Source organism: Arenibacter echinorum (assembly GCF_003259375.1).
Classification (GTDB): Bacteria; Bacteroidota; Bacteroidia; order Flavobacteriales; family Flavobacteriaceae; genus Arenibacter; species Arenibacter echinorum.
Genome location: NZ_QLLN01000002.1, coordinates 576,715 through 807,400, shown reverse-complemented (window position 1 = coordinate 807,400; position 230,686 = coordinate 576,715). Strand labels below are relative to the sequence as shown.

At 38.9% G+C, this 230,686-nt stretch carries 199 protein-coding genes and 1 pseudogene (2 of these 200 running past the window's edge); 92 read left to right on the top strand and 108 right to left on the bottom strand.

Going from position 1 to position 230,686, the window contains the following annotated elements; all coding sequences use genetic code 11:
* The 4 genes from aspS to LV92_RS07180 form a co-directional block, all read left to right on the top strand.
* Nucleotides 1-1,686 carry the 3' portion of an aspartate--tRNA ligase gene (gene aspS, locus LV92_RS07195; protein WP_111622942.1) on the top strand. Its footprint begins 63 nt before the window's first position, so 1,686 of the gene's 1,749 nt are visible here — the last part of the coding sequence; the start codon falls outside the window, past its left edge; its stop codon occupies nucleotides 1,684-1,686.
* A gap of 54 nt (nucleotides 1,687-1,740) precedes the next feature.
* Entirely contained in the window at nucleotides 1,741-3,534 is a 1,794-nt protein-coding gene (locus tag LV92_RS07190; RefSeq protein ID WP_111622941.1) for a chloride channel protein, read from the top strand.
* Between the two features lie 14 nt (nucleotides 3,535-3,548).
* Nucleotides 3,549-3,800 carry a hypothetical protein gene (locus LV92_RS07185; RefSeq protein ID WP_111622940.1) on the top strand — a complete coding sequence of 84 codons (252 nt, stop codon included), beginning with the start codon at nucleotides 3,549-3,551 and terminating at the stop codon, nucleotides 3,798-3,800.
* Nucleotides 3,801-3,891: 91 nt separating this feature from the next.
* The gene (locus LV92_RS07180; protein WP_111622939.1) at nucleotides 3,892-4,086 is read left to right on the top strand and encodes a cold-shock protein; all 195 of its coding nucleotides are present in this window, start codon (nucleotides 3,892-3,894) and stop codon (nucleotides 4,084-4,086) included.
* An 81-nt stretch (nucleotides 4,087-4,167) separates the two neighbouring features.
* Here the strand turns inward: LV92_RS07180 and LV92_RS07175 are convergent, their stop codons facing one another.
* Both LV92_RS07175 and LV92_RS07170 read right to left on the bottom strand, forming a co-directional pair.
* Nucleotides 4,168-4,587: a hypothetical protein gene (locus LV92_RS07175; protein ID WP_111622938.1), complete on the bottom strand. Its 420-nt coding sequence runs from the start codon at nucleotides 4,585-4,587 to the stop codon at nucleotides 4,168-4,170.
* 82 nt (nucleotides 4,588-4,669) lie between these two features.
* Nucleotides 4,670-5,119, bottom strand: a complete 450-nt coding sequence (locus LV92_RS07170; protein ID WP_111622937.1) for a nucleoside deaminase — start codon at nucleotides 5,117-5,119, stop codon at nucleotides 4,670-4,672.
* Between the two features lie 150 nt (nucleotides 5,120-5,269).
* Here LV92_RS07170 and LV92_RS07165 point away from each other — a divergent pair, with 150 nt between their 5' ends.
* Both LV92_RS07165 and LV92_RS07160 read left to right on the top strand, forming a co-directional pair.
* Nucleotides 5,270-7,048 carry a 1-deoxy-D-xylulose-5-phosphate synthase gene (locus LV92_RS07165; RefSeq protein WP_111622936.1) on the top strand — a complete coding sequence of 593 codons (1,779 nt, stop codon included), beginning with the start codon at nucleotides 5,270-5,272 and terminating at the stop codon, nucleotides 7,046-7,048.
* Between the two features lies 1 nt (nucleotide 7,049).
* Entirely contained in the window at nucleotides 7,050-8,162 is a 1,113-nt protein-coding gene (locus tag LV92_RS07160) for a DUF3078 domain-containing protein (RefSeq protein WP_111622935.1), read from the top strand.
* On the opposite strand, the gene dgt is transcribed toward LV92_RS07160, so the two are convergent.
* Nucleotides 8,159-9,502: a dGTP triphosphohydrolase gene (gene dgt, locus LV92_RS07155; protein ID WP_111622934.1), complete on the bottom strand. Its 1,344-nt coding sequence runs from the start codon at nucleotides 9,500-9,502 to the stop codon at nucleotides 8,159-8,161. The two genes, LV92_RS07160 and dgt, sit on opposite strands and share 4 nt — an antisense overlap.
* Nucleotides 9,503-9,834: 332 nt before the next feature.
* Here dgt and LV92_RS07150 point away from each other — a divergent pair, with 332 nt between their 5' ends.
* From LV92_RS07150 to LV92_RS07140, 3 genes are all read left to right on the top strand, one after another.
* On the top strand, nucleotides 9,835-11,040 hold the full coding sequence (locus tag LV92_RS07150) for a porin (RefSeq protein ID WP_111622933.1): 1,206 nt from the start codon (nucleotides 9,835-9,837) through the stop codon (nucleotides 11,038-11,040).
* A gap of 72 nt (nucleotides 11,041-11,112) precedes the next feature.
* The gene (locus LV92_RS07145) at nucleotides 11,113-13,383 is read left to right on the top strand and encodes an inorganic phosphate transporter (protein WP_111622932.1); all 2,271 of its coding nucleotides are present in this window, start codon (nucleotides 11,113-11,115) and stop codon (nucleotides 13,381-13,383) included.
* A gap of 25 nt (nucleotides 13,384-13,408) precedes the next feature.
* Nucleotides 13,409-14,122: a DUF6503 family protein gene (locus tag LV92_RS07140; RefSeq protein ID WP_111622931.1), complete on the top strand. Its 714-nt coding sequence runs from the start codon at nucleotides 13,409-13,411 to the stop codon at nucleotides 14,120-14,122.
* A gap of 1 nt (nucleotide 14,123) precedes the next feature.
* Here LV92_RS07140 and nadD read toward each other — a convergent pair whose 3' ends face one another.
* From nadD to LV92_RS07105, 7 genes are all read right to left on the bottom strand, one after another.
* Nucleotides 14,124-14,711, bottom strand: coding sequence for a nicotinate (nicotinamide) nucleotide adenylyltransferase (gene nadD, locus LV92_RS07135; RefSeq protein ID WP_111622930.1), 588 nt, complete (start codon nucleotides 14,709-14,711; stop codon nucleotides 14,124-14,126).
* 83 nt (nucleotides 14,712-14,794) lie between these two features.
* Nucleotides 14,795-15,385 carry a guanylate kinase gene (gene gmk, locus LV92_RS07130; RefSeq protein WP_111622929.1) on the bottom strand — a complete coding sequence of 197 codons (591 nt, stop codon included), beginning with the start codon at nucleotides 15,383-15,385 and terminating at the stop codon, nucleotides 14,795-14,797.
* Entirely contained in the window at nucleotides 15,385-16,242 is an 858-nt protein-coding gene (locus LV92_RS07125; RefSeq protein ID WP_111622928.1) for a YicC/YloC family endoribonuclease, read from the bottom strand. The genes gmk and LV92_RS07125 overlap by 1 nt, the downstream gene beginning before the upstream one ends.
* A 114-nt stretch (nucleotides 16,243-16,356) precedes the next feature.
* Nucleotides 16,357-16,734 carry an SdpI family protein gene (locus tag LV92_RS07120; protein ID WP_111622927.1) on the bottom strand — a complete coding sequence of 126 codons (378 nt, stop codon included), beginning with the start codon at nucleotides 16,732-16,734 and terminating at the stop codon, nucleotides 16,357-16,359.
* A complete protein-coding gene (locus LV92_RS07115; protein WP_245946287.1) occupies nucleotides 16,735-17,571 on the bottom strand; it encodes a 3-keto-disaccharide hydrolase in 837 nt (278 codons plus the stop codon).
* Between the two features lie 13 nt (nucleotides 17,572-17,584).
* On the bottom strand, nucleotides 17,585-18,367 hold the full coding sequence (locus tag LV92_RS07110) for a 3-keto-disaccharide hydrolase (protein WP_111622925.1): 783 nt from the start codon (nucleotides 18,365-18,367) through the stop codon (nucleotides 17,585-17,587).
* Nucleotides 18,368-18,384: 17 nt separating this feature from the next.
* Nucleotides 18,385-19,437: a sugar phosphate isomerase/epimerase family protein gene (locus LV92_RS07105; protein ID WP_111622924.1), complete on the bottom strand. Its 1,053-nt coding sequence runs from the start codon at nucleotides 19,435-19,437 to the stop codon at nucleotides 18,385-18,387.
* A gap of 144 nt (nucleotides 19,438-19,581) precedes the next feature.
* Here LV92_RS07105 and LV92_RS07100 point away from each other — a divergent pair, with 144 nt between their 5' ends.
* Both LV92_RS07100 and LV92_RS07095 read left to right on the top strand, forming a co-directional pair.
* Entirely contained in the window at nucleotides 19,582-21,285 is a 1,704-nt protein-coding gene (locus LV92_RS07100) for a GMC oxidoreductase (RefSeq protein WP_111622923.1), read from the top strand.
* Nucleotides 21,286-21,346: 61 nt separating this feature from the next.
* Nucleotides 21,347-21,808, top strand: coding sequence for an ASCH domain-containing protein (locus tag LV92_RS07095; RefSeq protein ID WP_111622922.1), 462 nt, complete (start codon nucleotides 21,347-21,349; stop codon nucleotides 21,806-21,808).
* Between the two features lie 72 nt (nucleotides 21,809-21,880).
* On the opposite strand, the gene LV92_RS07090 is transcribed toward LV92_RS07095, so the two are convergent.
* Genes LV92_RS07090 through LV92_RS07075 form a run of 4 tightly spaced genes read right to left on the bottom strand, consistent with a single transcriptional unit; the run spans nucleotide 21,881 to nucleotide 25,726 of the window.
* A complete protein-coding gene (locus tag LV92_RS07090; RefSeq protein ID WP_111622921.1) occupies nucleotides 21,881-23,017 on the bottom strand; it encodes a Gfo/Idh/MocA family protein in 1,137 nt (378 codons plus the stop codon).
* An 18-nt stretch (nucleotides 23,018-23,035) separates the two neighbouring features.
* Complete coding sequence (locus tag LV92_RS07085) at nucleotides 23,036-24,265, bottom strand: nucleoside permease (protein ID WP_111622920.1); 1,230 nt, start codon at nucleotides 24,263-24,265, stop codon at nucleotides 23,036-23,038.
* Nucleotides 24,266-24,281: 16 nt separating this feature from the next.
* Nucleotides 24,282-24,725: a DinB family protein gene (locus LV92_RS07080; RefSeq protein WP_111622919.1), complete on the bottom strand. Its 444-nt coding sequence runs from the start codon at nucleotides 24,723-24,725 to the stop codon at nucleotides 24,282-24,284.
* An 11-nt stretch (nucleotides 24,726-24,736) separates the two neighbouring features.
* A complete protein-coding gene (locus tag LV92_RS07075) occupies nucleotides 24,737-25,726 on the bottom strand; it encodes a sugar phosphate isomerase/epimerase family protein (RefSeq protein ID WP_111622918.1) in 990 nt (329 codons plus the stop codon).
* Between the two features lie 136 nt (nucleotides 25,727-25,862).
* Here LV92_RS07075 and LV92_RS07070 point away from each other — a divergent pair, with 136 nt between their 5' ends.
* The 3 genes from LV92_RS07070 (at nucleotide 25,863) to LV92_RS07060 (ending at nucleotide 29,248) form a co-directional block, all read left to right on the top strand.
* Nucleotides 25,863-27,575: a GMC oxidoreductase gene (locus LV92_RS07070; RefSeq protein ID WP_111622917.1), complete on the top strand. Its 1,713-nt coding sequence runs from the start codon at nucleotides 25,863-25,865 to the stop codon at nucleotides 27,573-27,575.
* Nucleotides 27,575-28,222: a gluconate 2-dehydrogenase subunit 3 family protein gene (locus LV92_RS07065; RefSeq protein ID WP_111622916.1), complete on the top strand. Its 648-nt coding sequence runs from the start codon at nucleotides 27,575-27,577 to the stop codon at nucleotides 28,220-28,222. Before LV92_RS07070 ends, LV92_RS07065 begins: the two co-directional genes overlap by 1 nt.
* A 111-nt stretch (nucleotides 28,223-28,333) precedes the next feature.
* Nucleotides 28,334-29,248 (top strand): hydroxypyruvate isomerase family protein, encoded by a 915-nt coding sequence (locus tag LV92_RS07060; RefSeq protein WP_111622915.1) that lies wholly within the window; start codon nucleotides 28,334-28,336, stop codon nucleotides 29,246-29,248.
* A gap of 483 nt (nucleotides 29,249-29,731) precedes the next feature.
* Here the strand turns inward: LV92_RS07060 and LV92_RS07055 are convergent, their stop codons facing one another.
* The 4 genes from LV92_RS07055 to LV92_RS21740 all read right to left on the bottom strand — a co-directional run bounded on the left by LV92_RS07055 (nucleotide 29,732) and on the right by LV92_RS21740 (nucleotide 38,690).
* Nucleotides 29,732-32,203, bottom strand: a complete 2,472-nt coding sequence (locus tag LV92_RS07055) for a ribonucleoside-diphosphate reductase subunit alpha (RefSeq protein ID WP_111622914.1) — start codon at nucleotides 32,201-32,203, stop codon at nucleotides 29,732-29,734.
* Nucleotides 32,204-32,335: 132 nt separating this feature from the next.
* Nucleotides 32,336-33,325: a ribonucleotide-diphosphate reductase subunit beta gene (locus tag LV92_RS07050; RefSeq protein ID WP_111622995.1), complete on the bottom strand. Its 990-nt coding sequence runs from the start codon at nucleotides 33,323-33,325 to the stop codon at nucleotides 32,336-32,338.
* Nucleotides 33,326-34,021: 696 nt separating this feature from the next.
* Nucleotides 34,022-38,056, bottom strand: a complete 4,035-nt coding sequence (locus tag LV92_RS07045; protein WP_111622913.1) for a two-component regulator propeller domain-containing protein — start codon at nucleotides 38,054-38,056, stop codon at nucleotides 34,022-34,024.
* A 460-nt stretch (nucleotides 38,057-38,516) separates the two neighbouring features.
* Nucleotides 38,517-38,690, bottom strand: coding sequence for a hypothetical protein (locus tag LV92_RS21740; protein WP_170126296.1), 174 nt, complete (start codon nucleotides 38,688-38,690; stop codon nucleotides 38,517-38,519).
* A 318-nt stretch (nucleotides 38,691-39,008) separates the two neighbouring features.
* Between LV92_RS21740 and LV92_RS07040 the strand changes: the two genes are divergently transcribed.
* Nucleotides 39,009-39,743 (top strand): LytR/AlgR family response regulator transcription factor, encoded by a 735-nt coding sequence (locus LV92_RS07040; protein WP_031446283.1) that lies wholly within the window; start codon nucleotides 39,009-39,011, stop codon nucleotides 39,741-39,743.
* Nucleotides 39,744-39,752: 9 nt separating this feature from the next.
* A complete protein-coding gene (locus tag LV92_RS07035) occupies nucleotides 39,753-41,732 on the top strand; it encodes a tetratricopeptide repeat protein (RefSeq protein ID WP_111622912.1) in 1,980 nt (659 codons plus the stop codon).
* Here the strand turns inward: LV92_RS07035 and LV92_RS07030 are convergent.
* On the bottom strand, nucleotides 41,722-42,294 hold the full coding sequence (locus tag LV92_RS07030) for a DUF3109 family protein (RefSeq protein WP_111622911.1): 573 nt from the start codon (nucleotides 42,292-42,294) through the stop codon (nucleotides 41,722-41,724). The two genes, LV92_RS07035 and LV92_RS07030, sit on opposite strands and share 11 nt — an antisense overlap.
* Before the next feature lie 151 nt (nucleotides 42,295-42,445).
* Between LV92_RS07030 and LV92_RS07025 the strand changes: the two genes are divergently transcribed.
* Together LV92_RS07025 and LV92_RS07020 are read left to right on the top strand one after the other, a co-directional pair.
* The gene (locus tag LV92_RS07025) at nucleotides 42,446-43,024 is read left to right on the top strand and encodes a MarC family protein (protein WP_111622910.1); all 579 of its coding nucleotides are present in this window, start codon (nucleotides 42,446-42,448) and stop codon (nucleotides 43,022-43,024) included.
* Between the two features lie 20 nt (nucleotides 43,025-43,044).
* Complete coding sequence (locus LV92_RS07020; protein ID WP_111622909.1) at nucleotides 43,045-43,248, top strand: hypothetical protein; 204 nt, start codon at nucleotides 43,045-43,047, stop codon at nucleotides 43,246-43,248.
* Here the strand turns inward: LV92_RS07020 and LV92_RS07015 are convergent.
* The 4 genes from LV92_RS07015 to LV92_RS07000 all read right to left on the bottom strand — a co-directional run bounded on the left by LV92_RS07015 (nucleotide 43,245) and on the right by LV92_RS07000 (nucleotide 46,890).
* Nucleotides 43,245-44,870 carry a S41 family peptidase gene (locus LV92_RS07015; protein ID WP_111622908.1) on the bottom strand — a complete coding sequence of 542 codons (1,626 nt, stop codon included), beginning with the start codon at nucleotides 44,868-44,870 and terminating at the stop codon, nucleotides 43,245-43,247. The genes LV92_RS07020 and LV92_RS07015 overlap by 4 nt on opposite strands.
* A 15-nt stretch (nucleotides 44,871-44,885) precedes the next feature.
* Nucleotides 44,886-45,320 (bottom strand): deoxycytidylate deaminase, encoded by a 435-nt coding sequence (locus LV92_RS07010; RefSeq protein ID WP_031446277.1) that lies wholly within the window; start codon nucleotides 45,318-45,320, stop codon nucleotides 44,886-44,888.
* A gap of 210 nt (nucleotides 45,321-45,530) precedes the next feature.
* Nucleotides 45,531-46,115: a HupE/UreJ family protein gene (locus LV92_RS07005; protein WP_111622907.1), complete on the bottom strand. Its 585-nt coding sequence runs from the start codon at nucleotides 46,113-46,115 to the stop codon at nucleotides 45,531-45,533.
* Between the two features lie 37 nt (nucleotides 46,116-46,152).
* A complete protein-coding gene (locus LV92_RS07000; RefSeq protein ID WP_111622906.1) occupies nucleotides 46,153-46,890 on the bottom strand; it encodes a tellurite resistance TerB family protein in 738 nt (245 codons plus the stop codon).
* A gap of 137 nt (nucleotides 46,891-47,027) precedes the next feature.
* On the opposite strand from LV92_RS07000, the gene LV92_RS06995 reads away from it, so the two are divergent.
* The 3 genes from LV92_RS06995 (at nucleotide 47,028) to LV92_RS06985 (ending at nucleotide 48,910) form a co-directional block, all read left to right on the top strand.
* Nucleotides 47,028-47,438: a BrxA/BrxB family bacilliredoxin gene (locus LV92_RS06995; RefSeq protein WP_031446274.1), complete on the top strand. Its 411-nt coding sequence runs from the start codon at nucleotides 47,028-47,030 to the stop codon at nucleotides 47,436-47,438.
* Between the two features lie 81 nt (nucleotides 47,439-47,519).
* Nucleotides 47,520-48,257: a lysophospholipid acyltransferase family protein gene (locus LV92_RS06990; RefSeq protein ID WP_111622905.1), complete on the top strand. Its 738-nt coding sequence runs from the start codon at nucleotides 47,520-47,522 to the stop codon at nucleotides 48,255-48,257.
* A complete protein-coding gene (locus LV92_RS06985; protein WP_111622904.1) occupies nucleotides 48,254-48,910 on the top strand; it encodes an HD domain-containing protein in 657 nt (218 codons plus the stop codon). Before LV92_RS06990 ends, LV92_RS06985 begins: the two co-directional genes overlap by 4 nt.
* 111 nt (nucleotides 48,911-49,021) lie before the next feature.
* Here the strand turns inward: LV92_RS06985 and LV92_RS06980 are convergent, their stop codons facing one another.
* The 5 genes from LV92_RS06980 to LV92_RS06960 all read right to left on the bottom strand — a co-directional run bounded on the left by LV92_RS06980 (nucleotide 49,022) and on the right by LV92_RS06960 (nucleotide 54,748).
* Entirely contained in the window at nucleotides 49,022-50,095 is a 1,074-nt protein-coding gene (locus LV92_RS06980; protein WP_111622903.1) for a PA0069 family radical SAM protein, read from the bottom strand.
* 113 nt (nucleotides 50,096-50,208) lie between these two features.
* A complete protein-coding gene (locus LV92_RS06975; RefSeq protein ID WP_245946286.1) occupies nucleotides 50,209-51,780 on the bottom strand; it encodes a hypothetical protein in 1,572 nt (523 codons plus the stop codon).
* Between the two features lie 23 nt (nucleotides 51,781-51,803).
* Entirely contained in the window at nucleotides 51,804-52,586 is a 783-nt protein-coding gene (locus LV92_RS06970) for an enoyl-CoA hydratase/isomerase family protein (protein ID WP_111622902.1), read from the bottom strand.
* A 69-nt stretch (nucleotides 52,587-52,655) separates the two neighbouring features.
* Nucleotides 52,656-54,080, bottom strand: coding sequence for a sensor histidine kinase (locus LV92_RS06965; protein WP_111622901.1), 1,425 nt, complete (start codon nucleotides 54,078-54,080; stop codon nucleotides 52,656-52,658).
* Between the two features lie 116 nt (nucleotides 54,081-54,196).
* Nucleotides 54,197-54,748 carry a CopD family protein gene (locus LV92_RS06960; protein ID WP_111622900.1) on the bottom strand — a complete coding sequence of 184 codons (552 nt, stop codon included), beginning with the start codon at nucleotides 54,746-54,748 and terminating at the stop codon, nucleotides 54,197-54,199.
* A 265-nt stretch (nucleotides 54,749-55,013) separates the two neighbouring features.
* Between LV92_RS06960 and LV92_RS06955 the strand changes: the two genes are divergently transcribed.
* The gene (locus LV92_RS06955; protein ID WP_111622899.1) at nucleotides 55,014-55,793 is read left to right on the top strand and encodes a tryptophan-rich sensory protein; all 780 of its coding nucleotides are present in this window, start codon (nucleotides 55,014-55,016) and stop codon (nucleotides 55,791-55,793) included.
* Between the two features lie 89 nt (nucleotides 55,794-55,882).
* Here LV92_RS06955 and LV92_RS06950 read toward each other — a convergent pair whose 3' ends face one another.
* Nucleotides 55,883-57,268 (bottom strand): MATE family efflux transporter, encoded by a 1,386-nt coding sequence (locus tag LV92_RS06950; RefSeq protein WP_111622898.1) that lies wholly within the window; start codon nucleotides 57,266-57,268, stop codon nucleotides 55,883-55,885.
* Nucleotides 57,268-58,299 (bottom strand): ferrochelatase, encoded by a 1,032-nt coding sequence (hemH, locus tag LV92_RS06945; protein WP_111622897.1) that lies wholly within the window; start codon nucleotides 58,297-58,299, stop codon nucleotides 57,268-57,270. The genes LV92_RS06950 and hemH overlap by 1 nt, the downstream gene beginning before the upstream one ends.
* 319 nt (nucleotides 58,300-58,618) lie before the next feature.
* Between hemH and LV92_RS06940 the strand changes: the two genes are divergently transcribed.
* The 3 genes from LV92_RS06940 (at nucleotide 58,619) to LV92_RS06930 (ending at nucleotide 64,487) form a co-directional block, all read left to right on the top strand.
* Nucleotides 58,619-59,692 (top strand): mechanosensitive ion channel family protein, encoded by a 1,074-nt coding sequence (locus LV92_RS06940; RefSeq protein WP_111622896.1) that lies wholly within the window; start codon nucleotides 58,619-58,621, stop codon nucleotides 59,690-59,692.
* A gap of 123 nt (nucleotides 59,693-59,815) precedes the next feature.
* Nucleotides 59,816-63,349 (top strand): TraB/GumN family protein, encoded by a 3,534-nt coding sequence (locus LV92_RS06935; protein WP_111622895.1) that lies wholly within the window; start codon nucleotides 59,816-59,818, stop codon nucleotides 63,347-63,349.
* 295 nt (nucleotides 63,350-63,644) lie between these two features.
* On the top strand, nucleotides 63,645-64,487 hold the full coding sequence (locus LV92_RS06930; RefSeq protein WP_111622894.1) for an N-acetylmuramoyl-L-alanine amidase-like domain-containing protein: 843 nt from the start codon (nucleotides 63,645-63,647) through the stop codon (nucleotides 64,485-64,487).
* A gap of 172 nt (nucleotides 64,488-64,659) precedes the next feature.
* Here LV92_RS06930 and LV92_RS06925 read toward each other — a convergent pair whose 3' ends face one another.
* The 7 genes and pseudogenes from LV92_RS06925 to LV92_RS06895 form a co-directional block, all read right to left on the bottom strand.
* Nucleotides 64,660-66,447 carry an SGNH/GDSL hydrolase family protein gene (locus tag LV92_RS06925; RefSeq protein ID WP_111622893.1) on the bottom strand — a complete coding sequence of 596 codons (1,788 nt, stop codon included), beginning with the start codon at nucleotides 66,445-66,447 and terminating at the stop codon, nucleotides 64,660-64,662.
* Between the two features lie 6 nt (nucleotides 66,448-66,453).
* Nucleotides 66,454-66,945 carry a GyrI-like domain-containing protein gene (locus tag LV92_RS06920; protein WP_111622892.1) on the bottom strand — a complete coding sequence of 164 codons (492 nt, stop codon included), beginning with the start codon at nucleotides 66,943-66,945 and terminating at the stop codon, nucleotides 66,454-66,456.
* A 50-nt stretch (nucleotides 66,946-66,995) separates the two neighbouring features.
* Nucleotides 66,996-67,304 (bottom strand): annotated as a pseudogene (locus LV92_RS06915) (chloride channel protein); the annotation flags it as partial.
* A 442-nt stretch (nucleotides 67,305-67,746) separates the two neighbouring features.
* On the bottom strand, nucleotides 67,747-68,211 hold the full coding sequence (locus LV92_RS06910; RefSeq protein ID WP_111622891.1) for an FKBP-type peptidyl-prolyl cis-trans isomerase: 465 nt from the start codon (nucleotides 68,209-68,211) through the stop codon (nucleotides 67,747-67,749).
* A gap of 160 nt (nucleotides 68,212-68,371) precedes the next feature.
* Nucleotides 68,372-69,838, bottom strand: a complete 1,467-nt coding sequence (locus tag LV92_RS06905) for a Gfo/Idh/MocA family protein (protein WP_111622890.1) — start codon at nucleotides 69,836-69,838, stop codon at nucleotides 68,372-68,374.
* Nucleotides 69,839-70,494: 656 nt separating this feature from the next.
* Nucleotides 70,495-70,941 carry a GNAT family N-acetyltransferase gene (locus tag LV92_RS06900; RefSeq protein WP_111622889.1) on the bottom strand — a complete coding sequence of 149 codons (447 nt, stop codon included), beginning with the start codon at nucleotides 70,939-70,941 and terminating at the stop codon, nucleotides 70,495-70,497.
* 79 nt (nucleotides 70,942-71,020) lie between these two features.
* Nucleotides 71,021-71,803 (bottom strand): glycoside hydrolase family 16 protein, encoded by a 783-nt coding sequence (locus LV92_RS06895; protein WP_111622888.1) that lies wholly within the window; start codon nucleotides 71,801-71,803, stop codon nucleotides 71,021-71,023.
* A gap of 423 nt (nucleotides 71,804-72,226) precedes the next feature.
* On the opposite strand from LV92_RS06895, the gene LV92_RS06890 reads away from it, so the two are divergent.
* Nucleotides 72,227-73,192: a glycoside hydrolase family protein gene (locus LV92_RS06890; protein ID WP_111622993.1), complete on the top strand. Its 966-nt coding sequence runs from the start codon at nucleotides 72,227-72,229 to the stop codon at nucleotides 73,190-73,192.
* A 542-nt stretch (nucleotides 73,193-73,734) separates the two neighbouring features.
* Here the strand turns inward: LV92_RS06890 and LV92_RS06885 are convergent.
* Nucleotides 73,735-74,544, bottom strand: a complete 810-nt coding sequence (locus tag LV92_RS06885) for a ThuA domain-containing protein (RefSeq protein ID WP_111622887.1) — start codon at nucleotides 74,542-74,544, stop codon at nucleotides 73,735-73,737.
* 218 nt (nucleotides 74,545-74,762) lie between these two features.
* A complete protein-coding gene (locus LV92_RS06880) occupies nucleotides 74,763-75,653 on the bottom strand; it encodes a helix-turn-helix domain-containing protein (protein WP_111622886.1) in 891 nt (296 codons plus the stop codon).
* Between the two features lie 204 nt (nucleotides 75,654-75,857).
* On the opposite strand from LV92_RS06880, the gene hemA reads away from it, so the two are divergent.
* From hemA to LV92_RS06815, 14 genes are all read left to right on the top strand, one after another.
* Nucleotides 75,858-77,114, top strand: coding sequence for a glutamyl-tRNA reductase (gene hemA, locus LV92_RS06875; RefSeq protein ID WP_111622885.1), 1,257 nt, complete (start codon nucleotides 75,858-75,860; stop codon nucleotides 77,112-77,114).
* The gene (hemC, locus tag LV92_RS06870; protein ID WP_111622884.1) at nucleotides 77,111-78,022 is read left to right on the top strand and encodes a hydroxymethylbilane synthase; all 912 of its coding nucleotides are present in this window, start codon (nucleotides 77,111-77,113) and stop codon (nucleotides 78,020-78,022) included. Before hemA ends, hemC begins: the two co-directional genes overlap by 4 nt.
* Before the next feature lie 31 nt (nucleotides 78,023-78,053).
* Nucleotides 78,054-78,731: a uroporphyrinogen-III synthase gene (locus LV92_RS06865; protein WP_245946285.1), complete on the top strand. Its 678-nt coding sequence runs from the start codon at nucleotides 78,054-78,056 to the stop codon at nucleotides 78,729-78,731.
* Nucleotides 78,732-78,816: 85 nt separating this feature from the next.
* On the top strand, nucleotides 78,817-79,848 hold the full coding sequence (hemE, locus tag LV92_RS06860) for a uroporphyrinogen decarboxylase (RefSeq protein ID WP_111622992.1): 1,032 nt from the start codon (nucleotides 78,817-78,819) through the stop codon (nucleotides 79,846-79,848).
* Nucleotides 79,849-80,032: 184 nt separating this feature from the next.
* A complete protein-coding gene (locus LV92_RS06855; RefSeq protein WP_111622882.1) occupies nucleotides 80,033-80,782 on the top strand; it encodes an EI24 domain-containing protein in 750 nt (249 codons plus the stop codon).
* 246 nt (nucleotides 80,783-81,028) lie between these two features.
* Nucleotides 81,029-81,931 (top strand): oxygen-dependent coproporphyrinogen oxidase, encoded by a 903-nt coding sequence (gene hemF / locus LV92_RS06850; RefSeq protein ID WP_111622991.1) that lies wholly within the window; start codon nucleotides 81,029-81,031, stop codon nucleotides 81,929-81,931.
* A 19-nt stretch (nucleotides 81,932-81,950) separates the two neighbouring features.
* Nucleotides 81,951-82,118, top strand: coding sequence for a hypothetical protein (locus LV92_RS21735; protein WP_170126295.1), 168 nt, complete (start codon nucleotides 81,951-81,953; stop codon nucleotides 82,116-82,118).
* Between the two features lie 52 nt (nucleotides 82,119-82,170).
* Complete coding sequence (locus LV92_RS06845) at nucleotides 82,171-82,557, top strand: YchJ family protein (RefSeq protein WP_111622881.1); 387 nt, start codon at nucleotides 82,171-82,173, stop codon at nucleotides 82,555-82,557.
* A 75-nt stretch (nucleotides 82,558-82,632) separates the two neighbouring features.
* Nucleotides 82,633-83,607 (top strand): porphobilinogen synthase, encoded by a 975-nt coding sequence (gene hemB, locus LV92_RS06840; protein ID WP_111622880.1) that lies wholly within the window; start codon nucleotides 82,633-82,635, stop codon nucleotides 83,605-83,607.
* Nucleotides 83,608-83,676: 69 nt separating this feature from the next.
* A complete protein-coding gene (locus LV92_RS06835) occupies nucleotides 83,677-84,189 on the top strand; it encodes a DinB family protein (protein WP_111622879.1) in 513 nt (170 codons plus the stop codon).
* 10 nt (nucleotides 84,190-84,199) lie between these two features.
* Nucleotides 84,200-85,519 carry a serine hydrolase domain-containing protein gene (locus LV92_RS06830; protein ID WP_111622878.1) on the top strand — a complete coding sequence of 440 codons (1,320 nt, stop codon included), beginning with the start codon at nucleotides 84,200-84,202 and terminating at the stop codon, nucleotides 85,517-85,519.
* Nucleotides 85,520-85,567: 48 nt separating this feature from the next.
* Nucleotides 85,568-86,689 (top strand): CNNM domain-containing protein, encoded by a 1,122-nt coding sequence (locus tag LV92_RS06825; protein WP_111622877.1) that lies wholly within the window; start codon nucleotides 85,568-85,570, stop codon nucleotides 86,687-86,689.
* On the top strand, nucleotides 86,689-87,162 hold the full coding sequence (locus tag LV92_RS06820) for a methylated-DNA--[protein]-cysteine S-methyltransferase (RefSeq protein WP_111622876.1): 474 nt from the start codon (nucleotides 86,689-86,691) through the stop codon (nucleotides 87,160-87,162). The genes LV92_RS06825 and LV92_RS06820 overlap by 1 nt, the downstream gene beginning before the upstream one ends.
* Before the next feature lie 307 nt (nucleotides 87,163-87,469).
* Nucleotides 87,470-88,183: a 3'-5' exonuclease gene (locus LV92_RS06815; RefSeq protein ID WP_111622875.1), complete on the top strand. Its 714-nt coding sequence runs from the start codon at nucleotides 87,470-87,472 to the stop codon at nucleotides 88,181-88,183.
* Nucleotides 88,184-88,208: 25 nt separating this feature from the next.
* On the opposite strand, the gene LV92_RS06810 is transcribed toward LV92_RS06815, so the two are convergent.
* Nucleotides 88,209-90,413, bottom strand: a complete 2,205-nt coding sequence (locus tag LV92_RS06810) for a S8 family serine peptidase (RefSeq protein WP_111622874.1) — start codon at nucleotides 90,411-90,413, stop codon at nucleotides 88,209-88,211.
* A gap of 151 nt (nucleotides 90,414-90,564) precedes the next feature.
* Nucleotides 90,565-91,539, bottom strand: coding sequence for an endonuclease/exonuclease/phosphatase family protein (locus tag LV92_RS06805; protein ID WP_111622873.1), 975 nt, complete (start codon nucleotides 91,537-91,539; stop codon nucleotides 90,565-90,567).
* Between the two features lie 77 nt (nucleotides 91,540-91,616).
* Between LV92_RS06805 and hflX the strand changes: the two genes are divergently transcribed.
* The 6 genes from hflX (at nucleotide 91,617) to LV92_RS06775 (ending at nucleotide 98,134) form a co-directional block, all read left to right on the top strand.
* Entirely contained in the window at nucleotides 91,617-92,828 is a 1,212-nt protein-coding gene (gene hflX / locus LV92_RS06800; RefSeq protein WP_031446235.1) for a GTPase HflX, read from the top strand.
* 244 nt (nucleotides 92,829-93,072) lie between these two features.
* On the top strand, nucleotides 93,073-93,777 hold the full coding sequence (locus tag LV92_RS06795; RefSeq protein WP_111622872.1) for an esterase family protein: 705 nt from the start codon (nucleotides 93,073-93,075) through the stop codon (nucleotides 93,775-93,777).
* Nucleotides 93,778-93,797: 20 nt separating this feature from the next.
* Entirely contained in the window at nucleotides 93,798-94,961 is a 1,164-nt protein-coding gene (locus LV92_RS06790; protein WP_245946283.1) for an ATP-grasp domain-containing protein, read from the top strand.
* A gap of 36 nt (nucleotides 94,962-94,997) precedes the next feature.
* A complete protein-coding gene (locus tag LV92_RS06785) occupies nucleotides 94,998-96,092 on the top strand; it encodes a carboxylate-amine ligase (RefSeq protein WP_111622871.1) in 1,095 nt (364 codons plus the stop codon).
* A gap of 12 nt (nucleotides 96,093-96,104) precedes the next feature.
* Entirely contained in the window at nucleotides 96,105-96,929 is an 825-nt protein-coding gene (locus LV92_RS06780; protein WP_111622990.1) for a type 1 glutamine amidotransferase, read from the top strand.
* Between the two features lie 11 nt (nucleotides 96,930-96,940).
* Nucleotides 96,941-98,134, top strand: coding sequence for a hypothetical protein (locus LV92_RS06775; protein ID WP_111622870.1), 1,194 nt, complete (start codon nucleotides 96,941-96,943; stop codon nucleotides 98,132-98,134).
* Nucleotides 98,135-98,180: 46 nt separating this feature from the next.
* Here LV92_RS06775 and LV92_RS06770 read toward each other — a convergent pair whose 3' ends face one another.
* From LV92_RS06770 to LV92_RS06695, 16 genes are all read right to left on the bottom strand, one after another.
* Nucleotides 98,181-99,380 (bottom strand): ATP-grasp domain-containing protein, encoded by a 1,200-nt coding sequence (locus tag LV92_RS06770; protein ID WP_111622869.1) that lies wholly within the window; start codon nucleotides 99,378-99,380, stop codon nucleotides 98,181-98,183.
* A gap of 175 nt (nucleotides 99,381-99,555) precedes the next feature.
* Nucleotides 99,556-101,052 (bottom strand): leucyl aminopeptidase family protein, encoded by a 1,497-nt coding sequence (locus tag LV92_RS06765; protein ID WP_111622868.1) that lies wholly within the window; start codon nucleotides 101,050-101,052, stop codon nucleotides 99,556-99,558.
* 15 nt (nucleotides 101,053-101,067) lie between these two features.
* On the bottom strand, nucleotides 101,068-101,892 hold the full coding sequence (locus LV92_RS06760) for an alpha/beta hydrolase (protein ID WP_146613518.1): 825 nt from the start codon (nucleotides 101,890-101,892) through the stop codon (nucleotides 101,068-101,070).
* Between the two features lie 517 nt (nucleotides 101,893-102,409).
* The gene (locus LV92_RS06755) at nucleotides 102,410-102,859 is read right to left on the bottom strand and encodes a hypothetical protein (protein WP_111622866.1); all 450 of its coding nucleotides are present in this window, start codon (nucleotides 102,857-102,859) and stop codon (nucleotides 102,410-102,412) included.
* A gap of 63 nt (nucleotides 102,860-102,922) precedes the next feature.
* Nucleotides 102,923-103,909, bottom strand: coding sequence for a carboxypeptidase-like regulatory domain-containing protein (locus tag LV92_RS06750; RefSeq protein WP_111622865.1), 987 nt, complete (start codon nucleotides 103,907-103,909; stop codon nucleotides 102,923-102,925).
* Between the two features lie 267 nt (nucleotides 103,910-104,176).
* Entirely contained in the window at nucleotides 104,177-108,154 is a 3,978-nt protein-coding gene (locus LV92_RS06745; protein WP_111622864.1) for an ATP-binding protein, read from the bottom strand.
* Between the two features lie 363 nt (nucleotides 108,155-108,517).
* Nucleotides 108,518-109,450, bottom strand: coding sequence for a DUF3078 domain-containing protein (locus LV92_RS06740; protein ID WP_111622863.1), 933 nt, complete (start codon nucleotides 109,448-109,450; stop codon nucleotides 108,518-108,520).
* A 72-nt stretch (nucleotides 109,451-109,522) separates the two neighbouring features.
* Nucleotides 109,523-110,026: a DUF2480 family protein gene (locus tag LV92_RS06735; protein WP_111622862.1), complete on the bottom strand. Its 504-nt coding sequence runs from the start codon at nucleotides 110,024-110,026 to the stop codon at nucleotides 109,523-109,525.
* A gap of 98 nt (nucleotides 110,027-110,124) precedes the next feature.
* Nucleotides 110,125-110,457: an SUF system Fe-S cluster assembly protein gene (locus LV92_RS06730; RefSeq protein ID WP_093977837.1), complete on the bottom strand. Its 333-nt coding sequence runs from the start codon at nucleotides 110,455-110,457 to the stop codon at nucleotides 110,125-110,127.
* A 60-nt stretch (nucleotides 110,458-110,517) separates the two neighbouring features.
* Nucleotides 110,518-110,940, bottom strand: a complete 423-nt coding sequence (locus LV92_RS06725; protein ID WP_111622989.1) for a SufE family protein — start codon at nucleotides 110,938-110,940, stop codon at nucleotides 110,518-110,520.
* 106 nt (nucleotides 110,941-111,046) lie between these two features.
* Nucleotides 111,047-112,273: an aminotransferase class V-fold PLP-dependent enzyme gene (locus LV92_RS06720; RefSeq protein WP_111622861.1), complete on the bottom strand. Its 1,227-nt coding sequence runs from the start codon at nucleotides 112,271-112,273 to the stop codon at nucleotides 111,047-111,049.
* Between the two features lie 40 nt (nucleotides 112,274-112,313).
* Nucleotides 112,314-113,630, bottom strand: coding sequence for a Fe-S cluster assembly protein SufD (gene sufD, locus LV92_RS06715; protein ID WP_111622860.1), 1,317 nt, complete (start codon nucleotides 113,628-113,630; stop codon nucleotides 112,314-112,316).
* Between the two features lie 72 nt (nucleotides 113,631-113,702).
* Entirely contained in the window at nucleotides 113,703-114,455 is a 753-nt protein-coding gene (gene sufC, locus LV92_RS06710) for a Fe-S cluster assembly ATPase SufC (protein WP_111622859.1), read from the bottom strand.
* A gap of 133 nt (nucleotides 114,456-114,588) precedes the next feature.
* A complete protein-coding gene (gene sufB / locus LV92_RS06705) occupies nucleotides 114,589-116,034 on the bottom strand; it encodes a Fe-S cluster assembly protein SufB (protein WP_111622858.1) in 1,446 nt (481 codons plus the stop codon).
* A gap of 99 nt (nucleotides 116,035-116,133) precedes the next feature.
* Entirely contained in the window at nucleotides 116,134-116,463 is a 330-nt protein-coding gene (locus tag LV92_RS06700; RefSeq protein ID WP_111622857.1) for a HesB/IscA family protein, read from the bottom strand.
* 396 nt (nucleotides 116,464-116,859) lie between these two features.
* Nucleotides 116,860-119,793: a PA14 domain-containing protein gene (locus LV92_RS06695; RefSeq protein ID WP_111622856.1), complete on the bottom strand. Its 2,934-nt coding sequence runs from the start codon at nucleotides 119,791-119,793 to the stop codon at nucleotides 116,860-116,862.
* Nucleotides 119,794-120,115: 322 nt separating this feature from the next.
* Between LV92_RS06695 and LV92_RS06690 the strand changes: the two genes are divergently transcribed.
* Both LV92_RS06690 and thiL read left to right on the top strand, forming a co-directional pair.
* The gene (locus tag LV92_RS06690; protein WP_111622855.1) at nucleotides 120,116-121,570 is read left to right on the top strand and encodes a Gfo/Idh/MocA family protein; all 1,455 of its coding nucleotides are present in this window, start codon (nucleotides 120,116-120,118) and stop codon (nucleotides 121,568-121,570) included.
* Nucleotides 121,571-121,741: 171 nt separating this feature from the next.
* Nucleotides 121,742-122,785 carry a thiamine-phosphate kinase gene (gene thiL / locus LV92_RS06685; protein ID WP_111622854.1) on the top strand — a complete coding sequence of 348 codons (1,044 nt, stop codon included), beginning with the start codon at nucleotides 121,742-121,744 and terminating at the stop codon, nucleotides 122,783-122,785.
* A gap of 179 nt (nucleotides 122,786-122,964) precedes the next feature.
* On the opposite strand, the gene LV92_RS06680 is transcribed toward thiL, so the two are convergent.
* Complete coding sequence (locus LV92_RS06680) at nucleotides 122,965-123,216, bottom strand: hypothetical protein (protein WP_031446213.1); 252 nt, start codon at nucleotides 123,214-123,216, stop codon at nucleotides 122,965-122,967.
* Between the two features lie 264 nt (nucleotides 123,217-123,480).
* Between LV92_RS06680 and brnQ the strand changes: the two genes are divergently transcribed.
* Nucleotides 123,481-124,758, top strand: a complete 1,278-nt coding sequence (brnQ, locus tag LV92_RS06675; RefSeq protein WP_111622853.1) for a branched-chain amino acid transport system II carrier protein — start codon at nucleotides 123,481-123,483, stop codon at nucleotides 124,756-124,758.
* A gap of 81 nt (nucleotides 124,759-124,839) precedes the next feature.
* Here brnQ and LV92_RS06670 read toward each other — a convergent pair whose 3' ends face one another.
* Nucleotides 124,840-126,138 (bottom strand): aminopeptidase P family protein, encoded by a 1,299-nt coding sequence (locus tag LV92_RS06670; protein WP_111622852.1) that lies wholly within the window; start codon nucleotides 126,136-126,138, stop codon nucleotides 124,840-124,842.
* A 186-nt stretch (nucleotides 126,139-126,324) separates the two neighbouring features.
* On the opposite strand from LV92_RS06670, the gene LV92_RS06665 reads away from it, so the two are divergent.
* Nucleotides 126,325-128,046 carry a M28 family peptidase gene (locus LV92_RS06665; protein WP_111622851.1) on the top strand — a complete coding sequence of 574 codons (1,722 nt, stop codon included), beginning with the start codon at nucleotides 126,325-126,327 and terminating at the stop codon, nucleotides 128,044-128,046.
* 70 nt (nucleotides 128,047-128,116) lie between these two features.
* On the opposite strand, the gene LV92_RS06660 is transcribed toward LV92_RS06665, so the two are convergent.
* Nucleotides 128,117-128,482 carry a hypothetical protein gene (locus LV92_RS06660; RefSeq protein ID WP_111622850.1) on the bottom strand — a complete coding sequence of 122 codons (366 nt, stop codon included), beginning with the start codon at nucleotides 128,480-128,482 and terminating at the stop codon, nucleotides 128,117-128,119.
* A 387-nt stretch (nucleotides 128,483-128,869) separates the two neighbouring features.
* Between LV92_RS06660 and LV92_RS06655 the strand changes: the two genes are divergently transcribed.
* The 6 genes from LV92_RS06655 to LV92_RS06630 all read left to right on the top strand — a co-directional run bounded on the left by LV92_RS06655 (nucleotide 128,870) and on the right by LV92_RS06630 (nucleotide 134,597).
* The gene (locus LV92_RS06655) at nucleotides 128,870-129,547 is read left to right on the top strand and encodes a succinate dehydrogenase cytochrome b subunit (RefSeq protein ID WP_111622849.1); all 678 of its coding nucleotides are present in this window, start codon (nucleotides 128,870-128,872) and stop codon (nucleotides 129,545-129,547) included.
* 12 nt (nucleotides 129,548-129,559) lie between these two features.
* Nucleotides 129,560-131,575, top strand: a complete 2,016-nt coding sequence (locus LV92_RS06650) for a fumarate reductase/succinate dehydrogenase flavoprotein subunit (protein ID WP_111622848.1) — start codon at nucleotides 129,560-129,562, stop codon at nucleotides 131,573-131,575.
* 38 nt (nucleotides 131,576-131,613) lie between these two features.
* Complete coding sequence (locus LV92_RS06645) at nucleotides 131,614-131,976, top strand: four helix bundle protein (protein WP_111622847.1); 363 nt, start codon at nucleotides 131,614-131,616, stop codon at nucleotides 131,974-131,976.
* Between the two features lie 109 nt (nucleotides 131,977-132,085).
* The gene (locus tag LV92_RS06640; protein WP_111622846.1) at nucleotides 132,086-132,832 is read left to right on the top strand and encodes a succinate dehydrogenase/fumarate reductase iron-sulfur subunit; all 747 of its coding nucleotides are present in this window, start codon (nucleotides 132,086-132,088) and stop codon (nucleotides 132,830-132,832) included.
* 103 nt (nucleotides 132,833-132,935) lie between these two features.
* Nucleotides 132,936-133,409, top strand: a complete 474-nt coding sequence (locus LV92_RS06635) for a very short patch repair endonuclease (RefSeq protein WP_111622845.1) — start codon at nucleotides 132,936-132,938, stop codon at nucleotides 133,407-133,409.
* A 30-nt stretch (nucleotides 133,410-133,439) separates the two neighbouring features.
* Entirely contained in the window at nucleotides 133,440-134,597 is a 1,158-nt protein-coding gene (locus LV92_RS06630) for a methionine aminotransferase (protein WP_111622844.1), read from the top strand.
* Nucleotides 134,598-134,624: 27 nt separating this feature from the next.
* Here the strand turns inward: LV92_RS06630 and LV92_RS06625 are convergent, their stop codons facing one another.
* From LV92_RS06625 to trhO, 8 genes are all read right to left on the bottom strand, one after another.
* Nucleotides 134,625-135,140 (bottom strand): GNAT family N-acetyltransferase, encoded by a 516-nt coding sequence (locus LV92_RS06625; RefSeq protein ID WP_111622843.1) that lies wholly within the window; start codon nucleotides 135,138-135,140, stop codon nucleotides 134,625-134,627.
* Nucleotides 135,141-135,596: 456 nt separating this feature from the next.
* A complete protein-coding gene (locus tag LV92_RS06620) occupies nucleotides 135,597-136,250 on the bottom strand; it encodes a 3-oxoacid CoA-transferase subunit B (RefSeq protein ID WP_111622842.1) in 654 nt (217 codons plus the stop codon).
* Nucleotides 136,240-136,629, bottom strand: coding sequence for a four helix bundle protein (locus LV92_RS06615; protein ID WP_111622841.1), 390 nt, complete (start codon nucleotides 136,627-136,629; stop codon nucleotides 136,240-136,242). The genes LV92_RS06620 and LV92_RS06615 overlap by 11 nt, the downstream gene beginning before the upstream one ends.
* Before the next feature lie 33 nt (nucleotides 136,630-136,662).
* A complete protein-coding gene (locus LV92_RS06610; protein WP_111622840.1) occupies nucleotides 136,663-137,364 on the bottom strand; it encodes a CoA transferase subunit A in 702 nt (233 codons plus the stop codon).
* A 120-nt stretch (nucleotides 137,365-137,484) separates the two neighbouring features.
* Entirely contained in the window at nucleotides 137,485-139,827 is a 2,343-nt protein-coding gene (locus tag LV92_RS06605) for a penicillin-binding protein 1A (RefSeq protein WP_111622839.1), read from the bottom strand.
* 4 nt (nucleotides 139,828-139,831) lie between these two features.
* Nucleotides 139,832-140,317: a gliding motility lipoprotein GldH gene (locus tag LV92_RS06600; RefSeq protein WP_111622838.1), complete on the bottom strand. Its 486-nt coding sequence runs from the start codon at nucleotides 140,315-140,317 to the stop codon at nucleotides 139,832-139,834.
* Nucleotides 140,310-141,479: a PSP1 domain-containing protein gene (locus LV92_RS06595; RefSeq protein WP_111622837.1), complete on the bottom strand. Its 1,170-nt coding sequence runs from the start codon at nucleotides 141,477-141,479 to the stop codon at nucleotides 140,310-140,312. The genes LV92_RS06600 and LV92_RS06595 overlap by 8 nt, the downstream gene beginning before the upstream one ends.
* Before the next feature lie 334 nt (nucleotides 141,480-141,813).
* Nucleotides 141,814-142,845, bottom strand: coding sequence for an oxygen-dependent tRNA uridine(34) hydroxylase TrhO (gene trhO / locus LV92_RS06590; RefSeq protein ID WP_111622836.1), 1,032 nt, complete (start codon nucleotides 142,843-142,845; stop codon nucleotides 141,814-141,816).
* Nucleotides 142,846-143,415: 570 nt separating this feature from the next.
* On the opposite strand from trhO, the gene recA reads away from it, so the two are divergent.
* The 4 genes from recA (at nucleotide 143,416) to LV92_RS06570 (ending at nucleotide 147,187) form a co-directional block, all read left to right on the top strand.
* Nucleotides 143,416-144,423 carry a recombinase RecA gene (gene recA, locus LV92_RS06585; RefSeq protein ID WP_111622988.1) on the top strand — a complete coding sequence of 336 codons (1,008 nt, stop codon included), beginning with the start codon at nucleotides 143,416-143,418 and terminating at the stop codon, nucleotides 144,421-144,423.
* A 189-nt stretch (nucleotides 144,424-144,612) separates the two neighbouring features.
* The gene (locus tag LV92_RS06580) at nucleotides 144,613-145,089 is read left to right on the top strand and encodes a hypothetical protein (RefSeq protein WP_111622835.1); all 477 of its coding nucleotides are present in this window, start codon (nucleotides 144,613-144,615) and stop codon (nucleotides 145,087-145,089) included.
* A 20-nt stretch (nucleotides 145,090-145,109) separates the two neighbouring features.
* Entirely contained in the window at nucleotides 145,110-145,652 is a 543-nt protein-coding gene (locus LV92_RS06575) for an RNA polymerase sigma factor (protein ID WP_111622834.1), read from the top strand.
* A gap of 38 nt (nucleotides 145,653-145,690) precedes the next feature.
* Entirely contained in the window at nucleotides 145,691-147,187 is a 1,497-nt protein-coding gene (locus tag LV92_RS06570) for an outer membrane beta-barrel protein (protein WP_111622833.1), read from the top strand.
* A 35-nt stretch (nucleotides 147,188-147,222) separates the two neighbouring features.
* On the opposite strand, the gene LV92_RS06565 is transcribed toward LV92_RS06570, so the two are convergent.
* Nucleotides 147,223-147,963, bottom strand: coding sequence for a lysophospholipid acyltransferase family protein (locus LV92_RS06565; RefSeq protein ID WP_111622832.1), 741 nt, complete (start codon nucleotides 147,961-147,963; stop codon nucleotides 147,223-147,225).
* Nucleotides 147,964-148,034: 71 nt separating this feature from the next.
* Between LV92_RS06565 and trpS the strand changes: the two genes are divergently transcribed.
* Nucleotides 148,035-149,003 (top strand): tryptophan--tRNA ligase, encoded by a 969-nt coding sequence (trpS, locus tag LV92_RS06560; protein WP_111622831.1) that lies wholly within the window; start codon nucleotides 148,035-148,037, stop codon nucleotides 149,001-149,003.
* A 65-nt stretch (nucleotides 149,004-149,068) separates the two neighbouring features.
* Complete coding sequence (locus LV92_RS06555; protein ID WP_111622830.1) at nucleotides 149,069-152,818, top strand: carboxypeptidase-like regulatory domain-containing protein; 3,750 nt, start codon at nucleotides 149,069-149,071, stop codon at nucleotides 152,816-152,818.
* Nucleotides 152,819-153,003: 185 nt separating this feature from the next.
* On the opposite strand, the gene dprA is transcribed toward LV92_RS06555, so the two are convergent.
* Nucleotides 153,004-154,107: a DNA-processing protein DprA gene (dprA, locus tag LV92_RS06550; protein ID WP_111622829.1), complete on the bottom strand. Its 1,104-nt coding sequence runs from the start codon at nucleotides 154,105-154,107 to the stop codon at nucleotides 153,004-153,006.
* Nucleotides 154,108-154,211: 104 nt separating this feature from the next.
* Between dprA and LV92_RS06545 the strand changes: the two genes are divergently transcribed.
* Together LV92_RS06545 and LV92_RS06540 are read left to right on the top strand one after the other, a co-directional pair.
* On the top strand, nucleotides 154,212-155,159 hold the full coding sequence (locus LV92_RS06545; protein WP_111622828.1) for an HU domain-containing protein: 948 nt from the start codon (nucleotides 154,212-154,214) through the stop codon (nucleotides 155,157-155,159).
* Between the two features lie 57 nt (nucleotides 155,160-155,216).
* On the top strand, nucleotides 155,217-155,729 hold the full coding sequence (locus tag LV92_RS06540) for an acyl-CoA thioesterase (RefSeq protein ID WP_111622827.1): 513 nt from the start codon (nucleotides 155,217-155,219) through the stop codon (nucleotides 155,727-155,729).
* Here LV92_RS06540 and LV92_RS06535 read toward each other — a convergent pair.
* The 18 genes from LV92_RS06535 to LV92_RS06450 form a co-directional block, all read right to left on the bottom strand.
* Nucleotides 155,726-156,562: an aldo/keto reductase gene (locus LV92_RS06535; protein WP_317046758.1), complete on the bottom strand. Its 837-nt coding sequence runs from the start codon at nucleotides 156,560-156,562 to the stop codon at nucleotides 155,726-155,728. The two genes, LV92_RS06540 and LV92_RS06535, sit on opposite strands and share 4 nt — an antisense overlap.
* A gap of 12 nt (nucleotides 156,563-156,574) precedes the next feature.
* Complete coding sequence (locus tag LV92_RS06530; protein ID WP_111622826.1) at nucleotides 156,575-157,819, bottom strand: murein hydrolase activator EnvC family protein; 1,245 nt, start codon at nucleotides 157,817-157,819, stop codon at nucleotides 156,575-156,577.
* 1 nt (nucleotide 157,820) lies between these two features.
* Nucleotides 157,821-158,606: a DUF4292 domain-containing protein gene (locus LV92_RS06525; protein WP_111622825.1), complete on the bottom strand. Its 786-nt coding sequence runs from the start codon at nucleotides 158,604-158,606 to the stop codon at nucleotides 157,821-157,823.
* 4 nt (nucleotides 158,607-158,610) lie between these two features.
* Entirely contained in the window at nucleotides 158,611-159,543 is a 933-nt protein-coding gene (locus tag LV92_RS06520) for a tetratricopeptide repeat protein (RefSeq protein ID WP_111622824.1), read from the bottom strand.
* Between the two features lie 178 nt (nucleotides 159,544-159,721).
* A complete protein-coding gene (dut, locus tag LV92_RS06515) occupies nucleotides 159,722-160,156 on the bottom strand; it encodes a dUTP diphosphatase (protein WP_111622823.1) in 435 nt (144 codons plus the stop codon).
* Nucleotides 160,153-161,616: a lipopolysaccharide biosynthesis protein gene (locus LV92_RS06510; protein ID WP_111622822.1), complete on the bottom strand. Its 1,464-nt coding sequence runs from the start codon at nucleotides 161,614-161,616 to the stop codon at nucleotides 160,153-160,155. Before LV92_RS06510 ends, dut begins: the two co-directional genes overlap by 4 nt.
* Before the next feature lie 170 nt (nucleotides 161,617-161,786).
* Nucleotides 161,787-162,647 (bottom strand): ATP synthase F1 subunit gamma, encoded by an 861-nt coding sequence (gene atpG, locus LV92_RS06505; RefSeq protein ID WP_111622821.1) that lies wholly within the window; start codon nucleotides 162,645-162,647, stop codon nucleotides 161,787-161,789.
* 103 nt (nucleotides 162,648-162,750) lie between these two features.
* A complete protein-coding gene (atpA, locus tag LV92_RS06500; protein ID WP_111622820.1) occupies nucleotides 162,751-164,325 on the bottom strand; it encodes a F0F1 ATP synthase subunit alpha in 1,575 nt (524 codons plus the stop codon).
* A 57-nt stretch (nucleotides 164,326-164,382) separates the two neighbouring features.
* Entirely contained in the window at nucleotides 164,383-164,922 is a 540-nt protein-coding gene (gene atpH / locus LV92_RS06495; RefSeq protein WP_111622819.1) for an ATP synthase F1 subunit delta, read from the bottom strand.
* A gap of 10 nt (nucleotides 164,923-164,932) precedes the next feature.
* A complete protein-coding gene (locus LV92_RS06490) occupies nucleotides 164,933-165,433 on the bottom strand; it encodes a F0F1 ATP synthase subunit B (RefSeq protein WP_111622818.1) in 501 nt (166 codons plus the stop codon).
* An 89-nt stretch (nucleotides 165,434-165,522) separates the two neighbouring features.
* Nucleotides 165,523-165,714 carry an ATP synthase F0 subunit C gene (gene atpE, locus LV92_RS06485; RefSeq protein ID WP_031446173.1) on the bottom strand — a complete coding sequence of 64 codons (192 nt, stop codon included), beginning with the start codon at nucleotides 165,712-165,714 and terminating at the stop codon, nucleotides 165,523-165,525.
* A gap of 33 nt (nucleotides 165,715-165,747) precedes the next feature.
* A complete protein-coding gene (gene atpB / locus LV92_RS06480; RefSeq protein ID WP_111622817.1) occupies nucleotides 165,748-166,824 on the bottom strand; it encodes a F0F1 ATP synthase subunit A in 1,077 nt (358 codons plus the stop codon).
* Nucleotides 166,825-166,948: 124 nt separating this feature from the next.
* Entirely contained in the window at nucleotides 166,949-167,335 is a 387-nt protein-coding gene (locus LV92_RS06475; RefSeq protein WP_111622816.1) for a DUF6168 family protein, read from the bottom strand.
* Nucleotides 167,335-167,565, bottom strand: a complete 231-nt coding sequence (locus LV92_RS06470) for an AtpZ/AtpI family protein (RefSeq protein WP_111622815.1) — start codon at nucleotides 167,563-167,565, stop codon at nucleotides 167,335-167,337. Before LV92_RS06470 ends, LV92_RS06475 begins: the two co-directional genes overlap by 1 nt.
* Nucleotides 167,543-167,974, bottom strand: a complete 432-nt coding sequence (locus LV92_RS06465) for a bactofilin family protein (RefSeq protein WP_111622814.1) — start codon at nucleotides 167,972-167,974, stop codon at nucleotides 167,543-167,545. The genes LV92_RS06470 and LV92_RS06465 overlap by 23 nt, the downstream gene beginning before the upstream one ends.
* 19 nt (nucleotides 167,975-167,993) lie before the next feature.
* Nucleotides 167,994-170,537 carry a type IX secretion system periplasmic lipoprotein PorW/SprE gene (gene porW, locus LV92_RS06460; protein WP_111622813.1) on the bottom strand — a complete coding sequence of 848 codons (2,544 nt, stop codon included), beginning with the start codon at nucleotides 170,535-170,537 and terminating at the stop codon, nucleotides 167,994-167,996.
* A 247-nt stretch (nucleotides 170,538-170,784) separates the two neighbouring features.
* On the bottom strand, nucleotides 170,785-171,480 hold the full coding sequence (locus LV92_RS06455; RefSeq protein WP_111622812.1) for an ABC transporter ATP-binding protein: 696 nt from the start codon (nucleotides 171,478-171,480) through the stop codon (nucleotides 170,785-170,787).
* A 12-nt stretch (nucleotides 171,481-171,492) separates the two neighbouring features.
* Nucleotides 171,493-172,965 carry a DUF5687 family protein gene (locus LV92_RS06450; protein ID WP_111622811.1) on the bottom strand — a complete coding sequence of 491 codons (1,473 nt, stop codon included), beginning with the start codon at nucleotides 172,963-172,965 and terminating at the stop codon, nucleotides 171,493-171,495.
* A 128-nt stretch (nucleotides 172,966-173,093) separates the two neighbouring features.
* Between LV92_RS06450 and LV92_RS06445 the strand changes: the two genes are divergently transcribed.
* Nucleotides 173,094-174,143 carry a ferredoxin--NADP reductase gene (locus tag LV92_RS06445; RefSeq protein WP_111622986.1) on the top strand — a complete coding sequence of 350 codons (1,050 nt, stop codon included), beginning with the start codon at nucleotides 173,094-173,096 and terminating at the stop codon, nucleotides 174,141-174,143.
* Between the two features lie 53 nt (nucleotides 174,144-174,196).
* On the opposite strand, the gene LV92_RS06440 is transcribed toward LV92_RS06445, so the two are convergent.
* The 3 genes from LV92_RS06440 to LV92_RS06430 form a co-directional block, all read right to left on the bottom strand.
* Nucleotides 174,197-174,976 (bottom strand): patatin-like phospholipase family protein, encoded by a 780-nt coding sequence (locus LV92_RS06440; protein ID WP_111622810.1) that lies wholly within the window; start codon nucleotides 174,974-174,976, stop codon nucleotides 174,197-174,199.
* A 407-nt stretch (nucleotides 174,977-175,383) separates the two neighbouring features.
* Nucleotides 175,384-175,782 carry a DoxX family protein gene (locus tag LV92_RS06435; protein WP_111622809.1) on the bottom strand — a complete coding sequence of 133 codons (399 nt, stop codon included), beginning with the start codon at nucleotides 175,780-175,782 and terminating at the stop codon, nucleotides 175,384-175,386.
* Nucleotides 175,783-175,811: 29 nt separating this feature from the next.
* Nucleotides 175,812-176,963: a DNA polymerase III subunit gene (locus tag LV92_RS06430; protein WP_111622808.1), complete on the bottom strand. Its 1,152-nt coding sequence runs from the start codon at nucleotides 176,961-176,963 to the stop codon at nucleotides 175,812-175,814.
* Nucleotides 176,964-177,194: 231 nt separating this feature from the next.
* Here LV92_RS06430 and LV92_RS06425 point away from each other — a divergent pair, with 231 nt between their 5' ends.
* The 3 genes from LV92_RS06425 (at nucleotide 177,195) to LV92_RS06415 (ending at nucleotide 181,143) form a co-directional block, all read left to right on the top strand.
* Entirely contained in the window at nucleotides 177,195-178,385 is a 1,191-nt protein-coding gene (locus LV92_RS06425) for a phosphoglycerate kinase (protein ID WP_111622807.1), read from the top strand.
* A 115-nt stretch (nucleotides 178,386-178,500) separates the two neighbouring features.
* On the top strand, nucleotides 178,501-180,138 hold the full coding sequence (locus tag LV92_RS06420; protein ID WP_245946281.1) for a lytic transglycosylase domain-containing protein: 1,638 nt from the start codon (nucleotides 178,501-178,503) through the stop codon (nucleotides 180,136-180,138).
* Nucleotides 180,139-180,150: 12 nt separating this feature from the next.
* Nucleotides 180,151-181,143: a DUF4837 family protein gene (locus LV92_RS06415; protein WP_111622806.1), complete on the top strand. Its 993-nt coding sequence runs from the start codon at nucleotides 180,151-180,153 to the stop codon at nucleotides 181,141-181,143.
* A gap of 231 nt (nucleotides 181,144-181,374) precedes the next feature.
* Here LV92_RS06415 and LV92_RS22115 read toward each other — a convergent pair whose 3' ends face one another.
* From LV92_RS22115 to LV92_RS06405, 3 genes are all read right to left on the bottom strand, one after another.
* Nucleotides 181,375-181,545: a DUF6747 family protein gene (locus LV92_RS22115; protein WP_316933036.1), complete on the bottom strand. Its 171-nt coding sequence runs from the start codon at nucleotides 181,543-181,545 to the stop codon at nucleotides 181,375-181,377.
* Between the two features lie 563 nt (nucleotides 181,546-182,108).
* Nucleotides 182,109-184,766 carry an OmpA family protein gene (locus LV92_RS06410; RefSeq protein WP_170126294.1) on the bottom strand — a complete coding sequence of 886 codons (2,658 nt, stop codon included), beginning with the start codon at nucleotides 184,764-184,766 and terminating at the stop codon, nucleotides 182,109-182,111.
* A 584-nt stretch (nucleotides 184,767-185,350) separates the two neighbouring features.
* Nucleotides 185,351-185,536: a Sec-independent protein translocase subunit TatA/TatB gene (locus LV92_RS06405; RefSeq protein ID WP_103439154.1), complete on the bottom strand. Its 186-nt coding sequence runs from the start codon at nucleotides 185,534-185,536 to the stop codon at nucleotides 185,351-185,353.
* 197 nt (nucleotides 185,537-185,733) lie between these two features.
* Between LV92_RS06405 and LV92_RS06395 the strand changes: the two genes are divergently transcribed.
* The 14 genes from LV92_RS06395 to LV92_RS06330 all read left to right on the top strand — a co-directional run bounded on the left by LV92_RS06395 (nucleotide 185,734) and on the right by LV92_RS06330 (nucleotide 200,628).
* A complete protein-coding gene (locus tag LV92_RS06395) occupies nucleotides 185,734-186,603 on the top strand; it encodes a M23 family metallopeptidase (protein ID WP_111622803.1) in 870 nt (289 codons plus the stop codon).
* 6 nt (nucleotides 186,604-186,609) lie between these two features.
* Nucleotides 186,610-188,118 carry a GH3 auxin-responsive promoter family protein gene (locus LV92_RS06390; protein ID WP_111622802.1) on the top strand — a complete coding sequence of 503 codons (1,509 nt, stop codon included), beginning with the start codon at nucleotides 186,610-186,612 and terminating at the stop codon, nucleotides 188,116-188,118.
* A 148-nt stretch (nucleotides 188,119-188,266) separates the two neighbouring features.
* A complete protein-coding gene (locus tag LV92_RS06385; RefSeq protein WP_111622801.1) occupies nucleotides 188,267-189,952 on the top strand; it encodes a DUF6909 family protein in 1,686 nt (561 codons plus the stop codon).
* 3 nt (nucleotides 189,953-189,955) lie between these two features.
* Nucleotides 189,956-191,014, top strand: coding sequence for a hypothetical protein (locus LV92_RS06380; protein ID WP_111622800.1), 1,059 nt, complete (start codon nucleotides 189,956-189,958; stop codon nucleotides 191,012-191,014).
* A 3-nt stretch (nucleotides 191,015-191,017) separates the two neighbouring features.
* Nucleotides 191,018-192,061, top strand: coding sequence for a dTDP-glucose 4,6-dehydratase (gene rfbB / locus LV92_RS06375; RefSeq protein WP_111622799.1), 1,044 nt, complete (start codon nucleotides 191,018-191,020; stop codon nucleotides 192,059-192,061).
* A gap of 37 nt (nucleotides 192,062-192,098) precedes the next feature.
* Complete coding sequence (gene rfbA / locus LV92_RS06370; RefSeq protein WP_111622798.1) at nucleotides 192,099-192,965, top strand: glucose-1-phosphate thymidylyltransferase RfbA; 867 nt, start codon at nucleotides 192,099-192,101, stop codon at nucleotides 192,963-192,965.
* Nucleotides 192,965-193,510, top strand: coding sequence for a dTDP-4-dehydrorhamnose 3,5-epimerase (rfbC, locus tag LV92_RS06365; RefSeq protein ID WP_111622797.1), 546 nt, complete (start codon nucleotides 192,965-192,967; stop codon nucleotides 193,508-193,510). The genes rfbA and rfbC overlap by 1 nt, the downstream gene beginning before the upstream one ends.
* Nucleotides 193,510-194,382: a dTDP-4-dehydrorhamnose reductase gene (gene rfbD, locus LV92_RS06360; protein WP_111622796.1), complete on the top strand. Its 873-nt coding sequence runs from the start codon at nucleotides 193,510-193,512 to the stop codon at nucleotides 194,380-194,382. Before rfbC ends, rfbD begins: the two co-directional genes overlap by 1 nt.
* A gap of 8 nt (nucleotides 194,383-194,390) precedes the next feature.
* Nucleotides 194,391-195,125, top strand: coding sequence for a phosphocholine cytidylyltransferase family protein (locus LV92_RS06355; protein WP_111622795.1), 735 nt, complete (start codon nucleotides 194,391-194,393; stop codon nucleotides 195,123-195,125).
* Nucleotides 195,126-195,132: 7 nt separating this feature from the next.
* Entirely contained in the window at nucleotides 195,133-195,930 is a 798-nt protein-coding gene (locus LV92_RS06350; RefSeq protein WP_111622794.1) for an HAD-IIA family hydrolase, read from the top strand.
* A gap of 21 nt (nucleotides 195,931-195,951) precedes the next feature.
* Nucleotides 195,952-197,013 (top strand): iron-containing alcohol dehydrogenase family protein, encoded by a 1,062-nt coding sequence (locus LV92_RS06345; protein WP_111622793.1) that lies wholly within the window; start codon nucleotides 195,952-195,954, stop codon nucleotides 197,011-197,013.
* Nucleotides 197,014-197,016: 3 nt separating this feature from the next.
* Nucleotides 197,017-198,276, top strand: a complete 1,260-nt coding sequence (locus LV92_RS06340) for an oligosaccharide flippase family protein (RefSeq protein WP_111622792.1) — start codon at nucleotides 197,017-197,019, stop codon at nucleotides 198,274-198,276.
* Nucleotides 198,273-199,436 (top strand): CDP-glycerol glycerophosphotransferase family protein, encoded by a 1,164-nt coding sequence (locus LV92_RS06335; protein WP_111622791.1) that lies wholly within the window; start codon nucleotides 198,273-198,275, stop codon nucleotides 199,434-199,436. Before LV92_RS06340 ends, LV92_RS06335 begins: the two co-directional genes overlap by 4 nt.
* 1 nt (nucleotide 199,437) lies before the next feature.
* A complete protein-coding gene (locus LV92_RS06330) occupies nucleotides 199,438-200,628 on the top strand; it encodes a hypothetical protein (protein WP_111622790.1) in 1,191 nt (396 codons plus the stop codon).
* 316 nt (nucleotides 200,629-200,944) lie between these two features.
* Here LV92_RS06330 and LV92_RS06325 read toward each other — a convergent pair whose 3' ends face one another.
* From LV92_RS06325 to LV92_RS06315, 3 genes are all read right to left on the bottom strand, one after another.
* A complete protein-coding gene (locus LV92_RS06325; protein WP_111622789.1) occupies nucleotides 200,945-201,838 on the bottom strand; it encodes a glycerophosphodiester phosphodiesterase in 894 nt (297 codons plus the stop codon).
* 630 nt (nucleotides 201,839-202,468) lie between these two features.
* Nucleotides 202,469-204,226, bottom strand: a complete 1,758-nt coding sequence (locus tag LV92_RS06320) for an alginate O-acetyltransferase AlgX-related protein (RefSeq protein WP_111622788.1) — start codon at nucleotides 204,224-204,226, stop codon at nucleotides 202,469-202,471.
* A gap of 9 nt (nucleotides 204,227-204,235) precedes the next feature.
* A complete protein-coding gene (locus LV92_RS06315) occupies nucleotides 204,236-205,684 on the bottom strand; it encodes an MBOAT family O-acyltransferase (RefSeq protein ID WP_111622787.1) in 1,449 nt (482 codons plus the stop codon).
* A 230-nt stretch (nucleotides 205,685-205,914) separates the two neighbouring features.
* Here LV92_RS06315 and LV92_RS06310 point away from each other — a divergent pair, with 230 nt between their 5' ends.
* From LV92_RS06310 to purD, 5 genes are all read left to right on the top strand, one after another.
* Nucleotides 205,915-207,195 carry an O-antigen ligase family protein gene (locus tag LV92_RS06310; protein WP_111622786.1) on the top strand — a complete coding sequence of 427 codons (1,281 nt, stop codon included), beginning with the start codon at nucleotides 205,915-205,917 and terminating at the stop codon, nucleotides 207,193-207,195.
* Entirely contained in the window at nucleotides 207,158-208,279 is a 1,122-nt protein-coding gene (locus LV92_RS06305) for a DUF1972 domain-containing protein (RefSeq protein ID WP_111622785.1), read from the top strand. The genes LV92_RS06310 and LV92_RS06305 overlap by 38 nt, the downstream gene beginning before the upstream one ends.
* Nucleotides 208,280-208,460: 181 nt before the next feature.
* Nucleotides 208,461-209,813 (top strand): exopolysaccharide biosynthesis polyprenyl glycosylphosphotransferase, encoded by a 1,353-nt coding sequence (locus tag LV92_RS06300; protein ID WP_111622784.1) that lies wholly within the window; start codon nucleotides 208,461-208,463, stop codon nucleotides 209,811-209,813.
* Nucleotides 209,814-209,872: 59 nt separating this feature from the next.
* The gene (locus tag LV92_RS06295; RefSeq protein WP_111622783.1) at nucleotides 209,873-210,850 is read left to right on the top strand and encodes a UDP-glucuronic acid decarboxylase family protein; all 978 of its coding nucleotides are present in this window, start codon (nucleotides 209,873-209,875) and stop codon (nucleotides 210,848-210,850) included.
* A 47-nt stretch (nucleotides 210,851-210,897) separates the two neighbouring features.
* Complete coding sequence (gene purD, locus LV92_RS06290; protein ID WP_111622782.1) at nucleotides 210,898-212,169, top strand: phosphoribosylamine--glycine ligase; 1,272 nt, start codon at nucleotides 210,898-210,900, stop codon at nucleotides 212,167-212,169.
* Between the two features lie 158 nt (nucleotides 212,170-212,327).
* On the opposite strand, the gene LV92_RS06285 is transcribed toward purD, so the two are convergent.
* Entirely contained in the window at nucleotides 212,328-212,549 is a 222-nt protein-coding gene (locus tag LV92_RS06285) for a DUF6341 family protein (protein ID WP_111622781.1), read from the bottom strand.
* A 228-nt stretch (nucleotides 212,550-212,777) separates the two neighbouring features.
* On the opposite strand from LV92_RS06285, the gene LV92_RS06280 reads away from it, so the two are divergent.
* The 3 genes from LV92_RS06280 to LV92_RS06270 all read left to right on the top strand — a co-directional run bounded on the left by LV92_RS06280 (nucleotide 212,778) and on the right by LV92_RS06270 (nucleotide 215,487).
* The gene (locus LV92_RS06280) at nucleotides 212,778-213,527 is read left to right on the top strand and encodes a hypothetical protein (protein ID WP_245946279.1); all 750 of its coding nucleotides are present in this window, start codon (nucleotides 212,778-212,780) and stop codon (nucleotides 213,525-213,527) included.
* 172 nt (nucleotides 213,528-213,699) lie between these two features.
* Nucleotides 213,700-214,302 (top strand): DUF4254 domain-containing protein, encoded by a 603-nt coding sequence (locus LV92_RS06275; protein WP_111622779.1) that lies wholly within the window; start codon nucleotides 213,700-213,702, stop codon nucleotides 214,300-214,302.
* Nucleotides 214,303-214,464: 162 nt separating this feature from the next.
* Nucleotides 214,465-215,487, top strand: coding sequence for a glycosyltransferase family 9 protein (locus tag LV92_RS06270; RefSeq protein ID WP_111622984.1), 1,023 nt, complete (start codon nucleotides 214,465-214,467; stop codon nucleotides 215,485-215,487).
* Between the two features lie 242 nt (nucleotides 215,488-215,729).
* Here the strand turns inward: LV92_RS06270 and LV92_RS06265 are convergent, their stop codons facing one another.
* The 9 genes from LV92_RS06265 to LV92_RS06225 form a co-directional block, all read right to left on the bottom strand.
* Complete coding sequence (locus LV92_RS06265) at nucleotides 215,730-216,344, bottom strand: TetR/AcrR family transcriptional regulator (RefSeq protein WP_111622778.1); 615 nt, start codon at nucleotides 216,342-216,344, stop codon at nucleotides 215,730-215,732.
* Nucleotides 216,345-216,554: 210 nt separating this feature from the next.
* Nucleotides 216,555-217,610 carry an arsenosugar biosynthesis radical SAM (seleno)protein ArsS gene (arsS, locus tag LV92_RS06260; RefSeq protein ID WP_111622777.1) on the bottom strand — a complete coding sequence of 352 codons (1,056 nt, stop codon included), beginning with the start codon at nucleotides 217,608-217,610 and terminating at the stop codon, nucleotides 216,555-216,557.
* A 130-nt stretch (nucleotides 217,611-217,740) separates the two neighbouring features.
* Nucleotides 217,741-218,076, bottom strand: a complete 336-nt coding sequence (locus tag LV92_RS06255; protein WP_110356252.1) for an arsenosugar biosynthesis-associated peroxidase-like protein — start codon at nucleotides 218,074-218,076, stop codon at nucleotides 217,741-217,743.
* A 197-nt stretch (nucleotides 218,077-218,273) separates the two neighbouring features.
* Nucleotides 218,274-218,972: a TIGR04282 family arsenosugar biosynthesis glycosyltransferase gene (locus tag LV92_RS06250; RefSeq protein WP_111622776.1), complete on the bottom strand. Its 699-nt coding sequence runs from the start codon at nucleotides 218,970-218,972 to the stop codon at nucleotides 218,274-218,276.
* Nucleotides 218,973-219,756: 784 nt separating this feature from the next.
* Nucleotides 219,757-220,263 carry an OmpH family outer membrane protein gene (locus LV92_RS06245; protein ID WP_111622775.1) on the bottom strand — a complete coding sequence of 169 codons (507 nt, stop codon included), beginning with the start codon at nucleotides 220,261-220,263 and terminating at the stop codon, nucleotides 219,757-219,759.
* A gap of 295 nt (nucleotides 220,264-220,558) precedes the next feature.
* On the bottom strand, nucleotides 220,559-221,392 hold the full coding sequence (locus LV92_RS06240; protein ID WP_111622774.1) for a class I SAM-dependent methyltransferase: 834 nt from the start codon (nucleotides 221,390-221,392) through the stop codon (nucleotides 220,559-220,561).
* 645 nt (nucleotides 221,393-222,037) lie between these two features.
* Entirely contained in the window at nucleotides 222,038-223,906 is a 1,869-nt protein-coding gene (mnmG, locus tag LV92_RS06235) for a tRNA uridine-5-carboxymethylaminomethyl(34) synthesis enzyme MnmG (protein ID WP_111622773.1), read from the bottom strand.
* A gap of 6 nt (nucleotides 223,907-223,912) precedes the next feature.
* Entirely contained in the window at nucleotides 223,913-224,332 is a 420-nt protein-coding gene (ybeY, locus tag LV92_RS06230; RefSeq protein ID WP_111622772.1) for an rRNA maturation RNase YbeY, read from the bottom strand.
* A complete protein-coding gene (locus tag LV92_RS06225; protein ID WP_111622771.1) occupies nucleotides 224,325-227,777 on the bottom strand; it encodes a hypothetical protein in 3,453 nt (1,150 codons plus the stop codon). Before LV92_RS06225 ends, ybeY begins: the two co-directional genes overlap by 8 nt.
* A gap of 110 nt (nucleotides 227,778-227,887) precedes the next feature.
* On the opposite strand from LV92_RS06225, the gene gltX reads away from it, so the two are divergent.
* Nucleotides 227,888-229,399, top strand: a complete 1,512-nt coding sequence (gene gltX / locus LV92_RS06220; protein ID WP_111622770.1) for a glutamate--tRNA ligase — start codon at nucleotides 227,888-227,890, stop codon at nucleotides 229,397-229,399.
* 154 nt (nucleotides 229,400-229,553) lie between these two features.
* A complete protein-coding gene (locus LV92_RS06215; protein ID WP_031446110.1) occupies nucleotides 229,554-230,483 on the top strand; it encodes an SPFH domain-containing protein in 930 nt (309 codons plus the stop codon).
* A 90-nt stretch (nucleotides 230,484-230,573) separates the two neighbouring features.
* Here the strand turns inward: LV92_RS06215 and LV92_RS06210 are convergent, their stop codons facing one another.
* Nucleotides 230,574-230,686 carry the 3' portion of a DUF6327 family protein gene (locus tag LV92_RS06210; protein WP_085499906.1) on the bottom strand. Its footprint extends 103 nt past the window's final position, so only the last 113 of its 216 coding nucleotides appear in the window; the start codon falls outside the window, past its right edge; the stop codon is at nucleotides 230,574-230,576.

The following is a 230,686-nucleotide window of genomic DNA, read 5'->3' as shown; positions in this document are numbered from 1 at the left end:
TCAGGATGGGTACAAACAGTTAGGGACAAAGGTTTTGTGGTCTGGGCCGATCTTCGGGACCGATATGGAATTACCCAACTCATTTTTGATGAGGAACGCTCCTCAAAAGAGATTATGGAAATTGCAAAATCCTTAGGTCGCGAATTTGTGATACAGGTTAAAGGAACTGTAATTGAAAGGACTTCAAAAAACCCAAACATACCTACCGGAAATGTGGAAGTATTGGTATCAGAAATCAAAATACTAAACAAATCCTTGGTTCCTCCTTTTACCATTGAAGACCAGACCGATGGGGGTGAAGATATCCGCATGAAATTCCGATATCTGGATATTCGCAGAAATCCAGTAAAGAACAATCTCATTTTTAGGCATAAAGTAGCCATTGAGGTTAGAAAATATCTCTCCGACCAAGGTTTTATTGAAGTGGAAACTCCCTATTTGATCAAATCTACCCCAGAGGGTGCCCGGGATTTTGTAGTACCAAGCAGAATGAACGAAGGCCAGTTTTATGCCTTGCCACAATCGCCCCAAACATTTAAACAATTATTGATGGTTGGTGGCATGGACAAATACTTCCAGATCGTTAAATGCTTTAGGGACGAAGACCTTAGGGCGGACAGGCAACCGGAATTTACACAAATTGATTGCGAGATGGCCTTTGTGGAACAGGAAGATATTTTAAATGTTTTTGAGGGACTGACCAGACATTTGTTACAAGAAATAAAAGGAGTCTCCATTGATAAGTTCCCAAGAATGACTTATGATGACGCCATGAAAAAATATGGCAACGATAAACCGGATATCCGCTTTGGAATGGAATTCGGAGAACTTAACCCTATTGCACAACATAAGGACTTTGGAATATTTAACGAGGCCGAATTGGTCGTGGGTATTGCCATACCTGGGGGAGCGGCCTATACCAGAAAAGAAATTGACGCGCTGGTAGACTGGGTACGCAGGCCACAAATAGGCGCCAAAGGAATGGTCTATGCCAAATATAACGACGACGGCTCCTTCAAATCTTCGGTAGACAAATTTTACGATCAGGAAGATCTAGCCAAATGGGCAGAGGCCACCGGAGCAAAGACAGGGGACCTAATATGCGTACTATCAGGAGACACCAATAAAACAAGGACACAGCTAAGTGCACTTAGAATGGAAATTGCCCAACGCTTAGGATTGCGTAAAAAAGATGAGTTTGCTCCGCTTTGGGTAATAGATTTTCCATTATTGGAACTGGACGAGGAGACTGGGCATTACCATGCTATGCACCATCCGTTTACCTCGCCTAAACCGGGACAATTGGAATTGTTGGACACTGACCCGGGAGCTGTAAAGGCCAATGCCTATGATCTGGTGTTGAATGGCAATGAAATTGGAGGCGGATCCATTCGTATTCACGATAAGCAAATGCAGTCCACAATGTTTAGACATCTTGGTTTTAGCCCTGAGGAAGCCAAGGCGCAATTTGGATTTTTAATGGATGCCTTTCAATATGGGGCACCACCACATGGAGGTCTTGCATTTGGATTGGATAGGTTGGTGGCCATTTTGGGCGGACAGGAAACTATTCGCGATTTCATAGCTTTCCCAAAAAATAATAGTGGCCGCGATGTCATGATCGATGCCCCTGCCCGGATTGATGATTTACAGTTGAAGGAACTTCACCTAAAATTGGATTTATAATCATATCTTTAAAATCCTGCTATGTAATAACATGGCAGGATTTTTTTCAGAATCATGGCTGCACTAAAAAAATCATGGCTAACCAATTTTTTGGTTTGGCGAGCAAAACACATCTCCCAAAGGCAATTTATCTACCTGCTAAGTATTTTGGTTGGGTTTACCTCTGGGATAGCGGCCGTTATTCTTAAAAATTTAACCCACTTTTTTCAACATTTATTGGAAGGTAATTTGGTGCGGTATTATCACCAGGCCTTTTATTTCGTTTTCCCTATAATTGGATTTACCACTGTTTATCTGATCATTAAATATGTAATCCGTAATAAAGTAAGCCATGGCATACCATCCACACTTTTCGCGATTTCCAAAAAAAAGGGAATCATGCGGAAATATCAGATGTTCGGATCCATTCTTACTGCACCCATTACAGTAGGTTTTGGGGGTTCGGTTGGATTGGAGGGCCCTACTGTGGCCACAGGAGCGGCCATAAGCTCCAATATTTCAAGAATGTTCCACGTAAACCAGACTACAAGGAACTTACTTATAGGTTGTGCGGCAGCTGGAGCCATGTCCTCCATATTTAAAGCCCCTATTGCGGCCATTATTTTTGCCATTGAGGTATTTAGCCTGGATCTGACCATCGCCTCCATGTTGCCCTTGCTTTTAGCGTCACTTTCAGGAATCATTACATCCTACTTTTTCTTTGGGAACGATATTCTTTTACCCTTTAAGCTTGAAGATGACTTTATAATGTCCGATATTCCCTTTTACCTAGTCCTTGGGTTATTTGCAGGCTTAACTTCCATATATTTTACAGAAGTATATGAGCGGGTCCAAAAACTATTTGACAAAATAGATTCCCCCGTAAAAAGGTTGCTCTATGGAGGAATTGCCATTGGAATATTAATATATCTGGTCCCTCCCTTATATGGCGAGGGTTTCGATGTTATCAACAATCTCATTAAAGGCAACCCTGAAAAGGTATTGGAAAATAACATTTTTCAATTGGACCTAACAAATGCCTGGTTGGTAATTGGCTTACTTGCCGGATTGGTTTTTTTTAAAATTATTGCCTGTGCCCTAACTTTTGGTGCCGGTGGCGTTGGGGGTATCTTTGCCCCAACACTATTTATGGGAAGTATAATGGGCAATTGCATTGCCAAAGCAATTAACACTGTTGGAATCTTTCCAAACCAAATTTCTGAAAGTAATTTTACACTGGTGGGCATGGCCGGCCTAATGGCCGGGGTACTCCACGCCCCGCTTACGGCAATATTCCTTATAGCCGAGGTTACTGGGGGATATGAATTATTTATTCCGCTAATGATAACCTCTGCGATCTCCTTTTCCATAACCAAGTACGTGCACCCACATTCTGTCTATAACATGGAATTGGGCAGAAAGGGCGAATTAATTACACATGATAAGGACCATGCCGTTCTAACTTTGATGGATATAGACAAGGTTATTGAAGATAATTTTGTGCCAATATACCCCGAGATGAATCTAGGGGAAATTGTACACCAAGCGGTAGTAAAATCCAATAGAAATATATTTCCTGTAATTGATAAGGAGGACAATACACTACTGGGAATTATTTTGTTGGATGACATACGCCCCATCATGTTCGATCAGAAATTATACAAGGAAATTATGGCGGCCGACGTTATGAATACCCCTCCGGATATTATTGAATTGGATAAAGATAAAATGACGGACATTATGGAGAAATTTCAAAATAGCGGCGCTTGGAACCTGCCCGTTATCAAGGATGAAAAATACATAGGTTTTATCTCCAAATCCAAGCTTTTGACCGCTTACAGAAGAAAATTAATAAATTTAACCTCCTAAAACCCAACTTAGGGATGAAGTATATTATTTCTTTAATTCTCTTGGCTTCCTTTGTTTCTATCATTTATGGCTTTAGCATTAATGAGGAAAATTTGGCCTTATCCAATAAATGCATAGGATTTGGTACGGTCGGCATATTTTTGGTAGCCATGCCCCTCTTTCTTATTACGGTTAGTAAAGGCAAAAAAATGAAGGATTATATGCTCACTGAGGAAAACATCAGGAAAATGCAGGGAAAGGAAAAGGAAACCCCTGACAAGCAGTAATTTTGTTATTTTTTTAAATTGATTATATCCAATTTTAACCAAAAAAACATAAATTAGTAATCTAAACGATTATTATTTTAATTTCATTGGAATGACTGGAACTGTAAAATTTTTTAATGAATCCAAGGGATTTGGATTCATTACCAACGATGACACGGGTAAGGACATTTTTGTTCATGCTACTGCATTAAACGGAACTGAACTTAACGAAGGAGACAAAGTAGAATACCAGGAAGAAGAAGGGCGCAAGGGAATAGTTGCTGCAAAAGTGCAGGTGATTGGCTAATACTATTTTATTTTGAAAAAGTTGTAAACCCTTGGTATCCGCTAGGGGTTTTTGTTTTTAACCAACCTATCATTTGCTTGGTTATCTGGCTAATACCATCACAAAACCATCGGCTCCACTACCTATGGAAGTTTTATTTTGGTCCAGGACCAAATGTGATTTGTCAACCACAATGCCACCAATCTCCTTGTCGTTTATCTGCAAATAATATTGGTCTTTTTCCTGTAGGATAGAATAAGTATAGGTACCTGTTGGCAAGCCATTATAAATTGCGTTGGACCCGTCATTGTTGGCAACGATCAATGACCCAACCTTGGCGTTGAACTTCCAAACAATTTTCCCCTTTTCAAAATCTACATCAATCCCTGCGAATCCCCCACTAACATTTATCAGGCTCCAGGTTCCACTAACCATATCGTTCTTTTCATGAGTATTGTCCGTGGAACATCCATTAAATACAAAAATCAGACCCAAGAAAAGCATTATTCCATATACTTTCATATTACCAAAAATTGTTGAACTAAAAAGTAGATGCAAAAGCCATCAATAAGTTGCGCATTTTGAAAATGCAAATGGTCGCTTTCTAATTTAAATTGCGCTTCTGAATAAAAAATCGTTTCAAAATGTCAGATGCTTCCTCTTCCAAAACCCCGGTCACCAATTCAGTCTTGGGATGTATTTTGGTTCCCATGGCCACAAAGCCCCTCTCCAAGTCCTTTGCCGCATAGACAATTTTGGATATTTGACTCCAATACAGGGCACCTGCACACATTTGACATGGTTCCAGGGTTACATATAGGGTGCAATTGTGAAGATATTTGCCCCCCAAAAAATTGGCTGCTGCAGTTATGGCCTGCATCTCTGCATGCGCCGTAACATCATTCAAACGCTCGGTTAAATTATGTGCCCTGGCAATAATCCTGTTCTCAACGACGATAACGGCGCCAACAGGTACCTCTCCTATTTCAAAAGCAGCTTCTGCCTCTTGTAAGGCCTTTTTCATAAAATAGTTGTCATCAAACGGGTTTATCATGCCTAACAATTAAGGCACAATAGTAAACAATATTGGCGAAGGTTCAAAAAAAATACCATTTGATTAAAATATCCTGAAAACTGCCAAACCAACACTAAAAAACACGCCATTCAATGTTTAAATACATTAGTTTTGCGTAACATTTTTAGTATGCCCAAGGGAATTCTTCAACATATAAACGACCCTAAGGATATTCGAGCCTTGGAAATAGTCGATTTAATACAACTTGCCCAAGAATTAAGGGAGTTTATCATAGACATTGTAGCTACCAAAGAAGGGCATTTGGGAGCTAGTCTGGGCGTTGTGGAACTAACCATTGCCCTTCACTATGTTTTTAACACCCCTAAGGATAAACTAATTTGGGATGTTGGACATCAGGCTTACGGCCATAAAATTTTAACGAGACGCAGGGAAATATTCAATACCAATAGACAATTGGGAGGAATTAGCGGATTTCCGAAACGCTCAGAAAGCCTGTATGACGACTTTGGTACAGGACATAGTTCAACCTCAATTTCAGCAATCCTGGGAATGGCTTTGGCCTCACAAATAAAGGGCACAAAGAATATGCAGCACATTGCGGTTATAGGTGATGCATCCATTGCCAGTGGCATGGCCTTTGAAGGGCTTAATCATGCAGGGGACACCAACGCCAACATCCTTATCGTCCTAAATGACAATGCCATAGGAATTGATCCTAGCGTAGGTGCCTTGAAAAAATACCTTACCAATGTTAAAAAAGGCACAGCCAAAGACGAGAACATTTTTGAATGTTTAAATTTTAACTATTCAGGTCCCATGGATGGACATGATTTGGCAGCCTTAATCAACGAGCTAAAGCGACTAAAAGATATTGAAGGACCCAAATTGCTACATATCATAACCACTAAGGGCAAAGGACTTAAAAAAGCAGAGGAGAACCAAGTTGTATATCACGCCCCTGGAAAATTTAATAAGGAAACAGGTGACCTTTGGCCAAAAACCTCTGAAAAACAACCTCCAAAATATCAAGATGTATTTGGTTACACCATTGTAGAATTGGCCAAAAACAATGAAAATATAGTGGGTATAACTCCGGCGATGCCTACCGGAAGCTCCCTAAAATATATGATGGAACAACTCCCGGAAAGGGCATTTGATGTGGGCATTGCAGAGCAACATGCGGTAACCATGGCCGGTGGAATGGCCGCAGAGGGCCTGGTACCCTTTTGTAATATCTACTCTACTTTTTTACAACGTGCCTATGACCAGATTATACATGATGTAGCATTGCAGAATCTTCCTGTTATTTTCTGTTTGGATCGTGCGGGTCTGGTCGGGCAGGACGGTGCCACCCATCATGGAATATATGATATGGCATATTTACGGTGTATTCCAAATCTTATTATTTTTGCACCTTTAAACGAAATTGAACTAAGGGATATAATGTTCACGGCACAACTAGGCTTAGGGCAACCCATAGCCATAAGATATCCTAGAGGGAGAGGCGTGACATTGGATTGGAAACAAAAATTTAACAAAATTCCGATAGGAATATCCCAAGAATTAAAAAAAGGTACGAAAATTGCGGTACTTTCGATCGGCCATATTGGGAATATGGTCAGTGATTTACTAAAAAGCATGAATGAAAAGGGCCAAATTGGCCATTACAATATGCGTTTTGTAAAACCTTTGGACACCGCTATGTTGAAGAAAATATTCTCGACCTACGAAAGCGTGATTACCATTGAAGATGGCTGTAAAATGGGGGGATTTGGAAATGCAATTTTGGAATATGCCAATGAGATCCATAGTTTTGTCCCAATAAAGATTTTTGGCATTGAAGATGTTTTTATAGAGCAGGGAACTGTTGAAGAGCTCCATAAAATAGCTAAAATAGATATATCGACTTTAAAAAATTATATTAACAACCTTTTGAATACTGATTAGCATGTACGGTAAAATTTTCATTATTGTCCTCCTGTTCCTAAATTTTAATTTTTTATTCGCACAAGATACCATTCCTGCTCCACAAGTCCCGGATTCCACCCAAGTAGATTCCATGCGTATAGATACCATAGTAATACGGACTTTGCAGGACAAAATAAAATACATTCCACGGGGTGCAGACCTGACCAATCCTGTTGTTTCCTTTAAGCGTACCAAGCCTCTGGAAGAGAAATACAGGCGGTTTAGGATACCCTCGTTCTGGGAGAAGGAAAACAAACTTGGATTTAATTTTAGTGAAGTGGCCTTTGTGAACTGGAATGCAGGGGGAAACAATTCCATTTCGGGTTTGGCCAATGCCAAGTTCGTGCGCAATTATAAATTTAGGTACGTTCAATTAAACAACAATTTGGACATACGTTATGGCCTTAATGCCCAAGAAGGCTTTAAATTGAGAAAAACCGATGATGCATTGCGGTTTTCATCCACCTTTGCGTTTCGAAGGGATACCATAAGCAATTGGTACTATTCCGCCAGCGCAGAATTTAGAACACAGTTCTCCAATGGTTACAAATACCCCGATAGGGATAAACCCATTTCCAGATTTATGGCGCCTGGGTATGCCCTGTTAGGTGCTGGTACTTCCTATATTCCGGAAGGCAAAAAATTCAACCTGCGCTTGGCGCCACTTACCTTCAAATCTACCTTTGTGCTAGACCAAACCCTGGCTAACAGTGGTGCTTTTGGGGTACAAAGAGCACTGATAGATACGGATGGCAACATAATAAAAGAGGGCGAAAATGTTTATCTGGAATTTGGTTTTTTGGTGTCCAACACCTGGGAAACCATAGTTTATGACAATGTTAGGCTAAATCACAGATTACAATTATACTCGGATTATGTAAAGAATTTTGGAAATATAGATGTTGACTGGGAGGTAAATTTGGATTTGACCGTCAACAAATATGTAAAGGCGTCCATAGGCACCCATGTTCTATATGACCACGATATTATATTCGACGAGGTAAAAGCTACAGATGGCACTATTACAACCCCGGGGAAACGAAAAATACAATTCAAACAATTACTGGGTGTTGGTTTGATCTATGATTTTTAAAGCTGTTTTCCCATTATCTTATTATGGATATGTACCGCTGCACTATCTGATAAACTGGCAACAAAACAGCATGTACTCAAGAGTATGTCGTAGTTGGAACCTTTAGTTTCCCTATAGGATTCGGGCAAAGTTGAAATCATTAGTCGGTCATAATTGGAACTATTTCCTTCCTTGTTCCTTATCAAAGCCGTTGTATACACATCCAAAATGTCAGAGATGATCCTGTAGCCTGCTATTTCTTTTTCCAATACCTCCTGTGAGCGGTAGACTTTCTGTACACTTAAGGTAATAATGTCTTCGATTTGGGCCTTGAACTTGCTTTTATCCATTAAGGAAACTGAAAATTCCCCCTTGAGGATAGCATCCTCATTTTCAATAAAAATGGCAATGGCATCAGTAATCAAGGTGTTGATCGCCAAAGCCCTTAAATAGCTCAGACGGTCTTCCATATAGATTAAATTATTGTACTTTTTTATGTTGATGCTGTCCTTAACCAACTTTATAAGATATTCCAAAGCATAATCCTCCGAAATAAGACCTAAATTAATTCCGTCCTCAAAATCGATAATGGTATAACAAATATCATCCGCAGCCTCTACGAGGAAGGTAAGGGGATGTCTGCAAAAACCAACATCCTTTCCATTTCCCCTTGATTCCAGTCCCAGTTCAGAGGCCACTTCCTGAAAAGAAGCCACATCCTGTTGAAAAAAACCGAATTTCTTGTCCGCAATATGTTTGGTAGGCTTTTTTGGCAAGGATTCCTTTGGGTACTTCATAAACGCGCCCAAAGTGGCATAACTAAGTCGCAATCCACCTTCAACCCCCTGGCGGGATTCAGTTAATAATCTGTATCCATTCGCATTGCCTTCGAAATCTATGATGTCCTGATATTCTTTTTTTGTCAATACAGTTTTAAACTGTTTGCCCCTGCCTGTTTTAAAGTATTCACCTATAGCCTTTTCCCCACTATGCCCAAAAGGCGGGTTCCCAATATCATGTGCCAGGGCCGCGGCAGCAACAATGGCGCCAAAATCATTAAAATGATAGCCGTGCACTTCCCGCAAATGAGGATGTTTTTCCAAAATTTTCTTCCCGGCTATCCTTCCTAGGCTTCTACCCACTACAGAGACCTCCAAACTATGGGTAAGGCGCGTGTGTACAAAATCGGTTTTGGAAAGGGGTATTACCTGGGTCTTGTCCTGCAAGCTCCTAAAGGCTGCAGAAAATATCACCCTGTCGTAATCCACTTCAAAACCCAATCGGGTCTCATCCTGTTCCTTTCTAATTCTTTTGTGGGTATCACCAAAACGTTTCAAGGAAAGAAGTTGTTCCCAATGCATATTATAATTTTAGTGGTCGCAAGATACATTTTTAACAATTCAACACATAATAAAACCATCTTCCACTTTCGGCAGGCCAAAACCCACAACTCAATTTTAACGATTAATTAATCTTAGGATTACAATGAATTCAATCCATATCCCCATCTTAGCGTTTGTCTTAAGACTGAGTTGGTTTCATTTAAAATATTAGTTTTTGTCGACTATATAATTGAAATCTCAAGCTACCTCTGGCCAAGGTAGCTTTTTTCATTTAAAATAAAATTGTTTATAGATTAACATTAACTTAACATATGTGTTGGTACTTTGCACTCGACAAAAACTAATACATTATGAAAATGAAATGCTTAGCCCTAGGGCTTGCATTGTGCTCACTTTTTGTATCCTATTCTCAGGAACCCAATGCCCCTGAATTTGGGCAAGGTCTTTTTAATTTAATGGGCAAAGACAGTACCTGGAGTGCAAAGATTGCTACCAGAATGCAGTTTTTGAGCAGTACCACTTGGACGGAAAATTCAAACGGTGAATATACGGATCCAGATTTCAATGCTCTCATAAGAAGGGCCAGATTAAAATTTGATGGTTTTGTATATTCCCCCAAACTTAGCTACAAACTTGAATTGGGTTTATCCAATAGGGATATTTCTGGTGGCTCGCAATATACAAGCGACGCACCAAGATATATATTGGATGCCGTGGTCATGTGGAATTTTTATGAAAATTTTGAACTTTGGGTAGGCCAGACCAAACTTCCCGGAAATGTTGAAAGGGTTATTTCCTCGGGCAACCTTCAACTGGTAGATAGATCCCTCCTTAATGGCCAGTTTACCTTGGACAGGGATATGGGTATTCAACTTAGGCACTTGACCTACCTAACTGATACCTTTTTGGTACGGGAAATATTCTCCATTTCACAAGGCGAAGGTAGAAACGTCACCACAGGAAATCTAGGTGGACACCAATACAGCGGACGTTTGGAATTACTTCCATTTGGTGAATTTAAAGGCGGAGGCGACTACAGCGGAAGCGATTTAAAAAGGGAAAAATCCCCAAAACTAATGTTGGCGGCTACTTACAACCTTAATATTAATGCGGTAAGGACCAGGGGTAGCCAAGGAACTTATATGGAAACCGATTTCGGTTTTCACAAAACCGATATCAACACCTTGTTCCTCGATGCCGTTTTTAAATATAACGGATTTTCTTTCATGGGAGAATACGCCTATAGGGATGCTCAAGACCCCTTTGCCCGAAATATCGACGGCTCCCTGACCGGAGAGGTGGTTCAGGTGGGCCATGGATTAAATCTGCAAACCGGTTATCTTTTTAACAGCAACTGGGAGATTTCTGGGAGATACACAAATGTAGAACTGGATAAAAACATTACCGGAGAAAACCTAGAAAATCAATACACCCTGGGACTCTCCAAATATATTGTAGGCCACAAATTAAAAGTGCAAACAGATATTAGTTATCTTTCTGTTGAAAATGGCGCTGATGCATTGATGTACAGACTACAATTGGACGTACATTTTTAGTGAAAATATAACCTTAAGATAACGTTACGAACTTAGAGACTTTAGATATTTGCAAACTATTTTTATAAGATAATGGACAATCTATATTTATTAATGATAATTGCCCTTGCCTTTTTGGCAATCGCAGATTTAGTAGTCGGAGTTAGCAATGACGCCGTAAACTTTTTGAATTCCGCCATTGGCTCCAAAGCCATTTCGTTTAAGACCATTATGATCGTGGCCAGTTTAGGTATAGCCATAGGTGCCATTTTTTCCAGTGGAATGATGGAAGTGGCCCGTAAGGGAATTTTTCATCCAGGGGAATTTATGTTCGCCGAGATTATGGTCATCTTTATGGCCGTTATGATTACCGATATCCTGTTATTGGATTTTTTCAATACGGTAGGGATGCCCACCTCCACTACAGTTTCCATAGTCTTTGAACTTTTGGGTGCCTCGGTTGCCATGTCCTTTATTAAAATTGCCTCAAGCGGAGGTGATTATATCGACATCTACAACTACATAAACACCTCAAAAGCCACCGAAATTATAATGGGCATTTTGCTGTCCGTTGTAATTGCCTTTTCAGTTGGGGCCCTGGTCCAATATGTATCCCGTATCCTTCTTTCATTCGACTTTAGAAAAAAGGCTAAAGTATTTGGGGCTCTTTTCGGGGGTATAGCCTTAACTGCAATTACTTATTTCATACTTATCAAAGGATTAAAAGGCGCAACTTTTGTAAGTGACGACGTTATTGTATATATACAAAACAATACCTCCACGATTATTATTGGCAGTCTAGTTCTTTGGACCCTATTATCCTATATCATCTCGGTAGTATTAAAATACGATGTTTACAAGCTGATAATTATTGTAGGCACCTTTGCATTGGCATTGGCCTTTGCTGGTAACGATCTTGTTAATTTCATTGGTGTACCCATTGCAGCATGGCAGTCCTTCGAGGCATGGCAGGCTTCAGGTATCCCCGCAAACGAATTTAGTATGACCGTGCTTGCGGAAAAAGTTCCAACTCCAACTATTTTACTTTTTGTGGCAGGAATGGTCATGGTACTTACCCTCTGGTTTTCCAAAAAGGCACGTTATGTAACCCAAACAGAAATAAATCTGTCCAGGGAAGGTGAATCCAAGGAACGCTTTCAACCAAATTTTCTTTCAAGAGGAATAGTGCGGTCCGCAATGATGTTGTCTGCGGTAACAACCGCACTTATGCCAAAAGCCCTGCAGGAGAAAATAGATGCTAAATTTAAGAAGCCTGTTATAGCCTTATCCAAGGATAAAACTTTTGAAATGCCTGCCTTTGATATGGTAAGGGCCTCGGTAAACCTAATGGTTGCAGGGGTATTGATTTCTTTGGCAACATCCTATAAATTGCCTTTGTCTACCACTTATGTAACCTTTATGGTGGCAATGGGTTCTTCTTTGGCCGATAGGGCCTGGGGCGCCGAAAGTGCCGTTTACCGTGTTGCAGGGGTATTGAACGTAATTGGAGGTTGGTTCTTTACAGCCATCATCGCTTTTGTTTCGGCAGCGGTTATAGTGGCTCTCATCAATATTCACGTCCCCTCCATGGTAGCTATTCTATTATTGATCGCAATATTGTTACTTGTAAGAAATTACATTTCACATAACAAAAAATCCAAGGAAATTAGGGCAGAAGACAGTTTAAGAAAGGCTGAAAGCAGCTCTATCCAAGGGGTGATAGAAGAAAGTGCAGACAACATTTCCAATGTGGCAAAAAGAAGTAACAAAATTTATACACACATCATAGACGGACTTGCCAAACAGGATCTCGAGCTCTTGAAAAAGAACAAAAAAGGGGTAGGAAAGCTTTCCGATGAAATAGACGAATTAAGAGACCACATTTTCTATTTTATTAAGAATTTGGATGAGGCCAGTGTTGGGGCCAGTAATCTTTATATTAATATATTAGGGTATCTGCAGGACATGGCCCAATCCTTGGAATATCTGAACAAGATAAGCCATAAGCACATCCACAATAACCATAAAAAGTTAAAATACAATCAGATAAAAGAGTTAAAGGAAATTGATCTGGAACTACAGAAATTGCTGAGTGCCACAAAGGCTGCATTTGAAACCCGCTCTTTTGAACGCATTGGGGTAATTTTTGCCAGCAAACAAGAACTGCTGGATATGGTTTCTCAAAAAATAGAAAAACAGATCGCTAGGACACGTACTGAAGAATCCAGTCCAAAAAATACTACTTTGTACTTTACCTTTCTTTTGGAGACAAAAGATTTTATTAATGCTACCATGAACCTTTTGGAACTTTATTACAACGAGCACGATAGTACTGTAACACCTGCCAAATTGGAAGTCCAATAGGGTTCATGGCAATTACTAAGACTGCATGAGGTACTTATTGTTAATGATTTGTTTTTCCTTTGCCTCAGGAAGTTTGGGACAGGAGATATCTGGATCTGAACTTCTAGATAAGGCGATTCAATATCATGACCCCAATGACAACTGGCACTCTTTTAAAAGTGATTTTACAGTTATCATGGAATCGCCTAAAGGGGATAAAAGAATAAGCCAGCTCAACATTGACCTGCCCGCATCCACCTTTAAGTTAACCACAGATAAGGATGGGAAAACCATAGAACAGGGTATGGTTAGGGATTCATGCATCTTGAAAATTGATGGTATAGCCATAATTTCTGAAAAGGATAGGGCATCCCATAATATCTCTTGTGAACGGGCCAAAAAAATGAGGGACTACTACACCTATCTCTATGGTCTTCCTATGAAATTAAAAGATCCGGGAACCCTTGTAGACCCAATTGTTGAGACCAAAACCTTTAAGGACAAAGAATATCTTACATTAAAAATAACCTATTCCGAGGAAGTGGGAAGGGATACCTGGTATTTCTATTTTGATCCTAGCAGCTATGCCATGGAAGCTTATCAATTCTTCCATGATGAATCCAAAAATGACGGTGAATACATTGTATTATCAGGGGAAGAGATGATCAACAATGTTAAAATGCCCAAGGTCAGGGCGTGGTACTATAACAAAAACGATCAATATTTAGGAACGGATATTTTGAGTAAAACTCCCCAATGACCTATCTATAAAAATTCATTTCATCCATATATTTCCAGACTCTTTCCGGAAGCATAGGTCTTATATTTTTCCCCAATTTATGTTGCGCCCTAATAAAGGTTGAGGATATTTCCATGATTGGAGCGGCAACGTGCTGAATCTTATCATGATTTTTAAATTGATGCACTTCTTCTCCTTCAGAAATCCTTGGGTAGACATAAATGTAATGGTTTTCCAGAATTAGCTCGTAGTTCTTCCATTTATGCAGCCCCTTTAAATTATCCTCCCCCATTATCAAACAGAAATCATGTTTGTCTTCATATTTTTCCAGTAAATAAGCCAAGGTATTCACCGTATAATTGGGCTGGGGAAGATCAAACTCTATTTTGCTCGGTTTTAATTTGGGGTAATCCAAGGTAGCTTCGGCTACCAGCTGATAACGATGATGATTGTCCAGTAGGCTTTTCTTGGTTTTAAACGGACTTTGTGGTGTAACCACAAACCAGACCTCATCCAAGTCGGAAAATTCCACCATATGATTGGCAATCACCAAATGCCCAATATGAATTGGATTAAAAGTACCGAAATAAAGGCCTATTTTCTTATTCATGAGAAACTTGATTCTGCATCATTTTTCAATGAATTATTTTAATTTTAATTTGGCGGAGTAGACTTGTAGGGATTAATATCGGCCTAAATTTTATTCTTCATTTCAACGCCTATAAAATCCGCTACCAACTTATGTGCCTCGTTTAATGCAGTATCCAAATCATAATTCTTTATTACAGTATCAAATTGGGGGGCCGTAGCCAATTCAACCGAGGCCTTCGCGATCCGCATGTTTATTTTATCGTCGGATTCCGTACTGCGCTTTTTCAACCTAATTTTAAGTTCATCTACACTGGGAGGCTTTACAAAGACCGCAAGGGTTTGGTCAGGAAACTTCTTTTTTATTCGCAAGCCCCCGACCACGTCTATATCAAAAATTACGTTCTTGCCCTCGGCCCAGAGTCGGTCTACCTCACTTTTTAGAGTCCCGTAGAAATTATCCCTGTAGACTTCCTCCCATTCCAGAAAGTCATCATCCTTAATATGTTTCTTAAATTCGGACAAGGTCATAAAATAATAATGCTCGCCGTGTTTCTCCTTGCCACGCCTGGGCCTTGAGGTAGCAGAAATGGAAAAAGCCAAATTGAGTTCCGGCTGATTTAATAAGTGTTTGACTATAGTAGTTTTTCCACTGCCTGAAGGGGCAGAAAAAATAATTAGCTTTCCTCCTTTCATTATAAAACGTTAAGCATTTGTTCTTTGATCTTTTCCAATTCATCCTTCATCTGCACCACCAACTGTTGCATAGGGGCAAAATTTGCCTTGGATCCTATGGTATTGATTTCCCTTCCTATTTCCTGACTAATAAAACCCAGCTTCTTACCATTGGAGTCGTCCGATTTAAGGGTGGTGGCAAAATAATCCAGGTGATTTAGTAAACGGACTTTCTCTTCCGTGATGTCGTATTTCTCAAGATAATAGATAAGCTCTTGTTCAAATCGGTTTGTATCCAGATCGGCTTTTAAGTCCGCAACAGCCTTTTCCAGACGCTCCCTTATCGTTAGAAGTCTATCAGGGTCCATTTGTGCCACCTGTTCCAATAAACTCTTTAAAACGCTTATTCTGGCCTCAAAATCGGCTTCCAAAACCTTTCCTTCTTCCGTTCTAAAAATATTTATTTCCTTTAGCGCTTCGTCCAATGATTCTTTAATAACCTTATATTCCTCCTCATCAATGTCCTCCCTTTCCGTTTTCATGGTATCGGGCATGCGCATTGCGATTTCCAACAGACCCATTTCATTCCCGGAAACAATATGTCCCAACTGCTTCATATATTGCCTTACCACTACTTCGTTTACCTCCGAAGAGGTCTCAGCACCAGTATTTTCAATATAAAGTGAAAAATCTACCTTGCCCCTGACCAATGAGCCTGCAATAGTCCTGCGCAATTCCAATTCCTTTTCCCTGTAGGTGGAAGGTATTCTAGCGTTTAAATCGAGACTTTTGCTGTTGAGGGATTTGATTTCAATGGTAATTTTTTTAGATGGAAGTTGTATTACATGCTTCCCAAACCCTGTCATTGATTGGATCATAAATTATTTTTAAATTTTGTCAAAGGTAAATAAAATTGAGGTTTGTATTCTTCAATAGTCAAGTACAGTGCAAAGACATTCATTAAGGCTCTTAATACTTAATTGAACACTTCCCTAATCGGGTTTGCCCTCGCTATTTACTCGCCTCCCATTTTTATCAAAATTATCCGATAATTGCTGTTCGCACCAAAATATGCCTACAAAGGCAGCAACAACCAAGAAAAAACCGTAAATACCTAAGGACCAAGGGGGGGGGGGGGAAATGAAATAAGCCACCGTACCTACTATTAGCGTGGACATGCCCAAATAAAAAATCATTTTGGCTCCAATTTTGTTTCCAAAATCCCATGTCTCCTGGTTCCTCATACTTTTCCAGGTGCGATAGCCATATATAAAATTGATCCTTTTGGGTGGGAATGCCCTATAGTACCAACCAAAAATCATTAATAGTAGACCGGGAGCTGTAGCTCCAAAGAAAAAACCCCATTGCATCTAAAGCTCCCTAACCCAAATGTTCCTGTAACTTACCCTACTATTGTCCCCATGGTCCTGAAGCTTTAAAGGACCCTTACCGTGGGCCGGGTTTTTGGGCCAGCCTATATATGGGGTGGTTCCCTTAATTTCAACATTGTCCTGAACCAGTACCCCATTATGTATAACCGTTACTGTTCCCGATTTAATTTTATCCCCTTCATCATTGAACTCCGGGGCATGATAAATAATGTCATAGGTATTCCATTCCCCTGTGGGCACAGATGCCATGGCAAGCGGTACGTGCTGCTTGTAAATAGAACCCACTTGTCCGTTTACATAGGTGTCATTATCATTGTTGTCCAAGACCTGAACCTCGTACAGCCCATTTAAAAAGACCCCGCTATTACCCCTGCTTTGCCCTTTTCCCTGAACTTCTGCTGGAGATTTCCATTCCAGATGCAACTGTATACTTCCAAAATTCTGAACCGTTTGTATATCACCAGTCTTATTGTTAACGGTCATACTTCCATCATTGTTCACGATCCACTTGGCCGCCGTGCTGTCTCTTGAACTTATCCAATTATCCAAATTATCCCCGCTAAAAAGCACAATAGCATCAGAGGGAACTTTTTTTATGGGATCATGCGGATTTACTACTGGGGGCACCGGTTTATAAAATTCGGTCTCTTCCGGTTTAGTAGGTTCCGTACCGGAGTATTCACCGTGTACCACCAACACTTCATCAGTTGGTTTTGTGTCTTTTGGCTCCAACGGATCCACTTTAACTTTTTCCTTGCACGCAAATGCCAAGAACAATATTAACGGGACATAAATAGATCTCATTTTCATAGGCATATCCAATAACGATTTAGTCCAATGTTTTTATCTTAATATTTCTGAAGGACACTATGTCCCCATGATCCTGTAATCCTATTTTTCCAGTCTTATATTTTCCAAAATGCTCAGACCCCTTAAATTTAGACTTGTCGATCATAGCCTCCCATTCCTCTCCATGAACTGGAAAAGAAGCCACTTCCGTACCATTTAGGACTACATTTCCCTTGTTGGTTTTATGGTTTACTGTGATAACACAGGTATTCCATTCCCCAACAGGTTTGGTAACATCCTCACTAGGACCAACCATATCATACAAAGCCCCTGCCTGTCTTACAGGTCCATTTTTTGCGTCAGGGTGTTTTTCATTGTCCAACACTTGTATTTCCGGCCCGGAATGGTAGGCTTCAGAAAGACTTTCCACTTCCTTAACACCCCAAAAAATACCACTATTTCCGCCCTCAGAGATTTTCCAATCTATGGATAGTACAAAATTGGTAAAGTCTTCCTTGGTCACTAAATTATATTTCTCACCTTTCTTGCGCTCCTTTGGCGGGTAGTATACCATGGCTCCATCCTCTATCTTCCATGCATCCCCAACGCCATCTTCCAAATATCTTTTCCAGGCATCGAAATTGGACCCGTCAAATAACACCTGCCATTCTCCCTCAATTGAAGCTGGTGGGGGCGGGGGTGGAGTTCCTTTTTCGGAGTTGGCCAAGGGATCGGAATCCACGTCCATGTCTTTTTTATCTGTCTTCTCTTTACATCCCATAACCATGACAGCTATAAGGGCACTAAAAATTAATTTTTTCATTTCTCTTTTAATTGATTTTATAGTCCTAATATTTTCTTCAATACTGCTTTATCTATAGCTGCACCGGCAAAATCGTCAAAGGTTTTTTCAGTGGCCTCAATAATATGGTCCTGGATAAACTTGGCTCCTTCCCTAGCTCCTTGTTCCGGACTCTTTATACAGCATTCCCATTCCATTACCGCCCAAACATCACAGCCGTACTGAGTAAGTTTAGAAAAGATGGACTTAAAATCTATCTGTCCATCCCCCAGCGAACGATACCTACCTGCCCGGTCACCCCAATCATTAAAACCACCAAAGGCTCCTTTTTTGCCTGTTGGGTTAAATTCCGAATCCTTAACGTGAAAAGATTTTATGAATTCGTGGTAATGGTCTATATAAGTAATATAATCCAGCTGCTGAAGTACAAAATGACTTGGGTCGTACAAAATATTAACTCGTTTATGGTTACCGGTAGCAGCCAAGAAACGCTCAAAAGTATCCCCGTCGTGAAGATCTTCTCCAGGGTGTATTTCGTAACATACATCTACACCTTCCTTATCAAAGTGATTTAGGATGGGCAACCATCTTTTTGCCAACTCTTCGAAGCCCATTTCCACCAATCCTGCTGGTCTTTGAGGCCAAGGGTGGGCGGTATGCCATAGAAGGGAGCCCGAGAAAGTGGCATGTGCCTTTAGCCCGAGCCTACGACTCGCAGTAGCTCCTTTTTTAACAGTATCAATTGCCCACTCGGTACGGGCCTTTGGATTATTCTTCACTTTATCCGGCGCAAAATTATCAAACATAAGGTCATAGGCGGGGTTCACTGCCACCAATTGTCCTTGTAAATGTGTGGACAGCTCTGTAATTTCCAGTCCATAGGAATTTATCTTTCCCTTTAATTCATCACAGTAGGTCTGACTCTCAGCAGCTTTATCCAAATCGATAAGAAAATTTACCCAGGTAGGTATTTGTATTCCCTTATATCCTAAATCGGATGCCCATTTACACATACCATCCAATGAATTGAATGGTGCTTTTTCATCAACAAATTGTGCTAAAAATACTGCGGGCCCTTTAATTGTCTTCATTTTGATTTTTTATTAATTGTAATTGAAAATAACCTTTGTTAACATTCAGGATAAAAATCCTATATTTAATGTTTGTAGCCTATGCCTACAAATGCGAAGTTATAAATATAGGAAAAGCATCAGAATTAAAACAAGAAATATAGAATGAATCAGAGTGAAATGTTTGATGCCATTGTTGTAGGTACCGGTATTAGTGGAGGTTGGGCAGCTAAAGAACTTTGCGAGAATGGGTTAAAGACTTTGGTGCTGGAAAGAGGACCAATGGTAAAGCATATCGAGGATTATCCCACAATGAACGATGATCCATGGGATTACCCTTTAAAAGGTCAATTATCTAAATCGGATAAAGAAAAATATCACATACAAAGTAGGTTGAATTGGGCGCCAGATGAGAGCAACAAGCATTTCTTTGTAAACGATTTGGATCACCCTTATGTTCAAACCAAACGATTTGATTGGATAAGGGGATATCAGGTCGGCGGGCGTTCTCTAACATGGGGCAGACAGAGTTATCGTTGGAGTGATATTGATTTTGAAGCCAATAAAAAAGAAGGCATCAGCGTTGATTGGCCTATTAGGTATAAGGACATTTCACCATGGTATGACAAAGTTGAAGAATATATAGGGGTCAGTGGTCAAGCCCTCGGGCTAAAACAATTGCCAGATGGCAAATTTCAACCCCCCATGAAATTGAATTGTGTAGAAGAGGACTTTCAAAAATCAATCGAAGAAAAATTTGATGATGGTCGTTTGGTGACCATTGGCCGGACTGCACACATTACGGATCCAAATGCAAATTTTGAAGGTCGAGGAGTGTGCCAAAATCGAGATAGATGCTGGCGCGGCTGCCCTTTCGGAGGCTATTTTAGCAGCAATTCATCCACTTTGCCGGCCGCCGAAAGAACTGGTAATATGACGCTCAGGCCCAATTCCATTGTGTACGAAGTCATCTATGATGATAAAACAAAAAGAGCGACAGGGGTAAGAGTCATAGATGCGGAGACCAACGAAAAAATGGAGTTCAAGGCCCGTGTAATTTTTCTCTGTGCTTCAGCCATGGCTTCTGTTGGTATATTATTACAATCAAAAAGCGAACGCTTTCCCAACGGTCTCGGAAATGACTCGGATGCCTTAGGTAGAGGTATCATGGATCATCATTATAAATTAGGGGCAACTGCCAAAGTAGATGGGTATTTGGATAAATATTATAAAGGTCGCCGCGCCAATGGTTTTTATATTCCCCGATTCGTAAATATGGATGAAAAGACCAAGCGTAATGACTATGTTCGTGGATTCGGATTTCAAGGCACGGCCAGTAGAGGCGATTGGTCAGAAAATATTGGGGAGTTGGGATTCGGTAAAGAACTCAAAGAAAGTATTCTAAAGCCCGGTCATTGGACTATCGGTGTTACCGGATTTGGAGAATTCCTGCCATATGACGACAACAGGGTTACATTAAGCCCTACTGAAAAAGATAAATGGGGGCTTCCACAATTGGCCTTTGACGTTGAGTTCAAGGAAAACGAGATGAATATGCGCAAGGATATCATAAAAGTTATTATAGAAATGTTTGAAGCGGCAGGATTTAAGGATGTACAATCCTATGAGGAATCTTCCTATCCAGGATTGGGAATACATGAAATGGGCGGCGCCCGTATGGGGCATGATCCCAAAACTTCAATCTTGAATAAAAATAATCAAGTGCATCTGGTTCCCAATGTATATGTCACCGATGGTGCATTTATGACCTCCTCCAATTGTGTAAATCCGTCATTGACTTATATGGCTTTTACGGCCAGGGCTGCAAATCATGCTGCCAAACAATTGAAAGACGGTAAATTTTCATAACATCATTCGAGAAATAATTAATGTATTTTACCGTTACTGTTAAATATTAGACCTAATTAGAATGGACAATGCTTCGGCTAGAAATATGTGGGGTGATTTTTTGGACGCCCACTTGGAATTTGCTTTTGAAAAAGCACCTAAAGTGATTCATTTCAGTGACAATGAAGAAGATGCGGACCACGGAGTGGATCTAGTGCTTAAAAACCTTAAGAAAGCTGCGACATTTTCCCTTTTGGGACTTCAAAACCGCAAGGAACCACTGCCTAAAATAGGAGCTTTTACAGTCCTTACCGATTGGAATGGCAATTCAAAATGTATCGTTAGGACAACTGCTGTAAAACTGAAGCCATTTTTTAGTATTACCAAAGAGTATGTACTATTGGACGGCTTAGGGGATAAAAGTCTGGAACATTGGAAAAAATTCCACTGGGATTATTTTTTACGTGAATTGGCACCTTTTAAACGTGTGCCCCGTGATAGTATGATCGTGGTCTGTGTTGAATTTGACAAGGTTTACGGATAGTCTTAAGGACTTAAACAACTTCCATAGAAAAGGGCCGCAATTGCGGCCCTTTTTATTACACTATATCCTGTGTTATTTTAAATTGATCCAAACATTGCCCTTTTTGTTGGACTCAACTGTGCTCTCTATAAAATCGAGCCCACGAACACCATCCATCATGGTAGGGAATTCCCCATCGTTATATTTCTCTCCGCGAATGGCCCTTGCAACACCCAAATAAATATTGGCCATAGAATCAAAAATACCTTCGGGATGTCCTGGAGGCAATTTAGTTCCATTTAGGGACAACTTGGAATTATAGGCATGGCCCGGCTTATACACCTGAAGCGGTTTGTCATCGCTAAGCACATAAAGGTAATTGGGATTTTCCTGCTCCCATCTTAGTCCGCCCTTCTCGCCATAAATGGCAATTGACAATCCGTTCTCCTCTCCGGTAGCAACCTGACTTGAACGAATAACCCCTTTCACGTGTTTGTCCATACGGATCAATACCGTACCGTCTACATCCATTTGGTTATCCTCGTACAAATAGTTGAAATCTGCCAAAATTGATTTTATGGTCAATCCCGTAGTATATTCGATCATATTAAAGGCGTGCACCCCTATATCTCCCATACAGGAACTGATACCGGCCTTTTTAGGATCCAATCTCCAAACGGTTGAACGTTTGGCCTTGTCATGGATAATGGAGTTGATCCACCCTTGATAATACTGTGCATCCACCTTATGTATTTTCCCAATAGCACCTGCCTTAATCATTTCCCTCATTTGCCTTACCATAGGATATCCCGTATATGTATGGGTAACCGCAAAAACGGTCTTGGCCTTTTCCAAGGTAGCCTGCAATATTTTAGCCTCCTCGTAGGTGGTGGTCATGGGCTTTTCACAAATTACGTGAAACCCATTTTCCAACAACTTTTTTGCCATAGGAAAATGCAAAAAGTTTGGGGTAAGCACAGAACATACCTGTATACGTTCTGTCTTTGGAAGTTTCAATTCCTCTTCCACCAAGGTATCAAAATCCTTATAGATCCTATTGGTAGGAACATCTATTTCCTTGGCAAAAGCAACATTTGCCTCAAAATCTGGGTTGAAAACTGCACCAACAATTTCGTAATTATCATTAATCTGCGATGCCACTCTGTGCAACACCCCTATAAGGGAGTCTCCTCCACCTCCTAAAATTCCTAATCTAATTTTCTTGCTCATAATTTATTTATTCCTAAGTTACTCTTTATACTCTACTTCTTCGCTTTTAAAAAATATTGCAAACAGCACCATTGCCCCTAAAGCAAAAATAGCAGGAAATGTCCAAATATCTTTCCAGCTGTGTACACCTTCGCCAATTATATAACTATCCGTTATTTTTCCGGCCACCCAAAACCCGATCAACATTCCAACACCATAGGTGGCCAAGGTTATCAACCCCTGGGCCGCACTTTTAAATTTGTCCCCTGCCTTTGAATCCGTATAAATCTGTCCGGAAACAAAGAAAAAATCATAACAAATACCGTGTAGCGCAATCCCCAATATTAGCATAAAGGCCAAATCTCCGGCATTTCCGTAAGCAAATAGGAAATATCGAATGGTCCAAGCCAACATACCGAAAATCAAGGTGTTTTTAAATCCAAATTTCTTAAAGAAATATGGCAACAACAACATAAACAAAACTTCCGAACCCTGGCCAATGGTCATTTTACCTGTGGGATTTTCCATTCCGATCTCTGACAAAAAAGGATTGGCATTCTGGTAATAAAAGGCTAATGGAATGCAAATTAAAATAGATGAGAGAAAGAAAATAAGGAAATTCCTATCCTTTAAGAGTTTTAGGGCATCCAACCCCAAAATGTCTGAAATGGATACCTTTTCATCCGTTTTAACCTTGGGAGGTGTTTTGGGCAAAGTAAAACTAAAAATCCCCATAACAGCTGATGCAATAGCCACCATTAAAAAAGTATTTTTCAAAAGGCCTTGTTCCCTTGAGCTTTCGGAATCCCATAGGAACACAAAACTAATTATTAGTCCGGCCACTATCCAACCAATAGTACCAAAAACCCTCACAAAAGAAAACTCCTTAGCAGGATTTTTCATTTGGCTAAAGGAGATTGAATTCACCAAGGCCAAAGTTGGCATATAGAGAATCATGTATCCAAGTACATAGGGGTAGAAACCAGCAAAGTCAACGGCCATATACATTTGATACATCATAACCGCACCCAAAAGATGAAGTACTCCCAAAATGCGCTCCGCGTTGAAATATCTGTCCGCTATTAAACCTATTATAAACGGTGCAATTATGGCTCCCCAGGATTGGGTTGAATATGCCATTGCCGATTCTGCCCCCGTGGCTTTGAGATTCTGTCCCAAAAAAGTGCCTAGTGTTACAAACCAACCTCCCCAAATAAAAAATTCGAGGAACATCATAAAGGACAACTGAACTTTGGTCTTTATATTCACGGTCTAGCAGGTGTGTTTATCGCTTATAAGTTGCATAATCAAAAACCAGGGGTTCAATGGAGTTGTTTCTAAAATCAACTGAAATCTGGGCTCTGTGATGGGTTGAATGGTTAATGATATGAAATAACATATCCTGAATAGTATTGGTAAACAACCTTCCCTGGGTATTCTCGTAATCCAAGCGCTTTTCAAAACTATCCACATTGGTGATTATTTCAAAAGAGCTTCTTTGATTTTCATAATGCAAGTCGCCCCAATCTTTTAACGATTGTAACTGAAATACACCGTATTCCACTTTTTTACCAAGAATTCTGGCATTCCATATATGGTGCGCATTTAGTATATGACTGAAGAGCTCAGTAGTCCTTTCTGGAACATTCTCCAGCTTTTGGCACTCTTCAATCAATTTCTTATTGCAGTAAAAGTTATAATCGAACAGCTGATTGAAAAAAGCCTTCATAAAATATAATGCTAATTAAGTTCCTTACCAGCTTTTATCAATAAATCCCTAGTAGCAATTATTCCTTGCTCCTCACTCAAAATACTACCTTCGTATTCCACACCTATGAAGCCGGTATAACCAGCATCCTTAACTATTTTGAGTATTCTGGGATAATCCAATTTAGTTTCATTGCCCTCTGCATCAAAATCGTGGGATTTAGCACTTACCGCCTTGGCATATGGCATTAATTCCGCTATGCCTTTATAATTGTCGTATTCCTCGGCACAGCCATCCTTGGATCTGGTAATACAGAAATTTCCAAAATCAGGAAGGCTTCCACAATTATCCATATTTACAGCTTTCATCACTTCTGCATGTAATACACCGTTGGAAGACAATCCCCCATGGTTTTCGACCAAAACATTAATGTTCTTGCCTTTGGCATAAGTTGCCAACTTGGTAAGTCCGTCCACAGCATTCACTTTCCATTCCTCGGGTACACTACTTCCGTTCAGGTTTACCCGAATTGCATGGCATCCCATTGCCGCAGCAGCGTCTACCCAACGCTTGTGCTTTTCTACAGTTTCATTTCTCTCTTTCTCATCACTTACGGCCAAATTCCCTTGGCCGTCGATCATAATCAACACATTTTCTAACCCATACTTTTTTGCTTCCGCATTTGATTTCTCAACAAAAGCAGCCATTGCCTCCTCCGAATAGTTGGCCTTTTCCAACTCCGGGTTATATAATTGACTTACATACTCCAGTCCAGTAAATCCCCACTTCTTGGCCTTTTCCGCAAATGTATAGGGATCAACTCCATCTTCACGTATCATTTTATGAATGGACCATTGGGCCAATGACAATTTAAAAAAAGGTTCCTTGGCTTTCATGGTTGCTTCAGCGGTATCCACATCTTTGGGCTGCTCCTTAGGGGCTTCTTTACAAGACAGCACACCCATTAACAAGGCAACCAAAACCACCTTGATCCCTTTGGTTTTTAAATTTTTTTGATTCATTTTTAAGTTTTGAGATTAAATCCAAGAATTAACAATTACTATAACGTTATAGTGTCATAGTATTAATATATATAGGGTTTAAATGTAAAAAATTAATTTTATATTTAATATATTTATTAAATAAACAATTTCATAAATGAGCAAGTTCAATAACAATGAAGTGCAGGATTCTTATGATGCAATTGTCGTAGGTACCGGCATTAGCGGAGGATGGGCCGCCAAAGAATTATGTGAAAAAGGACTCAAAACCCTAGTTCTGGAACGTGGAAGAATGGTAAAACACATCGAAGACTACGAGACGGCCAATCTAGATCCTTGGGATTTACCGAATGCTGGTGAACCTACTAGGGAAGATATTGAAAAACAGCCTAAACAGAATAGAACGGGATATACTACCAATGCGGCAAGCAAAATGTGGTTTGTTAATGATCTGGAACATCCATATAATGAAATAAGAAGATTTGATTGGATGAGAGGTTACCATTTAGGTGGGCGTTCCCTAACATGGGGACGACAAAGTTATCGTTGGAGCGACATCGATTTTACGGCTAACCTAAAGGATGGAATTGCAGTTGATTGGCCGGTGCGCTATAAGGATATTGCCCCATGGTATTCAAAAGTGGAAGATTTTATCGGCGTTAGTGGGGAGGCACTCAACTTACCGCAATTGCCCGATAGCGATTTTCTACCGGCCATGGAAATGAATTGTGTAGAAGAACATTTTAAGAACAAAGTGACTGAAGGCTTTGACGACCGTGCCGTTACCATAGGCCGGGTTGCCCATATTACGGGGACCAAAAATTTTGACGGACGTACCAAATGTCAATACAGAAATAGATGTATCAGGGGATGTCCTTTTGGAGGCTATTTTAGTAGTTTATCATCTACCCTCCCCGCTGCGGAAGCAACAGGAAATATGACGTTGCGTACGGACTCCATTGTACATGAAGTAATGTACGATCCCAATACCAAGAAGGCTACTGGGGTAAAGGTTATAGACAGGTTGACCAAGGAAACACATGAATTTAAAGCAAAGGTAATTTTCTTGTGTGCCTCGGCCATAGCGTCGACCTCTATTCTAATGCAATCCAAATCTGATAGGTTCCCAAATGGGATGGGCAACGACTCCGATCAATTGGGACGTAATATTATGGACCACCATCTTGGAGTTGGTGCTTCCGGTAAATTTGATGGTTACGAAGACAAATATTACAAAGGCCGAAGACCTAATGGAATATATATTCCAAGATTTAGGAACCTAGGTGGTGCTTCCGATAGAAAAGATTACAAGCGTGGCTTTGGTTATCAGGGTGGAGCCAGCAGAGGCAATTGGGAAGAAACGGTTGCAGAGCTCTCTTACGGAAAAGAATTTAAGGAAAATATACTTAAACCAGGAGGTTGGAGAATGGGAATTGGTGGTTTTGGGGAAGTACTCCCTTACGAAGATAACAGAATGACCTTGGATTACGACAAATTGGATGGTTGGGGATTACCCACGGTAACCTTTGACGCCGATTTGCAGGAAAACGAATTCAACATGCGTAAGGACATGCAGGAATCTGCTGTAGAAATGTTGGAAAAAGCTGGATTGCGCGATGTTAAAGGACATGATGGCCCAACCGGTTTAGGACTGGGCATACACGAAATGGGTACGGCCAGAATGGGACGCAACAGAAAAACCTCCGTACTCAACGGCAACAATCAATTACACGATGTACCCAATGTTTATGTTACCGATGGGGCATTTATGACTTCGGCCAGTTGTGTTAACCCATCATTGACTTACATGGCCTTCACTGCCAGGGCCGCCGACCATGCGGTAAAAGAACTTAAAAAAGGAAATATATAATGGATAGAAGAAAAGCACTAAAGAATATGGGGCTGGCATTAGGATACACTGTAGCCACCCCAACCTTGATCAGCATCGTCCAAAGTTGCAAAAAAGACGCTGCAATTGTATGGACTCCGGATTTTTTAACATCTGCCGAAGGATCTGTTCTAACACATTTGGTTGATATTATAATACCCAAGACAGATACGCCATCAGCGTCCGAAGTTCAGGTCCATATCTTTATTGACCGTTTTGCAGATCAGGTTATGGAAAAAGAACAACAGGATCTTTTAAAGATGACCATGGGGAAATTTACGGACAAGGCCTTGCAGGATTCTGGTAAAAAGGAAATTGCAGACCTGACCCCCGAAGATTTGGAACCGGTCCTTGCCAGTGCCCTTAAAATTTCCAAAGCGGATCAAGCCAAAAACTTTAAGGTAATAAATTCATATACTGAAGCCGTTAAGACTGGTCAAACAGCCACCTTGGATGATGATGTGTCAAGATTTGCCTTCGCCAATAATTTAAGAGGTCTGGCAATCTGGGGCTATAAATCATCCGAGTTTGTAGGAGAAAATGTATTGCCCTATTTGCCAGTACCAGGTGAATTTATCGCCTGCGGAGACCTTCAGGAATTGACCGGGGGAAAAGTTTGGTCCCTATAAATAATTACAGTTATCAAAAATCTGAGAAAAAGCTAAAAGGACTGTGATAGCCAAAGGCATTTCGGTTCTTTTAGCATTGTTTTATTAAAATATTCCAACCATATCCAAAAAATGAAAAGAAGAGATTTTATACAAAAAACTGCCCTAACCAGCGGTGCGGTTACCTTAGGAGGTTCTTTAGCCTATGGGGCCAACACTAACATAGATACGAAACATACGTTCAACTTAAAATACGCCCCTCATTTTGGAATGTTCAAAAATCTTGCAGGCGAAGATCTTATTGACCAGATAAACTTCATGGCCGACCAAGGGTTTACGGCCTTTGAAGATAACGGGATGATGGGAAGGGATGTGGCAACCCAAACCAAAATTGGCGAAACCTTGGCTAAACGTGGTATGACCATGGGTGTTTTTGTGATAGACAAGGGAGGCAACATGGCCAACACCTTAGCTGCAGGTAAACAGGAGTACATTGATATCTTTTTGGACGGATGTAAGAGAGCCGTAGAGGTGGCCAAACGTGTCAATGCCAAATGGATGACCGTAGTGCCCGGTGGGTTCGAAAGGAAGCTGCCTATCGGTATTCAGGATGGCAATGTTATTGAAGCTTTAAAAAGGGGAGCAGAAATTTTGGAACCCCACGGTTTGGTAATGGTACTTGAACCCTTATCCGACTCTCCCGATCTGTATTTGCAAAATTCCGATCAGACCTATATGATCTGTAAAGGCGTGGACAGTCCATCCTGCAAAATATTGTTCGACATCTACCATATGCAGAAAACCGAAGGGCATTTAATCCACAATATGGAACTTACATGGGATGAGATCGACTATATACAAATAGGGGACAATCCAGGCAGAAAAGAGCCAACTACGGGAGAAATTAATTACAAAAATGTATTCAAGTATATACACAGTAAAGGATTTAAAGGCGTTCTGGGCATGGAACACGGTAATTCCAGACCGGACAAAGAAGGTGAAATGGCCGTAATAAATGCCTATAAATCAGAAGACAATTTTTTATAGTCGAAATTCCTTTTAAGGCTTTAATGCCGCTAATTTAACGTTGCATTTAGAAAGTTTCCATCTTGTTTCCCCGTCAAAGAAACAAGATGGAACTTTATTTTTACACCATAGCGATTTACTTGATACTATTCGTCCTAGGTCGAATAATATATCATCATCATTTTAAAAAATGAAAATGGTATATCATGTTATATTCTTCTTTTTGAGATAATTATAGTCCATTTTTAAATTTCCATCGTATATAATTACAAGGCATTTAATACGGGGCAAAATGGATAATTACATCACAATTCTAGCAATTTATTGTATAGCGTTCCTATGTGCGTTTATACTAAAACCTTATATCTCCAATAGATAGGAATATCTTAATCTATATTAATTGGGAGGAGTCATTCTCTATATTTCCCTTTTCCTATAAACAAAAAAATCCCCGAAGAGTTCTTCGGGGATTTTTTTGTTTCTCAACTAGGCTCTATAAGCCATTTAGGAGCCGCACATTAAGCAATCGTCATCAGCCTGACCCTCCTTTGCCTTAGAGATCAATTCCTTCATCTCATCGGCCGTCATAGGCTGGACATCCACCTCCTGTGGATTGGCGGAAGTAGCTTCCACCTTAATGGTCTTGGCAACAGCAGGCGCTACTACCGTAGTTTCTACTTCTGCAACCTCAGGTACTTCCTGCTTCTTGCTGTTATCCAAAGTAAATTTAATGGCATCTGCCGCCGCTTTGGTCCTTAAATAATACATTCCTGTTTTAAGTCCACTCTTCCAGGCATAGAAATGCATTGAAGTCAGTTTTGAATAATTTGCATTTTCCATAAACAAGTTAAGGGACTGACTCTGGTCTATGAAATATCCACGTTGTCTGGACATGTCTATAATATCCTTCATACTCAATTCCCAAACCGTTTTGTACAGCTCCTTAATCTCGGCAGGAATATTTTCAATATGCTGAACGGAACCATTGGCACGCATCAATTCCTGCTTCATATTTTCGTTCCAAAGTCCAAGATTCACCAGATCTTCCAATAGGTGCTTATTCACTACAATAAACTCCCCGGACAAAACCCTACGGGTATATATATTGGAAGTATATGGTTCAAAGCACTCATTGTTCCCCAATATTTGCGAGGTGGAAGCTGTAGGCATTGGAGCTACCAATAAGGAATTGCGAACTCCGCACTTTTTCACTTCTTTGCGCAATTTTGCCCAATCCCATCTACCGGACAACTCTTCATCCTTAACACCCCACAAATTGTGCTGGAATTCTCCTCTGGATATTGGCGAACCTTCATAGGAAGAGTAAGCGCCTTCCTCTTTTGCCATTTCCATGGAAGCGGTAACAGCAGCAAAATAAAGAGTCTCAAAAATCTCTTGGTTCAATTCCTTGGCCGCGTCACTGGTAAAAGGCAATCTCAACATTATAAAGGCATCTGCCAATCCTTGAACCCCCAAGCCAACAGGCCTATGGCGCATATTGGAATTTTCGGCCTCCTTGATCGGATAATAATTCCTATCTATAACCTTATTTAAATTTTTGGTGACGCGTTTTGTAACCCTAAACAACTCCTTGTGATCAAACTCCCCATTCTTAATAAACATCGGAAGCGCAATTGAAGCTAAATTACAAACTGCCACCTCATCAGGCGAGGTATATTCCATTATTTCAGTACAAAGGTTGGACGAGCGAATAGTACCCAAATTCTGTTGGTTACTTTTCCTGTTCGCGGCATCCTTGTAAAGCATGTACGGAGTACCTGTCTCTATTTGGGATTCTAAAATTTTCTCCCAAAGCTCTCTGGCCTTAACCGTTTTACGCCCTTTGTTTTCTGCTTCATATTTGAAATACAACTTCTCAAATTCCTCACTATGATGGTTAAAAAGTCCAGGACATTCGTTAGGGCACATTAGGGTCCAATTTTCATTAGCCTCTACCCTTTTCATAAATAAATCCGGAATCCACATGGCATAAAAAAGGTCTCTGGCCCTCATTTCTTCCTTTCCGTGATTTTTCTTCAAGTCCAGGAAATCATATATGTCCGCATGCCATGGTTCCACATAGATTGCAAAACTACCTTTACGCTTTCCTCCGCCCTGATCTACGTACCTTGCGGTATCGTTAAAAACCTGCAACATGGGTACAATACCATTGGAAGTACCATTGGTACCGGCAATATAAGAACCTGTGGCCCGTACATTGTGTATGGAAAGACCTATTCCCCCAGCGGATTGCGAAATTTTTGCAGTTTGTTTTAGCGTATCATAAATACCATCAATACTATCGTCCTTCATTGCCAAAAGGAAACAGGAGGACATTTGTGGTTTTGGGGTCCCTGAATTAAACAAGGTAGGTGTAGCGTGGGTAAAGAATTTTTTGGACATCAACTCATAGGTCTCCAAGGCCGAATCCAAATCGTTCAAATGAATCCCTATGGACACCCTCATAAGCATATGCTGTGGTCTTTCGGCAATCTTTCCATTAAGTTTCAAAAGATAGGAACGTTCCAAAGTCTTAAATCCGAAATAATCGTAGCCAAAATCCCGGTTATAAATAATGGTAGAGTCCAACCTATCCGCATTCGCGGCAACAACCTCATAAACCTCATCGGATAGTAAAGGTGCTTTTTTTCCTGTTCTAGGATTTACATATTCATAAAGATCCTTCATCGTTTCCGAAAAAGATTTCTTAGTGTTCTTATGTAGGTTGGAAACGGAAATACGGGCCGCCAATTTTGCATAATCTGGATGGGAGGTAGTCATTGTAGCCGCAATCTCCGCAGCTAGATTGTCCAGCTCCGAAGTAGTTACCCCGTCATATAGCCCTTCAATTACCCGCATGGCAACCTTTAATGGGTCCACCAGGTCATTAAGGCCATAACACAATTTTCTTACTCTAGCCGTGATCTTATCGAACATCATCAGCTCTTTTCTTCCGTCTCTTTTTACTACATACATGTTGCTACAATTTTTTTAAATGATACTTAATTATGGGTTATGGCCCAATATGTTAAAAACGTTAACATATCAAATTAATCGCATAAAAATCCCCTTATAACCCAAAGGGGATTTCTACTATACTACTACTTCTCAAAAATCCGCGTCGAAACTGATTTTCTGCGAATCGTCGTCCTTATCCTTGTTGTTCGATACCCCGGCCTTTTGATATTCAGCCACTCTTTTTTCAAAGAAATTGGTTTTACCCTGTAGGGAAATCATGTCCATAAAGTCGAACGGATTGGTTGAATTGTAAACTTTGTCACATTCCAACTCCACCAACAAACGGTCCGTTACAAACTCTAAGTATTGAGTCATCAACTTTGAATTCATCCCTATTAAGCTAGCTGGAAGTGATTCTGTAATGAATTCCCTTTCTATGTTCAAGGCATCCACTAAAATTTCAGTAATTCGAGCTTTGGGGACCTTGTTTACAAGATGTTTGTTGTGTAGATGAACTGCATAATCACAGTGCATCCCCTCATCCCTGGATATAAGTTCATTGGAAAAAGTAAGTCCGGGCATCAACCCTCTTTTCTTAAGCCAAAATATAGAACAAAATGCACCAGAGAAGAAAATACCTTCCACTGCCGCAAAGGCAATTAGGCGTTCCGCAAAACTTGGAGACTCTATCCACTTCAAAGCCCAATCCGCCTTTTTCTTTATTGCCGGAAAGTTCTCTATAGCATTAAAAAGCAAATCTTTTTCCTTTTCATCCTTTACGTATGTATCGATCAAGAGAGAATAGGTTTCCGAATGAATATTTTCCATCATTATCTGAAAACCGTAGAAGAACTTTGCCTCGGCATATTGAACTTCACTTACGAAATTCTCTGCTAGATTTTCATTCACAATACCATCGGAAGCAGCAAAGAACGCTAGAATATGTTTTATGAAATAACGCTCATCACTATTCAGCTTGTTGGTCCAATCATTAAGATCCGTATGCAGGTCAATCTCTTCAGCAGTCCAAAAACTAGCCTCACACTTTTTGTACCAATCCCACAAATCATGGTGTTTGATAGGGAAAATAACAAATCGGTTAAGGTTTTCTTTCAGAATCGGCTCTATAGCTGCTGACATATCTTTTTTAGATTTATAGGGTTTCTTAAACTTAGGCGAAAATTTGCCCTCGATAGGAGATAACAAAGATTGCAAAATACGCCCAATAACTAAAGCCCATTATTCATTATTAACCACAAAGTTTTTAACACAAAATGTTGAAATGTTACTTCGCTAGTGATGTTCATTACCTTTGTAGTACCAAGCAAAATGAAAAAAAGACGAACGGTTTTCTCGAAAATATTAACCCAAAAAAATAAACCAAAAAGTATATAAAAAACATACTCTTTGGTTTATACACGTCATTACCAAAAACCAACCATTGGTTTGTATGGTCATATCCGAAATTGCCTTTTGCCTATTTTAATTTAAGTTTAAAAAATTAGAGAGATAATGCGGCCAAGATCATAAATACCGAAATGGCAATCATTGCTAAAAAAACTAAGCTTACGGCTTTAATGTTTGAAGTTGTCATAATTGTGGAGTTTGAGTTAATATAGTATTTTAATATTTCTCACAAGGTTTTATCCAAATGGAAATGATATTGTTTAACATGAGTCCTATCCCTGATAGATGTTGGCATCCAAAAACCCCTATTTTAGAAGTTAGTTCGGCAATCATCTACTTTCCAAATATATCCAAGATAATCCATAAGGAATATCCAATATGTAACAAAGTGTGCAATAAATGTAACATTGGCACTCCGTTCTACAATTCCTAGGTGTCCTGATATTCCGCAGGTGTTTTCTTATAGGTTTCCTTAAAGCACTTGATGAAATAAGAGGGAGTATTGAAACCTACGGCATAGGCTATTTCACTTATCGATGCATCCGAGGTCTTCAAAATGCGAACAGCCTGTTTTAATCTTTGTGATCTAATAAAAGCAGTAGTGGAAAGTCCGGTATAGGCCAAAAGTTTCCTATGAAGCTGCATGCGGCTCATTGCCAACTTTTCACAAAAAGCCTCCGCATTGAAGTTAGGATCGGCAAGATGGTCGTCCAGCACGCTTTGCAATTTGTTTAGAAACATTTCATCCGTAGGGGTAAGTGCTATGTCCTTAGCCTCTAATATCAACTCATGACTATATCGGTTCCGCAGCATTTTTCGGTTTCCAATAAGGTTATCCACCCGTGCTTGAAGGATTTTCAATTTAAAGGGCTTGGTAATAAAATCATCTGCACCGGATTGCAGGCCGAGGAGCTCTTGATCTTCACCGACTCCAGCCGTAAGCAAAATAATGGGGATATGACTGGTTCGTTCATCGGTCTTTAATTTATTACAAAGTTCAATTCCGTCACAGAGGGGCATGCGCACATCGGATATTATAATATCCGGAACCACTTCCAGAGCGGTATTGATTCCTTCGAGACCATTGACTGCCTCCACAATCGTGTACCTAGTTTTCCAAGCCGAATTTAGAAACTCCCTTACTTCCTTATGGTCCTCAACAATTAATAAAATAGGCAAGGCACTGGACTCACCGTCATAAGCGGCACCTTGCATAGGTAAATTATAGTCGTTGTGATCCAGGTTTAAGCCGGGTTCACCGACCTCCTTGCCTAATTCCACAACCTCCAAGTTAGCAAAATGAGACTTCATCAAGGGCAAACTCACTGAAAAGTGGATAAGTTTTGCTTCCTCCATTTGAACGCTTATGGAACCTTGATACAAACTCACCAATTCCTTTACAACAGAAAGACCAACACCAGCCCCCTCGGAATATTCATTTTGCTGGTAGAATCGGGTAAAGAGATTATCCAGATCTACCTCTGAATATTGGGCTACCGTGTTTTTGACACTGATCTGTACTTTACCTCCATCCCTTTTGGCAATAAACTGACACATTCCGCCTTCACTTACATATTTAAAGGCATTGGAAAGCAGATTGGTAGTAATTTTTTCCAAAGCATCCTCATCAAACCAAACAGGATTCAATTCATCTATTTCAACCTTATAATCAATTCTTTTAATACCGGCCCTATATCTAAAAGAAGAGGTAAGCATCCCTAAAAAAAGGCCCATATCACCTTTAGAAATCCTTAATTTCAATTTTCCTTTTTCCAACTTTGCCAAATGTAGCAGTTGATCCACCAAGGCTATCAATCGGTTGATATTCCTCTTGATCATGGAAAAATTTGCAAAATCCATATCCGACAGCCCACCTTGGGATAATTTGGAATCCACGGGTCCAGCAATTAAGGTCAGAGGAGTTCGGAATTCATGTGAAATATCGGTATAGAGCTTTGATTTCAAATGATTTAACTTTTTAAACCGTTCGGTTTCTTCCATTTTTAAACGTAAATTCAATTGTAATCGCCATTGCCATTTGAGGTAACCATAAACGCCATAAGCGAGCAATAAAAACAAGAAGACATAAGAAAATTGGGCCATGGGCGTCAAATACCATGGAGACCCAATGGAAAAAGAAAAGCCAACCGGATCATGATTCCAAACCCCATCATAATTACTGGCCTTTACTTGAAATTCGTAATCACCTGGAGGCAATCGCGTATAACGTGCAAAGTTCTTTTCCCCGGAATACACCCAATCACTATCAAAATTTACCAATTTATATTGGTACTGGTTTTTTTCTGGAAGTGAATATTGCAGGCTGGAAAAGCTAAAGGATAGGGTGTTCTGATTTGCTTTCAAAGCAAGTCCATCCGTTATTGGGAAGGATGTATTATACACATCAAAACTAGTGATCGCAATCTTTGGCACTATGGTATTCTCCTTTATTTTGTTAGGTTTAAACCAATAGAATCCATCCAAACCACCGAAATAAAGATTGCCATCCCCATCCTTAAAATACGCACCGGTATTAAATTCTGTTGCCAAGCCCTCGTAATTGTTGTAATTTACAATAGTGGGTGTATCACCTAAATTAGCTGCAGGGGTAAATTTAGTAATGCCCTTATTGGAGCTTAACCATAAGGATCCTTCATTATCTGGCAGTATTCCGTATATTACATTATTTGCAAATCCATCCTTTACAGTGTAGTCATAGAAAATGTTATTTTCAATGTCGTACGCATTGAGTCCGGAACTATTGGTACCTATCCAGAGTATATCATTGGGAGCATAGTACAGGCATTTTATTCTATTACTAGTTAAGGAATTTCCATTTGTAACGAATTGATGGGCTGTAAATGTCTGTTCCTTAATATTGAACAATGCAATTCCATGTCCCTCGGTACCAATCCACAAATTTCCTTTGCCATCTGAGGTAATTACCCTTACATTATTGCTGGGTATGCCATTTTGAAGCTTTGGATCGTAATCATACCTTCTTATTTCACCCTTGACCTTATCAAACTGAATAAGACCTTGATCCCGTGTCCCCAACCAAATCCTATTCTCTTCATCTTGATAAATAGACCAAATCGTATTTGCGGAAAGCGAACTTTCACTTGTATCGGAAAAATGCACAAACTCACCTTTGGTATCCCGCATGTTTAAGCCGCCGTCCTGAGTGCCGATCCATAAATTGTCCTCTTTATCAAACATCAAACTCATAACGCGATCGGAAGAAATGGTGTTTTCATTTCCGGTTCCCGCCTTAAAGGTCCGCCAACTATCGGACTCCGGGATATATTGAGTTAGACCTTTGCCAGAAGTACCTATCCAAACCGATTTCTCCTTATCTACCACAATAGACCTAACAACATCTATACTTACATTCTCTGGTGTTTGATAATCCGTAAAAGAATTAAATTTTTCCAAATACTGATCGTAATAACTAATTCCCGCCCCATCTGTTCCAAACCATAGCGTTCCGGAATAATCTTCATAAATACTCAGTATATCATTATAGTGAAGGGCAGTGGGATTATGCTTGGTTGTAATAAAATGTGTAATTGAAAGTTGATCAAAATTAACTAGATAGAGTCCCCGTCCATAAGTTGCTATCCATAGTCTATTCAACGCATCCAAATGCAGGTCGGTTATATTCAAATCCTTTGACAAACCGTCTTTAAAGCCCAAATCCTCCAAACGTTTAAATACGCTCTCCCCGGGATTCCTAAAATAAAGCCCAGCGCCAAAAGTGCCTATCCATTCCCTAGACCTGGTATCAGTAACAATATCACTATAATTGGCAACTACCCGATTGCCATTGGCTGTTTGACCCTTTACTTTGTGCAAGCGCACGTTGTTGTAGTCATATTCCACAATTTCCTTGTCCATGCACAACAATAGGATACCCTTTTCATTCTGGGTGATGTTATAAATAGTGCCCCCAGCAATGTTGGGTGAAAGCATTTGACTAACCCCTTCCTTATCCGCCTTTTTTAAATAAAGTCCGTTGGAGTAGGTGCCTATCCACAGATTAAAATCCCTATCCATGAATATGGAACTTGCATCGTCAATTCCCGAAAGTGGAACAAAAACATTTGAACGGTTTTCCAGTTTATAAGGAATTCGATCATTGGGAATGGCCCAGACATGACCCTTTCTATCCACATAAACCTTTCCTAAATAACTTTGTGTGGCCCTTGTAACATCGGCAAACGTAAAAGGATATACACTAAATGTGCTACCATCGTACTTGTTAAGCCCGTCCTGCGTAGCAATCCACAAAAATCCTATACTGTCCTGAGCAATGGATACAGCACTGTTCTGTGAAAGTCCGTCATTTACCGAGAGCTGTCTAAATTTGATTTGGTCTTGGCAATATAGTAACTGAGCGCAATTAAAATAAATTGCACCAATGAACAACGTGAAGATAAGTTTTAATAATTTTTTCTTGTCCACGGCTAGTTCTATCCTGAATGGTATGATACAAGATAAGATATATCTGACAAGAAATCAATGAAAATATACTTTAGGAATATGGGCTATATTAGAACTATGACCTTGGGGTCTCTTTTCTGTACCCCAAAATTTTTTGAGAAAATTAAAAAAATAACCACCAAATAGGTGCGATCCTTAAGATGCAATGAGATTATGAATTACGAGAATCGGAACCACACGTTTAGGTAGTTCCCCCGAAACCTAAAGACTATGCGAATTCCAAAACCTACAAGTTGATTGCGTTTTTCAAATTTACATCAACATCCCTCGGATAGTTTTGCAACAATGACATGTTCGTATTAAAAAATCCTACAGGACCGCACTTTTTTTGGCAGTTAATTTTACTTATTAATATTTATGGTCATTGAATGCTCTTGATTATTATATACCATTTATGAATCATATGTACAAAACTAAATTCTTAATACCTCCTATCCGCTACGGCCTTATTATCAACAAGAGACCTATTCTTATTTGTATCTACCTTATGTTCCACTAAATTGTTTTCTTGGGAAGTTGTGCTCTGATTGTCTGTAATAACAGCTACAACAAGGACTAAAACTAAAACGATAAAAAAAGCTATACATTTATTCATCACCTGGGTTTTGGCACTATTAGGTTAAACATGATTCCTATCTAAGGAAATATTTGGTTAACCAAATGTATACGAAATGTAAGAGCATATACCCCGTAATTGTGTAAATGGTAAAATTTCCTGTATAAATGACATTGGGCAAATTCAAGATACATCTATTTCTATTCTTAGATAAAAACCATTAGTCCTAATCCTCCTTTCCCCAAAGACCCAATCTTAACCCAATAACCACCAACTATACTCAATTCAAATCCATTGACACAAAATATTAAAAGCTTAACGAACAATATTTCTATTTTTGAGTATCTTTCCTATACTATGTTAGAAGCAGTTTTAGTAGACGACGAAATTAAAGCCCTACAGAGTCTTTCTTGGGAGCTGACCAACTTTAGTGATGAAATTAAAGTGGTAGCCTCCTTTACGGATCCTTTTGAGGCCCTAAAATATTTGGAGCAAAACCCTCCGGATTGTTTATTCCTGGATATAGAAATGCCCACAATGGACGGATTTCAATTTATCCAGAAATTACATAACAAGGAATTTCCAGTGGTCATCACCACTGCCTACAACCAATATGCGATAAAAGCCCTTAAGAACGAGGCAATAGATTATCTTCTAAAACCAATAGATACAGATGATTTAAATGCCACCATCGCTAAAATAAAAAAGTTCAATAGCAAAAATTATACGGCGGAAAAGCTGGAGAAAATATTGTTGAAATTCAATTCCGACTCACTTCAAAAAAAGATTACTATAAATACAGACGGGAAATTATTATTTTTACAAAGTGATGAAATTCTTTTTGCAGAATCCGATGGTAATTACAGTACCTTATTTTTAAGTGATGGACAAAAAATTTTGCTCACCAAAAAATTAAAGGAGGTAAATCAGATACTGCCCAAGGATACTTTTTTTAGAATTCACAATTCCTTTATCATAAACCTTAACAAAATAAAGGAATTTCTTAAAACAGATGGTTACGTAATTTTACAGTCCAACCATAAAATACCGGTTTCAAGACAGAAAAAGTCCGACTTTCTAGATTTAATATAATCTATCATTATGAATTTTCCCTCCTTATTTTTTTCTATCTCTTGTCGACTTCCATTATTAAATATAGGCCGCTTCTTTTTTTTTTTAGCTTTTTCTACCCTTTCTCTTTTCAAGGCCAATTCGCAAGAAGTTTCAGAAGAATTTAAAAGGATAACGGATAGCCTTATAAAAGCCGCCCCGGTAACCTATCAAGAATTGGATTCCATTTTAAACCCAAAAAGAAGTGATACCACCTACATGCGCTTTTTTGATATGGAGTCTGCCCGAAAAAAATATTTTATAGGGCAGTCCTACGCCTTAAACCAGCTAGGGAGAAAATACAGGGATATTTCCGATTATTCCAAGGCCGTTGCCCTACATGAAAAGGCCTTGCAGGCCGCCGTGGATGCCAACAACTTGGAATTCCGGGTGTACAGTTTAAATATGTTGGGCGTGGTCTATAGACGGAGCGATGCCATAAAAATAGCCTTGGATTACAACCAGGAGGCTTTGGAATTGGCGGAGTCGGAAGAGAATCCCTCGGACGGACTAAAACGAAGTATAAACGTTTCCCTAAACAGCATAGGTAACCTTTATTCTATCCTGAAACAATACGATATAGCCATTGCACAATTTAAGAAGTCGATGGCATTGGAAAAGGAACTTGGCAATAAGTTAGGCCTTGCCATTAACTATCAAAATATTGGGGAATGCTTGGAATACAAGGGTGAATTGGAAGAGGCTCTACACTACTACAGGACCTCCTTGGATTACAATAATGAAATTGACAGCGATAAGGGAAGGGTTATATGTAAAAATAGTATTGCCCAGATCTATATAAAGCAAAACAAATTAGCACAGGCATTGGAAATCCTTGAACCCAACCTGTTGGCTGCGGAATCTTTGGGGGACATGTCTATCATAGCTGCCATAAACATAAATATTGGCTGGGCACTGATGGAGTTAAAACAATATGCTGAATCGGAAAAATACCTAGTGACCGGATTGGAAATGTCCAAAAAACATCATTTGCCGAGTTATATTGCCCATGCCTATAATTACTTATCCAAGTTATATACCTACGAGGGGAAATACCAAAATGCCTTGGAGTACTATCAAATGGCGGAAAAATTTAACGAAGAAATTAATAGTGAGGTCAATCGCCGTTATATCAACGATTTGATCATAAAATATGAAACTGAAAAAAAAACCAATCAAATAGAAGCCTTGGCCAGGGAAAACGAATTCATGAACCTACGGCTACGTAAAAAAACAAATACCCTGATTATTGGGGCCCTGGGGATGGCCCTTTTAACTTTTATTCTTTACATACTATACAGACAGAAAGAGCTAAAAAACGAAAAACAGATCCTCACGTTGGAGCAAAGTATGTTGCGCAGCCAGATGAACCCTCATTTTTTGTTCAATTCCCTAAATTCAATTAAACTATATATCATTAATAACGAAAAGAAGAATGCGGTACACTACCTTAATAAATTCTCCAAGCTGGTCCGTAAAATTCTCGAAGCCTCCTCATTAAAAGAAATATCCCTTGCCGATGAACTGGAGACCATCGACTTATATATGAACATTGAAAATATTAGATTTTCGCACGAGATAAATTTCACTGTGCGGGTAGACGAACCTATTGATGAGCATACCGTTAAGATACCTTCGTTGATTCTACAACCATTTCTGGAAAATGCCCTCTGGCATGGGCTCTCCTCAAAAGAAGGAGAAAAGAAAATCCATCTGCACGTAAGCCGGGAAAATGAGAAATTCATTCAAATAAGTATCACCGATAACGGTGTTGGCCGGGAAGCCTCCGAAAGAATAAAGGAAAGCAAGGTTTTGAAGCGAAAGTCCATTGGCATCGATATTACCAAGGAAAGGTTGGCCAATTTCTCCAAAGACTTTGAAAACTCCTTTCAGGTAGAAATAATAGACCTGTATGACTCCAATAAAGTGGCCCTGGGCACCAAAGTGGTCCTACACATCCCTACCCATTAGTATGCTCTAAGGCAATTTGCTCCAATTCGGCATACCATTTTTTGCCAAACTTACGAATCAAGGCCTCCTTTACAAATTTGTAAATCGGCACTTTAAGCTCATTGCCCAAAGAACATGCAGGGTCACAGATTTCCCATTTATGATAGTTCACTGCCGTAAGTTCCGAATACTCGCGTACCCTTATGGGGTACAAGTGACAGGAAACAGGCTTTTTCCATTTGGTAGCACCTTGATTATATGCCTCTTCCAGGCCGCATTTTGTAATCCCTTTGTCATCAAAGATCACATAAGCACATTCACTGCCATTCACCAAGGGCGTTTCCCATTCACCATCCTCCCCGCGAATAAAAGCCCCCTGCTTTTCTATTTCAGCAATACCTTCGGGTCGTAAAAAGGGTTTAACCTTGCTATAGATATCAACCAAAATCTCCGTTTCCTTATCTTCAAGGGGTGCTCCGGCTTCACCATCAACGCAACAGGCCCCTTTACAGGCACTTAAATTACAAACGAAATCGTTCTCAATAATTTCCTCCGATACTATTGTTTTTCCAAGTTGGAACATACCATATTATTAGGCGACAAATATAATTCTTTAAGGGATATATTTTCCTTTAAATAAATCCAAATACCCCTAATTAAACGTAAATTTGCCGCGTCTTAGCTAAGAAAGGCCAAACATGTATGTTAGAAACTAGGATTATATTTTTTTAATTATGGAATTCAATTTTAATTTTCGAGAAATAGTTACTGCCAGTATGGTTCTTTTTGCAGTAATAGATATAATAGGAAGCATCCCCATCATAATATCCCTGAGGAACAAAGTAGGACATATCCAATCTGGCAAAGCCTCTGTTGTTTCTGCCTGTATAATGGTGGCCTTTTTGTTTGTTGGGGAAGAAATTCTAAATCTAATAGGAATCGATGTCAACTCTTTTGCCGTTGCCGGGTCTTTCGTAATCTTCTTTTTGGCCATAGAAATGATTTTGGGAATCACCCTTTACAGGGACGATCAACCCGAAAGCGCCTCTATAGTGCCCATTGCCTTCCCCTTAATTGCCGGTGCCGGTACTGTTACCACCTTACTCTCATTAAGGGCCGAATACTACGTAGAGAATATCATTGTTGCCATAGTAATAAATGTTATTTTTGTATACTTTGTCCTGAAGTCCTCTAGAAGAATAGAGCATATTTTGGGTAAAAACGGACTTAACGTAATCCGAAAAATATTTGGTGTTATTCTTTTGGCCATTGCTGTGAAGTTATTTACCTCGAATATCAACCAGTTATTTTAATCTATTAAGCAAGTAAGCAGATGAACAAAATTGTAATAGTAATACTAATTGTACTGGGATTGGGATTAATAGCCTATAACGTGACCTTGGTGGATTTTAAGGATCCTTTTCAAGGAAATAGTATTATAGCCTTAATAGGAATATTGGCTGCCTTATGTGCCATAGTACTTTTGTTGATTTATAGTACTTCTAAAAAAATCCAGAAAAAAATTGAGCAGGATTAATTGGTAGCTTCTATTTTATCCGCTTCCTTTTGCCTAATAGTTGGTTTATCCAATTCCAGCACCTTCTTCAACATATCATCCCCGCCACTTTTTATTTTGGCATAGACATTTGGGTCGAACAATTGTTCTGCCAAGGTTGCCTTAATATATAGCTTTATCCTTTCCTCAAAAGCATAAAAGTCCAATTTGATATTTCTCGCCAGACAATAATCTATAAATACCTCAAAAAGGATATCATCCACTCTAAAGTTATTTATGAATTCTTCCTTGGAATACCCTTTATATTGGGCCCTGTTCCCATCCAAATGCTCAAATACAAAATAAGACAAAAAGCCTAAACTTTCCATGCTTTCAAAATATTCCGATTCATTGGAGCCAATGGGCACAAAAACATCCGGGATAATACCTCCTCCACCATAGACCACCTTTCCTTTTGGGGTTTTAAACTTTAGCGAATCGGCCACTTTAATACTGTCTACCGAAATAAGTTCCCCGCTATGGAAGCGATCTGTAAATTTCTGATAATAATCCTTGTTTCCCTTGTCGTAGGATTTCTGAATGGAACGCCCGGTAGGGGTATAATATCGGGATACGGTTAAGCGGACGGCAGAACCGTCCCCCAAATCCATTTCACGCTGCACCAGACCCTTGCCAAAAGATCTACGCCCCACAATAGTGCCTATATCATTATCCTGTAAGGATCCTGCTATGATCTCGCTGGCAGAGGCGGAACGCTCATTAATTAAAACGTACACGGGCTTATCCTCAAAATCCCCTTTTTTGGTGGCAAAGACCTTATCTATCTTGCCTTTTTTATTTTTGGTAAACAAAATCAATTTCCCATCGGCCAGAAATTCATCCGCCATTTGTTCTGCAATCCCCAAATATCCACCGGGATTATCCCTTAGATCCAAGGTTAATTTCTTTGCTCCTTGGGCCTCCAATTTTCTCAAGGCCGTCCTAAACTCTTTATAGGTTGATTCGGCAAAGCGATTGACCTTGATATAACCCATATCCTTTGTGAGCATATAGTAGGCCTCTACACTTTTTATGGGAACCACATCCCGTTTAATATTTACGCTGAAGGTCCTATTGTCGTCCTTTCTATAAACCTGTAATCTTACCGGAGATCCTTTTTTGCCCTTTAGTTTTTCAACAACCAGGTTATTGGGAATGTTCTCCCCGAACAAAGTATCGTTATCCGCCATTAATATCCTGTCTCCAGCTTGAAGGCCCTTCAGAAAACTTGGTCCGTCCTCAATAGTTCTAATCACGGAAATAGTATCCTTGTACATATAGAAATTAACACCTATCCCCACAAAATCCCCTTTCATATTCTCAGAGACCTTATCCATCTCCTGTTTCGGGATGTATACCGAATGTGGATCCAATTTCTCCAAAATATTGTTTACGGTGACATCTACAATACTATCCGTATTAATGTCATCTACGTACTCGTAATCTATATAATCTATTAATCTGTTGAGTTTGTCCTTTTTAGAATTGGTAGTGAAAAGCTTCTCAGGAGAATCATTAAAATTCAATTTTCCGCCCACAAATATACCCGCGGCCAAAGCTAGGGCAATGATTGTGGGCCATATGTAGGAATTTTTTCTCTTCATGATTCAAAATAGCATTTACACGTTCACAATTATGGGCAGGTGAACGAGCTGCACTCCGGCTTTTTCAAGAAATTGCAACCCAGAGTTATCTTTATAAGCTGTCTGATATACTACACGTTTTATGCCAGACTGATGTATTAACTTACTGCATTCCTTGCAAGGTGACAATGTTATGTACAGTGTGGCACCTTCACAGGACTGAGTGGAAGAGGCTACTTTGGATATGGCATTGGCCTCGGCATGAAGAACATACCACTTGGTATATCCTTCTTCGTCCTCGCAAATATTTTCAAATCCGGTTGGGGTCCCATTGTAACCGTCGGAAATTATCATCCTATCCTTCACTATTATCGCCCCCACCTGCTTGCGTTTGCAAAAGGAGAGTTTACCCCATTCACTGGCCATACGTAAGTACGCCTTGTCGTACTTTTCCTGTTTACGTTCCTTCATCCGTTGATTTTTCCCATTAATTCACGAGCCCCTTTCCCTTAACCATGTCTCTAGCCCCCTAAGCAGCTACTCCAATGGTTTGCTTTTACAAAGGTAAGGGAACTTTTTATTGAAAATATTAGCGCATTGGGAATAATATAACTTTTCCTTACTAAGATAGCTGCTACCTATAGCCCGTACAATCCTGAAAGGTTAAGATTTAGTCAAACTCTACCAAGGAAACGTTGCAAACAACATAGGTATTGTAATCAATAGGATAATAATCGATGTTACTTGAGTAAAAATCGGTTGTTTTACCGCAAATAAAGATCTTACAATATAATTGGTGCACAATACCGCCAGTAGAATTAATATTTGGGAAAATTCTATCCCAACCGCAAAACCCAATAAGGGAGAGATTTTTTCCTCTTCCCCGGCCATCAGCATCTTAAAGTAATTTGAGAACCCGAAACCATGAACGAGGCCAAAGAATCCCGTTGCTACACTATAAATGACCATATCCCTATGTTCTGCGGGTTTATTGGCATGGAATAGATTGTGAATGGCTGTAAAGAAAATGGTAACAGGAATAAGAAACTCTATCAACCCAACATCAACTGTCATTACCTCATACACCGAAAGGGCAAGTGAAGCGCAATGTGCAATTGTAAAAATAGTGGCAAGTACCAATATTTTTTTCCAGTTTGCAAAGGTAAATGGAACCGCCAGAGCTGCCAAGAACAAAATATGGTCATAAGCATCCAAATCCAAAACATGCTCCAATCCCATCTGAATGTAAAACCAAAAATTCCCCATTGTCCAGAATAAAATTTAGATTTATTTAATTAGTGTCCTAAAGGCCTCTTTCCTTTTGAATAATCTCATAGGCTTTTTGAACTTCCTTAAACTTTTCTTCAGCCCCTTTCTTAATAGCTTCGTTTTCGGTATTTACCCTATCAGGATGATACTTTTTGGCCATGGTCCTATAGGCCTTTTTAACTTCATCGTCGGTCACCGATTTTTCAATTTCCAATATTTTGTATGCATTATCGGCCGATTTGATAAACATGGCCTTAATACTTTCAAAATCGATATGACTTACCCTAAAGTAACCTGCTATTTCCGAAATTTTATCGATTTCCGCTGGGCGTAAGGTACCATCCGCCTGGGCTATTCCAAACAAAAAATGCAATAATTGAAGCCTTACTTCATATCTAGTGCGCTGATTTAGATAGTTGCAGATACGCTCGGCAGAGATTTCCCTTTTTTTAACAACCTCATTAAAGGTCCTAAAAATGGCATTGGCCTTATCCTTGCCATAGGTGCTTACAAAGTAACGCCTCACATAATCCATCTCGGTCTGACTAACGGAACCGTCCGCCTTTATGACAATGGAACAAAGGGAAAGCAAATTGATCTCAAAATCGGCCGGAGATACATTCTGTTGCGTAATATCCCTAAAAACAGAACGCCCTCCCCCACTGCCAGAGCTTTTCAGATTATCAAAAAAGCTACCAATAATAAATCCCAGTATTGCCCCAGGAAACCTAAAGACATAATACCCCAATATTGCAGCAAACCATTTAATCATCTTTATTTCAAATTTTGGCAAAGATATAATTTTAAGGTACAATAGAAGGTCTAATGAAAAGTTAAGGTATTTAGTTAGGATGCCTTAAAATGGTTATCTTTGAAAACTTTATCAATAATCGAATAAAAATTTATACTATGTATCCTGCAGAATTAGTAAAACCTATGAGACAAGACTTGGCTATAGCCGGTTTTGAAGAACTATATACAGCCGATGCGGTTAAAAGTGCCCTTGGTAAGGAAGGAACTACCTTGGTAGTGGTCAATTCAGTTTGTGGCTGCGCCGCCGCCAATGCAAGACCTGCTGCCAAAATGAGCCTTCAGAATCCAAAAAAACCAAACCATTTGGTAACCGTTTTTGCCGGTGTAGACACTGAAGCTGTTAACGCCGCAAGGAATGCAATGATTCCTTTTCCACCATCTTCGCCCAGTATGGCATTGTTCAAGGACGGAGAATTGGTACATATGATTGAACGTCATCATATTGAAGGTAGGCCTGCAGAAGTAATTGCAGAGAATTTAATGGAAGCTTACAATGAGTTTTGTTAATGTGGCATTACCTCATTAATATTCAGTAAATAATCTTGAATGAAACCGCTTTGTAAAAGAGCGGTTTTTTATTTTTGTAGCATGCAAAAAGTATTAGCATTTCCCTTGTCGGCCCTTTACCTCCTATTATTTGGGTCAACATTGCTTCTGTTCCATCCCATTCAATGGGTCTGCTTTAATTGGTTCGGCTATAATGCCCACAGAATAAGTGTGGCCCTGTTGAACCTCTGCCTGCTTCGCTGTACCCATATACTAGGAACGCGCTATACCTTTAACAATCCACAAGATATACCAACAGATAGACCGGCCATTATTGTGCTCAACCATCAAAGTATGCACGATATTCCACCTATTATTTGGCACATGCGAAAACATCACCCCAAATTTGTGAGTAAGATGGAATTGGGCAAAGGAATACCCAGCGTGTCCTATAACCTTAGGCATGGCGGTTCTGTACTCATAAATAGAAAGGATAGTAGGCAGTCCCTGACGCAAATTGCAAAACTGGGCGCTTATATTGAAAAATACAATCGTTCCGCCGTCATATTCCCGGAAGGTACCAGAAGTAAGACAGGACAACCCAAAAAATTCCACACCACTGGATTAAAGGTCCTATTAAAAAAGGCGCCTTCCGCCCTAATTATCCCCATTAGCATCAACAATTCCTGGAAAATGTTGAAATACGGTAAATTTCCGTATGGAATTGGTAACCACATAACCTTTGACGTTCATAAACCATTGGAAAATACAGGAGATGTTGAAGAACTCATAGAAAATATAGAAAGAACCATAACCAAGGCCATAATTCCATCAGCATGACCAACACCCAAATCATAGAGGAAACCATTGCCTTTGTTAAAGAGACGCTCAAGGGAGCCGAAGGGGGACACGATTGGTTTCATATCCAACGCGTTTTTAAGAATACCCTTCTTATAGCGAAAGATGAAAAGGTAGATGTACTCGTAGTTAGCCTAGGTGCCCTACTTCACGATATTGCAGATGCAAAGTTTAATGGCGGGGACGAAACGGTTGGACCAAAAATGGCAATGGAATTTTTAACTTCCCTTGAGGTCGATGAAAAGATAGTGGATCATGTGGTGAAAATAATTGAAAACATATCCTATAAATCCAGTTTGGACTCTAAAAAACTATTTACTTCCAAGGAATTGCAGGTGGTACAGGATGCAGATCGATTGGATGCCATTGGCGCCATTGGAATTGCCCGTGCCTTCAATTACGGCGGGTATAAGAATAGGGAGCTTTATAACCCCGAAATTGCTCCCAACCTACAAATGACCAAGGAGGAGTACAAAAAATCAAAGGCACCTACCATAAATCATTTTTATGAAAAATTACTGCTCCTGAAAGACAAAATGAATACGGACTCTGGCAAGAAACTGGCTGAAAAAAGGCACCAATTCATGTTGGAATATCTAAAGCAATTCTATGAGGAATGGAACGGCAATGCTTAACATATCTAGCAAATACCTTTCAGTATATTATTAATCACCTTTTTACTGGGCCTTTATCTACACAAATCCCTGTATCCACTATTATATCCAGCATAAACAAAAGTCTCTGTGCTAAAATAACTTTAATTGACCCCCCTTATAGCCTTCGTACAGCTCTGTATTAAGTTTTGGAAAGACTTTGTCCTTAAAATATTTTTGTCGCGCCAAATGGGCCATATCTTTAATTTGCTGGGCCATTTTGCCTTCGCCCCTGTTACGTATACCAAACCGCCTGTCGTTTAGGGAACCCCCATGGCAGTCCGCTATCTGTTGAAGTACTTTATTGGCCCTATCCGGTAAGGTCTTTCTAATCCAATCCTCAAATATCTGGCCTATGGCCCCATTAAGTCGAACCACGGTGAACCCAAAAGAAAGAGCCCCTGCATCGGATACGGCTCTAGCCAAATTAAGAATTTCATGACTATTTATACCTGGAATAATAGGGGCCAACATTGCATTTACAGGAATATAGTTTTCGGACAAGTGGCGAATTGTCTCCAGTCTCTTTTTAATAGTGGCCGTTCTAGGTTCCAGAATGCGCCTAGTTTCTTCGGACAAAGATGTTACTGAAATATTTACCGCTATCAAATTCTCCTGCGCCAATTGAGTCAGGATGTCCAAATCCCTAAGAACCAATACATTTTTAGTAATTATGCCCACCGGATGCCGGTATTTTAAAAACACTTCCAAACAAGCCCTGGTAATCCTAAATTGCTGTTCCGCGGGTTGATAACAGTCCGTATTCCCCGAAAGGACAATGGTTGCAGCCTTCCAACTTCTGCTTTTCAATTTAGCTTCCAACAGGGCAGGCGCGTCCTTTTTGACCAAAATTTTCCGTTCAAAATCGAGACCCGCACTATAGCCCCAATATTCGTGGGTATTCCTGGCATAACAATAAATACATCCATGTTCGCAACCCTGATAAGGATTCAAGGAATAATTCATGCCCACATCGGGACTATTTACTTTGTTTACAATCGTCTTTGGAAATATAGGAAGGTACTGTGTCTTGTTGGAAACCGATATTTCCCCTTCCATACGGCAGAATTCCAAAAAATCGTCCCTTAATTCATTGGAGAATTGGGCAAACCTATTCTTTGTATTTTTTTGGGCCCCTCTACCCTTGATATATTCTTCCTTTGGCAAAATAATGGATTTAATCCAAACATATGGATTATTTCCAATAGTTGTCAGCTTATATATGTTAATTAACAGACTTATCTATAAGCATGGGCTAAAGCTAATCCACAAAAGAATTTTTATTTATTGGAGCCAGTAATTTCAACTTTGACCAATTGCTTTTTAGATCCCCTTTTGGCATAATAAAGCATATTACTGTTTTCCTTGTCTATTAACGGCATGGAAACCATTAACGGAAGGCGTGCTTCGTGGTCATCTATTACCTTTTCATAACTTATCTTCCCTTCCTTGTCCAATTGGATCATAAACACATTTCTGTTGCGGCTAAGGCCCTGTTTAAAAACTAGCCTTTCGCCACTTAACAATTGTGGATTTTCTGATGCCGTACTGATCAAATAATAAGTATTGTCGCCACTGGCACAAGTGCTGTATGAGGCGTAGGCCCCGTCTCCCTGGGTGACCTCCGACTTATTAATATTTCTTGCCCAAATGATATCTCCTTCTGAATTTAATTTGGCACTGACAATGTCGTTGTAATGAAACCTTTCGATTTTAACCCTGGAACCGGTAGGGTCCTGCTGTACACTGGAAGTAACAAAGTATTCCTCCGCGTTAAAAAGAATGGAATTATCCTTGGTAACACTAACATTCTTAAAGACCAAATTTTTTATTTCCGTATCGTCCTCCCTACCAAACTTATCCTCCATAAATTGCTGTGAAAACGCATTGTATTTTTTGGCCTTGATACCTAGGGAGTTCCCATCAAGTTCAAAATAGGCCAAACCATTATATCTATTATCCTTTCTATCTGCATAAAAACCAACACAGATCAATTTATCATTTACTATGATGGGTTTTAAGGCTTCAGAAAATTTACCCGGGTCATCAAAAGTTTGTGTAATGGCCCCATTCTTGGCAACCTTTAGTAATTCGTATTGAAATTTGCGTTCCGTGGCCGCAAAACGCTTCTTTTTATAATAAGCCTTACCAACCAAATATACTTGGTTTAGGTCTTTTGAGGTGACCATGTTTTCAAAGGCATAGTTCTTTTCTTCTATTTCCGCAGAAAAATCATATTCTATGAGCTTTTTTAAGCTACTGTTGAAGAGATATACAAAATGCTTTTCGTCTTTTCCTTTTTTATAGTGGGTACTGATGGCAATAGCGGTTTTGTCCTCATTGAGAAAAGCAGTGGTAGTAAAACCCGATGAAAAATTCCTCTTGTAGTAATTATGGTCCAAGGGCTCATTTACCTGCTGAGAGGGTATTGAAAGAATGGTCTCCTGGGTAAAATTAAAATTGCCTATTGGACTTCTATGCACTACGTAATCATAGGACCCCTTGCCAAGATTGTAATCCAAGAACAAGATATTAAGTTGTCCGTTCTTTACAAAGGCGTTTACAAAATCGAGGCCTTTTAACTTGTAATTATATTCGCCTACCAGTTCCAAATCCTGATTGTAATGTTCAATATAATATCCTTTGGGTTTAAGGATTATGCCGGTGTAATAGGAACGCACCAAAATAGAGCCTCCCATTCCGTCATCCGAAATTTCCAGAAGGTTAGAATACTTATACCTATCGTTATATTTTTCTCCAAAACTATATTTTACAGGCAATTCCTGCGCCTGAGTTAGTAAAAAAAAGCAAAAAAGCAAAAATGGCAACACAAGATTTTTCCCAATATCCATAATAAACTATTTAGGGCATCCTTCTAAGCTCCCGGAAAATTGGCCTTTCTTTTTTCCAAAAAAGCAGTGGTTCCCTCCTTAAAATCTGAAGTACCAAAACAACTGCCAAAAGCTTCTATTTCCGTTTTGAACCCGTTAATACTATTGTTAAAACCAGCATTTATCGCTTTTATTGCATAACTAATGGCCACAGGCGAATTATTCGATATCTTACCTGCAAATTTTTTACATAGATCCATAAGATGTTCCTGCTCCACCACATAGTTGACCAAACCGAACTCCAGTGCCTTGGCCGCATCGATCATTCCAGCTGTTAAGATCATTTCCATGGCCCTGCCCCTCCCTATAAGTTGTGGCAGTCTCTGTGTACCCCCATAACCTGGTATAACACCCAGGGAAACTTCGGGAAGGCCCATACGGGCATTATGGCTGGCCACCCTAAAATGGCAGGCCATGGCCAATTCCAATCCGCCTCCCAAGGCAAATCCATTGACAGCGGCTATGACTGGAGTGGATAGGTTTTCTACAAAGTCGAACAATTGTTTTTGGCCTTTAGCCGCCAATTTAGCACCCTCTTTTTCCGAAAAACTGGCGAACTCGGAAATATCAGCCCCAGCCACGAACGCCTTCTCCCCGCTTCCAGTTAAAATTATCACCTTTACGTTTTTATCCTTCTCCAAGGCCTTAAACGCATAATGCAGTTCTTCGATGGTCGCCTTATTAAGTGCATTTAATTTGGTAGGCCGATTTATGGTGATTATGGCCACCTCTTTGTCTGTAGTAATAAGTAGATTTTCGTATTTCATGGCTTAAAAATTAATTTTTCATCTGAATTTGTCAAAATATTGAATATTGAATTCCTTGCCCATAAGGACTTACATATTTGCGCCTGCATTGGCGATGGGAAACCGCACCGTAAAAATGGTACCCTTACCGGGTTCGGTAGTAAAGTTGATGGTTCCTTTATAGGTTTCCACAATATTTTTTACCATCCCCAGACCAAGGCCCATTCCGCTGGTCTTGGTAGTGAACTTGGGTTCAAAAACCTTGTCCTTTGATTCCATTGAGATTCCCACACCATTATCCTCCACAGTCATTTTTACAAAATCCCCCTCTTTGGAGACGGTTACCAAAACATTGGGAGCCTCTACATTCACAATGGCCTGAGTGGCATTTTTAACCAAGTTGGTAACTACCCTAATTAATTGTGTACGATCCAATTTGGCTATAATTTCCTCTTCATCCGAGGAAAAATGAATATAGTTTTCATCAAAAATATCCACTGCCATTTTTACGATTTTCACCACATTTAAGGTCTCGTTCTGCTGGGCTGGCATATTGGCAAAGTTGGAAAAAGCAGAGGCGATACTACTCATAGTATCGATCTGTTGAATCAATGTTTTTGAAAACTCTGAAACCTTTTTTGTAATGTCAGGGTCGTTAGGGTCGAACTTACGCTCAAAACTCTGTACACTTAGACGCATAGGCGTAAGTGGATTTTTAATTTCATGGGCCACCTGCTTTGCCATTTCGCGCCATGCCTGCTCCCTTTCACCTTTGGCCAATTTTGCAGCACTGATTTCCAGCTCATCTATCATTTCGTTATAAGAGGTAATCAATTTCCCAATTTCCTCGCTGGGATTTTCCACTATGATTTTTTCGTTCCTCTTGGTGAGGTCGGTCTGATTTAATCTGTCCGAAATGGTCTGTAAGGACCTAGTAATATATTTGGAAATAAAATAGGCAAGACCAATGGCCAAGAGCATCAAAAGTAAATAAGCTCCTGTAAGCCTTAATAGTATTTCCTTTAATTCCTTGTCGTTAAAGGAGTTGTCTTCAAAATACGGCAGGTTTAAAATCCCCACATGTTTAAATCTTTTGTCGTCTATGTAGGTGTAGGACGCCTGATAGCTATAGCCTGCAGCCGATTTCTGTTCTACGTACCTCTTGTTACGGGAGGAAGCCAAATTGTTCAACACTTCTGCATCCAAGCAGGTGGAAATGGAATCAATTTCAAATTTAGGCCTAGAACTTTTGATCAATTGGCCTTGTAAGTCGTAAATATTGAAATTAATATTCTGTACCAGGGCGATCTCATAAATTTCATCCCTAAAAATAAGGCCTAAGTTTTCTGTTGTTACAGGAAATGTAGTCTTTTGAAGTGCCAGATCAATACTCTGTTTTATTTGTTCTTCCTTCCGTTCCATGCGGTCAGCATGGTAGTCCCTGTTTTGTTCGCTGTACTGGTATACCGTAACGGATGCAATTAGTATAAATGCAATTACTACCCAAAAAATCATGGAAATAAAAATTCGGGAACGCAATGAAAAGTTTGTGAGCAACTGAAATCTAATTTAGATATTAAAGGTAACAATTATCACGCCAAAACGGATATCAATTTAGAGCCAAGTGGCCATTAAGCCTCAGGTTTTTTTTCGCGGATCCACTTGTAGAGCCTTATGCCCAACATTAATAGAACTCCCAGCACTATAATACCGACAACGCCAAAAATCCAATTGAAGGCGCCCTTTAAAATCACCAAAAAAACCACAGCAAATAAAATTAAGGTCGCCCCTTCGTTCCAGATGCGCATAAATTTGGAAGTGTATTTCACCTCATCGCGCTGCAGCTGTTTAAAGATCTGATGATTTTTTAAATGATAGGCTATAAGTAACAGCACAAAGGCAAGTTTTATGTGCATCCACGGTTGTTGCAACCAGACCGGATACAAAAACAATAGCCATACGGCAAATAAGGTAGCCAAAACGGCGGACGGCCATGTAATGATAAACCACAATCTCTTGGTCATCAACTTTAGTTGATGGGTTAGGATTTCCCTCTCTGGCGACGGTTTTTGATCGGCTTCGATATGGTAGATAAACAAACGAGGTATATAGAACAAGCCAGCAAACCAAGTAACAACAAAAATGAGGTGCAAGGCTTTTATATAGTTGTAATAATCGGTCATACAAGGTCTATTGTTACGTAAAGATAGTAGACGGATTTCTGAAAAACTAATCTTTGGTATCCTTAGTGGCCTACGCTCCCAATACAGGGGTCAATACCGAACAATCAATATCCAAATTTCATTCGCTTCCCAAAAACGGGCTCCATAATTGCCTCTGTAAAAAAAATGCAATATGATTGGGCAATCAAATTAAGATTGATTTGAATAGATTAATTAATGTAGCAATAAGGCCACATTACCTGCAAAAGTTACGTAATTTAGGTAAATGCAAAAAAAGTTATCCATTATAAACCTACTGTCGGTAATTTTGGTGATTGCCGTAAATTATATTTCGCAGGCTGTCCGCATTAACGATACGACTATAGGCGAATTAAGTCAACGGTATACCAATCTTTTTACCCCGGCCAGTTATGCTTTCGCCATTTGGGGCCTTATTTTTTTGGGCTTGTTGGCCTACGCCCTATTTCAAATCAAAGTTGTTTTTTTTGATAAGAAAAAACTTGATTACATAGAACAGACCGGATATTGGTTTGCCTTTGCCAATGTATTGAATGGGATGTGGGTGATTACCTTTGCATATGAGTACATGGGCTTAACCGTACTCATTATGGCCGGTATCTTGATATCGCTGGTCAAAATTATTATCAATACCAATATGGAACGATGGGATGCCCCTAAGGAAATAATTGCCTTTTCTTGGTGGCCGATTTGTCTTTACAGTGGATGGATTACTGTTGCTACCATAGCCAACCTTGCCCTGTATCTAACCAAATTAGGATGGAAGGGCGCATTTCTTAGCGAAGTGCAATGGACCATTGTACTCATAGTAGTTGCCACCTTGTTAAATCTGGTCATCATTTACAAAAGAAACATGCGCGAATTTGCCGCTGTTGGGGTCTGGGCACTATTTGCAATTTATATTAGGCATCAGGGCAGTTTGGAAATCCTGGCATATACGGCATTGGCGTGTAGTGCAATACTTCTATCTGTAATTTTATTCCACGGATACAGTAATAGAAAATCCAACCCCTTTTTTAAACTTTGAATTATTTAAAAAACGGATTTTATATTGATTTCCGTTGAAAGAATAGCTTCTTAAACTTTTGAATGCAGATTTCTTATAGCCTGTATTACTTATGGTATTTCCACCAAGGTAGCCCGAATCTCTTTCCTCAAAAAATAACCCGTAACCACCGTTGCCAGCACATCGGCAATGGGAAAAGAGATCCAAACCCCCAGTTCTCCCAAGTAATTCGGCAAAATTAAAATGAGCGGTATAAAAAAGAAGCCTTGCCGGCTCAAGGTCAGCAATAGTGCTGGTACGGCCTTACCTATGGCCTGAAAATAAGCTGCTCCAATCAATTGAACGGCTATAATAGGTGTTGCAGCAAATACCAGGCGCATGGCAGAAGGGGTGTGCTCCAAAACATAAGAATTCATGGCCAGTTCTGAGGCCGACATATCTGGCTGGTTACTTAGAAACAAGGCGGCAATCTCAGCAGGAAAAATCATAAGCCCCACAAACACTACAAAGGCCAGGCCAGCGGCATAAAGGATTGCGGTATTGATCGATTCTCGTACCCTTTGGTATTTTTTGGCCCCATAATTAAATCCCGCAATGGGAAGGAAACCTTGGGTGACCCCAAAAACAGGGAACAGGGCAAACATAAGCATCCTCGCTATAATGGCGTAGACAGCGATCATGGCCTCCCCTCCCAAACCGAAGAGGATATTGTTCATCAACAGATAAATTAAACTGATTACAGCTTGCCTGGACAAGGTTACGAATCCCAAAGCTCCAATTTCCTTTAAGATTAGGCGATCCAATCCAAAATGGGACCAGTTTAATTTAAGTTCGGAATTATTGGAAAGAAAAAAATACAGGATATAGGCAAAACAAAGAAAATACCCAATGGTGGTTGCCCAAGCTGCCCCTTCCATACCCCAGTCAAAGACATAGATGAAAATATAATCCATCAGAAGATTCCCCACTGAAGGAATTATCATGGCATTCATGGCAAATCTAGGCTTGCCTTCCGCCCTAATTACGGTATTCCCCATCATACAAAGCGCCAAGAATGGCACCCCGTATAGTACAATGGTATAATATATCTTTGCTGGTCCAAAAATATCCCCTTTACCACCAAAGGCCGGAATAAGGCTATTTACATAATACAGCCCTAATATCACCATGACAATGGTAACCAGTAGTGTCAGGCTAATTTGATTTCCAAAGGTCTTTAAGGCCTTTTCCTTATTATTCTCACCCAGGGCACGTGAAATAATACTGGAACCTCCAATACCAATGGCCATACCGAGAGCCGCTATAAAAAAGGAAACCGGAAGTACTACATTGATGGCCGCAATGGCTATAGAACCGATCCAGTTGCCCACGAAAATAGAATCGACCAGAACGTTAAGTGACATGACCAAAATACCAATAGAGGCCGGAACTGCCTGTTTAACCAGTAATTTTCCTATAGGTTCACTGCCCAACTGTTCTGAGGATACCTTGGCCATTACACAGGAAGTGTTTCCTTAACCTGCCAATCCCCTATCCATTTCACCATTAAATTAACCCATGCCTTATTATCGTTAAGACAGGGAATATGTTTGTAATCTTCCCCTCCAGCTTCCTGGAACTGATGTTTTCCTTCCATGGCAATCTCTTCCAAGGTTTCCAGACAATCGGCAACAAAGGCCGGGGTAATCACCGCCAAACGCTTAATACCCTCTTTCCCAAAACGCTCAAATTCAAAGTCGGTATAGGGCTTCAACCAGGGATCGTTTGGCAATCGGGACTGAAAGGAAAGACTAACTTTATCATTTGAAAGACCAAGTTTTTCCTTTACTTTCTCGGTCATCTCATAACACTGATGACGATAGCAGGTATGATGTGCCACCGAATTGGTCTTACAACAGTTATCATCTATTTTGCAATGGAATTTTGTGGGGTCGGACTTTCTAATATGTCTTTCGGGAATACCGTGATATGAAAACAAAATATGATCGTATTCAAAACCTTTTAGGCCTTCGGCAATACTTTCTGCAAGTACTTCAATATAATCCTTGTTATTATAAAAAGCTGGAAGGGTTGTTATTTTTATATTTGGAAAAAACTCATCCTTGACCTCCATGGTCTTTACCACCACGGTTTCATAGGAAGACATGGCATAATGTGGATACAATGGAACCAACAGCACCTCGTCTACCCCTTTTTGGGACAACTCCCCCAAGGCATTCTTAATCGTCATACTCCCGTAACGCATCCCCAAGGCCACCGGAATTTCACTTTGCTCTTTTACCTTATCGGCAAATCGTTCAGAAATAACTATTAAGGGAGATCCTTCTTCCCACCATATCTTTTGATAGGCTTCCGCCGATTTTTTAGGTCTAGTTTGTAGAATAATCCCGCGCACTAAAATATTCCTTAACCAATTGGGGACATCTATAACTCTTTCGTCCATTAGAAATTCATCCAAATAAGGTTTAACATCCTTAGGCGTGGGACTATCCGGGGAACCTAGGTTTACCAACAAAACTCCTTTCATTCTTCCTTTTTTATCAATTTACTTGTTCAACAAAAATAACACTTGCGGAGCAACTATAATTTAAAACCTATAAATAGTTTATCTATACCGGAATAGATAGGAACAATTTATAGGGCATTGTCATACCATAGCTTTTTTAATACCATTGGGTATTTTATTTTCAATGCCCCGAATTTGTTTACAAATTAGCCACCTCCAAGCTTTTATGGGCTCCTTTAAAGGCTGTTGAAAATTAATCTGGGCAATATACTGGCCCGAAATTTTTATATTGAATAGATTTTAGTAAGTTAAGGTCATTATTAACATAAGCCAGACCTAGATGGAACACCTATTTAAAAACATAGACAACCAGACCCTCCTTTATGCTACTGGTACTTTTGTCCTTCTGGCCATTCTTTATGTAAGCACTTATTTTATCTTACGCAGATTGGGCAGTAACCCAAAATATTTAATTCCCAAAGATGCCATGAAAAGGGTGAGTTTGCCACTTTTCATATTATTCCTGTCATTTTTGCTTCGCTCAAAATCGTTACACACCTTATTGTACCTAAACGATTATAGTTTTGTTATAAAAAAAACCAGCACTCTACTGATCATATTTTCCATAACCTGGTTGATTTTAGTGGCTTTAAAAGTTTCCAAAAATTTGATTATTAAAAACTATGATGTAGGAACCTCGGATAATTTAAAAGCTCGTAAAATATATACCCAATTCAATATTCTTGAACGAATCTTTATTGTTGTGGTAATAGTATTGGCTTTAGGAGCGGCCTTAATGAGTTTTGAAAGTATCCGGGAAATTGGGGTAAGTCTTTTTGCATCAGCAGGGGTAGCGGGTATTATCATTGGTTTCTCCGCGCAAAAACTAATTGGAAGTATCCTGGCGGGCATACAGATTGCCTTTACCCAACCTATTAAGTTTGATGACGTAGTGATTGTAGAGGGCGAGTGGGGCCGCATAGAGGAGATTACCCTCACCTATGTGGTGATCAATATTTGGGACAAAAGGCGACTCATAGTACCTACCACCTATTTTATTGAAAATCCCTTCCAGAATTGGACCAAAACATCCGCGGATATAATGGGCACCGTTTTTATTCATACGGATTATCGTGTTCCCTTCGATAAACTTAGGGAAGAACTCACCAGAATATTGTCCTCCACAGATCTTTGGGATGGAAAAGTAAATGTGCTTCAGGTAACGGATGCCAAGGCCCAAAGTGTGGAGATCAGGGCGCTAATGAGCGCCGTTGATTCACCTACGGCCTGGGATTTAAGGGTTTTGGTCCGGGAAAAGCTGATTGGTTTTTTACAAGAAAACTACCCGGAAAGCTTGCCACATACGCGTTTGTACCTTACGGACCAACCTACAACCAAACCTTTCCAAAAATAGGCGACATTGCATTAAGTATGGCATGAAATATGGTGCTTCAATCCAAATAAAACGTTAATTATGTGCTAGGCTTTTATTCCTAATGATTTTTGAAGCATTTTTAACTAAAAATTGGATTCTGGTATGCGCATTTACTTAGGTTTTCTTTTTCTAATAATTTCCCAGGGAATTTTTGCCCAGGAAGATAATAGTCTTCTTTGGGAAATATCCGGGAACAACCTAAAGAAATCGTCCTATTTGTACGGAACCATGCATGTAAGTCAAAAAATTGCCTTCAGGTTGGACGACGTTTTTTACGAAGCCTTGGACAAAAGTGAAATTGTGGCCTTGGAGTCTGACCCTGATACCTGGTTGGAAGATTATGGCAAAATGCGCGGTAGCGGCATTGGCTACGGCACCGGATTTGTAACCAAAGGATTTTACATCTACCCTTTTACCTTTAAAAATCCTACCAAGGAGATAGTCTCCTCTTATCTTTCTTTGGATGACCGCCTAGTGAACAATATCCTATACCGTACCAATGAAAGTTCCCAAAACTTTGAAGAAGAAACCTATCTGGACATGTTCATTTATCAAGCGGGAAAAAAGTATTCCAAGCCTATTAAGGCCTTGGAGGATTTGGAGGAATCCACTGCCCTGGTGGGTAGGGCCAATATGAATGCAATGAAACCCAAACCGGACGAATGGCTCCAAAAAAAGATGCAGACCCAAGATGTAATGTCGCTTTTGCAGGATGCCTATAGAGAACGCAATATTAATCTTATTGATTCCCTTGACCAGGCCATGTATACCGCGTATTACCTGCAGAACATGCTTTATGCCCGTAACAAAAATATGGCAGTACGGTTGGATTCCTTAATGCATACGGCAAAGGTATTTGCTGGAATTGGGGCCGCCCACCTTCCGGGAAAAAAGGGAGTAATACAACTCCTTAGAAATATGGGATACGTGGTTAAACCACTTACCTCCCGATTTTCCAATAAAGGACGGGCCTTAAAAGATTCTTTGGAAGCCAAAACCCTCAGCAATGAATATAGTACCATGACTCCTGATGATGGCCTTTTTAGTCTTCTTTTATCCAACAAGCTATATCCAATAGCCGAATATACCAACACAACCTATATTTCACCCGATCTGGCCAATGGCGGCTATGTTATGGTGAATCGAATTCCCACTTTTACCTATTTAAAAAAGGACTACACCTACTCCCTGGACGATGTGGACAAACTTCTGTTCGAGAATATTCCTGGAAAGATCCTTGAAAAGACCAAAATAGAAAACGGGACATATCCCGGTTTGGATATAAAAAATCAGTTAAAAAACGGTGATTTTCAACGGTATCATATCTACATTACCCCTTTGGAAATACTAATTTTTAAAATGAGTGGGCAAGGAGATTATGTGGTAAAGCATTCGGATACCATATTTAACAGTATCCGCTTCAGAGCATTAAAAAAAGAACGAACGGTACTTTTTTCGGAGTTCAATGACTTTGAAGTGGAAATGCCCTCTGAATACAATTTTACCAATCGCAAAAGAAAGGGCAATCGATTTATTGAAGCAGTGAATCCAGAAACCTCCTCCTATTTCTTTCTAAAAAAAGCTACCCTCAACGATTTTAATTTTATTGAGCAGGATACCTTTGAGCTAAAACAAATTCAATCCCGGTTTTATCAGGATCTTAAATTGGAAGAGGATTACGGCCCCTTCGATGAACAAAGCCTGACCTCTTCCGCCAGGCTTGACCCCAACGGATTAAATAAACTTTATTTAAAGACCATTATTTGGGATAACAACTACTATCTCTTGGGAAGTGTAGCCAATGACAGTAACGAAGCACGGCAATATTTCAATTCATTTAAGATCAGGGAACCCAATTATACCGAAGAGTTTAAAAAGGTTCGGGATACGGCTATGTTTTTTTCTACCATCAGCCCCGTTGACCCATCAAAATTTGTAGAAAACAGCAATAATTATTACGAACGCCACAAGAAACCAAAACCCTATAGCGCCTACACCAAGAAAACCGTTTATCAGAATAAAAACAATGAGGCCATCTTGGTAACTGTAAACAAGGCCCATGATTTTCTTATGTTTCCTAATATAGATTCCGTTTGGCTGCTAAGAAGAAAACTGTACCGCCAAAATACTTTTAATATTATCAGGGAGGAACGCCCGCAGTACAATGAAAAATATCATGAAATAAACCTAACCCTGACCGATACGGCCAGTACTAGAGGAATATTGATAAAGAACATTGTTAAAGGGGGGCTACTATACGAAGTTAAGGCACTAATAGATACCGTTAAACCCCCAAGTAAATTTGTCACAGAATTTTTTAACAATTTTGCACCCTCCGATACCCTTGTAGGTTCATCGATTTTAAGTGATAAAACCTCCTATTTTTTCAAGGCCATTAGACAAAACGATAGCATAGTCCATGATGGATATGCCTTTTTAAAATTTAATAAGAAGCACTTGGATTCCCTTAAATATTATATATCGGAGTTCGACTTTAAAGACAATCAGAAATATTTACAGGCCCATTTAATCCAAAAATTGGCCGAAATGCCAGACGTTGATGCCACCCGCTTCTTTGAGAATTACTACACAAAGTCCTACAACAACTCCAAGGCACAAACGAAAATATTACAGGCCATAAGCAAAAACCAAAATGAAAGTTCATTAGAACTGCTCTTACGCCTTATGTCCACCGATTTGCCCTTGGTATCGAGCAAGCAGGAGATTCAAAATATATTCCAGCCCTATTTGGATAGTCTACCCCTTGCCCGCCAATTATTCCCCGAAATACTGGACTACAGTGCAATAGAAGAATATAAATCCCCAATCTTTTCCATGCTTGCAAAGCTTAAGGCCCGTGGATTGATCAAGCCAAGGAGCTACAAAAAATATAAAAATCAGATTCTCAACGATGCCAAGATCCAACTAAAGAGGCAATTAGGCCTTACCATGGACCAGTTCAACGAGGAATCCTCAGCTAGCAACCCAGATAACAATTATGATATATTGGAAAATTATACGGTATTGCTTTACCCCTATATCAAGGAAAATGAGGTAGCCATATTCTTTCAACGCCTCTCCAAGGTAAACGACCCCCAAATTCAAGCTTCATACCTTGCCCTTCGCTTGAAAAATGAAGAAAATCCGTTTGTTGGTCCCAATAAAATACCAACAAGTTTAATAAACTCGCTGGCAGAAAAGGCCGAAACCCGTTTACTACTTTTTGAAAAATTACAACAAATTGGAAAACTGGATTTTTTCCCTTCCAATTTTAGAAACCAAACAGCAATAGCAGAATCCATACTCTACAATACCCTAGAATTAAACCTTGAACAGCATTCTATAGAATTCGTAAAGGACCAAAAAATGTATTATCCATCAACAAATTATCACAGCTACTTTTTTAAAGTAAAAGAGAAAGATAACTATAGTAACAATTTGAAAATGTTTATGTTAGTGTTCAAAGATACTGATCATATTCAGTACAAACCCTATTACATCAACCAAGGCTTTAGCATAGCTGACATTAATACGGAGGAAGAAGTATTGAAATTAACAACCGAAGAGTATAATTTAAAGGACAGGCAACGTGCCATAGTGAACAATCCATCAGGGTACACAGGATTTTCCCACTAGAAAAAAGGCTATGATCCCAAAAAGTCTTTGATATCGACTAACACAGAAATCAGTAACCGTAAAAAAAATGAATATTTTGTAAGATTGTAATTTATTAGATCACCAACTATGGTAAGTTCTAATTGATTGGAACAAATGAATTCTAAAGCGCTATATAATCCAACTAAGAGGAAATCAATAGACAAAATGAGATACACTGAAAAGTGCAAAATATTTAATACTGGTCGGCACAATAATATATGTAATAAATTTATATACAATTAGTTATTTAATAAACATAAAACTAACACTCTAAATGAAATCCATTGTCTTTCATCTCTTTTTCCTCTGTCTTATCTCTCATGGATCTGCACAAAATATTGTTTGTTCATCGCAGGACAAAGAAGCTTTTAATTCGAAGATTAGATCCATTTCAGATTTGGATAATCAAGAAATTGGAACAAACATGGTAGCTATAGGAAAAACTTTTATAGGCATTCCCTATGTGGCCAAAACTCTAGAAATTGGGGAGACCGAATCTTTGGTCATTAATTTACAAGGCTTGGACTGTACCACCTTTGTAGAGAATGTATTGGCCTTTGGCTTAATGGTTAAAAACCATAAAATAGATTTTGATTCCTACATCCACTATTTAGAAACCATTCGGTATAAAGATGGTGAGCTCAATGGTTATGCCTCAAGGCTTCATTATTTTTCTGAATGGATCGCCAACAACGAACAAAAGGGGCTATTAAAAGATATGACTTCCGAAATAGGGGGGTTGGAAAGTAGTAAGGACATCAATTTTATGAGTTCACATCGCGATCTGTATCCATTTCTAAAAGACACGGACAACTATAATAAAATTAAATCCTCCGAGGAATTTTTGAAAAGGCAGTCCATCTGCATCCTCCCCCAGGACCAGATCGAAGGACAGGAGCACCAAATCCAATCTGGCGACATAATTGCCCTGACCACCTCCATAAAGGGCTTGGACATTACCCATACCGGAATCGCTACAAGGGAAGCTGATGGGAGAATACATTTGCTACATGCCTCCACGGGATCCATGGAGGTAGAGGTCTCGAAACTACCCTTGGCCGATTACTTAAAAGGCATTAAGAGCAATACTGGAATAATGGTTGCACGCCCGTTATAAATCCATCAGTTGTTGTCCTTGAATTGAAATTTGTTAAATGATATAGCCCCGCCCTTGATCCCAAAATCATATAGACTAAAGGCATCAAGAGACCCCTTTACGTGCCTGTTCCTAAATCCTATGGTCATATTTCAAAAAATAGGGCCATTATGTTCCATCAATTTAAAGGCTCCTAGTTTGCACCTTCATGTAGGGCTAGTTTTAATATCTTGCCCAATTTACGGTATCCCTTGGCGTTAGGGTGCAGGCCATCCGAGAAAAGACTGGCATCAATTTTCTGGTCCTTATCCAATAGCACTCCCCCAATATCTGTATAATTCACGTTTTTTGAGGTTGCCAATGCCGCTATTGCCTGGTTTAAATTCCTCATACGTTCCTCCTTGTCTACCTTGGGCAACAATCCTAGCAATAGCACCCTAGCATTGGGCTGTCTGTCCTTTATGGCATTGATTACCAATTCCAGTCCCTGCAATATCTCCTCGTCGGTATTCAGGTGTTCGTTATTGGTACCTATCATAAGCACAATTTGCTGAGCCTCAAAGCCATCCAATTCATCATGATATATGCGCCAAAGTACATTTTCTACCCTATCCCAGCCAAATCCAAAATTGCGCACCTGCAATTCGTCCAAATTGGCCTTCCAGGAATCGGCACCATTGCTTAAAGTTGCCTTTGGCTCACCCCCCCAATAATGGGTTATGCTATTTCCGAAAAAACATATTTTTGGGGCACTATCCCGATTCATTTTTAACAATTCCTGATGACGACCCTCCCAAGGGTACATTTCTGGCTCCCTAGCCTGGGTGACCGGAATTGTTGTAGAAATATCTCCCATGGGCTCCTTTAATATGCCTCGTAAGGCTTTTTCATAGGCCACGGCATATTCCATCATGCCCAAATCCGTGGGATGGGTACCATCCACAAAACTTTCCATGGAAAGATTCAGTTCTTCCTTGGTCAACAAATAGATATCCCTTACCCCTACTGACTGTAATTGAGCAAAGGCCTCCTTGACAATTCTATTTAAGTCCGTATAGGTTTTGTAACGATCAGCATCAACAGCCCCATCAGAGTATCCGTCGTGTTCCACCAACAAAATTGGCGTTGAGCTATGCTTTTTCCTTATCTGTTTGACACCAGAAATAATAAGCTGCCGTACCTCCTCCAACGAGCGATCCTTGGTGGCGCCCAGATTCGGCATGCAATCCAGCACAAAGATTTTAGCATCTATTTCCGTAATATAATTGATTACTTCTTCTTCCATTCTGCCATTTCCCGAAAATGCCAAATTAATAAGTGGCCTATCCAATCCTCTCCCTAAAATGGAGGTCCATGCCATTCCCGGGCGCGAGGCGCAGGCCCCATGTGCTATAGAAGTTCCATAAACCACAATTGGTTTCTCCTGCCTTAATGGTAAAGGTTCCAAAACAGCATCTTCCGGTATACCAATCTCCAACCATTCCACCTCATTGTACAATGGCAGGTACAGCTGGTACTCCCTTCCCTTATCATGGTATTTCTCTTTGGGGTCGATGTTGGAATATTTGTACTGAATGGTATCAGCAAAGGAATATTTTCCTCTATACCATCTCCAATCCCCATCACTGGTCTTGGCATAAAGATCTACCCCGCTAACTCCGGTTGCCGGCATATGGGGCATGGCGTGGTTCCCTTTAACCTTGTACCGTACCATAATCGATTTTGCATCAGTCCTAAACCTAAGGGAAAGTCCTGCCGAATGTTTGGACAAGTTCCAGACCGCTTCCCGGACTACTCCCTCGGCCAGTTTTGGTAAGCGCTGATAAGTAGAGACCACCTCTCCTTGCCAAGCCTGACCTTCAACTACCAAGGAATTGGATTCTGCGGGATTCCACCAAGAAATAGCAACATTCTCTTGGGCCATTGAAAATTGAAATAACAGGATTATTGCCCATAAACCTAAAAGTGACTTTCTTTCCATATCTCTTTATTCTTGATTTTTTCTTTTAATTGGCACCCATACCTCTTCTTCCGAACTTGGATCGTTGTTCCTGTATTTATCACCCATAATCTCAAAATGCTCCCTATGATCCAATTGATATTCCGAATTTGGCAACCATTCCCCAAAAATATATTGCGCCGTCCTTGGAAAGGAACTGGGCAACCCCCTATGAACAAAAACGGCATACAAACCTCCGGACAAGGTATAGGAAGCCAGTCCTTCAGGTATTTTGGCATAATCCTTAACCTCAACTACTGCCCATTTTTCAAATTGGGTAGTTAAATTAAATTCCTTAACCTTAAGTAGACCGTCATATACCTGCATACTTATCAGGTCTTTGGACAAAGGATTCCCAATTTCCTTTCTTCTGGGCATAAATCCCTGCCAAAGTTCTCTGGTCCTATCCTCTGCCAAGGACATAACCAATCGGTTTCCGATCAATTTTTTTTCGGACACTTTTTCAACACGTAGAAACATATCTAAAACTATTTGGCATCATCACATTTGTTGTTTAACATCATTCCATGCTATTTCTCCATTTGGGAACTGATAAAAGGAATTCTGGGAGCCAAAAAATAGCCCGTAAGGCTAGCAAACAGAATAGGGATAAAATATCCAAAGCCTGTCAAAGTAGCCAAAAGAATTGTGGTGCTCATCGGTGTTCTGGTAACACAGGCATTTATGGCGGCCATGCAACTAATTATGGCTAATGTTGAATTAATTGACGGGAACATTACATACAATATCAACCCTAGACTAACCCCAACAAAAAATAAAGGAATAATAAATCCGCCCACCAAACCCAGAACGGCCCACAACAAAAAGGTGCGACTGAATACAAAAGGATTAAACCGAATGGGCTGGTCCAAAATATTCAGATAAGTAATTAGTTTTCTTCTCCGTTTTAGCTTCACTATTCCATATACTTTTTAAACAGGGATGCCATAACCATCCATGGATTATTTTGAAACTTTAAATATAACGACATGAAGGATAAGTAGGAAGAATTTTAGAAAAGTATCTGCGCTTATTTAAATTTAAACCAAAGAAAATAATCCACGGATGAATCATCTACAAACCAGTAGGTCGGAAATATTATTGCAAACCTTAGTTTATGATCATTTTTATGCATTTCATTGGTCAATATGGTATTACATCTATGTTTGGTGTTCTCGGCTAAAGTTAGACCAAATACAAAAACCAACCTTCCGGTTGGTTTTTATGTATATTATTGCCATTGGGCAAAAGCCAAGGAGTATTTAAAAAATTAGGTATTGTTTAGTTCACAGAAATAAGAGTAACCTCAAAAATAAGTACGGAACCCCCTGGGATTCCATTATAATCCCTGCTACCGTATCCCAAGTGGGCGGGCACCAAAAGTATTCCGCTCCCACCTTCCTTTAAATAGGTAATCCCCTCTGTCCAACCTGCTATAACCTGGTTTAAACCAATGGTAATTCCTTCTGCATTACCTGGATCGAAGACAGCTCCATTAAGAAAATACCCTTTATAGGCCACCGTTACATTGGAACTGGCCACCGCCTGTGTTCCTGTCCCTTCTTCTTCGATTACATAATAAAGTCCTGAATTACTTCGTACGGCGGTTAAATTGTTCTCCTCAACATAGGCCTGGATATCTGCCTCGTTCTTGGCAACATAATCAATGTCCTCCTCTGTTTTCTTCTCGTTATCGCAGGAAATAAAAAGCACTAGGGCCAAAGCAAAAAAAAGTGTATTCTTCATAGTTATTCTTTTTTAAGGGCCAAATATAGCAAAATACGCTAAGCCGTCTATGCCCTTAATCCTTATGGAGCTTATAAATTTTAGTTAATTATTAAAAATAGAACACCCTTAAAAACTTATTTAAAAGCCCTTAAGGGTGTTCAATTCTCTATTTTCTATATTATACTACAAAGCCAGGCCTGTAATTTCTGGTTACAAACTGATTTGCTTCCTCAAGATTGGTAATACGCATATTTTCTCCATCCCAAAGCAGTTTCTTACGGGCAAAGAACTCCATTTTACCTTTCTCGTTCTCCCTTTGCAACAAATAACTGCGAATGGCCAGGTTCCCCATTAGAACGGTCTCGGTCATAGGTCCAGCATAATCAAAGGAAGAGGTTAAACCAAGATGTTCCTTGCTGCCAAACCCGGCCTTACAAGCATCTATCCATAGGCGTTGATGTCCGTATTCAGGTTCATCATTGGGTTCCACTTCAGGGCCAAAATCCGTTGAGCCATCGTTCATATACAACTTTGGCGTCAAAGGGGAACTATCGTTGATATTGGTAGAAATAATTCCCTTTTCTCCAATGATCAATACGCCGTTCTGACTTCCGTTACCCCCAATTTCGTGATCGGCAGGAATTATTTCTGGATGTGATGGTCTTATACCTCCATCGCTCCAGGTCATTTCTATTGGTGATTGACTCTTTTCCGTAGCTCCAAAGTGTAATGTTATAAATGATGAAGCCGGACATCCTTCTGGATGATAATCTGCATTCCACATATTGGTATATACCGCCCCGACGCTACATTCCGCATCTGTTGGATATTTAAGCCCCAAGGTTCTAAAAGGAATATCGATCAAATGACATCCTACATCTCCCAAAGCTCCGGTACCGTATTCCCACCAACCTCTCCATCCAAAAGGATGCAAGTTAGGGGTATAAGGCTTAAATTCGGATGGCCCCAACCATAGGTCCCAATTAAGGTCTTTTGGTTTGGCACTCGGGTCTGGTTTTGGAAACGCCCCACCTTGTGGCCAAACAGGTCTGTTGGTCCACACCTGTACTTTTGATATCTTACCCAGTTCCCCGGAATCCACCCATTTTTGAACCATGCCCAATAACGGATTGGAACCTCCCTGGTTCCCCATCTGAGTCACTATTTTTTTACTTCTTGCCATCTCGGTCAGCATTCTAGCTTCCCGTATATTATGGGTCATCGGTTTTTGAACATAAACATTTACACCTCGCTCCATAGCATATGCCGCTGCCGGCCCATGAACGTGATCTGGGGTGGAAATAGTAACCGCATCGATTCCTTTTTCCTTGTCCAACATCTCCCTAAAATCTGCATAAAGCTTTGCTTTTGGGAAGAGTTCAACTGATTTTTTTGCCGATCCGGAGAAATCCACATCACATAAGGCAACCACTTTTTCCCTACCTCCTACGGAGGCATTGCGAATGTCACTGGCACCTTTTCCACCGGCACCTATGGCCGCTACATTCAAGCGGTCACTGGGAGCCGTATACCCTACACCTCCAAGCACATGCCTAGGCACGAAAAAGATGGAGGATGCCATAGCACCTTTTTTAATAAATGATCTGCGTGAATCCACAGATTTATTTGATTTTTTTTTCTTCATAATTGTTGATTATTACAGTTTACATTATTGATCTATTCCCATGCAAGAACATTCCCATCCACCTTCTCACGCCATTTGCCGAAATGGACGGTCTGAAATTCCCACCTCATCAAGGGCTATATCCTTTTAAAGTTGAAGAATTTTATAAACTCCCATAGATGAAAATATTCTTATGCCAAAAGATTAGGTTACGGATCTTCTTATGGCTCCAAACCGTTTTTTTCACTTTCGGCAGGCGACTTCTCCCAAGCTTTTCCATGACTGATGCCTAGACTTTACCAACATGGCATCATACTCCTAAGCGTTACAATTTGTTCTAAACACTTAAAAGAATCCCCTGGGAAACAGCAAGATAAAACATATTCTTAGACATTTTCTCTAAGATTCTCTCAAAAACTACTATAATTTTAACCCTAGGAAAAAACCTTGGCCCTGTTACACAGGCAAGGCGAATAAATAAGTAAACACCGCTAGACAATTCTCCTGGCGGCATATCATTCTACAAAGCATAATGCCAGCTAATACTTTACATAATAGAATGGCAGGACCTACCCGAATGGTAGGGTAGTTTTAATAAGTTTGGATTTTGAATAGATCAAAAATTAGCTGTGACAGCCAAGTGCGAGGCTGCCAACATTAGAATATTGCTAAAGGTTTTAGCCCTTTTTAATCAAAGCTTCGGTTTTAAGCACATAAATACGACTTTCCTTTTCCTTAAAACCCAAACTTTTATAAAGGTTAATGGCTTCTATACGCTTATCTGCGCTAAAAAGAAGGATTTCGGTTAGGCCCTTTTCTTTTCCCAATTCTACCAATTTTTCCATTAGTTTTCTGCCTATGCCCTTTCCCCGGTGTTCCACATCCACAACCACATCCTCAACCCAGCCTTTGATACCAGATATAACGGTATAAGTGCACATCAAGGCCATTCCCATTACTTTATCACCTTCCTTACAATATACTAGGCATATTGGATTTTCAGGGTCGAGCACCTGTTTAAGATTAATTTGTTTTATATCGGCATTCAATTGGCGGAACAATCCGGCCAGTTGTTGCTCCATATCAGGGTTTACGTCAGATTCTTGTAGTAGGGCTATTTTCATGGTTTCATTTTTAAAATATTCCTTATAAAACCTCAGGTTTCAAAAGTTTGCAAATTTAAATAAACTTCTTTATTCGTAATTAATAACCCTCCTCTTTTTGGTAAACCTTAACGTAATCGACCATAAATACATCGGGGAAAATCGTTTTTAATATCTCCTCCTTTTTGCCAGGGTATTCCATGCTCAAAATCATATATTCCTCAATATTGGAGATACCGGCCGTAACCTCGTAATACTTATACCCATCCACATAAAAAATATATTTGTCGGGGAACCACTCCAAACCAAAAGTATGAAACCCCAAACTTACCCCTCTTCGGTAACTTTGCATTCCCTTGGTAGATTGTTGATGGGGTCCGTAGGCCCAATGCACATTATGGGAAACAATATCGGTGCCCAACTTTTTAAAAAACTCCATTATATCTATTTCAGCCCCAAATTTGGACGGATCTTCCCCCTGACTTATCTGCGGGGATTGTAACCAAAAAGCGGCCCAGACCCCTTGTGATTTTTGTAATTTGGCCCTACATTCATAATAGCCATATTTGGACATAAACTTGCCTTGGGTACCTACCGCACTGCCCAAGAGGGAGTCCCCCTTTTTAATAGCATATAATTTTAAATATCCCTTTTCCACTTTTACCGCTTCCTCGGACACATAAGCTATGGCCCTTGGCCCCACTCCTCTTACAGTCCATTTTGTAGTATCCAAAGTTTTGCCCTTAAAGTTATCTTCCCAAACTAATTTGTAACCCATTTTTTCAGGATTAAACCGCTTTTTGGACATAGGTCCCTGGGCCGGGCCTTGCGCAAAGGCAAATCCTATAACAAACAGGAATAAAAATACAGGGGTTAATTTCATTTTAATAGATTTGTAACCTTCAATGGTTCTACACAAAACATTTGTCAGCTTATATGTTTTTCATGTCCTTATATATTCAATAGAATATTCCCATTGTCAAAATTCAACTGAAACAACATATAATTAACGATTTGGATCAACAGCAAGATAACACACCTGAAACGACATTATGTGGCAGATTCTATCAAAAACTGTTATAATTTTAACCATTAAGTAGAATGTTTGGGTGTGTCCCTAAGGGGCCGGGCTATCCGCTTCAAGTCCTCGGCCTGAGGCCTGTGGGCTTTTCACTGCTATCCCTCACACACTATAGCATATGGATAGTCATTTTTGTGCCATTAATTGGCAGCGGATAAAAAGGAATTATTATCTTCCTTGTTCCAACAAAACACAGTAAACCTACACTACCAAAATAAACGCATTATGATAACACGTCTTCTACTTCTTACATCCCTCATGGTCTTTCTTCTGTCCTGCAAAGACCACCAAAAAACCAAGGAAAATGTGAGCATAGACCAACTGACCGTTGTTGCTCCCCAAGACTCCGTACCTTTTCCCAGCGAATTGACACATTTTCAAACCCCAGCCGAAAATCCTGTTTTTACTGGTACAGGTTCGGATACTTGGGATCAAAAAATTCGCGAACGCGGGTATATTCTAAAGGAAGATGGCACCTATCATATGTGGTATACGGGCTTTCAAACGGAAAAGGAGCCCCTTTCCCTAGGTTATGCTACCTCTTTAGACGGTATTGCTTGGAAGCGCCATGACAATAACCCCGTTTTTAATGAGAGTTGGACCGAGGACATGATGGTCATAAAAGTGGATGGCACTTATCATATGTTTGCCGAAGGTAAAAACGATGTAGCCCATAGGCTTACCTCCACCGATCGCATTCATTGGACAGACCATGGTTCCCTAGACATGCGCAATGCCGATGGTTCCCCCTTGAGCGAAGGTCCTTACGGCACACCTACCGTTTGGAGGGAAAACAACATGTGGTATTTATTCTATGAGCGCAACGACTTGGGCATTTGGCTCGCCACCTCCAAAGATCTAAAAGTATGGACCAATGTTCAGGATGAACCTGTAATAACAATGGGGCCCGAAGCCTACGATAAATATGGCGTGGCTGTAAACCAGATCATTAAATACAAAGGATGGTATTATGCTTATTACCATGGCACCCCTTTTAAAGACTGGAGCCTTTGGTCCACCAATGTGGCTGCATCAAAAGACTTGGTACATTGGAAAAAATATCTCCAAAATCCGATAATGGAAGAGAACAGATCCAGTGGCATCCTAGTTCCGGATGGAGACCAGTTTAGACTATATACCATGCACGACAAGGTAGAAGTACATTTTCCAAAAAGCCCCAAAAAGAACTAGGGTTGGCCTCTTTAACCTGGTTATTAACTTTCATATTTGGACTCCTCTTGCAGTTTTGTGCAAAATTTCAAATCCAACCACTTGGTCGGTTCTTGTTGCATCTGAAGAACCAGATGAGCCATGTTAGTTCGATATAAAACGTAATTAAGTCTTTGAAATACCAATATTATATCGCTTAGTTGCCTAAAAACAAAACAAACCGACTATCCAGTCTATTTTGGAATGTAATCGACGCCCTAAATAATTGGGATTTATGTGCTTTTAATTTTTAATTGAAGATTGATATAGGGGGCATTTCCTATTCTTAAGTGATATATCATACAAATACCTTATAACCAAACTCCATAACTAAGTAACCCTCTAGATAGGCTTCAGTAAAAATTAAACAAAAAAAGTCCTGCGAGATTGATACCGACACACTAAATAAATTTAGCGTTGGTTGATTGGGTGTCGATAGAACCTTGCAGGACTACAGTAAAGGTTGGTGGTTATTAAAATTACAAAGTATTGGTGGTTAACTTTGTTTTGTAAATGCCCAAGAGTTAATTCCTCTTTAGGCAATATTCAATTCCGCCCACCAAATGTTGACGGAAATTAAGGTCGTCAAAAGCTTCCTCAGTATGTCCCAAGCCAGTATAAAAGGCACGTCCGCCGTCATACTCATGGTACCATGCAATAGGGTGGTTATCACCATTCTTACCCCCCTCATAAGAGCTTTCATCCAGTTTCATGAGCACATGAACCTCTGGATTAATATTTTTATAGTTGTACCATTCATCAAAATGCGTCCAGATATCGGCCAAATGTTTGGTTGCAGGATGGTTGTGGTCTACCACGTCTATCCTAGCTGTTTGTTGTTTGGGGTGACTCAAAAAATAAGCCCCCACTAATTTGTTATACCATGGCCATTCATATTCCGTATCCGCCGCAGCATGAACACCCATAAAACTTCCGCCAGCTTGTATATATTTCTCAAAGGCCGATTGTTGCTCGTCGCCCAACACATCCATAGTAGTACTTAAAAAGACCACTAATTTAAACTTCTTAAGATTTTCGCTATTAAATTGTAGAGAATCCTCGGTATGGGTTACCGCAAAATTATTGGCTACACCTAATTTTACAAAAGTGGCTACCCCCTTTTCAATGGACTTATGACGGAAACCATTGGTTTTGGAAAACACCAAAACCCTATCCTTGGCCAATGTGTTGGCGGAAATTATTTTTTCTGGAATCTGTACAGGTGTATTGTGAAGGTTTGGATTTAAGGTAACCTCTTCCTGTATTTTGGTGCTACCACATCCAATCACAACTACTAGCGCAATTAAGGCAATAGTACATTTATATAAGTGCATAAAAGTTATCGATTATCAATTTGAAGTTCTAAATATCTAAAATTTACCGCAACAAAACACATAATTTATCAATAATTCCAAAATATACTAGAGTTCTCACAATAATACCCCTACTTGTTAGAAATAAAAATTCCCGTCTTTTGAGCGGAATAAGCAGTATTGCAGATCCGAAAACATAAAAATATAATGAATAATACAAGCTGAGGAACACAACCAACTTAACCGCTGGCCAAAGACATCAGGTATTTCTTTGGAGTGGTACTATACTTTTTCTTAAATGCTGCAATAAAGTGACTGGAAGTACTATAGCCTACCTTCAGCCCAACCTCATTGACATTGTGCTTGCCAGATTCCAACATTTTACGGGCATATTCCATCTTGTAATCGAATAAAAAACTGTATACGGAATCCCCATATATCTGCTTGAAGCCTTCTTTCAATTTTTTAAGGCTAAGCCCAATTTCTTCGGACAGCTCTTGTAGACTAGGTGGTTCGGCCATTCTAGAAATAATTATTTCCTTGGCATTCCGAATGCGCTTAACGTTGTCCTCGTCCACCAAAAAGGGACATTGTTCCACATCGGCATCCTCACTCTTATTAAAATAGAGAGAAATTAGTTCATAAACCTTCCCCTTTATATACAACTCCTTTATGGAACGATGAAGGTTATAGTTCATTACCTGACTCAGAACTACCGCTATCGCGGGGGATACAGCCTCTTGAGAATAGTACTTTTTATCTTTGTTATCCGAGCTTAAAAAAGGTATATAATCGGCTTCCTTGGAGAACAGGGAATGGAATTTCCGGATGGTCATTATAATGGAGACCATCCAGGAATTGGTATTTAAAACAAGATTAAGAGGTAGATCTACCTGAGTATTGTACAAGAGGAGCGAGTTGTCTTCATTGACCTCCAAGGCATACCTTCCTTCATTAAATACAAACTTGGCACTGCCCTTTAAACAGAAATGAAACTGAATAAAGGAACTGTCTATTTCTCGGGTAACCGTCTGGTTATGAATACCATCGTTTTGAATTTTCAACACATAGAACCCGTCTTCAATAAATACTTCCTCGAAAGACCCTTGAGCGATATTTTCTTCCTCCATGTCGACATTATATTAAATTTATCTATTTAGAAACATTCTAAATTACCAATGACAAGAATTCCCTTAACATCGCTAAAATATACTATTTCAAGGGTTTTCATACCCAAAACAGCGTTAAAAAACCACAAACGATATTTATTGTTCCTCTAGCGTTACTTTTATAAGTTTGATGCTCTTATTTTTGTGACGCTCTCAAGAGTACCTATGAAAGATTATCACATTTCCAAAAATAATTCATTTTATACCATTGGCCTTAACTACAAAAAGGCAGATGCCGAAGTGCGTGGTAAATTTAGCTTGGATGAAAACGCCATAGATCGCATATTGGAGCAAGCCAAACTAATAGGACTGGACGGTCTCTTGGTAACTTCTACCTGTAACCGTACCGAATTGCATGGATTTGCCCAGCATCCTTACCAGTTAATAAAATTATTGTGCGATAATACACATGGCACCGTGGAGGAATTTCAGGAAGTAGCCTATGTGTATAAAAATAACGATGCTATAAACCATCTTTTTAGGATGGGCACAGGATTGGACAGCCAAATTTTAGGCGATTTCGAAATTATTAGTCAATTACGACAAAGCTTCAATCGTTCAAAAAAGCAGCATATAGCCAATCCGTTCTTGGAGCGTTTATGCAATTCCGTTATCCAAGCCAGCAAAAGAATAAAGAACGAAACCAATATTTCTTCGGGCGCCACCTCGGTAGCCTTTGCCTCGGTACAATACATCATTAATACCGTACCCGATATATCAGAAAAAAATATTCTGTTGTTCGGCACCGGGAAAATTGGCAGAAATACTTGTGAAAATTTAATTAAGCATACCAAAAATTCGCACATCACCCTTATTAACCGTACCAAGGACAAGGCTGAGCGAATAGCTGGCAAATTTAATCTGATAGTCAAAAATTACGGGGACCTACAGACCGAAATCAGAAACACCGATGTGCTTATCGTGGCCACCGGGGCACAATCGCCCACTATTTCCAAAGAATTGATCTACACAAAGAAACCTTTGTTGATATTGGACCTTTCAATTCCAAAAAATGTATCGGATAATGTCACGGATTTGGAGAATGTTACCGTAATACATTTAGATCATTTATCCCAAATGACGGATGACACCTTGGAGAAAAGAAAAGAATCCGTACCTCAGGCCGAGGCCATTATTGAAGAAGTAAAGGAAGAATTTATAAAATGGTTGGAAACTAGAAAGTTTGCCCCAGTTATTAAGGCGCTTAAGAAAAAATTGAAGACCATGAAGGATGAAGAATTGGACTTCCAAAGCAAAAAGCTTTCCGATTTCAATTCTGTACAAGCCGATATTATCTCGGAACGCATCATTCAGAAAATTACCAAGCAATTTGCCAATCATCTTAAAGATACCGAAATAGATTCCGATACCAGTTTAGAGCTTATACAACGAGTTTTTCAACTAGAATTGGAGTCTAAATGAGTAAAACAATACGCATTGGTACCCGTGATAGTCAGTTAGCACTCTGGCAAGCCCACACCGTTCAGGACCAATTGGAAGCTCTAGGCTATAACACCGAAATAATTTCCGTAAAATCTACTGGGGACCTATTGTTGGACAAGCCCTTGTACGAGCTGGGTATCACCGGAATATTTACCAAAACCCTGGACATCGCCATGATCAATGGCACTGTTGATATAGCGGTGCATTCCATGAAAGACGTACCAACGCGACTTCCCAAAGGAATTGTTCAAAGTGCTGTACTGCCCAGGGCAAATACCCAAGATATATTGGTGTATAAAGATTTGGATTTTTTAAAATTCAATGGCACTATTGCCACTGGAAGCCTGCGCAGACAGGCGCAATGGTTAAACAAGTACCCTTCCCACAAGGTGGTAGACCTAAGGGGAAACGTTAACACGCGTCTTCAAAAACTTCAGGATAACCCTTGGAACGGGGCCATTTTTGCAAAAGCAGGTTTAGAACGAATAGAAGTACTGCCCCAGAACCATATAGATTTGGATTGGATGGTTCCAGCCCCGGCTCAAGGGGCTATGGTAGTGGTCAGTATGGAAAACGATGCGTTTTCAACGGAAGCAGTCCGCAAGTTGAACGACTCCGCGACATATATCTGTACCCATGTGGAGCGAGAATTTCTACAAGTATTGGAAGGGGGCTGCACAGCACCCATAGGGGCTTTGGCCAAAATAGAACAGGATAACCTCCATTTTGAAGGTGTACTACTTTCCTTGGATGGCAAGCAGAAATTAATGGTCAAAAAATCTATTCCCGCCAATGAATATATCCACTTTGGCAAGTTGTGTGCCCAAGAAATATTGGACAATGGCGGTAAGGAATTGATGGTGGAGATAAAAAAGGAATTGGCATGACCCCAGCTTGGGAATTACAAACCAAAGTATCATGAGCATGACCGTTCTTTCTACAAAAATCTTGACAGCCTCCCAAAAAGCAATACTGACCAATGCCAATATTAAAGCGGAAGAGTATGATGCCATCAATATTGAATACTTAACTCCCAATATAGACCCAGATTTCAAAAATATCATATTTACCAGCCAAAATACCGTAAAGGCTTTTCTAAAGATAATGGGTCCTCAAAACGTCAAAAAAAATTCCTATTCTGCCTTTTGTGTGGGTGAAAAAACAAAATCGGTTTTAGAGAAAAATGGCATAAATGTCATGGAAATGACTAATTATGGAGCAGAATTGGCCGAGATTTTGGTAAATAAGCACTCAAATGAAACTTTTTTGTTTTTGTGCGGTGATAAACGTCGGGATGAAATTCCCTCCTACCTAACAAAACACAAGGTGGCATTTAAGGAACAGACCGTATATCAAAATACCCCAAATCATCTTACCTTTGACACCGATTTTGATGGTATTCTGTTTTTTAGTCCCAGCGGTATTGAAAGCTTTATAGCCAGAAATAATTTAAAGAAAAGTGTTGCATTTTGTATTGGTACTACCACCGCCTCGGAAGCCAAAAAACACACCAAAAATATAATTATTGCCCAAAAACCAACGATAGAAAGTGTCTTGGAAAGGGTTATAGATACTTTAAAAATAAAAAGCAATTAAACCGGCATACACAACAACTATCCCTTAACGGAATATAATCAAGGGGCAGTTTAAAATGGGTAGGCAAGAAGAACACCTAAATATTATGAGCATTAAAAACGATTTATTCTTAAGAGCATTAAAAGGAGAAACCGTAGAGCGCCCACCAGTTTGGATGATGCGCCAGGCAGGAAGATATCTACCGGAATTTATGGCAATCCGTGATAAGTACGACTTCTTTACCCGCTGCCGTACGCCGGAATTGGCCAGTGAAATTACGGTACAGCCCATACGCCGATACGGCATGGATGCCGCAATTTTGTTCAGCGATATTTTGGTAATCCCCCAAGCCATGAACATTGAAGTGCAGATGAAACCAAATTTCGGCCCTTATTTGCCAAATCCGGTTACGGACCAGAAAGGTGTGGACGAAGTTATTGTCCCAGACGTAAGCGTGGAATTGGACTATGTGATGCAGGCCATAAAAGCGACAAAGGAACTTTTGAACAATGATATCCCCTTAATCGGCTTTGCAGGCTCACCTTGGACCATTTTATGCTATGTAGTACAAGGCCAGGGTAGCAAAACCTTTGACAAGGCCAAGGAATTCTGTTTTACCGATCCAGTTGCGGCACATCAGCTACTGCAAAAAATCACCGATACTACCATTGCCTATCTAAAGGCAAAAGTTAATGCCGGTGTAGATGCCGTGCAGGTATTCGATTCTTGGGGAGGTATGTTGTCACCAGTAGATTACCAGGAATTTTCGTTCCAATATATACAACAGATTATAGATGCCCTTAAGGACGAGGCTCCCGTAATCGTTTTTGGTAAAGGATGCTGGTTCGCCTTGGGCGATATGGCCAAATCAGGAGCCGCTGCCCTTGGAGTGGACTGGACCTGTTCCGCACGTAATGCACGTTACCTTTCAGGAGGCAATATAACCCTTCAGGGGAATTTTGACCCAGCAAGATTGCTTTCTCCTCCGGCAGTAATCAAAAAAATGGTAACTCAAATGATCAATGAATTTGGTAAGGATAAATATGTAGTAAATCTTGGCCACGGTATTTTGCCCAATGTTCCCTTGGACAACGCCAAGGCCTTTATAGATGCGGTAAAGGAGTACCGACAGAATTAGAAGGGCGTATCCCTTTTTTTCTTCCTTTCAGGAAAAAAGGGTCGAGCTTTCCGTTATATCTTTTATTTTTATGGAAGCATTATTTCAGGGCACCGTTTAAAACACTAAAATTACGCCCCTAGAAGCATTCCTACCGATAAAAATAAAAGGATGTCACTACAATCGCTTACGCAAAATCAATAGTATGACCCAACATATACTGAGCGGTATTAAAGCCTATTTTGGCACCTTTAAAATCCTTTCCCAATTGGGGCTTTGGCGATATTTTTGGATTCCCATATTTATAAGTGTAGTAATAGCCATTATAATTTTCACCTCTGCTTATGGGCTATCCGACAATATAGGCGGATTTCTTTCGCAATGGTGGACCTGGGACTGGGGAAAGCAAACAGTAAACCTGATCAGTGAAATCTTTGGTGGTCTTCTAATTATTGTGGTTGGTTTTATATTGTACAAACACATTGTCATGGCACTCTCCGCGCCTTTTATGAGCCCAGTTTCAGAAAAAATTGAAGCACACTTATTGGGAAACTCGACAGAAAAACATAGAGATACTACTTTCGGGGAACAATTATGGCGCGGAATCCGTATCAACCTAAGAAACTTGATTATGGAAATTTTGTTGACCATCCCTATTTTATTAATTGGTCTAATTCCGGTAATTGGATTGGTTTCCACTGTGCTATTATTTCTAATACAGGCCTATTATGCTGGTTTTGGAAATATGGACTATACTTTGGAGCGACATTTTAAATACGCCGAAAGTCTAAATTTTGTTCGAAAGAACAAAGGCATTGCCATAGGCAACGGAATTGTCTTTATGTTCTTTCTTTTTATTCCGGTAATTGGTGTAATTCTAGTGCTGCCACTATCGGTTACCGCTGCGACCATAAGGACGGTAGAACTATTGAAAGTGGAAAAAGAAATTGGATAGCATAGGACCTGCAAGGTTTCAAAAACCTTGTAGGTCTAAAAACATGAAACCGAAAAAAATTGGCCGTTGAGTTGGAAAAGAAACCTACAAGGTCGCAAAGACCTTGCAGGTTAGGTAACCAACCGAGTGCAAACCAAAACCTACAAGGTCGGGAAGACCTTGCAGGTTAGGGAATCAACAGGACTCAGCACGTGACCTGCAAGGTTTCAAAAACCTTGTAGGTCTGAGAATATGAAAAGAAAAAACATGAAAAATAAATTTTACGCATACATTCAACAACTTCAGGATACGATTACCGCCAAATTGGAAAAGGTAGACGGTGTTGCCAAATTCAAGGAAGACCTATGGGAAAGATCTGAAGGCGGGGGCGGACGATCCAGGGTCATAGAAAATGGCGCTGTATTTGAAAAAGGAGGTGTAAACATATCTGCTGTTCATGGCGCCCTGCCAAAAAGCATGCAAAATTATTTTGGGGTACAGGATGCCGATTTTTTTGCCTGTGGTCTAAGCCTTGTCATTCACCCCAATAATCCTATGGTTCCTACAGTACATGCCAACTGGCGCTATTTTGAAATGTACGATAAGCAAGGTAATTTAGTGGATCAATGGTTTGGTGGGGGACAGGATCTTACCCCGTACTACTTGTTTGATGAGGATGCACAACACTTTCATAAGGTATGCAAAGAGGCCTGCGATAAACATAATCCGGATTTCTATACCACCTATAAGGCAAAGTGCGACGATTATTTCTGGAATACGCATAGGAACGAGGCCAGAGGGATTGGCGGCTTGTTTTATGATTACTGCAAAGCCACCGACAGCATGAGCATGGAAGATTGGTACAATTTTGAAACTGAAGTAGGCAATAGCTTCTTGGAGGCCTATGTACCAATCGTTGAGAAAAGAAAGGATTCGCGCTATACCAAAGAACAGCGGGATTGGCAGGAAATCCGTCGTGGGCGTTATGTAGAGTTTAACCTGGTTCACGACAAGGGCACTTTGTTCGGGTTAAAGACCAATGGCAGAATAGAAAGCATTCTTATGAGCCTACCCCCACATGTACAATGGGTTTATGACCATCATCCGGATAAGGGAAGTGAAGAAGAACGCCTGTTGAAAGTACTGGCCCAACCCAAAGACTGGGTCTAACAAAGCTAAACAAAGTAATATGGGCAAAAAAGGCAAGGAAAAAAATACGGCAAACAAGGCAAAACATACCAAACTTCTCAACAGAAAAAAAAACAAGCTCAAAAAAGAAAAGGAAACCCGGAAAGAGCGACTAAAGAACATCATAACCAATCATCGGGAACAACAAAAGAATGAGGAAAAAAAGTAGCTAAAATTGGTACTGTCGCCTTAAACCAAGAATAATTTTTTAAACAAAAAACATGGATTGTCCCTGTGGATCCCATAAGTCCTATGCCGAATGCTGCGGTATGGCACATAAAGACATTTCAGCTGCAACTACGGCAGAACAGTTGATGCGTTCCCGGTATTCCGCCTTCGTATTGGGCAATGGAAATTATTTGATGGATAGTCATCACAGCTCTACAAGGCCTAAAAAGGAAAAGAAAGCTATTGAAGCTTGGGCTAAATCTGTCAGTTGGATCAAGTTGGAAGTTTTGGACAGGGAAAAGGGAGAAATAAACGACCAAAATGGCACGGTTACCTTTAACGCATATTTTTTTGAAAATGGCAAGGTGGATGTCATTCATGAAAAGTCGGAATTCGTAAAGGAAAAAGGTTTATGGATGTATTTAGGCCTAGCGAAATAATAACAGGATTAACCAATTCAATTTATAAAATTTAGGACTTGTTCCTTTATCTTTGAATTTCAAAATAAACATAAAATGTACCCATTAAGAAGAAATAGAAGACTGCGCACCAATGAGTCCATTAGATCACTGGTCCGTGAAACCATTATCTCGCCGAACGACTTTTTAGTGCCACTTTTTGTTGTGGAAGGCCAAGGGGTCAAGGAAGAAATTACATCCATGCCCAATTATTACAGATATAGCTTGGACCTGTTGGAAAAAGAAGTAAAAGATCTTTGGGCTATGGGTCTTAAATCTGTACTACTCTTTGTTAAAGTCCCGGACCACTTAAAAGACAATAAAGGCAAGGAAGCGGTAAATCCCAAGGGCCTGATGCAAAGGGCCATTAAAACAGTTAAAAATACATGTCCCGAGATGTTGGTGATGACCGATGTGGCATTGGACCCTTATTCCTCCTATGGACATGATGGAATTGTGGAGGACGGACAAATCGTTAACGACGATACCGTGGAGGTATTGGCCAGTATGAGCGTAAGCCATGCGGAAGCAGGGGCCGATTTTGTAGCGCCCAGCGATATGATGGATGGGAGGATATTGAGTATTAGGGAGGCCTTGGAAGATGAAGGATTTATAGATACCGGAATTATGAGCTATAGCGCCAAATATGCCAGTGCATTCTACGGTCCCTTCAGGGATGCCTTGGATTCGGCTCCAGGTTTTGGCGACAAAAAGACCTATCAAATGGATTATGCCAATAGGTTCGAAGCTATAAAGGAAACTGAAATGGACATTGACGAGGGTGCCGATATCGTTATGGTAAAGCCCGGTATTTGTTATTTGGATATTGTAAGGGAAATAAAAAACGAAGTGGATGTTCCCGTAGCGGTATATCAGGTGTCAGGTGAATATGCCATGGTAAAGGCCGCAGCCGAAAAAGGATGGCTGGATCACGATGCCGTGATGATGGAGCAGTTGACAGCCATTAAAAGGGCCGGCGCCAACATTATTGCCAGTTACTTTGCCAAGGACGTAGTTCGTGTATTGGGATAAGGCAATCAACTAAATTTCGCCTAAGACAATCCAAAAGTTATTATAGCGCTCATCTTATTTTATTGCCAAATGAAAGATTTACCTTTTATACTTATCGTTCTTTTTATGATCCCGCTTCAATCCCAAGACCTAGTTATTCCCGCTTTTTTGGAAAAATGGGAAAATTCCAAATCCTATTTAGTGGCCGTGGCGGAAGCCATGCCGCCTGAGAAATATGATTTTAAGCCTACTGAAAGACAAAAGGGTTTTCAAGATCAATTGTTGCACATAAAAAGTAATATGGATTGGTTAAGCAGCACATATTTTGGTGGGCAACTTACGGAAAAGAACAGCGATAATAATTCCAAATTAACAAAAGAAGAAACCATAAGTTTATTAGTCAAAGGATTTGATGGGGTTAGCGCTATTTTGAAAAACACTCCTTCCGATGATCTTTCGGAAAAGGTTGAATTTTTTGCCGGTGAAAAAACCAAATTACAGATATTAAATCTCTTACAGGACCATGTGACCCATCATCGGGGCCAATTAATTGTATATTTAAATCTCAATAATATTGAACCCCCAAAATATGTGGGTTGGTAACTGATTCGCTATGAAAAAAAGTAATTATACCACCATTATTATACTGTTAAGTATATTTTTTAGTGTACAGATATTATCCGCACAAATATCTAATTCAGAGACACTGAGCTATGACGTTCCTTCATCTGTAGGAATGGATTCATTATTTATTCAATCCAAGGTAGACTCCATAATGACCATGGCCATTAAAGAGGAAGCCTTCCCAGGAGCACAGGTATTGGTGGCCAAAAATAACAAGATCATTTTTCATAAAGCCTATGGCTTTCATACCTACGATAGTTTACAGCCTGTAGGGCTGACCGATATCTATGATCTGGCATCAGTAACCAAAATAATGGGGCCGCTACCAGCCTTGATGAAACTACACGACGAAGGAAAAGTGGATTTGGATGCGCCCTTCAGTACCTTATGGCCTAAGTGGAAAAATAGAAAGGATAAAAAGGAGCTGACCATAAGGGAAGTTTTTGCGCATCAGGCGGGATTGGTACCCTACATAATTTTCCTTCAAGAGGTGATGAAAAAGAACGGTTCAGTAAAAAATCGTTTTGTAAGACTCGAACCTAGTCGCCGATTCAATACCAGAGCCTATGAAAACATATATATCAAGGATAGGTTTAGGAACAAAATATACCGGAAGATCAACAGCTCCAAAGTATCGGATATTAAAAAATACAAATATTCAGGACTTACGTTTTTGCTCTATCCCGAAATCATTTCACGATTGACCAATATGGACTATGAAACCTATGTTACCCAAAACTTTTATGCTCCTTTAGGGGCAACTACTTTGGGGTTCAATCCTAAAAACAAAAATTATCCAAATAAAATAATACCCACGGAAATCGACACCTTATTTAGACACGAACTGACCAAGAATTGGGTCCATGACGAAAACGCAGCCCTAATGGGCGGGGTGTCCGGAAACGCAGGACTATTCGCATCGGCCACTGATTTGGCGAAAATGATGCAGATGTACATGAATTATGGAACTTATGGTGGAAAGCGTTATTTGTCAGAAACCACGGTGAAGGAATTTACCAAAGTACAATATCCAGAAAATGAAAACAGAAGAGGTCTAATATTTGATAAGCCGGAAATAAATAACCAAGAGCTTACTCTAGCCGATTCCTATCCTGCACCTAGTGCCGGTCCCGACAGTTTTGGACATAGCGGGTTTACGGGTACCTTTGTGTGGGCGGATCCGAAAACCCAAATGGTTTATATATTCTTGTCCAACCGGGTATACCCCAGTAGGTCCCATGCCAATATTTACAAATTTAATATCCGCTCTGCTGTACAACAGGTATTTTATGACGCCATAATCGATTGAGTTAAGAAATTCTATTTTAATTAGTACATTAGTATTTTATACTTTTTTATGGGGTTACTTATATTTTATGCACTCATATCCATCCTCGTATCCTTTATATGCTCTATTTTGGAAGCGGTATTATTGAGTGTTCCACAAACCTTTATCAATCTAATGAAAAAGGAAGGCAAATCCTTTGCATTGGAATTGGAAGTGTTAAAAAAGGATGTGGACAAGCCCCTCATTGCCATTCTCACCTTAAATACTATTGCCCATACCGTTGGTGCAATTTTGGTAGGGGTACAAGCCAAAATTGCATACTCCGAAATATATGGCAATACCGAAAAAACACTTCTTGGAATTCAGTTTTCAGAAGCCGCCATGGTAGGATTGGTTTCTACCATCATGACCATTCTCATCTTGGTGGCCTCGGAAATTATCCCCAAGACTATTGGCGCTACCTATTGGAAGCAATTAGCACACGCTTCTACAACTTCCCTAAAAATAATGGTGTGGGCCCTTCGTTGGACCGGAATTCTATGGCTATTGCAGCTTTTCACCAGACTGGTGGGAAAAAAAGGCGTTCATGGAAGTGTATTTAGCCGGGAAGATTTTAGTGCCATGACCGATATTGCCCACGAGGAAGGTGTATTTCAAGAATCGGAATCCACCATAATTAGAAACCTCCTAAACTTTGACGAAATTAAGGTAAAGGACATCATGACCCCAAGGGCGGTAGTAAAAATTGCCTCGGAATCCGCCACAATCAAGGAATTTTACAATGCCAACCCCAAAATGCCGTTTTCTAGAATTCCCGTATTCAATAAAAAAATGGATAATATCACCGGATTCGTCCTAAAGGACATGATCTTGGAGGAAATAATAAAAAAGAATGGCAGCGCACCACTATCAAGTATTAAAAGGGAAATATTAGTAAGTAACAGACAAACCCCTATCCCTGAATTATTTGAAACATTTATTTCCAAAAGGGAGCATATTGCCCTAGTGGTGGATGAATATGGTTCCGTTAGCGGGGTGGTAACTATGGAAGACATTTTAGAGACCTTATTGGGCCTAGAAATCATGGATGAAAGCGATAACGTGGAAAACCTGCAACACCTGGCGCGGAAAAATTGGAACGAGAGGGCAAAGCGCTTGGGAATTATTCAAGGAAAGAGAGAAAAGGAATAATGGAGACTGTGTATATACATACGCGTTTGGGTATCGCAAAAATTGAAGGCGATGAAAACGGATTAACCTCCATTACTGTGTTCGATAGTGAGGAAAAAGTATCGGATATTGTTCCTGAATTGCTCGAAGATGCTGTATATCAGTTACGGGAATATTTTGATGGTACACGAAAGGAATTTAGCTTAACGCTCAACCCAGAAGGAACAGATTTTCAAAAAAAGGTTTGGCAGGCCCTACAACAAATCCCATATGGCAAAACAGTTTCCTATCTGGAGCTGTCCAAAACCTTGGGCGATGTCAAAGCCATTAGGGCCATTGCTTCGGCCAATGGGCAAAATCCGTTATGGATCGTTGTGCCTTGCCATAGGGTCATTGGCAGCGATGGTTCCCTGACCGGATATGCAGGGGGCCTACACCGTAAAAAATGGCTTTTGGAACATGAAAGCCCTGTAAAACAGCAAACCCTTTTCTAATTTTTACAGACCCTACGGTTTGTAGTTCATCCCTTGACACCATATTACTAGTCCGCAGCGGTCATACATCGATAAAACTATATACTTTATGGAAGCACCCACAATTTGTATCGGAATTTCAGAGTGGTTCACAAACCGTTCGGTCGGTTCCTACCTTGCAGTACATCCATCCTCCTAACTCAAAAATTGACGCTAACCAACACATAAAATACCCTTCACGACAATTCTAAATTTGTTTGTATATTTATAATTCCCGCTTCGTTTATCAAAATTATAATCGAGCCATTTAGGTTTTAAGAAACTTTGGATGTTACATAAAATTAACTTGGAACACATACTCTTTTTGGACATAGAAACGGTTCCAGAGGAAGAGAATTTTAATAAGCTGGACGACACCAAAAAAGAACTTTGGGAACATAAGTCGCACTACCAACGAAAAGACGAATATACGGCCGAGGAATACTATGACCGGGCTGGAATTTGGGCAGAATTTGGAAAGATCATTACTATTTCAGTAGGCTATTTTAATTATAAAGGAGACAATCGGACTTTTAGAGTTACTTCGTTTTATGGGGAGGAGCCTAAGATCCTCAAAGATTTTAAGAATTTATTGGACACCCATTTCAATCGTCCCCACCACCTACTGTGCGGGCACAATGGCAAAGAATTCGATTTTCCATATATCGCGAGACGCATGATCATCAACAAGGTAGATTTGCCCAACAAGCTGGATCTTTTTGGCAAAAAGCCTTGGGAAATAGCCCATTTGGACACTATGGAGCTTTGGAAATTTGGGGACTTCAAGCATTATACCTCCCTTAAGCTAATGGCCAATATCCTTGGCATTCCCTCTCCAAAAGAAGATATAGACGGCAGCATGGTAAAAACCGTTTACTATGAAGATAAGGACTTGGACCGCATTGTAAAATATTGCGAACTGGACGTGATCACTACAGCACAGGTATTTTTGCGCTTACGGAATGATGAATTATTGGATGAAAGTGAAATAAAAAGAATTTAGCTAGAGGCAATTGTTACTTTCCTGATTAGGACTTATAGAACTTAATCGATTTTGAACCTTCCAGATCGGCTAAGGTTAGCACGTATAAGCCGGTAGTTAGATCGGCAATATAAATCTGCTTTTGCTCTGCCTTCCCGGATTTTACCACGACACCGTTAAGGGAAACTATTTTATACATGGCATCTTCAGAGACATCACCATTAATGGTCATTGAAGTCTGTACTGGATTGGGGAAAATGGAAAACTGTACTTCCAAGGTCAAGGTTTCGTATTCCATATAATCCAAAAGTTCGGTTTCGGTACCCTTAAAGGTAAATTCATATTCTTCACTATATTCTGAACTTACATTTTCGGAACAAAATGTCTTTACCCTAAGACTATAATTCGTTCCCTCTACTAAATTATTTAAGCTAATAAAATTATCGAAAGTTGTTTCCACATTCCATTCGTTACTATCCTTCTTTTTGTATTCAATTTGGAAAAGTGCATCTGTATTGGCTGTCCAATTAAGCGTTATCCCGGTTTCATCAGAAGTAGTCAGTTCAATATCTTCAGGCGTAACTAATACACAGTCGGTAAGGGCAATCCCTGTAACAACGATGGAAAAATTCTGTGGTCCTAGGTTAAGGGTGTTTTTATGGGTTACTGTAATAGTATAATCACCCTTGGCATTCTGGATATCTATTTTTTCAAATGGATCCACTCTATTGTCTCCATTAACTGCTGGCGCATCTGCTTTGGCTGCATTAAGTTTCCAAGGTAAAAAGGTTTTGACGTCCTTGGTAATCCTAATATCCAAATCGTTGATCAAGGCTGCTGACATATCATTTAAAGTTCCTGAATTTACCGCTCCTGTAGCAGGGTCTGTCCAAGAAATAGAGGCTGATAAAGGCCCTGTTCCATTTGCTACAACCTTATAGGTTTTAGTTTCACCTTCGTTAAGTGTTTCTTCCGAAATCATAGAGGAGAACCCTTTGTTTGCTATTGCCTCTACGGCCGACTTTGAATTAATGATTCCCCAACCCATTTTGTAATCGGGGCCTTGAGCATCAACATCGTCCGCAGTATGCAGTACCAATCCTTTTAAAGTGGCAGCCCTCATAAAACTACCTTCCATTTGTTCGTGATATTCTTGGATCAACAACATAGATCCGGTTACACCCGGTGCAGCTACCGATGTTCCGTTTGCGGTCTCATATTTGGTATCATTTGTAATACCGGTAGTATAAATATTGGTGCCATAAGCCGCAATGTCCGGCTTAATACGTCCATCATCAACAGGTCCAAAACTGGAATAAGAAGTTACCGATGCGCTTAACAATTGCCCTTGATTATTGGTTTCAATATCTGCCGCGGCAACAGTAACACCGTTTTTGGAGGTTGCAAATCCCAACATCAAATCAAAACCGTTGGAAGCCGAACCAAAAATAGGAGCCTCATTGTCTTTGCTTTTTTGGGAATTCCCTGCAGCGGTCACCATTAAATAATAAGGAGCATTGTACATAATTTTGTCCCAATCCCTAGAAACTTGGATATAGGATCCAAAATACCAATCTGGCACTCGGTCGGACATAATTCCGTAAGAATGGTTGGATAACAACATGCCATTGGCTGCCATTTCCGCAACTTCAATTTTATCCCTTCTCCAGTCGTTGGAAACAGCCTTTGCCTTGTAGGCAACGCCTTTCGAATTTTTATCCAATCCTTCCGCTACCAAAATACCGGCAACCCTAGTGGCATGCGAATCCACAACCTCACTCTCATCCAAAGTCTCTATCCTATTGCCAAATTCTTTGTGGTTTGTTAAGACAGCTCCTCCGTCCCATATCCCTACCATCATGTTCTCTCCGTTAATACCTATATCCAAAAGTCCATTATCATGCAAGGCGTTGGCTCTGGTGGCGTTATTTATGCTTGTACTGAAAGTACTGTAATAAAGAGGGGTACCATCATCACCAATAGCGGTAAGCTCGCTAAAATTTCCGTCTACCAATCTTTCTGTTAATTTCCAGCCATTGGTCTTAGCGGCCTGTAACAATTTATTGTTATCCTTGTCAAAGTTCTTTTTAAGGTCATTGGTAAATACCCCTAATTTGGAACTACGATACTTGTCCTTAATGATATGGATTTGTTTCTCGGTTTGTGCAAACGAGCTATAGGTAGCAAGGCAAAAAGCTACTGTAAGTAAACACTTGCTAATCTTTAACAAAGTAGGGTTTGCGTAAGCCATGATAAAGTTTATAGTAAGATTTGGACTACAAATATACTATATCAAGCAAATATTATCGATTAACGCACCTTTTTATTCGATGAATGGCATAGTTTTGTTGTGAACCTTCAAAAAAACGACATGAAAGGTTCACTTTAGGGGAAGAATAATTTTAAATATTGAACTTAAATTGTACGTAAACTGGAAAATGATCACTAAAACCACCCATATACCGCCTTCCCACATAGGTTCTATGTGGATTGCCTTTGTACTTTCCTTTGTATTCCGTGAGAAAGGCTTCATCAAAAATATTGGCCTCGGTAAAACTGTGGGTGCCACGTTCGTAATTAAAAAAATTATGGGACACTATAATTTGATCAAAAAGACTCCAAGACCTTTTATAGTTGGCACTTCCTCGATCCGGCGTTTTTAATCCCTCCATAGGGTTATGCAAACTATTCCCACGCATCAAGGTCTGTAGACTGGCAGAAGAAGGACCATCATTAAAATCGCCCATTACAATATAATTGGGATTTTCAATACTTTGCTCCAGGTCCTCCATATACTCAATGATGGTTTTAGCTGCGGCAATACGTTTATAATCGGTTTCTAGCTCTCCATTCCTTCTGGAAGGCCAATGGTTCACAAAAATATGGAGCTCCTCACCATTTAGAACTCCATTTACGTATAGTATATCCCTTGTGGTATCGCGTTGGCCGTTATCATTATGTATTATCAAGGGAATAGCTTCCGATCTTATTACTTCAAAGTTATCCCTATTGTATAGCAAGGCGTTATCTATTCCCCTCTCATCCGGGGAATCGTAGTGAACATAATGATAGTTGTACGCATTTAAGGGATCTGTAGACAACAAATCCTGAACTACCTTCCCATTTTCAACCTCTGCCACACCGACCAGGACAGGAGGAAACCCTGTTGATTCGCGCCCAATTTGACTTATAGTCTTGGAGAGTCTTGACAATTTGTTCTGATAGCGCTTTGGGGTCCATTTCTTAGATCCATTGGGAGTAAAATCATCATCCAACCTGTTGAAGTCATTTTTGGCATCGAATAGGTTTTCTAGATTATAGAAAGCCACAGTATGGAGGGTATTGATCGATTTTTTCTTAAAAAATGAAAATTTCATCCAAAATATTTAATCGATTGCTAAATTACGAAAAACCCTTGGCAAGTATTGATTAGATTTGTACTTTAAATAAGTATATGCTAGAGAAGAAGACTATAGAATATGAAAAGGCGGTACTCATAGGGGTAATGAACAAAGACCAGAATGAGGAAAAGGTAAACGAATATTTGGATGAACTGGAATTCCTTACCTATACTGCAGGTGGTGAGGTTTGTAAGCGCTTTGTACAACGAATAGACTTGCCCAACCCTAAAACCTACATTGGAAGCGGAAAAATGTTGGAAGTGGAGGCCTATGTAAAAAGCAATGACATTGGATCGGTAATTTTTGATGATGAGCTTACCCCTGGACAACAGCGAAATATTGAAAGGCAATTAAAATGCAAAATCCTGGACCGTACCAGTTTAATCCTGGATATTTTTGCCCAAAGGGCACAGACCAGTTATGCCCGCACCCAAGTGGAACTGGCCCAATACGAATATTTACTTCCCAGACTTACAGGTCTATGGACCCACTTGGAACGACAAAAAGGGGGTATAGGAATGCGTGGACCCGGTGAAACGGAGATCGAAACCGATAGACGAATTGTTCGTGATCGAATTTCCCTTCTGAAGAAAAAGTTATTGAAGGTCGACAAACAAATGGAAACCCAAAGGGGCAATCGCGGGGCATTGGTACGTGTAGCTTTGGTAGGGTATACCAACGTAGGCAAATCTACCCTGATGAACGTTATTAGCAAAAGCGATGTCTTTGCAGAAAACAAACTATTCGCTACCCTGGACACTACGGTTAGGAAAGTGGTGATAGGCAATCTTCCCTTTTTATTGAGTGATACAGTGGGATTCATTAGAAAACTGCCCACACAATTGGTAGAAAGTTTTAAAAGTACTTTGGATGAAGTACGGGAAGCTGATCTGTTATTACATGTAGTTGATATTTCCCATCCAAATTTTGAAGAGCATATAGATTCTGTAAACCAAATTCTTACCGAAATAAAAAGTTCGGATAAGAAAACCATCATGGTCTTTAACAAAATAGATCAATACGAACACAAGACCATTGACGACGATGATTTGATCACTGAAAAAACCAATAAACACTTCACTATTGAAGAGTGGAAGAATACTTGGATGCGTCGCGTTGGTGATAGGGCCCTATTTATTTCGGCCCTAAACAAGGAAAATTTGGAAGAATTCAGAAAACGTGTTTATGATGAAGTTCGGGACATTCACATAACCAGATTTCCATATAACAACTTTCTATATCCGGAACATTTGGATGAGTATTAGGCGGCACCGCTATTGACTCTAAAACAAAAATTTACATTTAATAAATACTAATTTCTATTTCCAACATAAGTCCAAAGGCATTGAATATCAATACTTTTGGAACATTTTCCCCTGCCCTTATGAAAAAACATATTTAAGGCACATCCATAAATGCCGATCTTTCCTTAAATCAGATTTGTTGGCATCATAATTTTGGCTAACTTTAAGACAGGGAGATACTTCCCCAACCATTAATAAATACATTTTGGAAGAGAACTATCATAAATGGTATTCCCCGAATCTAAGCAAGGAAATGGAAATGATGGTTTATGGTCATTGGGGCTATCCTTTGTTAATCTTTCCTACCACCAGAGGGAGGTATTACGAAAGCAAGGATTTTCATTTAATCGATTCCATTTCCTGGTTTATAGAACAAGGCAAGGTGAAGGTATATTGCTTGGATAGTATTGACGAATACAGTTGGTATAATAGATCCATACATCCTGCAGACCGAGTTAAAAACCATATTTGGTACGACAAAATGATTTTGGAGGAAGTAGTTGCCAAAGTACAACACGAATCCCCTATTGGCAAAGTAGCAGTTTCAGGCTGTAGCTTCGGAGGCTACCATGCCGCCAATTTTGCCTTTAGACATCCCGAAAAGGTTAGCCACCTCTTTACTATGAGCGGGGCATTTGATATCAGGGACCAATTGGATGGCTATTACGACGATAATGTTTATTTCAATAATCCCGTGGATTACCTGCCCAATATGCATCATCCCGAACTGTATAATATGAAAATAATTTTAGGTACCAGCGAACATGATATTTGCTTGGGTGCCAATCTCGGAATGTCGGCAATTTTAAAAAATAAAGGTATTGATCATTGGTTGGACAATAGGCCCAACGCAAGTCACGACTGGCCTATATGGCGCGAAATGTTTCCCCATTATTTATCCTTAATGTAAACTTTAATACCATATACCGTATGAAAAAAATTGGAATACTATTCGGCCAGGAAAATACCTTTCCCCAAGCCTTTATAGATAGAATAAACGAAAAAAAAATAAACGGGATCATGGCCGAGGCCGTCCTGATAGATAAGGTAATGCAGGCCGACCCAACGGAATATGCCGTTATCATAGATCGCATTTCACAAGATGTTCCCTTTTACAGGGCATACCTAAAAAACGCAGCCATATCGGGTACCGCAGTTCTCAACAATCCTTTTTGGTGGAGTGCAGATGAAAAATTTTTTAATAATGCGCTGGCCATAAAAACTGGAGTTCCGGTTCCAAAAACAGTGCTACTGCCTTCAAAAGACAGACCGGATGATACCACTGAAAATTCGTTCCGAAATTTAAAGTATCCCATGGACTGGGATGGTATTTTTGAACATATCGGTTTTCCCGCCTATATGAAACCCTTTGCCGGAGGTGGATGGAAAAATGTCTATAAACTCAACAATGCCGATGAGTTTTTTAAGAGTCACAGCGAAACCGGACAACTAATAATGATGTTGCAAGAGGAAATCGTCTTTAACGAATATTTCCGTTGCTATTGCCTTGGCGGGGATGAAGTACGTATTATGCAATACGAGCCGCGCAACCCACATCACCTGAGATATGTACATGATGGCCCTACGCTGAGCAAAAAACTCCTGGATACCGTTAAAGACTACACCATAAAACTCAATGCAGCTTTGGGGTATGATTTTAACACCGTAGAATTCGCGGTAAGGGACGGTATTCCCTACGCAATAGATTTTTGCAATCCGGCTCCGGATGCCGATATTAATTCCGTTGGCCAGGAAAATTTTGAATGGGTCGTGGAGACCGCGGCAAATATGGCCATAAAAAAGGCACAGGAGCACAAACCAGGTCAAATGAACCTTACTTGGGGAACATTTGTCAAGAATGCGGTTGCCCCGACCACAAAAAAACCAGCAGTCAAAAAAACTCCTGCAAAAAAAGCTACCCCGGCAGTCAAAACCCCTGCGGCAAAAACAACGCCGACCAAAGCAAAAAAGGCTGTAGCAACCACCAAGACAGTTGCAGCTAAAAAAACAACGACAACGAAGGCCAAAACAACAGCGGCCGCCCCCAAAAAACCGGTCAAAAAGGCCATAACAACCAAACGCAAGTCAAAATAATTTTGACAATGCCCAAACTGTAATACCTGGAGACCAATGGATTTTACATTAGGAGTAGAAGAAGAATATCAAGTAATAGATCCCAATACCCGTGAACTGACTTCACATGAGCAAAAAATTGTAGAAATTGCCGACGAGATTTTGGAAGGACAAGTAAAGGCAGAAATGCACCAGGCCGTGGTTGAAGTGGGTACGGTCATTTGCAAGGACATTAAGGAGGTGCGCTCACAAGTAACGCATTTGCGAAAAACAATATCGGAGGTTGCCTCCGGCCTAGGCCTTCGAATAGCAGCGGCAGGTACACACCCATTCTCGGAATGGGAAAAGCAATTGATAACCGTGCACCCGAGATATGATGAAATTGTGCAGGAATTGCAGGATGCTGCCAGGTCCAACCTTATTTTTGGACTTCATGTACACGTGGGCATTGAAGACAGGGAAATGGCTATACACATCTATAATTCCGTCCGCTACTTTTTGCCCCATATTTACGCCCTATCTACCAACTCCCCTTTTTGGGAAGGAAGGAACACGGGTTTTAAATCTTTCCGCACCAAAGTGTTCGATAAATTTCCGCGTACCGGTATTCCCGATTTCTTTACGGGTGCAGGGGAATACGAGCGCTATGTTGATCTCTTGGTACAGACAAAGTGCATTGACAACGCCAAAAAAATATGGTGGGATGTAAGGGTACACCCTTTTTACCCGACTATAGAATTTAGGATCTGTGATGTTCCTTTGACCGTAGATGAAACAGTCGCCATAACGGCATTGATTCAGGCTTTGGTGGCCAAACTTTATATTTTAAGAAGAAGCAACCTCAACTTTATTATTTACAAAAGGGCATTGATCAATGAGAATAAATGGAGGGCCTCAAGATATGGGATTGAGGGCAAGATGATCGACTTTGGAAAATCTATAGAAGTTCCAACAAAAGAATTAATTTTGGAGCTGCTGGAATTTGTAGATGATGTGGTAGATGAACTTGGAAGCAGGGATGAAATCAATAAAATCCATAAAATATTGAATGAAGGGACCGGGGCGGACAGACAATTGGCCGTTTTTGAAAAAACCAAAAACCTTAATGATGTGGTCGATTTTATTTTGAAGGAGACGGTTGCAGGGATTTAAATGAACAAGAAAATGTTGGATAGAAAAAAAAAGATTGCCGTTTTAGACCTTTATAATGGAATTCCAAATCAAGGCCTGAGATGTATACGGGAAATATTGGATAAATTCAGCGCAGTAGCCGATTACCAATTTTTTGACGTTAGGACCAAGAATGAAGTTCCCGATACCAGCTATGATATCTACATATCTTCGGGAGGGCCAGGAAATCCCTTGGAAGGAGACGGTATCTGGGATAAAAAGTATTATTCCCTCATAGACCAATTATGGGAACACAATGCAAACGGCGACTATCCCAAAAAATACATTTTCTTTATTTGCCATTCCTATCAGATGGTATGCCATCATTTTGGACTAGGAGACATAACCAAACGAAAATCACCATCTTTCGGGGTTCTACCCATCCATAAGACCAAACATGGTAAGGCCGATGAGTTGTTTTCCAAATTACCCGATCCGTTCTTTGCAGTTGATTCCAGGGATTGGCAACTTATTCAACCACGATTGAAGGTTTTTGAAGAAAAAGGCGCAAAAATATTGGCTCTGGAGAAAATCAGGACACATGTGGAATATGAGAGGGCCATTATGGCGGTACGTTTTTCTGAAGAATTTGTTGGCGTACAATTTCATCCCGAGGCCGAACCTGTCAGTATGGAAGCACATTTTGCCAAACCAGAAAACGAAGAGAAGGTAGTTGCCACCTACGGGAAAAAAAAATATGACAATATGATGACCCATATAAGGGATACGGATAATTTGGAATCTACCTACAATTCCATAATACCCGGATTTATTGACAATGCTATTAAAAAGATTGGATTATCCAAACAACTCTCATAACATAGGTTTTCATGGTAGAACATCTTCGTAAGCAATATAATGCCGAATTCACGGATGAAAAATATACGGCATTTTTAGAATCTATACGTTACACCTATGACCACAAACCCCCTTTTCGCATTGCCGAGACCCCGATCTTTATTCCAAAATACCTAAAGCATAGTTTATTGGAGGCTTGCGATGAGGTGAACAGTGTTATCTGCAAGCCCGATTTTAAAGAGCTGACCAATAATGCCCTTCAAGATGCATCCCGATTGGTCCCAGGGGAAGATGAGCACACTACTTTTCTTCAAATGGATTTTGGAATATGTTTGGATGAAAAAGGAAAATTAATCCCACAAATGGTAGAAGTACAAGGCTTTCCCACGCTATATTTTTTTCAGGAACTCATGGCCAAAGGATATAGGAAGTACTTTGATATTCCATCCAACTATCATCATTTAAACGATATATCCTCTTCAGAATATGTAGAAAAATTGAGGGAGATAATTGTGGGCGACTGTTCCCCCGAAAATGTTATTCTTTTAGAAATTGAACCCCACAAACAAGCAACCCAAATAGATTTTTTGGCAACGGCCCACCATTTAGGAATAAAAGTAGTTTGTATAAGCGAATTAATCACCGAAGGAAAGAATGTTTTTTATACGGATAAAAATGACCTGAAAATCCAAGTACGACGGATATATAATCGCGTAATTTTTGATGAGCTCTTTAAAAGGGACGATCTTAAACGGCAATTCGATTTTACTAAGGAATACAACGTGGAATGGATAGGACATCCCAATTGGTTTTTTAGGATAAGCAAATTTACCATGCCTTTGATCAACAGTTCCTATGTGCCCCTATGTCATTTTTTGCACCAACTGGTAAAGTATCCCGAGGATCTGGAAAATTATGTGTTAAAACCATTATTTTCCTTTGCCGGATCGGGGGTACTCATCAATGTCACCAAACAAGATCTTGATGCTGTACAAGATAGAGAAAACTACATCTTACAGAAGAAAGTAGTTTATGCCCCGGCAATAAAGACCCCAACAGGTCTGGCAAAGTGTGAAATCAGGATGTTGATGATATGGGAAAAAGGCGAAAAAAAAGCAAGGGTAGTCAACAATTTGGTACGTATAAGCAAAGGGGAAATGGTCGGGGTACGCTTTAACAAGGATAAGGACTGGGTGGGCGCCAGCGTAGGTTTCTTTGAGGACTAGAATACATTCAAATTTTTCACCTCCTTAGAGCTCTTCCCAAGACATATCAGGTACTTGCGTGAAAGTCGATTTGGATACGTCTGGTATGCTCGTTTAGCAATTCCAGCACCCGTTCCTGACTCTCCGATTGTACAATATGGCCTATATGGTACTCCTTTTGTAATTGCCAGCATATTTCCTGATCTGTAAAACAGGAATAGTCAGGGTATTGAAAACGACATAAGGAAACCACAATACCCGCATATTGGTTTTTTACCGCAGGTAGCTTATAAGGTTTTCCCTTTGCCATGGCATCTTCGATCACTGCCCATTCTGCCCACAAATTAATTCCAGAAGCAAAGGACACCATTTCTGCCAAATGGGCCCCACCGACCCTTGAGGCCGTTTCCAGAAAACAAAACTTCCCAGTGTCCCGAGATTTTATATACTCGCTGTGCGAGGCGCTAAATCGCATCCCGAAGGCCTTTAGGACTTCTTCATTAATTTCCATTAAGCCCAAGGCATCTGGAGAATCCATTTTAAGTGTGATGGATCTAAAGATACCGTGACCGTGTGCCACATCCATAGGCGTACTTAAATATTGGGAAGCTTGTGTAAAAACAATCTTACCATCCACTGATAAAGAATCTACGTGATACACGTCGCCCGGAGCAAATTTCTCCAATAGGTACTCATGTCTACGATCGCCCAAAGACTCCAACACTGCCCATAGTTCTTCATTCGAGAATATTTTACGTATCCCCGTTGCAGAGGCTTCCGATCTGGGCTTAATTAACCATGGCGCAGCTACCCTCCTTGTATATTCTTCTATATCACTATTGTTGAACAATGCGGTGAATGCCGGAACGGGAATATTGGACTCCGCCGCTTTCATTCTCATAGCCAATTTATCCCTAAAATACCTACCTGTGGTTTGTCCCATACCGGGAATTCTAAAATGTTCCCTTACCAAGGTGGCTTTCTCCACATCAAAATCGTCCAAGGCTACGATCCTGTCTATTTTTTGATTACGCATTAAAAAAGCGAGGCCAGAAATTAAATCGTCCATATTCCATACCCCTTCCCGCTTTTCCTGCATGTAGAAAATTTCATCGATAGATTCGCGAGGCCACTTTTTGTGTTCCAATCCCTTGGAGGTGATAAGTAACACCTTGTTGCCCAAAGCCTTACAAGATCTTAAAAAATCTTCTCCCTTAAAAAAACTGCTAATACACAAAAAGGTGGTTTGATCGGCTTTTCCTGTCATGGTCGTGAGGTATAACTTATTAACTGTAAAATACCTATTAATCCCCAATCAGCGTTAGAAACACTATAAAAAAACTTTCAATACTGTTTAGAGAGATTCTTGTTCCCTTTATTACCCATTTTCCGGCAAACAAAATCCAAAAGGGTGTTAGAGGAATTTATGAGCCTATTTGAGCCTATTTCTCCAAACCGGCAATAAAATCCGTAAGCAATCTAACCCCAAATGCAGTTGCCGTTTTCTGGGTATAAAATTCCGCATCCCCAAAGGCCACCCCAGCAATATCCAAGTGGGCCCAATTGGCATGCTTATCAGAGAAAAATTCCAAAAATTTTGCAGCACTGATGGCTCCTGCAATAGGCTTGCCGCTATAATTCTTCACATCCGCAATATCGGATTTTATATCTCCCTCATAGGAATCCCATAATGGAAGTCGCCACAGACGTTCCCCGCAGCGGTCCCCGGCAGTTATCAGTCCAAGGGCAAGATCGTCATTGTTCGTAAATAACCCGCCTGCCTCATAGCCCAAGGTTTGCACACAACTTCCGGTCAGGGTAGCTACGTCTATCATTACATCCGGACTGTAATTTTTATTTAGATAGGCAATTCCGTCTGCCAATATTAAGCGTCCTTCTGCATCGGTATCAATAATCTCGATTGTTTTTTCCGCGTAAGACCTAATAACATCTCCTGGTTTTAAAGCTTTGGCATCAACACAGTTTTCAGTGGTGGGAATTACAACAATAAGATGTACGGGCAATTTTAGTTTGGCGGTCAACTCAATGGTTCCAAGAACCGCTGCCGCACCGCCCATATCACTTTTCATATAATGCATATTGGAGGAACCCTTGATGGACAAGCCCCCTGTGTCAAAAGTAACTCCCTTGCCGATCAAGCCCACTTTGGGTAGTATTGTGCCAGTTACTTTTGGCTTATATTCCATTACAATAAATCTGGCGGGTGTTTCACTCCCCTGGCCAACTGCCATGAGTGCAAATAATCCCAATTTTTCAATGGCCTTTTCGTCGTGTACTTCCACCTTATAACCAAATTCCTTACCGGACATAACTGCTTCCTGACCCATTTTAATAGGGGTAAGTTTATTGCTAGGGGCGTTTACCAATCTTAGTATCTTAAGCTGGGTTTCCGCTATGGCCCTGCCTTTGTCTGCTGCTATTTTTACTTTAGCATCAAAATTGTCCTTAACAAAGAATTGCAACTTCAATTGTTCGGAATCCCATTTATGTTCAGGAACATTGGATGTTTGGTACAATCCCTTTTTGTAAGTCCCTAATATCAATCCACTAACCAGACCTTCAGTCAATACTGGAATAAATTCAGGGTCAAAATTTCCGTTGCTTATATCAATGCTCAAATTGGAAGGCAATTTGGCCGCTTCCATTTGAAGAAAGCGCTTAAAAGCATCTATCACCATCTTAAGGGTTGGTTTTGTTCCCAAGCCCAAACAGTATACCCTCTTTATACTTTTATGGGCAACGGGATAAAACAAGGAGACTTCCTTTTTTTCGGCCTTTATTTGTTCCGTTAACAGTGTCTTGGGGAGCTTTAGTTCCTCAGCTAAATTAGCAATGTCCGACTCCAAGTTTTCCCCTTGTACCAACGGTACTAAAAGGGTTTCCAATAAAAGATCTCTATCCTTTGTTATGCTGATCATAAAAGTGTTTTAAATTTAATTCCTAAAATAAAGAAATTCCATGGCTGCCGGGAATTCTTGACTCCAAAACCATTCCTCATGTTTACCTTGGGGATCAATATGCAGTTCAATGTTCACCATAGCACCCTCTTTGTTCTTATCTTCAAGAACTTGTTTCAATCTTTTCACATTCCCCACCATATTTACACTTTCAGCCCCACCAGCATATAAATAGATATCTGTAGAATAAGGTTGATGAAATGCTATAGCATCGAAATAGATCTTAGGGGTAATCCAGAGCGAAGGAGAGAAAATCATCAATTTTCCAAACACTGAAGGATACCTTAAACCTGCATAAATACTTATAAGCCCCCCCATAGAACTCCCTCCAACTCCGGTAAATTCCCGTTCTTTTAAGGTCCTAAAATTTTTGTCGATATGGGGTTTTAGGGTTTCCACCAAGAACTTAAGGTACTTTTTACCGTCCCCTATACCCCATTTGGTTTCCTTAAAGGGTGAAAATTCCAATACCCTTTCCTCCTCTGCATGGTCTATGGCCACCACAATAACATCTCCCATTCCCTTTCTTGCCAAATCCGCAAGCTTTTCATCAATGGCCCAGTTACCATAAGGGCCGCCACCATCGAATAAATTTTGACCATCGTGTAAATACAATACTGGATAATTTTTTGCGCTGGACTCATAGTTATTGGGAAGGAGCACCGATATTCTCCTTTTCCTATTTAACTGTGGAATTTCATAATCCTCAGCTATTATACGAATCTCAGGCCTATAGGAAATGTGATTTTCATCTTGACTTCCTTCGTCGTTGATATTCTGCCCCAACATGCTCTTTTCCATAATTTTATCCCAACAAATGCAGACAAAGATAATCTGTTTTGGAACAACAGTACCATCAAAGTAAACCCAATCTATTAGTGCACCCAATATTTGGACTAAATAATCCCAATTGCACAGTTCAAATAGTTGATTCCAAATTAATTAACGGATAAAAAAGAAGATAGGGAAAATAATAATTATGCTGTTTATCGAAGAAAGGATACCGTTGGTTTTTTTCACAACATTCTGGAGTATGTTCACAACAAAAATTAAGTAGGACTGCCCAATCCTCCTATCTTTACATTGTATTTAAGTGATAGTGTTTCACCCCAAATCAAACGCGAAACTTAATTCCAAGTGCTTTTTCCCCAAATCAGCACTTAACCTTAAAGTAACGCTTTAAAATAATAAACCAAATTTTACTGAAAGACCTACTTAACTAAAAAATTGCCCCTCTTACAAGGGGCTTTTTTTTGCCTGCTTTTGCAGAATATTTCCAGAAAAGCTTACTATTTTATATTCCACTTATTTGCGTAAACTAATTCGAAAATGTATAGTTAACAGTCTCAAAGGATTCCGATACGGTTTGTTTGCCATCCGCTGATGCAATTTCGACCATTAATTGATCCACTATTACGGCATCGGTGCCCGAAGTAATAGAAATCATAACCGTTCTTGTACCCTTTCCAGTAAGTAATGGGGATGAAGTATAGCTATACTTGGGGGAAATACTCCCGTTGGTATAAGGCTGAACCCATATTCTACCACCATTTGGATCCGCAATCTCATAATCATAAATAATAATTACCTCTTCATCAAATTTTAAGGAAGCTGGGGTATTGGGTGTCTTACTTTTTATGGATACTTTATTGATAGCGGCATCTGAGCCCCCATCATCACTTTTGCTACAGCCATTCATGGCAGTTAGAAAGCTCAATATTATTACAATTCCGATTATCCCGTTAATTGGATTACATCTTGTTTTCATGATTTCTTTATTTTAATTGTTACCTAATTTATTGGGGAACATTTTCCACCGCCAAAACCAATTCTATTGAAAATAAACGAGCATATGTACCATTTCCTCGGGGTCGGGGACATGTCCACCTCCGAAGGTTTTTCCATTGATATGGTATAACACAGGTATAACCAGCGCCGCTTCATCTGTTAGGATACAGGATCCGTGTTCCAAAGTAACTTTTAGCACTCCGTTCTCATCTGCAACGGCAATATTGTCTGTACCCGTATCAGGACCTATAGGAGGATTGTTGAAATTCACAAAATCGTTCATAAAATCGATTTGCTCTCCTACAGATCTGGTTTTATTAAGATAGGCCAACCAAAAGGTATAAGTTCCGTTGGGAATCATTCCCTCAAGATTTACCTCTACCTTAGATGAATTGCCATTACAGTGCACCACCAAATTCCCCTTCGCGGTTTGAAATTCTGATAGAGTTATCTGATGATCGTCCGGAGCCATTATTGGTGTGAGCAGACCAATGGGATCATCAAATATATTCGCTGCAAAAAGGGGCTCATTGGGATCTGTTGGGGTATTACCCTCCTTGTCAACAATTTCCTCCAGTAATTGAACGCTCCCAAAGTTTAGATGGGCACTGACATGCGTAGGTTTAACGACAAAATCTACTTTCGCCACTTGATGATACCGAAGATTAACCGAAATTGGAATGGCCGTTACCAATTCTGTGGATAATGGAGGAATAATACTGACACTGTACTGGCCTAAATCCTTGGTTTCCCCAGAAAAATTACCCTTCATATCAGTAACCATCTCTACTGTATCAGATCCATTGGTAAATGATACCTTAGTTTTGGGATATGGATTGCCTAGTTCATCCTTTACAGTCCCCTTTATCTTGCCGGTGAGATCCACTGGAAAATCGGTATCAGATTTAATACAGCTAAGGGCCGTACAAGTTAAAATGATTACCAATATCAACTGTAAAATCCATATAGATTTTATCCATTTAACAATTTTTGTAAATACAAATGTCCCAAACGCTCTTGTTGTTTTCATAATAACAGTTTTAGAGTTAAACAAACTTGAGGGGGAATATTTCTTGTTCTATCCAAAGCTATTACAACCATTATTGGCTAACTAACATAAATGTTCCATATTCTAACAACATAGTTCCAACCTATAATTGTTGCTTTTAATGAAGAGGAGACTCATAATCCGTTAAAAGAGCTTGTATTGTTAGTGAAGGGGACGAATTGTATTTCGATGGAAACACGGAAAGATTATGAATACCAATACAAGACAATTATAAGCTGGCCAAAGCATTTAAAAGGCCGAAGGCGGAACACCATATAATCCTTTAAAACATTTGGCAAAATAAGAGAGGTTATTAAAGCCAACCATATAGGCTATCTGAGTAACACTATCCACTTTTTGGCGCAACAATTGGGCTGCCCTTTTCAACCTGAAGTTGCGCAGCAGTTCCCCTGGCGACTCATTGGTAAGGGCCTTAATTTTTCTATGCAATTGAGTCTTGCTCATGGCCAGCGCAACTTGCATTTCCAGAACTCCAAAATCTGGTTCTGAAAATTTATCCTCCAACAAGGCCAGGACCTCTTCCAAAAATTTTTGATCTACTGAAGTGACCGTTACTTTTTTGGGATCTATCCCTATATCCTTATTGCTAAAAAGCTCCCTAAGATATTTTCGCTGCTCTATTAGATTCTTAATCCTTACCAAAAGTTCCTTCCCATCAAAAGGTTTGGTAAGGTAATCGTCCGCGCCAGTTTCCAAACCTTCAATTTTGTTTTCCCTTCCGGCCTTCGCCGTAAGCATAATCACAGGTATATGACTGGTATGCAAATCTGTCTTTAAATTCCTGCAAAGTTCAATACCATCCATCCGCGGCATCATAAGATCTGTAACAATCAAATCTGGCGGATCCTTTAGTGCATACTGCAAACCCGCTTCACCATTAACCGCTTCAATTACCTTATAAGTCCCAATAAGCTGCCCTTTTATAAATTGTCTCATATCGCTATTATCCTCTATAAGCAATATTTTTGGGAGATTCCTGTGATCACTAGGAATTAGTTCATATATATTGGGCATATTTGGATAAATCACCTTAGGAGCCTCGGTCAATTCGACTTTATTCGACCTTGTTTTTATTTCCTGTAATGGTATCAGAACCGTAAAGAAAGTACCTTTTTTTTCTTCACTTGAAACGGTTATGGTACCCTCCATTAGGTCAATAAGATCTTTGGAAAGGGAAAGTCCAATTCCAGAACCTTCCTTCTCCTTGGTGGCGCTATTATCGACCTGATAAAATCGATCAAAAATAAATGGCAACCTTTCTGCTGGAATTCCCAACCCGGTATCGGATACCTGTATTTGCAGATTATTTGCATAATAATCTGCAACAAAGGAAATTTCTGAACCATTATCAGAAAATTTAAAGGCATTTCCCAAAAGGTTGTACACTATGTTTTCCAGTTTATCACGATCAAATGAAGCCCAAAGCAAATTAGTTGGTATTCTTACCCTATAGTCAATATTGCGTTGAGCTGCATGAGAATTAAAGGACGAGACTGCCGCCCTAAGACATTTGAATACGTCCCCCTCGGTGGGTGACAGTTTTAAACTTCCTTCGTCAATTTTAGACAGGTCCAAGAGTTGGTTGACCATGTTTAGCAGGCGATTGGCATTCCTACGGATCATCCTTACCGTTTCCATACTTAATTTTTGGTCAAAATTCTGTTCCAACTGCTCTATAGGCCCTTTTATAAGGGTAAGTGGTGTACGGAATTCATGTGAAATATTGGCAAAGAAACGCGATTTTGCCCTGTCCAAATCCAGTAATTTCTCAGCCTGTATTTTTAGCTGGTTGGCCTGATGTTGAACTTCAGCTGTCCTTACTTCTATCAGTTTCTCCAAAGCCTCGTTACGAACCTTTAATTGGCGGGAGCGTAATTGCAAAATTATCCAAAGAAAGCCTACAAAAAGAACCAAATAAAGTAGATAGGCCCACCAGGTCCTATACCAAGGAGGGAGTATAATAAAATCGAAAGTATTCACTTGACCTATATCTCCATAAATATTCCGCGATCTGACCAGGAAGCTGTAATCCCCTTCTGGGAGATTGGTGTAATCTTTTTGCTTTTCATAGGACCATTCGGACCATCTCCCGTCAAAACCCAATAGGTTATATTGATAGGTGTTGGCCTCAGGCTGACTTGTTAGGGACGCGAATTCAAACCTTATCCCAAAATTGGAATAATTAAGAACTGTATTAGGATGAATCGATGGATCCCCACCATAGATTATGGAATCATTTCCAACCGTAACTTTGCGAACATAGGTATGAAAAAGGTCTTTAAAATTATATTTGTTATTTAAATCATACTTGTACATACTTTCTCCCCCGGACCAAATGTGATTTTCATCCTCCCAAAAAAGATGGGTGTCAGTGGTACTTCTTATAGCTTCATCATAAAATCTTTGGACATCAAACGTTCCATTACCATTTATGGAAGCCGTAAATCTGAAAACCTTTCCTTGTACCGGTTTGGATTCCAGTAAAATATATTGTCCTTTATTTTGGTAGGCCCGAGGATAAATATATAGGGAATCCAGACCAAACTTTTTTCCAAATTCCTTTTCAGGAAGAAAGACTTTAGAGCTTGGATCCAACTTATACAAGGGTCCACCTACTCCATCGGTGGTCACAAATAATTCTTCGTCAACCCTCCAAACATTAGTAGAGCCCTCTGGTATTCCTTCGGTGTATCGTTCTACCGAGAGATTTTCAATATCAAGATCAGAATTCGAATTTTCTGAGCCCTGAAATTCAACTTTAAGAATAGGGCTAAGGGATGTACCCAACCAAAGATCTCCATTTTCATCGGGGGTTATAGAGAATATATCATCTTTTATTTGCCCTAAATCATTTTCTGCCAGCCATTCGCCGCCAATATATCTAATACTGGACAATCCGTGCAGGTGTCCAATAAAAATTCTATCGGAATTCAATTTTGAAAGGCCCAAGGCCCTGCATCCAGGCAAATTACTTACTTGAAGAACCCCTTTTTCCGATATTGTAAAAACCCCATTTGCCGAAGCGGCAAAAAGTTCCCCTTCCCTAGAGAGCAAGGAGAAACAACCAGATGTAATCCCATCAATCTTTTGAAATTTAGGCTGATTGGACCGAATCTGGCCATCGAACACATAAAGTCCGCTATATGTGCCTACATATAACCTGCCTTTATGTTTGACAATACTGGAAACAGTACCCTCAAGTCCATTTCGATTATCGTAATAGGTATAGGGAAGCTGAAGTGCTACTTTGGAAATGCCTGTTTGATGTGCCAGCCAAAGGGCGCCCTCTCTATCCACGGTCATGGCATGGACCTGATTGTTGGCAATACCGTCATTTTCAGTAATATTCCTGATATGTTTGCCCTTATCATCCATAACTATTACACCCCCTCTAAGGGTAGCGAATGCATAGGTTGACCTGGTTAATCTTTGCCCCGCATACAGAAGATTTTCGTCTAGATAAGGCTCAATTTCATTGGACATTTTAGTTATGGTTGTCCCATTGTACAGGTACATCCCTGCGCCTTTACTAACAAAAAGTACGGAGTCCTTTCCAAAAGGAAGGGCAACCGTCGCCCTGACATTTTTGAAAAATTCACCTCCTGGCATTAGTTCCAACTCATCCCCTTTTAGGAAGAACATCCCCTCGCCTATAATACTGACATACACTTTTCCATGGACCTGATATTCCCTGTAAATAGCACCAGTCCCTGGATGTGATATCACCTTAAATAAGCCGTTTTTAAAACTATAAAGTGTATTGTCCGATGCAAAAATAACACGGTCCCCTTCTAGAAAGATCTGCCATATATTTGCCGTTAAGGGATGGGATTCCGGAATCTTTTCCTTTATTGACTTATATTTTAATGTTCCTAAGGAGTCAGGAGCCAAATAGCCCAATTCCCTGTCTCCCCCAACCCATTTTACATTGTTCTGATCAACGACTACGGTCCGTACTGCCCTTAAGCCAGGAAAAGCGATCAATCTCCATGAGGCGCCATCAAATTCCAGTATGCCTTCGCCATTGGCTGCATAAATAAAACCCGTTTGATCTTGGGTAATAAACCAGTTTTGATGATGTGCCGAATATTGTTTTTGATTATAATTTTCTATAGGGATATTTCCCAATTGAAGGCCATCCTCTTCTTTCTGCGAAAGCACAAAAAAGGAATAAAATAATAAAAGGGGGAGAATAAGCTTTTTCATCTCCGTCGAATTATACTTACAAGATATCGAAAATTAAGGTTTCCACCCGCAATCAAAATTATAATTGTGGGATCAGCTACATTAAGACTATAGTTCCTAATTGTATGAATACGATCCCAAAATTGGCTTTTTAAAAGGCCTTACCTCAACCAATAGCTAATTCACAAGACAATTTTAATGGTTTACAACAAAAATTTATTTGCCGATCAACTTCTTTATATTTTAGCTGCACAAGCATAAGACGTCTTATCCTAACAGGAATTTAAAATATATATCGCCTAACCAAAATTGACAAATCCTACTTTGCAAAAAAGGCCCTCTATGAGGGCCTTTTTATTTTTTTATGCTAATCGATATCAATTTTTAGAACGAATAATTTAATCCAAATAGCCAATAAGTCTGCAGATCATTGTCTATGGAATCAAAAGTAGGCGTGGGGTCGCCCACATCAAGATTATCAATGGCATAGCTTAGGGCTTCCTGTCTGTTGTTTCTTAGACCAAATTCAAAACCTAGACCAATTCCCTTCCATAAAGTATATCCAAAAGAGTTGGTCCATGTCCAGTTGGAATAATCCGCACTCTTATAGCTTTGAAACAGGGATAGATTGGTTTTAAAATTAACGTGGCCCAATTTTTTAGTATAGTCGGCTACTATCTTAGCACCTAATGATGATTCGAACACAGTATCCTCACTACTAAAAACAAAGTTGTAGTTTAAGGGATGAATAACCACTACCAAATCTGCAATAGGGGTCCAAGTTGCTCCAACCCCCAAATCCAAATACCCGGGGTCATTAAAATTATCTATAATTGTTGTCCTATATTCCCCTAGGGTGGAAATAGCGAATTTCTCGCTCAGTTTCTGACCGTATAATGAGGTTATATTAAAAACATCTGTAGCCGAACGAAAACTATCATCATCGGTATCAATATCCTTGTCATCTATTTTTACCCACCCAAGATTGATATTCAACGAATTTCTCCAGAAAAATTTTGGTTGATTAAGATTGGCAAAGGCATTGGTGGTAATGCCGATATTCCCAGCACTGGAATTTGGAGTACCTTTGGAATACCAATTATTAAATCCGGAAAGACTGGCACCAATGGTCCCAAAAGCACCCTTTTTCCACCCAGGAATGGCGTTAATTTTACCTTGAATGGCGTCTACCCTTCCTTGGATCGCTGAAATGGAATCCTTTTTACTGGCTTTTTCCGCCTTTAATTCCTCCAAAGTTTGGGCAACAGTGATGTTCATAGCCAACAAAGCGACTATCGCTAATACAATTTTCCTCATAATAGTTAATGTTTATTTATAGTAGTGCAAAAATAAGGAATGTTGAATTAATTGTAGGAAAGATATTGACCGTTATTTTGCCTTAAATAGCGGTACTGAAGAGCAGGCTTCTCCATACATTACACTTTTTGCTACCGATTGAATCTTAGTAGTTGCCCACAAATAAGCATTTGCAGGTACAGGTTTGTTGGAACAACCCTTGATAATAACGGGTTTGTCCACAAATTCGGACACATCTAAATTTTCTATTACGGATTGATAGAGTGAGGATTCCAGCATTTCCAAATCCCCTATAATGATTTTCTTGGCGTAGGGCTGTAATTTGGTGGAAATAAGCATATACGCCCAACCAGGTATTATGGCATCGGTAGAACAGCTTAAAGCCACATAACAATCTTGGAATTGACTCCAATCACAATCCTCCAATTGAGTCCTAAAATCCTTTTCCCTGAGAATTAAACCTTCAAACAACCAATCCTTAATATCCAGAACCACCCTGTTCCCCTTGGAATAGTAGTCCTCAAGATTAAAGGTTACCAATTTGCTTTGTGAGACACGATTTATAATATCAGACATAAATTTTCAGTTTTGCAATATTGGATTAATTTCGGCAATTCCGATTGTTTACATGATAATATCTCATCACCAATCGCAAATAAAATCAGAAGCCCTAACTATAGCATTCCTAGTTCCAATTTGGCTTCCTCGCTCATTAATTCTTGTGTCCAAGGTGGGTCGAAAGTTATTTCTACCTCAACATCCTTAAGTTCGTCGATGGACTTAACCTTTTCTTCCACTTCCATTGGTAGCGACTCCGCAACCGGACAATTAGGGGAGGTCAAGGTCATCAAGATCTTAACTTCATTGTCCTCATTGACGAAAACATCATAAATTAACCCTAATTCATAGATATCCACAGGTATTTCAGGATCATAAATTGTTTTTAGGACCCTTACTATTTTTTCGCCCAATTCCTGGGTGTCTATAGTTTCTATTTCTTCGCTCATTATTTTAATCTTTATGGTTTGCACAAAGGCTTTATCCAATAAATCCCCCAATAAAGGAAATTAATTTAATTGTGTTTGGTATGCCACGGCATACAACTTCAATTGTTTTATCATACTTACCAAACCGTTAGCCCTGGTAGGTGATAGATGTTCCTTTAGGCCAATTTCATCAATAAAACCGGTATCTGCCTCTATAATATCCTTAGGTTTTTGATTGCTAAAGGCCCTGATCAAAATAGCAATGATGCCTTTGGTAATAATGGCATCACTATCGGCCGTAAAAACCAATTTATCGCCTTCCAATTCAGCATGAACCCAAACCTTGCTCTGACAGCCCTTTATTATATTATCCTCTGTCTTATATTGCTCCTTGATCATCGGAAGCGATTTTCCAAGCTCTATCATATATTCATAGCGCTGCATCCAATCCTCGAACATGGAAAATTCATCAACAATCTCCTCTTGTATTTCCTTTATACTCATATCTAAATTTTGTGCCCACTTTATAATGGTAACAATTCCCAGCAAAAATACAACAAGTAATTTTGCTTATCAATAATTTAAAAGATTGAAAACTAACCCAATGTAGTTAAGAAAGCATTGTTTTTGCCCTCTTTACGCTTGCCACCAATATATCCACTTCTTCCTTGGTATTGTAAAAACTAAAACTTGCCCTTACCGTACCAGGAATTTTATAAAAATCCATAATGGGCTGTGCACAATGATGCCCCGTCCTTACGGCTACCCCCAACTTATCCAAAATGCTCCCAATATCATAAGGGTGAAGCCCTTCAATGTTAAACGAAATAACGGCCGTCTTTTCTTTTAAATCCCCGTAAATTTTTAGTCCCTCTATTGCCAGAAGTTCTTTGGTAGCATATTCCAATAGCTCGTGTTCGTATTGGGCAATGGCATCAAATCCGATAGCATTCATATAGTCCAAGGCAGCACCAAAGGCAATACCTCCACAAATATTTGGGGTACCTGCCTCAAACTTATGGGGAAGATCGGCATAGGTTGTTTTTTCAAAAGTTACCTCGGCAATCATTTCGCCCCCACCTTGATAAGGAGGTAATTTATTTAACCACTCCTCTTTTCCATATAACATTCCTACTCCAGTGGGACCGCACATTTTATGGGCGGAAACCACATAAAAATCCACATCCAATTTTTGTACATCGGCCTTTATGTGCGGAGCTGCTTGCGCACCGTCTATCAGGACCGCAGCACCTACACTATGGGCAGCCCCTACAATTTCCTCTATAGGATTAATAGTCCCCAGGGCGTTGGAAACATGGTTACAGAACACCAATTTGGTGCGTTGGGACAATAATTTGTGGTATTCCTCCATAATCAATTTACCATCCAAACCCATTGGAATCACCTTTAAAACAGCCCCGGTACGTTCACAAAGCATTTGCCAAGGCACAATATTGGAGTGGTGTTCCAAGGAAGAAACAATAATCTCATCCCCCTTTTTTAAGGAAGAGGCAAAACCATTGGCCACTAAATTTATACCATGGGTTGTTCCTGAGGTAAAAATAATTTCATGAGGCTTGGCAGCATTAAAATGCTTCTGTATTTTCTGCCTAGCCTGTTCGTAAACATCCGTTGCCTCTTGTGATAGGGTATGTACCCCTCTGTGGATATTTGCATTGTACCTACTGTAATAATCCACAATGGTATCTATAACCTTTTGCGGAGTCTGGGAGGTAGCGGCATTGTCCAAATACACCAAGGGATACCCATTGACTTTTCTATTTAGTATTGGAAAGTCCTTTCGTATACTTAATATATCTAGAACAGTTTGTATCATGATAAAAATTCAATGACGGGAATAGGGTTGAACAAAGATTTTATAGGTCGAATCCTAAACGAACCCCCAATTTGTTGGCGATCAGCTTATTGATCCTCACTTTAAGTTCCGGGATCCGTACACTTTCCAATACGTTATTGGCAAAGGCATACATAAGTAAGGCCCTTGCTTCTTTTTTTGGAATTCCCCTGGACTGAAGGTAAAATAAGGCCTCCTCATCCAATTGGCCTATGGTACAACCATGGGAACATTTTACATCATCTGCAAAAATCTCCAATTGCGGTTTTGTATTGATAGTAGCCTTATCACTAACCAAAATATTATTGTTTTGCTGAAATGCATTGGTCTTTTGGGCAATCTTGTCCACAATAATCTTCCCGTTGAAAACCCCTGTGGCATTTTCTCCATAAATACCTTTATAATCCTGGTGGCTTTCGCAGTTGGGCTGAATATGGTGCACCAAAGTATGATGATCCACATGCTGCTTTTCTTCAATAATGGTAACCCCCTTCATGGTAGAATCTATACGTTCCCCATTTTGGTAGAAATTAAGATTGTTACGGGTCAGTTTACCCCCAAAAGAAAACGTGTGAACATTTACAACACTGCCATCTTTCTGATCAATATACGTATTATCTATCAGCGAGGCGGTGGTTAAATCGTTCTGCACCTTATAATAATCCACGTTGGAATTCTTGGCCGCAAAAATCTCGGTTACCGAGTTGGTAAACACTTCATTCGCCGTTAGGCTCTGATGGCGTTCTATAATCTGCATTTCTGCATTTTCCTCTGCAATAATCAAATTTCTAGGCTGTAATAACAGTGCAGCTTCATTGCCAGTTGAAAAATGAACGATCTCTATAGGCTTTTTTGGAATCTTATTTTTGGGAATATAAATATATGCCCCTTCTTTGCTGAATGCGGTATTCAATGAGGTCAAGGAATCATCCTTAGATGCTATTTTATTAAAATAAACATCTATTATCTGCTTGTACATAGGTTTGTTCAAGGCAGAGCTCATTAAACACACATCTACACCGTCATGGGTAGTCTCTGATAAAAAGGAACTGTATACCCCATCTACAAAAACAATTTTGAAGGTATCTATTTCATGAAGAAAATATTTTTTTACATCCCTGTATTCCAACATACTCTCCTTTTTTGGAAAGATGCTGAAATCTATTTTCTGTAGTGTATTTAAGGAAGTATATTTCCAGGCCTCCTCCTTTTTGGTGGGAAACCCCTTTGTCTCAAAATTCTTGATGGCCTCCGATCGTATATCGTGTACGGGATGATCTACATCCACACCATTTTCAAAAGCCAAGAATGAGGAAACTAATTTTTCTTTTAAATCCATCTTTTTCAGTATTCAGTATTCAGTATTCAGTATTCAGCTTTGCCAACTGTGCAGTGAATACTGCCAACTCATTTATATAACAGTCTCCTGTTTCAACCAATCATATCCTTTTTCTTCCAATTCCAATGCAAGATCCTTAGTGCCCGATTTTACGATCTTTCCATTGTGCAACACGTGCACAAAATCAGGTACTATGTATTCCAACAAACGTTGGTAGTGGGTAATAACTATGACAGCGTTATCCTTGCTCTTTAATTTATTTACCCCATTGGCCACGATACGTAAGGCATCAATATCCAATCCGGAATCAGTTTCATCCAAAATGGCCAATTTGGGCTCCAACATGGCCATTTGGAAAATCTCGTTACGCTTTTTCTCTCCTCCGGAAAAGCCTTCGTTCAAAGAGCGCGACAAAAATTTCCTGTCAATCTCCAACATTTCCGATTTCTCACGGATCAATTTCAACATATCCTTCGCTGGCATATCTTCCAATCCTTTGGCCTTTCTAGACTCATTGATGGCTGTTTTCATGAAGTTGGTAACAGATACTCCAGGAATTTCCACTGGATACTGAAAGGATAGAAATATTCCCTTGTGTGCCCTGTCCTCAGGTGATGTGTCTTCCAGGTTTTCTCCTTCCAAAAACACCTCCCCTTCGGTAACCTCAAATTCTTCTTTCCCGGCGATTACAGCAGCCAAGGTGCTTTTACCTGAGCCATTTGGTCCCATAATGGCATGTACTTCACCTGCATTAACCGTTAGGTTTATTCCTTTTAATATCTCCTTATCCTCTACTCTAGCGTGTAAGTTGTTGATTTTCAGCATTGTTCTTAATTCTAATTATTTAAAATAATTGGGCGCCTTCGGCATTTTATTAAAATCTTCTCTTTATGTTTAAAGAAACAGTAGTGTTTTTCCTTTATTTATTATTCTTAACTAGCCATATAAGAAATTTCTGTTATCCTACAGATCCCTCTAAACTTATTTCCAATAATTTTTGGGCTTCCACCGCAAATTCCATTGGTAATTTATTCAGTACTTCCTTACTAAAACCATTTACGATCAGGGCAATTGCCTTTTCAGTATTTATACCCCGCTGATTGCAATAGAATATCTGATCCTCCCCGATCTTACTGGTTGTGGCCTCATGTTCTATTTGTGCAGTTTTATTCTTTACTTCAATATAAGGAAAGGTATGTGCACCACATTCGTTCCCCATTAGCAAGGAATCACATTGGGAAAAGTTTCTGGCATTATCCGCCCTACTGTTTACCTGTACCAATCCACGGTAACTGTTTTGGGACTTCCCGGCCGAGATTCCTTTCGAAATGATAGTACTCTTGGTGTTCTTTCCCAAATGGATCATTTTGGTACCGGTATCCGCTTGTTGATAATTATTGGTTACAGCTATGGAATAGAATTCCCCAATAGAATTGTCCCCTTTAAGAATACAGGAAGGATATTTCCAAGTAACTGCAGAACCGGTTTCAACCTGCGTCCAAGAAATTTTTGCATTCTTTTCACACAATCCTCTTTTGGTTACAAAATTGAAAACACCACCCTTACCTTCCTTATTTCCAGGAAACCAGTTTTGCACCGTGGAATACTTTATTTCGGCATCATCCAATGCTATCAACTCTACCACTGCAGCATGCAACTGATTTTCATCACGCGAAGGCGCGGTACACCCTTCCAAGTAACTTACATAACTACCTTCATCAGCAATTACGAGGGTTCTTTCGAACTGTCCAGTTCCGGCTTGATTAATTCTAAAATAAGTGGAAAGCTCCATAGGGCAGCGAACGCCTTTTGGGATATAACAGAAAGACCCATCGGAAAAAACCGCTGAGTTAAGGGCCGCATAAAAATTATCCTTTTGCGGAACCACAGAGCCTATATACTTTTTGACCAGTTCTGAATGCTCCTTAATGGCCTCAGAAATGGAACAAAAAATAATTCCCTTTTCTGCAAGTGTCTTTTTAAAGGTAGTTGCAACAGATACCGAATCCATAACGATATCCACAGCTACTCCGGCCAGCTTCTTTTGTTCGTCCAAAGAAATACCTAGTTTTTTGAAGGTGTCCAGCAATTCCGGATCTACCTCGTCCAAACTATCGTACTTCGGTTTCTTATTGGGTGCGGAATAATAGGAAATAGCCTGAAAATCGGGTTTTTTATATTTTACATTTGCCCATTCGGGCTCCACCATTTCCTTCCAGATTTTAAAGGATTCCAATCGCCATAAAGTCATCCATTCGGGTTCTTCCTTCTTCTTGGAAATAGCTATTACAATTTCCTCATTTAATCCATTGGGAAACGTATCCGATTCTATATCTGTATAGAAACCATATTCATACTCCTTGGTCTCCAGTTCTTTCTTTAATTCTTCCTCTGTATATGCCATTCTTCCTAATTTAACAATTGCTCAATGTAACAATTGGTTAATTACTTTTCATCTCTAATGCACGCATTGGTACATTTTTACTTTTTCTTCATTGCTACATTAAAGAGAGAAACTCTCTCCACATCCGCAAGTCCTTTGGGCATTGGGATTATTAAAAACAAATCCTTTGCCATTAAGTCCCCCGGAATATTCCAGCACGGTACCAACTAGATAAAGAAAACTTTTTTTATCCACTACAATACGCACTGCGTTATCCTCAAAAATTTTATCGGTTTCCGTGGTCTTCTTATCAAAATCAAGCTCATAGGACAATCCACTGCAACCTCCGCTTTTAACACCTACCCGCACATAATCCTTGCTGGCATCAAAGCCTCCTTCGGCCATTAGGGCCATTACCCTCTGCTTAGCTGTTTCAGATACTTTAATCATTCTTAATTGGATTTAATCTAAATAGTTTACAAATATAGTACATAAGTAGGGTTTTACCATAATTCCTAACATTAATATAACGAATAGCCAAATCAAAATTTCTTATAGGCGAATGGATGATAAAAGTGGACCACTTATTCCAAGGGCATCGTTATTGGAAACACCGCCTGGATTTTTTATAGAAACTATGGCCGGAAACCTTATAATATGGTCCTTTACCTATAATTACCCGAAGAAGAATTAGCCCCCACATCCCCTTAGAAATCCATTGAATATCTATACGGAATGTCCTTCGGACCAACGCTAAAAAACCATTGACCAGATTTTGTAAAAAATATTACCAGATAGTTCTTTGTCGTAGCCTTAAAATAACTGGACCCAATAAAGCCCTAAGATTTAAGGATTTTTAATTCCTGGGCTGTCCACAGGTTTTTTGTTCATGGTATACCAGGTTTCCGTTGACCACAGGGATTGGTCATTTTCACTTTTCAAAGGCTTTGTTATATGTATATAAACCACCTTATTTTCTTGAATACTATCGATCTCCAAAAATACTTTTTTCCTGTCTGCAGAAAGGTTCACCGATTTGATCTTAAGCCCTTCAACTCCCAATTTTGGACCTCCATATTCCTCTGTAGCTTCGTAATAAAATTGTTGCGCCTCAAAAGCATCGGCATTTACCAATTCATCAGAAGCTATCGGCTCGGTAAATTCTATTTCCATACCCTTGCTTTTCGCCCTGACAGCCAACATTTCAAAAGTGGATTTTTCATTGTATTTAAATCGATGTAAGGCATACCAAAGTCGCCCCTCATGCCTCCAATTTCCACCGGAACCCACCCCGCCGGCATATAGATTACCATCGGGGCCCCAGACTGTCCTATTTATCCCAGCATCCAATCCTTGAATAAAACGAAAAACAGCACCCTGTTTTACGCCGTCCACCTCGTCAATAAATACCCTTTTAATGCCGCCATGGGTAACGTCCCCATGAATCATTTGATCCTTATAAGGTCCTAAATTTAGAATTGCCGGCTGACTTGGGGAATTGCTAATTTCGCCATGTGGAAGCCAAACCAAAGGAGGATCTTCCTTATAATCCTTTACCCGCTCCCAATCCGCATGTTTAAAACCGTAAAATTTGCCCTTTTCCACGCGTACAATTTTACTGGTGGGTATCCAATTGCCCTGGTTATCTGCCACATAAAGTGCCCCATCAGGTCCTTCTGCAATACCATTGGGGGTTCTAAAGCCCTCGGCTATAACCTCAACTTCACTTCCGTCCTTGCTAATTCTGACTACCTTCCCCCTGTCCTTTACTTCTTTAAATTCCGAACCTAAATCCGTTGCCAAGGTGGCATAAAAACTACCTTCCTTATACACCAATCCAAAGGCAAATTCATGATAATGCGAGGTAACGTTCCAAGAATCACAAACTTTTTGGTACTCGTCTATTATCTCGTCGCCATCGTTATCGATCAATTTGGTAAGTTCCTGTTTTTGTAACACATATAATTCCCCATCTACCATTTTAATTCCCAAAGGCTCGGCCAATCCCTTGGCTATTTGCTTCACTTCTATAGAATCCGGGTCTTCGGTATTGTAATTTTTCAAAATGTACACAGAGCCGGAGGCGTCCCAGGTACAGATGACCATTTTGTCTTTGTCTATAAAATCTATACCGCCTATCCTTGGATGAAATTCCGAGGGTTTGGCCTGAAACATATCGAAAGACGGGTGGACCGCATTCAAAGGCATTTGGTCTCCAGGAACCGTACTCGCCTTTTTTGAAACATAAGGCAATAATTTTCGAAAAGCACTGCTGTCGTGATAAAATACGGAATCCGGGACCACTGTAAACTGCTCCCCATCATCGGACCATTGAAGCGAAAGACCGTAACCTCCACCGCCTTGTTGAAATTGCAGTAAAAATTCATTCCATCCCTTTTCCAATATTACCAAAGCGTTTACGGCCTCAGCACCATGATCTCCTCTGTTATCAATTATTTCGGAGCCATTAAGCTTCAATACCGAACCATCATCACTTATTAGTCTAAATGTTTTGTTTACCTTTTTATCTGATTTTATAAACCCTTTAAACTCCATATAGAAATGTTCTGTTATTTCTCCCAACACCCCGGAGGTAGGTAAATGAATAGCAGGAGCTATTCCGTTTAATATTGGCAGGGTGCTTTTGGTCAGATCCTCATACAGATCCCCACTGTCATTAACCAAATATAAACTTACTGCCGCCCCGGCCTGCTTTTCCTTTTTATCACCACCACTTCGATCTTCATTGTCCAAGGCAAAAGTAATATCGGGTGTATTCAATGCGATATCCACAACCCTTTCCTGGGGTTCTGTCTCACCATCCAAAGACAAAATATAATAGGTCATATTCTGTGCATCGGACCTTGATATATCAGGATGTGCCGACATGGCAATAGTTCCCCAATTCCCAGAACCGCCCAGCCTAATTTTGTCTGCCAAGGCATCAACACTGGCCCAATTAAAAGGGTATCTCTTAGCAATGGAATCATATGCAGGGCCAACCAGGTTCTCTTTTTGAAGATGGCAGGCACTACAATCGCTCCCTTCAACTACTTTCCTTCCAACGGCGATCATTCCTATATCATCTGCAATTGGGGCTGTCCAATCTGCCGGAACAGGATTGAAATAGGTCTTAACCACAGTATTTTGGGCAAGTTCCAACCCATTGTTGTTTTCATTCCTTTTACCCCCCTGCAGGACTTCCTTAAATATCAATTTATCGTCAGTGCCATAATTCAATACGGGTACCAGGTCTTTGGATGAACCCTCAAGAATAGTAAAGTTCCTCACCAATCCTGAACGACCTTCTTCCAATGCGTACTCAGGAATTTCACGAATCTTAACCGATTTTCCCGTTTTTGATATCAATTCAAGGTTTATTCCTACCTGACCGTTGATCATGGAATAACCCATATAATTGATTTCAGGAATTTCCATTCCATCTTCACTCTTTAAATTCCATTGTGTTTGCTGGGAATCATCCTGCACATAGGCAAAACCAAAACTTGTAGGTTGTATGCCGTGTGCCGTAGTATAAACAGCTCCCTCATAATTAACCCCACCCTTCCATACTTTGTATAAATTTCCGGATTGCAGGTTGTAACAGGTATAGAGATCCTGGTTAAGGGCCACTGTCAACATACGTGGCTGTTTATCCATGACCGATCTAAACACCCATGTATCAATTGGTCGATCATAGTCCACTTTATGCTCACATGAAAAATTAAGAACTATGAAAAATAAGATAATGGGCAAGCGGGAGAACGTAGTAGATTTCATTTCTTAGTAATAAAAAGTTTTAAGTAAAATAAGATTACAAGATATAATAAGTTTATAATAATTCGACACTTGCTTAAACGATTAAAAATCAAAATAAAATTATGCCGCCAGATGTGTTTCTAAACCCCATGTTATTGCGTTAAGACACTAATTATCATCATACTAAATCCATGAACAACCCTTCAACCCGAAATTAGTTTTGAGGCAATAACTGATAAATTAACAAAATATATAGAAATTTATTAAAACATCCTTATGCAGATTACAAAAAATTAATTTAAATTCAAATCGATTTTAAAAAAATAGAAAACTTTCAAAAATTATGTCCAAAAAAAAGACCGCATTTAGTAACAATTCGCGAAGAGATTTTATTAAAGGTACCGGCTTGGCAACTGCCGGATTTATGATCGTCCCAAGACACGTATTGGGAGGTCCAGGTTATGTTGCCCCTAGTGACAAACTAAATATTGCCGGCATTGGTGCCGGTGGTAAAGGTAGAAGTGATATTTCATCCTTCGCAGAAAGTCCAAATGTCAATATTGTAGGACTTTGCGATGTGGATGACAGACAGGCTGTTGAGTCCAGGAAATCGTTCCCCAAGGCAAAATACTATGCCGATTTTAGAAAAATGTTGGAAAACGAAAAGGACAATATTGATGCCGTATCGGTATCGACTCCAGATCACAACCATGCAGTTGCAGCCTATATGGCGATGTCAATGGGCAAGCACGTTTACGTTCAAAAACCTTTGACCCATGATATCTGGGAAGCCAGAATGCTTACCGAAGCAGCAAAAAAATTCAAGGTAGTTACCCAAATGGGAAACCAAGGTGGCTCCGGTGATGGAGTACGAAAAATGAAAGAACTTTATGATACGGGTATCATAGGCGAAGTACATACTGTAAAATGCTGGACGAACAGGGCAATTTGGCCACAGGCACTGCAAACACCTACAAAAGCAGACAAAACACCAAAAGGGTTAAATTGGGATCTGTGGTTGGGTACCGCTGAAATGAGAGATTATAACGATGCTTATCTTCCTTTTGATTGGAGGGGATGGTCCGATTTTGGAACAGGAGCATTAGGTGATATGGCCTGCCATATCATGGATCCCGTATACAGAATTCTACCTATTCTATATCCTAACCAAGTGGAATGCAGCGTTTCCGACTCCTTTAAAGGCAAATTCGAAACAGCTGATTATCCTAAGAGTTTCCCCAATTCCAGTAAAATACACCTTAGCTACCCAAGAACAGATGGTAAAGGCACCGTAAAAGTTACTTGGATGGATGGTGGACTCTTGCCAGAAAGACCAGATGAAATGGGCGATGATGAAGCTTTGGGCAACTGGGATGGTGGTGTATTATTTATTGGTACCAAAGGAAAATTATTGGCCGACTGTTATGGTGCCAATCCAAGATTGCTTCCGTTGTCTTTAAACGAACAGTTCGAAGTTGCTGAAACCATTGCCAGAGTTCCTGAAGGTCACTATTTACAATGGGTAAATGCCTGTATGGCCGGTTATGGCAATGCCGAAACCAGTTCTTCATTCGATTATGCAGGTCCGTTTACAGAAAGTATCCTTATAGGTAACTTGGCCCTTAAGGCCTATTTTGAAGTAGACCCCAATGCCGATAAGGGCAGCTTCTGGGGAGGCTCAAAATACAACGGAAGAAAACGTTTGTTATGGGATGCAGAAAACATGAGGGTTACCAACTTTGAACCCGCCAACAAATATGTAAAACGTAACTATAGAGCGGGATATTCTTTAGGATAGACCATTAAGTTATAATCTGAATAAAAAACGCCGGACTAGATAAGTATCGTAGAATACCTATTTAGGTCCGGCTTTTTGATGGAAAATTTTCTTGAAACCGAAAATCCACTAGGCAAGTCTTTATTTACCACAAAAAAAGGATATAATTAATTTACTACTTATTTTTGCAGCATGATAGAAGACAAGAATCAAGAAAAGACGGGACTGGATCAGTTGGGAGAGTTTGAATTGATAAAACATCTTACAAAAGATTTCACCCTACAACAAACGTCCACCATAAAAGGTATAGGAGATGATGCCGCCGTGTTGGATTTCAAGGACAAGAAATCCGTAATATCTACAGATCTCTTGATTGAAGGAGTGCATTTCGACCTCAGCTATATGCCCCTGAAACACTTGGGCTATAAGTCGGTCATGGTAAATTTATCCGATATCTATGCCATGAACGCCACGGCCACACAAATAACTGTTTCCATTGCCGTTTCCAATAGATTTCCCTTGGAAGCCTTGGAAGAATTCTATAGCGGGGTTGCCCTAGCCTGTGAAATATATAAGGTAGACCTAGTTGGGGGAGACACTACTTCCTCTACCAAAGGAATGTTGGTTAGTGTTACCGCAATAGGGGAAGCCAAGGAAGAGAATATTGTTTACAGGAGTGGGGCCAAACCCAACGATCTTTTAGTGGTTTCGGGGGATTTAGGAGGTGCCTATTGTGGTTTACAGGTTTTGGAAAGGGAGAAGGAAGTTTTCAAGGTTAATCCAAACAATCAACCTGACCTATCACCTTACACCTATATCGTAGAACGCCAACTGAAGCCCGAAGCCCGAAGGGATATAAAAGGCTTGTTGGAAAAGCTGGAGATTCTCCCCACCGCTATGATAGATATCAGCGATGGACTTTCCTCCGAAATTTTACATATTTGCGATAAAAGTGAGGTGGGCTGTAATTTATTCGAGGATAAAATTCCGCTGGATCCAACAGTAATTGCGGCATGTGAAGAATTTAAAATGGACAGTACACTGGTTGCCTTAAGTGGAGGTGAAGATTATGAATTACTGTTTACCATAGACCAAAAGGATTTTCCAAAAATAAAGGGTAATCCACATTTCACGGTAGTGGGCCATATGACGGATAAAAATGAAGGCGTTCATTTGGTTTCCAGAAGCAACACTAAAATTCCTATTACTGCCCAGGGTTGGAATTCCTTTTCATAAAAGAAAGGGAACTATTGGGATTATTTAGAAAAGAAGAATTCCCGAAAACCTAGGACGTTCCTTACTTAACTGTCGTGGGGCGCAGGACAGCCAAGAATATGGGCGTACTATTAATTTACGGGAATAACTTCAAAAACTCCGATACCGCTTAAGGTCGGAATTAAATTGCCAAGCATGGTTTAGGCCACCTGTTGGGTAGCCCTATGTCTTTTCTGATAAATATCTTGTAATGTATTGTTGATATCCTGCAATTCTGGGGTCAAGTTGGATAGATTTCCACTAACATCCGTAGTCACCTCTTTATTACAATGAACACATTTATATTCCTTGATGTGTAAGGTAACCTTCTTGGATACTATGTAGTGGTGTCCAAAAATGCTGCAGCAAAGGGCGCTGAGTCTTGTTCCGTAGTCTGTCATAACTTTCTTCATAATGCAGGTTTTTATGTGGCATTGGTAAGGCTTAGGGGACCGTAAAATGCAAAAATTAAACTTTAGGTTAACAGGTGAAAGCACTTAGTAAATGACTTTCAGATAATTAACGCCAACACCCTTCCTTTTATTGAGTACAACCTGTTTTTTTTTCGTTTTTTTTTAGCAAAATTTGATTTTTTCGACCAACTGCACTTATTGGGTGTTTATTTACCCATTTAAACCAAACGGTTTTTAAACTATCTTTCGCCAAAATTGCCTTAAATGCCCAATACTAAGGATACCATTATCACCTCCTTTGCATTATTCTCCTTATTTTTTGGGGCAGGAAATTTGATTCTCCCTCCCCTATTAGGGTTTCGGTCCGGAAATTATTGGTGGCTGGTAGCCTTAGGGTTTGCAATGTCTGCGGTCTTGGTACCCATATTGGGAATTTTGGCCCATGCCAAATTACAGGGTACCATTTATGACTTCGGGAAAAAGGTCTCCCCAAATTTTAGCCTTATCTATTCTTTGTTGATCTATGCTATTTCCTTAAGCTTGCCCTCACCGCGTACAGCTGCCGTAACCCATGAAATAGCCGTGCAGCCCTTCTTCAATTCTTCTGCCCTCCTCAGCAGTATCGTCTATTTCTCCTTGGTTTTTATTTTTGTCATAAATCGTTCCAAATTAATGGACATACTGGGTAAATTTCTTACCCCTACCATAATATTGATTTTGGTTTTGATAATCTTTACGAGCCTTTTTACGCTCGACTTCAATTTTGGGGCCACCGAAATTACCAGTCCTTTTAGCGATGGCATTTTGGAGGGCTATCAAACATTTGATGCGATTGGGGCCGTGGTGGTCGGAGGTGTAATCATTGTGTCCATCAATCTAAAGTCCAACGCATCCTTTAAAGAGAAGAAAACTTTGGTCCGCAATGCTGGCTGGCTGGCCGGATTAAGCCTTTTTATAATTTACAGTGGCCTTATCCTTACCGGAGCCCTGAACTATCCCAATTTTGAATTGAATATCACCAGAATAGAATTGCTTACCGGAATAAGCAAACAAAGCTTGGGTAATAACGCCAATATTTTCCTGAGTATTTTGGTAAGTCTGGCCTGCTTTACCACTGCCGTGGGCATTGTTACCGGGTCTTCCGATTTCATCAAGGACCGACTCCCCAAATACAAAAATGCCTATTTATTAACGGCAATAATGGGATGCCTTCTTGGGATTGCCATAGGGCAATTTAATGTAGCCTATATTATTACGGTGGCTTTTCCCGCACTTATGTTTATATACCCCATCACTATAATATTGATCCTCCTTAACGTAATACCGGAAAAATGGGCTTCACCATTGGTGTTTAAGGCCGTGGTAATCACTACTATCATATTTAGTATCCCGGATTTTTTGGGCAGTTTGGGAAACTGGGCTCCTAAAAAGGAAGTCTTTGACTGGATACCTTTTAGTACCTACCAATTGGGCTGGGTTTTACCAGCTGTGGCGGCATTTGTAGTTTCGAATCTTTCAAGTGAGTACTTATCTTCCAAGTAGGATAGCTAAAAAGAAGGTCCTGAAAAATAAAAAAGAGCTGTTAAAATCCAGCTCTTTTTTAAAATAACTACGTAATATGATTCAAGAATTGGCATTCATCAATTCCTCAATCTCCTCTACTTCAATAGGGATATTTGCCATGAGGTTAAAAGGAGCCCCTTTTTCTTGGATTACCACATCGTCTTCTAATCTAATCCCCATCTTTTCATCAGGGATATATATTCCAGGCTCCACGGTATAGACCATGTTGGCCACCATAGGTGTTTTTAAAGCCCCATAATCATGGGTGTTCAACCCAATATGATGGCTGGTACCGTGCATAAAGTATTTCTTATAGGCAGGCCAGTCCTTATCCTCATTTTGAACATCGGCCTTATCCAGCAAGCCCAGTCCCAATAGTTCGGAAGTCATTAATTTACCTACTTCCTTATGGTATTCCCCCCACATAGTGCCTGGTACCAACATGGCCGTAGCATCATTCTTTACCCGTAGCACGGCATCATAAACGGCCTTTTGCCTTGGCGTAAACCTGCCGTTGACGGGAATGGTACGGGTAAGATCACTAGAATAGTTGGCGTATTCGGCCGCTACATCCATCAATAACATATCCCCATCCTTACATTCCCGATTGTTTTCTATATAATGCAGAACATTGGCATTATTGCCCGAAGCAATAATAGGGGTATAGGCAAAGCCCTTAGACCTACTACGGATAAATTCGTGCAGCAGTTCGGCCTCGATTTCATATTCCATTACCCCTGGCTTTACAAATTGCAATAAGCGCCTAAATCCCTTTTCCGTAATATTACAGGCTTTTTGCATGATAGCAATTTCCTCTGGCTCCTTCACCCCCCTAATCTCCTGTAAAATCGGATTGCTTTTGGCCCATAAGTGAGCAGGATAATCCTGTTTGCATTTTATTATAAACCGATCTTCCCTAGTTTGGGTTTCTACTGCCTGACGGTAATGCTCGTTGGTATTAAAATATACCGTTTCCACTTCGGTCATAAGATCATAAAAGATCTTATCAAAATCGGTCAACCAATAAATGGTTTCGATACCAGATACTACCGTGGCTTTTTCTTTGGTCAACTTTTCCCCTTCCCACACCGCAATGTGTGCATTGGTCTCCCTGACGAACAGGACCTCCCGGTGCTTTTTCTCATGAGCATCAGGGAACAACAACAAAATGGTTTCCTCTTGATCGGCACCACTTAAATAAAACAGATCCCTATTCTGTTCAAAAGGCATGGTGCTATCGGCACCAATAGGATAAATGTCATTGGAATTAAACACGGCAATACTTTTTGGCTTCATTCTGGCCATAAATTTCTTGCGGTTCTTTACAAACAAGTTGTGATCTATTTGCTGATATTTCATTTTTCTACTTTTATTGTCAAATTTAATAATTAGGAAGTGCTTTAGCCACAAACCGTTAAATGAATTTTAAAAACGGTGCTTTCCAAGCTATGAAACTCCAAATTATTATATCTTCGTCCTTCCATTTTGTAGAGAAGAAGAGACATGTACCTTTATTCATATGGTCTTTAAAATTTGTCTATTGTTATGACTAAAATTCCACTCTTTTTATTTATAAGCCTAATTACCCTAAGCTGGGCACAAACAAAAAATTCTGCAGTTACCACAGACGATTATTTAGATATCCTTAGAAACAACCTCAGCGGGGAACAGGCATATGAAACTACTGCATTCATAGAACAATTTTGGAGGGTGGTAGGCAATGAAGGCTTTAATAAGAGCATCCACAAAGTGGCGGCATCCTTGGAAGCGGCAGGCTATGTTTTGGAAGAAAACGCATCCAATACGGATCGTTTTACCTACAGATTGGAAAAAAGGCCCTTGCAACATCCTACTTGGGAAATTTTGGATGCAAACATTACCCTGGTTGGGAAAAATACCCCATTGCTATCCTACACCACCAACAGGAACATGGTTTATTTAAATTCCATTTCGACCCCAAAAAATGGAACAACCGCAGAAGTTATTTATGTTGAAGGTATTGATGATCTTCAAAGGATTCCTGTAAAAGGAAAAATTATTTTTACAGGAATAAATGGCCCCGAAATTTATACAGAGGGGGTTTTAAAGAAAGGTGCCTTGGGCATAATCACATATGATAATCCAGACTATTTAAGGCCTGAAAAAAATATAAATTCCATCCAATTCCGAAGCTTGACTTTCGATCCCAAAAACACTTGGGGAATTGCTCTTTCCTATCAGGCTAAAGAAAATCTAATGGCGGCATTGGAAAAGGGAAAAGTATACGCCAAGGTATTTATATCCAGCAAAATATATCCTTCCGAAGAACTAACGTTGGTTGCCGATATAAAGGGCTCAGAAATACCAGGGGAACGTTTGGTCTTCAGTGCCCATGTACAGGAGCCAGGTGCCAACGATAATGCAAGTGGAGTGGGAGCCCAATTGGAAATGGCCACAGTTGCCGCAAAATTAATCGGGCATGAAAGTATATATGCCCAGAGAACTATGACCTTTATTTGGGGTGATGAGATTATATCGACAAAAAGATACCTTCAAGAAAATGAGAAAAGGGCTAAGGGTATAAAATGGGGACTTAGTTTGGATATGGTCGGAGAAAACACGGCTATTACAGGGGGTTCGTTTTTAATAGAAAAAATGCCGGATCCAAGTGCCATATGGACAAGGGGAAAAGATAAACATACCGAGTGGGGCGGTAAGCCGCTTACCTTGGAAGATATGAAGCCCCATTACCTAAATGACTATATGATCCATAATTTTTTGAAGCAGGGGAAAGTTGCCCATTGGGAGGTAAATGCCAATCCATATGAAGGTGGCAGTGACCATACCCCATTTTTGGACAGCAATATACCCGGATTATTGTTTTGGCATTTTACAGATCAATTTTATCATACCGATAGTGACAGATTGGATAAAGTCTCCCAAGAAACCCTTAAAAATGTAAGCATTGCGGCCTTGGCAAGTGCCTTAACCTTAGTAAATGGTGATTCCTATGCGGCAATGGATATCGTTAAAATAGTCCAGAATGCGGCAACAAATCGTCTTTCAGAGGAATTTTTGCTCGGCGATAAATCCATAAAAGCCGGAAATTCCGTGAAAAGTGAGGTAGCTGTAGTAAAAGCATGGGAAGATTGGTATATAAAGGCCATTGCCTCTACAACGGACTTGGCCTCCCCGGAAAATACTGTGATTTTGGATAAAGCAATTTTAGAGGCTCAGGCCATTATTGAGTCCCAGGCAAAAATGTTTGTCTCAGAATTGGAAAAATAGGCTTGACGGGATAATTATAGGCATTAGACAAAAATTCTAATCATCCTTCAAGAATTTGCTCTTAATGCCACTAGGATAGTTGATCTATATTGACCTTAATCATCCAGCACCAGAGCAATGCCGCCCATAACCATAGTATCAGCAGATATGTGGCAATTAGCAGGATCTTGGATTGGGTTATTTTTTGAATGTAGTACCAGGCCACCGCACCAAACACAAAACCAAAGGACCATAACATGCCCACCATAATAACACTGGGCCACACCCAATCGCCACTCCAATCATTTAAGGTAGGATAAGATCCGAACAGGAAAGATACCGGGTAATATAACAAACCTCCGAGAGCTCCCATACTAACAAGGCCCAATATTGCCGTTATAAAAAACGCAATTAAAGAGAATTTAATGTTAAAGGACCAGTTTTTCCAGAATACCATCCAGTTTTCCCAATTTAAATTTCGGTTAGTTTCTAACGCACAGAAACCAATAAAAGTATAGACTTATCAATGGGATCTAAATAATTTAACAGGAAAAACCCTTCAATATAATTGACTGTCACTTCGAAATTTAAAGCCTATAATTTCTTGTAAATCAGAATATTATGCCCTTCAATTTGTTAAAACACAAGACCTTAATAACGATTTCATAAGGAAAAAATTCCCTTTATCCAACTATTTATGAAGTTGGATGGAAAAAGATTCTCTAATATTTCCTCACTTTAATTGTGGATTTCTTTAAATTGGTTCTAAATACTGTACATAAATTCAACAAAATTTGTTGGTAACTCGTTTGTGGAGTAAATTTGCAATCAAAACAAATATCTAATGAGTGGATTTTTAAACTCTTCAATAGGCAGAAAGTACACCATGGCCCTTTCCGCCTTTTTCTTAATGATCTTTATCCTTCAACATTTTGCCATTAATATCCTATCTGTACTAAGTCCGGATACTTTTAATGAAACCTCACATTTTATGGGTACCAATCCCTTGGTACAATACGGGCTGCAGCCTGTACTGCTTTTTGGGGTTGTCTATCATTTTGTCATGGGATTTGTGTTGGAAATAAAGAATAAAAATGCCCGTGCCATCAAGTATGCCAAAAATAACGGTGCTGCCAATTCCACTTGGATGAGCAGGAACATGATATGGAGCGGTGGCTTTATCCTTGTTTTCCTGATCATTCATTTCTTGGATTTCTGGTTTCCTGAAATCAACACAAAATATATTCAAGGAGACATGTCCGGCCTACTTGCCGATGGGGAAGGTTACCGTTATTACGAAGAACTGGTCCACAAATTTGAGCCTATTTGGAGGGTTGCCCTTTATTGCATAGGTTTTGTTTTTCTTTCATTGCACCTACTTCATGGCTTTAGTTCAGCATTTCAGTCTGTTGGTGCCAACAATAAATATGTAAAAGGGTTAAAAGGATTTGGAAAGGCATACGCTGTTTTAATTCCGTTGGGATTTATTTTCATTGCACTTTTTCACCATTTTAACCATTAATAATACAATTCTATGTCTGTATTGGATTCTAAAATACCAAAAGGCCCATTAAAGGATAAATGGACTACTTATAAGGATAAAATAAACTTAGTTAATCCTGCCAATAAGCGAAACATCGACGTTATTGTTGTGGGTACCGGCCTTGCAGGAGGTTCTGCCGCTGCAACCTTGGCCGAACTAGGTTATAGGGTTAAAGCATTCTGCTATCAGGATTCCCCACGTAGGGCGCATTCCATTGCAGCTCAAGGAGGTATAAATGCCGCAAAAAATTATCAAGGGGATGGGGATTCTACCTATCGCTTGTTCTATGATACCGTAAAGGGTGGGGATTACCGCTCCCGAGAAGCCAACGTGTACCGTTTGGCAGAGGTGTCTACCAATATAATCGATCAATGTGTGGCACAAGGGGTGCCATTCGCCCGTGATTACGGTGGATTACTTGATAACCGCTCTTTTGGTGGTGTTTTAGTGTCGCGTACTTTTTATGCCAAAGGACAAACAGGCCAGCAATTATTGTTAGGGGCCTATTCGGCCATGAATAGACAAATTGCCCGGGGTAAAATAGAAATGTTTAATCGCCACGAAATGCTGGATGTGGTTAAGGTAAATGGCAAGGCACGGGGTATTATAGCCCGTAACTTGGTTACCGGGGAAATAGAGCGCCATTCGGCACATGCAGTAGTAATTGCCTCCGGAGGATATGGAAATGTTTATTTCCTTTCTACTAATGCCATGGGATCCAATGCCACCGCGGCCTGGAAAATACACAAAAAAGGGGCATTTTTTGCCAACCCATGTTATACCCAAATTCACCCAACCTGTATCCCAAGATCTGGAGATTATCAATCTAAACTAACCCTGATGTCCGAGTCATTGCGTAACGATGGCCGTATATGGGTTCCTAAAAATATGGAAGATGTGTTGGCCATTAGGGAAGGAAAATTAAAGCCTACCCAATTGAGCGAAGATCAAAGGGATTACTATTTGGAAAGAAGATATCCTGCCTTTGGAAATTTAGTGCCACGGGACGTGGCTTCCAGGGCGGCGAAAGAAAGATGTGATGCCGGCTATGGTGTTAACGCCACTGGGGAAGCCGTATATCTTGATTTTAAAGCGGCCATTGAAAGATACGGTTTGGAACAGGCTAAAATTCACGGAATACAGGATGCATCCAAAGAAAAAATTACTGCACTGGGCGAAGCAGTTGTAGAGGAAAAATATGGTAACCTGTTTCAGATGTACGAAAAAATCGTAGATGAAAATCCATATAAGACCCCAATGATGATCTATCCCGCGACCCATTATACTATGGGCGGTGTTTGGGTAGATTACAACCTAATGACCACTGTTGAAGGTTTATATTGCATAGGGGAGGCCAATTTCTCCGATCATGGTGCCAACCGATTGGGAGCATCTGCTTTAATGCAAGGTTTGGCCGATGGTTATTTTGTATTACCTTACACTATTGGGGATTATTTATCCCATGAAATTAGAACTGGAAAAATTCCTACAGATACGCCCGAATTTGATCAAGCGGAAAAGGAAGTAACAGAAAGAATCAACTTCTTTGTCAACAACAAGGGAACACATTCGGTAGATTATTTCCATAAACGTTTAGGTAAAGTTATGTGGGATAAATGTGGTATGTCACGTAACGCTGAAGGCCTAAAAGAAGCTATGGCAGAAATTAAGGCAATCCGTGAAGAATTTTATAAAGAAGTAAAAGTCCCTGGATCAGCCAATGAAATGAATCCTGAATTAGAGAAAGCAGGAAGAGTCGCCGATTTCTTGGAATTAGGCGAATTATTCGCCAAGGATGCCTTAATGCGAGAGGAATCTTGTGGAGGACATTTCCGTGAAGAGTCTGTTGAAATCGATGGCGAGCAAAAAGGGGAAGCAAAACGTAACGATAAAGATTATGCTTTCGTAGCAGCTTGGGAATACAAAGGGGAACCTTCAGAAGCCGTTTTGCACAAGGAGCAATTGGAATTTAAGGATATAGAATTAAAACAAAGAAGTTATAAATAAGTGTTAGTGAAGAAAAAAGAGAAGAGAAAAAAGACTTAATGGCCTTTCGTCAGCGACATAATTATAAAAATTTGAAAATCTGGCAATTGGGGTTAGAAATTGCAAATGACATTTCTGATATTTTGCTGGAGTTTCCCAAGCACGAAAAATTTGATCTAAGTAATCAATTAAGCCGATGTTCAATTTCGATGCCGAGTAATATAGCTGAAGGATCAGCAAGAACAGACAAGTCATTTTCTTATTTTCTCGATATTTCTTTAGGTTCATCATTTGAACTTGGCACTCAATTATTAGTTGCACGCCACAGAAAATATATAGACGAACAAACTTTAGAAAAGTTGGAAGTAAAAAATGAGGAATTCCAAAAAATGACAATGGGATTGCAAAATAGTTTGCAGTGATAAAGAGGTCTATTTTCTTAACTCTTATTTCTGTATTCCGTAACTGAACTTTGATTATAAAACTTAATTATGAAGATTCCGAAAGGAGCTTTTTATTAACAAGAACAATATGAATCTTACATTAAAAATTTGGAGACAGAAAGGACCACAGGACAAAGGTAAAATGGTCGAGTATAAAGTGACTGATATTTCAGAACACATGTCTTTTTTGGAAATGATGGACGTTTTAAACGAACAGCTCACCAATAAAGGGGGCGAGCCAGTTGCCTTTGACCATGACTGTCGCGAAGGCATTTGCGGTATGTGCTCTATGTATATCAATGGAGAAGCCCATGGTCCGGATAGGGGGGTTACCACATGTCAGTTGCATATGAGAATGTTCAAGGATGGCGATACCATTACCATTGAACCATTTAGGGCAAAAGCCTTTCCGGTTATCAAGGATTTGGTCGTAGACCGCAGTTCATTTGATCGTATTCAACAAGCTGGCGGTTTTATTTCGGTCAACACTTCTGGAAATACCCAGGATGCCAATGCCATTCCTATTGATAAGCATGCGGCCGATGAGGCCATGGATGCCGCTACCTGTATTGGTTGTGGTGCCTGTGTGGCAAGTTGTAAAAATTCTTCGGCCATGTTGTTCGTTGGGGCCAAAGTATCCCAATACGCCTTACTTCCACAAGGGCAGATAGAAGCAACGGACCGAGTAAAAAATATGGTTGCCCAAATGGATTTGGAAGGATTTGGAAATTGTACCAATACCGGTGCTTGTGAGGTGGAATGTCCTAAAGGAATTTCCTTGGAGAACATTGCCCGTATGAACAGGGAGTTTTTCAGTGCCAGCATAAAAGGATAGTACGGATTAAAATAAAAATTATAATCTACAGAAACAGACCCCATCCCTTTTCAGGAATGGGGTTTTTGTTTATTCATATTATAAAAATCCAGTATCTTTAAGTATGCCAAAAGAATACAAGGAAGAACGGATAATAGTTCCGCGTTTTAATGAAGAGTCCGGCTTTTATACCACGCCGGAACGTTCCAAGATGATGGGCAAGATCCGGGGCAAAAACACCATCCCCGAATTGAAATTTAGAAAGGCCCTTTGGGCCGAAGGATACCGGTATAGAATAGCCTACAGGAAGTTGATCGGCAAACCGGATATAGTACTAAAAAAGTACAGAACCGTTATTTTTATTGATGGGGAATATTGGCATGGTTATAACTGGGAAGAAAGGAAACAAAAAATTAAAACGAACAAGGAGTTCTGGATTCCAAAAATTGAACGTAATATTCAACGGGATAAGGAAGTGAACCAAGAGCTACGACAACAGGGCTATACCGTTTTTAGATTTTGGGAACGGGAAATTAAGAAAGAACTGGACCAATGTCTAAATCAGGTTATTTTCCATTTACAATCACAGCAATCCTGATATAGCTAAAACAAATTCAATCGATCTCAAATGCCTAAATATAATCGCAAAATTGTCTCTAAACTTCCCAAAGTAAAAACTACGATTTTTACCACTATGGGGCATTTGGCGCAGAAACACAACGCCATAAATCTTTCCCAAGGCTTCCCTAATTTTGAGCCCGATCCTTCCTTGATCGATTTGGTAACACAGGCCATGAAACAGGGGTACAATCAATATGCCCCTATGGCAGGAGTAATGGAACTGCGCGAAATGATTGCAGCAAAAATTGAACAACTTTATGGTAGACACTATAATCCGGACAGCGAAATAACCGTCACCATCGGGGCCACACAGGCCATTTTTACCATCATTACGGCCTTTGTTGGCAGTGGTGATGAGGTAATAGTAATTAAACCAGCTTATGATTGTTATGAGCCTGCCATTGAAGTCAATGGGGGAGTTCCCGTTTTTGTTCAATTAAACAATACCGATTTTAAGATAGATTGGGAGGTTTTCCGTTCCAAAATTACACCAAGGACCAAAATGGTCATAATAAACACTCCACATAATCCCAGCGGTACCATTTTCTCAAAAGAGGATATGCTTGAATTGCAAAAGTGTCTTGAAAATACTGATATAATTGTTATAAGCGATGAAGTATACGAACATATTATCTTTGACGGCCTTGAGCATGAAAGTGCTTCAAAATATGATGGCCTCGCCTCCCGCACCTTTGTATGCGGTTCCTTTGGAAAAACCTTTCACATAACCGGCTGGAAAATGGGATATTGCGCGGGTCCGGTCGAACTGATGCACGAATTCCGAAAAACGCATCAATTCAACGTCTTTAGTGCGGACCATGCCGTTCAAAAAGCCCTAGCCTCTTATTTAAAAGAACCTCAACACTATTTGGGTTTAAACCAATTTTATCAAGAAAAGCGAGATCTATTTCTTGAAGGATTATCTACTTCAAGATTTAAAATTAAACCCTCCAAAGGAACCTATTTTCAATTAGTGGATTATAATGATATTACCCAAGAACCGGACGAAGTCTTCGCCGAACGCCTGGTAACGAAACACCAAATAGCCAGCATTCCCATTTCCGGATTCAACACCAAAGGAATCGACAAACACCTACTGAGATTCTGTTTTGCCAAAACCAACGAAACTTTGGAAAGGGCTACTGAAATTCTTAGCAAGCTTTAATCAACATTATTATATGGAAACATAGATTTAAATGTCCAACCGCAAAAGCCAATCCGTTTGTTCATCCTTACCAATAAAATACGGATGGTTCCCAAACTTATAAAAACCCAATCTTTGATAAAATTTAATGGCCTTGGGGTTGTGCTCCCAAACACCAAGCCAAACATATAACCTATTTTTAGCTTTTGCAATGGATATTACCTGCCCCAGTATCCACTCACCAATTCCCTGGCCTTGAAATTCACTTAATACATAGATACGCTCCAACTCTATGGCATCAATATCCTTAATATCGGTTTGGGATTCATTTTCATTCAATTTAATGTATCCCACCAAACTGGAATCCTTATGAATAAAATAATAGGATGAATTAATATCCTGAAGTTCCTTTAAAAGCCTTTCCTCTCCAAAAGCAGAATCAAGATATTCCTTAAAATCCTCCGGCTTATTATCCTTTTCAAATGCCTCTATAAAGGTCCTCCTGCCTAGATTCGCCAAAGCCCCCAAATCTTTAATGACACAAGGCCTCATGTGTAGTTTCATGCTTTTCTTTCCTTCTTAAAATTACGATTTTCAACTAGATTGAAAACAAAAAAGGGAGCACTACTTTAAAGTAGTGCTCCCTTTTTAAACTATTGATTCATGCTACAGCATAAATAATTTTTTAGTCAATCTTACAATGCCTGTGAAAAAGTCATTGCGATAAACTTGAATTTCTTTTTGTGTACGGCTGTGGTTAATTTGGGCTTCCATAGTAATTAAGGTTTAGTAGTTGTTAAATTTGGGGTTTAACTTCTGTTATTAAATGCAATATAATTCAGATTAACGCAACATTTAAAAAATTGTTGTGAAACATACAGTAATTGTTGTATGCGTATAAAAATAGTTATTTTGATCGATATAAACCCTTTCCAAAATGTTAAATGAAGACAGTTTATTTAAATATGTCAGAATATAAAAATTCAATAAAATCTGACACCCCTAATTGAACAATCCCACCTAAATATCCATCTCTGGGATATCACCTTCCACAATTAAATTTCCTTCAGTAGCCTTTACTATTTCATCGACACTAATTCCAGGTGCCCTTTCCAACAATTTAAATCCCTTGGGTGTTACATCCAGTACTGCCAAATTGGTCACAATTTTTTTTACACATCCAACTCCCGTCAATGGCAAAGTGCATTTCTTTAACAACTTGGATTCGCCTGCCCTATTGGTATGCATCATGGCAACGATTATATTCTCTGCGGAGGCCACCAGGTCCATAGCTCCACCCATCCCCTTCACCATTTTCCCGGGAATTTTCCAATTGGCAATATCCCCGTTTTCAGCGACTTCCATGGCCCCCAAAATGGTCAGGTCTACATGTTGCCCCCTGATCATTCCAAAGCTCGTTACAGAGTCGAAAAATGAGGCTCCCGGGAGTGTGGTAATAGTTTGTTTGCCTGCGTTGATGATATCGGCATCCTCTTCCCCTTCAAAAGGAAAGGGACCCATTCCCAACACCCCGTTTTCACTTTGAAATTCTACACTGATATCATCCCTGACAAAATTGGCCACCAAAGTAGGTATCCCTATTCCCAGGTTAACATAATATCCGTCTTTGACTTCCTTTGCAATGCGCTTTGCTATTCCGTTTTTATCCAACATAATTGTTGATTTGATAATTAGTTAATTTGGCACGTTTACTTATGCCAATAATTTTCGAGATAATTCGAATGATAGATTCTAACTCTGAAAAAAGTGCTTCCTGCGGATTTGGATAGTGCCTTGAGGCTTGGCAGCGTTCTATCCAATATAAAGTTTCATCAGCCTCTTTAGCTGCAATTTTAAATTTATGTATAAAATCGGCAGAACTTTCTCCATTTTGAGCCTCCCATGAATTTGCTCCAATAGAAGTTCCACTTTTAAACAATTGAGATGCCATTTCATACTTATTTAAAGCTCTCAGTTCTTCACAATATTCAATAATTTGCAAGGAGAAATCGAAAGTTTTCTTTACTATTAAATTTTCCTTATCATTCCTCATATCATCAAATTTTCAAATCCGATAACTTTCAAATCAATTAACTTTCCGTACTGTCAACTGCTCAATTCTTTTCTCGTAATTTTTACCTTGGAAGATACGTTGTACAAAAATTCCCGGGACGTGGATTTGGTTGGGGTTCAATTCTCCTGCCGGTACCAACTCTTCCACCTCAGCAACCGTAATCCTGGCCGCACCACACATGGCAGGATTAAAATTACGAGCAGTACCCTTAAATATTAAATTTCCAGCCTCATCGCCCTTCCAAGCTTTTACAAAGGAAAAATCGGCCTTAAAAGCCTCCTCCAGCACATACATCTTCCCATTAAACTCCCTAGTCTCCTTTCCTTCGGCCACTTCCGTTCCATATCCGGCCGGAGTATAAAAGGCGGGGAAACCGGCCTGTGCGGCCCTACATTTCTCTGCTAAAGTTCCTTGAGGCGTTAATTCTACGTCCAATTCCCCGCTCAACATTTGCCGTTCAAACTCATCATTCTCCCCCACATAAGAGGAAATCATTTTCTTTATCTGTCTTTTGTGCAACAAGAGCCCAAGACCAAAATCGTCCACTCCGGCATTATTGGAAATACAGGTTAAATCCTTTACCCCCATCTTCACCAATGCCGCAATCGCATTTTCAGGGATTCCACATAATCCAAATCCTCCCAGCATAAAAGTCATACCGTCCTTTACTCCTTCCAAGGCCTCCTCCACGTTGGCAACTGTTTTTCGTATCATATAAAACCGACTTAATTAAACCTATTTTCTTGCTCTCTCTAAAATACGGGTTTTTAACGAAAAATGCCCTTTACTTTTGGATAAAAGCAAGGGCATTTAAAGCAATGATTTTTTATAGTACTAAAAATCCAAATCGTCTTCTAAATCTATGTTATTATCCTCCGCGGTAGATGTCTTGGAGCAATCTACGTTAATAGATAAATTCTCGGGCTTTTCAAATTCTCCCTCGGAAACACCCAAATCCTTGTTGGCATAATTCTTTTTCATATACAAGCCCCATATTGGCAAAGCCATAGAAGCTCCCTGTCCGTAGGTAATGGTCTTAAAATGCACGGCTTTGTCATCTCCACCTACCCAAACTCCCGTTACCAGGTTAGGCACCATCCCCATAAACCAACCATCACTTTGATTCTGGGTAGTTCCCGTTTTACCCGCAATAGGATTTTTAAATTCATAAGGATAACCAGTAATAATCTCCTTATACTCCGGTCTATATTTCTCTGCTCCAGTGGTCCTTAATCTTGTCCCGGATCCTCCTTGGGTTACCCCTGACATAAGGTCTAGCATGGCATAGGACACATCCTTGCTTAAAACATCTTTTGTCTCCGGAACATACTCGTACAATACCGTACCATTCTTATCCTCGATCCTGGTTACCATTACAGGTTTAACATAAACCCCTTGATTGGCAAAGGTACCATAGGCCCCCACCATCTCATACACATTTAGGTCTGCAGTTCCCAAGGCAATAGAAGGTACCTCAGGTATATCTCCTGTAATTCCCAGATTTTTGGCTATGGATACCACCGCCTTGGGACCCACCCTATCTATTAATTGGGCGGTAATGGTATTAACGGAATTAGCCAAGGCATTCTTGAGTGTTAACATTTCCCCAGAGTATTTACCATCGGAATTCTTTGGACACCATGGGTCTGGATTTCCGTGTTTATTGGCCTCAATGCAATATCGATTATCCGGTAGTGCATCACAAGGCGAAAGACGCAATTGGTCAATGGCCGCTGCATAAACAAAAGGCTTAAATGTAGAGCCTACCTGCCTTGCCCCTTGGATAACGTTGTCATACTGAAAATGCTTATAGTCTATACCACCTACCCAAGCCTTTACATGTCCCGTTTGTGGTTCCATAGACATCATCGCCGTCTTAAGAAAGGACTTATAATACTTAATAGAGTCCATTGGGGTCATTAATGTATCTTTTTCTTTGGTATCGCTATTCCAATCAAAAACGGTCATTTCTACCGGCTCATTAAAGGAAGCCCTTATTTCCTTTTCATTTTTCCCTTGATCCTTGAGGTTATGCCACCTATGAGAGGATTTTATGGCCCTCTCCATAATACCTGCTATTTCCCCTGGCACCTCCTCTATAAAGGGAGCCGTTTTATTACGATCAGGTGTGTTTTGATGAAAAAACTCGGCCTGTAATCTTTTCATATGCTCGGCTACGGCATCCTCAGCATTTCTTTGCATGCGCGAATCTATAGTGGTATAAATGCGCAGTCCATCCAAATATATGTTCCATTGGTCACTTTCCCCTTTTAAAGCGGGTTTCGGGTTTTTCTTGATCCACTTGTTCATGAAACCCTGAAGGTACATCCGGAAATAGGTAGCCAAACCCTCTCTATGTGATTCAGGACTAAAATTAATATCCATTTTTAAAGCCTGTAAGGAATCCTTTTGCTTTTCCGTTATAAAATCATATTTCGCCATCTGGGACAAGACCGTATTTCTACGATTTAAGACCAATTCTTCCCGTCGAATAGGATTGTAATATGAAGAGTTTTTAAGCATCCCTACCAAAACCGCAGATTCTTCTATTTTTAAATTTTTGGGCTCTTTGCCAAAATAAATACGTGAGGCAGATCTGATACCATCCGCATTATAGTTAAAATCGTAAATGTTAAGATACATTTTAACAATTTCTTCCTTGGTATAGCTACGCTCCAACCTAATGGCAAGCACCCATTCCTTTATTTTTTGGGTAATGGTTTCAAAAATATTTTTGGAACGTACCCCTACAAACAATTGTCTAGCCAATTGTTGGGATATGGTACTAGCCCCTCCTTTTTTGCCCAAATAGGCAAAGGCCCTAAGCGTTCCCCTGGCATCTATTCCGGAGTGCTCATAATAACGGGCATCTTCGGTAGCCACCAAGGCCTGCACCAAAGTTTTCGGCAACTCTTCGTAGGCCACATCAGTCCTATTATCATCCAAATAGAATTTGCCCAAAGTCTCTCCATCAGATGAAATAATTTCACTGGCCAAATTGGTCTGCGGATTCTCCAAGCGCTCATATTCCGGCATGGCTCCAAAGGCACCCCAGGAAGCCAAAAGGAAAATCATAACTCCGGAAATAACCCCTATAAAAAAGAGAATCCAAAACCATTTTATGAACTTAAAAAAATTGTTGTTGCTTTTTTTCTTCTTTTTGGTAGCTGTTGCCATAAGCCTACTGATTACTTTTTTCGATTAGGTAACCCACATCGGTGATACCTTCCAATTCGACAATTCCATCTACTTGCCCATTTTTACGCATGGCATGGGAAATTTCTAAGGTATATACGCCTGAAGACGGGAAAACGACGTTTTCTTTATACCATAATTTGTTTTCCTTTAAACTACCATAACCTGCACCCAACCACTTTCCGTCCGGTTTTGCCATTTCATATTCCAAGGTATCCCGCACTACATCGCCACTGGGAAACTTTAGCTCCGCAATGAGAAAAAGGTTGCTGTAAGGGTATGTATCATCGTTTCTCAGATTGATGAACATATTATACTTTTGAAGGGTATCCAGTTCCTGGAAGGAAAATTTTGCTACGCTATCCTTGTTCCACCGCCCATTTTGTGTTGGACTATATTCGGATTTTACGGTTTGCTTATCGCAAGAAACCATAAAAATTACTAAAAAAAATACACCTAAACTCTTAAGCATTGTTGGTAGGCCTTTTTTTATAATTGCTTCGTTTCTTTTTCTTGTTATTCCTATTGGACCTTCTTTTCTTAGGGGTGTCGAATCGTGTTAAGCTATCCTGCCCTACCACATTCTCAAAAACCTTTTCAACTTCTTGAACGTTGTCCACAGCATATTCCTCCAAACTGGCCACTTTTTCCCTCTTTTTGTTTTTTTCCATCACCTCAAGCACCTGATCTTTGGACAAGACATGCCAATTGGCAGGTTCGTCCTTATAGGAAAACCAAAGTGAGGCTTTGAAAATATCTACCTTCTGGCAAAAAGCCATGCCCTTTTCCGTAAATAATTTGGTATCCTGCCCAGGAAAATCCTTTAAGGCATCCAAATACACATCCAATTCATAATTCAGGCAACATTTAAGTTTGCCACATTGTCCTGCCAGTTTTTGTGGATTAAGCGAAAGCTGTTGATAGCGGGCCGCCGATGTGCTTACGGATCTAAAATCGGTTAGCCATGTAGAGCAGCACAATTCCCTTCCGCAAGAACCTATTCCTCCCAAACGCTGGGCTTCTTGGCGGTAGCCAATTTGCCTCATTTCTATTCGGATACCAAATGCTTTGGCCATGTCCTTGATCAACTGACGGAAATCCACACGTTCTTCCGCGGTGTAATAGAAGGTAGCCTTGGAACCATCTCCCTGAAATTCCACATCGGAGATTTTCATCTGTAACTTTAATACAATGGCAATTTCCCTGGCCCTCTTCTTAATTTCCTCTTCCCTGTCCCTACATTTTTGCCAAATGTCGATATCCTTTTGGGATGCCTTTCGGTAAAGTTTGGGAAGTTCCGGATTGTTATAATCTTCCTTCTTTTTTTTCATTTGAACCCTTACCAATTCTCCCGTAAGGGTAACCATACCCACGTCATGACCGGAAGTGGACTGTGTAGCCACTATATCGCCAATGGAAAGTGAAAGATTTTCGGAATTTCTAAAGAATTCTTTTCTACTATTTTTAAAACGGACTTCCACACAATCAAATGGTTTTTCCCCATTTGGCAGTGACATATTGGAAAGCCAATCAAATACCGTCAATTTATTACAGCCATCGGTGCCACAAGTACCATTGTTCTTGCATCCTTTAGGCTGTCCGTCCTTACCGGTTGAACAACTGCTACAACCCATATTTCGTATCTTGGTTTAGTAAAAATGTAACACTTTTACTAAAAAAGGTTCATAAAATTATTAAACGTAAAGATAGTGTTTTTTTAATGCGATGAAAAGAAAGAGTTTCGTTGTCCGCGCAAAGCTCCCTTAAAACAGGGAAAAAAGACCCAAAGCGGAAGATTTTTAACTTAATCTCTGCCTTAAAAACGCAAAATATCCCAGATCTTTAAACAGAGTCAATTGTTTTGAATTAGTTTCCAAAACTTAATTAATGGCTAGAAAAACAATTATTTTGGGTTTTGGAATCAAGGACTAATGACTCGAGGTCCAGACAACGGATTTATGTTGGGAATTACTTCTTATACTTCAAAACCTCGGAACGGCCTTTTTTGAAAATCTTGTTGCTCACCACTTTTCCTTTCCTCAATTTTTTCTGTTCTTCAAAAGGAAGTTCATGAACTTCCTTACAATCCACTGAACAACAGTTGTTCATGGCCCCGGCACAGGAATCGCATTGGATAAAAAGTAGATGGCATGCCTCATTGGCACAATTTACATGGTTGTCACAGGGGTTGCCACATTGATGGCAATTGGCGATGACATCATCGGTTATCCTCTCCCCCCTACGGTGGTCAAAAACGAAATTCTTGCCTAAAAATTTATTTTCCAAATTCAGGTTATTAACCTGACGCGTATATTCTATAATACCGCCTTCCAGCTGATATACGTTTTTAAAACCTTTATGTCTATAATAGGCACTGGCCTTTTCGCACCTTATACCACCGGTACAGTACATGACCAATTTTTTATCCTCTTTGTGGTCTGCCAAATCCTTTTCAATGATATCCAATGAATCCCTAAAGGTATCCACATCCGGGGTAATGGCATTTTTAAAATGCCCTATTTCACTTTCATAATGATTGCGCATATCTACCAAAATGGTATCCGAATCCTCAATAAGTTCGTTAAACTTAATGGCATCCACATGAATTCCCTTATTGGTAACATCAAAGGAATCATCATTTAATCCATCGGCAACAATCTTTTCCCGAACCTTGACCTTTAATTTTAAAAATGATTTGTTATCCTGTTCTATGGCGATATTCAACCTAACATTTTCTAAAAAGGTGATGCTGTCCAAGTGAGACTTAAAGGCCTTGAAATTTTCGGCTGGAACAGATAATTGGGCATTGATGCCCTCATGGGCTACATAAATACGGCCCAAAACATCCAGTTCGTTCCAATGAATAAATAAATGGTTTCGAAAAATTGACGGATTGCCAATACGTGCATATTGATAGAAAGAAATGGTAAGACGTTCCAATCCTGCCTCCTCTATAAGGGCCTCTCTCTCCTTTGCACTTAAGGTATTGTACAGTTGCATGCTATACTAATATTTTAAGTTAAAGAAATATTTTATGAGCGCAAAAATAGGATTTATAGGTCGGGTTTAAAAGAATAATACCTGTTTTTTGAATCCCAATTGAAGAATGTTGAACAAAAAAATCTAAATAAAAACTTTTAGCGGGCAGAATTAATAAGTGCTAGGCATATTAAAGTAAAAAAGGATCTTGAAAATATCAAGACCCTTTTTAAGGTCAATATTGTTTTTTCTTTTTCATAGAATAAAAATAAAATATTGACCCACAACCCTTATTGTTTTACCAGAACAATAAGCAACCTAATTTGAGTTAGTTAGTTTTTAGATGACATAAATTGAAAAAGGTTGCGTACAAAGTCGCAAATAATTTACCACAATTAGACCCACACAGCTGAAATTGACGGGACATAGTCCGTTAACCCTTGTAAATTAGAGCCTTGACTAAGAAATAAAATCAAGAAATAATTTCAATAAAAATAAAATAACCCCCTAATTTCTTCATATAAAATCCTTTCCATAGGTGGTATTATGCAAAAAGAATTGGTATTTTAGCATCACTAATATGATATGAAAATGAGTTCTGAAAAAGAAGCAAAATTAAAAGCACTTAAACTTACCCTAGATAAATTGGATAAAACTTACGGCAAGGGTGCCGTAATGAAGATGGGCGATAGTATAGTACAGGATGTAGAAGTGATTTCCTCTGGTTCTTTGGGATTGGATGTAGCATTGGGTGTTGGAGGATATCCACGAGGCAGGGTAATAGAAATTTACGGTCCTGAATCTTCCGGTAAAACCACACTTACGTTACACGCCATGGCTGAGGCACAAAAAAATGGGGGTATCGCAGCTTTTATTGATGCAGAACATGCATTTGACCGTTTTTATGCCCAAAAATTAGGAGTAGATATTGATAACCTTATCATTTCCCAGCCGGATAATGGTGAACAAGCTTTAGAGATTGCCGATAATCTAATTCGCTCCGGCGCTATCGACATCGTAGTTATTGACTCTGTTGCCGCATTGACACCGAAAAGTGAAATTGAAGGCGAAATGGGTGACTCAAAAATGGGACTTCATGCCCGTTTGATGTCACAGGCATTGCGAAAACTTACCGGTTCTATCAGCAAAACAAATTGTACTGTAATCTTCATTAACCAATTACGTGAAAAAATTGGGGTAATGTTCGGTAATCCGGAAACAACCACTGGTGGTAACGCCCTTAAATTTTATGCTTCCGTACGTTTGGATATAAGAAGATCTACCCAAATTAAGGATACCGATGGTAATGTACAAGGAAATAAGACCCGAGTAAAAGTGGTAAAGAACAAGGTGGCCCCTCCATTCAGGACCGCCGAATTCGATATTATGTACGGAGAAGGTATTTCCAAAGTAGGGGAGATAATCGACATGGGCGTTGAATTTGAAATTATAAAGAAAAGTGGATCCTGGTTTAGTTATGGTGATACCAAGCTGGGCCAAGGCAGGGATGCTGTTAAAAGTTTACTACTGGACAATCCCGAACTACTCGAAGAACTGGAAGGCAAAATTAAAGAAGCCATCAAAACAGTAAAGTCATAAACCTTAAAATCCCGATTAAATCGGGATTTTTTATTTCTCCACGCAACCTTTATTTCCCCTTTACATCTTAATAACAAAAGCAATTGTTATGAAACCGACTTGCCCCTAAAAATTAAAATATGTCAATTCATATTTTTTAGGGAAAAATGGTTTCCAAAATCATAATAAAACAACTTAAATATTAAGAACATGAAACGAGTATTCTTTTTGCTGCTTGTTGCCTCTTTTACACTATTCACATCTTGCGATATAGATGATGATGTTAACTATCATTTTGAAGCTTTACAGGTAAAATCTGTAGAAATGCCGGAGGCATTTGATTACGGTGAAATCTATAAAATAAAAGTTACTTACTTTAGACCGAATAATTGTACCTTTTTCGAAGGTTTTGACGTGGTAAAAGAAGATTTAACTACTAGAAAAGTGGTTACTATTGGCACCGTTATTGAAGACGACGAGGAAGAATGTACAGGTAATGGGGAGGACTTAGTGGCAACATTTAACTTTGAGGTCTTATATGATGAGCCGTATTTATTTAGATATTGGACCGGTGAGGATGCCAGTGGTGAGCCAACATATTTAGAAATTACTGTACCAGTCAATGAAGATAGTTCGGCCTTAATAGCACCCGAAAGTGATATGGGCACGACCAATTTAAAGAATTAGTAAATAACCCAATCCATATTTTGAGTAATCTGGTAGAGCTCATAAATAATTGCAAAAAGGGGAACAGACAAGCACAAGAACAGTTATACCGGGACTATTCCCGGATACTGTTCGGTATTTGTCTCAAATACTCGCGCAATAAAACGGAGGCTGAAGACAATCTGCATGATAGTTTTATGACTATCTACAGCAAAATTGAACAGTTTAAACACCAAGGTTCATTTGAAGGCTGGATTAAACGTATTACTGTAAATACAGTACTTCAAAAATATAGAAAAGAGGAAACATTAACACTGGTTACAGATAATATAGAGGATGAAATACCAGAAGATTCAGGTTATGTAAACCTGGATTTGGCAACCTTGCTAAGTTATGTGCAAGAGCTTCCCAATAAGTACCGCTTAACCTTCAACCTTTATGTGTTGGATGGCTATAGCCACAAAGAGATCAGTGAAATGTTGGGAACGTCCTTAGGGACTTCCAAATCCAATCTTGCCAGGGCAAGAATGATATTAAAAGAAAAAATTGAGGCAAATAAAGCTGGAATTATAATGGAAGGGTAAACCTTCCTGATTACAATTCCTGCTGAACAATTGAAAACATGAGTGAAAATAATTTAGACAAATTATTTCAAGAGAAGTTGGCCAACTTCCAAGAAATTCCTGACGAAAAAGTTTGGAATTCCATAGCCGCTTCCTTGGATAATAAGAAACGATCCCGCAAGCTTATTCCCCTTTGGTGGAAAGTTGGTGGAGCGGCAGCAATACTTGCCATCCTATTTTTTGCGATCGATCCTTTTTCCACTTCCGAATCGGTATCCCCCATTATTACGGATGTAGAAAATAAAACCCGAAGTGCCAAGGACGCCAATATTTTAAAGGAATCTTCCATTGAAGCTACCAGCATCACAGGTGACGAAGGGAAAATTTCAGAGGAAAATAAAATTGAAACCTCACGCCAAAAGGCTGAGGAAAAAATTACCACTTCTTTGCCGAACCAAGAAAGCATAGTTGCCGAAGGCAACGCAAAAAATAATGCCCCGGGAAAAGGTCAAAAGAACGCTATTACAATCCAACCAGGCCGCATGGAATTGGTAGTAAATGGTTCGGATACAAAGAATCTTGATAATAATGCAGGGCAAGACCCGTCCTTTACAGTTCAACCTGAACCAGAAGACGAAGCAGTACCCTCTAAGAAGCTGTCTATCCCAGTTGAGGAAGCCATTGTATATCAAGAAAACAAAGCAAACGACCTTATTGGGAAAACTCCGGAGGTGACCTCTGAAGACCCTCAATCAAATAAAAAATCAATTTTAGAGGCCATCGAAGAAAATGAGATCGTTGAAGTTGATGAATCCCGCAGTGGAAAATGGTCAGCAGGTCCCAGTATTGCTCCTGTTTACTTTAATGGTTTGGGTGAGGGATCCCCAATAAATTCTATTCTTGCCTCCAATAGCAAAACGGGAGGAGTAACCCTAAGCTACGGTATTACCGTAGCTTACGAAATTTCTAAAAAACTAAGCGTGCGTTCTGGTATCCATAAGGTAGATTATGGTTATGATACCAACGACGTATCCTTTACATCGTCCTTTAACGCTTCAACGGGTAACCAAATAAGTAATATTGATTATTCCAATGACTCCCAGTCCATAATTTTGAACAATCCTAATAGCGAAAATGTAATTCCCAAACCCGGATCCGTATTTGCTTCGGACGTAACTGGTAAAAACCCTACCCGCTTAGGGACAATGGGGCAACAAATGAGATATTTAGAGGTACCCTTGGAACTAAATTATGCTCTATTGGATCGTAAATTTGGCGTCAATATAATAGGGGGAGTAAGTTCTCTATTTCTAACGGATAATTCCGTAGTGTTGGAATCCAGTGGACAGACTACAGAGTTTGGGGAGGCCAACAATGTTAATTCCGTTAATTTTAGTACCAATGTTGGTCTTGGGCTGGATTATAAGTTTACTCCTAAGCTTAAATTTAATGTTGAGCCGGTTTTTAAATATCAACTGAACACTTTTTCGAATACATCGGGCAATTTTAACCCTTATTCCTTGGGTGTCTATAGTGGATTTACTTTGAAGTTTTAATCCTAAATAAAGTTATTTCAACGGGAATTGCAAGACTACCTGGAATGTTCCAGATCATTCAGTATTACTTCTCTGACCGATTCCCGAAGCTTAATCTTATCCAGCTCTTTAAGATTTTGAGTGGCAAAAAATTTATGTACCCTAACACGTAACCTTCCCGGAAAACCGCTATAAAAAGTAAAGGAAAACCGCTTTTTGTTGTCATAAAATGTTATGGGCACGACAGGAATGTTATGCGCAATGGCCATTTTAAATGCCCCATCCTTAAAATCGTCCAAAATAATATGCTCATCTGGCACCCCGCCTTCTGGAAAAATACATATACTCAAGCCCTGTTGTAATCTTTTTTGTGCCCTTCTGTATACCGCGGTCCTACTTTTGGCGCTCTCCCTATCCACCAAAATACATACCCTTTTATAGAAGAATCCAAACAGCGGTATATTCACCAATTCCTTCTTCCCGATAAAAACAAAAGGATTTTTACTGACTTTCAACATCAACATAATATCCAACATACTGGTGTGATTGGATACCAACATATAACTTTCACCCTTTTTGAGCCTTTGCTCCCACTTAATTACTGGAAAACACCCCATACCATAAAGAATAGTGTTGGCCCAAATATTACGCGCTATCCAAAAGAATTGTGGGTACGTCCTCTCGGAAAGGGTGAAAATTACCAAGAAAGGTAACATTATTAAAATGGGCAAAAACACCAAAATATAGAACCAAATCCGGTAGAGCGTATGGCCTATTTTTTTTAGGAATGATAACATGCGGTCAAAAGTAATAATTTTAGTCCTTCTTTAGAATTTCTTTTACCTTTGCCTTCTTTGAAAATAAAATAATGGCAAGAATCTTAACTGGTATACAAAGTACAGGAACCCCTCATCTTGGGAATATTTTGGGAGCGATCATCCCAGCGATAGAAATGGCAAACAATCCTGCAAACGATTCCTTTCTCTTTATTGCGGATATGCACTCACTGACCCAAATTAAGAATGGCGAGCAATTGCGGAAAAATACTTATGCGGTGGCAGCTACCTGGTTGGCATTTGGCCTGGACATTAATAAAACCGCTTTCTATCGTCAGAGTGATATACCCCAGACCACAGAACTGGCTTGGTACCTAAGCTGTTTTTTTCCCTACCAAAGACTGACCTTAGCACACTCATTTAAGGATAAGGCCGATCGACTTGACGATGTGAATGCCGGTTTGTTCTTTTATCCCATGTTAATGGCTGCGGATATACTTTTATATGATGCTGAGATAGTTCCCGTTGGCAAGGATCAAATGCAGCACTTGGAAATGACTCGGGATGTGGCCTCAAGGTTCCATGCCCAATTGGGGGAAACCTTTGTAATCCCAGAAGGAAAGGTACAGGAAGAGACCATGTATATCCCTGGCACCGATGGCTCCAAAATGAGCAAAAGCCAAGGAAATTTGATAAGCCTTTTTCAAACCGATAAACAACTGCGCAAACAGATTATGGGTATACAGACAGACAGTACCCCTATGGAAGCCCCTAAGGATCCTGATACGGATAATGTGTTTGCCTTGTACAAAATTCTGGCTAAAGAAAATCAAGTTGCCGAAATGCGGTCCAATTATATAAACGGTAACTATGGCTACGGTCATGCCAAACAAGCGCTATACGAAGTAATCTTAGAACGCTTTGGTGAGGCTAGGGAAAAGTTCGATTATTATATGAACAATTTAAACGAACTGGATGAAGCCTTGGCCTTTGGCGCCAAAAAAGCCAAGATAGTAGCCGATGGGGTGCTGGAAAGAGTAAGGATGAAGGTAGGATATTGATTTTTGGCCATCACCTGTCCATTTTAATATTTAGTTCGTAACTTAATGCTCCTATAAAGGAAGCAATGGCACGAATTACCCATTATATTCTATTCTCCACTGTTTGGCTATATACTATTGTGCTGTTTGGCACTCCCAAAAGTTATTCCGAGGTAGTGACCATGGTTGGCCCTAACATATCCCAACAACCTAAAATAAACGGAAAGGTTATAGATAAAGCAACAGGGAAAGCAATACCCTTTTGCAATATTGGAATTGCATCCTCTCCATGGGGAACCGCAAGCAATGAATTGGGGGAGTTTGTGATACAATTGGATACCTTGCCTGCCACAATTCTATTTTCCCATATAAACTACAACAAATTTATCCTCGAAGTTTCACAACCTGGCAACTTAGTAGTTGAACTAACTCCCTTGACCAATATCCTTGAAGAGGTTACTGTAACGGCTTCCCAAAAAGACCCTTATGCCATGGAATTGGCTAAAAAAGCATTTCAAAAAGCGAATAGCCAATCTTCTAAATCCAATTACGGTAGGGCCTTTTACCGACAAAAATCGAAAAATGGAGATCAGTATTCCGAGTTTTCCGAAATAATCTATGACATACGTTATAACCCTATAGGCATAGAAGATTGGGATATAATTGAAGGTAGATATGCACTACAGCCGGGAGGCCTGCACAACAGAAACTATACCCTGTTAACCCGATTGATTTCTCCATTTCAACCCAACACGGAAGAGGTAATTTTCCCCATGCATCCTGCTTTAGAAGTCTTTTATGATATTTACCTAATTGAATACATACAATCCAGCAATGATAAAATTGCGGTATTAAAGCTCAGGCCCATAAAAACCAACAAAACCCCAACCTTCGAGGCAGAGTTGTACATCAACGTTAAAACCTACGATATCCTAAAGATTACCGGCAGTCTTTCCCATGACGATTTAAAATTTGTGCAACTAGTGAAAAATAACAACAATGTATGGAAGGACTATAATATCTCTTTTGAAATAGCATATAAGCAGGAAAACGAGAGCAATGCTTCCATAGATTATATAAATATAAACCAAGAATTTGACTATTATGTAAATGACAAATTCGAATTTCATACCAATTCTTCCTCAAACCTTACCTTTTTTGAAAATTACATCCCTACATCCAGAAAAAAATTAGGCGGACAATTCGGAAAAAATAAAAGCGACTGGCAAAAACTAGATGAAATTGGATATGATGAAAAATTTTGGATAGACAACCCCATTGTAAAAAGGACTCCTGAGGAGGAAGAGGTAATTGCGTCCTTTGCAAAAGTGGGTGCCTTTGGCTCCATTTTCCTAAATAGCAAAGATCAAGTAGCATTGATCCAATCCGACCTAACCAATGACGTATTTATTAAAGATTTGTCACTCTGGATCAACCGGTATAACAATTACAACCCCATTGAAAAAGTTTTTCTGCATACGGACAAAGAAATAATGGCATCAGGCGAAACCGTGTGGTACACTGGATATACGGTTTTGGGTCAGTATCACCATTTTTCTTTAGGTAGTAGGGTGCTACATGTGGATCTAATTGGTCCAAAAAATGAAATAGTGCTATCACAAACCCATGAAGTTGTAAATGGCAAGGCCATAGGTTCAATAGATTTGCCCCAAAGCCTTCCTTCAGGTAATTATCAATTGCGGTCCTATACCAATTGGATGCGAAATTTTGATCAAGATTTCTTCTTCACCAAGACCATAAAGGTTCTTAATGAAAAAAGCACCCCAATTGCAGCGATCCCAAAGGAAGATAAAATTGGTCTGCAATTCTTCCCGGAAGGAGGGCACTTGGTAGCCAATTTGGTAGGGCAAGTAGCTTTTAAAGCTATTGGAAACGATGGGCTTGAAAGAAATATAAAAGGACAATTAGTCGATTCGAAAGGTAATTTTATTGCCACTCTGGCTACAATAGATAGAGGGTCTGGATTTTTCACCCTAAAGCCCTTGGTCGGGGAACTATATTCGGTAATCCTTAGCGACGGTTCCATATATCCCTTCCCAAAAGTTATGAATGAAGGATATGCCATTACCGTCTACAATGTAAACCCTAAAAGTATTCAGGTAAAAATCCAGGCTACCGAAACATTGAGAGAAAGGTCTTTCTATGTCATTGGGCATATCAACAATAAAAAATACTACCAAGGCAAATTTGATTTTGAAGACCAGCCTGTGGTGAATTTTGAGATTCCAAAAAGTAAACTACCCAGTGGGATTATGACCCTCACCCTCTTTGATGCTCAAAAAAAGCCATGGTGTGAGCGGATCGCATTTATCAATAATCAAGATGAATTGGTTATTACAGCAAAAATTGACCCTAAAAAATTTAAGGACAGAAGTGAAATTACGGTAGATGTGCATGTAACAGACACAGATGGTAGACCTGTGTCAGCTGAACTGTCCATGGCAGCCACGGACACTAAACAGGGCTTAAAGAATCCGAACGATACCAATATTATAACGCATTTATTGTTACAGTCGGATGTTAAGGGTCATATTTCCGAGCCCGGGCTACTTTTTCGAAATCAGAAAAAGGCAACCTTACACGCCCTGGATTTGGTTATGCTCACCCATGGCTGGAGAAAAATCCCCTGGTCCGAAAATGATGCTGTTACGGATTCCCCCAAGGAGTTCAATTTTGTTAAAGGGCTTTCCATTTCTGGAAACGCCATGAGTCTAATCAATAAACCTATGGGTAATACTCCCATGACCATAATTGCCAAATCCGGGGAGCAATTAGGCATGCTATCCACCAGGACAGCTTTGGATGGAAGTTTTAGCATTCCAGATTTTAACTTTAAAGACTCGACCAATATTGCATTTAATGCCTTTGACACCTCGGACAAACCAACTGATGTAAAAATTACCTTGGACAAACGGCAAGCCTTACTTCCGCCTCCTAGTTTTAAAAACTCAGAATCGATAGCCAAAAGTTATATTGAGATGAGGTACCCCCAAAGAAAGATGGATCCCGCCTTAGATCTAAGAAATACCACAAAACTTGATGAAGTAATAGTTACCGAAAAAAAGATTGAAAAGTCAAGAAATGCCTCTCCTTCCGTGTACGGACAGACCCCTGACGCTACCTTGTACATGGAAGATCACCAATCTGCCCAAACTGTTCTTGATTTGGTTAGAAGGTTTAGTGGCGTCACCGTAAATGGCAATACAGTAAGCATCAGGAATGGAGGTACGCCATTGTGGGTACTTAACGGAATACCTGTCAATAATGATAATCCTTCGCCGTCATCCCAGGCCCGTGCCTCCCAGAGGCAAGGATCTTCTACTGACCAAGGTGCTGCTAGCGTAGCACCCACAGCCCTTACTTTATCCATGGAGCAATCCATGACCCCAAGCCCTGTGCCTACCTACATTGCCACAATGGATACCTATACCGTAGAAAGAGTAGAAATTTTAAAGGGACCCTCTGCTGCCATTTACGGGTCCCGGGGAGGTAATGGGGTCATCCTTATCTATACCAAAAGAGGTGGAGGTAAGTCTATAGCGCCAGCAATATCACCGGATTTTACCGTTATGGGCCATGCACCTGAAAGAGTGTTCTACTCCCCTAAATACAATGTGGTATCCGAGGAAAACAGTGGTCCAGATTACCGCGCAACACTTTATTGGATTCCTTCTTTTACAACGGATAAGAATGGAAATGCAAGACTCCAATTCTACAATTCGGATAGGGCCAAACAAATTCAGGTGGATATAGAGGGTTTATCCCCTTATGGTACCCCAGGGACATATCTACAAACCTTTGGTGAGGAAGATTGATTCACAAATACTTTCCCTAGCATTTGTAATATGTCAATATACCACCCAGTCGGTTTAGGCTCTTGATGGGTTGGGTCCATGATTCAAAATCAAGGATTTACAGTGGTCTTTTATCGACAAAAAACCACATTTTCATAATATCTGCAATAATTTTTAAAAATAGAGACCGATGGGTTTGTCAATTCTTAAATTGCCTCGAACAATTTACCCGGAAGTGGCCTCACCACTCCCTTCATTTCCATATTCAAAAGGGTAGAGGAAACCTTAAATATGGGCAACTTACAATCCAATGCAATATGGTCCAACATTTGTTTGCCCCCCTGTTGCAAATAATCATAGATTTCCTTCTCAGTATCGTCCAACTCCACAAATAGTTGCTTTTGAATGGAAACGGGCTCCTTTTCTTCCAATTCCCAACCCAACATGTAGATCAAATCGGCAGCAGAAGTGAGCATCTGTGCTTTCTGATGTTTAATGAGATTATTGCATCCGCTACTATACTTATCATGAGTTCTGCCGGGTACGGCAAAAACATCGCGATTATAGCTGTTGGCTATATCTGCGGTAACCAGACTACCTCCTTTTTCAGCGGATTCCACTACAATAGTAGCTTCGCCCATACCGGCAATAATCCTATTTCGCTTTAAAAAATTTTCCCTATCAGGTTGACTCGTGCTCCAAAATTCGGTGAAAAAACCACCATTTTTATTTACCTCGGGCACATATTTTTCATGGATTTTAGGATAAATCTGATTCAAACCATGGGCCAAGCATCCTATGGTCTGTAAACCATGCTTTACGGCTGCCCTTTGAACACAAATATCCACCCCGTAGGCAAACCCACTCACAATAATTGGATTCAAGGGCGCCAAGTCCTCAATTAACTGCTCACAAAATGAAGTGCCATAACTGGTAATATTTCTGGTACCTACAATACTTATAATCCTTTGGCGGTTCAAATCTATGTTCCCCTGGCTGAAAAGTAAAATAGGGCTATCTATACAGTGTTTTAAATAAGCGGGATAACTGTCCTCCATAAAATAATGAAGATTTATCTCCTGACTCTTAATAAATTCATATTCCAACTCGGCAGCCTCCAAATGCTCCCTGTCCATAAGTCCTTTTAAGATGCCTGAACCTATGCCATCCAATTTTTTCAAACGAGTCACTTTTTCCTCAAAGATGGCCGAAGGACTACCACAACTGGATATTAATTTTTTTGCGGTTACGTCACCAATATTCGGAACGTTCTGCAACCGAAGAATAGCAATTATTTCATCTCTAGTCATTTATGGAACCGGCTTAGTTGTTCACAAAATACACAAAATATAATGTTAATAAAAAGTTATGTGAAGAGTTTTGAACTTGTGTATTTTTTCTAATCTTTGTCCCTATGGGAACCGAACATTACATAGCGGAGCTGCTTTATAGATACAATTGTGTAATGGTGCCTGAATTTGGCGCTTTTTTGACACAAATGAAATCTGCCGTTATCAATGATGCGTCGAATTCGTTCTACCCTCCTTCGAAAGTAATATCCTTCAACGAACAACTGACTTCCAATGACGGACTGTTGGTTTCGTACATGGCCGATGCCGAAAAATTGTCCTATGAGGACATGCAGAAGCAAATAGCCACTGTATCCCTGAAGTGGAAGAAACTTCTTAAGGAAGGAAATAGATTGAATCTTCCCAACATAGGTGAGTTATGGTTGAACAAGGAAGGGAAAACCCAGTTTCAGCCTTCGTACCAAGTAAATTACCTTACCTCGTCCTTTGGATTGTCTACATTTGTGTCTACCCCGATTTCTAGGGAAGTTTTAAAAGAGGAAGTGGTTGAACTGGAAGAAAAAATTCCATTTATGATTACTCCCGAGGCCCGGAAAGAATCCACCCTTAGGCCTTATTTAAAATATGCAGCTGTAATCTTATTGGCCATTGCCACAGGTTTTACGGGTTATCGCCTTTATAATGAGAAAATGTACGATCAGGAATTGGTGAGGCAAGAAGCTCAACAGCAAGTTTCCAAAAATATCCAAGAAGCTACCTTTTTCAATACCGCACCCCTAGAATTGCCTGCAGTATCCTTAAATGTTATCACAAACAAAAAAAGTGGTGTTCACCAAGTTATAGCCGGAGCCTTTAGAATTCAGGAAAATGCCGAAAAGAAAGTCCTTCAACTTAAAGAAAAAGGATACGATGCCTCCTATCTTGGTGTTAACCAATATGGATTGCATATGGTAGCCTATGGCAGTTTTGACGATGCCAAGGAAGCCTTAAATTACCTTAGGAAAATAAAACTTTCCGAATCGCCCGAGGCCTGGTTGCGTTCCGTAAAATAATTCTCTCTCTACTTTTTAGCTTAATATTACCAATGTATCTTTGCCCAAAAGAAATTTATGGAGCCAAAGACGCCTAGTGAATCGCGCACCTTAATGACCGATATGGTCCTTCCAAGTGAAACCAACCCATTGAACAACTTGTTTGGAGGGGAATTGTTGGCCAGAATGGACCGTGCCGCCAGTATTGCCGCTAGGCGCCACAGCAGACGTATAACCGTTACTGCTTCCGTAAACCACGTTGCCTTTAACCAGGCTGTTCCAGTAGGAAGCGTTGTTACGGTAGAGGCAGCCGTTTCCAGGGCCTTCAAGACCTCAATGGAAGTCTATATAGATGTTTGGATGGAAGACCGATTTAATGGTGAGAGATGCAAAGTTAACGAAGCCATATTTACTTTTGTTGCCGTAGATGACACTGGAAAACCCACGAAAGTTCCTGAACTAAAACCGGAGACCGACTTGGAGATAAAACGATATGAAGCTGCCCTGCGCAGAAAGCAGCTCAGTTTGGTACTTGCAGGCAAGATGAAGCCCAAAGATGCCACCGAGCTCAAGGCGTTATTTATGGATTAAAAATCGAAATTATTGGGATCAGGTCCAAATCTTTTTCCACGGTCCAATTGCTCTAATTTTTTAACATCCGTAGCGGCAAGTTCAAAGTCGAAAATATCGGCATTGGCCCTAATCCGTTCCTTTTTGGCAGATTTTGGAATGGTAACAACTCCCTTTTGCAAATCCCACCGCAGTACAATTTGGGCAATAGTCTTATTGTATTTCGCCGCTAGGTCCTTCATAATATCCAATTCAAAGATATTCCCTTGCATTAAAGGCGACCAGGCTTCATACTGAATGGTATTTTTATTGCAAAAATCGATCAAATCCTGTTGTACCAAATACGGATGAAATTCCATTTGGTTCACCATTGGGACAATTTCCGAGGAAGTCATTAAATCTTCCAGATGGTGTTGCATAAAGTTACTTACTCCAATAGCCCTTACCCCCTTATGCTTGTACAAATATTCCATTGCACGCCAAGTCTCCTTATATTTTCCCTTTACGGGCCAATGTACCAGGTACAGATCCAAATAGTCCAAATCCAATCGCTTTAAACTGGACTTGTATGCCTTTATAGTACTTTCATAGCCCTGATCGCTATTCCATACCTTACTCACCACAAATATATCTTTGCGGTCCACACCGCTTTCCTTGATCCCTTGACCTACTCCCTCTTCATTCTTGTAGATCGAAGCAGTGTCTATATGTCGATATCCATCCTCTAAGGCCCATTTTACGGCATTAGCAACTTCCTTTCCATCTTTGGACAAATAAACCCCTAAACCAAAATAGGGCATCTCTACCCCATTGTGCAGTGTAAAAGTTCCTTTTAAATCCGTTAAATTCTTCAATTTTAAATTATTTTATAGTTGATATATCCATTCCTCAGGATTAAGTCGGGTAGTATCCTTGTAAAGATAAAATTTTAGTTGGGTAGTGCCGCTGGATTTACTGGTGTAAATATCCCCCAAATCCGACTTGGTATTTACCTTATCCCCTTTCTTTACATAAACTCTGGAAAGATTGTAATAGGTACTTATATAATTTCCATGCTTAATCTGTACACCTTTATTCCCACCTGGAACAGATAGTATAGCAATAACTTCCCCTTCAAAGATAGCCCTTGCCTTGGATCCTTCATCAGTAGCAATTATTACCCCATTGCTTTCGTGCTTTATACCTGGATAAACGGCGTCATTATAAACACCAAAACCCTGTCTTTTAATTCCCTTTTCTACCGGCCAGATCAATTTTCCCTTATTGGCCGAGAAATTATTGGCCACAATAGTAGCCTCGGGAGTCAAAACAAACTTACTACTACTTGTAGCGGTTGTACTGCTAGACTTACTCGCTTCTCTATTGGAGGCGGCTATAGCGCTACGAATTAATCTTTCTATTTGTTCATCGATCCTTCTGGCCTCCTTCTTCTTATTTTCAATGGCCGTTGCGTATTTGCTTTCATTCTTCCTTATACTCTTGAGCAATTCCTTTTGGGACTGGATTTCCTTATACAACTGATTTTTAATCTGGGTATTTTCCGTAACAAGTTTGTCCTTCTCCTTACGCTGTTCGGAAAGGTCTCTGTTCAATTGGGTAAGCTCGTCCGTTTTGGAAACAATTTGTTCGCCCTGTTCCTTTCGGTATTGGGTATATTGCTTCATATACTGAAACCGTTTAAAAGCCTGCAGAAAATTCTCGGAGGATAACAGAAACATTAACCTACTCTGTCTGGATTTATTCTGATAAGACTTTTGGATCATATTCCCGTATTCCTCCTTAAGAAAGGCAAGATCGTTACGCAGTTTTCCAATATTCCTTACATTGGTGTTAATCTGTCTATTAAGTAAGTTGGACTGTTGATTGGTAACCCTGATCAACTGTTGGCGTACATTTATTTTTTGATCCATGGCCTCCATCTGCTCCAAGACATTTCCCTTTTCCTTTTTCTCGGCAAACAATAATCGGTTAATTTCCGATATTTCCTTTTGGAGTTGTTCACGCTTAGATTCCAATGCCTTCTGTTCATTGGTTTGAGCCATTACAAAATTGCCCCAATGCATGAACATAACTAAAAGAAAATAAACTATATAAGAGTGCTTACTTCCCATATTAATTTAATACGATTTCTTTGAAACCATTTGGTATACTATATGGAAAATTCAGTGTCCTATTGAACTCCATATTTCTAAACTCAACCGTAATATTATTGGTATTGTCTCCATCAACCGCCAGAATATCTATCTCCCCGGGCAAAATCCATTTATTAACTTTTTGATAGTTCTTATAGTTGATTTCCAACAATCGTTTCTCCCATGGTTGCGATAACTGCTGCGTGGCCATTCTATAATTTAAGGGTTCTATCTGAAACAGTGTTTTAAAAAGATCCCCAGCCTTTTTTGGTTTCAACTGATAGTTGTCGTTGGCAATATCCACCGTATACTTTTCATCCCTTAAATCGAAAAGGGGTTCTCCTAAAAGAAGGTTTTGTACTTTTTGAAAATTAAGGTCAGTTCCCAGTAATTGACTCAAATAGGAGAAATTCCCATCAAAATATTCATTGTCCAACTTATTATAAAACGACACCCTTTCCGGAGTAATGTATGCCTTTACGATTCCCAAGGGGGCACTTAACCAAATGGCCTTATCTTTTTCCATCCTAAAACTTACACTTACGCTTTGAGTGCTTTCCCCGTCGGAATAATCTATTCTCATCTTTCCACTTAGGGTCTTAAAATTAATATGGGAATAATAGTGGTTTCTTATGACCGCCTTTGCGGTCAAATTTTCATCCACAGTACCGCTTTTGATTACGCTTGTAGACTTACACGAAAACACCAATAACACAAAAATGCCAAGTATAGCCCATTTTTGAAGTCTTTTAAAACTGAATTCCATAAATTTAAGACCCGGATTTTAATTTACTAAGATACATATTTGCTTTGGAAGAATTTCCCAAAGCATTGTTAGCATCCACTAATTCTTTGTACATTTTATTGGCTAGATCAACATCATCCAATAAATAATCCAACCCCGACTCCAATATGGCTATGGCCTCCTTATGCTTCTTGACCTTATTTAAACTAAGTCCGTAAGTGTAATAAAAATATGGTTGTGCCGGGAAATTCTCTATGGCCTCCTCACTTACGGATGCTGCACTTTTAAAGTCGCTCTTTGCCAAATACCCCGAAATTATGGACAGATAATTATCTGTGGGGTTTTCCTTTTCAACCTTTACAATTACGGTATCTTTTAGATTTTCAGTATTTTCCCTACTCTTAATAGAATTATAAATTTTAGATGTCAGCTCCTTGGAAAATACCGTATTTTTCATACCGTTAAGTATTTTCAATGCATTTTCATAATTTTCCTGTTTAAAATAGATCAAAGCCAGGTTTTCTTGGATTTGTACATTATTGTAAGGGATCTTATCCTTTATCAAGTCTAGGCCCAACCCTTGGCGCTGCATAATATCTACTATGGTATTCAATACCCAGAAATTATCGGGCCTGGCATTCAAAGCCGAAATACCATATTGCTGTGCCAACACAACTTGTTTGGAAGCCAAATAGGCCTTGGCCAATTCATGGTCCAATACCGAATTGTTCGGATCCAACCGTTTACATTCCAATAAGAGATTAACGGCCCTATCGTAATTTTCAATTCCTTTTTGTTTTAACGCCTCAAAGAATTTTTCCTGAAACTCATCGGTATATTCCTCTAAAAAGACCTCTGCACTCTCTTCTTCCTTAATTTCATTTTCTTGGGCACAACTAGGTCCTGGGATTAAAACAAGCCCCAAGGCAAAAATAAATATGTACACCCTCCTTCTCATATTAATAGTTCCATTTTATTGGAAAACAGATCTTAAACCTTAAATAACTTAAGACCCAACATTGTATTGCCCCAAAATTACTTTTATTCCAACCGTTTCCTATTGCAAAATAAAAAGACAACCAAACCTCCATAAAATTAGTGATAATGCCAGAGCCCACCCTGTTTATCCCGGGGTTTTATTTTAACCCGGTACTACCAAATCCTCCCGAGCCCCTAGGGGTTTCGGAAAGCTCCTCGACCAAGTCCCACTCCGCCCTTTCGTGCTTGGCAATGACCAATTGGGCTATACGCTCTCCATTTTCTATGGTGAAAGCCTCCGTGGAAAGATTTATCAATATTACCCCTACTTCCCCTCTGTAATCCGCATCAACCGTGCCAGGTGCATTTAGAACGGTAATTCCTTTTTTCGCCGCCAACCCACTACGTGGTCTAACCTGTGCCTCAAAACCTATTGGAAGCTCCAGAAAAAGACCAGTCTTTATTATAGATCTTTCCATGGGTTGTAATACAATGGATTCTGTAAGATTGGCCCTAAGATCCATACCGGCAGAAGCCAAGGTTTCGTAGTTAGGCAAGGGGTGTACCGATTTATTGATGATTTTTATAATCATTTTCTTAGAAATATTTGTTTTAGTTTATCACTTTCAAGCCTATATACCATGGCCAAAAATAGAATAAAAAATATACTGCCAATAATCAAATTACGATTGAAAACGTAAAAAGATAGCATGGAAAATGAGATGGAAACCACTAGGTAAAAAATTATTTTTCTGTGGTTGTAAGGTATAGGATAGTACATTCTTCCAAAAAAGAAAGAAAGGATAACCATGGAGCCATAAGCTACCAAAGTGGCCACTGCGGAAGCTACGTATCCGAAATAGGGAATAAAGGCATAATTAATAATTATCGTTAGTACCGCTCCTATCAGGGAGATATAAGCTCCAAATTTTGTACGGTCCGTCACCTTATACCATACCGAAAGGTTGTGGTAGATTCCCAGACAAAAGCTGGCCAATATAATAATGGGCACTACGGACATGGCCTCCCAATACTCGGAATTGGGTACAATAATTAATTTAAGCACATCTGCGTAGACCACAACGGAAAGCAAAATAACACTTCCCAGGATTACAAAATAATTGGTGATCTGTGCATATGCCCTTTGCGGGTTATCACTTTTGGAGTGACTAAAAAAGAAGGGCTCTATACCCATTCTAAAGGCCGTTGCAAATAGCGTCATGAACAAGGTAAGCTTGTAACAGGCCGAATATTTCCCAATCTCACTCTCGGCAATATCGTTGGGCAAAAGCCAATCCAACATAATTCTATCAAAAACTTCGTTGACAGTAAAGGCTATACCAGCTACTAAAACAGGTCCAGCGTATTTCATCATGCTGGTCCATATAGACCTGTCGAATACGTATGGCCTTCTTAAATAGAGACGCAACATCAACAGGAGCGTTATGCCACTAGCAATTAACATAGAGATAAATATGTAGGAGATTTCAAAGTTCGGCTTGTAAAGACCGCTTAAAAATGAATCTGGCTTGTTTTCGGCCATAATTGGAAGAATCATTAGAAAAAAACAATTCAATCCCAGGTTGATTACCACATTGGCAATCTTGACCAAAGCATAGCGCATTGGTTTTTCATTGGCCCTTAACCAAGAAAACGGAATGATTACCAAAGCATCCAAAACAAGAATTAATATCGCATAAGAGATATATTGCGGATCTATATCACTTATTGATGAAATGGGGCCCTTAAATATAAAGGCTAGGAGCATGAACATAAAGGACGAGGCCCCAATGGAAATTAGTGAGGTGGTAACAACCGTTTTCCTATTTAGAGAGGTATCGTTGTAAAAACGGAAAAAGGCCGTTTCCATACCATATGCAAGCAACACATTAAAAATAGCAAACCAGGCAAAAATAATGGAAACCTCCCCGTATCCATCCGTGGGTAGAACCGTTACATATAAAGGCGTTAAAAGAAACGATAGCATCCGGGGCAATACCGTAGCTAAGCCATAGATAAACGTCTGTTTAAATAGTTTTTTAAGTGGATTCAAAGAAATCTATGAATTAGCTTTAAAATTAGGCATTTAATCGATGCGGGCAAAGTTAGTTAATTAGCTTATTCAACATATGCCCAATATAAATTCTTTATAAATATAAAAGCCCCACATTCCTGTGAGGCTCTCTTATAATTTTCAAAAGGGACAGCTAAATTACTATATAACTAATTATTCAAAGCCTCCGCTCCACCAACAATTTCTAAAATCTCGCCGGTGATGGCAGCTTGTCTTGCTTTGTTATATGTAAGTTTCAACTGATTTCTTAAGTCGGTCGCGTTATCTGTTGCCTTGTGCATAGCGGTCATACGAGCACCATGTTCACTAGCAAAGGAATCACGCACCCCTTTGTACAATTGGGTCTTCAATGATTTTGGAATCAATTGTTCCACAATCTCCGCCTTGGATGGTTCAAAAATATAGTCGGCCGCCGAATTGGCTTCACCTTCTACAGGAACAATCGGTAAAAATTGCTCTGTAATCACAATTTGCGTAGCGGCATTCTTGAACTTGTTATAAACAATTTCAATTTTATCGTATGCCCCTGTGGTAAACAGATCCATCAATTCCTGGGCAATGGCTGCCACATTATCAAAGGTCAAATCATCATAAACCGAACTGTGGTTTGCAATAACCTTGTTCTTTTTCTTTAAAATATCATTGGCCTTTTTACCAATGGCAACAAAATCTACCTGTTTGCCAGCATATTTCTCCTTAGCCAACAATGCGCTTTGCTTTAAAATATTCGTGTTAAAGGCACCACATAAACCCCTGTTAGAGGTTATGGCAACGATCAAAACCCTATTTACCTCACGATTATCGGCAAACTTGCTTCCGGAATCTGCATCCAAGCTAGCACTAAGACTTTGCAAAAGCTCCGACAATTTATCGGAATATGGACGCATTGCGGTAATGGCATCCTGAGCCTTCTTCAACTTAGCGGCAGATACCATTTTCATGGCACTGGTAATCTGCATCGTTGAAGATACCGAAGCAATTCTATTACGTATTTCTTTTAAATTGGCCATAGGCTCCACTTAAGCTCCCCATGGAGAGGAATACTGTGTTATACATTCATTTATTCCATTTTTTCTGTCTTCTTGGTCTCAAGAAGACAGAAAAAATACTTTATTAATATTTAGCAGATAGATCTTTAGCTACAGAGCTCAAAACATCTATTACCTCATCTGTTAACTTTCCTGCCTTAAGCTGATCCAAAACTCCTCTGTGCTTGGCATTCAAGAACTCGATATAGTCTCTTTCAAACTCCTTTACTTTCTCTACAGGAACCTTGTTCAACAAGTTCTTGGAACCTGCATAAATAATAGCTACCTGATCTTCAACAGTAAAAGGATCGTTCTGTGCCTGCTTAAGAATTTCAACGTTTCTACGTCCTTTTTCAATAACATTCAATGTAGCGGCATCCAAATCTGAACCGAACTTGGCAAAAGCCTCCAATTCACGGAATTGTGCCTGGTCCAATTTTAATGTACCTGCTACCTTCTTCATTGATTTTATCTGGGCATTACCTCCAACACGCGATACTGAAATACCTACGTTGATCGCTGGACGAACCCCTTGGTTAAAAAGATCCTGGGTCAAGAAGATCTGACCATCCGTAATAGAAATTACGTTGGTAGGAATATAAGCGGAAACATCCCCAGCCTGAGTCTCAATAATTGGCAAAGCTGTTAAAGAGCCTCCACCTTTTACCATTGGTTTCAATACGTCTGGCAAATCGTTCATATTCTTGGCTATAGTATCATCCGCGATAACTTTTGCGGCACGCTCCAATAATCTGGAGTGAAGGTAAAATACATCCCCAGGATATGCCTCACGTCCCGGTGGTCTTCTTAACAACAATGATATCTCACGATACGCAACTGCTTGTTTTGACAAATCATCATATATAATCAAAGCTGGCCTACCGGTATCCCTAAAATATTCTCCAATTGCCGCTCCGGCAAATGGTGCATATACCTGCATGGAAGCAGGATCGGAAGCATTTGCCGCAACAATAGTAGTATAGGCCAAAGCACCAGCGTCTTCCAATGTTTTTGCAATATTTGCTACCGTAGAGGCCTTCTGGCCTATTGCAACATATATACAATATACTGGCTCCCCTGCATCGTAAAATTCTTTTTGATTCAAAATGGTATCCACACAAACGGTAGTCTTACCTGTCTGACGGTCACCAATAACCAACTCACGCTGACCCCTACCAACAGGAATCATAGCATCGATAGCCTTTATTCCGGTTTGCAATGGCTCTGTAACCGGTTGACGGAAAATAACCCCAGGGGCTTTACGCTCCAATGGCAATTCATATAAATCTCCAGTTATTGGTCCTTTACCGTCTATTGGGGCTCCCAATGTATCCACAACCCTACCTACAATGCCTTCACCAACTTTAATAGAGGCAATGGTCTGGGTACGTTTTACAACCGATCCTTCCTTTATATTTCTGGATGGGCTCAACAATACCACACCAACGTTATCCTCTTCCAAGTTTAGAACGATCCCTTGAAGCCCACCTTCAAATTCTACCAATTCTCCGTATTGGACGTTAGATAATCCATAAACCCTAGCGATACCATCACCTACTTGTAAAACGGTACCTACCTCGTTTAATGAAGCTGATGCTTCAAATCCCGATAACTGCTTTTTTAATATTGCTGATACTTCAGCGGCTTTTACTCCTGCCATTTGTTATAGATATAAGATTAGGACCATATTGAAACCAACATCGCCCAGAAAAATTATTTATAGACTATTTGTAAACTCTCTTTTCAAATTACTCAATTTGTTGGCTATACTTGCATCATACTGCAAATCCCCAACACGCAAAATAAACCCCCCAATAATGCCCTCATCCACTTTGTTCTCTATGGTGGATTCATTACCGGTAAGTTCAACTATTTTGCCCAATATCTTTTTCTCCAGATCGGCGCTTAGAGGAACCGCGGTGGTTACAAAGGCTACACCCTGACCTTTACGGGCCTCATTTAAAATAATGAACTTTTCGGCAACATCGTTCAAAATTGAAATTCGCTTATTGTCCACCAAGGTAGAAATAAGTCCTTCCGTAACTTGATCACTACCCTTGAATATTTCGGATAAGGCCTTCTTTTTAAGTTCACCTGGCAAAACAGGGCTCCCCAACATTTCCTGAAGTTCAGTACTACTAGCTATAGTGGATAATATAATGCGAAAATCCTTCTCCACCTGTTCGGTAGCCTTATTCTCTACCGCCAGATCCAATATTGCTTTTGCGTAACGTACGGCTGCTCTAGCTTCGTTCATATCTCTCTTCCTAATTTAGCTTGATATCGCCGATCATATCCTCAACCAACTTCATTTGTTTGGCCTTATCGGAAAACTGCTCTTTAATAACTTTTTCCGCAATCTCCAAGGATAGGGTAGCTACTTCGTTCTTTATATCGGCTACGGCCGCTTTCTTTTCACTTTCAATGGCAAGTTGCGCCTGCTTGATCATTTTATCAGCCTCTGCCTGTGCCAAATCCTTGGCATCCGTAACGATTTTCTCTTTCATTTCACGGGCCTCCTTGATCATAGCCTCACGCTCTACCCTTGCTTCTTGCAAAAGACGTTCGCTATCGGCAGTAACATTTTGCATTTCCTTTTTGGCGTTTTCTGCTGCAGCCAATGCATCCTTAATACCAGATTCACGATCCTCAACAGCATCAAGAATAGGTTTCCACGCAAATTTGCGCAATAAGAGAAGCACCGCTATAAACAATAACAATTGCCAAAAAAACAATCCAAATGAAAACTGCTCTATTAATTTTTCCATGTCCTAATATATGAAATGTAAACGTTTAATTTTTAATTGTAAAAGAACAGCTATAACCAACCGTTATAGCCGTTCCTTATTTTGTTTGACTAAGATGCGAAAAGCGCAGCAAAACCAATACCTTCAATAAGAGCCGCAGCAATCAACATTGCTGTTTGAATCTTACCTGAAGCCTCTGGCTGACGAGCGATGGCATCCATAGCAGATCCACCAATTTTACCAATACCTAAACCAGCACCGATAACGATCAAACCAGCTCCTACAATAGTTGGGATTTCCATAATATATATAATTAATTATTAAACATTCTAATTTTAGTGATCGTGATGCTCCTCAACTGCCGAGCCGAAATATAATGCGGACAACATCGTAAATATATATGCCTGTAAGGCCGCTACCAACAACTCCAACAAAGAAAGTGCAAATGCCAAACCAAATGACAACGGACTTCCGATCCAGTTTTTGAAGATAAACATCATTCCCAAAATACTCATTAAGACTACGTGACCCGCTGTAATGTTGGCATACAAACGAATCATAAGGGAGAAAGGCTTAATAAAAGTTCCCAAAAGTTCAATGGGCGCCAAAACAATCTTCATAAATACAGGTACATCCGGCATCCAGAAAATATGCTTCCAGTAATTCTTATTTGCAGTAAACGTAGTGATCAAATAGGTAAGGATGGCCAAAGCAAATGTTACTGCTATATTATTTGTAACATTTACGCCAAGTGGCGTAAGCCCTAGAAGGTTAATGATCCAAATAAAGAAAAACACCGTTAACAAATAACTCATGTATTTCTTATAATGCTTCTTTCCAATATTCGGAATTGCAATATCATCACGAATATAAAGTACTATAGGCTCCAACAGGCGTCCTATACCCTTTGGCAATGCACTGGTTTTGTAAGATTTGGCCATTCTGGCAAATAAAAACAACATCAAGGCAGACACCAAAAATATAAAAACAACATTCTTTGTAATGGAAAAATCCAATGGCTTTACATTGGTCGCATGATGATCTTCATCGTAGTTGATGGTCCCTTCTGAATCGGTCTTTACAATTTTACCATGATAAAGGGCATAATAATTTCCGTCTACTTCCGCAACGGATTCCCCATGGTGGAATTTGGAGGAAGAAAACACCTTTAAGCCGTTATCCCATAAAATTACGGGCAATGGAAAACCAACGTGCTCATTATTTTCCTCGTCTAGGGTAAAAAGGGTAAAATCGTGGGAATCCAACAAGTGATGCCCAATAAATTCCTTGATTTCGGTTTTTAGGCTTCCTTTTTCTTCGCTGGACGAATGGTCCTTTTCTTGTGCGAAAGCATTGATACCCAGAAGAAGTGTAGCAACTAAAAGAACTTTGACGTAAAATGGTTTTTGCATATCGCTTAAAATATCGGTCTCAAAAAATCCGTGCAAATGTACGCTTTTATCTCAAAAAGAAAAAAGCATTAAACGGTTTATTTTGGACCATATCTTAAAAGTAATATGGAAAACAAAATTGAAGCTAACTATTTAGCATTCTGGCAGTAAAGAATGTCTCCAAAAGAAGGCACACCAAATAGGGAACAAAAAAGGTGGTAAACTCCAAAGATTCCATGTTCCCATCTGCATTATAGAAAGGATAAAAAACGAGAAAGAAAAACAAAAATTTGAGCATACTTCCCCCTAAAAAAAGAAATCCGATCTGATCTCTCCATTTCTCCCGAAACCAGTAAAGCACCGAAAATATAATCAGGGCCAGAACCACATTGAGCAAATAGGCCAAAACGATCATATGGTCCAATAATGGAAATCCGAACAAATAAAGTATGAGTAGGTGAAGGCAGAAAACCAACAGGCTCAACAGTATTAAGGAAAGGTAAAAAGTAAAAAGAAATTTATTCTTGGACATTAATACTTTATGCGTTTCAATTGCTGCAAAACCAAGTAAATAGCAACGGCCACTCCTACTAAAGTAAGCACAATAACAAAGGTCTTGGATTCCATTTCAAAATATTCATCCAACCACTTTCCTCCCTGGGCAGCCAAAAAAATTATTCCGCCCATTTCAATGGCAACACCTGTAAGGATTGCCGCATTTTTTAAACCATTATTATTTTTAGGAGGCTTTTGCTGGTTCATTGGTGGTTGCTGAGTGTTTTGTTGGGCTATTTAAAGCGCCTTTACCCTCCTTGCCCTTCATGGTACAGGACGCATTAAAGGTAGCACCAGGCTCAACCGCTAATTTGGATACTATGACAGTGCCCTCAATTACAGCAGAAGACTTTAAGGACAAGAGATCGGCCACGATCAACTCTCCGTTAAAATTACCTTCAATATCGGCATTGACACACTCCACTTTACCATGAATATAACCATCGATACCGATGACCACTTTTCCTGAAGTTTTTACATTACCGTCCAATTTTCCATCAATCCGAAAATCGGCTTCGGAGACAATGTCACCTTTGATTTTGGTGTTTTTTTCAATTCTGTTGGGTTGTCCGCCTAATTCTGTCATAACACGAGGTTTTTTGTTATCTGAAAACATTTTGCTAAGGTTTTGGGGTTTATTGCTGAGCTTTATAATCTGCTATATTCTTATGTACTTGAATTATTTTATAGTTGTTGGATAAAATTACGAAATTCTCATCAGCGATGCGGTAATCCTTATTGTTTTTTATCAATTCTGCATACCCTAGAGCGAAGTCCTTGGATTTAAAACCATGAACCACTATAAATTGATCCTCTAGATTATAGATGTCCTTGGAGACCACATTCTTATACTTTAGATCCTTTATGGATTTTTCCAGAAGCTCCTTAAGCCTAAGGGCTTTTTTATCGTCCCTAATTTTAAGTGGAAATACCACCTTCCAGTTTCCTGTACCGGTAGATTCGGTTTCGGTGGAAAATACCTTGGGTTCCAATTTTGGCAATTGTTCCGCCACCATGGTCTGTGCCTTTTTCCCTTCGGGATTGTTAGGATAGTTCAAGGCCACATAGTTCAATGCCTCCTTAAAATCCTCAAACCCTTGTAACCTACCAATAGCATTGGCCTTTAGCATTTCAAATTTTGGAACAATTGGGTCCCCTGTATATTTGCTGATGTTTTCTTCAGCCCCTGTAATTACTTTTAAAAACTCCTGATTTTGGAACATCCTGTACAAACGTTGATACTTGGCATCCGGACTATCAGCACTTCCGGTTAAAATGGCCTGTGGGTTTAAAAGGATTTCTGCATATCTGGATTCCGGATGGTTTTTAATGATATCGTATTTCATATCGGTGGCCAACGAACTTCCAGACTCTTCGTATATCTTGTACAGGTTGTATTTTGATGGAATTATTAGCCTTTCTTCCGGATTGGATCTTAAAACGCTCTCCAATTTACCTGCCGCCAAAAGGTTTTCCTTAAATTTTTCCTTATAGATCAACCCCAATTGATAATTGGCGAAGTTACGCTCGGTCCTTAAACTGTCTATCAGCAATGGATCCGTAGGTATTTGACTTATGTAGAACTCAACACTGTATTTTTCCTCTTCCCCCAATGCCTCAAGATTATTCGCTACCGTATTGGCCAGATTTTCACCATTTACCTCTAGGTTTTGAGCTTTGGATTTGTTGGACCAGCGCCAATCGTCCTCCAAGCTTCTCTTCCCCCATCTAGTCTTAAAATCGTTCTTGCCATAACCCAATGTGGTTATGTTATAAAAATAAAACTTGCCCTTGTTCTCCTTTCCTCCCTTTGTTTTACTGAAAGCGGCAAAACCCGCATTGGCCATATTTTCCCCTTTCTTTCTTTCTTGTTCGGCAACTGCCTTTAATTGGGCAATATGCTTCTCGAAATAGGTTATCCTATCATCAATTGAAAACTCATATAAAGTAATTACACTATCCGTATACTGCACTACCTCCTCATATTTAATGACATCTTCCAGGTTATCAAGTTTCTTTTTAACCTCCCTATACTTCTTGGTGTTTTCATTTAAATTTTGTAATACACTGTCATAATAAGCCCCGGAAGGTTTGTATTCATTCTGGTCGAAATTATAAATCGCCAAATTTTCATAGTTCAGAGCATTCAATTGGGGCATATTCTGAGTGGCCCTCAAAGACTTATTATAATACACCAAGGCCAAGCTATCGGATTTATTTGCCAAATGAAATTCTGCTACTTGACGGTATATTTTATTCAAGAAAGGCCTATTTTCCCGGTCTTCCTCCAATTCCGTAAGGTACTCGAACATTTCCTCCCTATTGTCGTCGGTAAGTTCGGTATTCTGAATTTTTTGTAAATGGGCATTGATCATGTATACCCTGGGCGATTTCCTATTTAAGTCGATTACCTTGTCGAAGGCATAATTGGCACTGTCCTTAAACCCCAATTCATTGTACAACTGACCAATTATATATAGGTAGCGACCCTTTTCTGGATTTTTTTTGGTGTATATCGATGCAATCTTTAACTGCTGAATGGCGGTATCCGCAATTTTTAGATTGATGTAGGCCTGACCAATCATGGCACGGGCATCGGCATATTCTTGATCGCTTAAATATTCCTGCTTAATTAAACGCTTTAAATTCTTGAGGGCAAGCTCTTCATTTTCGAGACGAATATTTACCTTTTCCCTCCAAATGGTTGCTTCGTTAAGCTTATCGCTCTGCGTATATTTATTTAGAATATAATTAAAGGATTCCAAGGCGGGCATATAGCGCTGGTCAAAATACCTGGCCTTGCCCAAAAGTAAAAAGGCCTCATCGGTCTGGGGATTGCGCTCCTCGTCCTTTATGTCCATACTGTGTTTTTGTATGGCCTTGGTAGCCTTTTCTTCTGCAATAAGGAAATTGGGGTTGTTATCTTCGGAATCCAACTTTATGTCTTCGGTGACCTCCAGTCTTTCCACGGGCAATATTTCCCAATAATTATCCTGGTATACGGCATTCAGACCCTCACGCCCTTCTTCAAAAGCAATGTTCCCATTATACAAGGTATTGTACTTGGTATTAAGTGCGTGCCAATTACGGTTTATAAGGGCGTCTTTCTTGGTGGAACAGGCATTAAACGCCAATCCTCCAAAAACAACCGAAAATATAAGTTTATTGCGAAGCTTCAAAATTCTATGTATTCGTACGTATCCTTAACTTAAAAACGACCGGATTATTATGTAGTTGGTCGACAAAAACTGCATTATTTTTAGTTATTGGATAATTCCTTACCTGGCCATAGAAATGATCAGGAACAAAATTCTTGGTAAAAACGCAACTTCGGGTTACCAAACTAAAAACCGGCGGAAAACCTTATTGAAGGGAAATAGCGAAAATAAGATTGATTGATAACGCCATTATTGGCTCTAGGACAATTTATCCTCCAAAAAACACTTCCAACTCCTTAAGGGTTTCCTTAGAGGTCTGGATATCCCTTACCAGCTCTCCCTTGTTGAGCACTACGATCCGCTCACAAACCTCAGTAACATGGATAAGATCATGACTGGAAACCAAAACGGTAACTTCCTTACTAGCCGCCAAATCCTTGATAATCCCTTTTAGCTTTATTTGGGTGGTTGGATCCAAGTTGGCAAAAGGTTCGTCCAATATAATTACCTCTGGATCACCAATAAAAGAGGCAACAATACCGGCCTTCTTCTGATTTCCTTTAGACAAGTCCCTCAAGTATTTTTTCTGACCCAAAATTTCATCGTGAAAAAAATCTTCGAAGCCAGCCAAAAGACTATCTACATCGGCCTTATTACGGCCCCTCAGTTCCCCTATGAAATAGAAGTACTCCTCCGGAGTTAGGTATCCTATTAAAAAAGTTTCATCAATAAATGCCGACGTAAATGGCTTCCATGCCTCACTGGTATCTACTTGCACCCCGTTATTAACGATATGTCCTGTAGTAGGCTGAATTAAATCGAGCATTAAACTGAACAAAGTAGTCTTTCCGGCTCCATTATTGCCCACCAGACCAAAACTTTGACCTTTCGGTATTTCCAAATTTTCAATATTCAGAACTATGGATTCGCCATACTTTTTAGTTAAATTTTGAACTGAAATCATAGATATATGTTTTTATGCTTTTTGTTTGTAGGCTGCAAGCGTCTTATACTTTTCCTTCTTGTAGATGGCCTCGATCATGGCAAAAACCTTATTTCTAAAACCAAAACCAATAACGCCCGCCATCCCTACAAAAATATAGCCCGCGGTTGGACTAATTAAATAATGCCCTAGGGCATAAACACCCAAGGGAAAAATTAACTTTGGCAATGTCAGTAACAAGGTTTTTGTATTAAAGGCCTGTTTGTCTCCAAAAGCCTTTTTATTGGATGTTAGATCAATGGGTGTTTTAATATAGGCACCGCCCCATAGCACGAGATAGGAATTGACACCAATATTGTATATTGCCCCAACAATCACCGCTATATAAGCATCCCATCCAAAGTAGATATAGAAGGAGGCCAGAATAGTAGTTGCTAGGGTGGCTATGATTATCAAATACCATTTGGAAGTTAAATATTCCCTGTACCTGATATTCTGACTCATCATTAAGGGATAATAAGAACTGTCCCAACTAGGCACAAACTGACCAAAACTGAATAAGAATCCCCCGGAAATAAAAATCCCTGCAAATATTCTCCATACAGGTCCGTCGTAAGCCTCAACAGCACCAGTAAAAAAGAACAGGCCATAAAAAATAAAGAAAAAACTCATTATTACAGCGGTTTTTGATCTCTTGTTCCTCCTGATCAATTTAATATCGTTCTTTAAAAAGGTGCCCAAATTACCAAAACGGTTCAACCAGGCATAGTCCTCCGTTTTGGCCATAGATTTCTTTCCTGCCAGTCCGGCATCCAGATACATATGCCTTTTAAAATAGGTAAAGGCAGAAGTTGCCAATGCTATCAGCAATCCCCAAGTTAAAAAGGCCATCCAAGGTAGGTCATAGAGTGTGTTAAAAAATGGCGAGGTGTAGTCCGTTATATTAAACAGTTCATAATACTGACAAACTCCCAGGAGCGAAAAAATGCCCAGCAGCATGTAAAAAACATTGTCTTTATTATTGACCAGTACGTTTATAAAATTATTGCATAAAAACAGCGCCATGATTGCCAAATGCCAACCAACGACTCCCACGGGGGAGTAACCCTCAACCAATAGTACAACAGAAAAGGGCACAAAGAAAAAAGCATGTGACCAATTAAAAAATGAAACTACCGTTTTCCCCAAGGAATACGCCACTATCTTACTTTTGTTGATAGGAAGGTAGAGTAAGGGCTTAATATTGGTAATCGGCATTTTCTGCAGCATATACCTAATGTACAGATCCCCCACCAAATAATAAATCATGAACCTATTGACTACCAAAAGGGGATCTCCCCAACCTTGCCTTTCTATGATATAAAAAGCACCTATTCCTAGGCCCAGGAATACGGCCATAAAATAGAGAGCCCCAAAAACCATAAAAATCTTTATGGCAAGATTGGCCTTAAAAGAGGCGGATCTAAAAAAGGATTTCCATTCAAGCGTAAGAAAGTGCTTTAGCATTCTTTTGGATAGTTGAACCTGATAGATTAGTGCCTAAATTAGGGTATTTGTTACAAACCGCTAGTATTTTTTTAATTTCCCGTTTTAAATCCTCCATGCTTTGCTTAATTTTGTACCAAAGATTTAATATGGCCCACTTTCATTCGCTTACCGTTCAAAAAATTAAAGCGCTTACCCCGAACTCAGTTGCAATAACTTTTGCAATTCCTAAAGAACTGATACAGACCTTTGCCTTTACCGCAGGTCAATACATCACTATTAAAAAGGAAATAAAGGGCAAGGAATTGCGCAGGGCCTATTCTATTAGTTCCTCTCCTAAGTGTGAGGGTATAACCATCGGTGTCAAGAAAGTGGACAAGGGGGGATTTTCAGATTTCGCACATAACAAACTCAAGGTAGGGGATGTATTGGAAGTAATGCCGCCGGAAGGCCGATTTATTTTTAAACCCTCTCCGAATTCAAAAAACATAGTGGCCTTTGCCGCAGGTAGTGGTATTACTCCGATCATGAGTATTGCCAAAACCGTTTTGGAATCCAATTCCAAAAATAATTTTGTGTTGGTATATGGGAATAAATCCTATAAGGAAACCATGTTCTACACCGATTTGGTGAAGCTACAGCTGGAATATACCAATAGGTTTCATATCTATTTCATTTTGAGTCAAACCCAGGAGGATGAATCCATATTTGGGCGTATAGAGGCCTCAACAATAAACTATGTCCTCAAAAACAAACATAAAAACCTGGAATTCAGCGATTACTATCTGTGTGGGCCAGAGGCAATGATACAGTTGGTGACCGAAAACCTAAAAGACAAGGGCATTTCTGAGGATAAGATTCATTTTGAATTGTTTACCTCAACGGAGATCAAGGATGAGCTTCCTGAAAAATTGGAAGGCAAAACCCAACTTACCGTTATTGTGGACGATGAGGAATTTTCCATATCCATGGATAAAGGTACCTTGGTATTGGATGCCGTTTTAAAAGAGAATATAGATGCGCCCTATTCCTGCCAAGGTGGAGTATGCAGCAGTTGCATTGCCCGAATCAAGGAAGGAAAGGCCGACATGGTAAAAAACCAAATTTTAACGGATGGTGAAATAGCCGAAGGATTGATCCTGACATGTCAGGCGCACCCCACAACCCCTACTCTTACAGTAGATTATGACGATGTGTAAATACTAAGGGTTGTTTGCTTTTTTCCAAGTCGGCACTAAATAGACGTCTAAGACTACCTAAATTTCTGCTCCATCACCCTTGCGGCATGTTCGTAACCAATGGTATAGGCTTTTTCAATACCTTTTTTGTCCAATATCCCAACGAGTTCCAAGGCTTTTGGTTCGAATAATAGGTCACATTTATTTACTTTGTTCCTGTTAATGGCATAAATCATTAAAGAGGTAGTCCTATTGGCCAACTGCAAGGACGATTTTATTCCTTCTTTGGGAATTTCCTTGATACCGGAAACATTACTCCCAATAACAAAATCTGATGAAGCGGCAACTTCATCATAGGGGAAATTGTTCATTATACCTCCATCGGCATATAAGCGTCCATTAATAGCCACTGGACTAAAGACAGGCGGTAATGCCGCAGAAGCCAACAAGGGTTTAATTAACTCCCCTTCAGAAAATATTTTTTCATCCCCCTTTTGCAAGTCAGTAGCCACTACATAAAGCTTTCGCTGCAAAGACTCAAAAGTATTTCCTGGAAGATATCTCGCCAAAAGATCAAAATACCTTTCTGTATCCAAAAGGCCTGGCTTTAAAATCGTCATAAAATGATAGCGGAAGAGGGGCGTTTCTTTAAAGAACTGGAGCATTTCTACAACAGAACTTCCGTTGGCATACAATGCCCCTACCAAAGCTCCTACACTGGTGCCGGAAACGGCCCGGGTACTAATGCCAAATTCGTTAAGGGCTTGGATCATCCCTATATGCGCCATTCCCTTTACGCCCCCTCCGGACAATACCAATCCAACCGATTTTGATTTTATTTCCGATAAATCCATTTCAGACCTTGTTGATCATAACTGTTTTGCAGCAGGAATATAATTGACAAACCATAGGCCAAAATTACCTATATCGGGTCTAACTTTAAAAAAATCAATCAGAAATAAATAGCTATCTACAAACTAGCTGGTTGGTAAGCTGGCTCTGGCCCAGCCGATTTTGACATATTTCCACTTTTAATCGACCCATTGATTCCATAAATCGGATTTTTAATTTCAACACCTCAAAGTTTAGGTGTAAAAAACCGACCGCACAGTACGTTCTGCACAATCCTTAAGATTATTTACTTTTCCGGAATTGAAAGGACCCTGTAGCCCAAAAGAAATAAAATAAGCCTAGTTTTTTGGCATAGAAGCGCATTTTTTCTTGGCATAGGCAAGACAAGAAACCACAAGGCAGACAATTTTTAGGACTGTAATAAAAACACCAAGAATATAGCCGGCATAAAATAAATGGCTATGGTCCTTGCCCCATCGTAATCCTTGGCCATACGCTGACCAAATAGCAACATCAACAAGGCTAGACATGCAAGAATAGCACCTACCAAGGCAATAGAACCATCCCCTTCAACCATTAGAAAATAAAAACCTATGGTACATAGGGTCCCTGCCACCATTTCGGTTACCATTACAGTACCCAATAATAAGGGAACCATATTCTTAAAAGGCGTTTTGGAAAAATGTCCTTTTAACCATGATAAATTGCCCTTCCAGTCCAAGATTTTATCCAATGCACTTTGGAGAAAGGTAATGACTAGAAAAAGAAGAAGGAGTAATTCTGTGGGATAGGTTAATACGTTGTCCATGTTATTGACTTTAAGATTATACAATTCCTTTACGCGGCCTTTTTGTGTAACAATCGTGTTAATTTTATAGATAAATCCATCAATATTAGTTTGGAATTACCATTTCTTTCAATATGATAAATGGCGTCCTCCAATTCCTTCACAATGGGAACAATATTATTTTCATGTATAAATGGCGCAAACTTTTCCAATTGAAATCCCTCTACATGAATCCTCATAAATGCCAATTCACGGGTATTGTAATTGATCAAAAGGGCCTGTCTCATTACGGACATGCAATAATTCAAGAACTTTTTCTGGGTTTCCCTACCTGTCTTTGCCACCACTTCGCTCCAAGAAATAAGATCGTGGATCGCAGCCTTGTTGCCCTTGGCCTTAAAGGCGCTTCTGACCCATTGCACAAACCACTTCTCAAATACCAAATCCTCGGAATCGTTGTTCATGAAATCGAGGGCCTTATTAAAATTGCCATTGGCTTCATGGGATATTCTATGGGCATCCTCCTTGGAAACCCCCCTTTCTATAAGGGCTTGTGAAATTGCTTCTTCCGCCAGCCTGGGAAAATGCAGTATTTGGCACCTAGATCGTATCGTCTGAATTATTTGTTCCTCATCTTCCGCAATTAAGATCAATACCGTTTTGTCCGGTGGTTCCTCAATCAATTTCAGAAGTTTGTTGGCGGTAGAGGTATTCATTTTTTCGGCCATCCAAATAATCAGGGCCTTATATCCGCCTTCGTATGATTTTAATGAAAGTTTCTTCACCACATCTTGAGCCTCGTCCACCCCAATCTGTCCCTGTTTATTCTCAATCCCTATTAATTTATACCAATCAAAAAGATTTCCATAGGGCTGTTCCTTTATAAATTGGCGCCATTCCTCCAAATAATGATCACTAACAGCATGACTTTTTACCTTATCCGAATTGGATACCGGAAAGGCAAAATGCACATCCGGATGTGCCAAGGAGTTAAATTTGGTGTTACAGGCGCTATTGCCGTTGTTATTCTCGCCCTCACTGTTGCCACAAAGCAAGTACTGCACATAACACAATGCCATTGGCAAGGTGCCACAGCCCTCTGGCCCAACGAATAATTGGGCATGAGGTATACGACCTGCATCGGCACTGGACACCAGATGATTCTTTATATGGGAAAGTCCTAAAATATCCTTGAATAACATGGCCCAAATATAGCGGTTTTTATCCGAAAATTAACGGCTAGAGGGTCTTTGGAAATTATTGGAATAAACGCCATTACTTTTCAAAAAACCACTTCGAATTACACCTGACATCCAACTATTTAGATTTTTAAAATCAACATTAGGCCATAAGCCATGCAAATAAATGGAATTGTCTCTTTAAACACTACCTATAAATCTTTACATTTGTCACTCTCTAAAAATAAGTGGCAAATGAAAACCATCAACGATTTTAATTTTAAAGGTAAAAAAGCATTAATAAGGGTAGATTTTAATGTTCCCTTGGACGCGGATTTTAATGTAACCGACGACAATAGAATTGAAGCTGCAAAGCCTACAATCATAAAAGTATTGGAAGATGGCGGAAGTGCCGTACTAATGAGCCATTTAGGAAGGCCCGATGGAAAAGTAAATCCAGATTTATCCCTAAAACACATCTGCCACAAGGTATCCGAAGTACTTGGTGTAACGGTAAAATTCTCAACAGAGAGCATTGGCCCAATAGCTGAAAAAGCTGTGGCCGAATTAAAGAGCGGTGAAGTTCTTTTGTTGGAAAACCTAAGGTTTCATTCCGAAGAGGAAAAAGGAGATAAAAACTTCGCTGAGCAATTATCCAAACTAGGTGATATTTATGTAAATGATGCCTTTGGAACTGCACATAGAGCCCATGCCTCTACTACCATAGTTGCCCAATTTTTTCCAGAAAAGAAATGTTTTGGGTTCTTGTTGGCCAAAGAAATTGAGGCCATAGAAAAAGTAATGAGAACAGGGGAAAAGCCAGTGACCGCTATTTTGGGAGGAGCAAAGGTGTCTTCAAAAATTACGATCATCGAAAACATTTTGGATAAAGTAGACCATCTTATTATTGGTGGTGGAATGACCTATACCTTTGTTAAAGCCAAAGGGGGAAAGGTTGGAGATTCTATCTGTGAGGACGATAAAATGGAATTAGCCTTGGAAATTCTTGAGCAGGCCAAGAAAAAAGGAGTAGAAGTGCATATTCCTGTAGATGTTTTGGCTGCGGACGACTTTAGTAATAACGCTAACACCAAGATTGTAAATTCCAACGAGATTCCAGATGGTTGGCAAGGTTTGGACGCAGGGCCCAAAACCTTGGAAATATTTAAGGAAGTAATCTTAAAATCGAAAACCATTTTATGGAATGGTCCTATAGGGGTTTTTGAAATGGAAAGCTTTGCCAAGGGTACCATTGCCATTGGCAATTATATTGATGAAGCAACCAAAAAAGGCGCCTTTTCGCTAGTGGGCGGTGGAGATTCTGTTGCCGCAGTCAAACAGTTTGGTTTTGAAAACAAGGTAAGCTATGTTTCTACTGGTGGAGGTGCTATGTTGGAAAGCCTTGAAGGCAAGACCCTACCTGGAATAGCAGCAATATTGGCATAAATACGACGTTATTTAATATGGGTTATCTGTTTTTTCATCTGCTTTTAAAAATTAAATTTTAAAGTTTAGAAAAAAATCACGATTTTAGTCTGCCCCGCTTAAAAAAACAAACCTTATGAATACATCCAGATATATAGTATTGGGAGTCTTGTCTATGGGTTTCTTTGTTACAGGCGTAGCACAGGAATTAGATTCAATACCCACAGCGAGGCAAGGCCTTAATGTCATAAAGGCACAAGAAATTCCAGCTGATACTACGGCCATGGATATGGAAGGTGTGGAGCAGATGGAAACAATGGAAGCCAAGGATGATATTCAGGACAATCCGTTGCTTTTGGTGAAAGGGCAAAAAAAGTATGCTTTAAAGGACCGCCCAGAAACTGCAAAATTCGATAGCCTTTGGATGAAAGAGTTGTACGACAGTTCCTCTTTATTCGATTCCATTTATCAGGACATTACAGCTCTGGAAATAGATTCTGTATATCATTTTAATGTAGACACGGACACCTTAAAGGCCAGGTTAAAGATCTTAAATCAAAAAACCCCCTTTAACATTGTTTACAATCCCTCTTTGGAAAACGTCATACGATACTTTCTTACCCGTAAAAGGGATATGATGAGCAGGATGTTGACTATAAGCCAGTTTTATTTTCCCTTGTTCGAACAGGAGTTGGACAATCAAAATGTACCCTTGGAGCTTAAATATTTGGCCATTGTTGAGTCCGCACTAAATCCGAGGGCCCGCTCAAGGGTAGGCGCCACAGGATTGTGGCAATTTATGTACGGTACCGGAAAAATGTACGATTTGGATGTAAGCAGTTATGTGGATGAACGCAGCGATCCCATTAATTCTACCAAAGCGGCAAGTTTGTACCTTAAAAAGCTGCACGATATTTTTAATGATTGGGATTTGGCCTTAGCGGCATATAATTCGGGGCCAGGTAACGTAAACAAGGCTATAAGAAGATCCGGGGGTTACAAAAATTACTGGAATATAAGAAGAAACCTGCCCCGGGAAACTGCGGGATATGTACCGGCATTTTTGGCTACAATGTATATTTTTGAATATGCGGAAGAACATGGGTTTACTAGGCAGGTTACTGATCGTCCATATTTTGAGACCGATACCATACATGTAAAGAGCACTATTACTTTTAATCAAATTTCGGAATTGGTAGATGTTAGCGAAGAAGAATTAATTTTTTTGAATCCGGCTTACAAATTAAAGGTAATACCCTATGTCAAGGACAAGAATTATGCCCTGCGGCTCCCAGTAGATGCATTGGGAAAATTTGTAGCCAATGAGGAGGCCATCTATGCCCATGTAGAGAATCAACTAGAATCCAAGGAAGAGCCCTTACCACAAATAGTACAGTCTAAAGATCAAATAACATACAAGGTTCGCAGTGGCGATTTCTTGGGAAAGATTGCAGAGAGGTACGGTGTAGGTGTTAGTCAAATTAAAAATTGGAACGGTCTTCGAAGCAATAACCTTAGAATAGGACAAAGATTAACTATTTACCCAAGAAAAATTCCCGCATCAATAAGCTCGGTAAATACCAGTAAAAGTTCAACAAATTCAGTAGTTGCGGCGGGTACCAAGGTGCATACGGTAAAAAGTGGGGACTCCCTTTGGACCATTTCCAAAAAATATCCTGGAATTAGTATAGATAATTTACGAAAATGGAACGGTATTAGTGGTAATGACATAAAACCGGGCACAAAGTTAAAATTGTGCGATTGTTCTTCGTAAATAAATAACTATATGAAAAAAATTGGCGCATTAGTATTATTACTTTCTTTGATTATTGTCTCTTGTGAAGAAAAAGAGAAAAAGAAATATCTGCCAGAATCCATAGGTGCTATAAATTCGTTGGCGGTAGTAATGGACAATGAGCTTTGGGAAGGAAAAGTTGGGGACCGGGTAAGACAGCATTTTGCAGCACCTGTTCTGGGCCTTTCTTGGGAGGAGCCTCTGTTCACTATAAATCAAATGCCCCCAAAAGTCTTCTCTGGCACTATTATACAAACCCGTTCGATTCTTTTTATTGCCAAGGATACGTTGAGCCTTGCCCACATTAAAACCGATTTGTATGCCACTCCCCAAAAAGTAGGCGTCATCAAGGGAAGAACAGATGAAGAAATTATTTCAAATTTGGATGCCAAAGCCGATGAGATTGTCAAAGCATTTAAGGAGGTTGAAATTGAAGAGTCACAAAAGCGTTTCTTAAAATCGCTTAGCAAGGAAACGGTATTGAACGACAAGTTGGGCATAACCCTATCCCTACCCTCTATTTATAAAGTAGGCAAGAAGGAAAACAATTTTATTTGGATCGACAGACAGATTCAAAAAGGGAGTATGAATATTATAGCATATGATATTCCCAATGATTATTTTAAAAACGACTCCACTTTTGTCAAGGATATTGTGGCCATGAGAGATTCTATAGGAAAGCAATATATTCCAGGCCCGGATGTACCTGGCAAAACAACCTATATGATGACTGAAAAAGCCTTTGCTCCTTATGTTTTTCCCGTGGAAATTGCCGATAGAAAGGCGGTCGAAGTTCGAGGAATATGGGAGATAAGCGGATATCCCATGGCCGGACCGTTTCTGACCTATATCATCAACGACGACAAAAACAATAGGAAAGTGGTTATTGAAGGCTTTGTTTTTGCTCCAGCTACTGAAAAAAGGGACGATATGTTCCAGCTTGAAGCCATTTTAAAAACCGTGAAATTCTCGGACAAAAAATAATTACATCTGTATAAATTAAATATACTGTATAGGGGGCCCTTAAAAGGGCCTTATTTTTTTGGCTTGACCTTTTGTCTTGGATAATAATACAAATGCACGTAAAACGCATCAAAATAGCTTTGAACCTCCTTTAGCTAATCTGTCCAAACCTAGAGTAAGGATTACACAGAATTGTTGGCAACAAAAAAACGCCCTCACGGGCGTTTTCTGGTTTGGTTGGTTAGTATGGTTTTAATCGAAGGCGAAGCCTGTAGTAATTCTGAATACAAAAGCATAGAGCACAATTAAGAAACTAGCAAAACAAAACCAGCTCATCACCTTAAAAAAAGATTTAACAAAAGCGTGTCCCAAGTTTCTAAATGCCTCTAAATAAATTTCTCTTACTAATAGAACGTTTTTCATAATATTTGGTTTGGTTATATGGTTGGTTATTAGACTTATATAACTCAAAATCTTATGATTAGGTATTTCATCGGACTTTTTTGTTGTAAATAGACCCTTAAACGTTGTGAAAATGGGTTTGACCTTTAATTAAGGTGAGTTGGAACTGAAATGAAATTCAAATAACTGATTATCAATTTATCAAGTAATCGTTTCTATCTCCTATGGCCTGCATTAGCCTGAACAACTTATTAACAATTAAAAATGTATCGAACTCGGGTTAAATAGAACTGCGACTACCCGTCAAGTACCACCTTATAACCAAAGTAATACAACTAAATACAGTAATATATTTCTTAGGGTGATAATCAGTTCAAATTTGCAAGGATATCAATATTAATAGATCCTCCTCCAAAACCAAAAGAAATCCACCAGATGGAGAACTTTACTTATGTTCGAAAATTTGGATAGCTCAATAATAATAATACTCAGCAGTATATTTGTTGAGTTGCAAGCAAAATAAAACCGCCTTTCCATAAAAGAAAGGCGGCTATAACTCTATTGATTATATGTATATCTTAAAATTACATCTTTACTATTATAAATTCTGAACGCCTATTTAGTTCATGTTTCTCCCTGCTACAACGAACACCATTTCCACATTCATTGATCAAACGCTCCTCCCCGTAGCCAATGGCACTTTCAATGCGGTCTGCCGAAATTCCTTTGGAAATAAGATAGGCCCTTGTTGACTTGGCTCTTTTGTCCGATAGGTATTTATTGTAGACATCAGGACCTCGGGAATCTGTATGGGATTCAATCTTTATTACCATATCCTTATACTCGGTCATCACCTCCACCAATTTATCAAGTTCCAACGATGCATCCTTTCTTATATAGGATTTATCAAAATCGAAGAAAATCATATCGGTCTTTAGCTTTTTAATCCCGTCTTCAATGACTATGAGTTCCTTTAACTTTTTCATAGTAATATCCACATTTACCACCTCATTTTTCTTTGTTTCGGCAGTAACTATATTTTCAAAAAATTCGCTCCTAGTTGCTTTAATGGTGTATTTGGTATTGGAATCCAAATCTTCAAAGACAAATGAACCGTCATCTTCCGTAACCATTTCCTTTAATTTAATGTTATTCTCATCCAAGAGGGTGACCAAGGCCTTAGGCATTAAATCGCCGGTAATCAACTCGGTAACCACACCCGAAATGGCATTTTTAACCACTTCTTCAAGTACCAGTCTTTCAAAAGAATAAATATCGTCGTCTCCTTTACCACCACGCCTGTTGGAGGCAAAATATCCTTTTTGGTTTTCTTCATTAACGATATAAGAAAAATCATCCTTATTACTGTTGATGGGCTGACCCATATTGGTTACCTCTTTAAAACCTTCCTCGTCATAAGCCACTTCATATACATCCAGTCCTCCAAGTCCAACATGGCCATTGGAAGCAAAGTATAACTTCTTATCATTTATAAAAGGAAACATTTCCTTCTGTTCCGTATTTATACCTGGACCTAAATTTTTGGGCTCCGAATAACTTCCATTATCCAAAACATCTACCACAAAAATATCGGTATCCCCTATGGTTCCCGGCATATCCGAAACAAAATACAGTTTTTTCCCATCCGGACTTAATGCCGGATGCCCGGTAGAATAATCATCGCTGTTAAAGGGCACTTCTTCGGCTTCTGTCCATTCTCCATCAACCTTCTTGGAAACATATATTTTTAAATGATTAACCCCATTTTTATCCCTTTTCAATTTTTTACCATAATTGTTTCGTGTAAAATACATGGTAGCATTGTCTGGAGTAAAAGTCACAGATGCCTCATGATATTTAGAATTAATTTTCTTCGAAAACCTAATTGCCTCCTTGAGGTCTTGGGATTCCTTATTTACCTTAGAGACATATAGGTCCAAATAAGGTTGATTGTTCCATTTATACCTTCTGGTATTAAAGATAGAGGAGTCCTTGGCGGAGGCAAAAACAATCTCGTCATCGTTATAGAACATAGGTGAAAACTCTGAATACTTGGTATTTATGGCCAAGTTCTTAAGTCCAAATTTAAGTTCCATATTTAGGATATTGTCCAAGACAGCTTCCTTTTGGCTCGCATTAAAATCCAATTTAGAACCCACATTACCTTTCTCCACCTGCTTGTCGTAAAGCCGCATCATTCTCTTGGATTTGGAATATTTACCGGTACCTTTTAAGGTATGTGCATATTTAAAAATTTGATCGGGAGATACCTCGTCTTCATATCTTTCAAATATGATATTGTAGTAATAATAGGCCTTCGCCATATTCGTATTGTAATAGTGTGCGTCTCCCGCTTTTTGAAGAATTTCCAGGGAATAATTGTTGGCATCCTTTTTTATGGCCTCTTCATATAATTCGGCCGCCTCTGCATACCACATTTTGTTAAAGTATTCATCCGCTTTTTTAATTAACCTCGCCGAATTGGCATTTATTTTATTCTTTGAATTAGCTTCCTTATCCTTCATATTTACAATATCAACTTCCTCAATGGGACTCAGCATATCATAAGTAACCTCTTCTATGGATAATTCCTCTTTTGGAGCAGTATTATTGGTTTTCGGCTCGAGTTTTTCATCTTGATCCAGAGTTTTAATCCCTTTGGGATAATCCTTTACCTCTTGACCTGGGGTCTTGTCCAAGGCAGTATTAGGTAAAGGCAAATTTGAAACAGTGCCATTCCCGTTTATCTCTAATTTCTTGGATTTTCCACCATTATCCACATTCATTAACCAAAATGGATCGGTATAAGTGCCATCCAACTTAGACTTACAAGCCGCTATGGCACTATCCAAAGTATCGTACCTACTCAAATAGACGTAGTTGAGACCATTACTGGAATTACTAATATATCCTGCTGCAAAACCCTTGACCTTTAGTTTCTGTGCCAGATTTTGAGCATTACCCAAATCGGAGAATACTCCAGAAACAATATAAAAGCCTTCATCCACTCCATTAAGATTTTTAAATGTCCTGCTTTTAATTCGATTTGCCGCAGCCTTCTTTCTAAACCCTTCAGGGGTGACCCTTCCGTTGGAATCCGAGGTTGAATTATATCGTTTATTGGTGTTTATATCTATTTCCGAATATTGCGCATGCGAATATGTAGAGACGTTTTTCCTTATTCCTTGGGCACTGCAAATAAGAGCAAGAAAAAGCAAGCAGGCTGTTAGAAGTTGTTTCATGTTTATTCTTTTAAAAATCTTGGGGGTACGATATTCCAAAAACATAATGGCATATGTAAAATTCATAATTAACTTCCCTGGCGAAATACAAATACCTTATATTTTATTACCAACGCTAAAACTAGAACGGTTAGTGCCGTGAAAAAATTATTTGTTGTGAATCCACTGTTTTCAATGGTGTAATAGCCATTTACAGGGATTTATTTAGCATTTAATGAGCAAAGCCACTACATATTAAAGCAGGAATAAACAGAAGAAAATTTCGAATTAATTCCCTTTTTTTGAAATTTTAAACCATTGTTGAATACTATAAATTTGATAATCTAGCAATCCCAAGATAGCTGGGCAGTACAACCCAAATTAAAATTCCGATTGGTATTTTGCGATTTTATGAAGAAAGGAAAAGGAATGACCTTTTCAAGGTAAGCTATCAATATCTTATAAAAAATCGAGTCTTAAATTATTATATAACCAGATTTTTACGGCTACATTACTTTAAAAGGATTAGTCAATTTAGTCATATGTATAAACAAAAAAACACCTACCAAATGGTAGATGTCCCTTGAAAATATTTGAAATATAATCTATTTTTCCTTTTTCTCCTCTAATTTATCGTCTTCCTTGGACGCATCCTTAAATTCTTTAATGCCGCTTCCCAATCCACGCATTAATTCCGGAATTTTCTTTCCTCCAAATAAAAGTAGTACGATGGCCACAACCAAGGCGATTTGCATTGGCCCAATGACTAAGAATGTGTTTAAAGTTATCATGGTATAATAATTTAAGTACAACAAAGGTACTAAAAAAGATGTTAGAATGCTGTTAATTTTAACGTCTATAATATATTTTAATTATTCTAAATTAGAATATATTTTCCTAATAGATACTTTTGCATTGAAAACATTGTGGAAAATCAAATTCCGTATAAAGGAATTAAAGTTAAATACTAACCTTATCTTTGTTCATTATGGCCAAAAAGGTAAAGAAAAGAAAGGAAATTAAGCAGAAGCTCTTGCATAAGTACCGTCTGGTGATTTTGAATGAAAGTACCTTTGAGGAAAAAATTTCATTTAAACTGAGCCGAATGAATGTATTTGTAACCGGTTCCCTGTTTATAATAGGATTAATAGGATTCACCATTTTATTAATAGCATTTACACCATTGCGGGAATATATTCCAGGCTACTCTTCCACAAAATTAAAGCGACAGGCCACAGAACTGACCTATAGAACAGATTCTTTGGTCGCCACACTAAATTATACCAATAGGTATTTAGAAAACATCAGAAAAGTGCTGCGAGGTGATGTTGAAAATAATGAAATTAATAGGGACTCCCTATTTGACCAATACAAACTGGATCCTTCCACCATAGATTTAACGCCTATCAAGGAAGATTCCTTGTTGCGGGCGCAGGTAGCTTTGGAGGATAAATACAATTTGTTCGAAAGAAACATTAATAATCCAGGCCAGGTACTTTTTTCTCCATTATCCGGAACCATATCCCAAGAATTTAATACCGAAAACAAGCATTTTGCAGTAGATGTGGTTGCTCCCATGGACAGTCCCATCAAAGCAGTAGCCAACGGCACCGTAATTTTTGCTGAATGGACAGCAGAAACAGGTTATGTAATTATCTTGGAGCATATGGACGGACTATTAAGCGTTTACAAGCACAATGGATCCTTAAACAAAGGGCAGGGCGATGTGGTAAGATCAGGAGAAGTAATTGCCTCAGTAGGAAATACAGGGGAGTTGACCACAGGACCACACCTTCACTTTGAGCTCTGGAGCAACGGTAGCCCGATAGACCCACTAAATTTTATAGATTTTAAATAGTTCTAAATGAGTTTAAAATCATTTGCAGCAAAAATATTTGCCAAGAATATCGTGAAGAAAACTGCCAAATGGGTAAATAATCCCATTGAGACCCAGGAGGAGGTATTTCAATCGCTCATATCCAATGCCAAAAATACCGACTTTGGCAAGGATCACAATTTTTCACAGTTAAAATCGCATTCCGACTTCGTTAACAACGTTCCCATAAGGGACTATGAAGAATTAAAGGGATATGTAGAGAAAGTGGTAGCTGGTCAGAGAGATGTATTATGGCCGGGTAAACCTGCCTATTTTGCAAAAACTTCCGGGACCACATCCGGGGTTAAATACATCCCCATTACCCACGAATCTATTAAGTGCCAAGTAGAGGCTTCGCGAAACGCTATTTTAAATTATATTCATGAAACGGGAAATGCAGATTTTGTGGATGGAAAAATGATTTTTCTACAAGGAAGTCCGGAAATGAAAGAAAAAAACGGGATTAAGATTGGTAGATTATCGGGAATATCTGCCCACTATGTTCCCAATTATCTCCAAAAAAACCGATTGCCAAGCTGGGAAATCAATTGTTTGGAAGACTGGGACACCAAGGTGAACAAAATTGTAGAGGAAACCGTGAACGAGAACATGACCGTCATTGCTGGCATACCTTCTTGGGTTCAAATGTATTTTGAAAAGCTGAACAAAAAAACGGACAAAAAAATAGGAGATCTCTTCAATAATTTTCAACTATTCATTTATGGAGGGGTTAACTACGAGCCCTATCGTGCAAAATTTGAGAACCTCATCGGGCGACGCGTAGACAGTATAGAACTATTCCCCGCCAGTGAAGGATTTTTCGCCTACCAAAATTCCCAAAAAGAAAATGGGATGCTTTTGTTATTGAATTCCGGAATCTTCTATGAGTTTGTCAAGGCCGATGAATTCTTTGTTGAAAACCCCAAACGTATTACCCTCAACGATGTTGAACTGGGAGTGAACTATGTTATGATCATATCTACTAATGCCGGATTATGGGCTTACAATCTCGGAGATACCGTTCAGTTTATTTCATTGAAGCCATTTAAAATAATCGTTTCCGGAAGAATTAAACATTTTATCTCCGCCTTTGGGGAACATGTTATTGGCAAGGAAGTGGAAGTAGCAATGAAACAGGCTATAGAGGGAACAGATGCCAGCATAAACGAATTTACAGTAGCCCCCCAAATTAATCCGGATGAAAATGAACTTCCATATCACGAATGGCTGATAGAATTTGAACGCCCACCATCAGACATTAATCAATTCATTACAATCTTGGATGAGTCCTTACAGCAGCAAAACACTTATTATTTTGATTTAATTGAGGGCAAAATTCTCCAATCTTTAAAAATTACCGAAATAAAAAAAGATGGGTTTCAAGAATATATGAAGTCTATTGGAAAGTTGGGAGGTCAGAATAAAGTGCAGCGCTTATCCAATGACCGAAAAGTAGCCGATGGATTAAGAAGCTGGTCTAAAATAAAGAACTTATAATAAAACCAGCCATTATTTTTTAATATTTGCAATTATTGATTACCTAAAAGTCTAAATTTATAATTTTAGCGTTAGGAAGAAATCTGAGAAAAGCTCCACCGGAAATAAAATAAACAATATAAATTGTAGTTTTGCACGAAATCTGCTTATGAGTAAATCCGTTAACACTACTAGGGCACAAGATTCCACCAATGCCATTGAACGCTTGTACATAACAATGCGGCATCTTTTCAACCGTGGATTTTACAAGCCGTCAGGTGTTTCCGGAGCAACCTTAAGACAATCTCTTTTACAACTACGCCCAGAAATATACGGTTCCATTGCTGAGGAAAAAGCAGAACTTAATGGGCTGTTGTATGTTTTGGAAAGATTGCCGGAAGGCATAGAACAATGCCGGTTTATAAACCTCACCTCGGATGAAGGCTATGCCGGTTCCCAATTCAAGCCTATTATTCCACCCAAAAGACGGAGAAACTGTTACAGGATCGATGATGAACAGATGAACATTGAGATTACCCGTGGCAGATCGGATATTTACGATATACTAACCCATCTTACCTTTTTGTTCATCGAATCCGAGAAACTTAGCAAAAAGGTCCTTATAGAAGACACGGACAAAACTATAAGGGATTGGGTAAAATTGGAACAGGCTGCTAACAAAGAGGAACTGAGCCAAAGGGAAAGGGAAGTCGCCTTAATCCATATGGCCAATATTTTGGGAAGACCGTTCATAGAGGTAATGGCGATTCACAAAAAACTATCGACCGCTTCGGATCCGGAACGTTTTTTAAAGATTATCTATTGGTTGGGCAAACTGGCCATTGAGGAAGAAACCACAGGGAACAAAAGAGCTATTACCTTTAGTCCCATGTTACGGGAGCGCTTAGGGCATCACATTCATGGGGAGCGTTGGGCTAATAGGATTAAGGAAACATTACAGGAAAATGGGCTTATGAACCGTCCCATCCATATAATAAGTGCCAACATGCACAGCGTAATGAATTCATTGTTCGCCAAAAAGGCATTGTCCAAAACCTTGGCAGGAAAGACAAAATTGGAGATATATGAAGCTTTGAGCATCCACAAAAATTCCAGTTTAAGGGAAAAGGTAATTGCCCAAGCGATGAAGAACGGGATGATTCCCATAGATGATGTTTCCGGCACCAATATAGATGTACAAATTTTTGACATGGCCAAATTGGGGAAAGGTGCATGTTGTTACCAATTGCCAACAAACTGTCCAGAAAATGAAAAACCTGTTATCTTTGTCATGGATTACGCCTTTGGAGAGCAGGCTTATGAAACCATTGATGAATTGTTAAAACCTTATAGGGTTAAAAAAAACCAAGAGGTATTTTTAAATGTGGCGTCCATAACCATAATGGGAAAAGCAGGTATTCTGGAAGGAGGAAAAGGAGATATAATGATTCCCGATGCCCATATTTTTGAAGGGACAGCCGATAATTACCCTTTTATCAACGAATTGAAAAAGGAGGATTTTGAAGGTAACGGACTTAAGGTTCTACAAGGAGCTATGGTAACCGTATTGGGAACCTCTTTACAGAATCGGGACATCCTAAAATTCTTCCATGAATCTACATGGAACGTAATTGGGTTGGAAATGGAGGGGGTTCATTATCAGAAGGCTATACAATCGGCTTCCAAAATAAGAAAAAGTATAAGGGACGATGTTAAAGTGCGTTATGCCTATTATGCCTCTGACAATCCTTTGGAAACTGGCAGTACTTTAGCTTCTGGTGGTTTGGGCACCACAGGGGTTAAGCCCACCTATTTAATAACCGATAAAATACTAACGCAAATATTTAATTCCTAGTTTATGGCTAATCAACAACCGACAAATAGTAGCTCATCCTCTTCCGAGGAAGTAGATTTGGGGCAACTGTTTCAATTAATTGGAAACGGTTTCAATAAATTATTCCGCTTCATAGGTAATATTTTCAAAGGTATTTTCCATACGATTATCCTATTCATGCTTTTTTTACAAAAACATTTTATAAAATTTGTGATTGCAGCTGTTGTAGGCTTGGCTTTAGGTATTTACTTGGATATGGTAAAAGAACCCAAATTTCTTTCCACCATGGTAGTTGAACCCAATTTCAACAGTGTTCAACAATTGTACAACAACGTAAATTTTTACAATGAATTGGCGGAGGCGGAAGACTCCACCGCCTTGGCAGAAGCCTTGGATATTAGTGTTCCAGAAGCATCAAAACTGAAAAAGTTTGTAGTGGAATCCTATTCGGATGAAAACCAAAAGGTGCAATTGTTCGATAAGTTTGTACGCAGTTTGGATTCCACCACCAAAAAGGCCATAGATATGGAAAATTATTTGAAAAACTTCAATTCAATGGACGCCCGTTTCCATACGATATCGGTTACGGCAACAAATAGCACTGTGGCCAAATCTATACAGCCTTCAATTATCAAATCGATTTCCCGAAACGAGTATTTTCAGTTGCAACAAAGTATAAGTGACCAAAACATAAGCTTACAGGACAGCCTATACAAAAAACAATTAATGGAAGTGGATTCCTTACAGCATTTGTACAAACGCGTAATGGAAAAGGAAGCGGATAAACCACTGCAGGGTACCAATATTAGTTTGGGTGAAAACGGTGGTCAGGAAAACAAAGAATTAGCCTTGATTAACCAGGTGGATATATTAAAGGAAAACTTGGTTTTGCTCAATGAAGAAAGGGCCAACAAATCAAGCATACTAAATGTAATCTCTGCCTTCCCTAGAAGAGGGGTGGAAGTTAAAGGAATATTTAACAGTTATAAATTTTGGATCCCAATAGGATTTATTGGAGTGCTATTGGTCTTTTTAAGTCTTTTGGATTTAAACACTTTTCTAAAGAAATATAAAAAGGAATAGAACATGAAAATATTGGTTACAGGGGGGGCTGGATTTATTGGTTCTCATGTGGTTAGAAGATTGGTTACCACTTATCCAAATTATAAGATAATTAATTTGGATGCTCTTACCTATGCTGGGAATTTAGAGAATTTAAAAGATATAGAATCTTTTCCCAATTATACATTTATTAAAGGTGATATTACTGACGCTGTTTTTATTGATTCTCTTTTTTTCAAGTACAGCTTTGATGGAATAATCCATTTGGCAGCTGAATCCCATGTAGATAGATCCATAACAGACCCCTTGGCTTTTGTCAAGACCAATGTAATTGGTACTGTAAATCTTTTAAATTCCTTCAAGTCTATTTGGAAGGATAATTTTGATGGGAAGCGTTTTTATCACGTAAGCACAGATGAAGTTTACGGATCTTTAGGTAAAACAGGATTGTTTACCGAAACCACTGCTTATGACCCTAATTCTCCCTATTCGGCCTCAAAGGCCAGTTCTGATCATTTTGTCAGGGCCTATGGAGAAACTTATGGCTTGCCCTATGTTGTTAGCAATTGTTCCAACAACTATGGCCCTAACCATTTTCCTGAGAAGTTAATTCCTTTATTTATCAATAATATTATTCAAAATAAACTATTGCCGGTATATGGCGATGGCAATTATACAAGAGATTGGCTATATGTGGAAGACCATGCCAGAGCTATAGACCTAATATTTCATAAAGGAAAAAATACCAATACGTATAATATTGGAGGTTTTAACGAATGGAAGAATATCGATTTGGTGAAATTGCTATGTAAGCAAATGGATAAAAAACTGGGAAGGTCAGCAGGTGAAAGCGAAAAACTTATCACATATGTAAAGGATAGGCCTGGGCACGACCTACGTTATGCCATAGATGCCACTAAAATTAATACGGAATTAGGTTGGGAACCATCCGTTACTTTTGAAGAAGGTTTGGCAAAAACAATAGACTGGTATTTGGCCAATCAGGATTGGCTAGATCACGTTACGTCAGGTGACTATCAGAAATATTACGAAAAACAATACAATTAAGAACTCTCAGCGTAATGGGATAAAATTGGTCACTAATATGAAAGGAATAATTCTCGCAGGAGGTTCTGGAACTCGTTTACACCCTCTCACCTTGTCGGTAAGTAAACAACTGATGCCCATCTATGATAAACCTATGATCTACTATCCACTGTCTACTTTAATGTATGCAGGCATAAGGGAAATTTTGATTATTTCAACACCAAAAGATCTTCCCTTATTTAAGGAACTATTAGGGGATGGTAAAAAATTTGGCTGTAGCTTTGAATATGCAGTTCAAGCTGAACCAAATGGCTTGGCAGAAGCCTTTATAATTGGGGAGAAATTTATTGGAAAAGATAAAGTAGCCTTAATATTGGGTGACAATATTTTCTACGGCTCCGGTTTGGCAAAATTACTTCAGGCCAATAACGATCCTGAAGGTGGAATTATCTATGCCTATCGTGTCCACGATCCAGAACGTTATGGAGTAGTTGAATTTAATAAGGAGGGAAAAGCTATAAGTATTGAAGAAAAACCCATTGAACCCAAATCTAATTATGCAGTTCCTGGGATTTATTTTTATGATAATGATGTTGTAGAAATTGCAAAAAATATTGCTCCTAGCCATAGAGGTGAAATTGAAATCACTGACGTTAACAAAGAATATCTAAAACGCAACAAATTAAATGTAAGCATTTTGGACAGGGGAACCGCATGGTTAGATACAGGTACCTTCGCCTCCTTAATGCAAGCGTCACAATTTGTAGAGGTCATAGAAGAGCGACAGGGACTTAAAATAGGGGCGATAGAGGGTGCGGCCTATGAAATGGGCTATATCTCTAAGGACCAGTTTAAATCACTGGCAGAACCCCTTATGAAAAGTGGCTACGGAAAAAATTTATTGGGAATATTGAATAAAGATTAATGAAAACAACAGAAACCAAGTTAAAAGGCTGTTTTGTTTTAGAACCAATAGTATTTAAGGACGATCGAGGATATTTTTTTGAAAGTTTTAATGCCAATACATTTAATGCATCAGTTGGACAAAAAATAAATTTTGTACAAGATAATCAGTCATTCTCATCCAAAGGTGTGGTAAGGGCCATACATTATCAGACAGGCGAATTTGCTCAAGCTAAATTAGTGCGTGTCCTAAGTGGTAGGGTGTTGGATATTGCTGTAGACCTTAGGCAAGATTCTTCAACATTTGGACAGCATATAGCGATAGAATTATCAGCTGAAAACAAGAAACAACTTTTTGTGCCTAGAGGCTTTGGACATGGTTTTTCGGTTCTAAGTGATACTGCTGAATTCTTTTATAAATGTGATAATTTTTATAACAAAGCTTCGGAAGGAGGAATTATCTATAATGATCCTGAACTGAATATAGATTGGAAATTACCTATTAATGAAATTAAGGTGTCTCAAAAGGATTTGGAACTCCCCACTTTAGAACATGCCCAATTATAATGGTTGAATCGAACAATAAAAGACTTAAAATATTAATTCTTGGAGCCAATGGACAATTGGGAACATGTTTTCAGGATATCGCCAAGAAATATTTATATTATGACTTCAATTTCAAAACCTCTCAACAACTAGACCTTACCGAAAAGGAACAAATTAGCAGTTTATTCTCAAATGAAAAGTTTGATTATTGCATTAATTGCGCGGCTTATACTTCAGTGGACAAGGCAGAAACGGATCAGGAAAACGCATTTCTAGTGAATGCCGAAGCCGTGCGGTTTTTGGCAGAAGCCTGCAAAACTACCAATACGATCTTGATACACATCTCTACTGATTTTGTGTTCGATGGTACCAAAACAACACCATATAATGAGGAAGATTTACCAAACCCTATAAATGTATATGGTGCATCCAAATTAAAAGGAGAACAATACGTGCAGAATATCTTAAAACAATATTTTATCATCCGCACATCATGGGTATATTCTGAATACGGACACAATTTTGTAAAAACAATGTTGCGTCTTAGTGCGGAAAGAGATGAACTTAATGTGGTAAATGACCAGATTGGTTCTCCCACATATGCTGGAGATTTAGCAAAAGATATACTACAAATCATAAGCGCAAGAGCAACCCACTACGGTCTATACCATTATACTAATGAAGGTAATATTAGTTGGTACGATTTTGCAAAAACCATTTTTGAGATCAAAGAAGTAAAGATAAAAGTAAACCCAATTTCTTCCAAAGATTATCCAACACCAGCGAAAAGGCCGGCATATAGTACATTGGACAAAACAAAAACAAAACAAATGCTAAAGCTTAATATTCGTGATTGGAGATATAGCTTAATGCTATCTTTAAATAAAATTTAATATATATTATGATGGTAAAAGATATAGTAATTCTTGCAGCTGGAGTGGGTTCCAGATTGAGACCTTTAACAGATGATGTACCCAAAACTATGGTGAAAGTTAATGGGGAAGCAATTATTGAAAGACTTCTTAAACAAATAGATGCAATTGATTCTGTAACAACCAATATAAAAATTGCTTCTGGATATAAAAGCCAAATCTTAAAAGATTTCGTAAATAGTCTGGAACTAAAAACAAATATCGAGTTTATAGAAAATAAGGACTACAATACAACCAATAATATGTATTCTTTATATCTGGCCCTTTCAGCAATAAATGAAAAAAATGATCTGGTTATAATTAATGCGGATTGTTTTTATGATAAAGCAATTGTGGAAGAAATAGTTAAATCCTCCGGAAACTATATTGCTATTGACAAAGGAATCTTTAATGAAGAGTCAATGAAAATAAAGGCTAATGATAGCAATAGAATAATAGGCATGTCAAAAACCTTGGAAGATAATGAGTATACATTTGTTTCAATAGATATTTATGCCTTTGATAGCAGGAACAGGGATAAAATATTTCAAATTGCATCTGATATTATTAATTCTGGGGAGCTGAATAGTTGGACTGAGGTTGCTATAGATTTGTTATCCAAAGATGAAAGTTCAAATTTGAAATACTTGGATATGACAGGTAAAAAATGGATGGAGATAGATAACCATGACGATTTAAGGAAAGCTGAAGAAATATTTAATTAGACAATTAATGAATTATAAAGCATTGATATTAGATTTAGATGGTACTGTATACGTAGATAGTAAACCCATTAAGGATATCGTTTCCAAATTGAACAAATTTAAGGAAGAAGGAAATAAACTTATTTATTTATCGAACAATACCACAGTCAGTAGATCGGTTTATTACCAAAAATTAACCAAATTAGGGCTAAATGTGAGCGATGGGGAAGTTGTAACACCAATAACCATTGCTGGGGCATACTTGGCCAAGAAATATAAAAAGGGGTATACCGTTGGAACCATAAGCTTTCTAACTGAACTGGAACAATCTTTTAAAATAACACAGGATGAAGTTGACCCAGAATTCGTTTTAATAACATTTGACAACGAGTTGACCTATGAAAAATTAAAGATTGCCTGTCAGCACATTAACAACGGAATACCTTACTATATAACCCATATTGACTTGGCTTGCCCGTCAGAAAAAGGGCCTATACCAGATTGTGGTTCCATTGCATTATTGGTTGAAAGCACTACAAAACAAAAGCCTTGCAACGATTTTGGAAAACCATCCAATGAAATGGTTGCCCATATTCAAAGTTTAATTCCGAATATTCCAAAATCAGATGTTTTAATGGGTGGAGACCGGTTATATACGGATATAGCACTAGGTAATAAACTTGGAGTCCAAACATTGCTTGTTTTAACAGGGGAAAGCAAATTTGAGGACATTGCAAATCAGAAAAACGGTGTATTTATTGTAAATCACTGTTCCGAAACTTTAGCCGATTTTATGGATGACATTGAAATAGAATTGAGCGCTTAAAATAATTTATTCCATTTACCTATGATATTTTCACAATTGACCCATTTGCCAATTATATTTCAAGTAGATGAAGATATATTCGCTAGAGTAGGCCATCTCCTAGAGCGTAACAAGTTATCTTTCAACAATATATTGGTAGTTTCTGGCGGTACAATTTCTTATGATCTTTCTATTGATTTGATCAGAAAATACAAATGGGATTCCTTTGTCTTAAGTAATAATGACTTTTCTGAAATTGAGAAATTAAAAGCATATTGTCTGCACAAAAAACACGATCTGATAATTGCTGTAGGTGGCGGAAAAGTACTGGATTCTGTAAAACGAGTATGTTATTTGATCAATCTCAATCATATTTCCTTACCAACAATTATTTCTAATGATGGCTTAATATCGCCAATCGCCGTAATAAAGAATGAGCGAGGGAAAACAGAAAGCTTACCAGGTTCTATGCCCATGGGAGTGATTATTGATTTAGATATTATTCAAAAAACCCCAATAAAATATTTACGTGCTGCTGCTGGGGATATTTTATCCAATTTATCAGCTACCCATGATTGGATATTGTCATACAATAAAAACGGTGAATATGTTAACGATCTAGCATTTCAATTATCTAGAAGTGCGGCCAATTCTTTGGTTCATTTCAATGAAAAAGATTTGCATTACAAACCATTCCTGAGGCAAATTATTCAAGGTCAAGTTAATTCAGGGATCGCAATGTCACTTTCTGGCAGTAGTCGTCCGTGCAGTGGAAGTGAACATTTAATTAGTCACGCCATTGATTACCTGGAAGTGGGAAATGGGAGTTTGCATGGCATTCAGGTAGCCTCCATTAGCCTTTTTATTTTATTCCTTCAAGACAAACTACTTCCGGAATATATCGATTATGCAAAGTCTACCGGCATTCCCCTTTTGTTTACTGAGCTACTTAACTCTACAGAAAATCGAGTACTTATAGAGATTTTTCGAAAATCAAAAGAAATGAGGCCTGGCAGATATACAATTTTGGATACGATTACAGAGGTAGAATTTATTGACAATTTCACAGCTTTCAAAAATGAAATTAACTACTTAGTCCGCTAGTACGTGATAAAGAAAAATTTAATTCTTTCTTTTTTTAGTGCATCCGCGAAAATTGTTGGAGGAATCGGGGTAGTTTCAATACTGGCCCGTGTATTTACTTTAAGCGATTTTGGAAATTTCACCTATTCATTAACCTTAGGAACTGTTTTTGCTCTTATCGTAGATTATGGGTATAACATTAAGGTAATAAAGGATGTTTCTCTTAATCCTGATAATATAGACAATATAGTTTCAAAGACTACTGCTAATAAAATTCTGCTTTTTTTGTTTACAGTAATCGCTTATTTTGTTGCCAACACATTATTGAAAAACAGCCATGAATTAATTATAACTGGTTTATTCCTCTTTTTATCCTTAGTTGTATTTTCATTTACCAATACCATTCTAAGTGTATTCAAAGGGAGAAAGGAATACACAAGAGATTTAAAAGTTGTACTTGCAGATAACCTTGCTACAATAGTAATAGTCCCTTTGGTTGCCTTTATGACCAAAAGCATTGAAACAACCTCAATTAGTTTTTTCCTGTCTAAACTCATTGGATTAATTTATGCGTTAAGGATTTATACGAAGGAAAATCAAATCAATTTTCCATCATTTAAAGAGCTCTTAATTGACTTACAGAAAGCGCTACCTTATGCCGTTCACTATTGGGTGGGGAATTTATATCTCAATATTGACACGATTATAATGAAACCAGTGGTTTCTTCTGAGGATTTAGGAATATATCAGTCAGGAATTCGAATCATTATTGGCCTTGGAATATTACTCACCGTAATAAACTCGGTTTATTTGCCGCTATTGAATGAAAATTTAAACAATAACAAAAAACTTTTTAAAGCCCATGTTTTACAATTGAACGCAAACGTAATAAGACTATCAATTATATTTATTTTTGGTATGATTATCTTTTCCAAACTAATAATAATAATTTTATTTGGAAATAAGTTTTTAGCACTTCAAGAAATTTTCTGGATATTAGCCTTGATTGTCGGTATGCGCATAATAGGCGCATCCTACGGTATTTTACTTACTATTTCGGATAAACAGTCATTGAGAGCAATTGCTGGAGCGTTAGGCATTGTATTGATTGTTGTCTGTGATTTAATATTTATTCCCATGTACGGCTACCAAATGGCAGCTTATACCTTGCTATTTGCTCATTTTTTCATTACTGCATTTTACATAGCTACAGTTTATTTGGAATATAAAACGCTATTTATACCTTCATGGAAAAGGCTAATTAACATAAAAAATGTTATATGAAAATAATAACCCTACTATTGTCCCCAATGTTATTTCTAATTTCGTATTTATATCCTAAACGGAATGACCTTTGGATTTATGGAGCTTGGTTTGGAGAAAGATACAGTGACAATTCAAAAGATTTGTTTGAATATGCCAACTCCGTTGAAAATAATCAAATAAAGCACTATTGGATTTATAAAAACCACTCATTAAAGGAATCCATTGAAATTAATGGTAATAATTGTGCATATGCATATTCTATTAATGGAATATTATTGCAACTTCGTGCAAAAGTTTTTATAACATGCGTAAACTCTTCTGATTTTATCCCCTTTCTGGTAACCCCAAAGAATTACTTCGTTCAATTATGGCATGGAAGTCCTATAAAACATATTGGTATAGATTCTAGAAATAATACCTTCAGAAAAACTATTGATAAATTGAGATTTAAGACACTTGATAATTATTCGATGGTAATATCACCTTCCAAAACCGTTGACAAAATTTACCAAAGTGCATTTGCACTAGGCAAAAATAGAATATTTAGAGGCGGATATCCCAGGAATGAAAACTTGAGGGTAAGTCCAGAAAGAAGAAAAGTTATACGGGATTATTTTGGACTTGAAGATGGTGAAAAAATGGCCGCTTATTTACCTACCCATAGAAATGAAGGGAAAGGAAAAAATCCCTTTAGAACAGTGCTAAAACAAATAATTGCAAAAAATGATGATTTAAAAAATAAGGCCAAAATTATAATTAAACCCCACTTTTATGAAAGGGATAGTCTTAATGGAATACCAGAAAGTACAAATGTTCTTATAAGATATGATTTACCATTCGATCTTTATGAATTTTTGGGTGCTACGGACTTACTAATAACAGATTATTCCAGTGTAATCTTTGATTATGAACTTCTAAATAAAAAGATAATTGTCTTTCCCTTTGATTTTGAAAAGTATACAACCGAAGATAGAGGGTTATATTTTCAATTTGATTTTATTTATAAAAACGTTAATAATATCGAAAAGGTAGAATCGATAGATAGTTTAATTGAAGTTTCTACCAAAACAGAATTATATACAAAAAAGGATGAATTTGGCATCAGCCTTTTTAATGTGCCAATGGGAGAATATTCGAAAAATATTTATGACAAATTGCAACAAGAAATAAATACTTAAAATGCATTTAAAGGTATCAAGAGAACTTTTTAATGAAAATATTATCAAAATTAATATTTGGTGGGCCTTTTTTGCCCCTATAGTTCTTGCTGCCATATTGAGTTTCGCTAATATTAGGGGCTTATTCATACTTAAAGATTTGGTTTTTTATTCCTCCCTTTTGTTGGTCCTTTTTATTGGACGGTCCAAAGGTTTTATTTTTTATATTTTTAGAATACTGGTTTTCATAATCTATCTTTTCCTGACCACTTCTTTGTTTTTTGAACTCCATTCATGGATAATCTACAATCTTAGACAACTTATAGTTCCCATTTTAATTATAGGTTTTGGATATTATATTAAAATAGAGGAACAAAGAAGATTGGCTTCAATTGTGCAATTCTTATATAAAACATCTATTTGGGTTGTTTTTCTAGGTATTGTTTTTAGAGTCATTGATATATGGAGTTTTTTGGATCTTACCAATTACTTTAACCTAAAAGGTATACCTGTGGACAAAAGAGGTTTGTCCTACATGTTTTATGAACCGGCATTATCTTATATGGAAAGAATGGTTTCTACCGTATTAGACCCAATAAGTCTAGGTCATATGTTGGCAGCCCCTTTAATTTTATGCTATTACTCGGTTTACATAGAAGGTAAAAAACGAAAGAGACTTTTAATTATTCTTGCAATTGGATTAATCTTGACTTTTTCCAAAGGAGCCATTTTACAGGTAATTTTGGCCTTGTTCTTCTTTAATAAAAAACTTTCCCCAACCACACGATTTCTGATACCTTCAATATTTGTTGCAATGGCCTTGTTCACTTTAAACATTGAAGGCATTCTAATTCATTTATTTGGACTAAAAAATGCCATTGTTTATCTAAATTTATTTGGGCACGGCCTAGGAATGGTAGGCAATTATGCCAAAATGTTCGCAGATGATTTGTCTGTTTATTATAAATTTGAAATAAGTGACACCTTTATTGGATCAGTAATTGGCCAAATAGGACTAATTGGATTCGCATTTTGGATTAGTTTCTTTCTGCCAAAAATTAGAAGTATAATATTATCGAGAAGAAATCATGTTGGAGCAATTGTATTGACTTCTCAATTAATAATAGCTGCTATTTCCGAAAACACTTTTAATTTCACAAGTTTTATAGTTCCCGGAATCATCTCGGGAATATTGATTAAAAATCAAATCTAAAAATATGGTAATTTTAGAATTTGTTCTTCCCATTGATTTTCCTTAAAACTATACTTCACCCCAGAATAGTATTTAGCATTTGTTATAGGATATACCTGAGTTGATTTATAGCGTTCTATCTTGGAATACTTGGCTTGTTTTAACCCTTTTTCTCAGAACACAAAAAGGGAGCTATATCAGATTATAGTCCTCAGGACAAATTGCAAAGAACTTATTACATATTATTGGACTAAATTCTCCAAGGATTTGTTCTTCAAACACACGATTGTTTATCCAAAATCCCGAGCTGGTCCTATATTGCTATTGATTTGCAATATCATTTCCTTCCCAATAACTGCATAAGTCGATGTGGGTCATCTGTGTAGAATCGGTCAACACCAAGACCTAATAATACTTTAATTCTTGCCGGTTCATTTACTGTGTGTGCTCCAACTTCCAGTCCAGCTTCATGTATCTTATCCACCTTTTCCTTGGTTATTCCAAAGTGGTAAATTACTATAGATTCAAAACCCTCAATTTGAGCTATCTTTAGATCATCATCTATATTTGTATCACCAGGACGATCCCAAAACACTGGGATTGATTTCACTTTTTCCTTTACTTCCTTCATTTTAAGCACGCTATCGTCATTAAATCCAACCCAGGCTTCGGCATTCAATACCTTGATAATGTCCATGGCTTCTTTACCGCAATTTGTTTTAGGCTGAATGGATAATCTGGTCCCATTTTGTTGCATAACCAATTTAATAATGTCCGACAACAATGGGACACTTGCGGGTGGACACTCTTTGAACGTAAGTTTATTCCTTATCCTAAATTCATGGGCCATGTCAACAGCTTTCAACTCGTCATAAGTTACTTCGGCCACTCTAAGATTCCGGTCACCAAGGTTGCCTGTGTCATAGTCGTGAATCACCACTATTTGTCCATCCTTAGTTTTGTGGATGTCAAGCTCCATCCAGTCTACTCCCAGAGAAATTGCACTCTGGAATGCTGGAATTGTATTTTCTGGGTATTCTACGGAATTACCTCGGTGAGCAGTGATCCCGATATGTGTAAAATCACTTTCATCTGCATATTCACAGCCTACAAAAAGGCAGATTATGATATAAAAATGTATAATCCGCTTTCCAAAGAAAAAAGTCAAGCTATCGTTTATAAATCTTGTGGCAATCAGAAAAAATTTAGCATTCGATAATTTCCAATTCATATACCGTATAACGTTTAATTGAACTACATTTCAATGTTTCCTTTTTTTTAAATTATGTCGATAAGGATTTGAAAAACTAGCCTTGTTTCTTGAAAAAACAATATCGGGAATTTTGTTTTACTCCCAATATTCCCGGACTTAATAAGGTTCTTGGAACCCAAATAAGCCTGAATGTTGACTAGGAGTAAAAGTTAATGAATATTTTATTATGTCCACAAAAAAAATGAGGTGCCAAAAAGATATCAAAATTGGGCATTAAAAAACACCAAACCCTCGGCTCAAGCATTGATTATAATTGGTCCATTAATTTATAAGATAATAATTGGCCCATATGGACAAATCACATTGAACTTTACAATTATAGGATGAATTTCTATAAGTAATCAATTCATAAAAAAACTCATATCGAGATATTAATGGTCTTGACAATTTGGAACATAATGTAACATAACGCCAACATTACCAAATACAGGGACAGGCCATATCAAAAGCCTGTAAATGTGCAAACCTTAAATAGTGGGGTAAAGGGCAAAACATAAGAAAGTCCCTATCCTATTTCCAAAGGATATAATACTGACCAAAATATTATGCACAAATGGCTTCTATTACTACTGTTTGGCCGAAAGAGTACTACTTTACAATATAACCGCTAAAATATCTTTCAACATTCCCTTCTACAACAATATCCGGCCTTACCTTCTGAACAATTTTATAATCATATCCCCCCCAAATATATACGGTTTTATAAAAATGTTGGGAGATAAAAGGTCTTAGTGCGATTGTAAATGAATCCCGAAAGAATAAAGCCGTCAATTTATTCTTTGAATTATGATTAATATCAATTATGGTTGAAGGCGGAAAATATTTTGTATCCCCATTAACAATGTTTATTGTTTCTTTACTTTTAAAATGTGGATTTTCCTCCATAAATGCACCGTCATTCTCAAGCCCTAGGGCTTTTAACAACCCCCCTCCTGTTTCGTTTTTGAAAGAAATATCATAATCCGATTTACTTTTAATCGGAGAAATGCTATCCAAACCTTCAGTAATAAACGGGATAAGTTCACGGTAAGCCAAAAAAGCTCCTAAATCATTCCAATGGCTATCATGTTTATGATATAAAATGCCATTTTTCTTTGCACTTATCAAGTTGCTTCTAATATCTAGCAAATTGAGACTGGATTTTGTTTCCTTAGAATACTTTAGCACTTGATCGGCCCTAGAAATAGTATCTTTCTGTAATAATTTAATCCTATATGGCAGGAATTCCGGATAAATTGTGTGTTTGTTGGGATAAAAGGCTATATAGTGCTTTATACCACTCTCATTTAATTTTTTTTGTGTTTGATCCCAAGTATCGAATACTTCTTTCAACTCCTCTGTAGAATGTAAGTTCTCTCTGGTGTAATCTTGTTTTATTTGATAAAAATTTCCCCAAAGATACATCCATCCATTTTGACCAATAATTACTTTATCAGGTACGGATGATTCATTAAATAACTTTACCTTTAAATAGCTTAAAAGACTTACTAGATCCTCCCTAAATCCAAAATTATCACTAAAATAGTTATCATAGGATTCCGGAAAGGACAAGATACTGTCCCAAGTCAGTTCTGGTTTAGCCACTAATATTCTATTTTCACTATTAACATTGCCCTGCACCTCCTCTTTTCCAACTAGTGTAGGCATGAGCAGCAATAATAAGAAGCAGGATATTAGAATATTGGAATATACATTTGAAATGGTTGCCAAACCATGGTATTTTGGATAGTAAATAATAAAATATAATAGGAAACATATTGTAAAAAGTAGGGCAATAAGGGAATGGACTCTTCCCTTAGGCTGCGAAATGCTTGACATTTTCACAAAAACTTCCTCAAGATGTTTTGAGGTTAAAAAAGGGTCATACGCTGCCCATAGGTCACTTCGGATTTTAGTCTTTAATCTATGTTCTGACGTGTCAATTTCTATAAAACCGTTGCCATTAAAATAATCCAATAAATCCGTGTCTTTAATTCGAAATTCCTCATTATATCGGGATATGATGATTTCACTGTAATATATTGGCTTCTGGTTGCTATTCTCTCCAATATCAAGCCTAATAGTGGCAACAGAATCCAAAGGAATTTGAAATTGAATATCCTGTAAATACGAATTTCCCGAAACTTCCTTCTTTATACTTTTGATACCTGAAAATCCTTTATCGAATTCATTTTTATAGTATACCTGAAAAGTATCGTCCTCTAAAACTTCAGCTTGTAAAGTAATAGTTATGCCATTTTCATAACTTAGTCTGCTGCCTAATTTTTCCAATAGCCAATTGCATACCAGAAAAACAAGTACTCCAGCTAAGACGATTACAATTTTCTTGATTATGGAATTAATCATGGTTTCTGATTAGAATCTAAAATAAATAAAAGGATTATAGCTATTACCGGCTATTTGCATGGCACAGATCAAAAATCCTAATAACATAAACATAAGAATAGCAAATTTTTTGAACCCAAAGTAGATAGGATTCTGACTAAAAAATTTATCTGACTCAAATTGATTTATCAATTTAATAGCTTTATATCGAATAGGAGTTGAAATAATAATACCTAAAATTAGTATTGTCAACACAAAATTATCCAATTCGGCAAGTGGAGCATAATTTGTCCCTTTGGAAAGTCCAAACATACTTTTGAAATATCCCATGGAATAGTCTAAGGTTTCAGATCTAAAAAAGACCCACCCAAACAAAACCACAACTATAGCATAAAAATGCTGAAAAATTAATGGTATTTTATTCAAAATGTTCTTGCCTCCTATTCTTTCAAAAATTAAAAATGTACCATGAAACAAACCCCAAATCACAAAATTCCAACTTGCGCCATGCCATATTCCAGTAATTAAAAAAACAATAATCAAATTACGGTATATTGTCCATTTTTTTCCTCTACTTCCTCCCAATGGAATATATAAATAATCTCTAAACCAAGTAGATAATGAAATGTGCCAACGTCGCCAAAATTCCTGTATTGATTTGGAGATATAGGGGTAATCAAAGTTTATCGCAAACTTAAATCCGAACATCTTACCTAAACCTAGTGCCATGTCCGAATAGCCTGAAAAATCAAAATAAATCTGAAGAGCGTAACATATAATTCCGATCCAAGCTACAGATGTTGGCAAATTTTCTGCTGCAACAGCAAAAGTTTGATCTGCAATGATAGCTGCTGTATTCGCAAAAATCATTTTTTTTACCAGTCCCCTAACAAATTGTAATATACCATCAACGAAAACATCCTTTTCTATGGTTCTATTGGTAATCTGCTGATCAATATCATGATAGCGAACTATTGGACCAGCTATTAATTGCGGGAATAGAGATATATACAGACCCAAATTTAAAGGGTTCTTTTGAGAGGAAACCTCCTGTCTATATACATCAATGCAATATGATAGACTTTGAAAGGTATAAAATGATATGCCTATTGGTAAGGCAATATCAGCGATACTAATATTTCCAAACGAACCCATCCATTGGATATTCTCCAAAATGAATCCATAATATTTGTAGTAAATTAGAAAGGATACATTTGTAAGCACCGCTATTGTAAGTATAAATTTTGCGGTATTTCTACTATTGTACTTTGTTAAAAAATAATCAATTCCTAAACCGAAGATATAATTCAAACAAATTGAAGATATCATGAGAATAAGAATGACTCCTTCCCCCCAAGCGTAAAAAAATAAACTTGACAAAAGCAAAAAAAAGTTTCTGAATTTTGGTACTAAAAGTAAATTGCCGATAATTACAAAAGGAAGGAAAATAAATAAGAATAAAGCAGAGCTAAAAACCATTGGTAATGATCAATATTTAAAAAAACGAAGGTATAGGATATTTTTATCTTTTATTAAATTAATCTGGTTAAATTTGCCGTTTATCCTGATACGGGGAAGACCATAATTATTTTAGACTTCAAACATTGGTTAAAATAATGTTATAATAATTTATTTAGTGAACTAATTAAGATTGATTTTGACAACCAACCATTTATCATGGAATCTAAATTGAATAATAAATGTAATTTATGAAAATATTGCCAAAACAATATCCTGGAATCATAAATCTTATATTGATAATCATTTTTTGTTCAACTTTAGTATTTTCAAATAATCTAAATTCTTATTGTCTTTTCGCAATTTTTTTTTTCAATCTGTATATATCTTGGGATAGAGAACTATTCTTTTCTATTATAAAAGACAAATACTATTTACTTTTTTTGAGCTATTTTATACTTATAGTTATTAATTGCTTTCTTAGTGATAATAGCCATCAAGCAATTAAATTATTGGAAAGAAGTATTGCCTTTCCCTTCTTGCCAATAGCTATTGGATTTATGGTACAGGACCGCAGGGTTTATAAGTGGTTTCTAAACAGCTTTATTTGGGTTTTAACAGGAATGGTACTCATAGCCCTAATAGTTGCATTATCCAAAAATATATTCTATAACTTATCTAATGACATAGAGATTACAATTCTTAAATCTTGGTTTTTTACATATCATTACTTGGCTGGAAATGTGAATATCACTGCAATATATCTTTCTCTTTACATTTCTTTTGCCGCAGTGATTTTATTGTATAACATGTATATTCAGGATATTTTGGATAACAAATGGACCAATAAAATGCGTTATCCCATTATAATTATTTTAAGCTCAGGGCTCATATTACTCTCTGCTAGAACAATTTTATTTACTTATACCCTTATTGCTCTAATTATCATTGGAAGATATTTTTATAAACGAAAAAAGATAATTTCTTTTATTTTGGGATCAATTAGTTTGTTTTTTGTTTTTGGCTTGTTAACTGCTTTTAATGATGTTCTATATTTACGGCTTAAGGGAATTTTTCAACCACTTGAAGAAACCAAGTACTTTTCGGGCGGATTATATTCCAGAATTTATCAGTGGAAAGCCGTATTCTTGGAATTTTGTCAGAGCAATATACTTTTGGGATTTGGAACTGGTGATTCCCAGAATTCATATAATAAGGCCTATATAGATGCAAACCTTCCGTGGGCAGAAATGGATAGTTTTAACATTCACAATATGTACCTTGAATCATTATTTTCGATGGGTTTATTGGGTGCATTAATCTTGATTTCAATTTTAATCAGATCCATATATTATGCCTATGTTTCAAAAAACAAACCATATTTAATTTTCCTTGCTATATTCATGTTGGCGGGCTTAACAGAATCATTGTTAAATCGGCAATACGGCATTATTTTTTTCATATTTGTGAATTTTATTTTCTATTACCATTTGAATGAAAGATACATTAAAAATAGCCCTCCTAGGAACTAGAGGCATTCCAAACAACCACGGTGGATTTGAACAATTTGCAGAGTATTTTTCTGTATATATGGCGGACAAAGGACATATGGTTTATGTTTACAACTCACATGACCATCCTTATCAGAAAAAAAGTTTCAATGGAGTAAATATTATTCATTGTTATGACCCAGAATACAAAATCGGTACTTCTGGACAGTTTATATATGATTTAAACTGCATTTTAGATGCCAGAAAAAGAAATTTTGACATTATACTTCAACTGGGCTATACTTCCAGTTCAATATGGCATTGGTTAATGCCCAAGAAAAGTATCATTGTCACCAATATGGATGGTTTGGAATGGAAACGCACAAAATACAAACCTGCCGTGCGCAAATTCTTAAAATATGCAGAAAAACTTGGTGCTAATTATTCCGATTATTTAATTGCAGATTCCTCAGGGATTCAGGAGCACCTATTAGAGACCTATGATAAGAAATCCGAATATATTGCCTATGGCGCTACTAATCATACAAACCCGAACCCAGATACCTTGGTACAATATAATTTGGAGCAATTTAAATATTCGTTGGTTTTGGCCCGATTAGAACCCGAAAATAACATTGAGACTATTATAGAGGGATATGTAAAATCAAAATCGATCAATCCTCTAATAATTTTTGGCGGTCTAAATGAATATGGTCTGAAATTGAAAGAAAAATATAAAAATGATTTTAGAATTAAATTTGTTGGTCCCAATTATAATCAAGAGGAACTAAACAATCTGAGACATTATTCCCGATATTATTTTCATGGACATTCTGTAGGGGGCACCAATCCATCCCTTTTAGAGGCTATGGCCTCTAATGCTCTTATCATCGCCAATAACAACATTTTTAACCAAAGTATATTAAGAGAGGAAGCAATTTATTTCGATTCAGACCAGCAAATTACAAATATCATTGATGAAGATTCCTACTTTTCCTTAAAGGCAAAATTCACAGAAAAAAATATAGAAAAAATAGAAAAAGAATTTAATTGGAACATTATAAACGGAAAATATGAAATGTTTTTGATCAATGTGATCAAAAACAAATTTCAGAACAACTCCTAACTACAGGCTAATATAAAATCAAAAACAATTGCCTTAGCGAATTTTTAAACAAAATCAATCTTAGAAAGCCCTTACAACAAATTCAGATATTGCACATAGCTAATAACATCTTGTCAACTATTCTAAATTTATAAATTATCTTTGTCCCGAGTTGCTAACTTAATCGTACGGTATAAAATTAATGTTTTCCAGAAGACACCGTTATTCCAGTCTCATTACCCCAATTTCTTATGGGGTTGATTTATTGGTAATTAATCTTTTTGCATATATCCTGCCAATTAACTTTCAGTACCCTATACTTTTTCACAGCTATCTCACTTTGGCTTGGGCAATACTTTCGTTTAAGAATAGCTTTTATGTTGTATATAGATATGCTAAAGTATCATACCTTCTAAAGCTATTGTTCAACCAATTCGTCTTTTTCTTTTTAATATTATATGCCTTTATTGGCTTTTTTAAACAGCCCAATATAAGTAGGTTGGCGTTAGGAGAATATTTTATCTCTGTTGGATTAGCCATATTTACTATTAAGTTCTTGAATTATGTTCTTTTGATGAAATACCGTGAAAGGGTTAAAGGGAACATAAGAAATGTAGTCGTCATTGGTAAAAACAAAAAAACAGATCAGTTGATAGACGTATTCAATGAAAGGAGGGAGTTTGGATATCATTTTATGAAACAGTTCTGCCCTTCGGATCCATCTTTTGATATTTATTCCTGTTTTGTGTATATCGTGGAGAATAATATTGACGAAATATATTGTTCGGTATCAGAATTAAAGAATCCTCAGATAACGGAATTCATCAACTTTGCGGATAATAATCTAAAAACCTTAAAATTTATTCCTGACAACAAAAATATCTTTTCCAAAAAACTCACCTTTGAATACTACGACTATATTCCCATATTGTCCTTAAGGGATATTCCTTTGCACAATCCTCTTAATGCCGCTTTAAAAAGACTTTTTGATATAGTTTTTTCTCTATTGGTAATAATTGGAATATTATCTTGGTTAGCCCCTATAATAGCGCTAATTATTAGATTGGAAACCAAAGGACCTGTATATTTTAGACAAAAAAGGAATGGAATTGACAACAAGGAATTCTATTGTTATAAATTTAGGTCCATGGCTCCCAACGAACATGCCGACAGCCTTATGGCTGTTAAAAATGATATGCGTACCACCAAGGTGGGCAGATTTATCCGCAGAACCAGCATCGACGAACTTCCTCAGTTTTATAATGTCCTGTTTGGAAATATGTCCGTTGTCGGTCCGCGCCCCCATATGGTTAAACACACCAATGAGTTTGCCAACAAAGTAGATAAATACATGCTTCGCCATTTTGTTAAACCAGGCATAACAGGCCTGGCTCAAGTAAGGGGCTATAGGGGTGAAATAGAAACGGATATCGATATTTTAAACCGTACCAAATTTGATATTTTCTATATCGAGAACTGGTCTCTATTCATGGATCTAAAAATTATTTTACAAACCATCCTAAATGCTATTTCGGGAGAGAAAAAAGCCTATTGAAAAAAAGTTTCATCATAAAAGGTGCCCATATATATTAAGTGCCTTAACTTAAACGACAAATGAAAAAAGTGCTTATCACCGGCGCAGCCGGATTTTTAGGATCGCATTTATGCGATCGTTTTATAAAAGAAGGCTATTACGTTATTGCCATGGATAACCTGATTACCGGAGACCTCAAGAACATTGAACATCTTTTTCCTTTGGAACAATTTGAGTTTCAACACCACGATGTATCCAAATTTGTACATATTCCTGGTAAACTCGACTATATCCTTCATTTTGCATCACCCGCAAGTCCAATAGATTATTTAAAAATCCCCATTGAGACCCTTAAGGTTGGTTCACTTGGCACCTTAAACCTATTGGGCCTTGCCAAAGAAAAAAAAGCCAGGATATTAGTAGCATCGACTTCGGAGGTATACGGTGACCCACTGGTACACCCTCAAAGTGAAGACTATTACGGAAACGTTAGCCCTATTGGGCCACGGGGGGTATATGATGAGGCCAAAAGGTTTATGGAATCTATTACAATGGCCTACCATCGTTTTCACGGCGTTGATACCCGCATTGTCCGTATTTTCAACACCTATGGGTCCCGTATGCGACTGAACGACGGCCGGGTGGTACCTGCCTTTATGGGACAAGCCCTTAGAGGAGAAGATCTTACCGTTTTTGGGGATGGTTCCCAAACAAGATCCTTTTGCTATATAGACGATCAGGTAGAGGGCATCTACCGATTATTGATGAGCGACTATACCGACCCCATAAATATTGGTAATCCCCATGAAACAACAATCAAGGAGTTTGCAGAGGAAATTATTAAACTCACTGGAACGGACCAAAAAATAATATACAAACCCTTGCCACAAGATGATCCCTTGCAGCGTGAACCAGACATTACGAGGGCTAAGGAAATATTGGGTTGGGAGCCTAAAGTAAACAGGGCTGAGGGTCTTAAGAAAGTCTACGAATATTTTAAGTCCCTATCCCCGGAAGAGCTACAGAAAAAAGAACACCGGGAATTCTTGACTAAATAACTGGATATTTCCCCCTCAAACCGTATTTTTGGGGAAATTTTTTAAGAATGAACATCTTGATCCTTGGTGCCGGAGGGCGCGAACATACCTTAGCCTGGAAGCTAAAACAAAGTCCAAAACTTAAAAATCTTTTTGTAGCTCCCGGTAATGCGGGTACCGCTGCCATAGCCAAAAATGTACCCATTGGTGTAAACGATTTTGAGGCCATAAAAAAATGTGTGCTTTCAGAAGATATCGAAATGGTAATTGTAGGCCCTGAGGATCCACTGGTGAACGGGGTACACGATTTTTTCCTCAACGATACCGACTTACAAAATATCCCTGTCATTGGCCCACAAAAAGCAGCGGCTACCCTGGAAGGCAGCAAGCAGTTTGCCAAAGAGTTTATGATGCGGCATAATATCCCTACCGCTGCCTATGAAAGTTTCACAGCTGAAACCTTGGAAAAAGGCTACACTTTTTTGGAAACCCTTAAACCTCCCTATGTATTGAAAGCGGACGGACTGGCTGCTGGTAAAGGGGTTTTGATTCTAAACGACCTACAGGAAGCCAAGGATGAACTGAAAACCATGTTGATTGACTCAAAATTTGGGGATGCCAGTACTACTGTTGTCATTGAAGAATTTTTGGATGGCATTGAACTGAGTTGTTTTGTGCTTACCGATGGAAAAGGGTTTAAGGTCCTACCAACGGCAAAAGATTATAAAAGAATTGGAGAAGGCGATACCGGGTTGAATACAGGTGGAATGGGAGCCATTTCCCCCGTTCCTTTCGCAGATAAGGTATTTATGGATAAAGTACTAGAGCGAATCGTAAAACCTACCGTAGAGGGCTTTAAATTAGATAATCTACCTTATAAAGGATTTGTGTTCATTGGTTTGATAAAAATAGGGGATGAACCTAAAGTAATTGAATACAACGTGCGAATGGGCGATCCTGAAACCGAGGTAGTAATTCCAAGAATAAAAAATGATCTGGTAGAAATTTTTGAAGCCGTTGCAAAACAAAGCTTGGACAGCATAGACCTGGAAATAGATGAACGTGCCGCTACCACAGTAATGGCAGTATCCGGGGGTTATCCGGAAGCTTATGGCAAAGGAATGGAAATAACAGGTTTTGAGAATATAGAAGATGCTGATGTATTCCACGCCGGAACAGAATTAAAAGAAGGCAGGGTTTTGACAAATGGGGGCAGGGTTTTGGCGGTTACCGCCTATGGTGCCGATTACAAAGAAGCACTAAAGAAATCTTATAAAAACATGGAAAAACTACACTTCGATAAGATGTATTATCGTAAAGATCTAGGATTCGATCTTTAATCATCAACTACATAAAATAAACTAAAGTTTAGTAAAATAAGTAAGGGGACAGCAAATGCTATCCCCTTTTTTATTGATCGGTTTGTCCTTAAGTTTGGCTCAGGAAAAAGCATACCTTCAAAAAGAAGCCTTGTTCCTAACCTCAATCCAACAAATATTTATAGGTAGGAGTGTGCGCTTACTTCCTTATTCTCTTCACCACTATCATTGTATTTTTTCAACTGCAACATCCAATAAACGAAGGCCGTAGCACCAATCAGCATAAAAATCCAATTCAATGTATTTGCTCCCCACCAGTTCTCCATAGCACGCAAAGCGTCGAATGGTGCAAAAAGCACATTTACAAATAAATCCTCTATACCGTAAAAAAATGAATCCATCTTAATTATATTTACCTTGCAAAAATATAAAAACCTAGGATGATTTCAAGCATTTTTGGAAGAACAAAACCAATAAATTATATAATACTTCTGGTATTCCTATTTTTTTTCTATTGGTTTGTCCATTTTTTCATATTCCAAAAATCGTATTCACCTGAACAATTATTGGGACAAACAGTGATTCTGGGGTTCTTATCATTCAGTATTTTTGTGGTCAATTTTATTGTGTTGAGAAATAAGATCACTGGCGGTAATTCCTTGGCGATACTATTTTATACCCTATTAATTGTACTTTTTCCGGAAGTACTGATAGATCCCAATGCCATTCTCTGTAGTTTTTCCCTATTGCTCTCCATCCGTAGAATCCTGAGTTTCCGTAGTCTCAAGGACATTAAATTAAAAATTTTTGATGCCACTTTTTGGATATTGATAGCTAGTCTATTTTATGACTGGGCCATATTGTATCTCGTTGTCGTAATGGTTGCCATATACTTCTATGAACCAAAAAACATTAAAAACTGGTTGGTCCCGTTCGCTGCAATTATTGCTATGGCTCTGATTATGTTGGCAGTTCTGGCATTGAGCAACAATATGGATTTTTTAAAGGATCATTATTTTTTCGATTTTCATTTCAATTCAGTTTATTTCTATGATTGGAGCAATAGTTCCCTTTTATTTTTTTACATATCCATAGTTTTGCTATGTGGTTTTTTGGCTTTTTTAAAACTGGGCAGCGTAGGAGTTGGGAAAATAGTTACAATGCGCCTCATAGTCCTGTTCTTTTTTATAGGATTGCTGGTGAAAGTTCTGAAATCCGCCCCGGATACCCACCCTATTTTAATTACTTTTTTCCCCGCAGTGGTTTTTATAACCACTTATGTCCAATCTATTAAAAAGGATAGTGTCCGTGAAATTGTATTAATGGCATCCGTTATAGTTCCCTTTATAGTATTTCTGACCAATGCACTAATGAAGTAAATTAGTTAAGATGCACTTGGCAGTGGTCTTTTGCCAATCTGTAATTAGAACTCAATAAAACATCCGCCTTTACACAAAGAGCTAGGCAAAAGGAATAACAAGAAAATAGCGCCTAAATAAATAAAATCCGTTTTTTAAATAAACGGTATCTTTGCCCTAAAATATTGTCATTATGTTCAGCGATTTTGCCTATAGAATATTTGAAGAAAGCATCGAAAAATATCATCAAAAGGATGACGTATCCCAAGAGTTTAACAACCCCTATCCAAAGGACGATATATCCCATCTCCTATATCGCAAAAATTGGATAGATACGGTACAATGGCATTATGAAGACATTATACGTGACCCCAATATTGAACCTGTGGCCGCGCTAAAATTAAAACGACAAATTGATGCCAGTAATCAAGATAGGACTGACCTGGTGGAATTTATTGATAGTTACTTTGTAAATAAATACCAATTGGTAGAAAAAAGGACGGATGCCACTATAAATACCGAAAGTCCGGCTTGGGCCATAGACCGACTTTCCATTTTGGCCCTGAAAGTTTACCATATGCAGGAAGAGGTTAATAGAACGGACGCCTCCCAAGAACACATCCAAAAATGCCAAAATAAACTTAATGTCCTTTTGGAACAAAAGAAGGACCTCTGTTCCGCTATAGATCAATTATTAGAGGATATTGAATCTGGAAAAAAATACATGAAAGTCTACAAACAGATGAAAATGTACAATGATAATGAACTAAACCCAGTTCTCCGCAAAACCCCCTAACGCCAAAACTTACCGTCACTTTTATACGGGATCATCGATATATAAATGGAAAGAGCGCCCAAAATTCCTGTTACCTCTACTGCGACTTCTAGAATTGGCACGGAAAAACCCGACTCATCGGCTGGGGAAGGAATACATATACTGGTAATTCGATTATCCGCCATGGGTGACGTAGCCATGACCGTTCCTGTTGTATCGGCCTTATTGGAGCAATATCCCCACATTAAAGTTACTGTACTGACTAGAACGTTTTTTAGCCCTCTTTTTTCTGAACTCAAAAATGTAACCGTTTATGAAGCGGACGTAAAGGGCAAACACAAGGGTATTTTTGGTCTTTGGAAGCTTTATAAGGAACTTAAAAGTCTAAATTTGGATATGGTTGCCGATCTGCACAATGTGCTGCGCAGCAATATTCTTAAGCAATATTTTAGGCTGGGATCCATTCCGTTTATCCAAGTAGATAAAGGCAGGGCAGGAAAGAAGGCTTTGACCTCCCTTACCCATAAAGTTTTTGAACCTTTGAAAACTACCCACCAACGCTATGCGGATGTTTTTGGAAAACTTGGCATGCCAATAGATATGGAAAAAGCAAATCCACTGCCTAAAAGGTCCATTGGCCCTTCCACAATGGAATTTGTGAAGGGCAAAGAACAAAAATGGATAGGCATTGCTCCTTTTGCAGCCTTTGATGGTAAAATGTATCCTTTGGATTTGATGGAAAAGGTAGTTCATTCACTTAATGAAACCAATGGTTACAAAATTTTGCTTTTGGGTGGTGGGCAAGAGGAAAGATACCTATTGGATAAATGGGCCGATAAATATCTAAACAGTATCAATCTGGTGGGTAAATTGACTTTCCAGGAAGAATTGGCTTTAATCTCTCAGTTAAATCTGATGTTGGCCATGGATAGTGGCAATGCCCATTTGGCAGCATTATTTGGAATCCCTACCCTAACTTTGTGGGGTGTTACACATCCCTATGCGGGATTCTATCCATTTAAACAAGATCCCCAAAATGCATTGTTGGCGGATAGGGAGCAATTTCCTTTGATCCCAACTTCGGTATATGGAAACAAATACCCTCCCGGATATGAAAACGCCATGCGCACCATTGCTCCTGAGGATGTTATTCTTAAAATTGAGGAAATCATAAACAGTAAAATATTACCGTCGTTTGTCGGATGATTTTGCGGAGCGTGGAATTTCCGCAGCTCAGTTGACTGGCTTAGTCACTTCTACAGAGTGAAACATGAGCGGCAAGAAGTCGCACTAAAGGCTTTTCAATGTGATAAATAAATAAACAGATAATGGGAGGTTGATCATGTTAAGCTTAAACTTCACCATTATTTTAATCGCTTTGTAAAACTGAAGATCTCCAATTCGTTAGACTTTGCGCAGCGGGTTATAGTCGCTTCTGAAAAAACAAACTATGCAGGCTCTTTGTGCTCTATTAATCTGAAGTATTGGCGAAGCTGTTGAATATATTTATATCGCAGCATTTTACTATTGCCTTCGACCATTAAAGTACGTATGCCAATATAGGATGATATTAAATATGTGGCTACTGCCTCACTATCTACATGCCTGTTGACATATCCATCCGATTTTCCTTTTTGAAGGGCCGTTACCAAATTAACTTCCCACACCTTCAAAATGTCCTGAAGGTAGTTCATTATGTCCGGGTTCTTCCCGTTAAATTCGGTAATGAAATTACTCAAAACGAATCCGTAATCCAGAAAGTTATGCTCTGCAGTTTCCAAGGCACTATCAAAACAGACAACAATCTTGTTTAAAGGGTCTTCCTGACCTTCAATGGGTTCAATTAAAGTACTGTAGACCTTTCTAAAAAGCAGGTTCTGGACAATACTTATAAAATACTCTTCCTTGGATTGAAAATGATAATAAAAGGCCCCTTTGGAAAGGGAGAGTTCCTTTAAAATATCATCTATACTTGTATTAAAATAGCCCTTTTGGTAAAAAACCTCTAAGCCGGTGGTTTGTATCCGCTGCATGGTAGCCATGCGTTTCAATTGTTTTTCCATAAGATTTGGTTTTGGGTAAACAGACTTTTCAGTCTGTTACCCTAACTCCAATTATGGCCTTTTATTTAAAAAAAAAGCTAAAAATAACTTTAATTCGATAAAATACACAAAAAAAGCAAATTCAATCTACAATACTACCCCGCACAAACCGATTGGTCCATTCCCTTACGAATTCCAAAGTGCCTTTTTGGTATAACTATGAAAAGGATATTAGGTAACGGAGCCCTGACAACTACTCCCCGCTCCTGCCGTACAACCAAAACAGTGTTGCGATACTATAATGTTCCTATCTGTAAGAATATCTTCATTATAGTCCTTAATGTGTTTTATTTTGCTGGCCACTTTAAGACCTAGCATCTGATTAAAGTCACAATCGTACAACCATCCATCCCAACTCACCGAAATAGTATTGGTACACATAACATTTTCCACGGCAGAAGGGTTATATGACTCTACTAGGGAATACATATAATCTTCATAATTCCCAGAGGCGATTAAATAATCCAAAAAACGGGCTATAGGTAGATTTGTAATGGAAAAAAGGTTGTGAAAATTAATCTCAAAATCTTCCTTGAGCGCCTTTTTAAAGTCGCGCTCCAAAGCCGATTGGTCCCCTGGCAAAAAAGCGCCTGACGGATTATAGACCAGATCCAATCTCAACGAACTATCCGGCATACCATATCCAACGGCATTCAATTCCTGAAGCGCCTTGATCGACTTGTCGAACACTCCCTCTCCCCGCTGTTTGTCCGTTTTTCCACGAGTGTAATGAGGCATGGACGAAATAACATGGATATTGTACTTTTTAAAAAACTCCGGGAGATCATAATATTTCTTATTGGCCCTTATAATAGTAAGGTTGGAACGCACTATGAAATCCTGTACCCCTGCTTTGGCAGCCTCTTCCACAAACCACCTAAAATTGGGATTCATCTCAGGGGCACCTCCTGTTAGATCCAAAGTATGGGCAGCGGTATTGCGAATAACCTCCAAACATTGCTCCATGGTTTCCCTGGTCATTATTTCCTTTCGATCAGGACCTGCATCTACATGGCAGTGTTCGCAAACCTGATTACACATATACCCTACATTGATCTGTAGAATTTCCAATTTTTTTGGGCGCAACGGAAACTGCCCTATTTGGGCGATTTTATCCTTAAAATAGGGCAATTCCCCATTTTCGAAAATACCGCCTTCAAGGATTTCCAATTGTTTATTATCTGTGACAAGTGCGTTATGCCTTGCCTTTAAGGATTTAGTTGCCATTCTTTTGAGTATACAATTGTTAGTAGGTCAAAGCTGTAAAAGATTACAAAAGTTGTAGCATTTCCACCCAAAATCCTGTAAAATTCTCGCTAGAACCTAACTTAATAGATTATATGCAATGCCACTTATTTTACATGGATAGCTTATTGTACTTATTCATCATTTGAACCCCATGCACTAAAGTAGCACCGCTTTCAATAGCCGCACCTGCATGTACGGCTTCCATCATCTCTTCCTTGGTTATTCCTTTTTGCAAACCGTCTTTGGTATAGGCATCAATGCAATAGGGACACTTGACCACATGGGCCACTGCCAAAGCAATCAGGGATTTTTCCCTTGCGCTGAGGGCTCCTTCCTCAAATACTTTTCCGTAGTAATCGAAAAACTTGTTTCCCAGTTCCTCGCTCCATTCCGTAATTTTTCCAAACTTCCGTAAATCTGCCGGGTCATAATAAGAATCTGCCATGATATATTTTATATAGTTATTATGGAAAACCTAAATTGTGTTGGTTTCCGCTATTAATAGTTTGTTTTATTCCCACAACATAATAGTGAAACCTAAAAGTAGGGCAGCGAACCCCTACACCGGGGTGTTGTCCAGTTACTAAAGTTTTCCAGGATATGGGCGAAGTGCGTTATGGAAATTGATTTCCGTAACCAGTACTAGTTGATGATGTGGAAAGGGGAGCCCTTATTAAAATAAGTGCCGATAAATTTTAAACTTAATGAGATATAGCCCTGAACAATAATTCTTCTGATATGTGCAACCAAAGAAAGTATTATTTGAAAGATCTTTCCTGTACTATATTTTAATCCTTTTAGAATCCTCTTTAAATCTGCATTGGTATCCAAGTCCAACAAGACTCGAAGTTGAATTACATCTATGTTGGAGGCGGCGATTAGTGCCGCTATTTTAGTGGTAAGTGTATTTGTTTTCCAAGGTAATTCACTAAAAGCACTAGCATCAAACTGGGATTTGTGAAGTCCCATCAAATAAAATCCGCCATCCTTGGAAGGACCCAAGACAAATTTAGTTGCACCTATTAGTCTAGAAGCTTTGCCGAGATCGGAGGCTTTTAATTGCGGTGTATCATTGCCTATGGTGATCACATTATCAAAGTCCATTGCAAAAATGGAACTAATGGCATTGACAAACCTTTCTCCAAAGGAATTTCCATTTTGTTCTTTTTCCGATATAAGAAAATAAGGAAGACCCGTTTTCCTTGCTGTATTCAAGGCATGTTCCGTTAACCCATCAAACAAAATGCTGCCCTTGGGTATTGTCTTATATTTCAATTCTTCCTTAGAGGAATTGGCAAATATCAGAATTGCGGTACTATCTATTTTACAATGTTCCAGCATTGATTCTAAAGTTGCATATTCCTAGGCTAAAAACCTACGTCTATGTATAGTCGATGGCCATTCAATTTCATTACGGCAAGTATGCAATTGAATCTTCAGTTTATTCAAAAATAAACTAATAAGTCGGTTATCTATACGGAAGAAAAGACTTTCCAATTAAAATATACAGCTAAGGTGGCCCAATATACCGACCAAGGTGCAGATTTTGTCTCTTGCGGACTTTTATATTCCTGCAACCGACTGTTTGGTTGGCTTAAGCATTGGATTTTAAGAGGTAATATGGCTTATCTAAGCATTTCTTTAGACTATTAGGCTTATATCATTAAACAAACCTGAAGTTAATTAAATTGCACGGTGCCCAATCATTTTGTGATAATAGAATATAGGAATTCCAGGAGGGTCAACCTTTCAATTTCTAAAGAAAACGCCAAAAATAAAATTCGATAATTCGGTTTATTTTCATCCCTAATTACATCATTTCATAAGTTTTGGTATAATCTCGAATAACTAAATGAATATTCATTTTTTTAGTTTAAGCTGAATTTCCATTATACAGAATCCTCACCTGGAAAACTTCAATTATAGAAGTCTGACTCCCTAATCAACGAAAAACACCAAATAGCAAATTTATAAAACCACTTCTAACTTACACAAAAGAGCAAATTTAGAACAGGGGAAAAGATGTCTTAAGAAACTTTGCTTCTACTTCAAAATAAAAAACCTTCGAATTAATCTTCGAAGGTTTTTCCAATGCGCCCCTATGAAAGGCGCCACTTATAAATTACTATTTCTTGTAATTATCATTTAAAATTTTAACGATGGCATCGGTAACGTTATTTGCTTCTTTCCCGTAAAGTACACTACCCCCGTCCCCACCGGTTAAAATAAAGGAATAGCCATTCGATTCTCCATAGGCCTTGATTTCCTTTTTCACCTTAGACACCAAGCTATCCATCTCTGTTTGGCCCAGCATCTGCAATTGCTGTTCTTCTTGTTGCAACTGTTGCCCAATGAACTGACTACGCTGCTGCAATTGACCATATTCCTCTTGAGCTTTGGCCTGGGCCATTTTTTGTGCCTTGGCCTGAAATGCTTGGGCCTCCATTTGAAAAGCTTGGGAAATACTGTCCCTCTTTTTGCCAAAAGTTTCAGTTCTTGTTTTGAATTTAGCCTCAATATCTACTTTCTCCTGATAAGTATCCATTAACTTCACATTATCCACAAAGGCTATTTTTTCTTGTTGGCATGATATTGCTCCTATTAATACCAACGCCAAAACTAATTTTTTCATTTTCTCTTTAGTTTAAATTTGGGCAAAAATAGAAAAGCTTTTTTAGAATAATAGAAAAATTATTATTATTCCTAACAGCGAGTTCCATTGAATCTAATACCGCCCTAAAACACGAACACGGTTAGTAAAACCTTCACAAGCAACAACGATAGACAAAATTGATAACAAATGATTTTTATATCAGCATATCTTATGTTAAATGTTATCTAAATCTAGCCGGAATTAGCCTTTCTCAAGAGCTTAATGCCTTAAGTCGTTTCACTAGGGGAAACCCTCTTAGAGGGCCTTAAAACAGCTATTGCGCCCTCTTAAGTACATAAATCAACGAAGAAAACTCCTTAGTGCCCAAAGCCCGAATATTGGACATAAGCCCAATCCCAAACGCACTCAAAAATTTCTGTTTACCATTTTTATATTTCTCCGACAAAAGGGAAACATAGAAGGCATCAAAAAACATGGGCTTGGTCCGCACCAATTTCATTCCGTGTTTTGCAAAGATCCCCTCAACACTCTTTTGAGAAAAATGCCAGAGATGTCTGGGCACATCGTACGCTGCCCAAAATTGTTTGTAGTAAGCCGCATCATAAGATTTGAAATTAGGAACAGCGACAATAAGCGTTCCCGAATCAGATAGGAGTCCTACCAACTTGCTAATCTGTTCATCCAGATTTGGCAAATGCTCCAAAACATGCCAAAGGGTTATAACATCAAATTTCTGACCCGCAGGAAGAGAGTTCATATCCTCCAATAGCTCTACACCTTTTTCCTTTGCTTTAAGCCTTGCCAATTCATTAGGTTCTACCCCGGAAGCTTCCCAGCCACATTTCTTAGCTAAGGCCAAAAAATCTCCAGTACCGGCTCCTACATCCAAAATTGTTTTATCCGTACCCGCATAGGAATTAATTAGCGAAAGCTTACTTTTAAGATTGTAACCTTTTACCGTATGATACATTTTATCCACCAAGGACTTCTTGGCATCGGTATGGGAAATGTAATCTTCGCTTTCATAATACCGCCCAAGATTATCAGGTTGTGGTTCTGTAATCAACATATCCAAAACCGGATCATGCAACAATTTAAACGACTCTCCAGTGAGGGTATAATCCTTGGTTTCCAAATAAAGCTTCATAATTCTGTTAGGCCGATAATAATTATTTTAATAAGCAACGAAGATACTTCAAAACCGTAGTCTATAAAAGTGAATCGGCAGGAAGATTTCAGCTATTATAACTGCACTACCCTAACCCAAAAAAATGTTGATTAACTTCCATTTAAAACAAACTTTATAACTAAAATTTTCGATCCTAAATAGTCTAAAGGTGAAAACAAATTTAAAATAGACTTGGTCCGATAAGTTTCCAAAAGGTTCAAAAAAAATCAAGTTCATATTCTCTCTTTCTTGCTTCAAATAACATTAATATGACCACAATATAAATTTTAAACTTCTAAAAATAATAGTACAATTCAAACAACTACACGTATAAATCCGCAACCTCTAAATGTCATTTTTGCAAGATAATCCCAAATCTGAAAATACAAACAATAGCATGATCGTACTTAGATAATTCTGAGATAATATTCACCAGTAGTTTTAGCCTTTAATTAATTTTTTTTGCCCAAACAGCATATACAATAGAAGCATAAAAAAGGTGCTTGCCAATTTATCTTGACAAACACCTCTCTGTAAAACCAAATCTTTGGTTCCCTAAATAGTCATTAAAACGCATAAAATTAATCAATGTTCCACGTGGAACATTTGGATTTCAATCCAAATTTATCGTCCCATATAGACCAGCAATACACTAATATCGCTTGGAGAAACCCCACTGATTCTAGATGCTTGGGAGATAGTCACAGGCTGTATTGCCTTAAGCTTTTCTCTGGCCTCATAGGAGAGGGATTTAAGCTTGCTATAATCAAAACCCTTTGGAATTTTGATATTTTCAAGTCGCTGCAATTTATCCGCATTGTTCTTTTCCTTGGCAATATACCCAGAATATTTAACCTGAATTTCTGCCTGTTCCAGTACCTCCCTATCCAAATTGTTATCTGAAACAAATTCAGAAACGCCTTCCAATTGCATCATGTGCTCCATGGTTACTTTGGGTCTTGAAAACACTTTAAACATCTTATCCGGTTGCTTTACAGTTGACGAATCCAACTCCTCTAAAATAGGATTAATCTCTTCTGGCTTAAAACTGGTTTCCCTAAAAAATTCTACGAAAGCAGTTGATTTACGCTCCTTCTCCTCCATCTTTTCCAACCTATCCTTCTTAGCCAATCCCATTTCAAAACTTCTAGGTGTAAGTCTTAAATCAGCATTATCCTGTCGCAAAAGCGTCCTATATTCTGCCCTAGAAGTAAACATACGATATGGCTCCTCCGTACCCTTTGTAATGAGATCATCTACCAATACCCCAATGTAAGCTTCATCCCTATTCAGTATAAAAGCCTCCTTTTCATTTATTTTTAAATGAGCATTTATCCCAGCCATTAATCCTTGGGAAGCAGCCTCCTCATACCCTGTAGTTCCATTAATTTGACCTGCAAAATAAAGATTCTCAATAAGCTTGGTTTCTAAGGTATGCTTCAATTGTGTTGGTGGAAAATAATCATATTCGATGGCATAGCCAGGCCTAAAGAATTTTACATTCTCAAACCCTTTTACAGATTTTAAAGCTTTATACTGAACATCCTCAGGAAGTGAAGTTGAAAAACCATTTACATAAACCTCTACCGTATTCCAGCCCTCAGGTTCAACAAAAAGCTGATGACTATCCTTATCTGCAAACCTATTGATCTTATCTTCAATAGAAGGACAATATCTTGGCCCCAAACTCTTAATCCTACCGTTGAACATAGGAGAACGATCAAAACCTTCCCGTAGCAAATCGTGAACCAAAAGACTAGTATGGGTCATATAACAATCCCGTTGATGGGACAATGCCTTGGTATCGGAATAGGAAAATTTTTCAGGAATTAGATCACCAGGCTGGGGAATCATAACCGAATAATCCAAAGATCTCCCGTCCACCCTAGGGGGTGTTCCAGTCTTCATTCTTCCACTTTCGAATCCTAATTCCACCAATTGTTCAGTAATACCAGTAGCCGCTTTTTCACCGGCTCTACCACCACCAAATTGCTTGTTTCCTATATGAATTAAGCCATTTAAGAAAGTACCATTAGTAAGCACAACGGACTTGGACCTAATGTCAATTCCTAAAGAGGTCTTCACCCCAACAGCACGACCATTTTCTATTAAAAGACCAGAAACCATTTCCTGATAAAAATCAACATTTGGAGTATTCTCCAAGGCCATACGCCATTCCTCAGCAAACCGCATTCTGTCATTTTGAGTCCTAGGACTCCACATGGCTGGACCTTTGCTTTTATTAAGCATTTTAAACTGTATGGCACTCTTGTCGCTAACAATACCACTATATCCGCCAAGAGCATCTATCTCCCGAACAATTTGTCCCTTAGCAATTCCACCCATGGCAGGATTACAAGACATCTGTCCAATAGTCTGCAAGTTCATAGTAACCAACAAGGTTTTAGAACCCAAATTGGCGGCAGCAGCAGCAGCTTCCGCTCCAGCATGACCTGCACCAACCACTATAACATCATATTCCTTTTCAAACATAACTTTTCAATGTTCCACGTGGAACAATTTAATTTTTTCGTCTTCCTTTAACCTCATTTGCGAGGCCTCCTCTTCACTCTTGTCACCATACCCTATAAGATGCAACACCCCATGAGCCATGACTCGTTTTAATTCAGTATCAAAATCAACACCATACTCAGAAGCATTATCCCTGACACGTTCAACAGAAATAAAGATGTCACCTGCTATTCCATTATTATCCTCATAAGGAAAAGTAATAATATCAGTATAGGTGTCATGATTAAGATAGTCTTGGTTTATCTTTAGAAGATATTCATCATCGCAAAAAATAAAATCCAATTGACTATAACTTTCGTCCTCAGAAAGCACTATCCTACTAATCCAATCGGCAAACTTGGTTTCAGCATCTATGCTAAAATCCGTCTCATAGTGAAAATCAATCATCAATTTTAAAATATTCCTTAACCCTAATCTGAAAATTTTGCTGCAAAGGTAATGCTTGTCTATTTAAAATCTCCACATCGTTGCGATAATTATCTAATATTGAGGGCCTAGTAAGAATAGGGTTTTGAAAGGAATCATTATTAGTATTGCTCTCCCTTTCCTTGGTCTTTCCCTGTTTTAAAGCGGCATTATCCAACTTTAACATTTCCCGGTTAATATTGTTCATCTTATTCATTGTTTGCTGGGTAACCCCATTCCTCAATAAATCGTTCTCGAAATCCTCCATTTGCAGCACCAATTTTTCACCCAACTTACGGTCATCATTATTTATAAGATTCTTTAATTGCTCTTCCAATTGCTCGCGTAACAATTGTTGTTCCTTATAAATTTCATATATTTCATTAAGTTCGTCCTCATTAGGTCCACCCTCCTTGCCTCCAGTACCCATCTCACTTCCTTTTCCCCCACCACCACTATTGGAGCCCTCACCCTCCTTAGTACCTTTACCTTTGCCCTCACTACCTTTATCTCCATTATCACCTTCCTGACCATTTCCATCCCCACCTTCACTACCATTCTCTCCAGACTTCTCTCCTTGTCCACCGTCTTTCTTTCCATCACCAGAACTCTTACCTTCAGATCCCTTTTTACCCATTTCACCCATTTTTTCCCCCAACTTCTCCTGCCCCAAAATAATATCCGGTAATTGAAAACCCTTTCCCTGGCCTTTACCCGAACTGGGACTCATACTTTGTTGTAAATTCTCCAAAACATTGGCCAAAAAATCGCTAAGACTATTGGAGGCATTTAAAACATACTTTTGATAAGAAGCTCCTTGATACATTTCGCTCTCTGCCATACTCTCAAGGGCCTTGTCCAAATTATAATACACTTCAGTAATTTGTTCATTTACAAATTCAGACAGTTCTGCCTGCCTTAAGGATAACGCAAACAAACTATCATCAACGTGTTTAAACAATTCCCTTAATTCCTGCTGCTTTTTAATACTAGCCGTATTTACGGTACCCGACAATTCCGACTGTCCCAAACTTTTATATAAACCTTCCTGCTTAAAAGAAAAAGTGATTAAATTATCCAATAATTGCCTTAACATTTCCGCGTCCTCAGCGGTAGAAGATCCACCTCCACCACCAGAACCAGCGGACATCAAATCCTCCGAAAGTTCTTTCATTTTCTTTGCAGCAGATTTTTGTTTGGATTTTCCCTTTTCAGAGCTAGTTTTATCACCCTCGGCTTGCTTGGAAAGCTCCTCTATTGCATCTTCCTGATCCTTCTTTACCTCCTCTACCTTGCCCATATCAATCTTTAAATCCAAAGGCTTCCTTAGGCTAGAAATATCCTTCATCAACTCCTCGACCTCCTTACTTATCTCCTCAAATTGAGATCTTAAACTATCCTGATCCTTTCGTTTTTGTTCAAATCCCAACTCCTTCTCTACCACAGCCTCCTGCTCTTTGGATAACTTATCCAAATCTTCTCCCAATTGATTTGCCTTTTGCTGAACATAATATCTTTTGGTGAGTTCCAACAACTGTTCCAAGTTACGATCCGCATTCCTCTGCTTCTTTCCTAGCTCCTCCAAGCGCCTAGCCAATTCATCTTTGTCCAACTTCTCTGCTAACTTATTTAATTCCTCCAACAGCCTTTCATTCTTCTTAGCCTGCATTTCCTGTCTTTCCAGCCGCTCCTGAAGTAATTTCTTTAATTTACTGTCTTCTTCCGATTTCTTAAGATTATCCTTTAATTGCCCGCTAAATTTCTTCATTAAATCCTCCTGAAGCTCCTGCTGCTTTAAAAAATCCTTAATTCTATTTTGATCTGAAAAACTAAGGACACTATTTTCCCTTTCATGCCTATTAATCTCCTTTAAGCTCTTCTGTTGCTCCTTGGACATTTCCAAAGACTTGTCAAGATTCTTGAGAATAGCTCTTTGAAACTCCAACTCCTTATCTTTCAGCTGATTACCACTTAACATACTAGAGCTAAATACTTGACTTTTAGTCACTTTACCCTTGTGAATAGCATCATTGTCCACCACTTCAAAATAGAAATCATAGGCCTCACCTTCAACCAAATCCAATCCTGAAGGAAAGGTGTAATAAAACTTGTTATAATTCACATTTGGATTGGACAGGACCAAAACCTTCTTATTATCCTGCCCTTTCTGGTAATAAATCAATCTAACAGTATTTAATTGGTAGTCATCCGTTGCCTCCCCCACGTAATAGGACAAATTAGGGTTTAAGGAATCAAGAACCTGATCCACACGTAAACTGGGATAAGCATCCCTCACCACAGTAAAGCGATATCCCAAAATCTCATAATTATCAACGTTGGCATTTGAAATAGACAATTCGTAATCCAAATCCATAAAAACACGCTTGTCTAAACTAAATGCATCCCCTGACCTATTAAAATTCTCAATACTATCCCCTACTCGTAAAAGTACCTCATCAGTTGTTCTAGTCTTCATCCTCCAAGAAACTCGAGTGCCTTCTGGAAAAACGGCATTGCCAGTGCTTCTTATCACTTCATCATTCTTTTTGGTATATTCAGGATAATCCAGAATCATATCAAAATCTACTATACTAGGAGCAGCGAGTACATTTAAAAAATACTCCCTAGACCTAAAACCATTCGCCACAAAATAAAAAGCAGTACTCTCCAAGGGCGGCGTAAATACATATTGGTAAAACCCATCCTTAACCTGCAGGAGAAACTCTTCGCCATTAACTACTATAGACATACCTTCGGGTTTAATACGCCCCTCAGTGGTAACCAAAAGATCCAAGGATTCTCCCTCAAGAACATCCAAATTGGCAGTAAGCAATTTAAAAGCAAAAGGCGCCGGAGGCTCAAAGGCCAGGTCGTAATTCACAACTCTTTTATAGGAACCAAAATACGAAGCTATATCCCCAGAAACCCAAATTATACTAAAAACCACAAGGGGAAGCAATAAATACTTGGCATAACCTATATTATCTTTCAAGTCAACAGCCTTAACAAAAGGTACAACACTTAAATCCTCAGATCTTTGCTGAATACTTGCCAACAACAATTCCGACTTGGAACTACTTTCAGCTAAATCCAAAAGGTTAAAAAGCTTATCGTCGACCTCTGGAAAATGTTTGCCAATTAGTACAGAAGCCTCCTTATTGCTCAAACCTCGTTTCCATCTTAACAAGAACGATAAAGGCGTAAAAATAAATTTCCACACCAAATACAATTCAACCCCAACAAATAGCACTAAAAGCACTAAACGGCCAACAGAATTTAACCAGAAAAAATATTCTATTCCCAATACCACCAAAAAGAAAAGCAATCCCAAGGCCAAAAAAAGAAGCACGCCCTTAAGCAACATCTTGGTATAGAACTTCGCAATAAAGGCATTAAGCTTTTCTAAAATATTATAATAATTATCCAAAATAGATCATTTTATAACCAAGGTACAAAAAAGCGATCTAGTCCCAAAGGACCTAAATCCGAATCCCAAAATAGAACGCTTTATGTATCTTTGCGCAAAAATAATACTTCATGACCAAGAAAGTAAGAGTTCGCTTTGCTCCAAGCCCAACTGGACCTCTACATATAGGCGGTGTTAGAACCGCATTATTCAATTATTTGTACGCCAAAAAACATAAGGGCGACTTTATACTAAGAATTGAGGATACCGATCAAAATAGGTATGTAGAAGGGGCAGAACAATATATAATAGACGCCTTAAATTGGTGTAATATACCTTACGATGAAGGCCCAGGAAAAGATGGCCGCTATGGCCCCTACAGGCAAAGCGAAAGAAAAGAGCTCTATCAAAAATATGCGGATAGCCTTATCGAAAAGGGCCATGCCTATTACGCCTTCGATACTAGTGAAAATCTGGATTTTCATAGAAAAGACCATGAAGAAAAGGGAAAAACCTTCATATACAATTATCACAATAGGTTAAAACTTTCCAATTCATTGTCATTAAGTCCAGAGGAAACTAAAGCCAAAATACAAGCAGGGGAAGAATATGTAATAAGATTCAAAACACCTCAGGACGCCGAATTACATTTAACCGATCTTATAAGGGGCGATATTAAAATAGATACCAATACTTTGGACGATAAGGTTTTGTTTAAAAGCGACGGCATGCCCACCTACCATTTGGCCAATATAGTGGATGACCATTTAATGGACATTACACATGTAATTCGTGGCGAGGAATGGTTACCATCTTTGGCGCTCCACCAGCAATTATACGATGCGTTTGGATGGGAAGCTCCAAAATTTGCTCATTTACCTTTAATAATGAAACCCGTGGGCAAAGGAAAACTTAGTAAAAGGGATGGAGAAAAAATGGGCTTTCCCGTTTTTCCGCTCACATGGAACAATTCCATCGGCTACAGGGAGGCAGGGTATTTTCCGGAAGCCGTAACCAACTTTTTGGCCCTATTGGGCTGGAATCCCGGTACGGAACAAGAGATATTTTCCCTGGAAGAGTTGGTTTCCGCTTTCAGCCTGGAAAGGGTAAACAAATCGGGAGCACGTTTTGACCCTGACAAAACCAAATGGTATAATCAGCACTACATGCAAATTCAGGACAATACTGATCTAGCCAATGCATTTATGCTAATGTTAAAAAATAAGGGGCTAGACATTCCAAAGGATAAAAATAACGCGGATTATGTAAAACAAGTAGTTGCCCTAATTAAGGAACGTGCCACATTTGTCAACGATTTTTGGGAATTGGGAAATTACTTCTTTTTGGCTCCTAGTGTCTACGATGAAAAAGCGGTTAAGAAACAGTGGAAAGAAGATACTGCTGCCATTATGACCCAATTGCTATCCCTATTGGAAGGTACAGATAACTTTGGATCGGAAAATCTTGAAACCCAAGTAAAACAATGGATTTCTGAAAATGATCTATCCTTTGGAAAAGTGATGCCACCACTACGCTTGGTTATTGTTGGTGAAATGAAGGGGCCCCATATTTTCGACATTATGGCCCTAATAGGAAAAACGGATTGTATTAATAGAATAAAAACGGCCATAGCAGAGCTTTAAAATAGCGAGTTTAGTAGACTGCCCAATATCTATTTAGTAAATAAGTAGAGCACTATTTTAGTGTATATCATCAGATTTGTAACATATTTACCAAAATTGTCACATATCTACAAAGTCTTTTGTAAATTCATTAGCTAATTCTAAACACTAAATCATGGGTTCATTCTTACTTATACCGTTATTACTTATCGGTTTTGTTATCCTTTTTTCTTCATTCTTTACAGTAAAGCAACAGACAGCTGTTATTATTGAACGTTTTGGAAAATTCAATAGCGTACGCACTTCCGGTTTAGGGATGAAAATTCCGTTGGTCGATCGTATTGTGGCCCGTGTTGGGCTTAAAATTCAACAATTGGATGTCATTGTTGAGACCAAAACTTTGGACGATGTCTTTGTAAAACTTAAAATATCCGTACAATATGTTGTTCTAAAGAACAAAGTGTACGAAGCCTTTTATCAATTGGAATATCCACATGACCAAATAACCTCCTACGTGTTCGATGTTGTCCGCGCCGAAGTTCCGAAAATGAAGTTGGATGACGTTTTCGTAAAAAAAGACGATATCGCTATAGCAGTAAAAACAGAGCTTCAAGATGCCATGTTGGATTATGGTTATGATATTATAAAGACCTTGGTAACGGATATTGACCCGGATGCACAGGTAAAAGAAGCCATGAACCGCATTAATGCCTCCGAAAGGGAAAAAATTGCGGCACAGTTTGAAGGTGATGCGGCTCGTATCCTAATCGTTGAAAAGGCAAAGGCGGAAGCTGAAAGCAAAAGATTGCAAGGACAAGGAATTGCAGATCAACGTAGGGAAATTGCACGTGGATTGGAGGAATCTGTAGAAGTACTGAACAAAGTGGGTATAAACTCCCAAGAAGCCTCTGCCCTCATTGTGGTTACGCAGCATTATGATACACTGCAATCTATTGGTGAAGCCACCAACACCAATTTAATATTGTTACCCAATTCGCCACAGGCGGGAAGCGACATGCTAAACAATATGGTGGCCTCCTTTACGGCCAGTAACATGATTGGGGAATCTATGAAAACGCAAAACAAAAAGAAAGACCCCAAATAGAGTAAATAGATTAACACATCAATAAAAAAACCTTTTACAATTTGTATAATACAAGTCGTAAAAGGTTTTTTACTTAGCCTGATAAAGGACCTAGCTAAATCTCTTCAATATTTTATTTGCCACAAAGGAGATAATTAATTTCTGGGCTATTCCACTAACCCCCCCCAACAAATTGGTAGGATAAAAGTTAGCCTTTGTCCTAT

Excerpts from the sequence above, each read along its gene's own strand:
- sufC (WP_111622859.1), bottom strand. The coding sequence starts at position 114,455 with ATGCTGAAAATCAACAACTTACACGCTAGAGTAGAGGATAAGGAGATA.
- arsS (WP_111622777.1), bottom strand. The coding sequence starts at position 217,610 with ATGGCAACTAAATCCTTAAAGGCAAGGCATAACGCACTTGTCACAGAT.
- hemE (WP_111622992.1), top strand. The coding sequence starts at position 78,817 with ATGAGCATTAAAAACGATTTATTCTTAAGAGCATTAAAAGGAGAAACC.
- LV92_RS06625 (WP_111622843.1), bottom strand. The coding sequence starts at position 135,140 with ATGAAACTACACATGAGGCCTTGTGTCATTAAAGATTTGGGGGCTTTG.
- LV92_RS06815 (WP_111622875.1), top strand. The coding sequence starts at position 87,470 with ATGTTACATAAAATTAACTTGGAACACATACTCTTTTTGGACATAGAA.
- LV92_RS06910 (WP_111622891.1), bottom strand. The coding sequence starts at position 68,211 with ATGAAGAATACACTTTTTTTTGCTTTGGCCCTAGTGCTTTTTATTTCC.
- LV92_RS07065 (WP_111622916.1), top strand. The coding sequence starts at position 27,575 with ATGGATAGAAGAAAAGCACTAAAGAATATGGGGCTGGCATTAGGATAC.
- LV92_RS07010 (WP_031446277.1), bottom strand. The coding sequence starts at position 45,320 with ATGAAGGAACGTAAACAGGAAAAGTACGACAAGGCGTACTTACGTATG.
- LV92_RS07170 (WP_111622937.1), bottom strand. The coding sequence starts at position 5,119 with ATGATAAACCCGTTTGATGACAACTATTTTATGAAAAAGGCCTTACAA.
- sufD (WP_111622860.1), bottom strand. The coding sequence starts at position 113,630 with ATGGATTTAAAAGAAAAATTAGTTTCCTCATTCTTGGCTTTTGAAAAT.
- LV92_RS06655 (WP_111622849.1), top strand. The coding sequence starts at position 128,870 with ATGAGTGGATTTTTAAACTCTTCAATAGGCAGAAAGTACACCATGGCC.
- LV92_RS06295 (WP_111622783.1), top strand. The coding sequence starts at position 209,873 with ATGAAAAAAGTGCTTATCACCGGCGCAGCCGGATTTTTAGGATCGCAT.
- LV92_RS06390 (WP_111622802.1), top strand. The coding sequence starts at position 186,610 with ATGAGTTTAAAATCATTTGCAGCAAAAATATTTGCCAAGAATATCGTG.
- LV92_RS06320 (WP_111622788.1), bottom strand. The coding sequence starts at position 204,226 with ATGATTAATTCCATAATCAAGAAAATTGTAATCGTCTTAGCTGGAGTA.
- LV92_RS07160 (WP_111622935.1), top strand. The coding sequence starts at position 7,050 with ATGTACGGTAAAATTTTCATTATTGTCCTCCTGTTCCTAAATTTTAAT.
- LV92_RS06900 (WP_111622889.1), bottom strand. The coding sequence starts at position 70,941 with ATGAAAATAGCCCTACTACAAGAATCTGACGTAAACCCTGATATGGAG.
- dgt (WP_111622934.1), bottom strand. The coding sequence starts at position 9,502 with ATGCATTGGGAACAACTTCTTTCCTTGAAACGTTTTGGTGATACCCAC.
- atpB (WP_111622817.1), bottom strand. The coding sequence starts at position 166,824 with ATGCAAAAACCATTTTACGTCAAAGTTCTTTTAGTTGCTACACTTCTT.
- LV92_RS06700 (WP_111622857.1), bottom strand. The coding sequence starts at position 116,463 with ATGATTAAAGTATCTGAAACAGCTAAGCAGAGGGTAATGGCCCTAATG.
- LV92_RS06885 (WP_111622887.1), bottom strand. The coding sequence starts at position 74,544 with ATGCACTTATATAAATGTACTATTGCCTTAATTGCGCTAGTAGTTGTG.
- LV92_RS06580 (WP_111622835.1), top strand. The coding sequence starts at position 144,613 with ATGAAACGAGTATTCTTTTTGCTGCTTGTTGCCTCTTTTACACTATTC.
- sufB (WP_111622858.1), bottom strand. The coding sequence starts at position 116,034 with ATGGCATATACAGAGGAAGAATTAAAGAAAGAACTGGAGACCAAGGAG.
- atpE (WP_031446173.1), bottom strand. The coding sequence starts at position 165,714 with ATGGAAATCCCAACTATTGTAGGAGCTGGTTTGATCGTTATCGGTGCT.
- LV92_RS06690 (WP_111622855.1), top strand. The coding sequence starts at position 120,116 with ATGTCCAAAAAAAAGACCGCATTTAGTAACAATTCGCGAAGAGATTTT.
- LV92_RS07005 (WP_111622907.1), bottom strand. The coding sequence starts at position 46,115 with ATGGGGAATTTTTGGTTTTACATTCAGATGGGATTGGAGCATGTTTTG.
- LV92_RS06620 (WP_111622842.1), bottom strand. The coding sequence starts at position 136,250 with ATGTTGGATAAAAACGGAATAGCAAAGCGCATTGCAAAGGAAGTCAAA.
- LV92_RS07050 (WP_111622995.1), bottom strand. The coding sequence starts at position 33,325 with ATGTCAGCAGCTATAGAGCCGATTCTGAAAGAAAACCTTAACCGATTT.
- LV92_RS21740 (WP_170126296.1), bottom strand. The coding sequence starts at position 38,690 with ATGAATAAATGTATAGCTTTTTTTATCGTTTTAGTTTTAGTCCTTGTT.
- LV92_RS06805 (WP_111622873.1), bottom strand. The coding sequence starts at position 91,539 with ATGAAATTTTCATTTTTTAAGAAAAAATCGATCAATACCCTCCATACT.
- LV92_RS06785 (WP_111622871.1), top strand. The coding sequence starts at position 94,998 with ATGGATTTTACATTAGGAGTAGAAGAAGAATATCAAGTAATAGATCCC.
- LV92_RS06770 (WP_111622869.1), bottom strand. The coding sequence starts at position 99,380 with ATGACAGGAAAAGCCGATCAAACCACCTTTTTGTGTATTAGCAGTTTT.
- LV92_RS06565 (WP_111622832.1), bottom strand. The coding sequence starts at position 147,963 with ATGTTATCATTCCTAAAAAAAATAGGCCATACGCTCTACCGGATTTGG.
- LV92_RS06930 (WP_111622894.1), top strand. The coding sequence starts at position 63,645 with ATGAAATCCATTGTCTTTCATCTCTTTTTCCTCTGTCTTATCTCTCAT.
- LV92_RS07075 (WP_111622918.1), bottom strand. The coding sequence starts at position 25,726 with ATGAATCAAAAAAATTTAAAAACCAAAGGGATCAAGGTGGTTTTGGTT.
- LV92_RS06990 (WP_111622905.1), top strand. The coding sequence starts at position 47,520 with ATGCAAAAAGTATTAGCATTTCCCTTGTCGGCCCTTTACCTCCTATTA.
- gltX (WP_111622770.1), top strand. The coding sequence starts at position 227,888 with ATGACCAAGAAAGTAAGAGTTCGCTTTGCTCCAAGCCCAACTGGACCT.
- LV92_RS06285 (WP_111622781.1), bottom strand. The coding sequence starts at position 212,549 with ATGGATTCATTTTTTTACGGTATAGAGGATTTATTTGTAAATGTGCTT.
- mnmG (WP_111622773.1), bottom strand. The coding sequence starts at position 223,906 with ATGTTTGAAAAGGAATATGATGTTATAGTGGTTGGTGCAGGTCATGCT.
- hflX (WP_031446235.1), top strand. The coding sequence starts at position 91,617 with ATGCTAGAGAAGAAGACTATAGAATATGAAAAGGCGGTACTCATAGGG.
- LV92_RS06665 (WP_111622851.1), top strand. The coding sequence starts at position 126,325 with ATGACTAAAATTCCACTCTTTTTATTTATAAGCCTAATTACCCTAAGC.
- LV92_RS06975 (WP_245946286.1), bottom strand. The coding sequence starts at position 51,780 with ATGGATATTGGGAAAAATCTTGTGTTGCCATTTTTGCTTTTTTGCTTT.
- LV92_RS06610 (WP_111622840.1), bottom strand. The coding sequence starts at position 137,364 with ATGATACGAAAAACAGTTGCCAACGTGGAGGAGGCCTTGGAAGGAGTA.
- LV92_RS07060 (WP_111622915.1), top strand. The coding sequence starts at position 28,334 with ATGAAAAGAAGAGATTTTATACAAAAAACTGCCCTAACCAGCGGTGCG.
- LV92_RS06965 (WP_111622901.1), bottom strand. The coding sequence starts at position 54,080 with ATGATTTTTTGGGTAGTAATTGCATTTATACTAATTGCATCCGTTACG.
- LV92_RS06790 (WP_245946283.1), top strand. The coding sequence starts at position 93,798 with ATGAAAAAAATTGGAATACTATTCGGCCAGGAAAATACCTTTCCCCAA.
- LV92_RS06380 (WP_111622800.1), top strand. The coding sequence starts at position 189,956 with ATGGCTAATCAACAACCGACAAATAGTAGCTCATCCTCTTCCGAGGAA.
- LV92_RS06465 (WP_111622814.1), bottom strand. The coding sequence starts at position 167,974 with ATGTTTTCAGATAACAAAAAACCTCGTGTTATGACAGAATTAGGCGGA.
- gmk (WP_111622929.1), bottom strand. The coding sequence starts at position 15,385 with ATGAAAGGAGGAAAGCTAATTATTTTTTCTGCCCCTTCAGGCAGTGGA.
- LV92_RS07105 (WP_111622924.1), bottom strand. The coding sequence starts at position 19,437 with ATGAAGACAATTAAAGGGCCCGCAGTATTTTTAGCACAATTTGTTGAT.
- LV92_RS06385 (WP_111622801.1), top strand. The coding sequence starts at position 188,267 with ATGAGTAAATCCGTTAACACTACTAGGGCACAAGATTCCACCAATGCC.
- LV92_RS06570 (WP_111622833.1), top strand. The coding sequence starts at position 145,691 with ATGAGTGAAAATAATTTAGACAAATTATTTCAAGAGAAGTTGGCCAAC.
- LV92_RS06835 (WP_111622879.1), top strand. The coding sequence starts at position 83,677 with ATGAAAGATTTACCTTTTATACTTATCGTTCTTTTTATGATCCCGCTT.
- LV92_RS06425 (WP_111622807.1), top strand. The coding sequence starts at position 177,195 with ATGAAAACCATCAACGATTTTAATTTTAAAGGTAAAAAAGCATTAATA.
- hemF (WP_111622991.1), top strand. The coding sequence starts at position 81,029 with ATGAAAAATAAATTTTACGCATACATTCAACAACTTCAGGATACGATT.
- LV92_RS07145 (WP_111622932.1), top strand. The coding sequence starts at position 11,113 with ATGGACAATCTATATTTATTAATGATAATTGCCCTTGCCTTTTTGGCA.
- LV92_RS07120 (WP_111622927.1), bottom strand. The coding sequence starts at position 16,734 with ATGCAATGGGGTTTTTTCTTTGGAGCTACAGCTCCCGGTCTACTATTA.
- LV92_RS06820 (WP_111622876.1), top strand. The coding sequence starts at position 86,689 with ATGGAGACTGTGTATATACATACGCGTTTGGGTATCGCAAAAATTGAA.
- LV92_RS06600 (WP_111622838.1), bottom strand. The coding sequence starts at position 140,317 with ATGCTTAAGAGTTTAGGTGTATTTTTTTTAGTAATTTTTATGGTTTCT.
- trpS (WP_111622831.1), top strand. The coding sequence starts at position 148,035 with ATGGCAAGAATCTTAACTGGTATACAAAGTACAGGAACCCCTCATCTT.
- LV92_RS06490 (WP_111622818.1), bottom strand. The coding sequence starts at position 165,433 with ATGGAAAAATTAATAGAGCAGTTTTCATTTGGATTGTTTTTTTGGCAA.
- hemA (WP_111622885.1), top strand. The coding sequence starts at position 75,858 with ATGAAAGATTATCACATTTCCAAAAATAATTCATTTTATACCATTGGC.
- ybeY (WP_111622772.1), bottom strand. The coding sequence starts at position 224,332 with ATGATTGATTTTCACTATGAGACGGATTTTAGCATAGATGCTGAAACC.
- thiL (WP_111622854.1), top strand. The coding sequence starts at position 121,742 with ATGATAGAAGACAAGAATCAAGAAAAGACGGGACTGGATCAGTTGGGA.
- LV92_RS06895 (WP_111622888.1), bottom strand. The coding sequence starts at position 71,803 with ATGAAATTAACCCCTGTATTTTTATTCCTGTTTGTTATAGGATTTGCC.
- LV92_RS07030 (WP_111622911.1), bottom strand. The coding sequence starts at position 42,294 with ATGTTCCAACTTGGAAAAACAATAGTATCGGAGGAAATTATTGAGAAC.
- LV92_RS06410 (WP_170126294.1), bottom strand. The coding sequence starts at position 184,766 with ATGAAACAACTTCTAACAGCCTGCTTGCTTTTTCTTGCTCTTATTTGC.
- LV92_RS06955 (WP_111622899.1), top strand. The coding sequence starts at position 55,014 with ATGCAAAAAAAGTTATCCATTATAAACCTACTGTCGGTAATTTTGGTG.
- LV92_RS06275 (WP_111622779.1), top strand. The coding sequence starts at position 213,700 with ATGTTCAGCGATTTTGCCTATAGAATATTTGAAGAAAGCATCGAAAAA.
- LV92_RS06615 (WP_111622841.1), bottom strand. The coding sequence starts at position 136,629 with ATGAGGAATGATAAGGAAAATTTAATAGTAAAGAAAACTTTCGATTTC.
- LV92_RS06925 (WP_111622893.1), bottom strand. The coding sequence starts at position 66,447 with ATGGAAAGAAAGTCACTTTTAGGTTTATGGGCAATAATCCTGTTATTT.
- LV92_RS07185 (WP_111622940.1), top strand. The coding sequence starts at position 3,549 with ATGAAGTATATTATTTCTTTAATTCTCTTGGCTTCCTTTGTTTCTATC.
- LV92_RS06760 (WP_146613518.1), bottom strand. The coding sequence starts at position 101,892 with ATGGAAAAGAGCATGTTGGGGCAGAATATCAACGACGAAGGAAGTCAA.
- LV92_RS06310 (WP_111622786.1), top strand. The coding sequence starts at position 205,915 with ATGAAAATATTGCCAAAACAATATCCTGGAATCATAAATCTTATATTG.
- LV92_RS07165 (WP_111622936.1), top strand. The coding sequence starts at position 5,270 with ATGCCCAAGGGAATTCTTCAACATATAAACGACCCTAAGGATATTCGA.
- dut (WP_111622823.1), bottom strand. The coding sequence starts at position 160,156 with ATGATTATAAAAATCATCAATAAATCGGTACACCCCTTGCCTAACTAC.
- LV92_RS07190 (WP_111622941.1), top strand. The coding sequence starts at position 1,741 with ATGGCTGCACTAAAAAAATCATGGCTAACCAATTTTTTGGTTTGGCGA.
- hemB (WP_111622880.1), top strand. The coding sequence starts at position 82,633 with ATGTACCCATTAAGAAGAAATAGAAGACTGCGCACCAATGAGTCCATT.
- LV92_RS06765 (WP_111622868.1), bottom strand. The coding sequence starts at position 101,052 with ATGATCAGCATAACAAAGGATAGAGATCTTTTATTGGAAACCCTTTTA.
- LV92_RS07100 (WP_111622923.1), top strand. The coding sequence starts at position 19,582 with ATGAATCAGAGTGAAATGTTTGATGCCATTGTTGTAGGTACCGGTATT.
- LV92_RS06940 (WP_111622896.1), top strand. The coding sequence starts at position 58,619 with ATGGAACACCTATTTAAAAACATAGACAACCAGACCCTCCTTTATGCT.
- rfbA (WP_111622798.1), top strand. The coding sequence starts at position 192,099 with ATGAAAGGAATAATTCTCGCAGGAGGTTCTGGAACTCGTTTACACCCT.
- LV92_RS07025 (WP_111622910.1), top strand. The coding sequence starts at position 42,446 with ATGGAATTCAATTTTAATTTTCGAGAAATAGTTACTGCCAGTATGGTT.
- LV92_RS06880 (WP_111622886.1), bottom strand. The coding sequence starts at position 75,653 with ATGGAGGAAGAAAATATCGCTCAAGGGTCTTTCGAGGAAGTATTTATT.
- LV92_RS06345 (WP_111622793.1), top strand. The coding sequence starts at position 195,952 with ATGATATTTTCACAATTGACCCATTTGCCAATTATATTTCAAGTAGAT.
- LV92_RS06650 (WP_111622848.1), top strand. The coding sequence starts at position 129,560 with ATGTCTGTATTGGATTCTAAAATACCAAAAGGCCCATTAAAGGATAAA.
- LV92_RS07090 (WP_111622921.1), bottom strand. The coding sequence starts at position 23,017 with ATGAGCAAGAAAATTAGATTAGGAATTTTAGGAGGTGGAGGAGACTCC.
- LV92_RS06845 (WP_111622881.1), top strand. The coding sequence starts at position 82,171 with ATGGATTGTCCCTGTGGATCCCATAAGTCCTATGCCGAATGCTGCGGT.
- LV92_RS07055 (WP_111622914.1), bottom strand. The coding sequence starts at position 32,203 with ATGTATGTAGTAAAAAGAGACGGAAGAAAAGAGCTGATGATGTTCGAT.
- LV92_RS06305 (WP_111622785.1), top strand. The coding sequence starts at position 207,158 with ATGAAAGATACATTAAAAATAGCCCTCCTAGGAACTAGAGGCATTCCA.
- rfbC (WP_111622797.1), top strand. The coding sequence starts at position 192,965 with ATGAAAACAACAGAAACCAAGTTAAAAGGCTGTTTTGTTTTAGAACCA.
- LV92_RS07110 (WP_111622925.1), bottom strand. The coding sequence starts at position 18,367 with ATGAAAAAATTAATTTTTAGTGCCCTTATAGCTGTCATGGTTATGGGA.
- LV92_RS06775 (WP_111622870.1), top strand. The coding sequence starts at position 96,941 with ATGGTAGAACATCTTCGTAAGCAATATAATGCCGAATTCACGGATGAA.
- LV92_RS06635 (WP_111622845.1), top strand. The coding sequence starts at position 132,936 with ATGCCAAAAGAATACAAGGAAGAACGGATAATAGTTCCGCGTTTTAAT.
- LV92_RS06530 (WP_111622826.1), bottom strand. The coding sequence starts at position 157,819 with ATGGGAAGTAAGCACTCTTATATAGTTTATTTTCTTTTAGTTATGTTC.
- LV92_RS06670 (WP_111622852.1), bottom strand. The coding sequence starts at position 126,138 with ATGAAATATCAGCAAATAGATCACAACTTGTTTGTAAAGAACCGCAAG.
- LV92_RS06445 (WP_111622986.1), top strand. The coding sequence starts at position 173,094 with ATGGCCCACTTTCATTCGCTTACCGTTCAAAAAATTAAAGCGCTTACC.
- LV92_RS06865 (WP_245946285.1), top strand. The coding sequence starts at position 78,054 with ATGAGCATGACCGTTCTTTCTACAAAAATCTTGACAGCCTCCCAAAAA.
- LV92_RS06355 (WP_111622795.1), top strand. The coding sequence starts at position 194,391 with ATGATGGTAAAAGATATAGTAATTCTTGCAGCTGGAGTGGGTTCCAGA.
- LV92_RS06330 (WP_111622790.1), top strand. The coding sequence starts at position 199,438 with ATGCATTTAAAGGTATCAAGAGAACTTTTTAATGAAAATATTATCAAA.
- LV92_RS07015 (WP_111622908.1), bottom strand. The coding sequence starts at position 44,870 with ATGAAGAGAAAAAATTCCTACATATGGCCCACAATCATTGCCCTAGCT.
- LV92_RS06520 (WP_111622824.1), bottom strand. The coding sequence starts at position 159,543 with ATGAGAAGGAGGGTGTACATATTTATTTTTGCCTTGGGGCTTGTTTTA.
- LV92_RS06730 (WP_093977837.1), bottom strand. The coding sequence starts at position 110,457 with ATGAGCGAAGAAATAGAAACTATAGACACCCAGGAATTGGGCGAAAAA.
- LV92_RS06420 (WP_245946281.1), top strand. The coding sequence starts at position 178,501 with ATGAATACATCCAGATATATAGTATTGGGAGTCTTGTCTATGGGTTTC.
- LV92_RS06300 (WP_111622784.1), top strand. The coding sequence starts at position 208,461 with ATGTTTTCCAGAAGACACCGTTATTCCAGTCTCATTACCCCAATTTCT.
- LV92_RS06720 (WP_111622861.1), bottom strand. The coding sequence starts at position 112,273 with ATGATACAAACTGTTCTAGATATATTAAGTATACGAAAGGACTTTCCA.
- LV92_RS06755 (WP_111622866.1), bottom strand. The coding sequence starts at position 102,859 with ATGAAAACAAGATGTAATCCAATTAACGGGATAATCGGAATTGTAATA.
- LV92_RS06645 (WP_111622847.1), top strand. The coding sequence starts at position 131,614 with ATGGCCTTTCGTCAGCGACATAATTATAAAAATTTGAAAATCTGGCAA.
- LV92_RS06395 (WP_111622803.1), top strand. The coding sequence starts at position 185,734 with ATGGCCAAAAAGGTAAAGAAAAGAAAGGAAATTAAGCAGAAGCTCTTG.
- LV92_RS06525 (WP_111622825.1), bottom strand. The coding sequence starts at position 158,606 with ATGGAATTCAGTTTTAAAAGACTTCAAAAATGGGCTATACTTGGCATT.
- LV92_RS07020 (WP_111622909.1), top strand. The coding sequence starts at position 43,045 with ATGAACAAAATTGTAATAGTAATACTAATTGTACTGGGATTGGGATTA.
- hemC (WP_111622884.1), top strand. The coding sequence starts at position 77,111 with ATGAGTAAAACAATACGCATTGGTACCCGTGATAGTCAGTTAGCACTC.
- LV92_RS06555 (WP_111622830.1), top strand. The coding sequence starts at position 149,069 with ATGGCACGAATTACCCATTATATTCTATTCTCCACTGTTTGGCTATAT.
- LV92_RS06335 (WP_111622791.1), top strand. The coding sequence starts at position 198,273 with ATGAAAATAATAACCCTACTATTGTCCCCAATGTTATTTCTAATTTCG.
- LV92_RS06970 (WP_111622902.1), bottom strand. The coding sequence starts at position 52,586 with ATGAAATACGAAAATCTACTTATTACTACAGACAAAGAGGTGGCCATA.
- LV92_RS06440 (WP_111622810.1), bottom strand. The coding sequence starts at position 174,976 with ATGGATTTATCGGAAATAAAATCAAAATCGGTTGGATTGGTATTGTCC.
- LV92_RS06350 (WP_111622794.1), top strand. The coding sequence starts at position 195,133 with ATGAATTATAAAGCATTGATATTAGATTTAGATGGTACTGTATACGTA.
- LV92_RS07140 (WP_111622931.1), top strand. The coding sequence starts at position 13,409 with ATGAGGTACTTATTGTTAATGATTTGTTTTTCCTTTGCCTCAGGAAGT.
- LV92_RS06740 (WP_111622863.1), bottom strand. The coding sequence starts at position 109,450 with ATGAGGAAAATTGTATTAGCGATAGTCGCTTTGTTGGCTATGAACATC.
- LV92_RS06960 (WP_111622900.1), bottom strand. The coding sequence starts at position 54,748 with ATGACCGATTATTACAACTATATAAAAGCCTTGCACCTCATTTTTGTT.
- recA (WP_111622988.1), top strand. The coding sequence starts at position 143,416 with ATGAGTTCTGAAAAAGAAGCAAAATTAAAAGCACTTAAACTTACCCTA.
- LV92_RS06780 (WP_111622990.1), top strand. The coding sequence starts at position 96,105 with ATGTTGGATAGAAAAAAAAAGATTGCCGTTTTAGACCTTTATAATGGA.
- LV92_RS06745 (WP_111622864.1), bottom strand. The coding sequence starts at position 108,154 with ATGAAAAAGCTTATTCTCCCCCTTTTATTATTTTATTCCTTTTTTGTG.
- hemH (WP_111622897.1), bottom strand. The coding sequence starts at position 58,299 with ATGAAAGGAGTTTTGTTGGTAAACCTAGGTTCCCCGGATAGTCCCACG.
- LV92_RS06905 (WP_111622890.1), bottom strand. The coding sequence starts at position 69,838 with ATGAAGAAAAAAAAATCAAATAAATCTGTGGATTCACGCAGATCATTT.
- rfbB (WP_111622799.1), top strand. The coding sequence starts at position 191,018 with ATGAAAATATTGGTTACAGGGGGGGCTGGATTTATTGGTTCTCATGTG.
- purD (WP_111622782.1), top strand. The coding sequence starts at position 210,898 with ATGAACATCTTGATCCTTGGTGCCGGAGGGCGCGAACATACCTTAGCC.
- LV92_RS06245 (WP_111622775.1), bottom strand. The coding sequence starts at position 220,263 with ATGAAAAAATTAGTTTTGGCGTTGGTATTAATAGGAGCAATATCATGC.
- LV92_RS07040 (WP_031446283.1), top strand. The coding sequence starts at position 39,009 with ATGTTAGAAGCAGTTTTAGTAGACGACGAAATTAAAGCCCTACAGAGT.
- LV92_RS06830 (WP_111622878.1), top strand. The coding sequence starts at position 84,200 with ATGAAAAAAAGTAATTATACCACCATTATTATACTGTTAAGTATATTT.
- LV92_RS06430 (WP_111622808.1), bottom strand. The coding sequence starts at position 176,963 with ATGTTATTCAAGGATATTTTAGGACTTTCCCATATAAAGAATCATCTG.
- LV92_RS06540 (WP_111622827.1), top strand. The coding sequence starts at position 155,217 with ATGGAGCCAAAGACGCCTAGTGAATCGCGCACCTTAATGACCGATATG.
- LV92_RS06405 (WP_103439154.1), bottom strand. The coding sequence starts at position 185,536 with ATGATAACTTTAAACACATTCTTAGTCATTGGGCCAATGCAAATCGCC.
- LV92_RS06810 (WP_111622874.1), bottom strand. The coding sequence starts at position 90,413 with ATGGCTTACGCAAACCCTACTTTGTTAAAGATTAGCAAGTGTTTACTT.
- LV92_RS07095 (WP_111622922.1), top strand. The coding sequence starts at position 21,347 with ATGGACAATGCTTCGGCTAGAAATATGTGGGGTGATTTTTTGGACGCC.
- LV92_RS06270 (WP_111622984.1), top strand. The coding sequence starts at position 214,465 with ATGGGTGACGTAGCCATGACCGTTCCTGTTGTATCGGCCTTATTGGAG.
- LV92_RS21735 (WP_170126295.1), top strand. The coding sequence starts at position 81,951 with ATGGGCAAAAAAGGCAAGGAAAAAAATACGGCAAACAAGGCAAAACAT.
- LV92_RS06450 (WP_111622811.1), bottom strand. The coding sequence starts at position 172,965 with ATGCTAAAGCACTTTCTTACGCTTGAATGGAAATCCTTTTTTAGATCC.
- LV92_RS06890 (WP_111622993.1), top strand. The coding sequence starts at position 72,227 with ATGATAACACGTCTTCTACTTCTTACATCCCTCATGGTCTTTCTTCTG.
- LV92_RS07180 (WP_111622939.1), top strand. The coding sequence starts at position 3,892 with ATGACTGGAACTGTAAAATTTTTTAATGAATCCAAGGGATTTGGATTC.
- rfbD (WP_111622796.1), top strand. The coding sequence starts at position 193,510 with ATGGTTGAATCGAACAATAAAAGACTTAAAATATTAATTCTTGGAGCC.
- LV92_RS06750 (WP_111622865.1), bottom strand. The coding sequence starts at position 103,909 with ATGAAAACAACAAGAGCGTTTGGGACATTTGTATTTACAAAAATTGTT.
- LV92_RS06680 (WP_031446213.1), bottom strand. The coding sequence starts at position 123,216 with ATGAAGAAAGTTATGACAGACTACGGAACAAGACTCAGCGCCCTTTGC.
- nadD (WP_111622930.1), bottom strand. The coding sequence starts at position 14,711 with ATGAATAAGAAAATAGGCCTTTATTTCGGTACTTTTAATCCAATTCAT.
- LV92_RS06325 (WP_111622789.1), bottom strand. The coding sequence starts at position 201,838 with ATGAATTGGAAATTATCGAATGCTAAATTTTTTCTGATTGCCACAAGA.
- LV92_RS07175 (WP_111622938.1), bottom strand. The coding sequence starts at position 4,587 with ATGAAAGTATATGGAATAATGCTTTTCTTGGGTCTGATTTTTGTATTT.
- LV92_RS06265 (WP_111622778.1), bottom strand. The coding sequence starts at position 216,344 with ATGGAAAAACAATTGAAACGCATGGCTACCATGCAGCGGATACAAACC.
- LV92_RS06415 (WP_111622806.1), top strand. The coding sequence starts at position 180,151 with ATGAAAAAAATTGGCGCATTAGTATTATTACTTTCTTTGATTATTGTC.
- LV92_RS06640 (WP_111622846.1), top strand. The coding sequence starts at position 132,086 with ATGAATCTTACATTAAAAATTTGGAGACAGAAAGGACCACAGGACAAA.
- LV92_RS06950 (WP_111622898.1), bottom strand. The coding sequence starts at position 57,268 with ATGGCCAAGGTATCCTCAGAACAGTTGGGCAGTGAACCTATAGGAAAA.
- LV92_RS07000 (WP_111622906.1), bottom strand. The coding sequence starts at position 46,890 with ATGATTAAATGGTTTGCTGCAATATTGGGGTATTATGTCTTTAGGTTT.
- LV92_RS06695 (WP_111622856.1), bottom strand. The coding sequence starts at position 119,793 with ATGAAATCTACTACGTTCTCCCGCTTGCCCATTATCTTATTTTTCATA.
- LV92_RS06250 (WP_111622776.1), bottom strand. The coding sequence starts at position 218,972 with ATGCTGGAACATTGTAAAATAGATAGTACCGCAATTCTGATATTTGCC.
- LV92_RS06315 (WP_111622787.1), bottom strand. The coding sequence starts at position 205,684 with ATGGTTTTTAGCTCTGCTTTATTCTTATTTATTTTCCTTCCTTTTGTA.
- atpH (WP_111622819.1), bottom strand. The coding sequence starts at position 164,922 with ATGAACGAAGCTAGAGCAGCCGTACGTTACGCAAAAGCAATATTGGAT.
- LV92_RS07125 (WP_111622928.1), bottom strand. The coding sequence starts at position 16,242 with ATGATCCAATCAATGACAGGGTTTGGGAAGCATGTAATACAACTTCCA.
- LV92_RS07150 (WP_111622933.1), top strand. The coding sequence starts at position 9,835 with ATGAAAATGAAATGCTTAGCCCTAGGGCTTGCATTGTGCTCACTTTTT.
- trhO (WP_111622836.1), bottom strand. The coding sequence starts at position 142,845 with ATGCAACTGTACAATACCTTAAGTGCAAAGGAGAGAGAGGCCCTTATA.
- LV92_RS06605 (WP_111622839.1), bottom strand. The coding sequence starts at position 139,827 with ATGGCAACAGCTACCAAAAAGAAGAAAAAAAGCAACAACAATTTTTTT.
- dprA (WP_111622829.1), bottom strand. The coding sequence starts at position 154,107 with ATGACTAGAGATGAAATAATTGCTATTCTTCGGTTGCAGAACGTTCCG.
- LV92_RS06255 (WP_110356252.1), bottom strand. The coding sequence starts at position 218,076 with ATGGCAGATTCTTATTATGACCCGGCAGATTTACGGAAGTTTGGAAAA.
- LV92_RS06855 (WP_111622882.1), top strand. The coding sequence starts at position 80,033 with ATGACCCAACATATACTGAGCGGTATTAAAGCCTATTTTGGCACCTTT.
- LV92_RS06475 (WP_111622816.1), bottom strand. The coding sequence starts at position 167,335 with ATGTCCAAGAATAAATTTCTTTTTACTTTTTACCTTTCCTTAATACTG.
- LV92_RS06725 (WP_111622989.1), bottom strand. The coding sequence starts at position 110,940 with ATGAGTATAAAGGAAATACAAGAGGAGATTGTTGATGAATTTTCCATG.
- LV92_RS06660 (WP_111622850.1), bottom strand. The coding sequence starts at position 128,482 with ATGGTATTCTGGAAAAACTGGTCCTTTAACATTAAATTCTCTTTAATT.
- LV92_RS06735 (WP_111622862.1), bottom strand. The coding sequence starts at position 110,026 with ATGTCTGATATTATAAATCGTGTCTCACAAAGCAAATTGGTAACCTTT.
- LV92_RS06995 (WP_031446274.1), top strand. The coding sequence starts at position 47,028 with ATGTATCCTGCAGAATTAGTAAAACCTATGAGACAAGACTTGGCTATA.
- atpG (WP_111622821.1), bottom strand. The coding sequence starts at position 162,647 with ATGGCCAATTTAAAAGAAATACGTAATAGAATTGCTTCGGTATCTTCA.
- LV92_RS07115 (WP_245946287.1), bottom strand. The coding sequence starts at position 17,571 with ATGCCTATGAAAATGAGATCTATTTATGTCCCGTTAATATTGTTCTTG.
- atpA (WP_111622820.1), bottom strand. The coding sequence starts at position 164,325 with ATGGCAGGAGTAAAAGCCGCTGAAGTATCAGCAATATTAAAAAAGCAG.
- LV92_RS06630 (WP_111622844.1), top strand. The coding sequence starts at position 133,440 with ATGCCTAAATATAATCGCAAAATTGTCTCTAAACTTCCCAAAGTAAAA.
- LV92_RS06985 (WP_111622904.1), top strand. The coding sequence starts at position 48,254 with ATGACCAACACCCAAATCATAGAGGAAACCATTGCCTTTGTTAAAGAG.
- LV92_RS07070 (WP_111622917.1), top strand. The coding sequence starts at position 25,863 with ATGAGCAAGTTCAATAACAATGAAGTGCAGGATTCTTATGATGCAATT.
- LV92_RS06935 (WP_111622895.1), top strand. The coding sequence starts at position 59,816 with ATGCGCATTTACTTAGGTTTTCTTTTTCTAATAATTTCCCAGGGAATT.
- LV92_RS06595 (WP_111622837.1), bottom strand. The coding sequence starts at position 141,479 with ATGGGTTGTAGCAGTTGTTCAACCGGTAAGGACGGACAGCCTAAAGGA.
- LV92_RS06240 (WP_111622774.1), bottom strand. The coding sequence starts at position 221,392 with ATGAAGCTTTATTTGGAAACCAAGGATTATACCCTCACTGGAGAGTCG.
- LV92_RS06435 (WP_111622809.1), bottom strand. The coding sequence starts at position 175,782 with ATGGACAACGTATTAACCTATCCCACAGAATTACTCCTTCTTCTTTTT.
- LV92_RS06920 (WP_111622892.1), bottom strand. The coding sequence starts at position 66,945 with ATGTTTCTACGTGTTGAAAAAGTGTCCGAAAAAAAATTGATCGGAAAC.
- LV92_RS22115 (WP_316933036.1), bottom strand. The coding sequence starts at position 181,545 with ATGAAAAACGTTCTATTAGTAAGAGAAATTTATTTAGAGGCATTTAGA.
- LV92_RS06215 (WP_031446110.1), top strand. The coding sequence starts at position 229,554 with ATGGGTTCATTCTTACTTATACCGTTATTACTTATCGGTTTTGTTATC.
- LV92_RS07035 (WP_111622912.1), top strand. The coding sequence starts at position 39,753 with ATGAATTTTCCCTCCTTATTTTTTTCTATCTCTTGTCGACTTCCATTA.
- LV92_RS06825 (WP_111622877.1), top strand. The coding sequence starts at position 85,568 with ATGGGGTTACTTATATTTTATGCACTCATATCCATCCTCGTATCCTTT.
- LV92_RS07080 (WP_111622919.1), bottom strand. The coding sequence starts at position 24,725 with ATGAAGGCTTTTTTCAATCAGCTGTTCGATTATAACTTTTACTGCAAT.
- brnQ (WP_111622853.1), top strand. The coding sequence starts at position 123,481 with ATGCCCAATACTAAGGATACCATTATCACCTCCTTTGCATTATTCTCC.
- LV92_RS06455 (WP_111622812.1), bottom strand. The coding sequence starts at position 171,480 with ATGATTTCAGTTCAAAATTTAACTAAAAAGTATGGCGAATCCATAGTT.
- LV92_RS06545 (WP_111622828.1), top strand. The coding sequence starts at position 154,212 with ATGGGAACCGAACATTACATAGCGGAGCTGCTTTATAGATACAATTGT.
- LV92_RS06470 (WP_111622815.1), bottom strand. The coding sequence starts at position 167,565 with ATGAACCAGCAAAAGCCTCCTAAAAATAATAATGGTTTAAAAAATGCG.